General features: G+C 56.0%; 201 protein-coding genes, 11 tRNA genes, 4 pseudogenes and 4 riboswitches (2 of these 220 running past the window's edge). Of the genes and pseudogenes, 91 read left to right on the top strand and 125 right to left on the bottom strand.

The genetic code is table 11. The features are described 5' to 3' along the window. Positions 1–1,844: the 5' portion of a phosphomethylpyrimidine synthase ThiC gene (gene thiC / locus BBCT_RS04425; RefSeq protein ID WP_128805900.1), read on the bottom strand. The gene continues 799 nt to the left of window position 1, outside the view; only the first 1,844 of its 2,643 coding nucleotides appear in the window; it begins with the start codon at positions 1,842–1,844; the stop codon falls past the left edge of the window. Positions 1,845–2,044: 200 nt separating this feature from the next. Next, positions 2,045–2,148, bottom strand: a riboswitch (TPP riboswitch). 170 nt (positions 2,149–2,318) lie between these two features. On the opposite strand from thiC, the gene BBCT_RS09150 reads away from it, so the two are divergent. Continuing rightward, positions 2,319–2,468, top strand: a complete 150-nt coding sequence (locus BBCT_RS09150; RefSeq protein ID WP_003834940.1) for a hypothetical protein — start codon at positions 2,319–2,321, stop codon at positions 2,466–2,468. Between the two features lie 52 nt (positions 2,469–2,520). On the opposite strand, the gene BBCT_RS04430 is transcribed toward BBCT_RS09150, so the two are convergent. Continuing rightward, complete coding sequence (locus BBCT_RS04430; RefSeq protein WP_033512885.1) at positions 2,521–2,895, bottom strand: arsenate reductase/protein-tyrosine-phosphatase family protein; 375 nt, start codon at positions 2,893–2,895, stop codon at positions 2,521–2,523. A gap of 145 nt (positions 2,896–3,040) precedes the next feature. Continuing rightward, entirely contained in the window at positions 3,041–4,162 is a 1,122-nt protein-coding gene (locus BBCT_RS04435; RefSeq protein WP_003834938.1) for a 5-methyltetrahydropteroyltriglutamate--homocysteine S-methyltransferase, read from the bottom strand. Between the two features lie 194 nt (positions 4,163–4,356). On the opposite strand from BBCT_RS04435, the gene BBCT_RS04440 reads away from it, so the two are divergent. The 4 genes from BBCT_RS04440 to BBCT_RS09615 all read left to right on the top strand — a co-directional run bounded on the left by BBCT_RS04440 (position 4,357) and on the right by BBCT_RS09615 (position 6,672). After that, complete coding sequence (locus BBCT_RS04440) at positions 4,357–4,986, top strand: sugar O-acetyltransferase (RefSeq protein ID WP_033512871.1); 630 nt, start codon at positions 4,357–4,359, stop codon at positions 4,984–4,986. 293 nt (positions 4,987–5,279) lie between these two features. Continuing rightward, positions 5,280–5,582, top strand: coding sequence for an autorepressor SdpR family transcription factor (locus tag BBCT_RS04445; protein WP_033512869.1), 303 nt, complete (start codon positions 5,280–5,282; stop codon positions 5,580–5,582). 11 nt (positions 5,583–5,593) lie between these two features. After that, positions 5,594–6,376 carry an SdpI family protein gene (locus BBCT_RS04450; RefSeq protein ID WP_003834935.1) on the top strand — a complete coding sequence of 261 codons (783 nt, stop codon included), beginning with the start codon at positions 5,594–5,596 and terminating at the stop codon, positions 6,374–6,376. Positions 6,377–6,543: 167 nt separating this feature from the next. Beyond that, positions 6,544–6,672 carry a hypothetical protein gene (locus BBCT_RS09615; RefSeq protein ID WP_003834934.1) on the top strand — a complete coding sequence of 43 codons (129 nt, stop codon included), beginning with the start codon at positions 6,544–6,546 and terminating at the stop codon, positions 6,670–6,672. Here the strand turns inward: BBCT_RS09615 and BBCT_RS04455 are convergent. Next, positions 6,669–7,304: an HAD family hydrolase gene (locus tag BBCT_RS04455; RefSeq protein ID WP_003834933.1), complete on the bottom strand. Its 636-nt coding sequence runs from the start codon at positions 7,302–7,304 to the stop codon at positions 6,669–6,671. The genes BBCT_RS09615 and BBCT_RS04455 overlap by 4 nt on opposite strands. Before the next feature lie 92 nt (positions 7,305–7,396). Beyond that, entirely contained in the window at positions 7,397–9,178 is a 1,782-nt protein-coding gene (locus BBCT_RS04460) for a bifunctional ADP-dependent NAD(P)H-hydrate dehydratase/NAD(P)H-hydrate epimerase (protein ID WP_033512866.1), read from the bottom strand. 93 nt (positions 9,179–9,271) lie between these two features. On the opposite strand from BBCT_RS04460, the gene BBCT_RS04465 reads away from it, so the two are divergent. The 3 genes from BBCT_RS04465 to BBCT_RS04475 all read left to right on the top strand — a co-directional run bounded on the left by BBCT_RS04465 (position 9,272) and on the right by BBCT_RS04475 (position 10,274). Next, the gene (locus tag BBCT_RS04465) at positions 9,272–9,973 is read left to right on the top strand and encodes an ABC transporter ATP-binding protein (RefSeq protein ID WP_033501149.1); all 702 of its coding nucleotides are present in this window, start codon (positions 9,272–9,274) and stop codon (positions 9,971–9,973) included. Between the two features lie 98 nt (positions 9,974–10,071). Next, positions 10,072–10,144: transfer RNA gene (locus BBCT_RS04470), tRNA-Asn, on the top strand. 54 nt (positions 10,145–10,198) lie between these two features. Beyond that, positions 10,199–10,274 (top strand) — tRNA-Asn (locus BBCT_RS04475). A 33-nt stretch (positions 10,275–10,307) separates the two neighbouring features. Here the strand turns inward: BBCT_RS04475 and BBCT_RS04480 are convergent. After that, complete coding sequence (locus tag BBCT_RS04480; RefSeq protein WP_172620099.1) at positions 10,308–10,685, bottom strand: transcriptional regulator; 378 nt, start codon at positions 10,683–10,685, stop codon at positions 10,308–10,310. A 174-nt stretch (positions 10,686–10,859) separates the two neighbouring features. Here BBCT_RS04480 and BBCT_RS04485 point away from each other — a divergent pair, with 174 nt between their 5' ends. Both BBCT_RS04485 and BBCT_RS04490 read left to right on the top strand, forming a co-directional pair. Continuing rightward, positions 10,860–11,471, top strand: coding sequence for a M23 family metallopeptidase (locus BBCT_RS04485; protein WP_033512864.1), 612 nt, complete (start codon positions 10,860–10,862; stop codon positions 11,469–11,471). Between the two features lie 115 nt (positions 11,472–11,586). Further along, a complete protein-coding gene (locus BBCT_RS04490) occupies positions 11,587–13,401 on the top strand; it encodes an AMP-dependent synthetase/ligase (protein WP_003834928.1) in 1,815 nt (604 codons plus the stop codon). Positions 13,402–13,542: 141 nt separating this feature from the next. Here BBCT_RS04490 and BBCT_RS04495 read toward each other — a convergent pair whose 3' ends face one another. Further along, positions 13,543–15,075: a type 1 periplasmic-binding domain-containing protein gene (locus BBCT_RS04495; RefSeq protein WP_003834926.1), complete on the bottom strand. Its 1,533-nt coding sequence runs from the start codon at positions 15,073–15,075 to the stop codon at positions 13,543–13,545. A gap of 155 nt (positions 15,076–15,230) precedes the next feature. Continuing rightward, a complete protein-coding gene (locus BBCT_RS04500) occupies positions 15,231–16,451 on the bottom strand; it encodes an NADP-dependent isocitrate dehydrogenase (protein WP_003834925.1) in 1,221 nt (406 codons plus the stop codon). 146 nt (positions 16,452–16,597) lie between these two features. Here BBCT_RS04500 and BBCT_RS04505 point away from each other — a divergent pair, with 146 nt between their 5' ends. Both BBCT_RS04505 and BBCT_RS04510 read left to right on the top strand, forming a co-directional pair. Further along, positions 16,598–17,716, top strand: a complete 1,119-nt coding sequence (locus BBCT_RS04505) for a GuaB3 family IMP dehydrogenase-related protein (protein WP_003834923.1) — start codon at positions 16,598–16,600, stop codon at positions 17,714–17,716. A gap of 149 nt (positions 17,717–17,865) precedes the next feature. Further along, on the top strand, positions 17,866–18,456 hold the full coding sequence (locus BBCT_RS04510) for a 3'-5' exonuclease (protein WP_003834921.1): 591 nt from the start codon (positions 17,866–17,868) through the stop codon (positions 18,454–18,456). Positions 18,457–18,524: 68 nt separating this feature from the next. Here BBCT_RS04510 and BBCT_RS09450 read toward each other — a convergent pair whose 3' ends face one another. Together BBCT_RS09450 and BBCT_RS09455 are read right to left on the bottom strand one after the other, a co-directional pair. After that, entirely contained in the window at positions 18,525–19,127 is a 603-nt protein-coding gene (locus BBCT_RS09450) for a cation:dicarboxylate symporter family transporter (RefSeq protein WP_231858102.1), read from the bottom strand. Positions 19,128–19,273: 146 nt separating this feature from the next. Next, positions 19,274–19,621, bottom strand: a complete 348-nt coding sequence (locus BBCT_RS09455; RefSeq protein WP_003834918.1) for a cation:dicarboxylate symporter family transporter — start codon at positions 19,619–19,621, stop codon at positions 19,274–19,276. Positions 19,622–19,918: 297 nt separating this feature from the next. Here BBCT_RS09455 and glmU point away from each other — a divergent pair, with 297 nt between their 5' ends. The 21 genes from glmU to bsh all read left to right on the top strand — a co-directional run bounded on the left by glmU (position 19,919) and on the right by bsh (position 41,991). Next, the gene (glmU, locus tag BBCT_RS04520; RefSeq protein ID WP_003834917.1) at positions 19,919–21,301 is read left to right on the top strand and encodes a bifunctional UDP-N-acetylglucosamine diphosphorylase/glucosamine-1-phosphate N-acetyltransferase GlmU; all 1,383 of its coding nucleotides are present in this window, start codon (positions 19,919–19,921) and stop codon (positions 21,299–21,301) included. Positions 21,302–21,303: 2 nt separating this feature from the next. Further along, complete coding sequence (gene rsfS, locus BBCT_RS04525) at positions 21,304–21,711, top strand: ribosome silencing factor (protein ID WP_143253548.1); 408 nt, start codon at positions 21,304–21,306, stop codon at positions 21,709–21,711. A gap of 106 nt (positions 21,712–21,817) precedes the next feature. Continuing rightward, positions 21,818–22,549 carry a histidine phosphatase family protein gene (locus tag BBCT_RS04530; RefSeq protein WP_003834914.1) on the top strand — a complete coding sequence of 244 codons (732 nt, stop codon included), beginning with the start codon at positions 21,818–21,820 and terminating at the stop codon, positions 22,547–22,549. A gap of 101 nt (positions 22,550–22,650) precedes the next feature. Next, positions 22,651–23,766 carry a hypothetical protein gene (locus BBCT_RS04535; RefSeq protein ID WP_003834912.1) on the top strand — a complete coding sequence of 372 codons (1,116 nt, stop codon included), beginning with the start codon at positions 22,651–22,653 and terminating at the stop codon, positions 23,764–23,766. 151 nt (positions 23,767–23,917) lie between these two features. After that, positions 23,918–23,990, top strand: a tRNA-Ala gene (locus tag BBCT_RS04540). Between the two features lie 393 nt (positions 23,991–24,383). Beyond that, the gene (locus BBCT_RS04545) at positions 24,384–24,788 is read left to right on the top strand and encodes a pyridoxamine 5'-phosphate oxidase family protein (RefSeq protein WP_003834907.1); all 405 of its coding nucleotides are present in this window, start codon (positions 24,384–24,386) and stop codon (positions 24,786–24,788) included. Between the two features lie 316 nt (positions 24,789–25,104). Then, positions 25,105–26,784, top strand: a complete 1,680-nt coding sequence (locus BBCT_RS04550) for an isopeptide-forming domain-containing fimbrial protein (RefSeq protein WP_003834903.1) — start codon at positions 25,105–25,107, stop codon at positions 26,782–26,784. A 108-nt stretch (positions 26,785–26,892) separates the two neighbouring features. Further along, positions 26,893–27,837, top strand: a complete 945-nt coding sequence (locus BBCT_RS08840; RefSeq protein ID WP_231858038.1) for a class C sortase — start codon at positions 26,893–26,895, stop codon at positions 27,835–27,837. Then, positions 27,770–28,552, top strand: coding sequence for a histidine phosphatase family protein (locus tag BBCT_RS04565; protein WP_081450280.1), 783 nt, complete (start codon positions 27,770–27,772; stop codon positions 28,550–28,552). Before BBCT_RS08840 ends, BBCT_RS04565 begins: the two co-directional genes overlap by 68 nt. 243 nt (positions 28,553–28,795) lie before the next feature. Beyond that, the gene (locus tag BBCT_RS04570) at positions 28,796–29,746 is read left to right on the top strand and encodes a magnesium transporter CorA family protein (protein WP_003834895.1); all 951 of its coding nucleotides are present in this window, start codon (positions 28,796–28,798) and stop codon (positions 29,744–29,746) included. A 20-nt stretch (positions 29,747–29,766) separates the two neighbouring features. Further along, complete coding sequence (locus BBCT_RS04575) at positions 29,767–30,624, top strand: transporter substrate-binding domain-containing protein (protein ID WP_003834894.1); 858 nt, start codon at positions 29,767–29,769, stop codon at positions 30,622–30,624. A 94-nt stretch (positions 30,625–30,718) separates the two neighbouring features. Further along, positions 30,719–33,691, top strand: a complete 2,973-nt coding sequence (gene leuS, locus BBCT_RS04580; protein ID WP_003834892.1) for a leucine--tRNA ligase — start codon at positions 30,719–30,721, stop codon at positions 33,689–33,691. A 411-nt stretch (positions 33,692–34,102) separates the two neighbouring features. Then, positions 34,103–34,633: a ComEA family DNA-binding protein gene (locus BBCT_RS08845; RefSeq protein WP_231858039.1), complete on the top strand. Its 531-nt coding sequence runs from the start codon at positions 34,103–34,105 to the stop codon at positions 34,631–34,633. After that, positions 34,630–36,381 (top strand): ComEC/Rec2 family competence protein, encoded by a 1,752-nt coding sequence (locus BBCT_RS04590; protein WP_003834888.1) that lies wholly within the window; start codon positions 34,630–34,632, stop codon positions 36,379–36,381. The genes BBCT_RS08845 and BBCT_RS04590 overlap by 4 nt, the downstream gene beginning before the upstream one ends. 33 nt (positions 36,382–36,414) lie before the next feature. Continuing rightward, complete coding sequence (gene holA / locus BBCT_RS04595) at positions 36,415–37,389, top strand: DNA polymerase III subunit delta (protein ID WP_003834885.1); 975 nt, start codon at positions 36,415–36,417, stop codon at positions 37,387–37,389. Position 37,390: 1 nt separating this feature from the next. After that, positions 37,391–38,017 carry a tRNA (adenosine(37)-N6)-threonylcarbamoyltransferase complex ATPase subunit type 1 TsaE gene (gene tsaE / locus BBCT_RS04600; protein WP_003834882.1) on the top strand — a complete coding sequence of 209 codons (627 nt, stop codon included), beginning with the start codon at positions 37,391–37,393 and terminating at the stop codon, positions 38,015–38,017. 74 nt (positions 38,018–38,091) lie between these two features. Beyond that, on the top strand, positions 38,092–38,901 hold the full coding sequence (tsaB, locus tag BBCT_RS04605) for a tRNA (adenosine(37)-N6)-threonylcarbamoyltransferase complex dimerization subunit type 1 TsaB (RefSeq protein WP_003834879.1): 810 nt from the start codon (positions 38,092–38,094) through the stop codon (positions 38,899–38,901). Positions 38,902–38,910: 9 nt separating this feature from the next. Continuing rightward, positions 38,911–39,471, top strand: coding sequence for a ribosomal protein S18-alanine N-acetyltransferase (gene rimI / locus BBCT_RS04610; RefSeq protein ID WP_003834877.1), 561 nt, complete (start codon positions 38,911–38,913; stop codon positions 39,469–39,471). Positions 39,472–39,520: 49 nt separating this feature from the next. Continuing rightward, positions 39,521–40,564 carry a tRNA (adenosine(37)-N6)-threonylcarbamoyltransferase complex transferase subunit TsaD gene (gene tsaD, locus BBCT_RS04615; RefSeq protein ID WP_003834876.1) on the top strand — a complete coding sequence of 348 codons (1,044 nt, stop codon included), beginning with the start codon at positions 39,521–39,523 and terminating at the stop codon, positions 40,562–40,564. 117 nt (positions 40,565–40,681) lie between these two features. Then, positions 40,682–40,757: transfer RNA gene (locus BBCT_RS04620), tRNA-Asn, on the top strand. Positions 40,758–41,040: 283 nt separating this feature from the next. Then, positions 41,041–41,991, top strand: coding sequence for a choloylglycine hydrolase (gene bsh, locus BBCT_RS04625; protein WP_003834875.1), 951 nt, complete (start codon positions 41,041–41,043; stop codon positions 41,989–41,991). 167 nt (positions 41,992–42,158) lie between these two features. Here bsh and BBCT_RS04630 read toward each other — a convergent pair whose 3' ends face one another. Beyond that, complete coding sequence (locus BBCT_RS04630; protein WP_003834872.1) at positions 42,159–42,848, bottom strand: ECF transporter S component; 690 nt, start codon at positions 42,846–42,848, stop codon at positions 42,159–42,161. A 440-nt stretch (positions 42,849–43,288) separates the two neighbouring features. Here BBCT_RS04630 and BBCT_RS04635 point away from each other — a divergent pair, with 440 nt between their 5' ends. Genes BBCT_RS04635 through BBCT_RS04645 form a run of 3 tightly spaced genes read left to right on the top strand, consistent with a single transcriptional unit; the run spans position 43,289 to position 45,677 of the window. Next, positions 43,289–43,753, top strand: coding sequence for a MerR family transcriptional regulator (locus BBCT_RS04635; protein ID WP_081450272.1), 465 nt, complete (start codon positions 43,289–43,291; stop codon positions 43,751–43,753). A gap of 58 nt (positions 43,754–43,811) precedes the next feature. Continuing rightward, positions 43,812–44,858: a zinc-dependent alcohol dehydrogenase family protein gene (locus tag BBCT_RS04640; RefSeq protein WP_003834865.1), complete on the top strand. Its 1,047-nt coding sequence runs from the start codon at positions 43,812–43,814 to the stop codon at positions 44,856–44,858. Between the two features lie 51 nt (positions 44,859–44,909). Beyond that, positions 44,910–45,677: a carboxymuconolactone decarboxylase family protein gene (locus BBCT_RS04645; RefSeq protein WP_033512679.1), complete on the top strand. Its 768-nt coding sequence runs from the start codon at positions 44,910–44,912 to the stop codon at positions 45,675–45,677. Between the two features lie 248 nt (positions 45,678–45,925). Here the strand turns inward: BBCT_RS04645 and BBCT_RS04650 are convergent, their stop codons facing one another. Then, a complete protein-coding gene (locus tag BBCT_RS04650) occupies positions 45,926–46,969 on the bottom strand; it encodes a cation diffusion facilitator family transporter (RefSeq protein WP_003834860.1) in 1,044 nt (347 codons plus the stop codon). Between the two features lie 283 nt (positions 46,970–47,252). On the opposite strand from BBCT_RS04650, the gene BBCT_RS04655 reads away from it, so the two are divergent. The 3 genes and pseudogenes from BBCT_RS04655 to BBCT_RS09820 all read left to right on the top strand — a co-directional run bounded on the left by BBCT_RS04655 (position 47,253) and on the right by BBCT_RS09820 (position 48,623). Continuing rightward, positions 47,253–48,029, top strand: a complete 777-nt coding sequence (locus BBCT_RS04655) for a MazG nucleotide pyrophosphohydrolase domain-containing protein (RefSeq protein ID WP_128805881.1) — start codon at positions 47,253–47,255, stop codon at positions 48,027–48,029. A 68-nt stretch (positions 48,030–48,097) separates the two neighbouring features. Further along, a pseudogene (locus BBCT_RS09815) lies at positions 48,098–48,293 on the top strand (C1 family peptidase); the annotation flags it as partial. Positions 48,294–48,320: 27 nt separating this feature from the next. Further along, complete coding sequence (locus BBCT_RS09820) at positions 48,321–48,623, top strand: C1 family peptidase (protein WP_428829060.1); 303 nt, start codon at positions 48,321–48,323, stop codon at positions 48,621–48,623. Between the two features lie 237 nt (positions 48,624–48,860). Here the strand turns inward: BBCT_RS09820 and BBCT_RS04665 are convergent, their stop codons facing one another. Both BBCT_RS04665 and BBCT_RS04670 read right to left on the bottom strand, forming a co-directional pair. Further along, the gene (locus tag BBCT_RS04665; RefSeq protein WP_003834852.1) at positions 48,861–50,462 is read right to left on the bottom strand and encodes an ABC-F family ATP-binding cassette domain-containing protein; all 1,602 of its coding nucleotides are present in this window, start codon (positions 50,460–50,462) and stop codon (positions 48,861–48,863) included. An 82-nt stretch (positions 50,463–50,544) separates the two neighbouring features. Continuing rightward, positions 50,545–51,261, bottom strand: coding sequence for an AAA family ATPase (locus tag BBCT_RS04670; protein WP_003834849.1), 717 nt, complete (start codon positions 51,259–51,261; stop codon positions 50,545–50,547). 230 nt (positions 51,262–51,491) lie between these two features. Here BBCT_RS04670 and BBCT_RS04675 point away from each other — a divergent pair, with 230 nt between their 5' ends. Together BBCT_RS04675 and BBCT_RS04680 are read left to right on the top strand one after the other, a co-directional pair. Then, a complete protein-coding gene (locus tag BBCT_RS04675) occupies positions 51,492–52,097 on the top strand; it encodes an isochorismatase family protein (protein WP_003834847.1) in 606 nt (201 codons plus the stop codon). 382 nt (positions 52,098–52,479) lie between these two features. Next, on the top strand, positions 52,480–54,030 hold the full coding sequence (locus BBCT_RS04680; protein ID WP_081962302.1) for an ATP-binding cassette domain-containing protein: 1,551 nt from the start codon (positions 52,480–52,482) through the stop codon (positions 54,028–54,030). 149 nt (positions 54,031–54,179) lie between these two features. Here the strand turns inward: BBCT_RS04680 and BBCT_RS04685 are convergent, their stop codons facing one another. After that, a complete protein-coding gene (locus BBCT_RS04685) occupies positions 54,180–54,668 on the bottom strand; it encodes a hypothetical protein (protein WP_003834843.1) in 489 nt (162 codons plus the stop codon). A gap of 259 nt (positions 54,669–54,927) precedes the next feature. Between BBCT_RS04685 and BBCT_RS04690 the strand changes: the two genes are divergently transcribed. Next, entirely contained in the window at positions 54,928–55,146 is a 219-nt protein-coding gene (locus tag BBCT_RS04690; RefSeq protein WP_003834839.1) for a hypothetical protein, read from the top strand. 104 nt (positions 55,147–55,250) lie between these two features. On the opposite strand, the gene BBCT_RS09620 is transcribed toward BBCT_RS04690, so the two are convergent. Next, complete coding sequence (locus BBCT_RS09620) at positions 55,251–55,385, bottom strand: hypothetical protein (RefSeq protein WP_269446972.1); 135 nt, start codon at positions 55,383–55,385, stop codon at positions 55,251–55,253. Between the two features lie 181 nt (positions 55,386–55,566). Here BBCT_RS09620 and BBCT_RS04695 point away from each other — a divergent pair, with 181 nt between their 5' ends. Further along, on the top strand, positions 55,567–56,577 hold the full coding sequence (locus BBCT_RS04695) for a VanZ family protein (RefSeq protein WP_003834834.1): 1,011 nt from the start codon (positions 55,567–55,569) through the stop codon (positions 56,575–56,577). A gap of 115 nt (positions 56,578–56,692) precedes the next feature. Continuing rightward, positions 56,693–56,768, top strand: a tRNA-Gly gene (locus tag BBCT_RS04700). A gap of 97 nt (positions 56,769–56,865) precedes the next feature. On the opposite strand, the gene BBCT_RS04705 is transcribed toward BBCT_RS04700, so the two are convergent. Beyond that, positions 56,866–57,234: a cupin domain-containing protein gene (locus BBCT_RS04705; protein WP_003834833.1), complete on the bottom strand. Its 369-nt coding sequence runs from the start codon at positions 57,232–57,234 to the stop codon at positions 56,866–56,868. A gap of 205 nt (positions 57,235–57,439) precedes the next feature. Between BBCT_RS04705 and BBCT_RS09625 the strand changes: the two genes are divergently transcribed. From BBCT_RS09625 to BBCT_RS04780, 16 genes are all read left to right on the top strand, one after another. After that, positions 57,440–57,565 (top strand): hypothetical protein, encoded by a 126-nt coding sequence (locus tag BBCT_RS09625; protein ID WP_256134382.1) that lies wholly within the window; start codon positions 57,440–57,442, stop codon positions 57,563–57,565. A gap of 166 nt (positions 57,566–57,731) precedes the next feature. Further along, positions 57,732–58,127, top strand: coding sequence for a GtrA family protein (locus BBCT_RS04710; RefSeq protein WP_003834828.1), 396 nt, complete (start codon positions 57,732–57,734; stop codon positions 58,125–58,127). Between the two features lie 128 nt (positions 58,128–58,255). Next, positions 58,256–59,752 carry a DUF3375 domain-containing protein gene (locus BBCT_RS04715; RefSeq protein ID WP_003834826.1) on the top strand — a complete coding sequence of 499 codons (1,497 nt, stop codon included), beginning with the start codon at positions 58,256–58,258 and terminating at the stop codon, positions 59,750–59,752. Beyond that, complete coding sequence (locus BBCT_RS04720) at positions 59,749–60,594, top strand: DUF4194 domain-containing protein (protein WP_003834824.1); 846 nt, start codon at positions 59,749–59,751, stop codon at positions 60,592–60,594. Before BBCT_RS04715 ends, BBCT_RS04720 begins: the two co-directional genes overlap by 4 nt. Then, positions 60,594–64,052 (top strand): ATP-binding protein, encoded by a 3,459-nt coding sequence (locus tag BBCT_RS04725; RefSeq protein ID WP_003834822.1) that lies wholly within the window; start codon positions 60,594–60,596, stop codon positions 64,050–64,052. Before BBCT_RS04720 ends, BBCT_RS04725 begins: the two co-directional genes overlap by 1 nt. 1 nt (position 64,053) lies before the next feature. Further along, the gene (locus tag BBCT_RS04730; RefSeq protein ID WP_003834820.1) at positions 64,054–65,289 is read left to right on the top strand and encodes a DUF3322 and DUF2220 domain-containing protein; all 1,236 of its coding nucleotides are present in this window, start codon (positions 64,054–64,056) and stop codon (positions 65,287–65,289) included. A gap of 75 nt (positions 65,290–65,364) precedes the next feature. Beyond that, positions 65,365–68,352, top strand: coding sequence for an excinuclease ABC subunit UvrA (uvrA, locus tag BBCT_RS04735; RefSeq protein ID WP_003834818.1), 2,988 nt, complete (start codon positions 65,365–65,367; stop codon positions 68,350–68,352). Next, the gene (uvrC, locus tag BBCT_RS04740; protein WP_033512674.1) at positions 68,349–70,625 is read left to right on the top strand and encodes an excinuclease ABC subunit UvrC; all 2,277 of its coding nucleotides are present in this window, start codon (positions 68,349–68,351) and stop codon (positions 70,623–70,625) included. Before uvrA ends, uvrC begins: the two co-directional genes overlap by 4 nt. A gap of 117 nt (positions 70,626–70,742) precedes the next feature. Then, positions 70,743–71,687: a shikimate dehydrogenase family protein gene (locus tag BBCT_RS04745; protein WP_033512672.1), complete on the top strand. Its 945-nt coding sequence runs from the start codon at positions 70,743–70,745 to the stop codon at positions 71,685–71,687. Further along, on the top strand, positions 71,687–72,607 hold the full coding sequence (gene rapZ / locus BBCT_RS04750) for an RNase adapter RapZ (protein ID WP_003834812.1): 921 nt from the start codon (positions 71,687–71,689) through the stop codon (positions 72,605–72,607). Before BBCT_RS04745 ends, rapZ begins: the two co-directional genes overlap by 1 nt. A gap of 161 nt (positions 72,608–72,768) precedes the next feature. Next, positions 72,769–73,719: a DNA-binding protein WhiA gene (gene whiA / locus BBCT_RS04755; protein WP_003834810.1), complete on the top strand. Its 951-nt coding sequence runs from the start codon at positions 72,769–72,771 to the stop codon at positions 73,717–73,719. A gap of 130 nt (positions 73,720–73,849) precedes the next feature. Continuing rightward, positions 73,850–75,055: a phosphoglycerate kinase gene (locus BBCT_RS04760; protein ID WP_003834807.1), complete on the top strand. Its 1,206-nt coding sequence runs from the start codon at positions 73,850–73,852 to the stop codon at positions 75,053–75,055. Between the two features lie 126 nt (positions 75,056–75,181). Further along, positions 75,182–75,976 carry a triose-phosphate isomerase gene (gene tpiA, locus BBCT_RS04765; RefSeq protein WP_003834806.1) on the top strand — a complete coding sequence of 265 codons (795 nt, stop codon included), beginning with the start codon at positions 75,182–75,184 and terminating at the stop codon, positions 75,974–75,976. Positions 75,977–76,089: 113 nt separating this feature from the next. After that, entirely contained in the window at positions 76,090–76,338 is a 249-nt protein-coding gene (gene secG, locus BBCT_RS04770) for a preprotein translocase subunit SecG (protein WP_003834803.1), read from the top strand. Between the two features lie 137 nt (positions 76,339–76,475). Then, a complete protein-coding gene (locus BBCT_RS04775) occupies positions 76,476–77,288 on the top strand; it encodes an HAD hydrolase family protein (protein ID WP_047750743.1) in 813 nt (270 codons plus the stop codon). A 168-nt stretch (positions 77,289–77,456) separates the two neighbouring features. Beyond that, the gene (locus BBCT_RS04780) at positions 77,457–78,992 is read left to right on the top strand and encodes an aminotransferase class I/II-fold pyridoxal phosphate-dependent enzyme (protein ID WP_003834798.1); all 1,536 of its coding nucleotides are present in this window, start codon (positions 77,457–77,459) and stop codon (positions 78,990–78,992) included. A gap of 337 nt (positions 78,993–79,329) precedes the next feature. Here the strand turns inward: BBCT_RS04780 and tal are convergent, their stop codons facing one another. Both tal and tkt read right to left on the bottom strand, forming a co-directional pair. Further along, entirely contained in the window at positions 79,330–80,433 is a 1,104-nt protein-coding gene (gene tal / locus BBCT_RS04785; RefSeq protein WP_003834796.1) for a transaldolase, read from the bottom strand. Positions 80,434–80,525: 92 nt separating this feature from the next. Next, positions 80,526–82,634: a transketolase gene (gene tkt / locus BBCT_RS04790; protein WP_003834794.1), complete on the bottom strand. Its 2,109-nt coding sequence runs from the start codon at positions 82,632–82,634 to the stop codon at positions 80,526–80,528. A gap of 335 nt (positions 82,635–82,969) precedes the next feature. On the opposite strand from tkt, the gene hrcA reads away from it, so the two are divergent. Further along, positions 82,970–84,103: a heat-inducible transcriptional repressor HrcA gene (gene hrcA / locus BBCT_RS04795; RefSeq protein WP_033512670.1), complete on the top strand. Its 1,134-nt coding sequence runs from the start codon at positions 82,970–82,972 to the stop codon at positions 84,101–84,103. Between the two features lie 53 nt (positions 84,104–84,156). Further along, positions 84,157–85,308, top strand: coding sequence for a molecular chaperone DnaJ (dnaJ, locus tag BBCT_RS04800; RefSeq protein WP_003834790.1), 1,152 nt, complete (start codon positions 84,157–84,159; stop codon positions 85,306–85,308). Between the two features lie 169 nt (positions 85,309–85,477). Here the strand turns inward: dnaJ and BBCT_RS04805 are convergent, their stop codons facing one another. Beyond that, a complete protein-coding gene (locus BBCT_RS04805; RefSeq protein WP_033512668.1) occupies positions 85,478–86,269 on the bottom strand; it encodes a fructosamine kinase family protein in 792 nt (263 codons plus the stop codon). A gap of 200 nt (positions 86,270–86,469) precedes the next feature. Here BBCT_RS04805 and BBCT_RS04810 point away from each other — a divergent pair, with 200 nt between their 5' ends. Then, positions 86,470–87,354, top strand: a complete 885-nt coding sequence (locus BBCT_RS04810) for an undecaprenyl-diphosphate phosphatase (RefSeq protein ID WP_003834787.1) — start codon at positions 86,470–86,472, stop codon at positions 87,352–87,354. A 99-nt stretch (positions 87,355–87,453) separates the two neighbouring features. Here BBCT_RS04810 and BBCT_RS04815 read toward each other — a convergent pair whose 3' ends face one another. The 17 genes and pseudogenes from BBCT_RS04815 to BBCT_RS04885 form a co-directional block, all read right to left on the bottom strand. Next, on the bottom strand, positions 87,454–88,278 hold the full coding sequence (locus BBCT_RS04815; RefSeq protein ID WP_003834786.1) for a PAC2 family protein: 825 nt from the start codon (positions 88,276–88,278) through the stop codon (positions 87,454–87,456). A 311-nt stretch (positions 88,279–88,589) separates the two neighbouring features. Then, positions 88,590–88,937: a hypothetical protein gene (locus BBCT_RS04820; RefSeq protein WP_231858040.1), complete on the bottom strand. Its 348-nt coding sequence runs from the start codon at positions 88,935–88,937 to the stop codon at positions 88,590–88,592. A 130-nt stretch (positions 88,938–89,067) separates the two neighbouring features. Beyond that, positions 89,068–89,691 (bottom strand): MerR family transcriptional regulator, encoded by a 624-nt coding sequence (locus BBCT_RS04825; protein ID WP_003834781.1) that lies wholly within the window; start codon positions 89,689–89,691, stop codon positions 89,068–89,070. Between the two features lie 100 nt (positions 89,692–89,791). Continuing rightward, a complete protein-coding gene (locus BBCT_RS04830; RefSeq protein ID WP_033501898.1) occupies positions 89,792–90,232 on the bottom strand; it encodes an FHA domain-containing protein in 441 nt (146 codons plus the stop codon). Between the two features lie 82 nt (positions 90,233–90,314). Then, positions 90,315–90,506: a hypothetical protein gene (locus tag BBCT_RS04835; protein ID WP_003834776.1), complete on the bottom strand. Its 192-nt coding sequence runs from the start codon at positions 90,504–90,506 to the stop codon at positions 90,315–90,317. Positions 90,507–90,614: 108 nt separating this feature from the next. Continuing rightward, the gene (locus BBCT_RS09630) at positions 90,615–90,746 is read right to left on the bottom strand and encodes a hypothetical protein (protein ID WP_003834774.1); all 132 of its coding nucleotides are present in this window, start codon (positions 90,744–90,746) and stop codon (positions 90,615–90,617) included. Positions 90,747–91,173: 427 nt separating this feature from the next. Next, positions 91,174–91,249 (bottom strand) — tRNA-Val (locus BBCT_RS04840). Positions 91,250–91,281: 32 nt separating this feature from the next. Then, positions 91,282–91,353, bottom strand: a tRNA-Val gene (locus BBCT_RS04845). Between the two features lie 39 nt (positions 91,354–91,392). After that, positions 91,393–91,463, bottom strand: a tRNA-Cys gene (locus BBCT_RS04850). Between the two features lie 30 nt (positions 91,464–91,493). Next, a tRNA-Gly gene (locus BBCT_RS04855) sits at positions 91,494–91,566 on the bottom strand. Between the two features lie 98 nt (positions 91,567–91,664). Next, a complete protein-coding gene (locus BBCT_RS04860; RefSeq protein ID WP_003834772.1) occupies positions 91,665–92,387 on the bottom strand; it encodes an HAD hydrolase-like protein in 723 nt (240 codons plus the stop codon). Positions 92,388–92,507: 120 nt separating this feature from the next. After that, positions 92,508–92,855: an RNA polymerase-binding protein RbpA gene (locus BBCT_RS04865; RefSeq protein WP_003834769.1), complete on the bottom strand. Its 348-nt coding sequence runs from the start codon at positions 92,853–92,855 to the stop codon at positions 92,508–92,510. A 93-nt stretch (positions 92,856–92,948) separates the two neighbouring features. After that, a complete protein-coding gene (locus BBCT_RS04870) occupies positions 92,949–95,546 on the bottom strand; it encodes a DEAD/DEAH box helicase (protein WP_003834768.1) in 2,598 nt (865 codons plus the stop codon). 22 nt (positions 95,547–95,568) lie between these two features. Then, positions 95,569–95,850, bottom strand: coding sequence for a hypothetical protein (locus BBCT_RS04875; protein ID WP_231858041.1), 282 nt, complete (start codon positions 95,848–95,850; stop codon positions 95,569–95,571). 49 nt (positions 95,851–95,899) lie between these two features. Beyond that, positions 95,900–96,994: pseudogene (locus tag BBCT_RS09750) on the bottom strand (helix-turn-helix transcriptional regulator); the annotation flags it as partial. A 77-nt stretch (positions 96,995–97,071) separates the two neighbouring features. Next, a pseudogene (locus BBCT_RS09755) lies at positions 97,072–97,813 on the bottom strand (helix-turn-helix transcriptional regulator); the annotation flags it as partial. 146 nt (positions 97,814–97,959) lie between these two features. Then, positions 97,960–99,417: a UTP--glucose-1-phosphate uridylyltransferase gene (locus BBCT_RS04885; RefSeq protein ID WP_003834764.1), complete on the bottom strand. Its 1,458-nt coding sequence runs from the start codon at positions 99,415–99,417 to the stop codon at positions 97,960–97,962. Between the two features lie 195 nt (positions 99,418–99,612). Between BBCT_RS04885 and BBCT_RS04890 the strand changes: the two genes are divergently transcribed. Both BBCT_RS04890 and BBCT_RS04895 read left to right on the top strand, forming a co-directional pair. After that, positions 99,613–99,686 (top strand) — tRNA-Pro (locus BBCT_RS04890). A 73-nt stretch (positions 99,687–99,759) separates the two neighbouring features. Further along, positions 99,760–100,182 (top strand): hypothetical protein, encoded by a 423-nt coding sequence (locus BBCT_RS04895; RefSeq protein WP_003834762.1) that lies wholly within the window; start codon positions 99,760–99,762, stop codon positions 100,180–100,182. Positions 100,183–100,317: 135 nt separating this feature from the next. On the opposite strand, the gene der is transcribed toward BBCT_RS04895, so the two are convergent. After that, entirely contained in the window at positions 100,318–102,447 is a 2,130-nt protein-coding gene (gene der / locus BBCT_RS04900; protein ID WP_003834761.1) for a bifunctional cytidylate kinase/GTPase Der, read from the bottom strand. Further along, positions 102,444–103,217, bottom strand: a complete 774-nt coding sequence (locus BBCT_RS04905; RefSeq protein ID WP_003834759.1) for a pseudouridine synthase — start codon at positions 103,215–103,217, stop codon at positions 102,444–102,446. Before BBCT_RS04905 ends, der begins: the two co-directional genes overlap by 4 nt. A 111-nt stretch (positions 103,218–103,328) precedes the next feature. Between BBCT_RS04905 and BBCT_RS04910 the strand changes: the two genes are divergently transcribed. Beyond that, complete coding sequence (locus tag BBCT_RS04910; RefSeq protein WP_003834758.1) at positions 103,329–104,264, top strand: MIP/aquaporin family protein; 936 nt, start codon at positions 103,329–103,331, stop codon at positions 104,262–104,264. Here BBCT_RS04910 and BBCT_RS08860 read toward each other — a convergent pair. From BBCT_RS08860 to BBCT_RS05080, 35 genes are all read right to left on the bottom strand, one after another. Continuing rightward, positions 104,181–104,462 carry a hypothetical protein gene (locus BBCT_RS08860; protein ID WP_051916908.1) on the bottom strand — a complete coding sequence of 94 codons (282 nt, stop codon included), beginning with the start codon at positions 104,460–104,462 and terminating at the stop codon, positions 104,181–104,183. The two genes, BBCT_RS04910 and BBCT_RS08860, sit on opposite strands and share 84 nt — an antisense overlap. A gap of 123 nt (positions 104,463–104,585) precedes the next feature. Then, positions 104,586–106,214, bottom strand: coding sequence for a bifunctional phosphoribosylaminoimidazolecarboxamide formyltransferase/IMP cyclohydrolase (purH, locus tag BBCT_RS04915; RefSeq protein WP_034248574.1), 1,629 nt, complete (start codon positions 106,212–106,214; stop codon positions 104,586–104,588). Then, a complete protein-coding gene (locus BBCT_RS04920; protein ID WP_003834755.1) occupies positions 106,162–107,553 on the bottom strand; it encodes a cell division protein PerM in 1,392 nt (463 codons plus the stop codon). Before BBCT_RS04920 ends, purH begins: the two co-directional genes overlap by 53 nt. Further along, the gene (sucD, locus tag BBCT_RS04925) at positions 107,550–108,473 is read right to left on the bottom strand and encodes a succinate--CoA ligase subunit alpha (protein ID WP_003834754.1); all 924 of its coding nucleotides are present in this window, start codon (positions 108,471–108,473) and stop codon (positions 107,550–107,552) included. Before sucD ends, BBCT_RS04920 begins: the two co-directional genes overlap by 4 nt. Positions 108,474–108,475: 2 nt before the next feature. Further along, positions 108,476–109,669, bottom strand: a complete 1,194-nt coding sequence (gene sucC, locus BBCT_RS04930) for an ADP-forming succinate--CoA ligase subunit beta (protein WP_003834752.1) — start codon at positions 109,667–109,669, stop codon at positions 108,476–108,478. Positions 109,670–109,720: 51 nt separating this feature from the next. Beyond that, the gene (locus tag BBCT_RS04935) at positions 109,721–110,302 is read right to left on the bottom strand and encodes an adenine phosphoribosyltransferase (protein ID WP_033513367.1); all 582 of its coding nucleotides are present in this window, start codon (positions 110,300–110,302) and stop codon (positions 109,721–109,723) included. Between the two features lie 115 nt (positions 110,303–110,417). After that, the gene (locus BBCT_RS04940) at positions 110,418–110,810 is read right to left on the bottom strand and encodes a preprotein translocase subunit YajC (protein WP_003834749.1); all 393 of its coding nucleotides are present in this window, start codon (positions 110,808–110,810) and stop codon (positions 110,418–110,420) included. A 66-nt stretch (positions 110,811–110,876) separates the two neighbouring features. Further along, positions 110,877–111,950: a Holliday junction branch migration DNA helicase RuvB gene (ruvB, locus tag BBCT_RS04945; RefSeq protein WP_003834748.1), complete on the bottom strand. Its 1,074-nt coding sequence runs from the start codon at positions 111,948–111,950 to the stop codon at positions 110,877–110,879. 11 nt (positions 111,951–111,961) lie between these two features. Further along, positions 111,962–112,579, bottom strand: coding sequence for a Holliday junction branch migration protein RuvA (gene ruvA, locus BBCT_RS04950; protein ID WP_033513377.1), 618 nt, complete (start codon positions 112,577–112,579; stop codon positions 111,962–111,964). Positions 112,580–112,623: 44 nt separating this feature from the next. Next, positions 112,624–113,205 (bottom strand): crossover junction endodeoxyribonuclease RuvC, encoded by a 582-nt coding sequence (gene ruvC / locus BBCT_RS04955; protein WP_003834746.1) that lies wholly within the window; start codon positions 113,203–113,205, stop codon positions 112,624–112,626. Positions 113,206–113,211: 6 nt separating this feature from the next. After that, positions 113,212–113,967 (bottom strand): YebC/PmpR family DNA-binding transcriptional regulator, encoded by a 756-nt coding sequence (locus BBCT_RS04960; protein ID WP_003834745.1) that lies wholly within the window; start codon positions 113,965–113,967, stop codon positions 113,212–113,214. A gap of 114 nt (positions 113,968–114,081) precedes the next feature. After that, entirely contained in the window at positions 114,082–114,744 is a 663-nt protein-coding gene (pgsA, locus tag BBCT_RS04965; RefSeq protein WP_003834743.1) for a phosphatidylinositol phosphate synthase, read from the bottom strand. A gap of 110 nt (positions 114,745–114,854) precedes the next feature. Further along, positions 114,855–116,888: a threonine--tRNA ligase gene (gene thrS / locus BBCT_RS04970; RefSeq protein WP_003834742.1), complete on the bottom strand. Its 2,034-nt coding sequence runs from the start codon at positions 116,886–116,888 to the stop codon at positions 114,855–114,857. 170 nt (positions 116,889–117,058) lie between these two features. Continuing rightward, a complete protein-coding gene (locus tag BBCT_RS04975; RefSeq protein WP_003834741.1) occupies positions 117,059–117,886 on the bottom strand; it encodes a DUF881 domain-containing protein in 828 nt (275 codons plus the stop codon). Positions 117,887–117,892: 6 nt separating this feature from the next. Then, positions 117,893–118,225 carry a small basic family protein gene (locus tag BBCT_RS04980; protein ID WP_003834739.1) on the bottom strand — a complete coding sequence of 111 codons (333 nt, stop codon included), beginning with the start codon at positions 118,223–118,225 and terminating at the stop codon, positions 117,893–117,895. Continuing rightward, positions 118,225–119,196: a DUF881 domain-containing protein gene (locus BBCT_RS04985; RefSeq protein ID WP_003834738.1), complete on the bottom strand. Its 972-nt coding sequence runs from the start codon at positions 119,194–119,196 to the stop codon at positions 118,225–118,227. Before BBCT_RS04985 ends, BBCT_RS04980 begins: the two co-directional genes overlap by 1 nt. A gap of 5 nt (positions 119,197–119,201) precedes the next feature. Beyond that, a complete protein-coding gene (locus tag BBCT_RS04990) occupies positions 119,202–119,804 on the bottom strand; it encodes a CDP-alcohol phosphatidyltransferase family protein (protein ID WP_003834736.1) in 603 nt (200 codons plus the stop codon). 13 nt (positions 119,805–119,817) lie between these two features. Beyond that, positions 119,818–120,669 (bottom strand): ATP phosphoribosyltransferase, encoded by an 852-nt coding sequence (hisG, locus tag BBCT_RS04995; protein WP_033513372.1) that lies wholly within the window; start codon positions 120,667–120,669, stop codon positions 119,818–119,820. Positions 120,670–120,715: 46 nt separating this feature from the next. Then, positions 120,716–120,979, bottom strand: a complete 264-nt coding sequence (locus BBCT_RS05000) for a phosphoribosyl-ATP diphosphatase (protein ID WP_003834733.1) — start codon at positions 120,977–120,979, stop codon at positions 120,716–120,718. A 35-nt stretch (positions 120,980–121,014) separates the two neighbouring features. Continuing rightward, a complete protein-coding gene (rpe, locus tag BBCT_RS05005; RefSeq protein WP_033513374.1) occupies positions 121,015–121,680 on the bottom strand; it encodes a ribulose-phosphate 3-epimerase in 666 nt (221 codons plus the stop codon). Between the two features lie 34 nt (positions 121,681–121,714). After that, complete coding sequence (lgt, locus tag BBCT_RS05010; protein WP_003834731.1) at positions 121,715–122,728, bottom strand: prolipoprotein diacylglyceryl transferase; 1,014 nt, start codon at positions 122,726–122,728, stop codon at positions 121,715–121,717. A gap of 67 nt (positions 122,729–122,795) precedes the next feature. Further along, on the bottom strand, positions 122,796–123,677 hold the full coding sequence (gene trpA, locus BBCT_RS05015; protein WP_003834730.1) for a tryptophan synthase subunit alpha: 882 nt from the start codon (positions 123,675–123,677) through the stop codon (positions 122,796–122,798). An 18-nt stretch (positions 123,678–123,695) separates the two neighbouring features. Continuing rightward, complete coding sequence (locus BBCT_RS05020) at positions 123,696–125,789, bottom strand: bifunctional indole-3-glycerol phosphate synthase/tryptophan synthase subunit beta (RefSeq protein WP_003834728.1); 2,094 nt, start codon at positions 125,787–125,789, stop codon at positions 123,696–123,698. Between the two features lie 48 nt (positions 125,790–125,837). Then, positions 125,838–127,394 (bottom strand): anthranilate synthase component I, encoded by a 1,557-nt coding sequence (gene trpE / locus BBCT_RS05025; RefSeq protein ID WP_003834727.1) that lies wholly within the window; start codon positions 127,392–127,394, stop codon positions 125,838–125,840. Then, complete coding sequence (gene hisI / locus BBCT_RS05030; RefSeq protein ID WP_003834725.1) at positions 127,391–127,798, bottom strand: phosphoribosyl-AMP cyclohydrolase; 408 nt, start codon at positions 127,796–127,798, stop codon at positions 127,391–127,393. The genes trpE and hisI overlap by 4 nt, the downstream gene beginning before the upstream one ends. A 66-nt stretch (positions 127,799–127,864) precedes the next feature. Further along, complete coding sequence (gene hisF / locus BBCT_RS05035; RefSeq protein ID WP_003809320.1) at positions 127,865–128,635, bottom strand: imidazole glycerol phosphate synthase subunit HisF; 771 nt, start codon at positions 128,633–128,635, stop codon at positions 127,865–127,867. A gap of 117 nt (positions 128,636–128,752) precedes the next feature. Then, positions 128,753–129,913 (bottom strand): 23S rRNA (adenine(2503)-C(2))-methyltransferase RlmN, encoded by a 1,161-nt coding sequence (rlmN, locus tag BBCT_RS05040; RefSeq protein WP_128805898.1) that lies wholly within the window; start codon positions 129,911–129,913, stop codon positions 128,753–128,755. Positions 129,914–129,954: 41 nt separating this feature from the next. After that, the gene (locus tag BBCT_RS05045; protein WP_033513074.1) at positions 129,955–130,941 is read right to left on the bottom strand and encodes a phosphatidate cytidylyltransferase; all 987 of its coding nucleotides are present in this window, start codon (positions 130,939–130,941) and stop codon (positions 129,955–129,957) included. A 50-nt stretch (positions 130,942–130,991) separates the two neighbouring features. Continuing rightward, entirely contained in the window at positions 130,992–131,546 is a 555-nt protein-coding gene (gene frr / locus BBCT_RS05050; protein ID WP_003834720.1) for a ribosome recycling factor, read from the bottom strand. A 53-nt stretch (positions 131,547–131,599) separates the two neighbouring features. After that, positions 131,600–132,349, bottom strand: a complete 750-nt coding sequence (pyrH, locus tag BBCT_RS05055) for a UMP kinase (protein WP_003834717.1) — start codon at positions 132,347–132,349, stop codon at positions 131,600–131,602. 182 nt (positions 132,350–132,531) lie between these two features. Continuing rightward, a complete protein-coding gene (gene tsf / locus BBCT_RS05060) occupies positions 132,532–133,383 on the bottom strand; it encodes a translation elongation factor Ts (RefSeq protein WP_003834716.1) in 852 nt (283 codons plus the stop codon). A 75-nt stretch (positions 133,384–133,458) separates the two neighbouring features. Continuing rightward, positions 133,459–134,283: a 30S ribosomal protein S2 gene (rpsB, locus tag BBCT_RS05065; RefSeq protein ID WP_003834714.1), complete on the bottom strand. Its 825-nt coding sequence runs from the start codon at positions 134,281–134,283 to the stop codon at positions 133,459–133,461. Between the two features lie 264 nt (positions 134,284–134,547). Continuing rightward, positions 134,548–135,033, bottom strand: coding sequence for a peptide deformylase (locus BBCT_RS05070; RefSeq protein WP_033513060.1), 486 nt, complete (start codon positions 135,031–135,033; stop codon positions 134,548–134,550). Between the two features lie 2 nt (positions 135,034–135,035). After that, positions 135,036–137,084 (bottom strand): AMP-dependent synthetase/ligase, encoded by a 2,049-nt coding sequence (locus BBCT_RS05075; RefSeq protein ID WP_003834710.1) that lies wholly within the window; start codon positions 137,082–137,084, stop codon positions 135,036–135,038. Between the two features lie 104 nt (positions 137,085–137,188). Next, positions 137,189–137,818, bottom strand: a complete 630-nt coding sequence (locus BBCT_RS05080; protein ID WP_128805878.1) for a hypothetical protein — start codon at positions 137,816–137,818, stop codon at positions 137,189–137,191. A gap of 525 nt (positions 137,819–138,343) precedes the next feature. Here BBCT_RS05080 and BBCT_RS05085 point away from each other — a divergent pair. Continuing rightward, positions 138,344–138,414: transfer RNA gene (locus BBCT_RS05085), tRNA-Gln, on the top strand. Between the two features lie 178 nt (positions 138,415–138,592). Here the strand turns inward: BBCT_RS05085 and BBCT_RS05090 are convergent. The 5 genes from BBCT_RS05090 to glyA form a co-directional block, all read right to left on the bottom strand. Further along, the gene (locus BBCT_RS05090) at positions 138,593–139,615 is read right to left on the bottom strand and encodes a ribose-phosphate diphosphokinase (protein ID WP_033501057.1); all 1,023 of its coding nucleotides are present in this window, start codon (positions 139,613–139,615) and stop codon (positions 138,593–138,595) included. Positions 139,616–139,705: 90 nt separating this feature from the next. Next, positions 139,706–140,434 carry a nicotinate-nucleotide adenylyltransferase gene (gene nadD / locus BBCT_RS05095; protein ID WP_167335215.1) on the bottom strand — a complete coding sequence of 243 codons (729 nt, stop codon included), beginning with the start codon at positions 140,432–140,434 and terminating at the stop codon, positions 139,706–139,708. Positions 140,435–140,448: 14 nt separating this feature from the next. Then, entirely contained in the window at positions 140,449–141,000 is a 552-nt protein-coding gene (locus BBCT_RS05100; RefSeq protein WP_033513076.1) for a hypothetical protein, read from the bottom strand. Positions 141,001–141,035: 35 nt separating this feature from the next. Beyond that, positions 141,036–142,349, bottom strand: a complete 1,314-nt coding sequence (locus BBCT_RS05105; RefSeq protein WP_003834700.1) for a glutamate-5-semialdehyde dehydrogenase — start codon at positions 142,347–142,349, stop codon at positions 141,036–141,038. Positions 142,350–142,501: 152 nt separating this feature from the next. After that, positions 142,502–143,809: a serine hydroxymethyltransferase gene (gene glyA, locus BBCT_RS05110; protein ID WP_033513063.1), complete on the bottom strand. Its 1,308-nt coding sequence runs from the start codon at positions 143,807–143,809 to the stop codon at positions 142,502–142,504. A gap of 261 nt (positions 143,810–144,070) precedes the next feature. Between glyA and thrC the strand changes: the two genes are divergently transcribed. Then, a complete protein-coding gene (gene thrC, locus BBCT_RS05115; RefSeq protein WP_003834694.1) occupies positions 144,071–145,558 on the top strand; it encodes a threonine synthase in 1,488 nt (495 codons plus the stop codon). Positions 145,559–145,666: 108 nt separating this feature from the next. Further along, positions 145,667–146,971 carry an MFS transporter gene (locus tag BBCT_RS05120; RefSeq protein ID WP_231858042.1) on the top strand — a complete coding sequence of 435 codons (1,305 nt, stop codon included), beginning with the start codon at positions 145,667–145,669 and terminating at the stop codon, positions 146,969–146,971. Positions 146,972–147,170: 199 nt separating this feature from the next. Here BBCT_RS05120 and BBCT_RS05125 read toward each other — a convergent pair whose 3' ends face one another. The 3 genes from BBCT_RS05125 to BBCT_RS05135 all read right to left on the bottom strand — a co-directional run bounded on the left by BBCT_RS05125 (position 147,171) and on the right by BBCT_RS05135 (position 149,283). After that, a complete protein-coding gene (locus tag BBCT_RS05125; RefSeq protein ID WP_081450278.1) occupies positions 147,171–147,446 on the bottom strand; it encodes an HAD family hydrolase in 276 nt (91 codons plus the stop codon). 198 nt (positions 147,447–147,644) lie between these two features. Beyond that, a complete protein-coding gene (locus BBCT_RS05130) occupies positions 147,645–148,529 on the bottom strand; it encodes a Fic family protein (protein WP_003834689.1) in 885 nt (294 codons plus the stop codon). 55 nt (positions 148,530–148,584) lie between these two features. Then, entirely contained in the window at positions 148,585–149,283 is a 699-nt protein-coding gene (locus BBCT_RS05135; protein ID WP_003834687.1) for a hypothetical protein, read from the bottom strand. A gap of 233 nt (positions 149,284–149,516) precedes the next feature. On the opposite strand from BBCT_RS05135, the gene BBCT_RS05140 reads away from it, so the two are divergent. Then, complete coding sequence (locus BBCT_RS05140; RefSeq protein ID WP_021899007.1) at positions 149,517–150,401, top strand: SDR family NAD(P)-dependent oxidoreductase; 885 nt, start codon at positions 149,517–149,519, stop codon at positions 150,399–150,401. Between the two features lie 146 nt (positions 150,402–150,547). Next, positions 150,548–150,851, top strand: a pseudogene (locus tag BBCT_RS05145) (redoxin domain-containing protein); the annotation flags it as partial. A 114-nt stretch (positions 150,852–150,965) separates the two neighbouring features. On the opposite strand, the gene BBCT_RS05150 reads toward BBCT_RS05145, so the two are convergent. Both BBCT_RS05150 and BBCT_RS09155 read right to left on the bottom strand, forming a co-directional pair. Next, positions 150,966–153,404, bottom strand: a complete 2,439-nt coding sequence (locus tag BBCT_RS05150; protein ID WP_003834681.1) for a hypothetical protein — start codon at positions 153,402–153,404, stop codon at positions 150,966–150,968. 267 nt (positions 153,405–153,671) lie between these two features. Then, complete coding sequence (locus BBCT_RS09155; protein WP_003834678.1) at positions 153,672–153,935, bottom strand: hypothetical protein; 264 nt, start codon at positions 153,933–153,935, stop codon at positions 153,672–153,674. A 474-nt stretch (positions 153,936–154,409) separates the two neighbouring features. Here BBCT_RS09155 and bcp point away from each other — a divergent pair, with 474 nt between their 5' ends. The 6 genes from bcp (at position 154,410) to BBCT_RS05180 (ending at position 158,832) form a co-directional block, all read left to right on the top strand. Beyond that, positions 154,410–154,943 (top strand): thioredoxin-dependent thiol peroxidase, encoded by a 534-nt coding sequence (gene bcp / locus BBCT_RS05160; RefSeq protein WP_003834674.1) that lies wholly within the window; start codon positions 154,410–154,412, stop codon positions 154,941–154,943. A gap of 330 nt (positions 154,944–155,273) precedes the next feature. Continuing rightward, entirely contained in the window at positions 155,274–155,828 is a 555-nt protein-coding gene (locus tag BBCT_RS05165) for a pyridoxamine 5'-phosphate oxidase family protein (RefSeq protein WP_033513083.1), read from the top strand. Between the two features lie 543 nt (positions 155,829–156,371). Further along, positions 156,372–156,503, top strand: coding sequence for a hypothetical protein (locus BBCT_RS09635; protein WP_003834664.1), 132 nt, complete (start codon positions 156,372–156,374; stop codon positions 156,501–156,503). Between the two features lie 309 nt (positions 156,504–156,812). Then, complete coding sequence (locus BBCT_RS05170) at positions 156,813–157,190, top strand: GntR family transcriptional regulator (RefSeq protein ID WP_003834663.1); 378 nt, start codon at positions 156,813–156,815, stop codon at positions 157,188–157,190. Further along, complete coding sequence (locus BBCT_RS05175; protein WP_003834661.1) at positions 157,187–158,119, top strand: ABC transporter ATP-binding protein; 933 nt, start codon at positions 157,187–157,189, stop codon at positions 158,117–158,119. The genes BBCT_RS05170 and BBCT_RS05175 overlap by 4 nt, the downstream gene beginning before the upstream one ends. Next, positions 158,116–158,832, top strand: coding sequence for an ABC-2 transporter permease (locus BBCT_RS05180; RefSeq protein WP_003834659.1), 717 nt, complete (start codon positions 158,116–158,118; stop codon positions 158,830–158,832). The genes BBCT_RS05175 and BBCT_RS05180 overlap by 4 nt, the downstream gene beginning before the upstream one ends. Before the next feature lie 97 nt (positions 158,833–158,929). Here the strand turns inward: BBCT_RS05180 and BBCT_RS05185 are convergent, their stop codons facing one another. The 3 genes from BBCT_RS05185 to BBCT_RS05195 form a co-directional block, all read right to left on the bottom strand. Beyond that, positions 158,930–159,601 carry an HAD family hydrolase gene (locus BBCT_RS05185; RefSeq protein WP_003834658.1) on the bottom strand — a complete coding sequence of 224 codons (672 nt, stop codon included), beginning with the start codon at positions 159,599–159,601 and terminating at the stop codon, positions 158,930–158,932. A gap of 82 nt (positions 159,602–159,683) precedes the next feature. Further along, positions 159,684–161,390, bottom strand: coding sequence for a DNA repair protein RecN (gene recN / locus BBCT_RS05190; RefSeq protein WP_003834656.1), 1,707 nt, complete (start codon positions 161,388–161,390; stop codon positions 159,684–159,686). An 8-nt stretch (positions 161,391–161,398) separates the two neighbouring features. Further along, entirely contained in the window at positions 161,399–162,337 is a 939-nt protein-coding gene (locus tag BBCT_RS05195; protein WP_003834655.1) for an NAD kinase, read from the bottom strand. A gap of 266 nt (positions 162,338–162,603) precedes the next feature. Here BBCT_RS05195 and BBCT_RS05200 point away from each other — a divergent pair, with 266 nt between their 5' ends. Both BBCT_RS05200 and BBCT_RS05205 read left to right on the top strand, forming a co-directional pair. Then, on the top strand, positions 162,604–164,067 hold the full coding sequence (locus tag BBCT_RS05200; RefSeq protein WP_003834650.1) for a potassium transporter TrkG: 1,464 nt from the start codon (positions 162,604–162,606) through the stop codon (positions 164,065–164,067). 72 nt (positions 164,068–164,139) lie between these two features. Continuing rightward, positions 164,140–164,793: a potassium channel family protein gene (locus BBCT_RS05205; RefSeq protein WP_003834648.1), complete on the top strand. Its 654-nt coding sequence runs from the start codon at positions 164,140–164,142 to the stop codon at positions 164,791–164,793. Between the two features lie 119 nt (positions 164,794–164,912). Here the strand turns inward: BBCT_RS05205 and BBCT_RS05210 are convergent, their stop codons facing one another. The 18 genes from BBCT_RS05210 to BBCT_RS05290 all read right to left on the bottom strand — a co-directional run bounded on the left by BBCT_RS05210 (position 164,913) and on the right by BBCT_RS05290 (position 186,182). Then, on the bottom strand, positions 164,913–165,695 hold the full coding sequence (locus BBCT_RS05210) for a TlyA family RNA methyltransferase (RefSeq protein WP_003834643.1): 783 nt from the start codon (positions 165,693–165,695) through the stop codon (positions 164,913–164,915). A 10-nt stretch (positions 165,696–165,705) separates the two neighbouring features. Beyond that, positions 165,706–166,740 (bottom strand): HAD-IIA family hydrolase, encoded by a 1,035-nt coding sequence (locus BBCT_RS05215; protein ID WP_003834640.1) that lies wholly within the window; start codon positions 166,738–166,740, stop codon positions 165,706–165,708. A gap of 5 nt (positions 166,741–166,745) precedes the next feature. Then, positions 166,746–168,572: a putative RNA-binding protein gene (locus BBCT_RS09320; RefSeq protein WP_033513069.1), complete on the bottom strand. Its 1,827-nt coding sequence runs from the start codon at positions 168,570–168,572 to the stop codon at positions 166,746–166,748. 83 nt (positions 168,573–168,655) lie between these two features. Next, positions 168,656–169,963, bottom strand: coding sequence for a tyrosine--tRNA ligase (tyrS, locus tag BBCT_RS05225; protein ID WP_003834635.1), 1,308 nt, complete (start codon positions 169,961–169,963; stop codon positions 168,656–168,658). Between the two features lie 358 nt (positions 169,964–170,321). Beyond that, positions 170,322–171,125: a putative ABC transporter permease gene (locus tag BBCT_RS05230; RefSeq protein ID WP_003834632.1), complete on the bottom strand. Its 804-nt coding sequence runs from the start codon at positions 171,123–171,125 to the stop codon at positions 170,322–170,324. 12 nt (positions 171,126–171,137) lie between these two features. Further along, the gene (locus BBCT_RS08885; RefSeq protein WP_080788588.1) at positions 171,138–171,647 is read right to left on the bottom strand and encodes an HD domain-containing protein; all 510 of its coding nucleotides are present in this window, start codon (positions 171,645–171,647) and stop codon (positions 171,138–171,140) included. 33 nt (positions 171,648–171,680) lie between these two features. After that, positions 171,681–173,168, bottom strand: coding sequence for an argininosuccinate lyase (gene argH / locus BBCT_RS05235; protein WP_003834628.1), 1,488 nt, complete (start codon positions 173,166–173,168; stop codon positions 171,681–171,683). A gap of 109 nt (positions 173,169–173,277) precedes the next feature. After that, positions 173,278–174,534, bottom strand: coding sequence for an argininosuccinate synthase (locus BBCT_RS05240; RefSeq protein WP_003810287.1), 1,257 nt, complete (start codon positions 174,532–174,534; stop codon positions 173,278–173,280). A 77-nt stretch (positions 174,535–174,611) separates the two neighbouring features. Next, on the bottom strand, positions 174,612–175,127 hold the full coding sequence (gene argR, locus BBCT_RS05245) for an arginine repressor (protein ID WP_003834626.1): 516 nt from the start codon (positions 175,125–175,127) through the stop codon (positions 174,612–174,614). Continuing rightward, a complete protein-coding gene (argF, locus tag BBCT_RS05250) occupies positions 175,127–176,095 on the bottom strand; it encodes an ornithine carbamoyltransferase (RefSeq protein ID WP_033513286.1) in 969 nt (322 codons plus the stop codon). The genes argR and argF overlap by 1 nt, the downstream gene beginning before the upstream one ends. 50 nt (positions 176,096–176,145) lie before the next feature. Further along, positions 176,146–177,441: an acetylornithine transaminase gene (locus tag BBCT_RS05255; RefSeq protein WP_003834623.1), complete on the bottom strand. Its 1,296-nt coding sequence runs from the start codon at positions 177,439–177,441 to the stop codon at positions 176,146–176,148. Next, complete coding sequence (gene argB, locus BBCT_RS05260; RefSeq protein ID WP_003834622.1) at positions 177,431–178,387, bottom strand: acetylglutamate kinase; 957 nt, start codon at positions 178,385–178,387, stop codon at positions 177,431–177,433. The genes BBCT_RS05255 and argB overlap by 11 nt, the downstream gene beginning before the upstream one ends. Positions 178,388–178,397: 10 nt before the next feature. Further along, positions 178,398–179,570: a bifunctional glutamate N-acetyltransferase/amino-acid acetyltransferase ArgJ gene (gene argJ / locus BBCT_RS05265; RefSeq protein ID WP_003834620.1), complete on the bottom strand. Its 1,173-nt coding sequence runs from the start codon at positions 179,568–179,570 to the stop codon at positions 178,398–178,400. After that, positions 179,567–180,661, bottom strand: coding sequence for an N-acetyl-gamma-glutamyl-phosphate reductase (gene argC, locus BBCT_RS05270; protein ID WP_003834618.1), 1,095 nt, complete (start codon positions 180,659–180,661; stop codon positions 179,567–179,569). The genes argJ and argC overlap by 4 nt, the downstream gene beginning before the upstream one ends. 145 nt (positions 180,662–180,806) lie before the next feature. Continuing rightward, complete coding sequence (locus tag BBCT_RS05275; protein ID WP_003834617.1) at positions 180,807–181,535, bottom strand: DUF4190 domain-containing protein; 729 nt, start codon at positions 181,533–181,535, stop codon at positions 180,807–180,809. 24 nt (positions 181,536–181,559) lie between these two features. Next, positions 181,560–184,169 carry a phenylalanine--tRNA ligase subunit beta gene (pheT, locus tag BBCT_RS05280; protein ID WP_128805876.1) on the bottom strand — a complete coding sequence of 870 codons (2,610 nt, stop codon included), beginning with the start codon at positions 184,167–184,169 and terminating at the stop codon, positions 181,560–181,562. A 7-nt stretch (positions 184,170–184,176) separates the two neighbouring features. Beyond that, on the bottom strand, positions 184,177–185,244 hold the full coding sequence (gene pheS, locus BBCT_RS05285) for a phenylalanine--tRNA ligase subunit alpha (protein WP_003834614.1): 1,068 nt from the start codon (positions 185,242–185,244) through the stop codon (positions 184,177–184,179). Positions 185,245–185,309: 65 nt separating this feature from the next. Then, positions 185,310–186,182, bottom strand: a complete 873-nt coding sequence (locus BBCT_RS05290; RefSeq protein WP_003834612.1) for a TrmH family RNA methyltransferase — start codon at positions 186,180–186,182, stop codon at positions 185,310–185,312. 474 nt (positions 186,183–186,656) lie between these two features. Here BBCT_RS05290 and BBCT_RS05295 point away from each other — a divergent pair, with 474 nt between their 5' ends. From BBCT_RS05295 to BBCT_RS05325, 7 genes are all read left to right on the top strand, one after another. Continuing rightward, positions 186,657–187,853 carry an ABC transporter permease gene (locus BBCT_RS05295; protein WP_003834610.1) on the top strand — a complete coding sequence of 399 codons (1,197 nt, stop codon included), beginning with the start codon at positions 186,657–186,659 and terminating at the stop codon, positions 187,851–187,853. Between the two features lie 33 nt (positions 187,854–187,886). Continuing rightward, entirely contained in the window at positions 187,887–188,633 is a 747-nt protein-coding gene (locus BBCT_RS05300) for an ABC transporter ATP-binding protein (RefSeq protein WP_003834609.1), read from the top strand. A gap of 143 nt (positions 188,634–188,776) precedes the next feature. Next, positions 188,777–188,884, top strand: a riboswitch (TPP riboswitch). 187 nt (positions 188,885–189,071) lie between these two features. Further along, positions 189,072–190,361: a solute carrier family 23 protein gene (locus BBCT_RS05305; RefSeq protein WP_003834606.1), complete on the top strand. Its 1,290-nt coding sequence runs from the start codon at positions 189,072–189,074 to the stop codon at positions 190,359–190,361. 46 nt (positions 190,362–190,407) lie between these two features. Beyond that, positions 190,408–191,550, top strand: coding sequence for a LuxE/PaaK family acyltransferase (locus tag BBCT_RS05310; RefSeq protein WP_047750745.1), 1,143 nt, complete (start codon positions 190,408–190,410; stop codon positions 191,548–191,550). After that, positions 191,547–193,049 carry an acyl-CoA reductase gene (locus tag BBCT_RS05315; RefSeq protein ID WP_003834603.1) on the top strand — a complete coding sequence of 501 codons (1,503 nt, stop codon included), beginning with the start codon at positions 191,547–191,549 and terminating at the stop codon, positions 193,047–193,049. Before BBCT_RS05310 ends, BBCT_RS05315 begins: the two co-directional genes overlap by 4 nt. Positions 193,050–193,103: 54 nt before the next feature. Next, positions 193,104–193,898: an SDR family oxidoreductase gene (locus tag BBCT_RS05320; protein ID WP_003834601.1), complete on the top strand. Its 795-nt coding sequence runs from the start codon at positions 193,104–193,106 to the stop codon at positions 193,896–193,898. A 60-nt stretch (positions 193,899–193,958) separates the two neighbouring features. Next, complete coding sequence (locus BBCT_RS05325; RefSeq protein ID WP_033513288.1) at positions 193,959–194,501, top strand: LOG family protein; 543 nt, start codon at positions 193,959–193,961, stop codon at positions 194,499–194,501. 27 nt (positions 194,502–194,528) lie between these two features. On the opposite strand, the gene BBCT_RS05330 is transcribed toward BBCT_RS05325, so the two are convergent. The 5 genes from BBCT_RS05330 to BBCT_RS05350 form a co-directional block, all read right to left on the bottom strand. Further along, the gene (locus tag BBCT_RS05330) at positions 194,529–195,458 is read right to left on the bottom strand and encodes an AEC family transporter (RefSeq protein WP_003834598.1); all 930 of its coding nucleotides are present in this window, start codon (positions 195,456–195,458) and stop codon (positions 194,529–194,531) included. 533 nt (positions 195,459–195,991) lie between these two features. Beyond that, positions 195,992–197,428, bottom strand: a complete 1,437-nt coding sequence (gene glnA, locus BBCT_RS05335; protein WP_003834596.1) for a type I glutamate--ammonia ligase — start codon at positions 197,426–197,428, stop codon at positions 195,992–195,994. Between the two features lie 325 nt (positions 197,429–197,753). Then, positions 197,754–198,536 carry a DUF4191 domain-containing protein gene (locus BBCT_RS05340; RefSeq protein ID WP_003834593.1) on the bottom strand — a complete coding sequence of 261 codons (783 nt, stop codon included), beginning with the start codon at positions 198,534–198,536 and terminating at the stop codon, positions 197,754–197,756. A 104-nt stretch (positions 198,537–198,640) separates the two neighbouring features. Then, entirely contained in the window at positions 198,641–200,122 is a 1,482-nt protein-coding gene (locus BBCT_RS05345; RefSeq protein ID WP_003834592.1) for an FAD-dependent oxidoreductase, read from the bottom strand. A 111-nt stretch (positions 200,123–200,233) separates the two neighbouring features. After that, positions 200,234–200,836, bottom strand: coding sequence for a DUF3043 domain-containing protein (locus BBCT_RS05350; RefSeq protein WP_003834591.1), 603 nt, complete (start codon positions 200,834–200,836; stop codon positions 200,234–200,236). Between the two features lie 150 nt (positions 200,837–200,986). Between BBCT_RS05350 and BBCT_RS05355 the strand changes: the two genes are divergently transcribed. Further along, on the top strand, positions 200,987–202,354 hold the full coding sequence (locus BBCT_RS05355) for a dipeptidase (protein ID WP_003834590.1): 1,368 nt from the start codon (positions 200,987–200,989) through the stop codon (positions 202,352–202,354). 124 nt (positions 202,355–202,478) lie between these two features. Here the strand turns inward: BBCT_RS05355 and BBCT_RS05360 are convergent, their stop codons facing one another. The 6 genes from BBCT_RS05360 to BBCT_RS05385 form a co-directional block, all read right to left on the bottom strand. Next, positions 202,479–203,321 carry an energy-coupling factor transporter transmembrane component T family protein gene (locus tag BBCT_RS05360; RefSeq protein ID WP_003834588.1) on the bottom strand — a complete coding sequence of 281 codons (843 nt, stop codon included), beginning with the start codon at positions 203,319–203,321 and terminating at the stop codon, positions 202,479–202,481. Position 203,322: 1 nt separating this feature from the next. Then, positions 203,323–204,828 (bottom strand): ABC transporter ATP-binding protein, encoded by a 1,506-nt coding sequence (locus BBCT_RS05365; RefSeq protein ID WP_003834587.1) that lies wholly within the window; start codon positions 204,826–204,828, stop codon positions 203,323–203,325. 95 nt (positions 204,829–204,923) lie between these two features. Then, positions 204,924–205,538 carry an ECF transporter S component gene (locus BBCT_RS05370; RefSeq protein ID WP_003834583.1) on the bottom strand — a complete coding sequence of 205 codons (615 nt, stop codon included), beginning with the start codon at positions 205,536–205,538 and terminating at the stop codon, positions 204,924–204,926. A gap of 283 nt (positions 205,539–205,821) precedes the next feature. Next, positions 205,822–206,943, bottom strand: coding sequence for an Mrp/NBP35 family ATP-binding protein (locus tag BBCT_RS05375; RefSeq protein WP_033513319.1), 1,122 nt, complete (start codon positions 206,941–206,943; stop codon positions 205,822–205,824). Between the two features lie 93 nt (positions 206,944–207,036). Continuing rightward, a complete protein-coding gene (gene ligA / locus BBCT_RS05380) occupies positions 207,037–209,712 on the bottom strand; it encodes an NAD-dependent DNA ligase LigA (RefSeq protein ID WP_003834580.1) in 2,676 nt (891 codons plus the stop codon). 129 nt (positions 209,713–209,841) lie between these two features. Then, positions 209,842–213,147: a tetratricopeptide repeat protein gene (locus BBCT_RS05385; protein ID WP_172620116.1), complete on the bottom strand. Its 3,306-nt coding sequence runs from the start codon at positions 213,145–213,147 to the stop codon at positions 209,842–209,844. Positions 213,148–213,240: 93 nt separating this feature from the next. Here BBCT_RS05385 and BBCT_RS05390 point away from each other — a divergent pair, with 93 nt between their 5' ends. From BBCT_RS05390 to BBCT_RS05400, 3 genes are all read left to right on the top strand, one after another. After that, positions 213,241–215,460 carry a hypothetical protein gene (locus tag BBCT_RS05390; protein ID WP_003834576.1) on the top strand — a complete coding sequence of 740 codons (2,220 nt, stop codon included), beginning with the start codon at positions 213,241–213,243 and terminating at the stop codon, positions 215,458–215,460. Between the two features lie 138 nt (positions 215,461–215,598). Continuing rightward, positions 215,599–217,260 carry an aryl-sulfate sulfotransferase gene (locus BBCT_RS05395; RefSeq protein ID WP_003834574.1) on the top strand — a complete coding sequence of 554 codons (1,662 nt, stop codon included), beginning with the start codon at positions 215,599–215,601 and terminating at the stop codon, positions 217,258–217,260. 114 nt (positions 217,261–217,374) lie between these two features. Next, complete coding sequence (locus tag BBCT_RS05400) at positions 217,375–218,175, top strand: ATP-binding cassette domain-containing protein (RefSeq protein WP_033513385.1); 801 nt, start codon at positions 217,375–217,377, stop codon at positions 218,173–218,175. 70 nt (positions 218,176–218,245) lie between these two features. On the opposite strand, the gene BBCT_RS05405 is transcribed toward BBCT_RS05400, so the two are convergent. The 3 genes from BBCT_RS05405 to BBCT_RS05415 all read right to left on the bottom strand — a co-directional run bounded on the left by BBCT_RS05405 (position 218,246) and on the right by BBCT_RS05415 (position 221,589). Then, on the bottom strand, positions 218,246–219,409 hold the full coding sequence (locus BBCT_RS05405; RefSeq protein WP_033513393.1) for a pyridoxal phosphate-dependent aminotransferase: 1,164 nt from the start codon (positions 219,407–219,409) through the stop codon (positions 218,246–218,248). 155 nt (positions 219,410–219,564) lie between these two features. Continuing rightward, positions 219,565–220,332, bottom strand: coding sequence for a polyphosphate--glucose phosphotransferase (gene ppgK, locus BBCT_RS05410; RefSeq protein ID WP_003834570.1), 768 nt, complete (start codon positions 220,330–220,332; stop codon positions 219,565–219,567). A gap of 243 nt (positions 220,333–220,575) precedes the next feature. Continuing rightward, positions 220,576–221,589, bottom strand: coding sequence for a glycosyltransferase family 2 protein (locus BBCT_RS05415; protein ID WP_003834568.1), 1,014 nt, complete (start codon positions 221,587–221,589; stop codon positions 220,576–220,578). Positions 221,590–221,705: 116 nt separating this feature from the next. Next, positions 221,706–221,816, top strand: a riboswitch (TPP riboswitch). Here BBCT_RS05415 and tenA point away from each other — a divergent pair. Further along, a complete protein-coding gene (tenA, locus tag BBCT_RS05420) occupies positions 221,809–222,576 on the top strand; it encodes a thiaminase II (protein WP_003834566.1) in 768 nt (255 codons plus the stop codon). It overlaps the preceding riboswitch by 8 nt. Before the next feature lie 125 nt (positions 222,577–222,701). On the opposite strand, the gene BBCT_RS05425 is transcribed toward tenA, so the two are convergent. The 6 genes from BBCT_RS05425 to BBCT_RS05445 form a co-directional block, all read right to left on the bottom strand. Further along, on the bottom strand, positions 222,702–223,007 hold the full coding sequence (locus BBCT_RS05425; RefSeq protein ID WP_033513387.1) for a YhbY family RNA-binding protein: 306 nt from the start codon (positions 223,005–223,007) through the stop codon (positions 222,702–222,704). Positions 223,008–223,073: 66 nt separating this feature from the next. Continuing rightward, positions 223,074–223,205 (bottom strand): hypothetical protein, encoded by a 132-nt coding sequence (locus BBCT_RS09640; protein WP_003834562.1) that lies wholly within the window; start codon positions 223,203–223,205, stop codon positions 223,074–223,076. After that, complete coding sequence (locus tag BBCT_RS05430; protein ID WP_003834560.1) at positions 223,199–225,583, bottom strand: energy-coupling factor transporter ATPase; 2,385 nt, start codon at positions 225,581–225,583, stop codon at positions 223,199–223,201. The genes BBCT_RS09640 and BBCT_RS05430 overlap by 7 nt, the downstream gene beginning before the upstream one ends. A 77-nt stretch (positions 225,584–225,660) precedes the next feature. Next, a complete protein-coding gene (locus tag BBCT_RS05435; protein WP_003834558.1) occupies positions 225,661–226,305 on the bottom strand; it encodes an ECF transporter S component in 645 nt (214 codons plus the stop codon). Further along, positions 226,290–226,442: riboswitch (FMN riboswitch) on the bottom strand. It overlaps the preceding gene by 16 nt. A 91-nt stretch (positions 226,443–226,533) precedes the next feature. Continuing rightward, positions 226,534–230,253 (bottom strand): DEAD/DEAH box helicase, encoded by a 3,720-nt coding sequence (locus BBCT_RS05440; protein ID WP_003834557.1) that lies wholly within the window; start codon positions 230,251–230,253, stop codon positions 226,534–226,536. A gap of 211 nt (positions 230,254–230,464) precedes the next feature. Continuing rightward, positions 230,465–230,686, bottom strand: partial view of a C1 family peptidase gene (locus BBCT_RS05445; RefSeq protein WP_003834554.1) — the final stretch only. It continues 1,194 nt past the right edge of the window; the window shows 222 of its 1,416 coding nt (coding positions 1,195–1,416); the start codon falls outside the window, past its right edge; it ends in the stop codon at positions 230,465–230,467.

The following is a 230,686-nucleotide window of genomic DNA, read 5'->3' on the forward strand; positions in this document are numbered from 1 at the left end:
AGGAAGCTTTCCTGATGATGCTGCAAACACCATTCAGCCATGATCGAACCGCCACGCGAAACAATGCCTGTCATACGGTTCGCCGTCAACGGCACGAAACGCAGCAGCACACCGGCATGAATCGTCATATAGTCCACGCCCTGTTCGCACTGTTCGATCACCGTGTCACGGAACAGTTCCCAGCTGAGCTTGGACGCATCATCCTCCACCTTTTCGAGCGCCTGATACATTGGCACGGTACCAATCGGCACGGGGGAGTTGCGCAAAATCCATTCACGAGTGGTGTGAATGTCGTTGCCGGTAGACAGATCCATTACAGTGTCGGCACCCCACTTGGTGGCCCACGTGAGCTTCTCCACCTCCTCGTCAATAGACGAAGTGACCGCCGAATTGCCCATATTGGCGTTGAGCTTGGTGAGGAACTTCGAGCCGATGATCATGGGCTCGGCTTCGGGATGGTTGATATTGCAAGGCATGACGGCACGTCCTGCGGCCAGTTCGCTGCGCACCAGTTCCACGCTACAATGCTCGCGTTCCGCCACATAGCGCATTTCCGGTGTGATGATGTTGTGGCGTGCGTACCACATTTGCGTCACCGGATGATCCTTGGCCTTCATCGGCTTATGCTGGCGGCCGCGCCATTCCTTGGAAGCCTTGCCACGTTTGATGGCGCGTTTGCCGTCATCTTCCAAATTGCGGCGACGTCCTTCATACTCCTCGACGTCTCCACGGTCAAGAATCCAGTCCAGACGTAGGGGAGCGAGACCCTCCTTCGGATCGCATTTCGGACCTTCGGTGTTGTAATCCTTGAATGGTGCGTTCGGTCCGACGCCAGGCGTGTCAGACAGTTTGATTTCGGTGTACGGCACTTGCAGATCGTAGGAACCGAATTCGTTTTCGAAATGCACCGGCGTGGTTTTACGAATATGGGCTTTGTCTCGCTGCTTGGAATCGCGTGCGGCAATGTCGACACGCTGTTGCTTGGCGAGCTTGGATGCGGCCTTGGCTTCCTTCGCATTGGTGAACTTCTTTTCGCCGGATGCGCCGTCGGCTGTGTTGTCAGGGTTGATTTCCGCTGTTTTCTGGGCTTTCATGCGTGGTGCGTACCCGTGCTTTGCGTCGCTACGTACGGCTTTCCAGCGCGCTACCATATTGCGGGTTGCGGCTTCCGGATCATCGGCTCCTGCAATCGCGGACACCACGAACCAGCCTGCCGCCTTTGAATGCGCTAGCATTTCCATATCATCTGCGGTCACGCCACCGCCTACCACTACCGGAAAACCACTGGCTGAACAAATAGTGTTGATCTGCTCTTCGTCAAGCGTGCGACCGGAACCGTCATTGCCGCCTACGGACGCTTCCGGCTTGGTGACGGAAACATGCAACGGCGCAGCACCGATATAGTCGATGCAGCCGTCGGGCAATTCGTTGATGAGTTTGACCAGGCTTTCCGTTTCCGCCGACAATCCCACGATGGCATCTTCGCCAAGCAGTGCACGGGCTTCGCGCGGTTCCATATCGGTCTGTCCGATGTGAACGCCGTCGACCTTGATGCCTTTGCTGCGGGCCTGCCAGACCACGTCCACACGGTCGTCGATTACGAATGCCACGGAATCCGACTTATTGTTGTCTTCGATGATTTGCGCGATATCACGCGCCATGTCGGTAAGATCCTTCGCATCAGCGTCTTTGGCGCGAAGTTGGATGAAGCTTGCGCCCCCGCGCAACGCATCATCGACAACGTCGGTGATCGGTCGGCCTTTGCAATCCTGCGGTCCTACCACAAGATAGGCGCTCAGGTCGAAGCTGTCTCGCATCGACGCATATGGATAATTGTTCATGATTCCCCCTTGATTATGCTGTTTTGGGTTGGGAAAATTTGAATTCGTCAGTAAATGGGTATGCTGACACGCCCGCATTCTTGGATACATGGGATGGAAACGAAATTACGATTAATGATTTCGCGATGCAGGCTGTTTAGCTGACGCGCCTGTTGCGTTGACTCTTACGGATGCCAATTGACGCTGGCAATGCGTGTGTGCTGTGGCACTCATTCTCCGCTCCCTACGATGGTGTTAACCAACAGGTTCAAAGGGTCAGGCATTCGCCTATCTCAGCTCCGTTAGGGGAGCCCCCCTGCTTTATGTGTTGGCTATGAACTTACGCCCTGCACTGGACGTAACTTTCATCGAAGCCCATAGATGAGTCAGGCCAGTCGTCACTTTCGCATGCATCGTCTTCATCAGTATTACGTCCTTGCCGCGCAACTCACAGCGAAACTCTCCTTGCAGGCCACTTCGATATGACGGATCGTGTTGATGAGTGTGAGTTGGGTTACTGGTCGGGCAAGCTTTTCTGAGGGGTATGCCGGAAGCGGCCGGGGAGGCATGGTCAGTGCCGAGGAAGTCGCCGACCATCCGTACGACTATGCCGACACTTTCATCCGCAATACGATGGTGTTCACCTAAAATGCTTTGGAAGGGTCTTGGTTGGCGTCGAACGGATGCTGGTCAAGACCCTTTAGAGCTTCATGATGTTCTCTTCGATGTGACGGATAACAGTAATGAAAGCCTCATCGTTTTGCCCGGTTGGATCTGACAGATTCCAATTATCGTCGAAAGCCTTGCCGATATAGGGACATCCCACGTCGCAGCCCATGGAAATCGCGATATCAGGTTTTGGAATATCCGAAATCAGTTTGGAGTATTGCGTTTTCTCCATGTCGATGCCGTAAAGCTCTCTCATGAGTCGTACGGCATCCTGATTGATCTGCGGCTTGGTTTCCACACCTGCGGAATAAAAATCAAAATCGGTTCCGCGTAAATGCTTTCCCAACGCTTCGGCAATCTGGCTGCGGCATGAATTATGCACGCAAATAAAAGCCACTTTTCTCATAGCTTCCCCTGTCTGCGATGTTATGATTTCGCGATTGCTGTTCCGTATTATACGTTTCGTCCAATGCTCCGCGTCCACATCATCGAATAACACAATGCCCGGTGCGACCATGGCATAAGCTGGTCGTACCGGGCATTGGCTTGGATTATTCGCCCCAGACTTCTTCGGCGATGGACCTTACGAGTGCGATCTTAGCCCACTGCTGCTCCTCAGTGAGCTTGTTGCCTTCCTCAGTGGAGGCAAAACCGCATTGTGTGGACAGGCACAGACGCTCCAACGGCACATACTGGGCCGCTTCGTAGATGCGAGCCTTGATCGTTTCCGGATCTTCAAGTTCCGACCTCTTGGAGGTGATGAGGCCAAGCACAACCTGCTTATCACCGGAAACCTCAGCCAGTGGCGCAAAGTCACCGGAACGGTCGTCGTCGAACTCCAGATAGTAGGCGTCCACGTTCTCTTCGCCAAACAGCTTGGCTGCGACCGGAGCGTAACCGCCGGATGACAGCCATGTGGAATGGAAATTACCGCGGCAGATATGGGTGTTGATCACCAGGTCGTCAGGCTGGTCAGCGATCACCGCGTTGATCACGTCGAGATTCTCCTGCTGCAGGCGAGCCGCATCTTCGTCGCTCCAGCCGAGACGCTCACGCACGCTCTTGTCGCACAGGCGAGTCCACGTGCAATCGTCGAACTGCACGTTACGGCAGCCGACGGCATACAGGTCGGCGATGACCTGACGATATGCGGCCACAATATCCGCGGTCAGCTCGTCGTCATCCTTGTAGAACTCGTCGTACGGGTAGGCGTTCTTGTTGCCGGTAAGCACGAAACGGGTCTGCGCTGGGGAAGGCATGGTCTGACGAGCTACGGTATTGTCATCTTCAAACTGCTTGACGAACTTGAAATGCTCCACGAACGGATGATCGTGTCCGTCGAGCTTGCCGGTCACCGTGGCAGTGTCGGCGGGAGTGACCTCGTCATGGAAGGCAACGCGATGGGCGGCGGCGACATGGTCCACGCCATTGAAGCCCCACATGAAATCGAAATGCCACCAGCCGCGACGGAATTCACCATCGGTGATGACATGCAGGCCGGCGGCCTTCTGCTTGGCAACCAGATCAGCGATCAGCCTGTCTTCGACAGCCTTCAACCCGGCGGCATCAATAATACCTGCAGCATAATCTGCGCGAGCCTGCTTGAGTTTGTCCGGACGCAGATAAGAACCGACCACATCGGCGCGGAACGGCGCATTCTTGGAATATGTCATGATCCTCCTTCGACTATTGACTTGTGATTAACAATCAAAATGACAAAACCAACAATATGCTACCCCACCACCCACGAACGCGAAGCGCTTCTGCTCATGTTTTCGAAGGCGTGGCTTGTTGCCTCTGTAACTCCCTATATATGGCAGATTCATATATAATCACAACGGACATGAACGACTGCAAGGAGGCTGCCATGACTGTGCCGCAACGAGTGCTTGACACTATGAATTCCGGACTGATCTACACCTGCGATGACGAAGAGATGATCAAAGCGCAGCAGGAACAGATGGAACTGCTGTACGACTTCAACGCAACCCGCCCCAGCCAAATGACGCAACGCAACGAAATCGCACGCCAACTGCTTGGCGAATTCGGCGAGGACGCTTATATCGAACCGCCGTTGCATGCCAATTGGGGATGCAACACGTATTTCAGTGCGCACGCTTACGCCAATTTCAACCTCACGTTGGTTGATGATGGTGAAGTGCATATCGGCGAACATACCATGATCGGCCTGAACTGCACTATCGTTACCACCGGCCATCCGATTCGTCCTGACCTGCGCGAGAAGGTCACACAGTATTCGATGCCGGTCGTCATCGGCCGTAATGTGTGGTTGGGCGCCAACGTTACCGTGCTTCCCGGCGTCACCATTGGCGACAATTCGGTGATTGGCGCATGCTCGCTGGTTATCAAGGACATTCCCGCCAATGTGGTCGCATTCGGACAGCCATGCAAGGTGTATCGAGAAATCGGCGAACATGATGACGTCTACTATTGGCGTGACCGCATGATCAACCCGCCCTACGACCAGAAGCAGTAAACCATATCACTATCGACCAACCGTTAAAACAGGTCGAATCATCGTGAACTGGTCGTTATGACAGATCCACGATTCCATAATTTGCGACTGTCAAGTGAGATGCCGGGCGCACCATTGCTCCACCATACGGGTAAGGCGCGCCTTTTTCTGTGAAAACTCAGTCCTAGCTGCTCCAATCAATCATGCTTCCCACCATAATGCGCGAAACGTAACGCATACATGTCCGCGGTAGATATTTAGATAATTATCTAAATAAGAAAATGTTTAAACATTGCGAAGTGAAGGAGGAATGCATGGCGGGAGAGGGATTCAAGGCGCTCTCCGATCCCACGCGACGGCGCATTTTGGAATTACTGCGCGAACGTGACATGACGGCTGGTGAACTCGCGGAACAATTCAACATGAGCAAACCATCGATCAGCCACCATCTGACCACGTTGAAAACTGCGGGACTGGTAACCGACGAACGGCACGGGCAGAACATCATCTACAGTCTCAACACCACGGTGATGCAGGATCTGATCGGATGGTTCATGGGATTCATGGACAGCGATGGAAACGTCAATCAAGCGAATGATCAAACAGGCAATAAATAAAGGAGGGTCTTATGCGCGGGAATAACTTGAACGATTTCAAAAAGGCTTTCGATAACAACATCAACAATACCAAAGACAAGAACAAGACTGATTCGGGGGAGAAGATCGCTCCGATCGGACGCAATCTGTGCATTGTGCTTGTTGCACTGTGTGTAGTCAACATCATCGCACATCTTGCCTGCTATAGTCGGCTTCCCGAAAACGTGCCAATTCATTGGAGCGCCGATGGTTCGGTCAATGGTTATGGACCGCGTGCCGTAACGTTGATTCTTGATATATTACCGTTGCTGTGCTTGGGACTTTTCCTCGTCATCCCGAAGATGGATCCCAAGGGAGAAAACTACATGAAGGCCAGCGGACTGTATCGTGGATTCGTCATCGCGTTCACGCTCATTATGTGCGGTGCCACATGGTTCACCGAAGCCACCGCATTCGGTGTGATCCCGGCTACTGGTGGTCCTGTTGGACTTATCATCAGCGTGGTGCTGGGAGCGCTGTTCGTCGGCTTAGGCAATTACCTTCCGCGCATGCGCCAGAATTACACTTTCGGCATCAGAACGCCTTGGGCTTTGGCTGATGAGAACAATTGGAAGCGTACGCAGCGTGTAGGTGGCATCTCTTTCATGGTATTGGGAGTGTTATTGGTCGTAGCGGGCGTTGTCAGCTCTGTCGTGCCTGTGGGCGACATGCTCATGGCTGCAATTATTGTGGCGATAGCGATTTGTGCGGCGCTCGTTCCCTATGCGTACAGCTATCTACTATTCCGCCGCAGTCGAGGTTCGCGGAAAAACTGAAGTAACGTCATAGCGATCTAGATACCGTCGTCTTGCCGCAGAACGCAAATACAACATTGACAAACGCCGTTGGTGGGCTGGGGAAAGTTTGATGACTGAACTCAGGAGACCCAATTGAAATCAGTGAAGGAGCTGCTGCGGCTCTGGCTGGCAAAACACGCGAAAACGTGCTTTCCGACATCAATCTCACTATTCCTGCAGGCACTGTTGTCGGCGTGATCGGCGGCACCGGCTCGTCGACCTGCATGATGAAAATTTACTATCCCTCCGCCATGAAGGCACGAGCGAAGATTTAAAAATCCATGCCCAAAGATTTCAGATCGCGGCGAGCCTGATCGGCGTTAGTAAAGCAGAACGCATGCATGCCCACGGCCTGTGCGCCAGTGACGTTCTTCGCGGTGTCGTCGAAGAACACGCTGGATTCCGGCCTGAGATTGAAACGGCTCAGTGCCAGTTCGTAGATGTCGGCATTTGGCTTGTGCATCTTCTCCACACCAGACACCACCGTGCCCTGCAACAACTCCTCCAGCTGAGGGAACCGTTCGAAAGCAAAATGGAACGTCTCGTGCGACCAATTCGTCAACCCCCACACGCCGTAGCCTGCAGCCTTCAAATCACGAAGCAGCTGTTCCATATCCGGAATCATGCGGGGGAGCGCATCGCCATAGCGTTCGATGTAATCGCGGAAAATTTCAGCGATCTCCTCACCCTGCTCGCGTACCACGTCGGGATAAATGTCTTCGAAATCTTCGCCATGGTCCATACGATCCTCATAATCGTAGAAACCGCACGGATCATTATCTGCGCAAATACGGTCCACAACTACTTGGGGGTACCTGCCTTCAAGGCATGCGCGCGTCTGCCAGTCGATGAGCACGCCGCAAAAATCAAAGACCACATCGGTGACGTTGGCACTGGGGGAGGTCATGAAAATCCTTCCTGCAAAATACGGATTGGCAACGTCAGTGTAACGCAAAGTAACCGACGCTGGGGCTGGTATTCAGTAAATTTGTTGCACAATTAAAGTAATTGTAAAAATGCGGGCTGAATACTGTCGATAATATCGCTGGCGATGATTGGATGGCCGATTTCTCCGAAATGCTGCTTTTTGGAATGACCGTAGATTTGCGGACGATGCCATCCGCGCTGTTCGGATTGCGATGCGATCGCTCCCGCAAGACCATGCATGTAGGCGCCGGCAGCCACGACCTCGGGAACCAATGCCGGATCCTCAGTAAGCATGTCGTCCTGCTGTGCGAGCAGGGCTCCCAACATGCCGGCGAGCACGTCACCCGATCCTGCGGTAGACATCCATGCCGGTGCGCGACCGGAAAGAATCACACGCTCGTTACTCTCGCCATCAGTGCCCACCACCATGGTCACCGCGCCCTTCAGCAATACGGTCGCACCGGTCAGCTCACGGAGTTTGCGGGCGCAGGCAAGCGGCTGCGCCCGCACCTCGTCGACACCGACTTCGTTTTCGCCCAGCCGAGTCAGCATGCGGGCCAGCTCTCCGGTGTGCGGGGTGACGACCACTTGAGCCGGCACCTTATCTGGTAGCAAATCCAAGGCTCCGGCGTCCACCACGATTGGTGGCATATCCAGTGCGCCTGCATGCCTGGCATCGACATCGTCGTCAAGGTCGGTTTCTTGCGGCAGCGCATAGTGCTTCAGCAGCGCGGCTATGGTTTTGCGCTGGAAGTCGGAGTCGGACGCTTCGTCATCGCCTGCGGGAACGCCGGAGCCAACCACCCACGATTGGACGCGTCCCTTGCCGATCACCGCCTCAGGCAACGAGGAAAGCACCATATCCTGCGTGCGTTGTGGTCCAAGATAACGCACCATGCCTGTGTTGGTTCGTGCGGCGGCAGTGGAAGACAACACGGCTGCACCTGGGTAACGTGCGGAACCTGTCACTAAGCCGACCACTCCACGTGAATATTTGCCGTCCGAAAGCTGCGGCAGACGGATCGAATCCGTTACGAAATCGCCATCCGTCATTTCGGTCGCGGGAACGCAATCATCGATATCGAAGCCGAAATCGACCAAAGTGAGGTGTCCGCATGCATACGAGGCGGGCGGCACCATCGCGCACGGCTTCATCGCGCCGAACGTCACCGTCACGTCTGCCGGAATATACGGTCCCGGCAGCGAGCCGTCATTCACGCCAACGCCGGACGGTGTGTCGATCGCCACGACAAGCGGCAGATCGGAGGAGGGTTCATTGTTCGGTAAGGCGGGCCTGTCGGGTAGTTTGCTATCGAATCCCAAGGAGGATGCGATAGCGCCTGCGATGCCACGCAACGCGCCGCTTACGCCAATGCCGGTCATTGCGTCGATGATCACATGGGAGCCTTGGGCGTACTCTATTGCGGCCTGCAGCCGTTCGCCGGCCTCTCCTGCGGAGAAGCCCATGGTGCATCCGGGGATTTCGGCGGCGGGGTCGAGTGCGAGAATGCGGCCTCCGGCGTGCACGAACGCGCTGAAAGCCTCCTCGTGCAGGGAGCGGCCCACGGCGATCGCAGTGACGTGCGCGCCTTCGTTCGCTAATTCCGCGCCGACGTACAGGCCGTCGCCGCCATTGTCTCCCGCGCCCACAAGCAGGGTCACGCGCGCATCTTCGATGGTGAGATCCTCGTCGTCGAGCAGCGTCATGGTCACGTGGGCCGCTGCCGAGGCGGCCATGCGCATCAGCGGTACGCCGTCGTCAAGCAGCGGACGTTCCATGTCGCGCACGGTATCGGAGTCGTAGGCACTGTACAGCAGTGTTTGCAAACGGTCGGCGTCGTCGGCGATGTTCATAACGTTCCCTTCCTCGTCGTTTATGAGCAACAATCCCTACTGTAGTCGTAATATTGGGAGTCAGGGATTTTTCAGCGTGGAATGGAGACCAAAATGGCATATATCGAAATGCGGCACAGTTACAAGCGTTACCAAATGGGTTCTACCACCATCACCGCGAACGATGATGTGAGCTTCGGCATTGAAAAGGGCGAACTGGCCATCATTCTGGGCGCGTCGGGCGCAGGCAAGTCGACGGTACTCAACATTCTGGGCGGCATGGACACGAATTCCGAAGGCAGCGTGGTCATCGACGGACGCGACATTTCCAACTACTCTCCGAAACAGTTGACGGCCTACCGTAGAACGGACATCGGTTTCGTGTTCCAGTTCTACAATCTAGTGGCGAATTTGACTGCGAAGGAAAACGTCGAACTCGCCTCGCAGATCGTTTCCGACGCGCAGGATGCCGTCAAAGTGTTGGAAGACGTCGGTCTCGGCGATCGTGTCGACAATTTTCCCGCGCAGCTTTCCGGCGGTGAACAGCAGCGCGTGGCCATCGCCCGAGCCGTTGCGAAGAATCCGAAGATCCTGCTGTGCGACGAGCCGACAGGCGCGTTGGACTACAACACCGGCAAGCAGGTGCTGCAGATTCTGCAGGACATGAGCCGTAAGAAAGGCGCAACCGTGGTGATCGTGACCCACAATTCGGCGATCGCGCCGATTGCGGACCGTGTGATCCGCATGCATGATGGCAAGGTCACTGCCGTCGATGTCAACGAGCATCCGATGGGCATCGCGGAACTCGAATGGTGATATCGCGACACGCGGTGCGACACTCGATTTGCGAAGACGCGTGAAGCGTGTAATATATGTGACTTGTGCACGGAAGCAATTCCGTACAGGAAGCACATTCCTGCGTAGCTCAGTTGGCAGAGCATCCGACTGTTAATCGGACGGTCACTGGTTCAAGCCCAGTCGCAGGAGCTTAGTTTTAGGAGTTTTCTGTTTTTCAGAAAAGACTTAAAACGGGAAAGATATTCCTGCGTAGCTCAGTTGGCAGAGCATCCGACTGTTAATCGGACGGTCACTGGTTCAAGCCCAGTCGCAGGAGCCATATGAAAGCCCTTGGAAAGCAAGGGCTTTTTTGTTATTCCAGCGAATCAAGCACGTCGTCGATCAACGTACGCTCGTGCGATCCATCGGCTTTGAGTCGAGGGAAGCGTCGCAAGACGTTGGCGGGACTCGCGCCAGCCGCACGCGCTACATTCGATTTCGATTCGCCATGAGCCAAAGCCGTTTCCGCAAGACGATCCACCAGCGAGTCCGACACCTTACGAATCTGCTCGGCAACCCACAGCTGCGCCAGCTCGGGGGAGAGAACGTAGTCGTCCTGCAATTCGCTTGATGCTTCCTGCACGGCCGCCCACAGCACCATAAAAGGCTTCTGATAGTAGGTGATCCGATCGTAATCGGACTCGCCTTCCAGCTGCTGCAACGCTTTGCGCTGTGACGTGTTATCGCTCATGCGTTCCATCGTATGTCGCGACATGCCCGGAGACTGTGGATAACTCATCCTCCGACCACAGGGCCGTTTCGGCTGGACAATCCAATCACATACTGTCATGCTGGCAATTCACCGCCGCACAGCGCAACAAATCAACAAAGCGACACAGCAATGCAGCAACGCGAAGGAGCCATCATGAACGAACATGAATATCGTCGACGAATCCAACGGAACAGAATCGTCCAGGAGGAAAAGAAACTCATCCGCCAGCAGTTGCGCCAAATCATGATCGTATGCGCGCTGGCGTGCGTCATACTGCTCGTATGCTGTCTATGGTCGGCTGAACCGACATATGCGAAAACGAATTCGGGCGACACGTCCGAATCCTGCGTAGCCCTGATGCGATGGCCGTTGAACGGCGCACAGGTAGTTGGCAAGTATGACGCGCCGAAACAACAGTGGCTTCCAGGGCATCGGGGCGTCGACTTGCTCGCCGACCAACAGGAAGCCGTCGTCGCGCCTGCAGACGGCGTGATCGCCTTCAGTGGCAGCGTGGGAGGCAAAGCCGTGGTCACCATACGGCATGGAGGCAGCCTTTCCGGACTGACCTCGACGTTCGAACCAGCCAAGACGGAACGCGATGTCGGCGCACATGTTGTGCAAGGGGAGCGTTTCGCGCGTGTGGAGGGCGAATCCGACCATTGCGACGATCATTGCCTGCATTGGGGAATCAAATCGGAAGGACGACAATATACCGATCCGGAAAGCAAAACCCGTACGGTGCGAATCGGATTAAAAGTTCTGTGAAACAGGGGGGGCGACAGAACCATCGATTTTGTCCATACGTCGTGGCCTCGCCGAAAAAGTGAAGCTCTCAGGCTATGATGCTGCATGTACGACGATTACGCAGGGGAGAAATGCCATGTACAAGGAATACACGCGGCCTTTGGAACAGCAGATTGACACAGACAAAAATATTTTCTCGGTGCTTGAGGAACGAGTGAACCGTACTCCAAACGATTCTTTGGTGGAATACAAGAATGAGCATGGCGAGTGGGCGTCGTTCAGCGCCACCGAGTTCCGAGACAAGGTCATCGCCATCGCCAAAGGCCTGATCGCCCAGGGCATCATGCCCGGCGACTCGGTATCCATCATCTCTCACACATGCTGGCAGTGGACTGCGCTTGACGTGGCGATCATGTCGATTGGCGCGCTCACCGTCCCCGTATACGAGACGAATTCGCCCGCGCAGGTTAAAATGATCTTCAACGACGCCAACGTCAAAATGGCGTTCGCTGAAGATGACGCGCAACGCGACAAGATCGAATCTATCAGAAGCGAATGCTCCAATCTTGGCGACATCTATGTCATCGGGCTTGACGCGATTGACACGATGGTCGAATACGGTCATGCCGTGTCCGACGCCGAATTCCAAGAGCGCGAACATGCGGTCAAAGGCTCGGACCTCGCCACCATCGTGTACACCTCCGGTTCCACCGGCACGCCGAAAGGCATTGAGCTCACCCACTCCAATTTCGTGTTCATCACCTATTCCGGCATCAACTCCATGCCTGATATCGCGATGAAGCCGAACCGTCGTCTGCTGCTGTTCCTTCCGTTGGCACATGTGTTCGCCCGCTACATGCAGTTCTTCTGCTTCGCCGGCAATGTTTCGCTTGGTCTGTCCGGCAACCTGAAGACGATCCTGGCTGATTTCAAGGCGTTCAAGCCGACGTTCATCCTTGCCGTGCCGCGTATCTTCGAAAAGATTTACAATGCGGCGTCGCAGAAGGCCGGCGACGGCCTCAAAGGACGTATTTTCGCAGGTGCCACACAGACGGCGCGCGACTGGTCGCACGCACAGCAGTCAGGCGAAGGTATTCCGGTTGTCTTGAATCTCAAGCGTGCGTTGTACAACAAGCTGGTGTACTCTTCGATCATGGACGTGTTCGGCGGTCATGTGGAATACGCGGTTTCCGGAGGCGCTCCGCTTGATTCATCCATCGCGCATTTCTTCAATGGCATCGGACTGCCGCTGCTGGAAGGCTACGGCATGACCGAAACCTGCGCTCCGTCAAGCGTCAATCCGACCTCTGGATACAAGATTGGCACCATCGGACTGCCACTGCAGGGCGTGACCATGGGCGTCGACGAGGAAGGCGAGCTGTGCATCAAGAGCCCGGCCGTATGCGCCGGCTACCACAACAATCCCGACGTCACCAAGCAGCAGATCGTCAACGGGTGGCTGCATACCGGTGATCTTGGTTCCATCGACGACGAAGGCTTTGTCTCCATCGTCGGACGTAAGAAGGACCTCATCATCACCGCCGGCGGCAAGAACGTCTCCCCATGCGAAATGGAAGCATCGATCATGACGTCGCCCGTGGTGAGCCAATGCGTGATGATCGGCGACCGTAAGCCGTTCATAGCGGCCATCATTTCGTTGGATCTTGGCGAAACGAACGCATGGCTTGCGTCGAAGGGCGCGGAATGCGTGACATCCCTCGAGGAGGCCTCCCGCAATCCGATCGTGCGCGCCGAAGTGGAACGTGCCGTCAACAAAGCCAACGAGCTCGCATCCCGTGCCGAATCAATCCGTAAATTCGAAATCGTGCCGGACGAGTTCACCGAAGAAAACGGCTTGGTCACGCCGAGCCTGAAGGCACGCCGTCAGGCGGTGGTTGACCATTACCGCACGCTGATTGACACCGTCATCTACGTTCCGAAGAACAAGTAAAATGCGATGATCGTCGGTAGGAACGCGCCGGCTTCAACATAAAAAAGCTGGCTTCCGTCGCAGCGGTTCGACGGAAGCCAGCTTTTTCTATCTCTTGTCGGACTTCCTATGCCTGATAATCCGGATTACCTTGTCGCCGGTTTACAAGCCTGCTTCGGCGAGCGAGATATATCCCGGTTCGATCAGCGTTTTCTTCAGATTGCTGGCACTGACCGCAAGCGCCTCTTCTTGGATGGTCGGCACTTTCTCGTCTTCCATGGCGACGGATGAGATGAACGTCAGCTTCGCAAGCTTGCCCGACGTGTTAAGCTGCACGCAGGTCTGTGCGATGTCGGATGCCAAGGTCTTGCGATTTTCCAAAGCGGTCATCCACTGTTTGCCGTTCACGATATTCGGTATGGAGCTGACGTAGGCGCCGTAACCGGTGATGATCGGCCATTGCGAGTTCTGCTCGTCAAGGGAATCGCTGGTATCCTCCGTACCGGAATCGCCGTCATCGGATTCAGGCGCCTGCGCAGGATCGGGAACGGACTGTTTTTTCAAGTCTTTCTTGCCGGTGATATTGTCTACGATGCCGGAAATGGTGATGGATGGGTTGATGTCGGCCGCCGAACCGGTGTATCCAAGATCATTGAGCTCTTCGGAAACATAACCGGCCACATAATCATTGCAGGAGATGATACCGTCGATGCGGGTATGACGCGATGTGTCCTTGTCCATGCCAAGACGTTTGGCGAGCGTGGATTTGACCCGCTCGCTTTTCGCCGCATCGAACGCTACAGACACCCAATCGGATTCCGTACTCGACGAGGTCAGCGTGCCGGACGGGGAAACGGCCTTTCCGTCTTTGAAATACGGTCCAAGCACCGACCAAATACCTTTGAACACGTCTTGCGCGAAAGTCGCGTCTACTGTGTTACCGCTTTCATCGGCGGCATCGTAGGGGAGTAGCACTTCGATATGCTTCGGATTGTCGGAGCTGGTTTTGTCGAGTTCAAGCTTGCTGACCAGCTGCTTGGCCTGCAGTTGGCCGACTTGCTCGGCCGTGGTCATCGGTGCGTACACATCCGGAGTGAAACCCTGCAGCGTGTTCGACACTAACACGACTTTCATGCCCTCGTTTTGAGCGAGCTGCAATGCGGAAACCAAGCGTTCTGCGGATTGGGCGTAATCCTGGGCGTCTTCGTCAGAGGAGTTCCCATCCCATGTGATGTCGTGCGACGCGTAGTCTCCATACTGGCGGTCGGATTCGGTGGTGTCGGCCACCGGCGCCACTACCAGAGTGGTTTTGTCGGAGGAACCTGCATCGTCGCTGGTGCTGTTGACGTGGTTCACCACATAATCCTGTACGCTTTGGCTTTGCTTGTCGAGGCTCGACGCCGTTTTGACGGTGATGTTAGAGCCCTTGACGTCGTTATCTTTTAAAGATGAGACTATTTCCGGCACTAATTTTTCCCATTTGCTCAAAGGCGTCTGCTGGGAGATGGTAATGCCATCCGAAGGGGTGAAGATCACCACGTTGCCGGCATCGACGGTAGTGGTGGTGCCGGTGGATTCCGCTTCATGCGATTGCGTTTCATTGTCGGATGAGCAGGCGCCCATGGCCATGATGAGCGAGGTCGATGCCAACAGTGCGAACAGACGTTTCGTCACAGTCGTGCGGTGCAGTGTCATGCCGTTTCCTTCATGAAAATCGAATGATGATTCCTATGCTGAGCTCTGATTGTAATATCTGGACGTCAAAAAGGGCTGGATATGCGTGTGAACCATACATATCCAGCCCTTGATCCTGCTGTCGGCCGTTCAGCCGAAGGTTATTCGGCTGAGGATTATTCGGCCAGAGCCTTGGCGAGATTCTCGTCCAAAGCGTTCATGAAGCCTTCGGTGTCAAGCCAGGCCTGATCCGGACCAACGAGCATGGCGAGATCCTTGGTCATCTGGCCGCCTTCAACGGTAGACACGATGACCTTCTCCAATGTTTCGGCGAAATACTTGACTTCCGGAGTGTTATCCAAGTCGGCGCGGTGCTTGAGACCGCCGGTCCAAGCGAAAATCGATGCGATCGGATTGGTGGAAGTCTTCTCGCCCTTCTGCCAGCGACGATAGTGGCGGGTCACGGTGCCGTGTGCGGCCTCGGCCTCGACGGTCTGGCCGTCAGGGGTCATGAGCACGGAGGTCATGAGGCCGAGAGAGCCGAAGCCTTGCGCCACGGAATCGGACTGCACGTCGCCATCATAGTTCTTGCAGGCCCAAATGTAGCCGCCATGCCACTTGAGGGAGCTGGCCACCATGTCGTCGATCAGACGATGCTCATAGGTCAGGCCCGCTGCGGCGTACTTGTCTTTGTATTCGTTTTCGAACACTTCGGCGAACGTATCCTTGAACTGGCCGTCGTAGGCCTTGAGAATCGTGTTCTTGGTGGAAAGATATACCGGATAGCCGCGCATCAGACCATAGTTAAAGCAGGCGCGGGCGAAACCACGGATGGAATCGTTCACGTTGTACTGCACCTGGGCCACGCCGCCGTCGGCGCCATAGTTGTACACGACATGCTCGATCGGCTCGGAACCATCTTCCGGAGTGAAGGTGACGGTGAGCGTGCCTGCCCCTGGAACCTTGAAATCAGTGGCCTTATACTGGTCGCCGAACGCATGGCGGGCTACTACGATCGGCTTGGTCCAGCCGGGAACCAGGCGCGGAACGTTGCTCATCACGATCGGCTCGCGGAAGATGGTTCCGCCGAGAATATTGCGGATGGTGCCATTGGGGGACTTCCACATCTTCTTTAGGCCGAATTCCTTGACACGCGCCTCGTCCGGTGTGATGGTGGCGCACTTCACGCCGACATGTTCACGCTGGATGGCCTTCGCCGCGTCGACGGTCACCTGATCATCGGTGGCATCGCGGTTTTCGATGCCGAGATCGTAATATTCGAGATCCACGTCGAGGTATGGAAGGATCAGGCGATTCTTGATGTCTTTCCAGATGACGCGGGTCATTTCGTCGCCGTCGAGTTCGACGACCTTGCCTTCGACCTTGATTTTGGCCATGTGTTGCCCTCCTGTCGGGATTGAAGGTGATAAGTTCCTGTCTTATAACAAACGTGTTAACGACACCTGTTAATGTCCAAAAAACTGGGAGACGGCAGGTGACACGCTCTTGCGTACTGTCATTGCTGAGCATTAGCCTTGAAAACATGTCTCAGGAAATTGAAATCGGTTTGGGCAAGAAGGGCCGTCTGGCATACTCTCTGGACGACGTTTCCATCGTTCCCTCCCGTCGTACTCGCGATCCGCAGGATGTGTCCACTTCTTGGCAGGTTGACGCTTATGAATTCGATGTGCCGGTCATCGGCGCGCCGATGGATTCGGTGACCAGCCCGGCCACCGCCATCGCCATGGGCAAGATGGGCGCGCTCGGTGTGCTCGATCTCGAAGGCTTGTGGACCCGCTACGACGATCCGCAGCCGCTGCTCGACGAAATCGCCGAGCTGCCGGCCGAACGCGCGACCGAGCGCATTCAGCAGATCTACACCGAGCCGATCAAGCCGGAGCTCATTGTCGAGCGTCTGCATGAGATTCGCGATGCCGGCGTCACCGTTGCGGGCGCACTGTCCCCGCAACGCACGCAGGACTATTATTCGACCGTGCTCGAAGCGGGCGTCGACCTGTTCGTCATCCGTGGCACGGTTGTTTCCGCCGAGCATGTCTCCCAGGATCACGAGCCGTTGAACCTGAAGAAGTTCATCTACGATTTGGATGTGCCCGTCATCGTCGGTGGCGCCGCCAACTATACCGCGGCTCTGCATCTGATGCGTACCGGCGCGGCCGGCGTGCTTGTCGGCTTCGGTGGCGGCGCGGTATCCGCGAACCGCAACACCATCGGTGTCCACGCTCCGATGGCCACCGCCATCGCAGATGTGGCGGAAGCACGCCGTGACTACATGGACGAATCCGGCGGCCGTTACGTCCAAGTGATCGCCGATGGCGGCATGGGCGACTCCGGCAGCTTCATCAAGGCGTTCGCGCTTGGTGCCGATGCCGTGATGCTTGGCTCCCCGCTGGCTCGTGCCGAGGAAGCTCCGGGCAAGGGCATGCATTGGGGTGCCGAGGCCCGTCATCAGACGCTTCCGCGCGGCTTCCGCACGAATGTCGGCACCGTCGGCACTCTGGAAGATATCATGTTCGGCCCCAGCCACAATGCGGACGGCACCACCAATTACATTGGCGCGCTCCGTCGTGCCATGGCGACCACCGGCTATGTCGATCTCAAGAGCTTCCAGCGTTGCCCAGTCACGGTCGCTCCGACCCGCTGAACGGGCTTCGCGGTAAGGCCTGAATAACGGTTCATTGATCCTGCAGCGTCATGCTGCAGGATCTTTTTTTGTTATGTTTCCCCGGCTAAGAAAGTCAGGTTGGAATGATTAAGTTATACATCGCAAATGAAGTAGCGGAGGTGAGATGAATGGCAGCGCGTAGAAGTGGCGATCCCCGACGCTTGGATCCGTTGTCCGGACGATTCACAGATTTCATCGTGATCGACACGGAAACAACCGGATTGAGCGTGCGCAAAGGCGCCAGGCTCATTGAAATCGGCGCGGTCAAAATTCACAACGATGAGCTGGTCGACGAATTCGACCAGCTCATCAACCCGTTCGAACACATCCCATCAAGAATCACTGGTTTGACGGGAATCGACGATGGCATGCTGCTCGGCAAACCGGATGTGCGTGAAGTCATGGATGAGTTTGCACGCTGGTGTTCGGACACGGCCGTGGTCATGGCGCACAATGCGTCCTTCGACATGTCGTTCCTCGACAATGCTGTACAGCTCGCTTACGCGGATCGGGACGCGCGCTTCGCACACCATTTCGTCGACACATTGGATCTCAGCCGTCGGCTGCATCCGGAAAAACGAACCCACAAGGTTTCCACCCTCATCGTCGACTACCACATCGCCGACATGGAGGAGCACCGCGCATTGTCCGACGCCAAGCAGGAGTGGATGCTGTATCGCGCCATGCGTGACGAGGCCGAGCTGCTCGGCATGCTCTGACAGTCTAACGTCGTTCGAATACTTCGATCCGGTATTCTCCCACAGGTGTCTGTTGATTGGTGGATGGATTATTTGTTCGGCTTCGTGCCGCAGCAGGCGTCATCTCCGCTGGCGGAGAGCACTGCGTTGGGAGCAAAGTTCAGAGTGAAACCACTCTGTTGTTGGGAGACGTTGGCTGAATCGAATTTGGCGTCATTCGTGATATTTGTCCTCTGCGAGGGCCCTGTCCCGGTTAGGGCCTGCGTGGAGGTTTGCCTGAATTGTTCGCCGTCGTTGAGGTCGTCGGAATATTCTTTGCGCCCATAGTAGAGGTCGGTATCCAGCTGATGCTCGGTCTGCGCGACGATTACTGCGGTATTGGCTGCACCAGCGACATTCAGCGCGGTGCGGCCCATGTCGACGATCTGGCTGATCGGCTGGCTGATCGCGATGAATGGAATCGGCAGACCAGCTGCGGCGAACAATGAGGTGGCGGTGATGGTGGCGGTGCCGGGCACGCCCACGGTTCCTATCGAGACCAGCAGCGTAAGCACCACAAGGAACAGGTATTGTGCGGGGGAGTAGTTCAACCCTTGCGCATGGACAGCGAACACCGCCAGCAGCATCGGCCATACGCCTGCGCATCCGGGCATGCCGAGGTTAGCTCCCAATCCGGCAACGAACGAGGCGATGTCTCCTGGAACAGCTGCAGAACGATCGCGATGTTGTGTGGAAACAGGTTGACGATGGTGTCGAGAACGGCAGGAACGTCATTGTTTGTAATCGCTCGGCAAGGTGTAGTGGAAACCACGCCCCAGCTGGAACGCTTGTGCCAGGATTAGCGTAAGTAGCGAAGCCGTCGCGGTGTTAAGTAGCAGGAAGAAACGGTTTTCGCACCAATATTCTTTAAGCGTATGGATTCTCCAAGGTTCGTGATGCTGGAGATGATGCTGAACAGCAGCAGTGGAACCACCAGTGCGGTAATTGCATTGGACCAGATGGAACCCACCGCACCGACATAATCGGTATGGCCTTTGAAAGCAATTCCCAAAATGATGCCGAATACCGTTGCAAGCAGCACGCGTGTAGTAAACTTTGCATTTTTCTTACGTTTGAGGAACGATAGGACGGCGAACAGGATCGCGGCTACGCCGAGCACGATCCAATCATATGAGATATTTGACATTATTGTTATTCCCCTCCCAAGAATGATGATGCGTTACGTGGGATACCCCCACGTTCATGTCGGACATCAATCTATCCGCTCACTCTTCGGCGCAACGCCTTGTGGCTGTTGCCGTTTTATATAGTCGTTTATCAGACGGCAGTCATTACAAGACGTACAGGCTGACGTTCCAGTGTTCCGCAAGTCGCTCCAAGACGTGGTTGTTTTGCGTTTAGGGAGGGCTCGTTTTAATATGGGGCGTCGGATAACTGGCTTCGTGTCTGAATTTGTTAGGTCCTGAGGAATTGGAGATTAGACATGGCATTAAGCGCCGCGATTATTCTTGCGGCGGGTGAGGGTACCCGCATGCGTTCCAACAAGCCGAAAGTGTTGCACACTTTGGCTGGAAAGACGTTTTTGAACCGTGTGATGGATTCCGTGGCAGCGCTCGACCCTGAAACGTTGGCCGTGGTCGTGCACTACCAGGCGGAACGAGTCGCCGAAGCGGCCCGCTCCTACAATGAGCGTGTCACCATTGTCGACCAGGATGACATTCCCGGCACCGGACGAGCCGTGCAGTGCGCCATGACGCAGTTGAAGGAGCAAGGCGGGCTTGACGGCTCGGTGCTGATCGCAGCTTCAGATATGCCGCTGCTCGACGCCGACACGTTGAACCAGTTGCTTGCCTTCCATGAGCAAAGCGGTAATGGTGCCACCGTGCTCACCACCATTCTTGACGATCCTACCGGCTATGGCCGCATCATCCGCGACAGTGAAGGCAACGTGCTGCGCATTGTGGAACAGAAGGACGCCAACAGCAGCGAACTGGCCGTGCACGAAGTGAATACGTCCGTCTACGTGTTCGACGCCAAACTGCTGGATGAAGCGATCGCCAACCTCAAATCTAACAATGCTCAGGGAGAGTTCTACCTGACCGACGCGCTTGAAACCGCCAAAGCCAACGGTGCCGTTGGTGCGTTCGCCGCCCCCGACCCGTTGAGCGTCGAAGGCGTCAACGACCGCGTGCAGCTTGCGGCGCTTGCCAAAGCCCACAACAAGCGCGTCTGCGAGCGTTGGATGCGTGAAGGCGTGACCATTCTCGACCCTGAAACCACGTGGATCGAAGATGACGTGCGCATCGAACGTGATGCCGTGATTCTTCCAGGATGTTTCCTCGAAGGCAACACGGTGATTGGCGAGGGTGCGCAGGTCGGTCCATACACGACGCTTATCAGTGCGGTCATCGATGCCGACGCCCGTGTGGAGCGTTCCCGCGTGCAGGAGAGCCATATTGGCCGCGCCGCCAACATCGGCCCGTGGACGTACTTGCGCCCGGGCAACGATCTTGGTGAAGAATCCAAGGCCGGCGCCTTCGTGGAAATGAAGAAGGCACACATCGGCAACGGCACCAAGGTGCCGCATCTGAGTTATGTGGGTGACGCCGACTTGGGCGAGCATACCAACATCGGCGGCGGTACCATCACCGCCAACTATGATGGCGTGCACAAGCACCACACCACCATCGGATCGAACGTGCACGTCGGTGCCGGCAACCTGTTCGTGGCTCCTGTCGAAGTCGGCAGCGGTGTCACTACCGGCGCTGGTTCCGTGGTTCGCCACGACGTCCCGGACGATTCCATGGTCTATTCCGAAAACACACAACATGTAGTAGAGGGCTGGAAGCCCGAATGGGAGCGCTGAATATGCCGGCAGTACAAGATTCCATCGACGCCATCCGCATCGCCGCAGCCGCGGCTGACCGTATGAAGGCCACTGACCTCGTAGCCTTCGACGTCACCGAACCATTGGCCATCACCGATGCGATGCTCATCGCCACCGCTTCGAACGAACGTCAGGTGCTGTCCGTCGCAGAAGAAATCGAAAAGGACCTGTATCTCAAAAGCGGAAAGCGCCAGCCGCGTTCCCGCGAAGGCCTGACCGAAGGCCAGTGGGTGCTGCTTGATTACGGTGATTTCGTGATTCACGTCATGCATCAGGAATCCCGCGACTTCTACCGTCTTGAACGCCTGTGGAAGGATTGCCCAAGCATCGACCTGCAGCTCGAACATCCTGAAACCTCCGACGAAGAGACCACGGAAACCGCGGAATAACACGTACGAACATGCCTTCACGTTTGAATGCGGAAGGCATGTTTTCATATCAAGCGAAACAGTATTCGCAAATTCCATCATCGAGAAAGCAACGGAGAACAGCAGCATGCCTCGAAACGTCGAACTTGAGCATAACAGCGCAGTACCGGAACATGTGCACGCCATCACACTGGTGCGTCACGGGCGCACCGCCTATAATGCGCAACATCGTCTGCAAGGCCAGATCGACATTCCCCTCGACGAAGTCGGCCAGTGGCAGGTTCGCCAAACAGCGGTCGCATTGCGTGAACTGTATGTTGACCGTCGCCCCGATATTCCGAACCGGATGGTCGTATGCTCTGATCTAGGGCGTGCCTCTGCCACGGCGCATGCATTTGCCGATCCGCTCGGGCTGGAGGTACATCCGGACGCCCGCGTGCGCGAACGTAGCTTCGGAGACTGGGAGGGCATTCCCGTCGAGGAGCTTGCGCAACGGTATCCGGAAGACTATCGTTCCTGGGCCGAGTTCCGCGGCGGTGAACTTAAATACGGTGCGGAACCCAAGGAAGAGGTGGGACGTCGTGGCGTTGAGGCATTGAACGATTGGGCGTTCCGTGCCGGATCCGACACGGATCTGTACGTGTTCTCGCATGGTGCATGGATTTCCCAAACGTTGCAGACGCTTCTGGGAATGGCGGATGTGCATGGCGATTTCGCCGACATTTTGTCGATGCGCAACGCTCACTGGGTGCGGCTCATTCCATTGGAGATCGGTTCCACATTGCGTTGGCGTTTGATGGATTACAACCACGGTCCCGCCATTGCCGATTCCGAGGAATGGGAGCATCCCAATCTGTAGCCAGTCTGTGAGTGTCGTCACGTGATGGCTGGTCACTGTTTTTCAAGCTTTTCACAGAATCGCCAGTACTTTCATAGCGAAATTAGCTATCGTCATGGCTTGTGAAAAACTTTTTTAAGGGAATCTCTTTTTCGTCGATTTGCGCGGGTGCGCTGGCGGCGGTCACGTCATTCCTGCTTTCTGCGAAAATCGGTATCGCGGGATCGGTGATTGGCGTGGCTGCGGGCTCGGTTGTTTCCGCAGTCGCTACGCAGGTGTACAAGAACGTTTTAAAGGTGTCGGGGGAGAAGATCCAACAGGCCGTGCCGTTACCGTCAAGTAGTGATGCTGCTGCGGATGAAACGCAAGTGCTTGGCTCTTCCACGAAGGGTGACGAGACGAGGATTATCGGATCGTCTCCTGTTGCGTTGGATGCCACGATGGTATCGTCTGATGATGTGACTGCGGTAGCACCGTCCATCTCGCCGCGCGTCATTTCCTCCGAGCAGGAGGATGAGGATGCTACCCGCGTGCTTGGTGATATTGCCGGAGCGGGGGAGACCTCCGTGTTTCCGAACGGGCATCGTGGCGTCGGTAGCGCTAGCATCGCCAGCGGAAAATCCACTGCTCGTAGCGCGCGTGATGTCCAAGTGCAGCATGCGGGGCAACGTTCCTCGAATTGGTTGCATAACAAATATGTTCCGGCGATCATCGCATTCGTCAGCGCTCTGGTTGGTGTGGGAGTGAGCGCGGGATTGATTCTCGCTTTCACCGGCGGTCAGGGAACGGATACCGTGGTGCGTAACGTAGTGCATGAGAAGGTCGTGCCTTCGTATGAAAACACTGGCGATTCCGGATCCGGTAATGTGCAGACTCCTGTGCAGAAGCCCAAGTCCGATTCCACGGATTCGAATGATGAAACCACCACGGACGGCAGCGACAAGACCACCAGCGGTTCCACCGACTCGTCCACTTCCAATGGCACGTCAAGCAATACCCCCAATGGTTCCATGTCCGGAAACAGCGGATCGTCATCTGATAATTCCAGCAACGGTCCCAGCCAGACCGGAACGGACTCGTCCAACGGTACCGGCTCGAACGGAAGCACGTCCGGCACCACTGGTGATGGTTCATCATCGGGAACTGGAAGTAGCGGCACTGACGGATCGACAAGTACTGGCACATCGGGATCCACCGACGGTACTGCCGGTTCGACAGGAGGTGCAAGCAGTAACTAACGTTACTGGTGTCGCACCTTCCATGTCGCCCGCCTAGTATGATTGCGTATGGCAGATTACATATGGCGATTTCCCAATGCGGGCGACACGCCGGAAGTTGCATGGTTCATGTCTGTGATGTATCTTATATGAGGTTTGCAGAGCAGACTTCGGGGCTATGGCGCAGCTGGTAGCGCATCTCCATGGCATGGAGAGGGTCAGGGGTTCGAATCCCCTTAGCTCCACAGATAGGGTTTCCGGTGATTTTCGGAAACCTTTTTTCATACTCAAACTGGCGGAATTCCAACGATTTCAACCCCTGCGGCAGCGATGCCAAAAGTCTACAGAAATCTAAAAAAAAACAACAAAATATATACCTGAACGTGTCTCATAAAAACATAGGGGTATGGTCCAAATAAACCGCACCTCCGATCATCGAATCTGTATTTCTTCAGTCCAACAATCGGGGTGCGGTTCACAGCAAAGTGCGGAACAGGTGCTATCTCTCCTGAATTCGGTTTCAGATGGAACTCGTATGTGATGTTATTCACGTTGGGCGAACATGCGTTGTGGGGTTTCTTGCCGTAATCTGAAAGCATGTCCGCATTCCATGGGCATGCAAACGAAAGGACGGCATCATGGCAGATCTCACCGATGAGATGAAGGAATTCCTCAACAGCAACCTCGCATGGGTGGCCACTATCAGCAAAGAAGGCCAGATTGATCTCGGACCGAAAATGAGCACGTTCATCATCGACAGCAGCCATATCGGCTACCACGAGCGCACCGCTGGCCAAACATACCGTAACCTGCTTGACGGCAGCGATCTGGTCGTCGCAGTCGCCAATCTTGAACAGAAGAAAGGCTACCGTTTCCGCGGCAACGTCGTACTCCATTCCGACGATGCGATCTATGACGAGCAGGTCAAGGTCGCCGAGGAACGCGGCACGAAAAAGCCGGTGACCATTCCGGTTTTGGAGATCACGGAAATTCAGGATCTCACCCCGGGCGCTACGGCAGGCAAAACCATCGTCAAGGACTGATCAGTTCCATACTGAACCAGTCGAAACGACAATATCGGAGAACCGCAGACGGGACTGTATGTCCGGTCTGCGGTTCGCTGTTATCGGAACGGAAGATTGCGAATCTACAGCATATCGTTCGTAGCGGTTCGACCATGGATTCCTATATGGCAGCTGCATGCATGGGCTGTGGATAAGTGTGGATAAGTGTTCGCTCATCCACTTATCCACAGATTTTCTTACGGAGGTGGCGGGCGAATATTGGTTTCTGCCATGCTGGTCTGCACGCATAAGCGAAGACGCCTATGCGACAACCAACAACCAAAGAAGGTGAACCATGACACAACGCACCATACGCCGCCGATGCGCAGCATTCCTCGCCATTGGCGCGATGGCGGCCCTCGCCATGCCGAGCACGGCCCAAGCTGCTCCACAATTGGCCGATCTGGACGCCAAACAGTCCATGAGCGTGAAAGCAAGCAACGGGGAAAGACTTGAAGGCAAGAACCTCCACGCCATCCAACTCGCCACATACACTGCGGCAAGCGTGGACGACAACACGATTGTCGGCTACGATCTGACCACGAACACGGCATTGGCGTCAGACATCACCGCGGCGGCCAAAACAGCCGGAGCCACCGACGCGAACCTCACCGTCAACGGTAAAAACGATCCGATGGTGTGGGTGGTGAAGAATCTGACCGACTCACGCAGCGATCCGTGGAGCGGAAAGCTACGCAACTTCTGCAATAGCCTTGCCAAACAAACCAACTTCGCCAAACAGGAGGGAACGGCGGTCGCCACGCTCAGCCAAGACAAAACCACCATGTCGACCGGCAACGTGCTCGTGCCGGGAATCTACGCCATCGTGGACCGTACGCCGGCAACAACCACGCCAAGCGGCGGAACCGCCGTCAAAACAACCGCGTCCATCATGATGATGAACGGCACCGCGGTCAACGGCATCAGCCAACTGCGCACGGCCAGTGGCACGACCTTGACGCTCGGACAGGTGATCTACAAGGTATCCAGCGTGGAAACACCCGATAAAAAAGTCAACGTCGGCAGCACGTGGAAAGACAGCGCATCCGAAGCGATAGGCAAGAATCTGACCTACCGCGTGACGCAGAAAATTCCCAACTGGACAGGCTACGACCACTACTATCTTGCGTTGAACGACACGCTCGGCACAGGCCTCGACTATGGTTCGCTCACTTCAATCACCGTCGGCGGCAAAGCATTAGCAAGCACGTTCTACAAGGAAAACGTCAACGGCAAAACCATCAGCTGGCTGTTCGGCATCAACGGAGACATCCTCGCCTCGGACGCATCAAAGGCAGCCCTACCGGTCGGCGCGACGATCACCGTCACCTACACGGCCCGACTCAACGGCAGCGCGGTCATCGGCAGCCCCTGCAACGTCAACTCCATCGACCTGGAATACTCCCACAACCCCAACGCATGGCAGGACCACAACAACCAGCCCGGCAACGAAGTCAAAGTCTGCACTGGCGAAATCGCATTGCGCAAGGTCGACACCAAAAACCAAAAGCTCACCGGCGCGAAATTCACCATCGCCCAAGGCACCAGCGACAAAACACCTTTGAAACTCGTGTCACTCGGCAACGGCAACTACCGCCTCGCCACCAGCGGCGACACCACAACCACCACCACGTTCGAAGCCGGAGAAACCAAAATCCAAGGACTCAAAGGCGAATACACCATCACCGAAACACAAGCGCCCCAAGACTACTCGTCGCTCATGCTGCCCAGCGCGGTCGTCACCGTCAACATTGACGACGCCACCATGACGTGGAGCATCGACGTCAAATCCGATCCCAACAACCTCATCAAAAAAGATGATAGTCACACCGTGGTCGTCACCAACATCCGCACCATCACCGAAATACCGTTGACCGGCGCGGCAGGATTGACCATGCTTTTCAGCATCGCAGCGCTCCTCTTCATAGGAGGCATCGTAATGCTGCGCATGTGCAAATCAGCCGACGACTGCTAACCGGCATCCAACGATAGGAAACACATGACGGTTCCCACACACGGCAAACCCCGACACAAAAGCACGTCGGCAAAACACAACATCATCCGATGGTGCGTGGGAACCGCCATGCTCACCGCAACGGCACTCATCATCAGCATCCCCCTGATCATGCGCGCCGAAGACAACATCCAACAAGCAGCCAACGTCAAAGCGTACGCAGCCACCATCGCCACCACCGCAGACACGGCAATACAAGAAAGCAAACGGCAGGCGAAACTCTACAACGCACGCCTCGCCAACCGAACCGAACCCCAAACAGATGATCCGGCAGACAGCTCAACTGACAGCCAGACAAAACATGAAACCCCAACACAAAACCCCATCGAATACAATCAACAACTCGTCATCCCACCCAGCGACATCATGGCAACCATCAACTACCCAAAACTCGGAATCAACCTACCCATACGCCACGGAACAAGCGAACAAGCGCTCGCCATCGGCGCCGGACACTGGGTGGGAACATCCCTGCCGATCGGGGGAGCAGGAACCCACACCGTCATCACCGCACACCGAGGCCTCGCCGACAAACTCATGTTCACCAAACTCGACCAAGCCCGCGAAGGCGATGAATTCACCATCACCACCCTCGGTGAAACCCTCACCTACCAAGTGCAAACCATCCGCACCATCACCCCCGACGATTTCACTTGGATAAACAAGCGCGACAACACCGCCGATCAGGCCACGCTCATGACCTGCACCCCATACGGCATCAACACACACCGACTCCTCGTCACAGGAACACGCATCCCAAACCACGACGAATGCCCGCCCGAAACAGGCTGCCTCACCGACGGAACACTCGCCATCACAGCGTTCGCGCTCACCACCGTATGGGCAATCATTATCGTGCTCGCACGCCACAGTTACAATGAGATGCATGATCGACGAAGTATTGTTCCTACGTCACGGACGCACCGCCTACAACCTCGCAAGACGGCTGCAAGGCCAAATCGACATTCCCCTCGACATCGTCGGCAGGTGGCAGGCCGACCAAAGCGCTTATGAACTCGCCAGAACATACTATTGGGCGAAAGTCGCGCACCTCGCTGACCATAATGACGAACTCGCCCAACCCGCGTACGAGGGCGCGTATTTCGCCGATCTCAACGAAATCAACGAGGCACCGGCCGCAAGCCGACGCATGTTCGTCGTGTCGTCAGACCTTTTCCGCGCCCAACAGACCGCCCACGCCATCGCCGACCTTCTCGGACTTGACGTAGCTCTCGACCCGCGTCTGCGCGAACGCAGCTTCGGCGAATGGGAGGGCATGACCCGTGAGGAGATTCTCGAACAGTACGCCGAAGACTACCATTCATGGCGCGCCCACACCGGAGGCGAAACCAAGCATGGCGTCGAAAGCCGTCAGCATACCGGCCAGCGTGGTGCCCAAGCCATCCGAAGCATCATCGCCGAGCATGCCGGCGATTCCGCGCCAACCACGCTGCTCGCCGTCGGCCACGGATCATGGATCGTGGCCACTGTCGCCGTATTGCTCGACATGGATCCGGATGATCTCAACAATCTCGGCGCCATGCGCAACGCCTTCTGGACGCGGATGAGCGTCAATGCAAGCCGTGGCCCCGCCGAACCTGACATATGGCAGTGGAAGCTCGACGCCTTCAACCAAGGCCCGGCCATCGCCGCGCTTACGGACTGGGAGAACGGTCCGAAGGAATTGCGCGGCCCGAACATGCCGTTGTGGAAGCCCATCATGCAGTGATATGCAGTGGCATGCGGTAGCCCACGGTGGCCGTTACTCACCGTGGGCGCATGCGGTGAACATGAATTCTCGATGAAATCTCCGGCTCGCGGTCGGTTAGCTCCCAAGGTGGGACTATTCTAAATAAGGTTGTTTGCCCGAATGATCCAAGAACGGTCCCAAAAGACTGATTGCAGGAGACGTTGGATTCGGGCTACCGTACAGCGATAGAACGTTGGAAAGCGCGAAAGGCGGGTGAGAGACATGTTGAGAATGTTCAGAACGATTAACGGCCAGGTGGAGCAGATCCAAAAACCCGAAAACGGGTCCTGGTTATGCCTTTCGGATCCGACCGATGTGGAGCTCGCCAACGTTTCCATGGAAACTGGCGTCGATCTCGCCGACTTGCGCGCCCCGCTTGATGACGAGGAACGGTCCCGTGTGGACGTGGAAGACGATTACACGATGATCATCGTTGACATTCCAACCGTCGAGGAGCGTGGCGGGCGAGACTGGTACGAGACCATCCCGTTGTCGATCATCATCACGCAGTCGGCCATCATCACCGTCTGTATGCAGGACACTCCAGTGCTGCACCCGTTCATGGAAGGCACGATCCGCGGTTTCAACACGTATATGAAAACACGTTTCATCCTGCAGATCCTGTACCGCAACGCCACCATGTATTTGCGGTATCTTCGTATCATCGACCGTGAAAGCGACAAGCTCGAACTCAAACTGCGTCATTCCATGCAGAATCGCGAGATCCTCATGCTGCTCGAATTGAGCAAGACGTTGGTCTATTTCACCACGTCGCTCAAGTCGAACGAAATCGTGATGGAAAAGTTGACCACGCTGCCGCGCATCAAGCAGTATCCAGAAGACGAAGATCTGCTCGACGACGTCATCACCGAAAACAAGCAGGCTATCGAGATGGCCAACATCTACAGCGGCGTTCTAGCCAACATGACCGATGCGTTCGCGTCGATCGTGTCGAACAATCTGAACAACGTGATGCGCATCTTCACGATCATCTCCATCACGCTGTCGATTCCGACATTGATCTTCTCGATGTACGGCATGAACTTCCAGGAGGGCATGCTCGGCATGCCGTTGACAGACAAGCCGTGGGGCTTCGCCGTGATCATCGGAATCTCGCTGGTCGTTTCGGCCATTGTCACCTGGTTCCTGACACGTTCACGCATGTTCAAGTAGAATCGCGTAGAATCGCGCGTATGTCACGTCTGTCACGAAATATCGCGGCGCTGGTATGCGCCGCTTCGGTCGTATTGGGCACGAGCGCGTGCGGCACTTCCATTTCCGTCGTCACCAATGGTCTTGCTCAAGGGCCGACCATTGCGATTGGCGTGGCCGCGGACCAGCCGGGATTGGGTTTTCTGCATGGGGGAGAGTATTCGGGCTTCGATATTTCCGTGTCGCAATACGTGGCGAACACGTTGGGATTCGCGCAAAAACAGATCGTGTTCAAACAGGTGTTGCCGTCGACGCGCGTTTCGTCGCTTGAAGACGGCACTGTGGACATGGTGGTCGATGCTTTCGCAGCTGATGACGTTCAGGATGGTGAGGTTGAGTTTGCAGGACCGTATCTGACCGTGCATGCGGCATTGCTGGTGCGTTCCGACAGTGCGGGAACCATCACCGGAATCGACGATCTTGCCGGAAAAACGGTATGCGTGGCCAAAGACGGAATGCCCGCCGATAGCGTGCGAAATCTTGCGGAAGATGTGACCGTGAGCGAACGCGACACGTATCCGCAGTGCGAAACGGCATTGATGATCGGGCAGGCGGACGCCATTGCGGCCGACGACGCCATAGCGGCGGGCCTCGCATCCAACAGAGGAGGTGGGTATCTTAAGGTCGTGGGCGAAACGTTCGGCGAACGCTCGTATGCGATCGCGGTCAAACCCGGCCAATCCACGCTTGCCAAACAGGTCGACGCCGCATTGCAGTCCATGATGGACGACGGCTCGTGGAAGCAGGCCATGGACGAGATGAAACAGTCGATTGGCTACGTTCCTGACATGTCGATCAACCCTCCCGCGATAACGCGCTCAGCGGCGTCGGAAGGCTGACGGGCTTCGCCTTGCGCGACGCTTTGCGAAACGCTTCTTGCATAATGATTGACGCCTTGCGAAGTGTCCAGTTGCGCGGCTAGTTTCATGCATTATGAGTGACATTGAGAAAAGCGCGCAGGCGCAGTCGAACGAACCAGCCGAGCCGTCGTTCCGTTACAATGCGGATCTGGCTCAGGGCATTGAGGAAAAATGGCAGAAGATTTGGGATGACGAAGGCACTTTCTGGGCTGCCAACGTCAACGGCGATCTGAAGGATGGCAAGGGACGCAACGCCGAAGGACGCCCGTCGTATTTCGCGATGGACATGTTCCCATATCCGTCGGGCAAGGGTCTGCATGTGGGTCACCCGTTGGGCTACCTTGCCACCGATGTGGTCAGCCGCTACCATCGGATGAAGGGCGAGAACGTGCTGCACGCCATGGGCTATGACGCCTTCGGCCTGCCGGCCGAGCAGTATGCGGTCCAGACCGGCCAGCATCCGCGCATCACTACCGAGCAGAACATCGCCAACATGCGTCGCCAGCTGCACCGCATGGGCCTGAGCTTCGACAACCGTCGTTCCTTCGCCACCATCGATCCGGGCTACGTGCGTTGGACCCAGTGGATCTTCTCCCGAATCTATGATTCCTGGTACGACGAGGATGCCACCAATCCGTCTGGTTCCAAGGGCTGCGCACGACCGATCAGCACGCTGGTGGAGCAGTTCGAATCCGGTGAGCGTGAGATTCCGGGATTCGCGGGCAAGCAGTGGGGAGACCTGAGCGAAGCTGAGCAGGCTGACGTGCTCAACGACTTCCGTTTGGCCTACATCTCCAAGTCCCCGGTGAACTGGTGCCCGGGCCTGGGCACGGTGCTCGCCAACGAGGAGGTCACCGCCGAAGGCAAGTCCGAACGCGGTAACTTCCCGGTGTTCCAGCGCGAGCTGCGCCAATGGTCCATGCGCATCACCGCATACGGCCACCGTCTGATCGAAGATCTTGATGGCATCGACTGGCCGGAGAAGGTCAAGCTCATGCAGCGAAATTGGATCGGCGAATCCCACGGCGCTTCCGTGCATTTCGAGGTCGAAACCCCGAACGGCGTCAAAGACATGGAGATCTACACCACCCGTCCCGACACCCTGTTCGGCACCACGTTCGCCGTGGTCTCTCCGGAACATCACCTGCTCGAAGACGTTCCCGCCGAATGGCCGGCCGAGACTCCGGAAGACTGGAAGGGTGGCTATGCCACTCCGGTCGAGGCGGTGAAGGCCTACCGCTTGGCTGCGGAAGCCAAGACCGCCAAGGATCGTGTTGACGAGGCTGGCGAGAAGACCGGCCTGTTCACCGGCCTGTACGCCATCAACCCAATCACCGGAGCCAAGCTGCCGCTGTTCACCGCGGATTACGTGCTCATGGACTACGGCACCGGTGCCATCATGGCCGTGCCGGGCGGCGACCAGCGCGATTACGATTTCGCGGTCAAGTTCGACCTGCCGGTCATCTACACCGTGCAGCCGCTGGCTGAATCCGGCGACGATCTGGCCAACTATGAAGGCAAGGCGCCGTTCATCTCCCACGACGGCATCGTCATCAACTCCTCCGTGGACGCCACCCGCGCCAAGGGCGACGCGTTGAGCCTCAACGGCCTTCGCGTGGACGAGGCCATCGACAAGGTGAACGCATGGCTGGAAAAGGCCGGTGTCGGCAAGGGCACGGTCAGCTACCGTCTGCGCGACTGGCTGTTCAGCCGCCAGCGTTATTGGGGCGAACCGTTCCCAATCGTCTATGGCGCGGACGGTACTCCGCACCTGCTGCCGGACGACCAACTGCCGATCAACCTGCCGGATGTGCCGGACTATAGTCCGAAGACCTTCGATCCGGAAGACGCCGAATCCAATCCTGAAGCTCCGCTGAGCCGCAACGAGGATTGGGTGAAGGTCGAACTCGACTTGGGCGACGGCAAGAAGACCTACTATCGCGACACCAACACCATGCCAAACTGGGCCGGCTCCTGCTGGTACTACATGCGCTACCTCGACCCGACCGACACCGAACACATGGTCGAGAAGAGCGAGTTCGACTATTGGATGGGCCCGAACCACAATGAGACCACCGGCAAGTCCGGCGGCGTGGATCTGTACATCGGTGGTGTGGAACATGCCGTGTTGCACTTGCTGTACTCCCGTTTCTGGCATAAGGTGCTGTTCGACCTCGGTTTCGTCGATTCCGCGGAACCATTCCACAAGCTGTTCAACCAGGGCATGATCCAGGCATACGCCTACACCGATGACCGTGGCCAGTACGTGCCGGCCGCCGAAGTGGTGGAAGGCCCGGCCGATGCCAACGGCGAGCCGACTTTCACTTGGAACGGCGAACACGCCAACCGTGAGTTCGGCAAAATGGGCAAGAGCCTGAAGAACATCATCACGCCGGACGACATGTACTCGAACTACGGTGCCGACACCTTCCGCCTGTACGAGATGGGCATGGGACCGCTGGCCGAATCCCGCCCGTGGAACACGCGCAACGTGGTCGGATCCATGCGTTTCCTGCAGCGCCTGTGGCGTAACGTCGTCGACGAGAGCACCGGCGAAGTGCACGTCACCGATGGCGAACTCGACACGAAGACGCTGAAGCTGCTGAACAACACGATCGCCGACGTGACCGTGGAAATGGAAGCGATGCGTCCGAACACGGCCATCGCCAAGCTCATCGTGCTCAACAACCACTTGACCAGCCTCAACGAGGTGCCGCGCGCAGCCGTCGAACCGCTGATTCTGATGCTTTCCCCGATCGCCCCGCACATCTGCGAGGAACTGTGGAACAAGCTCGGACACAGCGAGTCGCTGGCGCACGCCGAATGGCCGAAGGCCGACGAACGCTATGTCGGACAGGACACCGTCACCGCGGTCGTGCAGATCAAGGGCAAGGTTCGTGCCAAGCTTGAAGTTTCGCCCGACATCGACCCGAAGGAACTTGAGAAGATGGCGTTGGAAGCCGTCGCTGACCGTTTGGGCGGCAAGGAACCGCGCAAGGTCATCGTCAAGGCTCCGAAGATCGTGTCCATCGTTCCCGCGGAATGATATTTCGAAAACTTTCGGAGCCAACGGCCGCTGACAAGGTTTCCAACAGGGTGTGAACCGTTCCCGCATGAGGCGACACGCCGAATATGTGGATAACTCGCATCCTCCGACCACAGGGGCCGTTTCGACTGGACAGCATGCCCATGCATCCTCCAATTTGGATGCATGGGCATTACTATTACCCCGCCAAACGGGCGGAACAGGCAGGCCGAGACCACATCGCCGGCCGCGCGGCGGCTGCGTGGACTTGGCATATCCGTAACACATGAAAAGAACGTGCGCGGGCAAAACATTCGCAGCGAACATGCCTTTTCCGTAACCCCTGAAGCATCTGTGGTAATCGCGGCAACTGCAACGCCTGAAATATCCCGTGAACAAACGTCGGAACCTGTGAAACCCTCATTACGGGATTTGTCCGGAGTCAAACCTGCCGATAAGCCGACGGAACAGGACGGGCCCAAACGCGATCGTCCACGACTCGTCTTTCAGCCAATCCACGCGATCATCGCCATACTCACCCTGTCGTGCGCGCTGTGCGCAAGTCTGACCATGCTTGTGCAACAGGCCATCCACTACAGCGCACTCCAACAGACGCAGATCACGCAATCCAAACAATCTCAGGCGAGCGGAACCACGAAAGACGGGGCGTCATCCGCGGCAACAACACCAAACCAGCAGCCTTCCATGGAACAAAACGGCCAGAACAAGCAAACATCCGAACCAACGGAACCTTCCGATCCGGCTGACGGTCTGTTGAATATCAACACCGCCGGATCCAACGAACTGCAAACCTTGAAAGGCGTAGGCCCGGTGACCGCGCAGCGCATCATCGACTACCGCAATCAGATCGGACGTTTCGACAATGTCGACCAATTGTTGAAAGTCAACGGCATCGGCGAGAAAACGCTGGCGAAATTCCGAGACCAAGTGTGCGCACGATGAGAGGAAACACGTTCGAATGGCGGAATAGGGAGCAGGGGAGCAGGGATTGGCGTCTACTGCCAGCCACCCTGTGCGGGTGGGCGGCGAGTCTGGCCGCACATGCGGGATTCGACTACTGCGTCGAGCAGGAAGGCAGACTCGGCATTCTGCCGCTCGTTTTAGTGTTGTCTGTGCCATTGCTGGCATTATTGGGATTGTTGGGATTGCCGTTTATGCGATCGCCTATCCTGCGCCTGCCGGTTGGCGTGCGGCGGGCGGTTGCGGCACGGCATTTCAGCATTATCGTATGCGTGGTCGCGGCGATGGCATGCGCGTCTTCCGCATTGACCTACGACGTATTGCAATGGAGGGATGCGGCCTCGTACGCGGCCAGAAGCGGCGAAAGCGACGTTGTGATACTGGTACGTACGACATCCCCCGCAGTGAATTCGAACAGACGTGCGAATGATTGCCAGATCGATGCGACGATTTCGACAATCACGGCAAGCCAGATCACGCAACCAAGCATGATGCGGGTGCGCGTCTATGCGGACCGGCCGGACTGCGGCACACTCAAACAAGGCGGCGAATACCGGATGCGGGGCACGCTCGCCATATCGCAATACGGTACCATGCCGCTATGGCTGACGGACATCGCCTCCGTGGAACGCATACGGGCGCCCAATCCCGCATTGCGTGTGATCGATATGATGCAGCAGGCGTTCTTCGAACAGACGTCACGGCTTTCCGACCAAGGGAAAGTACTTGTTCCCGGACTGACATTAGGCATTCTCGGACAGGATTACATTCCTCCAGACAGCGGCAATGGCAAAACTGGCACCGGTATTGATTCCACATACGCCAATCTGCTTGAAGACGCCTTCCAGCGTTCGGGCATACTGCATCTGATGGCAGTCAGCGGCGGGCATCTCGCGGTCGTCGCCACCATAGTGCGCGCCGCCTGCTCGTTCCTGCTACTGCCAAGGCGCGTCACGGCCATCGCCATCGGCATGTCATACATCATGCTGGCAATGTGCGTGTTTCCCTCCGATTCGGTGTCACGCGCCCTGCTGATGGGTTTGGGCGGAGCGGGCTTCCTGTTCCTCGGGCGAAGAACACAGGCTTTGGCCGCCCTCAACTGGACCACTTTAGGCATGCTCATGGCCAATCCGCACATGTCACGCAGCTTCGGATTCGCACTATCATGCACGGCCGTACTCGGCCTCGTACTGTTCGCAGGGCCGTTAAGCGCATGGCTCACGCCGATCATGCCAGCGTTCATCGCGCAAACCATGGCCATGACCATAGCCGCGCAACTGCTCACCCTGCCGATTCAAGTGCTCATCGAACCGGAACTGCCCGTCTACTCCATTCCGGCCAATCTGGTCGTCGCACCCTTCGTGGGCTTTTCCACACTGACCGGGCTTGCCAGCCTCGCCATTTCATGGATACTGCCCAATCTGGGATTCATATTCGCCAGCATCGCCTCCTGGGGCACCGCCATTATGGAACTCATGGCCCTCCACCTCGGGTCAGGAGACCGCGCCACCATTCCGTGGACCGGAGGCGCGGGCGGCGCACTGCTGATCATCGTCGTCGAAATCGTCGGATATATGGCCGCACGACTTGTCGACACACTCTTCACCCGCATCACAACACCGGAACCAAACCTGCCGGGCCGACGCCTCATGCGCAATCCCGTCGAACGGGCGAAAGCATGGGGCGAACGAACCCACAACGCGCTCAAAACCATGAAATGGAACGAATGAATCTTGTCCACCGATACAGCGAGATTGAATACTATGCCGAAACCATCCGCAGCAACCTTCCACCTCATCTATGGAGGCGACCCGTACCTCAACGAGCAAACCGTACGCGACCTGCGCCACCAATCGCAACGCAAACACCCCGACGCGGAAACCATCGAACTCGACGCAACCAACGCCGATCATTACGCCTTCGACGAAGCGGTAAGCCCATCACTCCTATCCGAACGATCAATCGTCATCGTATCCAACCTGCAAAACGCCGACGACAGACTCGGCGAAACCATGGTCGCCTACTGCAAGCAAGCCGTCAACAATCCAACCGAAGCCAGCATCGTCATCTGCCAACATGAAGGCGGCATCAAAGGTAAACGACTCATCGACCAACTCACCAAAGCCGGAGCAGTCAAAGAAGCCGTGGCCGACCTCAAAAAAGCCGACGCAAAACTCAACTTCACCATACAATGCTTCGAACGACGCAACCGACGCATCGAACCCATGGCCGCACAGCAACTCGTAGCCGTACTCGGCGACAAAACCGGCGAACTCGCAGCCATGGCAGGCCAACTCTGCTTCGACTTCGACGACAATCCCATAACATTGGAACGCGTCAACCAATACCTCACCGCCAACCCCCAAGTAGACGGCTTCCGCGTGGCCGACCTCGCACTCTCCGGACGCTCAGCCGACGCCATCATCGCCATGCGGACTTCGGTCGAACAAGGCACCGCGCCAATCGCACTCATCGGAGCGCTCGCCATGAAACTACGCACCATGGCCAAAGCCTCAGCCGTACGCTCCGGCACCATCAGCGAAGCGGAAGCGAAAACCAATTCATGGGTACTGAAAAACGCCACCAGACAGCTCTCCGGATGGACCTCCGACGGCATGAGACGATGCATCCAAATGCTCGCATGGGCCGACGAACAAAGCAAAACCAACGGATCGGACCCTGTCTACGCGCTGGAACGAGCCATCGAACTAATCAGCAACAAAGGACGAACCAACTAACATGAACGAGGACAACACCAGCAACAGCGCGGCCAGCGGCACCGCCAAGACCATCACCGTCGAAGCAACAACCGGCGAAGCCATGCACGAACTCGGCAAACACGTCGCACACCTCGCCCACGGCGGGGACGTCATACTCCTCTCAGGGCCACTCGGTGCAGGGAAAACCACCTTCGCCCAAGGTTTCGGCGCAGGACTCAACATCAGCGAACCCATCGTCTCGCCAACCTTCACCATCGCACGCGAACTCAAAGGCCAATTCCCCAACGGCAACTCCGCCCACCTCATACACGTCGACGCCTACCGACTCGGCGGCAACGCCTACGCCCCAGGCCAAAACGCCGTCGAACACCTACTCGACGAACTCGAATCCCTCGGACTCGACGAAGAACTCGAAGATCCCAGCGACAACACCATCATCCTCATGGAATGGGGAGAACAGATGGCTGCCGCGCTCGCACCGGAACGTCTCGAAATCCACATCGACCGGCCGCTCAACACCGCCGGCACAGGCACAACGGCCAATACGGCCAGCCGCGAACTCACCAGCAACGGCGTACGTACCGTAACCTTCATTCCCGTCGGCGAATCCTGGCAAACCTTCGACATCGCACGCAACAAACGCTAAAACACAGCCAACAACCACGATTCCAGCATCGGTTGTACAGTAGTTTCCAGCTTGGCACAAGGAGTTTCCACAAAATGCAGACACTGGTGATCGACACTTCATACGGCTCAACCGTCGGCATGGTCGGACACGACCCCATCGTTGAAACCGACTCACGCACCCACGTCGAAAAACTACAGGTGAACATCGCTACAACCGTCGAACAAGCCGGCCTCAAACCGGAAAACATCGACCGTATCATCGTCGGCATCGGACCTGCACCCTTCACCGGACTGCGCGCGGGAATCGTCGCAGCCAAAGCGCTCTCCTTCGCCACCGGTGCGCGGCTTATCGGGCAGAATGTGCTTTCCTCGCAGGTGCTTGTACGCAACGCGGAGCATGATGGCCGCCATCATCTGACACTCGCCGTGAACGATGCGCGACGCAAGCAGCTGTATTTCGCATTGCTAGATGGCAGCGGCTATGAGGTTGGTGGCAGCGCAGACGAAGACCATGATGCAAACGTTGAAAACAGTTGTGTGAAAACCCTGATTGACATGGATATCGACTATCCCGAATCGATCGTGAACCGTGTTAACGAAGTGCTGGAACAGCTTCGTCAGTCAGATACGAACGTGGAATATGTGGTCGATGTCATCGGCCATGGAGCGGCGAAATACGCGCAATCGTGGGCAAGTCTTCCCGAAGGCGGCATGGTGAGCGACCATGCGCTGCTTGACGAGGGAGCGTCCGGGCTGGAGCGTTTCGCGGCCTTCGCCACTTCGCAACAGTCTTTGGCGAATCCGGAGCCGATCGAACCGTTGTATCTGCGCAGGCCGGACGTGTCGGTGCCGAACCCATTGAAGCATGTGCTCAACCATGCCGGTGCAGAACGTACGGAGTGACGGTACGGCATGATCGTTGACCATACGAACATCGACGAGGAAATCGTTGTGCCACAGATGGCCGCTTTGGAAGCTGACCTGTTCGGCAGGGGAGCGTGGAGCGAGCAGTCTATCCGTCAGGAATTCCGCGCGCCGGCACGCACGTATCTGTTCGATATTGATGATTGCGGGATTGTGGATTGCGCTGCAGCAGACGGGCCAGTTGTCGATGAATCGGCTGCGGCCGATACTGCCGAAAAACAGCCTGTCGTGCGCGGGTATGCCGGTTTCTGGTATGACGGCGACGATGCTGAGATCATGACGATCGGCGTCGGCAGGCAGTTTCAACGGCAGGGAATCGCGGCTTCCTTGATGGAAGCATTGATTGCGCGGGCGTGTGAACAAGGAGCACAACGCATGTTGCTTGAAGTGCGCGTCGACAATACTCCGGCCTTAGCATTGTACGAACGGTTCGGTTTTGCCAGAATGGGCTTGCGTAAACGCTACTACCAGCCCGAAGGCATCGACGCGTACACCATGAGCCTTGAACTTAAGCCGAGGATTGTCGGCTTCGCAGCAACAGAACAATAAAACAGAACAACCAAACGGAACAGTAAGCAAAGCAGCAAACGGAGCAGCAATGAGCGAACCAATCGTACTCGGCATCGAATCCACCTGCGACGAGACCGCGGCCGCGGTAGTGCAGGGGCGCACCCTGATTTCCAACGTCGTCGCATCCTCCATGGATGAGCACGCGCGTTACGGGGGTGTGATTCCAGAAATCGCGTCACGCGCCCACGCCGAAGCGTTCGTGCCATGCGTTTCCAAGGCGTTGGCCGACGCGAACATGACGTTGTCTGACGTCGATGCGATCGCCGTGTCCGCGGGTCCTGGACTTGCTGGCTGCCTCGCCGTTGGCGTGTCCGGCGCGAAATCTCTTGCCTGGGCGGCGAACAAGCCAATTTACGGCATCAACCATGTGATCGGGCATATTGCGGTCACGCAGCTGCAGTTCGGCCCGTTCCCCGAAGACACGCTCGCCTTGATCGTGTCCGGCGGACACACGTCCCTGCTGCATGTTGAGGATGTTGCGCACCATATTGACGTGGTCGGCACCACGCTTGATGATGCAGCCGGCGAATGCTTCGACAAGGTCGCCCGCCTGCTGGGCTTCCCATATCCGGGCGGTCCGCATATCGACCGTCATGCGCAATTGGGCGACCCACATGCCATCAAAGTTCCGCAAGGGCTCACCCAAGGCAAAGCGGGCCAGCAGCATCCGTACGATTTCAGTTTCTCCGGCGTGAAAACGGCCGTCGCGCGTTGGATCGAGGAACAGCAGGCGCAAGGCAATGAGATTCCCGTTGATGACGTGTGCGCGTCGTTGGCGGATTCCGTGGCGACCGTGCTCGCCAAGAAGGCGATGCGCGGCTGCGAGCAGTACGGTTCGAAGACGTTGATTGTAGGAGGTGGCTTCTCCGCGAATTCGCAGCTTCGCGCCAAACTGTTGGAAGTCGGAGTCGAGCATGGGGTAGAGGTGCGTGTGCCGCAGCTCAAACTGTGCACCGACAACGGCGCCATGGTAGCCATGCTGGGCGTCAACCTAGTCGAAGCTGGAGTGGCTCCGTCAAACCTCGACTTCGCCATCGATTCGGCCATGCCGTTGACGAAGATCTCCATGTGAGATTGGGGCGAAATCGTCGTGTGGAAACGTTTTGCAACCCGAAACACACATGTGACACGCTGAAGATTTGCAATCCACAAGTTTTGGTGTAGTATCTTTATCTTGTGCACAGCGCATTCCTGCGTAGCTCAGTTGGCAGAGCATCCGACTGTTAATCGGACGGTCACTGGTTCAAGCCCAGTCGCAGGAGCCATTTGAAAGCCCTTGGAAACCAAGGGCTTTTGTCATATTCATCGTCATATTCGAGGAATCAACGAAGATGCCGAGGTTCTGGCTTATAGGAACTTTTGGCCAATAACCCGGATATTGCGGCAGGCACGTTTTACACGAAATTCATGATTGAGGAGAACGATACTATGGATGAGGTAGCCAAAGCAGATTCTTCCACGGGCAAAACTTAAGATTTTCCCAGCAAGCGGCGTTTACCATGAACACGCAAGCAAGAAAACCACGGCAAATCATGGAAGGGAGTCCATATGTGCACTGGTGTTCGTTTCTCCGACAATGAGGGAAACATGTATTTCGGCCGTAATCTCGACTGGAGCTTCTCCTACGGCGAGACCATTCTGGTCACTCCGCGAGGCTACCAGTACGACTATGTCTATGGGACCGAAGGCAAGAACGAACCGAATGCGGTGATCGGCGTGGGCGTGGTCATGGCCGACCGCCCCATGTATTTCGACTGCGCCAACGAGCATGGCTTGGCCATTGCCGGACTGAACTTCCCCGGATACGCCTCCTTTGCGCACGAGCCGGTCGAAGGAACCGAAAACGTCGCTACCTTCGAATTCCCGCTGTGGGTGGCGCGCAATTTCGACAGTGTCGACGAAGTCGAAGAAGCGTTGAAGAACGTGACGCTCGTTTCGCAGGTCGTGCCCGGCCAGCAGGAATCCCTGCTGCACTGGTTCATTGGTGACGGCACCCGAAGCATCGTCGTCGAGCAGATGTCCGACGGCATGCACGTTCATCATGACGATGTGGACGTGCTCACCAACCAGCCGACCTTCGACTTCCATATGGAAAACCTGCGCAACTACATGTGCGTGAGCAACGAAATGGCAGAGCCGACCACTTGGGGCAAGGCGGAACTGAGCGCATGGGGTGCCGGCGTGAGCATGCACGGCATTCCCGGTGACGTGAGTTCGCCGTCGCGTTTCGTACGCGTCGCCTACACCAACACGCATTATCCGCAGCAGAACAACGAGGCTGCCAATGTGTCTCGTCTGTTTCACACGCTGGTCTCCGTGCAAATGGTTGAAGGCATGTCCAAGATGGGCAACGGCCAGTTCGAGCGCACGCTGTTCACCAGTGGCTATTCCGGAAAGACCAACACGTATTACATGAACACGTATGAGGATCCGGCGATCCGCTCGTTTGCCATGTCCGACTTCGACATGGATTCGAGCGAGCTGATCACCGCCGATTGATTCCGGGAATTTCGGGTTCGAAGATTCCAGTTCCGAAGATTCCGCAGTGATCGCACTATGTGGACAGTATAAAAGGGCACAACGTCGCAACCGTCGTTGTGCCCTTTTAATCAGTAAAACTGATGAGATTTGATTAAAATGGTCGAGGCATGCTTTCAAACGTACTTTCAGGCGTTTTCCTCGTTATGTTCCTTATGCGAGGAAGCGAATCGCGACAGAACACCTGACTTACGTAAAGCGCAATACATTCCCCAGGAACCGAAACCGGCGAATGCCACAGCGCTAAGTAGCTCGCAAATAGTGCCGATGATGCCTCGCGGGCTGAAGAACATGAATGCCTGATAGTAGAAGAACAGCAGGTAGAAGTTGTAGACGATTCCAATCGCCAGAGCAGACAGAATGGTGACGCCGAGCGTCCAACGACGGTAGCGGAACAACGCGAATACCGCTTCTGCGGCTGCCGCCTGCAACAACGCAATTACCACCAGGCTCACACTGTATTTCGTGCCGAGCACCACCTCGACGAACGATGCGACTAAAAGCACGTAGGCCGAAGCTCCCGGCTTGCGCACGATCAGAGAACCCAGCGTGGCGGGGAAGTAGAACAAAGCATGAAGTAGCGCCGCTGAACCAGGAAGAATCAAAGTCATCAACGGAAAAAGACCATACGAGAGGCCGTCGAACACCCAAAACATCACTCCCGACATCACGCCTACCGCCGCGCCGACTGCGATATCGACCACACGCCATGTGAGGGACTTGCGTGTTTCTTGGGTTGTTTTCAAAGGCTGCTTTACCTGCTTCGGCAGCTTCGCGTCTGTATTATGAATAACGGTTTTAGAGAATGGCTTCGCCATAATGATAATGAATCCTTGCGTTGGTCGATGCCGCGCACCGTGAGTCGGAGATCGCGGCAGTCGCCGTGGGCCGTTCCTCGACCTGCGCGGCTCGGGCAGGAACGACGAGAGGTATTATACGACGTGTTGTTTTGCCGAACACGCATCATGGATCTCCCTGTATCCAAAATATCGTTACAAATACTCCAAATCCGGGCGTACGGTCCAGTCCAGTACACCTAATCCGCACGATTTCATTAAATCAGCAGCATAAGAGATTTTTGCTGTGAGGCGGCATTCGTCCAAAACAGCGTGGTCCTATGTTCCTTATGATGAACACGTAAGTTACGCTTTGCAGACGCAACTTAGCTAATTGTCAGGATTACATGTTCTTTTGTTATGCGATAGCATGCAACACGCCAATTAGACTTCAAGCACTTTAAGTTTTTACAGTGCAGGGTATGAGCACTACAACATGGCATACGATTCGTGAAGCATCCATGATTTCCGGACTTCCCGAATCCACTTTGCGCTACTACGAGCAGATCGGCATCATTGCCCCGATCGCACGTGACCCAAGTTCTGGTCATCGTGCCTACACTAACGAAGACATTCAATCGTTGGTCACCATTTCCTGCTTGTCTGCAACCGGCATGCCGCTTGACGCCATGCGCGAGTATCTGAAAAATCGTTTCGACGGCGCCGAAGGCGCGCACAGGCAAATAGCGCTACTGGACGCGCAAGCATTGCGTTTGGCCGCAAAAGCCGAAAGCATCCGCATACAGCAAGCCTATGTTTCCCTCAAAACACTGTATTGGCGTGCCGTGGCGGAAGGCCATGACGACGAAGCACAACAACTTCTGGAAGAAAACCACGATGTTATCGAAACAGTGAAAAAACAGATCCGCAGCAAGGCTGAAGCATAAGCCGAGGCATCCTCGCAGACGTTACCTCAATTCAATTCATACAACAAAGGAGCAACTCATGAAGGCAGCGATCTTCAAGGGAGTCAAGCAGATGGCATGCGAAGAACATGCCGAACCGACCATCATCGATGGGGGAGACGCCATCATTCGCGTGGTACGCGCATGCGTGTGCGGCTCCGACCTGTGGTTCTACCGTGACGGTAGCAAGGAGCCCAACACCCAGGCCGGCCATGAAGCCATCGGCGTGGTTGAGCAGATCGGCGACGACGTGACCGTGGCCAAGCCAGGAGATTTCGTGATCGTGCCGTTCCCATTCAGCTGCGGCAAGTGTCCAGTATGCAAGGCCGGTTTCGAATCCAGCTGCCCTCATGGCGGATATTTCGGAGACGAGGGATTGGGCTGCCAGGCGGAGTATCTGCGCGTGCCAGAAGCCAATGGCACGCTGGTGGTCGTTCCGGGCGACGCGAAGAGCTTCTCTGACGAAATGCTCGCATCGCTGCTCACCCTCTCTGACGTGATGTCGACTGGTTACCATGCGGCCGCTTCCGCCGAAATCAAGCCGGGGGATACCGCGGTCGTGTTCGGCGACGGTGCGGTCGGCCTGTGCGGAGTGCTGTCCGCCAAGCTGATGGGCGCCACCCGCATCATTTCCATGAGCCGCCATGCCGACCGCCAGCGTATCGCACGCGAATTCGGCGCCACCGATTTCGTGGAGGAACGTGGCGACGAGGCCGTGGCCAAGGTACTGGAAATGACTGATGGTTACGGCGCCGACGCCGTGCTTGAATGCGTGGGCTCCGCATTGTCGAACGACACCGCCATGAAGGTTGCGCGTGCGGGCGCTGTGGTCGGACGTGTTGGCCTGCCTCACGGTGTGGAAGCCGATATTCCAGGACTCTTCTACCGCAATGTTGGTCTGCGTGGCGGTCCGGCACCGGTGCGCACGTATGATCTGCAGCGACTGCTCAAGGAAGTGCTCGATGGCAACATCAATCCGGGCATCGTCTACACCTCCGAATACACGCTCGACGATATTCAGGAAGCGTACGCGGCCATGGACGAGCGTCGCACCGTAAAGTCGCTGCTGCGCATCAGCGAGGTCTGAGCAATATGCCGGCGATAGAATAAGCGGAAATCAAACGAAAGGAAGCAAGTCTTGTTTGAAGAGCTACATAAACGGATGAATTCGTTTTGGAATAATGACAGGACATTGTCACAAACCGATCCGGAATTCATTGAATTCTTCTCGAATTTCGCTTATGACGAAGTGGTGAACGAGCCGGGAGCAAATCATCCTGATTTGGATGACAAGACCCGTTCTTTGGCCATTCTTGCCGTGTTGGTCGGATGCCAAGGCTTGGATGCCTTCGAAATGATGCTGCCGGTGGCCTACGAAACCGGACTGTCGTCCATCGCCATCAAGGAAATGGTGTATCAGGCAACCGCATACTGCGGTTTTGGCAAAACTCTGCCGTTCCTGAAGAAACTCAACAACTTCCTCGGCGCGGCCAACGTGCATCTTCCGCTTGAACCGCAAGGCACCATCACGCCGGAAACGCGTGCCAAGGCGGGCGAAGACAAGCAGATCGAAATCTTCGGTGAAGGAATGCGTGGATTCGCGCAATCCGGCCCCGAAGAGACGCGACACATCAATAAGTGGCTTGCCGGCAACTGCTTCGGCGACTACTACACGCGCGGTGGCTTGAACACGCGTGAGCGTGAAATGATCACGCTGTGCTTCCTCGCCGCGCAGGGCGGTTGCGAACCTCAGTTGGCATCTCATGCGAAGGCCAATATGGGCGTGGGTAATGAGAAGGCGTTTCTGATTGCCATTATTTCGCAGTGCATGCCGTATATCGGATATCCGCGCACATTGAATGCGATTCGTTGCATCAATGATGCCGCCGAGCAGATGCAGGGCTGATTGCAGTAAGGTTTTACATCGATCGATGCCTCGACAGCTTGCTTTGATCCTTGCCTGATTCTCGCTCTGATATTAAGGGGTCGTTTGCCAGTCATGATTGGTTTGGCAAACGACCCCTTTACATATGTTGCTACTTATGTGCGAGCATCACTCGCCCCACGCATCCTACTACAGAGAGGATTCTTCCATCCACTGGATGAATCTAGACTCTAGAGCACTCAACAATTCAATAAGCTCATTGCGTGTGACTACGACACTATTTTGTGGTCGGTGCGGTAAAGGTCAGGTTCTACGTAGATTTCGAAGCGGAACCATGGCAGTGCGACGCGCACGCTTCGTTCGATCTTGTTCACGGTTTCGACATCGTAATCGCGGTCGAGTTTGCTGGTCTGCACTTTGACGCACAGCAGAATGTCATCCTCAGACATGTGCACGGTCTGCATGTTCAGCAGTTGTTCCACGCCAGGCGTCGAAATAACGGCCTGCTCAATCTTCTTTCGGGTATCAGCGTCAACTGCCTCACCGATCAGTAGTGAACCCGACTTGAACATCAGCAGCAACGATCCCGAGATCAGCACAAGACCAACCATCAGGCCGCCAAGTGCGTCGAATATCTCATTGTCGAACAGAATCGCCAGACCGATGCCAGCTCCTGCAAATGCCAGACCAATCAAGGCAAGCGTGTCTTCCATGATGACGGACGCAAGCTCCGCCGACTTGGTGCGCTTCCAGAAACGGAACACACCCATGTGGGGTACGCCCGTACGTTCCATGCGCTCATTCGCTTCCTTGATGCTTTGATGCAGCCCGTAACCTTCCAGACAGGCGCTGATGGCCACCACAATGAACGCCACCAGCAGTTCCATCTGGTTGGCATCACGCAACGCGGGATTTTCGACAATGGAGAACAGCTTCTTTACCGCTTCCGAAGTGGAGAAGAAACCTCCGACGAAGAACAGCAGCGTCGCCACCACGAACGAGGCGAGATACTTGGCCCGATACAACCCGAACGGATGATCGCCGTCCGTCTTATGTTTGGAGAAGCGGCCGCCTACCATGAGCACGATCTCATTGGAACAGTCGGCGATGGAGTGCACCGATTCGGAAAGCATTGCGGACGATCCGGTGAAGAACGCTGCCGCGAGCTTGGCGATGGCCACACCGATATTGGCTCCGAGCGCCGCTTTGACGGCCGCACCCTGGTGTTCCGTTTCCTGTTGGCGAATATTGTTTGCCGTATTCGCGTTACTGTCGTTCGTACTACTGTCGTTGGAATCTTGCGATTCGTTCATTGCCTTTCCGTTTCTTTCTGGAGTTAATACAGACACGTTTAATCATATATAAGGGTGTGGTATTCCCGTCGTATTCCGGAGGTGAAATGCCAAAAATGCGTGTAAGACATGGGTGGCTCCCCAATACCGGTAGATTTGTAAAAAACTGCTTTTCTGCAACGAGGAGGGATGATTGGGCGGTTATGGTTCGGATGCGGTTGGTTTGTTTATCTCGAGAGACGAGACGCTTACGGATGCCAAGGCCGCAGCTGCATGGTCGGCACATGCGAGAAGAATCGGCGGTATGACTGAAGCTGCACATGACGATTATCAGTTGCCCGAAGAATTCGAGCACTGTTCGAAACTTGACCCTGTACGCGATGCTCCTAGCGCGTTGGACCGCGTCAAGCAAGTCGTACGCATTCTGCACGAACCAGGCGGATGCCCTTGGGACGGCGAGCAGACCAATACAAGCCTGCTTAAACCACTGTTGGAAGAAACCTACGAATACATCGACGCTGTGGAAACGAACGATCGCGACAACATGCGTGAAGAACTCGGCGACATGCTGCTGCAATCCGTTTTCCAAGCGCAAGTGTGCGCCGTTGATACGCAGGATCCGTTCAACATCGACGAAGTGTGCAACCGTCTCGTAGATAAGCTCATCACCCGCCATCCGCACGTCTTCCAAACAAATGAGGCCACTGACGAGTCCGCGCCCGCACCGGAAAACGCGCAAGATACGCTGAAACTGTGGGAAGCGATGAAGCAGAAAGAGAAGCATCGCAAGTCCGTGCTCGAAGGCATCTCCCATGCGCAAGGCGCATTGCCGCGTGCTACAAAAATCGTATCGAGAGTACACAAATCGCAGTATCGTGACCAGCTCGAAACCGCATTCAATTCAAGCGCAGAACAGACAGACAAACAGCATGATGTCAGTCATCCTTATGCAGACGAAATCATCACCATCATCCGCAAAGCGCAACGTGACGGCGTAGACGTGGAATCCGACCTGCGTTGCCGCCTGCGCGGCATAGAATCCGAAATCGAACACATCGAAAAGACCATGAACCATGAGTGACGTTAAAGCACTCGACCCAGCACTGCTCAAAACAGCATTCCGCGGACTTCAACGCCGACCGTGCCAATGATGATGGTGGTTGGTGGCAGATGTTTGCCAATTTGGTGAACAAGTATGGTTTGGTGCCGAAGAGTGCTTATCCGGAGTCGGCTAATTCGAGGAATTCGGGATGCGTTCAAACAGTATTTGAATACGAAGCTACGTGAATTCGCGTCCGATTTGCGCGACCGTCATACGGCTGGAACGTCGTTGGATGAGTTGCGTGGCGATGGCTTTTTTGATTGCGATACTGTGCGCGTTGACCAGCTTTTCGGTACGGAATTCACGTTCGACAAGGCCAAGGGGTTGGAGCATGGCGATTGCCCAAACAATCATGCCATGACGTTGACTGGCGTGAATTTGGATGAGGATGGTCGCCCGAATCGTTGGAAGGTGGTGAAGGCTTGTGCACAGGTCGCAGATCATGCCGATCACATAGAACAACGGCCAGTCGAACAACACGTAGTTCCGTGCCGTACCGACGTCACCGGTGCGTACGTCGTAATTGAGTGCCGCTATCACATAAATCATGATTGCGGACATGATGAAAACTAAAGAGAATGCCTTCCTTGCCGTTACGTGGCATGGAATTTCCTTTGCTATGCATTCGATGTGTTAACGTATCAGCCCCTCTGGCCTGTTTCGCGCGTTGCCTTCGCAAGAGGAGCGCGGAGGGCTAGAGGGTGCATATCGAAATCCAAAATACTTGTGAAGCACATGCGAAAAGAAAGAGCCGGACATTTTTCACGTCCGGCATAAGTACAATCCCCCAATAAACTGGAATTACTCGGCTTACTCTTCGGCCACCAGCTCCAGATAGGAATCATTCCACAGGTCTTCGTCGCCGTCAGGCATAAGCAGTACACGCTCAGGATTCAGAGCCTGTACTGCGCCCTCGTCGTGGGTGACCAGCACGATCGCTCCCTCGTATTTGGCTATGGCCTTCAGAATCTCGTCGCGGGACGCGGGGTCAAGGTTGTTGGTCGGTTCGTCGAGCAGCAGCACGTTCGCACGGCTCGTCACCAATGTCGCCAACGCCAGTCGCGTCTTTTCACCGCCGGAAAGCACACGAGCCGGCTTCAACGCGTCGTCACCCGAAAACAGGAACGAACCAAGAATCGAACGCGCCTGCGTGTCGTCCAGTTCCGGAGCGACATGGATCAGGTTCTGCAATACGGTGGCGTCCAGGTCCAACGTGTCGTGTTCCTGTGCGAAATAGCCGATTTTGCAACCATGACCGTAATCTACGGAACCAGTGTCCGGCTCCTCCAAATGCGCAAGCAACCGCAGAGTAGTGGTCTTACCGGCACCGTTGTATCCCAGAATCACCACGCGCGAACCCTTGTCAATAGCCAAGTTCACGCCGGCGAACACAATGTTCGAACCGTAGGCTTTCGAAACATCCTTTGCCATGATTGGCGTACGACCGCACGGAGCTGGTTCCGGGAAACGAATATCCGCCACTTTCTCCTGCTTTTGCGCCTCGGACGTGTTCTCGAGGAGTTTCTCCGCGCGGCGCATCATGTTCTGTGCGGCCACGGCCTTGGTGGCCTTCGCGTGCAGGCGAATACCTTGCTGCATGAGGCGTTCCGCCTTCTTTTCGGCGACCTCGCGTTCGCGGCGGCGACGTTCCTCGTCAACCACGCGCTGGTGCAGGTAGGCCTTCCAGCCGAGGGAATACATGTCAATCTGGCCAAGCTGCGCATCCAGATGCCACACCTTGTTCACCACTTCGTCCAACAGTTCGGTGGAGTGGGAGATGACCAGGAATCCACCCTCGTATTTCTTCAGGTATCCGCGCAACCATTCGATGGAGTCGGCGTCCAAATGGTTGGTCGGTTCGTCGAGGATCAGTGTGTCCGCATCGGAGAACAGGATGCGGGCCAATTCGATACGACGACGCTGGCCGCCGGAAAGCGTGCCCAATTGCTGGCCCATGACCTCCTGCGGCAGACCGAGACTTGCCGCCATGGCGGTCGCTTCGGACTGAGCCGCATAGCCGCCGGCCTTTTCAAAATCCTGCATGGCCTTGTCGTAACGGTTCATCGCGCGGGTCATGACGTCCGGATCCGGATCGGTCATCTCCTTTTCAGCCTTGCGGATACGCATGATGATCGATGCGATGTCTCGCGCGCTCATCATGCGGTCGAGCGCGGTCTGTTCCGGATCGGCGGCATGCGTGTCCTGCGGCAGATAGCCGAGCTTGCCCGATACACGCACTTTGCCGGCGGTGGGCAGCATGTCGCCGGTGATCACGCGGGTAAGCGTGGTCTTACCGGCACCGTTACGGCCGACCAGGCCGATCTTGTCTCCCTTAGCGACATGGAAATTCGTGGGATGCAGCAACGTGCGCGCACCGATCTGAATCTCAAGTCCCTGCGCCTCAATCGCCATGCCGTGATACCTCTAGTCTTTCGTGTTCCTTCAAACGCCAATCGAACATCATAGCGAACACCCGCAACCGTTTCACCTCATCTCACGTTTCATTTCCAAGCAGATGCCGGAGCAGTGATTCGCGGTGGTTGATGAAGACCCTGGTGATTTGATAGCTGTCCGTATCCTCATAATCGCAGGGGTGGACGCCGTTTTCGTCGAATGACAGGATTTCCGCATCCGGCAGACCGAGCAGAATCGGCGAATGGGTTGCGATGATGAATTGTGATCCGTCGTTTGCCATTCGGTACATGTGCTCCAGCAGAGTCAATTGCCGCTGTGTCGAGAGCGCGGATTCGGGTTCGTCCATAAGATAGAGACCCTTTCCCGTGTGGGACAGGAGAATCTCCAGAAAACCTTCGCCATGCGACATCTCGTGCAAACGGGACATGTCGCCATATCCGCGACTGTATTCACGAGCCTGTGTCGCCAGCGTGAAAAAACTTTCCGCACGCAGGAAGAAGCTCGATGGGCCGATCGCATACTGCCGGTATATCGTCATCGCCTTGGCGAGATCCGACGTGTCATCGTATGTGCTGAAACGGTAGTTGCGCGTGCCGCCTTCCGCGTTGAAGCCGCAGGCGACGGCGACGCCTTCCAGCAAGGTTGATTTGCCGCTACCGTTCTCGCCTACCAGAAAGGTGACATTCTTGTGGAATCTAAGTTCGTCAATCGAACGCAATGAGGGAATTCGACTGACGTACGAATCGGTCAGCATATTCCAGTCGATGCGCAGTCCCGACACGATCAGATCATCCATACTTCCCCATATCCGGCCAGAGCCAACCCACAGACCAGTGGCATGGCTCGATGTACGCAACGGCTCCACCAGTCTCACATTGTCCTGCGTGCCATATGCCACTTCAGATTATAGGACGGGCGGTGGGAAGGATGCATATATGCTACGCCGACGCAGCGGATGAAACGAATTATCCACTCTCGTGATTGATTCGCTACAGTGGTGTCAGAACCATTCAGGAGGGAAGAAGCATGGCAAGGGCTTTGATTGTGGTGGATGTACAGCCGACGTTCTGTGAAGGAGGCGAACTTGGCGTGCAGGGAGGCAATGCGGTCGCCGAACGTATCGCGGATTATGTGAACGAGCACCGGAGCGAATACGCATATATCGCAACCACGCAGGATTGGCATATCGAGCCGGGGACCCACTGGTCCGAGCATCCTGATTTCGTGGACACCTGGCCGGTGCATGGCAAGGCCGGAACCGCCAATGCCGAGCTGCATCCCGCCATCGCCGCATTGAACATCGAGCATCATTTCGAAAAGGGTCAGTATTCGCCCTCATATTCCGGCTTCGAAGGCTTTGAGGACAACACCGACCGCATTCCCACCCGCGAAGAAGTCTCCACCGCCATGGCCGCGGGCAGGACACTCGCCAACGGGTTGAAGACCGCAGGCATCACACGGGTCGATGTGGTCGGACTGGCCGAATCGCACTGCGTCAAGGAGACCGCTCTCGACGCAAAAAAGCTGGGATTCGAAGTGCACGTCATCGAGAACCTGACCGAACCGGTCAGTGAGGAACTCGGTATCGCAGCCCGTCGGCAGATGAGCGAAGCCGGCATCATCCTTGACTGATCTCGACTGATCGGCCCCAATCAGCAGATATCAATCCGAATGGCGCCGACGGCCATGGCATTGTTCATAATGCTTGGGGTCGAATGATCATATGCTATGATGGAATATGTTGAGTGTATTTAAATCCTCCCATATGCCAAGAGGGTTTTCGGGAAAGAGAAACGGACATTGCGTATCTAACGGGCGGCGGATACCGTCGGCAGAACCGTGCGCGTTGAAGCGCACTGCCGCGTAGCTTGCTCGTATGCACATTTCACGGTTCCGTATCCGTTCGTTTTTTCACAATCAAGACCTCGCAGTGCGCCTGTATGAGAAAGAAGCCCCATACATGGCCCGGACAACAATGCTCACGCTTACTGGCATCTCTTACACATACCCATCCATGTCTGAACCACTGTTCGAACACGTGTCCGCATCTTTCCAACAAGGATGGACCGCCGTGCTCGGCGACAACGGACTCGGCAAAACGACTCTACTGAACATCGCCATCGGAATGTTGCCCGCCGATACCGGCAGCATCAACCCGGACCCGCATGGACTCACTATCGCTACCTGCCCGCAAGACAACATGGTGAGGCCTAAGAACCTCGACGACTTCGCCACGGATTGGTCGCCCGGAACCATGCGTGTACGCAACGCGTTACACATCGGCGATGACTGGCCCTACCGTTATGAAACGCTTTCCGGAGGCGAAACGAAACGATTGCAGGTCGCTTGCGCAATCACAGCGCGTCCCGATGTGCTCGTGCTTGACGAACCCACCAACCACGTTGATGGTGAAACACGGAAAGCCATAGTCGAAGTCATGCGCCAATACCAGGGCATAGGCATCGTAATATCCCACGATGTCGCACTGGTTGACGCTACATGCGCACGATGCGTCATATTCGAACGACGGCACATCAGTGGGCGTAACATCACCGCCATCAGCACATATGATGGCGGATATACGCAAGCGCATGAGCTGATGACGTCCAGACTGCGTGGAGACGAGGAGTCAATCCGTGCGGCACGGCAGGAAGTCACACGACTGCGGTCCGCACAAGCACAGCGACATCAAGCCATGCAAAGCGCATATGCTCGCAAACGCAACGGGTGGAAAATCGACCGCAAAGATCACAGCGCCCTCGATCACCACAAATGGATCGAAAAACAGACCGATACCGCTTCGGGCGCCGCATACCGACAAATGAACAAGCGTCTTGAACGAGCACAGCGCACACTAGATTCACTAACCGTAGCGGCCAAACGCTACGACGGCGACATCTGGATCGACATACGGCCAAGCAACAGAAAGGAGCTCCTGCATCTCACGGAAGGTATTATCATATTCGGCAGCGGCAGGATGACCAGCTCGAACGATGCCGCGAGAACGCCAACACAATCCATACTGCATGCCGACGGACATCAATGGAAAGTCGCGCATAATCCAGGGATGAGTGGTGAAAAACCACGGATGCCAGGTGTCGCCATACCAAAACTCAGCATCGGACAGCAAGACCATATCGGACTGACCGGTGCCAACGGACTCGGCAAAACAACCGTGATGAACGCATTGCTGGACAGCATGCCGGAAGACTTGCCGCATCTGATCGTCCAGCAGCAAACGGGAGAAGCCGCGCTTTCTCAAACCATGAGACGACTCGCCGCATTGCAGGGTAAGGAACGCTCGCAGGTGCTGGCCGCCTTCGCCCAGCTCAACGCCGATCCGGATAAGCTGCTTTCTAACGAAGCGCCGTCTCCGGGCGAACTGCGCAAGCTCATGTTGTGCTTGGGCATTCTTGACCGGCCTCAGTTGATTGTCATGGACGAGCCGACGAACTATCTTGACTTAGAGTCCAAGGTGGCTCTGGCAAGATGTCTTGCCGACTATCCGGGAGCATTGGTGGTGGCCAGTCATGATGAGTGGTTCCTTGACCAAGTAGTCAGATAAGCCAAGCGATGCCTATGCCATCGAAAGCTGGTTTGCGTTCCGCGTGATCAGGACGCGTAGGCCCGCTTTTTATCAATGCTGTACTAAAGCCAATCGTCATCATATGGTTTCGACATTATGGCATGGTGCACGGTATTCCGTTGAACTTTTTAATATCCCTCGTCGATGAAGATCCATCCGTGTTCCGCCCGCGCGGAACCGGGATTCCACGCGTACCAGCTTCCCCAGCCATCTTGGGACGAGTTCTGCGAGCCGGCATGGCAAGAGATGTCATTGGAGAGGTAAATCACATTGTCCATCCCGTATTCGTCAATGGCCGTGGAAATCGAAGAACTGCCACCGGAAGCCGTGACGTCGTGTTCGGCTGCAAGCAGCGCGGCCGAACGCTTTGCGTCATATCGGACGGCATCCACGCGGCAACCGTTCCAGGATTTCAGCCTGGCAAGGTCCGCCTTCACCGCGCCGTCGATCTGGGATTCGTCGAACTTGCCCGTCGCGTTGATGCTGATCCGAGCATGACTGACATCGGCAGGCCGGAGTGGCAGGTAGACGAACCGATACGCGCCGACAGCGCATGCCACGGCGGCGACGCATACCGATACGACGGTGATGGGTTTCTTGCTTTTCGTGGTTCGCATGATCCTCTCACATAACAGCTTTCCCTAAAGCATACAGCGGAAACGTGATAAGAGGAATGGATACCAAGACCAACAAGAACGCCCTTCAACGGATACTACGATGGAACGCGTCAAACAGGCGGAATGATTCCCCCGCTCCGCAAACGAGATCGGCAAACGACTCATGGTATTTGAATATGGACGGTGACGTTTTGACGCGTATAAAGCGTATAAAGCCGAATCCGACGAATCAGTACTGGAATGCTGCAAGGAGGGTCAGATGATATTGGCCGATGCCATCAATCTCGTTCTCGCCGAATATCCTGGAATGAAGGCGATTGGTGCCGCGGAGAGTGCCGATGCGTGGATCATCGGACTCGATTTCACGTCTTCAACAGATGACCATCCGGTGCCGGGCACACCGAGCGCAGCGGTCGAAAAACATCAGGCGTTCTGCATGACCTTATTCCGGGGACGGAAGGTCTCTGGCATTACATGACCGGTGCCAAAAAGGTGACTATTCCTCGGATTTAAAATCCGCCTTAGTCTTCCCATAAGAGCTCCTGCCTTTCACGCCTTCCGCGTGGAAGGCGGGAGCTTCCGTTATTCGCTGAGCAGTTTCGGCGTGAACGCCATGAACAGGATTCCCGCGATGACGGCGAAGACGATGTCCGAAATCGGTTCCGCGCGGATCAGACGCCAAGCAATCCAACGGAAAAAGCAAGAGGAAAAAGACACGAAGAAACACGCCGGGCCATCTCATACCAGAGGATGAGTCACCCCAACATTTACGCCAAGGAATGAATACGACGGACGATGCCACGGACACGACCAGCCGTACTACCGTTGAACCAACAACGGAAACGAAACCCACGCACACACCACGCGCATCCCACACGCCCAGCAAAGGAAACCGGCCATGTCATACGTCCTCTACTTCAGCAAGCCATTCGCGCTCGCCATCGCAATCTGGCCATTCCTCTCACTCCTACTCACCCTGCCCGTGCTCGCACTGCTCTACCACCGCGACAACCGGCTACGCTTCACCTCCGCACTGACCGCATATCTCGTGGTGCTCTACCTCATCGCGCTCGCATGCTTCACCATGTACCCAATGCCAGAAAACCCGGCCACCTACTGCGCCGCCCACCATTTCAGGCCACAACTCAACCCATTCGAATTCATCCACGACATCCGAACCGACGGCATCACAGGCGTCATGCAACTGGCCATGAACGTCGTGTTCTTCCTACCGCTCGGCTACTTCATGAAACGCGTCTTCCGCTGGAAATTCGCCACGGCGTTGCCGGCCATGTTCCTCACCTCGCTGCTCATCGAAACCACCCAGCTGACCGGCATCTGGGGCATCTATCCATGCGCCTACCGCCTATTCGACGTCGACGACCTCATCACCAACACCCTCGGCGGCATACTCGGCTACGCCATGGGAAGCATTGTCACCCACTTCCTGCCCCAACAGCGCATCGACGAAGACGCCATCACCACCGAGCCAGGCTTTGTGCGCCGCTGCGTGGCGCTCGCGATCGACCTGTTCCTTGTCGAAACGGCGTCGATGTCCGTCACGGCGCTTATCTATCTGGTTGGCGTGCTGTTCGATGTGAACCGCGCGAACAACGTCAATGCGGCCGTCTCCGCCGTGGCCACCATCGTCATGTTCGTCCTGTTCGAAGGAATCATTCCGTGGAGGCGCGCCGGCCGCACGTTGGGCGGCGGTTTCACGCGCATGACGGTGGAGGCCAGGGAGCGTTCCGGCATGCGCAGGATCGTGTTCTATACGTTACGCGCGTTGGTGTTGTATTGCGCGGTCTACGGATTGTGGACGGACCGTGGCTTCTACGCGCTGCTGCTCGGCATCGCGCTTATCGTGTTCTGGCGCGTTAAAAAGCGCATGCCGTACGACTATGTCTGACCGTCGTGCGGAGCTGCCGCGAGTCCGGCGCCGCAAAAACGCGACACGCCGGACTTGCGCAATGGCGGACGCTCCTGTATATTTTCAACTCGTTGCCCACCAAGGTGGAAAACATGCGGACATAGCTTAGTTGGTAAAGCGCAACCTTGCCAAGGTTGAGACCGCGGGTCCGAGTCCCGTTGTCCGCTCCACAAAACGAGAGCTCCCGGGAGGGAGCTTTTCTTGTATTTCCAGCAGTCGCCGGCACCGGCGAATCCAATAGAATCCGATGCCGGCGGTCTTGTTTTTTCAGTCGCCGATGTTGTCGCGTGCCGGCGTGACCATCGTCAGCATCATGACGGACGGCTCCTCGGCGTATATCGCGTGCGGGATACGGGTGGGAAAGTAGGCCAGGCCTCCCGGAACAAGCTCCACGGTCCTGCCGTTGCCCGTCACCTTAAGCCGTCCCTTCAGCGTCTGCACGAACACCGGCATCGCGGCCGTATGCTCGCTGAGCTCCTCGCCCGTGTCGAAGGAGAACAGCACCACGTTGCCTCCGGCCTTCTGCATGACGGTGCGGGACACGGTGGACCCCTCCTGAAAGGAAATCATGTCCCCGAGGTCCTCGATGTATCCCAGTTCGATCGGTTCGGCCTCATTGCGTTCGTCGCTCATCATCGTCCTCCTTTGGTTGGCGGCAGGGATGCCTCCATCGTATCGTCTTCACGCCGGAGACACGGCATGTACGCGTGGAGGAAAAACGTTTGACCACGATGTGAACACGCTCTTGCATCGAACGCGTTTATGGTCCAGACTTTTGCCTGTTCCATGAAAGTCGGCAATGTCGCCGGGGGCAAATGGGACGAACGGAGGTATTAAGGAAATGAACGAGAACATCGACATCGACACCACTTTCGTGCCGGACGATTCCGCCAGCCATTCCTGGACGGAGCGCGACAGCGAGCTTGTGGAGGAGTATGCGGCCCAGCTCATGGCGATGAGCATCTGAGCGGACACGATCCGAAAACGTGGGGGACGCCCCTTCCGGAAACTCCGGAAGGGGCGTCCTTCCGTTTTTTCATTACGCCGGGTCGAAACGCCTCCAGCGCGTCCGTAGCCACATGTGTGACTATGCTTTCCAGCCGTAGCGTTTGAGACGACCGGGAGGAGACCGCATGCCGACGGACGGAAAACCGAAAAACGGCATCGTCAGACAATTGTTCAGCTATGGCGGCGTTTCGGCCATGCAAACCTTCGTGGAATTCGGCGTGTTCGCCGTGCTTCAGCTGGCCGGCCTGCCGTTCCGTCTGGCGAATGCCGTGGCCGTCTTCTGCTCCGGCTCATTCAACTACGTCATGAACCGCAACGTCACATTCAAATCCTCGTCGAACTACGCGCGTTCGATAGCCATGTTCGTGGCCATGTACTGCTGGAACCTGCTGTTCTCCAACCTGATGATGGCCTGGATCCCCGGACTGCTCGGCTGGCCCACCATGGCGGTCAAGATCGTCACCATGGGCATGCAGGCGGTCTGGGGCTTCCTGTTGTGCCGCTACGTCATCTTCAAATGACGTTCGCGCCGGACGGTTTTCCCGCCGCGATCACGGGAAAACGGACATGCTATCTTACAATGGATGCGCATCGGGAAACTTGTGGCTAAGGGAAGGACGGGACGCCGTTGGCGGATGTAAGACGGGAAATGGAACGGCTCCGGCCCGTGTATGAGACCGGGGTGCTGCGATTGCTGCTGCGCGGCAATTCCATGCTGTACGTCGCGCTGCTGCGCTCCACGTTCGACCCGCTCACCGGCGAGCTGCCACGCGAGATCGTCGAGGAACGGTTCTCCCGCAGTCTGACCCGACTTGCGGAAACGGGCGATTACACGCCCAAGGAAGGGCAGACGTCCGCGGAAGCCGCGCACACGATCCTGCAGCAGCTGACGAAGGAAGGCGAAGGCGACTACGCTTGGCTCGCCAATTCGCTCGACGTCGCAGCCCACCGCTACCTGTACCGTCTCACGGCGCGCGCCCACCGTGCGATCGAGGCGCTCGACCGGCTCGAGGACACCACGAAAGCGCTGTCCGGCGCGCAGGCCAACAGCATCATCATGGAGATCGAGCATGCGCGCATGCAGCTGACCGCCGACCCCCGCGAACGCATCCGCCTGCTCGAACGCGACATCGAGGAGCGGCAAAAGCAGATCGACGAATTGAAGCACAGCGACACGTTGGACAAGCTCACCTCCCAACAGGTGGGCGACATCATCGGCGTCATCCACAACACGCTGCGCGGCGTGCCGATCGACCTGCGCGAACTGGCGCTCGAGGAACGCGACAACGGCGACAATCTGCGCCGAAGCATGCAGTCGGGCTCCATCAGCGTGGAGCAGGCGCTCGGCACCTACCATGACGAATACCACAGGTCGTTCCACGAATCCGACAGCGGCCGGCGTTTCGAGGACGCGTTCCAGGTGATCGTCACCGACGAGGGACGCCGCGAAATCGACGAGGCGGTGCGAGACATCGCCCAGAACCCGTATCTCGAGGGCGAGCCCGGCATCCTGCTCGCCCAGGTACGCGCCGAACTCAAACGCATTTACGAGGGCATCGAGGACGTGCGCCGGCAGATCCACATATCCGACGAGGCGGTGAGCCGTCTGGTGCGCCAGCAGACCGACACGCATTACCGCACCATGCTCGACAAGCTCCACAGACTGTTCGTGCGGGCCAGCGACGACGCGAAGACGTACCCCGGCTCGGACGAACGCCCATACCGTACGGACACCGGCACGGCGCAATTCCAGGCATTGCCGTCCAGGCCCGCGAAATCGATGGCGCGCGCGGCCACGGCCGGATTGGACGACGCGCCTTCGACGAACGTCGACGCGCCGGACCTGAAGGCCATGGTCGAGATGTGCGGCCCGCGGCTGACGCACATGATCGGACTCATCAGGCGCGATCCGGTCAAAACGGCGGACGGCAGGTTCGTGGATTTCGCGGCGAGCTTCAACCGGCTGCCCCGGGAGGAACGGCGCGAAAGCGAGCTGATCGGCTTCCTAAGCGCCCTACGCACGCAGGACGGACCGGCAACCGTGGCATGGCATTGTGTATCCATCGACGGAGGCGAGCGCGTGTGGCGCACCAGGCCGATCTTCACCACCGAGGCGGCGCTTGACGAGATCATCGAGGAGGGATGAGCATGACGGACAACACCGACGGATTCGACACTGGCATCGGCATCGAAGAGGAGACAGGCCCGGAATCCGGCATGCCGTCCGAAGGGCCGGCCATGACGAGGGACAGGCCGGCATTGTTCGACGGGGATACGGGAGACATGCCTCTTGAGGCGCGTATGGCCGCGATCGCGCTGAAACGCGAACGCTACATCGACGGTAGCCTGTACGACAGGGCGTGCCAGTACCGTGAGGCCGTGGAACGGTCGTTGAACAACGACATGCTCAGACTGGTCGACAACACGAAATACCGGATCATGTACGCGTCGCCGGTCACGGACGCGGAGACGAACATCCGCTCGTTGAAGACGCGTGTGAGCCTCACCCGCGAGGAGGCCGCCACGCTCGCGGCCCTGCGCATCAAGGTGCTGGAGTACGAGAACCAGAAGACGAAGCCGGGCGACTGGCTCATCAGCTTCGACGACATCCGCGCGCTGCTCGCCACGGGAGCGGGCTTCCTCACGGCCAGCAACGACGAGGAGGGCACGGCGAAGAAGATCACGTCCGTCATCTCGCGCATGCGCACCTACGGGTATCTCGCGGAAACGGGGGACGAGAACATGTACGTGCTCACGCCATTGGTGCCGATGGTGCTCGACCAGAAGCTCGCCGACCGGTGGCTCGGCTCCGATGATACGGACGGCGATGGTATGAAAGACGCGGATGGCGATGGTTATGACGATTCGTCCATCGGCGCGGATGGTGGCGATACTTCCGATTCGACCGGGACGGTTTCGTCCGGCGTCGAGCAGGACGCGTTCGATTTCGATTCGGCCGATGACGCTTTTGATGGAGGGGAACACTGATGGAAGACGGCATGAAAATCGTTTCCGACCGTTGGACGCTGCAAAGCCGGCAGATCGTCAACTGGGGCTCCTACGGCGGCTACCACGTGTTCCGCCCGTCCATGGACGATGCGATGCCGGTGACCCTGCTCGCCGGCGCGAGCGAATCGGGCAAATCCACGCTCGTCGACGCGCAGATCTCGCTGTTCTACCCATCCGGCACCCCCTACAATAAGGCGTCGAATTCGGGACGTTCGGAACGCAACGACTACACGTACCTGCGCGGCATGATCGGCATCAGCGACGGCGAAAACGGTGAGACCCCGATCTTCCTGCGCGGCAGGGACGCGGACGGCACCCCGCAGAACATCTGGGGCGCGATCGTCGACACATACGCGAACCGCAGCGACGGCGGACTGTTGTCCTGCGCAAAATTCCTCTACCTGACCGCAGGCGACGGGCCGGACGGACTGCGCCGCCAATACGTCACCTGGAACCAGACCATCGACCCGCGCCTCATGGACCGGCACCGCGACACGTCATTCACGCGAGGACTGATGGAACAGACCTACCCAGGATGCACGACGCACGTCAACGCGCAGGCGTTCCACGCCTCCATCTGGCAGGACATGGGCCTAAGCGCCGAAGCATGCAGGCTCCTGCACAAGATCCAATCCGCCGACGCGCCCTCCAAACTCGACGACATCTTCAAACAGGGCGTGCTCGACGTGCCCGAATCCATCCGGCTCGCCCGCGAAACCGTCGACGACTACAACCGGTTCAGCGAGAACTTCCACAGCATGGAAGACAAAATGGAACGCGTCGCCATCCTGCAGGACATACAAGCCCGCTACGGCGAATACGCCAAACAAGCCAGCGAACGCCGAGAATACACGCCCATCGACCCCGACCGCGAGCAAGGCGAGACGACGCTCGCCGCATGGACATGGTCGCGCATGGCCAGCGAAGTACGCGCCGGACTGCCATCGGCGCAACGCAAAGCCAAGGAATCCCAGGACGCCATCGACCGGTCTCAGCAGCGCATCGACGAACTCGACACGCAAATCGAAGCCGTCAAAGAACGCATGAACGGCATCGACGGCGGCAGCCTGCAGCAACTCGGCAAGGACTTCGAACGCGCACGCCAGGACGCCGACGAGGCGCGCAGACAACGGCACGCCATCGCCGAACGGTTCGAACGCGTCGAAGGCAGACTCCCCGCCGACGAGCAGACATGGAACGCCAAACGCGCCGCGCTCGCCTTGTCGCTCGACACGTACGACAAGCGTTTGGAAGACGCGCGATCCGAATACCAGCGGATGGTGGTGGAACGTCACGCCCGGCAGGGCGAACGCGACCTGTTGAGGCAGGATTACCGGCGCAAGATCGAACACAGGACGCGCATCAGCGACGACATGGACCATGCGCGCACGCTCATCGCACGGGCGACGGGCTTGGACGAGACGGAACTGCCGTACGTGGCCGAACTGATGGACGTGGACGAGGGGGACGAGCAATGGCGTCTGGCGATGGACGTCACGTACGCGCCCATCGCGCAGACCATTCTCGTGGACAAGCGGCATGAGCAGGGGTTCGCCGCGAAGGTCAGCGCGATCGATCCGACTCGTATGACGCGGCGTGCCTGGCGTTTCGTCGATACCGACGCGCAATACGATTCGGCCTGCAACGAGGGGTGGATATCGTCGAAGCTGCGGTACAAGGAGGATTCGCCGTTCGTCGGATGGTTGAAGGAGCAGACCGCGTCGCAACGGTTCGACGCGCGTTGCGTGGAGGCGATCGACGACATGGACCGGGCCGAACGGCAGGTGCAGGTCGACGGGCAGATCAAATCCGGCGACCGTGGATTCTATGGCGTCAAAGGCCTGCGTCAGGTCATCGGCTTCGTGAACGAACGGTATCTGGCCGAATTGGAACGCCAGCTTGACGGGGCGGAACGGGCGTTGGAGGACGCCGACCGCCGCGGCAGGCAGATGGCCAACGCCATGACTCTGCTGCAGGACGAGCATGAGCTCGCATTGACCGTCGCGGATCTGCCATGGGGCAAGATCGACGTGGACGGGCTCGAGACGAAGGCGGAACGGATCCGTCTGCAGATCGAACGGATCGAAAGCGATCCGGAACTGGCACAATTGCAGGACGAGTTGAAACAGCTGCTACGGCAGAAGGACGACGAGGGCAAGACCAGGTACCGTGCCGAAGCGGAATTGGAAAACGCGCAGCATGCCGTCCAGGCCGAACAGGCATGGCTCGGCATGCATGGCGACTCCGATTTCGACGATGCCGCATTGTCCGACATGGTGTCGAATCTGCTGGCCGACACGTATGAGACCTGTTTCGACACGTCGCGTCCGCAGGAACGGCCGCAGCGCATCGCCGGCGGTTTCGACCGTGAGGGGACGGCGCCGTTCGACGTGCGCGTGCTGCGCAGAATCGGCAACACCGTGCGTGCGAGACTCCAGCAGATCGACGAGCGTGCCGTCCAATTGCGCGCCGACACGGAACGCGCCATGGGCGACTATCTGAAGCACCATTCCACGGAGGGCGACACCGTCATGGCGAGCGTGGAGGACTATCCGTATTTCCTTGACGAGCTCAAGAACCTCAACATGCTCGTCACCCGCGCCGCGACCGACGAGGAGTATGCGAACAGCGTCGAAAAGCTGTATATGAGCTTCCAACAGCTCAACCGCGCGTTCAACACCGACGAGGAGAACGTCAGGGAGCAGCTCGACCGCATCAACGGCATGCTCAAAGGCCAACAGTTCGGCCCCCGCGGCGGCAGGCTCTCGCTCCACGTGGACTTCCACCCGATCGACCGGCAGTTCAAATCCTCGTTGGGCCGCATCATGTCGAAGCTCGACGATTGGACACGCAACGCGCGCAGCAATCCCATGGAGACGCGCAAGGCGTTCGCAGGCTGCGAAACGTTCATCGGCAGGCTCCAGGCGGAACTCGGCCAGATCCGCGACACGAACGGCATCAAGGAATACGGTGCGCGCAACCTCGATCCGCGCGTGCGCAGCTCGTTCTACGCGATCGTGCACCATAACGATCTGCCCGACGAGCGCATCAGCTCCACCGGCGGCAAGTCCGGCGGCGCGTTGCAGGAACTCACTTCGTTCGTCTACGGCGCGGCCCTGATCTACCTGCTCGGCGGCGACCTGACCGGCAAGCCCACCTACACCACGCTGTTCCTGGACGAAGCCCTCATCAAAGCCGACGGACGCTACACGAAACGCGCGCTGACCGTGCTGCCGCGCCTCGGCTTCCAGATCATCGTATCCGCGCCGGAAAGCAAAACCGCCGAAATCCTCAGCATCGCAGACAAGGCGTACGTGGCATACAAGGATCCCGCAACCGGCAACTCGTACCTGCAGGAGCTCGACCGCGAGCCGGCAACGCAAGCCGAAACACAAGACGCCACCGTCGAGCAGACGCAACCCGCGACGGAGGCATAATATGGCAGCGGCCAGAAACACCACAGGCGAAACGGACATCCGCCGGAAACTCGACGAATACGTCGACGCCCACCTCACCAGGCACATGTACGACACCGACGAATCCTGGCCGCTGCGCAAAACCATCCGACTGCCCAAACAAGCCGAACTAGAGCAGCACTACAACCAAATCCGCGCCCAAAACGAAACCATCCGCGACTGGGCGCGGCAACACCACTGCGAAACCAGCGAAAAAACCAAAATCGTCTCCAGCGGACTCATCCAACAAAAAAGCCCGCTCATCGACTCCGTGACCATACCCGACCTCGACACCGCCCTCCGCATCGCCACCAAACAAACCCGCGAACGCTACCTACGCGAACACGACCGCATGAGCGCGCTCGCCAAAGAATTCGGCCTCGAACCGGAGAACGCCATGAACGTCGCCAAAACCCTCAAAGACCATGACGACACCGACTTCCACCTCGTCATCCAAGCCGCTCACTACTTCGCAAACCACGACTGCCACACCATGACCCCACGCATGGCGCCCATCCCAGGATTCAGCGCCAAATGGCTCGGCGCACCCAACTCTCAACGCCGCAAAGCGATATGCCAGCTCACCGGACAAGACAACCTCACCTTCCAGGAACGCCCGAACGAACTCCGACTACGCCTCATGGACGCCGAACACCACGACCAACCCGACCTCATCGTCACCCAACCATGGGTCCGCAGCCAGCCAACCGACATCGAACACGCCATCATCATCGAAAACAAAGACACCTACCAGGCCATGCCCACCGTCGAACACGCCATCTGCATCCTCGGCAACGGATACGCCGCAACATCACACATCACAACACTCCTGCCATGGCTCACCACCATCCCCAACATCATCTACTGGGGCGACATGGACGCCAACGGACTCGACATCCTCTCCAAACTACGCGCCACCGGCATCCCATGCACATCCATACTGATGGACACCACCGCATACCGGACATACGAACAATACGGCACCCAATTCGACGCCAAAAACAAACCCCTCACCACACAAACCCCACAACCCACACCCGGACTCACCACCGAAGAACGCAAACTCTACGAAACACTCTGCACAGGAACAGACATCCAATACCTACGCATCGAACAGGAACGCATCCCCATACGCGACGCCACAACCATCCTGCACGACCAACACCACTGGCCAATCGACATACCCGGCAACGACATACCAAACAACAACACCAAATAGAACACCTGTTCGAAACCACAACAAAAATACGCTATCCTATACAACAGAACAGGCAACACCAAGCGGAAGAACACTATGACAACCAAACGCAACAACACGACACACAACGAAGTCGTGGTCGAACGCGTACTCACCAGCGACGCATTCCTCACACGCGAAATCAAAAAAGCCCCCATGAAAACAACAGGCGACTCACTCATAGCAGACCTCACCCACCTACCCAACGACCTCAAAATCACCATCCAAGGCGCTCGCGAGCACAATCTCAAGAACGTGGACTTGGAGTTTCCTCGCAACCGCATGGTGGTGTTCACAGGGTTGTCGGGCTCCGGCAAATCCTCACTTGCGTTCGACACGCTGTTCGCCGAAGGCCAACGCAGGTATGTGGAGTCGCTATCGGCGTACGCGAGGCAGTTCCTGGGGCAGATGGACAAGCCGGACGTCGATTTCATCGAAGGCTTGAGCCCGGCCGTGTCGATTGATCAGAAGACCACGAATCGCAATCCGCGTTCGACGGTCGGCACGATTACGGAGATTTACGATTACCTGCGACTGTTGTTCGCACGTACGGGTGTTCCGCATTGCCCGGAATGCGGCGCATTGGTAAGTGCGCAGACGCCACAGCAAATGGTGGATGCGCTGCTGCAGTATCCGGAACGTACACGATTCCAGATTCTTGCGCCGGTCGTTCGTGGGCGTAAAGGAGAGTTCGAGGACTTACTCGAACTATTACGCGGCGATGGCTATGCGCGAGCGTTGATTGATGGCGAAATGAAGCAGCTGTCTGACGACATCAAACTCACCAAGCAGAAGAAGCACACCATCGAAGTGGTGGTGGATCGACTGGTGGTCAAGGACGGTATCCGCCAGCGTCTGACCGATTCCATCGAAACGGCGTTGAAGCTTTCCAAAGGCGTGGTCGTCGCCGATTTCGTCGATTTGGACGAGAAGGATCCGGACCGCCGCAAGCCGTTCTCCGAGAAACGCGCCTGCCCGAACGGCCATCAGCTGGAACTCGACGAGATCGAACCGCGCACCTTCTCCTTCAACGCGCCGTATGGCGCCTGCCCTGAATGCACGGGTATCGGATACAAGCTGGAAATCGACCCCGAACTGGTCATTCCCGATCCGGACAAGACGCTGAACGAGAACGCCATCGAACCGTGGGGCATGACCAAAGGCACCGGCGAATACTACCGCCATGTGCTTGAGGGACTCGGCGATGAGATGAGCTTCGACCTGGACACGCCTTGGAAGGATCTGCCCAAGGACGCGCGCGACGCCATCATGTATGGCCGCGATTTCAAGGTGCAGGTCTCGTACCGCAACCGTTGGGGTCGCATGCGCGAGTATTCCACCGGTTTCGAAGGCGTGGTGCGCACGTTGATGCGCCGGCATGACGAAACCGATTCCGACCAGATGAAGCAGTATTACGAGTCATACATGCGCGAGGTGCCATGCCAGGCGTGCCATGGGCGGCGTCTGCGTCCGGAAGTGCTTGCCGTCACCGTGGGCGACGAGTCCATCGCGGACGTGTGCGACATGTCCGCCGAACGGAGCCTCGCATGGATCAACGGCCTAGAACTCGAAGGCTCGGCCGCGCAGATAGCCGGCGAAGTCGTCAAGGAGATTCGCGCACGACTCGGCTTCCTCAACGATGTCGGCCTGAACTATCTGACGTTGTCGCGTGCGGCGAAGACCCTGTCGGGCGGCGAGGCGCAGCGCATCCGACTGGCCACCCAGATCGGCTCCGGCCTGGTGGGCGTCATGTATGTGCTGGACGAACCATCCATCGGCCTGCATCAGCGTGACAACGAACGGCTGATCGGCACATTGCATCATTTGCGCGACCTCGGCAACACGCTGATCGTCGTCGAACATGACGAGGACACCATCAGAAACGCGGACTGGGTCATCGACATCGGTCCGGGCGCCGGCGAACATGGCGGCGAGGTCGTGTATTCCGGCCCCGCCAGAAAAATCACCGAAGCGCCACGCTCCATCACCGGCGACTACATCGCCGGCCGACGGAAGATCGAAGTGCCCGCCGCACGCCGCAAGACGCATAAGACCAAGCAGCTGCGCGTGGTCGGAGCCCGCGAGAACAACCTCAAGAACCTGAACGTCAATTTCCCGCTGGGCGTGTTCACCTGCGTGACGGGCGTTTCCGGTTCCGGCAAGTCCACTTTGATCAATCAGATTCTGTATCCAGTGCTTGCCGACAAACTTAACGGCGCACGCATCGTTCCCGGCAAACATACCCGGGTGGAAGGCGTGGACCAATGTGACAAAGTGATCCACGTCGATCAGAACCCGATTGGGCGTACCCCTCGTTCCAACCCGGCAACCTATACCGGAGTATGGGACAAGATCCGCACGTTGTTTGCTAAAACTCCTGAAGCTCAGGTACGCGGATATGGTCCAGGGCGTTTTTCGTTCAATGTCAAAGGCGGACGGTGCGAAGCGTGCCACGGCGACGGCACGCTGAAGATTGAAATGAACTTCCTGCCGGACGTGTACGTGGACTGCGAGGAATGCCATGGCAAACGTTACAACCGCGAAACGCTGGAGGTGAAATACAACGGCAAATCCGTTGCCGATGTGCTTGATATGCCAATCGAAGAGGCTGCCCAGTTCTTCAAAGCCTATCCTTCCATTTCTCGCTATCTCGACACACTCGTTCAGGTGGGACTTGGATATATCCGACTTGGACAGCCAGCTCCAACGCTTTCCGGCGGCGAATCGCAGCGAGTGAAACTTGCCACGGAATTGCAGCGAAGGTCCACAGGCAAAACCGTATATATTCTTGACGAACCGACCACAGGCTTACATTTTGAGGATGTGCGCAAACTACTGCTTGTTCTGCAGGGATTGGTAGACAAAGGCAATACCGTCATCGTTATCGAGCACAACCTCGATGTAGTCAAATCGGCTGACTGGCTTATTGATCTTGGCCCAGAGGGCGGAGATGGAGGCGGCACCATCGTCACTGAAGGCACGCCGGAACAGGTGGCGCAGTGCGAGCGATCCTGGACCGGCAAATTCCTTAGGGGCATGCTGTGAGCACACCCATTGAACGTCACAGTCCGGAAGTCTGGCGCAAAACCGTCGAGCAGATGAGCGTTGACGGCAGTGATGCCGTAGGGAGTGCCCTTTCTGACGGAAATGCTCCTTCCTGCGGAGGAATGAACAAGAATGGCGCGCCTCTGCTGGGAGATTCGCGTGACCTGTTTCGTCCGAAAACATCTGATATTCCGGCACAGCCGGGCGTCTATAAGTGGCGAGACGGTGAAGGCAGGGTCATTTATGTGGGCAAGGCCAAAAACCTGCGCAACCGTTTGACCAACTACTTCCAGCCGTTGTATCAGCTGCATCCACGCACCCAGACCATGGTGCTTACGGCACGCAGCTTGGAATGGACGGTCGTAGGTACCGAACTTGAGTCATTGACGTTGGAATACACGTGGATCAAAGAGTTTGATCCACGATTCAACGTCGTGTTCCGAGACGACAAAACCTACCCGTATTTGGCGATCTCATCCGCAGAGCATGTGCCGCGGGTGTGGGTGACCAGAAGTCGCAAACGTCGAGATACCAGATATTTCGGCCCCTATGCCAAGGTGTGGGATTTGCGGCATAGTCTTGATCGGCTGCTGAAAACTTTCCCCGTGCGCACATGTTCGCAAAACGTCTATCACAAGGCGGAAGTTACCCGGCGCCCATGCCTGTTGGCTTCGATCGGCAAATGTTCAGCACCTTGCGTCGGGCGCATCAGTGCAGCGGAACACCGGAAAATGTGCGAACAGCTCGTCGGCGTGCTGACCGGTCGCATCGGCAAATCGTATATCGCGCAGCTCACTCGCGAAATGAAAGAAGCAAGTGCTGAACTTGAGTTTGAAAAGGCAGCACGATTGCGTGACCAAATCCAAATGCTGTCCACGGTGGTCGAGCAGAATGCCGTAGTATTCGATTCCGATGTCGATGCCGATTTTTTCGGCGTCGAATCGGATGAGCTGGAAGCATCCGTGCATGCATTTTACGTACGTGCCGGTTCCATTCGCGGGGAACGCAATTGGAGCGTGGAACGGGTTGAGGATGTGACAGACGAGGAGCTGATCGCAGACCTCATCGTGCAAGTGTATTCGGAAACCGCGGGGGATACGTCCAATGTCTCCCAGTCGACCGTCGTCACCGAACAACGTAATGCCATCGGATCAACGCAAACCGTGACTGCGACCGATGCTTTGGCGCGCGCGCAGGCAACGCGAGAACGCAATGAACGTCAGGGGCAGACTGGTCGCGCGGATTTGCTCGCCCCCATCTCTCCGGTGCCGCGTGAGGTGATCGTTCCCATCGAGCCAGCCCGGCGTGAGGAGTTGGAATCGTGGCTCAGCGGACTGCGCGGCGGTGCTGTGAACATTCGCACGGCCAGCAGGGGAGGCAAAAAGCAACTCCTGGACCGTGCCAACGACAATGCCAGGCAGGCGATGCAGCGCAGCAAAATGAACCGTATCAGCGATATGGGCGCCCGCACTACGGCCATGAATGATGTCGCCAAGGCGCTTGGGCTTGAACAGGCGCCGTTACGCATCGAATGCTATGACATTTCCAATACCGTTGGTGGTGCGTTCCAGGTCGCTTCCATGGTGGTGTTCGAGGATGCGATCGCCAAGAAGTCGGAATATCGTCGTTTCGCCATTCGCGGAGCGGACGGGCAAGGCGCACTTGACGATTTGAGCGCATTGTATGAGACGCTGACGCGTCGATTCCGGCATGGCAATATCGCAGGCGATTCCGGCGAAAGCATGGACAACGAACGGCGGGCATCCGAACAGGGCGAACAGGTCGAGAAGCCGTCGGTGCAGCAGAACGTCGACCGTCATCATTTCGCCTATAAGCCGAATCTCGTGGTGGTTGACGGCGGCAAACCGCAGGTCATGGCGGCAGCGAAAGCACTGGAGGATTGCGGCGTGGACGATGTGGCCGTCTGCGGATTGGCGAAACGTTTGGAAGAGGTATGGGTTCCGGACGACGATTATCCGATCATTCTCAAACGTCAGTCCGAAGGTATGTATTTGCTGCAACGTGTTCGTGACGAGTCGCATCGTTTCGCCATCACCTACCATCGCCAGACACGAAGGAAAGGTGCGTTGCGTTCCGCATTGGACGATATTCCCGGCGTCGGAGAGACGTATCAGAAGCGTCTGCTGAACCATTTTGGTTCGGTTCGTGCCATGCGGGAGGCGAATGCCGAGGATTTCGAGCAGGTCAAAGGCGTCGGAAAAGCCAAAGCCGAAGCCATTTATCAGGCGTTGCACGCCCGTGACGGGCAGTGACCGATGGAAGATGCAGTTTCGTCGAATAGTCCGAAGGATGGAATGGATTAGGATTGAGTAGCGGAAAAAGACAATCGGATTGCTAGCATGATAACGGTGAGTATTAAGGGAGGGAATATGGCTGAGGTCAATCACCGGTGTGCGGTTTTGGGCAAGCCTATCGCGCATTCGTTGTCTCCGGTGCTGCACAATGCCGCTTATCAGGCGTTAGGCCTTGATGATTGGTCGTACGACAAGCATGAGGTAGGAGAACCCGATCTTGAAGGTTTTCTCGAATCGCTTGACCCGACTTGGGCTGGTCTCAGTCTGACCATGCCATTGAAGAAAACAATTCAACCGTACGGTACGCCCTGCAATATGTGGGCGAAGGAACTTATGGTAGCCAACACCGCGGTGTTCGATTGGAACGAAACCTGCGTCAACGGTAATCCGGATCTTCCCGCCATCAAGCTGTATAACACGGATGTGTCAGGCATCGAGCTCGCTTTCGAACACTCGTATCAGACGCGCAGGATGGAGCCGAAGACGGACCGTTCGGGAACGGCTGTGATTATCGGCAACGGCAACACGGCGACGTCAGCGTTGGCCGCGTGCGTGGAATCCCCCGCAATCGGACACGTCATCGTCGTAGCTCGCCATCCCGAAAAGAACACCGCTCTCAAACCTCTTGCCGAACGATATTTGCCGTCGGAGCGACCGATAACCATTGTCGGAATGGATCATGCTATTGAGGCGTTACGTCATGCAGATATGGCGGTAAACACCATCCCTGGCCTGGCTGCGGACAGTATCGCCGAAGCTTTGGAAACGTCAAATGCGAACATGGGCGGAACATTGCTTGACGTCGTGTACGATCCACGTCCTACCAAACTGATGCAGGCTTGGCGCCAAAGGGAAGGAACCGCCATTGGCGGCGAGGAAATGTTATTGTACCAGGCCATGGTACAGGTTTGGCTGATGACGGGAATCTGGAATAATAATCCGCCGAGTGGCATGATTGATCAGGACCGCACCGCGCGGTTGGAACAAGCCATGCGCATCGCACTTGAGGAGGCTCTGTGATGGCACAGGAAGATATCAATGCGCAAGCGAATGGCACGCATGCCAGCGCTCCTTCGCCTGCCGAAGGTTTTGAAGTATTGCTGATCACCGGCATGAGCGGTGCGGGGCGATCGCATGCGGCCAACAGTATTGAGGATATGGGCTGGTATGTGGTCGATAACATGCCTCCCAAACTGTTGGTGCCGCTGGTCGACATGATGACCACCGGAGCCAACATCCATAAGCTTGCGGCAGTCGTGGATGTTCGTTCCCGCGATTATTTCGACGATTTGTCCGCAGTGCTCAGCCATTTGGATGATCTTGGTGTGAAAACACGCATCCTGTTTCTTGATGCCAGCAACGAGGTGCTGATCAAACGATACGAATCCGTACGCAGGCCGCATCCGCTGCAACAGGGCAACCGGCTGATCGACGGCATTCTCGAGGAACGTGACCTTCTTGAGAATCTCAAGGAGCGTGCAGACATCGTCATTGACACGTCGTCATTGAGCATCCACCAACTGTCTACGAAACTATATGAGGCCATGCTTGGATCTGGGCCGACCACGGTTTCCGTGCACATCTTCAGTTTCGGTTTCAAATATGGCATTCCCATCGACGCCGATTTTGTCGCCGACGTGAGATTTCTGCCGAACCCATTCTGGGTGCCGGAGTTGCGTTCGCTCACTGGACGAGACAAGGCAGTCAGCGATTACGTGCTTTCCAGCGAAGGTGCCGCCGATTTCCTTGACGCATACGAAAAAGCGATCGCGATCGCGATCGAAGGGTATGCGCAGGAAGATAAACATTATGTGACGATTGCAATCGGCTGCACCGGAGGACAGCATCGTTCCGTTGCGATGAGCGAGGCCTTGGCCAAACGCTTGCGCGCGAGAGGGCTATCGGTTTCTGTTTCCGCACGTGAGCTTGATAAGCGGTAAGCGGAAAAATGACCGTATTATGAAAAAATAGTGTCCATATATAAAGAAATCAGGCTGTGATTGTCCAAGATGGACGGTATCACAGTAAGCCGTGGCAGTGCGGAATGATTCCGCGACTCGCCTGAAATTTAGGGAAGAACAGCAAGGTAGGAGGTTGGCTCTTGGCTCTTCTGGATGACGTCAAAAGCGAGCTGTCCGCAATCGACAATGAATTGCCAATCGCCAAAAAGGCGCAGGCTACGGCAATGATTCGGTTCGGCAATGGTTTGCACTCGGTGGATCACCACATTCTTGTGCAGGTGCAGCTCGACTCCCAAGATGCGGCCACTTGGCTGCAAGACACCATCAAGAACCTGTATGGTCACGAAGCCACGCTCACTCCTGTCTCTAGGCAGACGCCGACCGGTACGGTGCAGCGTTATGTGATTCGCGTGCCGAAGGGCAGCGCGGCACTTGTGTTGCAGACCGGTCTATACAGCCGCTACACGAAGAACATGGTGCTTGGTCTGCCGAGCGATATCATCAACGGCAAGATCGCGCAGATCAAAGCCGCATGGCGTGGTGCGTTCCTTGCGAACGGCCGTCTGTCAGACCCGGGCAAGGCAAGCTATCTCGAGATCGTATGCCCGAACCATGAGGCCGCTCTGGCACTGGTTTCCACCGCACGCCGCTTGGGCATCACCGCCAAGCCACGTAAGCTGCGTAGCTCCGAGCGCGTGACCCTGCGCGACCCTGATGCCATCGAACGCATGCTCATCCTTATGGGCGCCCCGCGTTCAGCACGCGAATGGACTGGAAAGCGTTCCGACGGCGAAGCACGAGGTAAAGCGAACCGCTTGGCCAACTTCGATGACGCCAACATGCGCCGCAGCGCCAAGGCGGCCGCGGAAGCATGCGATAAGGTACGTCAGGCATTTGAAATCCTCGGCGACGATGTTCCCGATAACCTCAAGTCCGCGGGCCAGCTCCGTCTCGATCATACGGATGCGTCGCTGGAACAGCTGGGACGTTTAGCTGATCCTCCGATTACCAAGGATGCTATCGCCGGTCGTATTCGTCGACTGCTGCAGCTCGCCGAAAAAACCGAGAAGGCGCGCCGACAGTCGGTCTGATTGAGCTTTTTTACACGAAACACCATGCCTGTTTTCGAACAGCATGGTGTTTTTGTTCGTTTGAGCTTGTATTATTCGTAAATGGCAATATGACCATTCCACGCTTACAAGCGGCTAGGAAAGGATATACATGAAGACACTCAAGGATCTTGGAGATCTCAAGGGCAAGCGCGTTCTCGTTCGCGCTGATTTCAACGTTCCGCTGGACGGCACCACGATTACCGATGACGGTCGTATCAAGGCCGCCCTGCCGACCATCAAAGCCCTGCGCGAAGAAGGCGCAAAGGTCATTCTGATGGCCCACCTCGGCCGCCCGAAGGGCAAGGTCGTTCCGGAACTGTCCCTCGCTCCGGTCGCCGCTCGTCTTGGCGAACTGCTCGGCATTGAGGTTCCGCTGGCCGAAGACACCTACGGCGAAGATGCTCAGGCCAAGGTCGCCGCAATGAACGATGGCGATGTCGTGCTGCTGCAGAACGTGCGCTATAACCCGGAAGAAACCAGCAAGGATCCGGAGGAGCGTTCCGCTTACGCCAAGAAGATCGCAGCCCTCGGTGAAGCGTTCGTGTCCGACGGTTTCGGCGTCGTGCACCGTGCGCAGGGCTCCAACTACGACGTTGCAGCTGATCTGCCGGCAGCCGCCGGCCTGCTGGTCGAGAAGGAAGTCAAGGCTCTGTCCCGCGCCACCGTTGAGCCGGAGCGCCCGCTGACCGTCGTGCTTGGCGGTTCCAAGGTTTCCGACAAACTCGGCGTGATCGAGAATCTGCTTGACAAGGCTGACCGTCTGGTCATCGGCGGCGGCATGGTCTACACCTTCCTCAAGGCCAAGGGCCTCGAGGTCGGCACCTCCCTGCTGGAAGAGGATCAGGTCGAAACCGTCAAAGGCTACATCGAGCGTGCCGAACAGAACGGCGTCGAGCTCGTGCTGCCGACCGATATCGTGGTGAACCCGGTCTTCCCGAAGTCCGACGAGGACATCGCTCCGGAAGTCGTGGCAGCTGATGCCATTCCTGCTGACAAGATGGGTCTGGACATCGGTCCGGATTCCCAGAAGCTCTTCCACGACAAGATCGTGGATTCCAAGACCGTCGTGTGGAACGGCCCGATGGGCGTGTTCGAGGTTCCGGCATTCGCAGCCGGCACCGAAGCCGTGGCCCAGGGCTTGGTCGACGCCACCGCGGCTGGCGCGTTCACCATCGTCGGTGGCGGTGACTCCGCTTCCGCAGTGCGCAACCTCGGCTTCCCGGAGGATGGCTTCTCGCACATCTCCACCGGTGGCGGCGCTTCCCTCGAGTTCCTCGAGGGCAAGGAACTGCCGGGCCTGAAGGTGCTCGACTGATTATTTGATGCATAATCCGGAGGTGCTCCCTTATCGACAAAGGTGGGGGAGCACCTCTTGTTGTCAACAGCGCGAAACACGACACATAAACACTGAACGGAAACAAGAACGGAGGCAGGCAAACATATGGTATCACAACGAATCCCACTGGTCGCCGGCAATTGGAAGATGAACTTCGACCATCTTGAAGCCACCTATTTCGTTCAGCAGCTTGCATGGAAGCTCCGTGACATTCATTTCGACTACCGTCATTGCGAAATCGCGTTGATGCCCTCCTTCACCTCATTACGTAGCGTTCAGGTGTTGGTCGAATCCGACAATTTGAAGATTCGCTATGGCGCACAGGCTGTTTCCGTAACGTCGCAGGGTGCGTTCACTGGCGATGTATCCGCAGATATGATCGCCCATCTCGGCTGCTCATATGTGATTGTCGGCCATTCTGAACGCCGCAAATACCATCCGGAAGACGATGCGAACATCGTGGACCAGGTGCGTGCGGTTTTGGCTGCAGGCATGCAGCCGATTCTTTGTGTCGGTGAAAGCTATGAGGAACGACGCAAGGGCATCGAACTCGATTTCGCCGTGGGACAGGTGCACGACGTCACGCGCGATCTTTCCGACGAGGAAGCGTCACGTCTGATTGTGGCATATGAGCCGGTGTGGGCCATCGGCACCGGAATGGTAGCGACTCCGCAATCCGCGCAGGATGCTGCCAAAGCAATTCGAGACGATTTGTCCGCAACTTTTGGCTCGCATGTAGGTGAGGCCGTGCGTATTCTGTATGGAGGCTCCGTTTCTTCGAAAAACGCCGTGGAACTGATCGGCGAGCCTGATGTGGACGGATTCCTCATCGGCGGTGCCGCGCTGCATGTGGATGAGCTCACCAGAATCTGCCAGCTCACCATAGAAGCGACTTTGTGACGCCACGTTTTTAACGCAAATATTTCAAGGTGTGGTCAATATTCAATTTTCTCAATACCTTGCGCTATCGTTAGCAACAGTGTTTACGAACTGGAGGTTCACTCGTGTCCGCTATGGCCATCGTTAAGCTTGTGCTGCAGATTATTCTCGTTATTTTCAGCCTCTTGCTCACCCTGCTGATTCTGATGCACAAGGGTAAGGGAGGCGGCCTATCCGATATGTTCGGCGGCGGCCTCACCCAGAACGCGGGTTCCTCTGGCGTCGCCGAAAAGAACCTGAACCGTTGGACCGTCATCATCGCACTGCTATGGGTGGCTATTATCATCGCCCTCGGTTTGATGACGAAGTTCAGCCTCATCTGATTGACTTTGTCACTTCGGCCCATGACTGGATACGGTCATGGGCCGAAGTGTTTTTCAAGCGCGATATCAATTGCATCATAACGAGTTAAGGATCTGACTTGACGTTGCTCAAAATCGAAAAAACCCAAGAAGCCACAATGGTCGTCGCAGATTTGGATGGCACGCTGCTGCATGACGGCGAAACGTTCGAGGAACGTTTCCTGACGCAATATTCCGTCGACGTGATCAATCGCATGCACGACAATGGCATCGTTTTCGCCGTGGAAACGGCACGTCCCGTCAGCACCGGCTTTTCATTCGTGGAAAAACTGCCTGTCGACGCCGTCGCTTATCTCAACGGTGCGTTGATAGATTTCAATCCGGCATCATCGAATTATGAAATGCTTACTTCGCCGACGCTGCCGGAAGACGGCCATCTCAAGAAAATTGGTTTTTCATCGAAACGTGCCTGCGAAGTCTGCAAAAATCTATTAGCTGAGCTACCTGGCATGGAAGTCGGCATCGTCATGGATGACGTGCGGTACACCAATTTCGATGTCTCCAAATACTGGAAGACGCAGACTTGGCGATACACTGACTTCGACGATGTTCCTGAAGGTATCGCCGATAAGCTCATTATCTTCCCCAACGATGAGCAGTGGAATCAGGTCGGTTCTCTTGTGCCCAGCGACTTTGACGTTCACATCTCTGAGGGATCGCTGTGGATGTTGATGAATCCTCACGCCAACAAGGAACATGCATTGGATCTGCTGGCAGAACATTTTGAAACGCCAATGAGCAAAACCGTCTCATTCGGTGATGATTTGGTCGACATTGCCATGCTATGTAAATCCGGAAGGGGAGTGGCGGTGGCGAACGCTAACCCGGATGTGTTGAACATCGCAGATGAAATCTGCCCATCCAACAATGATGACGGTGTGGCACAGTGGATTGAAGATAATCTGCTGTGATGTCTCATGATGTTCAAGAATGACATGAGTTGAACTTCATGAATTGAACTTTTGTTGCAAACGGACGCGAAATGGTTACATTTGATATTGAACTTCCGTGATTTCAATAGGTAGTTTGTGCTAGGATTTGAACTAGTGTTTGATGAAAATTGAACTGAAAGGACTGGTATGACGGAATCATTCTCCAGCCGGTTGAACGTTGCGATGGCGTTCCGCAATGTCAAACAAATTGACTTTGTGCATGCGGCTGAGAAGTTCAATATCAAACTTGGCAAAAGTCATATGAGTCAGTACGTGAGCGGTAAAACCGTGCCACGTGCCGATATCGCCCATTTCCTTGCGGCTTTTCTGCAGGTCAATGAGGACTGGCTGATGGGAAAGGACGTTCCCATGGAGCAGAACGCCGTCATCTTGCCTGCAATCGAGTCTGATGAAACCCAACCTGATAGCAATTCTGCATCAGCGCAATCAACAGAAGGAAAGACCATGCGCACCTTTACGAAATCCCATAAGCTCGACAATGTGCTCTACGACGTTCGTGGCCCGGTGGCAGACGAGGCAGCACGCATGGAAGCAGCGGGAACGCATATTCTGAAACTCAATATCGGCAATCCTGCGCCATTCGGATTCCGGACTCCGGATGAAGTTGTGTATGATATGGCGCAGCAGCTCCCTGAGACCGAAGGATATTCACCGTCCAAGGGTCTGTTCTCGGCACGCAAGGCCATCATGCAGTATGCACAGCTCAAGAATATTCCGAACGTCTCCATCGACGATATCTTTACTGGCAATGGCGTCAGCGAGCTCATCAATCTGTCGCTGTCCGCATTGCTGGACAACGGCGACGAAGTGCTGGTGCCTTCGCCGGACTATCCTCTGTGGACAGCCTGTGTGAATTTGGCTGGCGGCACCGCCGTGCATTATATCTGTGATGAGGAATCCGAATGGTATCCCGATATCGACGATATTCGCTCTAAAATCACGGATAAGACCAAAGCAATTGTCATCATCAATCCAAATAATCCGACCGGAGCGCTTTATCCGAAAGAACTGTTGCAGCAGATTGTCGATATTGCCCGGGAACATCAGCTCATTATTTTCTCCGATGAGATTTATGATCGCCTAGTCATGGATGGGTTGGAGCATATTTCCATCGCATCGCTGGCTCCGGACCTGTTCTGCGTGACGTTCTCCGGTCTGTCGAAGTCGCATATGATTGCCGGATACCGCATTGGATGGATGATACTTTCCGGCAACAAGCGTATTGCAAAGGATTACATCGAGGGCTTGAACATGCTGGCGAACATGCGTATGTGCTCGAATGTCCCCGCTCAGTCGGTGGTGCAGACCGCTTTGGGTGGGCATCAGAGCGTCAAGGATTACATCAAGCCAGGTGGCCGCGTGTACGAGCAGCGCGAACTGGTCTATCAGATGCTCAATGAAATTCCCGGCGTTACCGCAGTTAAGCCGAAAGCGGCGTTTTATATCTTCCCGAAGCTGGACGTCAAAAAGTTCAATATCCACTCCGATGAGCAGTTCGCGTTGGATCTGCTGCATGACAAGCATATTCTGATTAGTCATGGCGGTGCGTTCAACTGGCAGAATCCAGATCATTTCAGGGTGGTATATCTGCCGCGTATCACGATGCTGAAGGAAACCATAAGTGAGATTGCTGATTTCTTGAGCACATATCATCAGGCATAATGACCTTGGTTGCTTGAAGGGCATTCATGGTGTGAAGCGCGCGCAGTATCGCGACATTCCGTCCCCAAATCCTCATGGTCACGTTGACCATGAGTGGGGTTGCGATGGCTCCGGCCTTAGGGTCGAGCCATCAATCGTTCCGTCGTGAATTCACAACGATTATACCTTTGGAGGACGCAAAGCGCAGGCGATCCAAGCCGATCCACCAGGCTACCGTCTTTACGCCTTGTGTTGGAATAAGCTGAAAACATGTAGAGCAATAACAGAAATTCCCTCTGCCAGAATTCTGGCAGAGGGAATTTCTTTAGCTTAAATCGCTAACGTCTAAGTAAGAAACTCAGCCGTTGACACGGTCGATGCCGGCCTGGACGTCGGTAAGGACGGAATCCCAAGACTTGATGAAGGAAGCGACGCCGTCGGCTTCCAGCTTGTCGGTGACAGCCTTGAAGTCGATGCCCAGCTCAGCGAGCTTGGCCATGATGGCGTGGGACTCTTCGTAGGTGCCCTTGATGGTCGGAGCGCCGTTGCCGTGATCGGCGAGAGCGTTCAGGGTCTTCTCCGGCATGGTGTTCACGATGAGCGGAGCGACGAGCTCGTCAACGTAGACGCAATCGGAGTAGGCCGGGTTCTTGGTGCCAGTGGAGGCCCACAGCGGACGCTGCTTCTTGGCACCCTTGGCTTCGAGAGCAGCCCAACGCGGATCGTTGGCGAACTTGTTCTCGAACAGCTCGTAAGCGAGGCGAGCGTTGGCGATAGCGGCCTTGCCCTCGAGAGCCTTGGCCTCATCGGAGCCGATCTCCTCAAGCTTGTTGTCGACGGCGGTGTCCACGCGAGACACGAAGAAGGAAGCGACGGAACCGATGTGCTTCAGGTCATGGCCGTTGGCGTCAGCCTGGGCGATGCCTTCGATGAAAGCATCGATGACCTGCTCATAACGCTCGAGCGAGAAGATCAGGGTGACGTTGACGGAGATGCCCTTGGCCAGGGTTGCGGTGATTGCCGGCAGGCCTTCGAGGGTTGCCGGGATCTTGATCATGGCGTTCGGACGGTTGACCTTCTCCCAGAGCTCGACAGCCTGCTTCTCAGTGGCTTCAGTCTCGTGGGCCAGACGCGGATCAACTTCGATGGAGACGCGGCCATCGACGAAATCGGTGGCTTCGGCGATCTCACGGAAGATGTCGGTGGCGTTACGCACGTCGGTGGTGGTGAGCTCGCGGATAGCGGTCTCAACGTCAACCTTGCCGAGCTCCTTGAGCTGTGCATCGTACGGGCCGACCTGGCTCAGAGCCTTCTGGAAGATGGACGGGTTGGTGGTGACGCCAACGACGTTCTTGTCCTTGATGAGCTCCTGCAGGTTGCCGGACTCAATACGGGTGCGGGACAGGTCGTCCAGCCAGATCGAGACACCGGAGTCAGAGGTGCGCTGAGTTGCTTCAGTCATTGTTTTTCTCCTTGATACCTTTTTGGATCAAATCTTTATCTATTGTGCGGTAAAAGGGGAGAAGCACATGCATTGTGCCCCTCCCCGTCGAATCACTTGGCGGCTTCGACTTCCGCGATGGAGGCCTTGGCGGCTTCGACAACATGCTCGGCAGTGATGCCCAGGTCGATCATGTTCTGAGCGCCGTCGCCCTGCAGGCCGAACTGCTCGATGGAAACCGGCTTGCCGTAGGAGCCGAGGTACTTGTACCACGGCATGGCAACGCCAGCCTCGACGGAGACACGAGCCTTGACGGAGGCCGGAAGCACAGCTTCCTTGTACTCAGCGTCCTGCTCCTCGAACCATTCGAGGGACGGAGCGGACACAACGCGAGCCTTGATGCCTTCGTCAGCCAGGGTCTTGGCTGCGGACACGGCCCACTGCACTTCGGAACCGGTGGCCATGATGATGACATCCGGGGTGCCTTCAGTATCGACGAGCACGTAGGCGCCCTTCTTGACGCCGTCCTTGGCCTTCTCGGCGGTCTCAGCGAGAACCGGAACGCCCTGACGGGTCAGCACCATGGCTGCCGGCAGAGTGTTCTTCTTCTCGAAGAAGTAGCGGTAGGCTTCGGCGGTCTCGTAAGCATCGGCCGGACGAACGACCTCAAGCTGCGGGATGGCACGGAAGGAAGCCAGATGCTCCACCGGCTGGTGGGTCGGGCCATCTTCGCCGACGGCGACGGAGTCGTGGGACCACACATACAGGTTCGGAATCTGCATGAGGGCGGCCAGACGCACGGCGGAACGCTCGTAATCGGAGAACATGAAGAAGGTGCCGCCGAACGGACGGGTGTGGGAGCCCAGCAGGATACCGTTGGTGATGGTACCCATGGTGAACTCGCGCACGCCGAAGTGCAGCTGACGGCCGTACGGGCTGCAGACCGGCCACTGCTTGGTGGCGCACTCGGCGGGAGCGAAGGTGGCAGCGCCCTTCAGATCGGTCTTGTTGGAGCCACCGAGGTCGGCGGAGCCGCCCCAGAGTTCCGGCATGACAGCGGCGATGGCATTCAGCACGGAGCCGGAAGCGCCACGGGTTGCAACGCCCTTGCCGACTTCGAAGGTTGCCTCGAGGTCATCAATGGCCTTGTCGAAGCCTTCCGGCAGCTCGCCGGCCTTGAGGCGGTCGTACAGAGCAGCGTTGTCCGGGTTGGCCTTGCGCCATGCGTTGTACTTCTCGTCCCATTCCTTATGGGCTTCGAGACCGCGCTCAGCAACCTTGCGTGCGTGAGCCAGAGCCTCTTCGTCGACGTGGAAGGACTCTTCCGGATCGTAGCCGAGCAGTTCCTTGAGGCCTGCGACGGCTTCGGCGCCCAGCTTGGAGCCGTGAGAAGACGGATCGTTGGTCTTGCCCGGGGTCGGCCAAGCGATCAGGGTGTCGACCTTGATGAGCTTCGGCTGGTTCGGGGCAGCCTCACGAGCCTTGGCGATGGTGTCGGCCAGACCCTCGACATCCTCCTTGTAGGAGCCGTCAGGCTGAATGAAGCTGAACTCGTCGGTGTACCAGCCGTAGGCCTGGAAGCGCTTGAGCACGTCTTCAGCCAGAACCAGGTTGGTGTCGCCTTCGATCTGGATGCGGTTGGCATCGAAGATCACGGTCAGGTTGCCCAGCTGCTGGTTGGCAGCGAGGGATGCAGCTTCGCCGGAGATACCTTCTTCGATATCGCCTTCGCCGCAGATGACCCAGATGTTGTGGTCGAACGGGGACTCGCCTGCCGGAGCTTCCGGATCAAGCAGGCCACGCTGGAAGCGCTGGCCATAGGCGAAACCGATGGCGGAAGCGAAGCCCTGGCCCAGCGGACCAGTGGTCATTTCGATGCCCGGGGTCAGGCCGTATTCCGGATGACCCGGGGTACGGGTGTCAGCGCCGCCACGGAAGTTCTTCAGATCGTCCAGGGTCAGGCCGTAGCCGGAGAAGTACAGCTGGACGTACTGGGTGAGGGAGGCGTGGCCACCGGAAAGGATGAAGCGGTCGCGACCTTCCCAGTTGGGATCGTTCGGATCATGCTTGATGAAATGCTGATACAGGGTGTAGGCGATAGGCGCCAGGGAAACGGGGGAACCCGGGTGGCCGTGTCCCGCACGCTCAACCGCGTCGGCCGACAGGACCTTGGCCATCTTGATGGCGCGCTCGTCCAGCTCGGTCTCCTTGAATTCGGTCATGGATTACTTTCCTTCCAATTGGTCGGGCCGCGTATCCGGCTTGTGCCGAGCGCTCGACGCCCTCACATTGCGTTTCCCATAGTAGCGACGTGAGGTGACGTTGTGATGGATTTTTGGCGTGTTTTGGTAGTTTGTGTTCTGTTAACGCTCACAATTAACATTCTCGTGCGATTGTCCTGTTCGATTGGTGGCATGACGAGCATTTCGGGAGATTATTATCGGGAAAAACAAGAAACAAGTACTCTGGAAGCGAACCGATTAGCACTCGTGCCGTGAGAGTGCTAATACAATGGGAGAAGCATTTGAGTCGTATCGCATATGTAGAGGAGGCACGCATGACGCAGTCAAGACGTATGTTGGTACTGCGTGCCGTCGTCGAGGACTATATTCGCTCGCAGGAGCCAGTTGGTTCGACCACCTTGACCAAAGATCATGATCTGGGCGTCAGCTCGGCCACCGTCCGTAATGATATGGCCGCCTTGGAAGATGAGGGATACCTTATTCAACCCCATACGTCAGCAGGGCGCATACCAACGGAAAAAGGGTACCGATACTTCGTGGACCGTTTGGCCACAGTGGTGCCGATGTCCGAAGCGCAACGCCGTGGCATCAACAGTTTTTTGTCGGGATCCGTCAATCTGCAGGACACCTTGCAGCGCGCAGCCCGTCTTCTGGCGCAGATCACCGGTCAGGTCGCGGTCGTGGCGGCACCGTCGTTGGCGAAATCGACGTTACGGCATATCGAAATCGTTCCCGTATCAATCAACACCTTGTTGGCCGTCGTCATCACCGACACCGGCCGAGTGGCGCAGCATATGCTCAACGTTTCCGAGTTGCCGGACACCACGGTGCTGTCGCATCTGGTCAACGAAATCAACGCGCAGTGCGCCAGCGTTTCTTTGACTCGAACCGCGGACTATGTCAGGCAAATGTCGTCCCGCAAGGAATACCGCTCTATCAGCAAATTGGCGGAAACGCTTGCTCAAGCTTTCGATGGCATGGCCGACGACGAGCGCGCGAGCGAACTCTACATGGCAGGAACCTCACGGCTCGCGCACCAGCGCACCGTGGCCGATCTCGCACCATTGTTCGATGCGTTGGAAGAGCAAGTCGTGCTCATGAAACTCATGAGCTCGTTGAGTGAAACCACGCAATCCAATGGAGTCGGAGTGGCCATCGGATCCGAAACGCACACGCCTGGTCTACTGCATGCATCCGTGGTGACCAGCGGATACGGTCGAACCTCGGCAACCGTTGACGACACCACAAAAGGCGAGACTGCGGAAGAACAGGGGAGAGAAGCCAGCGATCGCACCATTACAGCGCAGGATTCCAGCGAGCCCATTGCCTTCGTCGGATCCATTGGACCGACGCATATGGACTACGAGGCAACCATGGCTGCAGTGCGTGCCGTCGCCAGATATCTGACCGCATTCGTGGCGCACGACGAAAACCAAACCAACAGCTGACCCCGCCTTATGGCACAATGACACGCGAAAAGCAATAGGGAGAAAGAACAACCGTGACGGACTATTACGAAGTGCTGGGCGTAGACCGCTCCGCAAGCGACGACGAGATCAAAAAAGCTTATCGAAAGATGAGCCGCAAATATCATCCCGATATCGCAGGTCCGGAATTCGAAGACAAATTCAAGGAAGTCAATAACGCCTATGAAGTGTTGTCCGACCCGCAGAAGCGTCAGATGTTCGACGCCGGTGTGGACCCGAACGATCCAAATGCTGGAGGTATGGGCGGCAGCGGATTCGGTGGCGGATTCGGCGACATGGGAGACATCTTCAGCATGTTCACCGGAGGTGCCTTCGGCGGCGGCAACGGTGGACCGACCCCGCGTACACAGCCAGGACGTGACTCACTTGCCACGGTAACCATCGACTTGAAGACGGCGGTGTTCGGCGACACCGCGCATGTTGAGATCAAAACGTTCGGTCTATGTCAGGAATGCGCCGGAACAGGATGCCAGAAAGGCACTCAGCCCGCGCAATGCCCCGACTGCCATGGACAAGGCTATGCCCAGCGTGTGGTACGCACCATGCTCGGCCAAATGATGACCACTGCGCCATGCGAACGCTGCGAAGGACACGGTACCGTTATCGAAAATCCTTGTCCGTCCTGCCTTGGTCATGGTCGCGTGCGCGTCACCCGTAATGTCGGCGTGTCCGTGCCGGCCGGCGTAACGAACAATACCCGTCTACGTCTCGCCAATCAGGGTGAAGTGGGTGAAAACGGCGGTGTTGCCGGCGACCTGTATGTCGATATCCGTATCGCTCAGGACGATACCTTCACTCGTGACGGTGATGATTTGCACTGCTGGATCCAGGTGCCGATGAGCTGGGCCGTGCTGGGGCATGATCTGGAGATCGACACGTTCGACGGCAAGCAGTCGGTGAGCGTGCCTGCAGGAAGCCAGCCTGACGACACTGTGACCTTGAAGAATCTGGGTGTCACACATCTTAACAACAAGAACGAGCGTGGCGATCTGGTGGCGCATATCGCAGTGAAGATTCCAACAAAGCTCACTGACGACGAGCGCGCCTTGATGGAACGGTTCGCAGAAAAACATGACACAGATGCCCAACATGTTGCGGTAAGCGCACGCCCGACCTCCGGAACGAAGAAGGGCTTCTTCTCCAAGTTAAAGGATGCGTTGCGCTGAATTTCCCTGTTCTAATGCCGTACTTCCGATGAGAAGACAGCGCTAGATCGCATTCAAATAGCCGGTTGCTTCAAAAATTGAGGCAACCGGCTATTTTGTCAATGTTTCTGCTGCAGCAAGCGGATTGTCTCACGCCTACAACAGTCAATCATTAGACATATTTACGTGTTTATTTGAGCAATGACCGGCACATGGCGCGATACTGGTTCACATATCCGCCACCGAAGAACACGCAATGTCCAGCGATGGGGTAGAGCTGCCACAATGTGGTGCGCTTCTGCCATCCCGCCTTCAACGGGTGCACGGACTGATATCCGTCGAGAATGTCCCGCAGATACGACATGCCGAACAGGTCAAGCATGGCAAGATCCTCTTCACGATGCCCGCCATGCGCTGCCGGATCGATAAGCACCGCTTCTACGGATCCGGAATCGGCTGACCACATGACATTGCCGCTCCACAAATCGCCATGCACACGCGCAGGCTTATCGTTAGCCGCTTTACCCAGTATTTCAGGCAGCGCTTCAATGACGTCTTCAGTCAATTCCATGTCGTAGTCGGTCAGTTCGCAACGTTTCATACCAAGCCGTACCATCGGTCGTAGCCTGCCTTCGGCCAAATATGTGGCCACGTCATCCCATTCGCCGGTATCCATAGGAACCGGATCCTGTAGGGGGCCGAAATAGCAGGTTCCCGTATAGCCGGCCGGAGCGGATCCGAAATAATCAGCGCCAGCATCGTGCATGTGGGCGAGGGACGCACCAAAATCATGCGCGGCCTGCAGTGTCGGCCCGCAGGCGTTCACACGTTCGATATCGAGATAATCCTTGCCCCAATCGTATACGTCCACAACACGCGGACCTCCCTTGGAGCTCGCTTCACCAAGCCATTGCAGGCCACGGCCTTCACATTCGAAGAAACCTTCCGGGCTGAATGCTCTGCTTTTACGGTATTTGCTCATAATGCCAGGCCTTTCTTTTGCATCATGCGCCACGTTTGCGAGACTATGTAGAGTCGCTGGCGAGATTCCGATAGGTTTGAGCTCCATTGTGTGCGTGGTTTGAGACAACTCAAGGATCCATAGCGAAAAATTAGACCCCTCTCGCTAGTCTTGGATGCGGAAAAGCAGACGAAACCATTGATACATGTAAAAGAGGGTTCATGAATTTCTTCCAAGCGATTTTCCTTGGGCTGGTACAGGCATTGACCGAGTACCTGCCGGTTTCTTCCAGTGCCCATATCCGCATCATCGGCGATTTGATGCTGGGGTCTGACCCAGGTGCCGCGTTTACCGCCATTATTCAGATTGGCACCGAGCTTGCCGTGATTTTGTATTTCCGTCGCGACATCATCCGTATTCTCGGCGCTTGGTTTGGTTCCCTGTTCGGCAAGGAGGGCAAGGACTTCAAAAGTCGCATGGGCGCGCACAATCCGGATACCCAGATGGGCTGGTTCATTATCCTCGGCACCATGCCGATTCTGATTGCGGGCCTGCTGTTCAAGCATGCCATCGAAGGATCGCTGCGCAATCTATGGATCACCGTCACCGTGCTTGTGCTATTCGGCGTGTTGCTGTGGGTGGTCGATGCTCGTTCCAAGCAGGTCAAGACCATGAAGGAAATGACCTGGAAAGACGCGTTGATCTTCGGTATCGGCCAGATGCTCGCCCTGATTCCAGGCGTTTCTCGTTCCGGCGGCACCATCACCTTCGGCCGCGCTATGGGGTACACCCGTGAGGCAGCCGTCCGCGTGAGCTTCCTTATGGCCATTCCCGCCGTGTTCGGCGCAGGCATTCTGGAAGCCGTATCGGCCGTTAAGGATGTTGCGGCAGGGGATGCCGGCATGTTCCCGGGCTGGGGTCCGACCATCGCCGCAGCCATCGTGGCGTTCGTAGTCGGCTACGTGGTGATCATCGGCTTCCTGAAGTTCGTATCCACATTCTCATACAAGGCGTTCGCCATCTACCGCATCGGCTTGGCTGTCGTCGTGGCACTGCTACTGATCACAGGCGTGCTCTCTCCGCTGGAGGCCGTGGCTGCAGCGTGAACCTAGTTCGATAAGCGAACAACAAACAACAAGTTGGGCCGATCATCACAGGATGGTCGGCCCAACTTGTATATAGGCAACCTATCGTCAGCTGCAACGTCAATTGCCACGCAAGAACGATTCGGCCTCGCGAATCAATTCTTCACATGCCGGCATGCCATTCGACGCGATACGTTGTGCCTGAGCGTTCAAATCGTAATCCCGCTCCAAACAGGCAAGATAATCGCCAGCGTGCGTCTGCTCGACAATCTCATCGGCATTCTTGCGCCATTCTGCAGCCTTCCTATTCAAATCACCCTCGATAATCGGAAGCTCCAACAGAAGCGACAATGCGCGAACCAGCTCAAGCGAGCCCTGCAAACATTCCGTATTGGCGCAATAATGAGGCACGGAAACCCATATGGACGTGGTCCGGAATCCCGCATCCGACGCAAAAGTGTCAAGAATGTTAGGAATGCCCACAGGACCGTTATATTCCTTATCAGGCTCGCTTTCGCAGCCATTCTTGGAAATATCAAGAGGCAAAGGCCTCGTATGGGGGCAGTCGTCGAACATGGATCCTAGCGTAACGATATCGCTCACATCGTAATCCTCTGCGATACGCAACGTTTGCCTGCAATAATCCTCCCAACGATAATTCGGTTCGGGGGCAATCTGCGCAAGAAAATGCAGCGTAGGGGAAACATCAATGTCATAAAACGTGGTCTGCGGCCAAATGATTCGCTTACGTCCCTGTACCGAGCAGATCATCGGACGAGCCACCTGATAATCATAAAAACCCTCATTGTCGATATGACACACCTCCTGTGAATCATATCGCGATACAAGATGCCGTATGACATTCGTCGCGGCCTGGCAGGCATCATTCCAGCCCTCGAATGCGGCAATCAATATCGTCGTTCGTCTTGTCGTCTCCTCACACATGTTTCAAATGTATAACGAAACCGTAGAGGCTGCGACACGCTTTTGCCGTCGGTGAATGACAAGCATTCGCGATATCACCGCAGACAGTCAACGAAACAGTTAGTAATCTATTTTCCACAGCGCCTTCAACCGTTTCTCATTTTGTCCGATAATGTACGTTATGTCAGAAAAGAGTGTCGGCCGAAGATTGCTACTCTTTTCTGTACATAACATCGTTGGATTATGTCAGCACGTCCCCTTTCAGGACTTTGCTCGATATAATCCAACAGTATGGCGGGTGGCGTTTTCGCTGCGCTGGGCGCCTTTTACGGTCAGCCTTTGATGGCTTGTCTGAGTTTTCTTTCCATTTCGTTTTTCATGCCATTTCTGGCCTGCAGATACATAAACACCAGCTCCGCGGCGATCAGCAAAATCATCAGCGCGGCTGACGGCCATCCTACTTGCTCATAGAAACGCTGGAATTTTGCGGAAAAGCCAGATTTGAACATCGCATATACCGGGTATGGCAAGGCGCCAATAACCAATGAGGTGAAGTGCAAACCGACAATCGACCAACGTACTGGATATACGTCTCGCTTGGTTTTTGAGAAGATATTTCCACGAATCGCGGTAATCGAACAAATGTTCACCGCAATGACTGCCGCGACAATCCACAGCAATGCCGGCAGGATATCAAGCATGCGACACTTCCCCCTGTTGTAATCCGTCTCTACATATCTACCGTATATCGATGACCATGTAACCCGATTTAACCTGTTCAACCTATACGGTATGCGCCAAACCTGTATATTACAGTGAAACCGCGGTGCGTGTCTGTCGCTTTGCATCAAGCTTCTTTTTCATGCGCATCGCAGCGATGTCGTCAACAGGACGGGTCGAGTCCGCAGTGGAAGGCATCGTGGATAAATCGACATACTCCTCGTGTTCAAGAGCATCCCTAATTTGCTTCCACAGGGATCCCATGGATACTCCGAACACCGCCCTACCGCTTTGCAACAGCGCCACCATTTGCTCGCTGTCCGTACATTCGTGCACATGCTGCCCATCGCACATAATGGTAATGTTTTCCAGCTGCTCAGCAGTGCATTGCATTAGAAAACCGATGGCAGCCGTCACATTCTGCAGATTGATGCCCGCATCAAGCAGTTCTTTTGACACGGCAAGAATTACCACATCCTTGAACGAATACAGTCTACGTGACCCAGACCCATGCGATGGAGTGATGGAAGGCTCCACAATCTGTCTGCGCGCCCAATAATCAAGCTGACGATAAGTGATGCCGGCCACCCTCGATGCCACTGAACCCTTATAGCCACGTGTCACCGGCTGCGCATCGCTTGTGGGAAACAACTCCCCCTGTATCGCAGTCGGCACATGCAGATGCAACCGCATTGTTGACTCTGCCTCATTCATCGCATTCTCCTACGACATATAAACAGCGCCCATGAGCCTCCTTATGAAGCCCATGGGCGCGAAGCTGTTGTACACAGTAGTTTATCCCGCATCACACGGATCAACTAGCAATGACGGCCTTATTATCGAAATAAACCAGACGGAACTTGCCAAGAATGATTTCATCGCCATTCTTAAGTTCCTGCTGATCAACACGCTGACGGTTCACATACGTGCCATTCAAGCTTCCCGCATCGATAACGCAATACCTACCATTCAACCTGCGGAACACCGCGTGGGCACGGGAAACCGTAGAATCATCCAAAAGAATATCGGCGCTCGGATCACGGCCGACGGTAATCTCATCCTCATCGAGAAGATACCGCGACCCCGATACCGCTCCCCTAGTCGAGATCAGCAACGCCGTGCCGTCGGCAAGACGCATAATGGTTTCAAGGTCCTCCTTCGTCAGAGGACGGTCTCCGGTGGAAGTAACCGGTACAGTTATTGCAGGAAGGCCAATGATGGTCGTTTCACCTGCGCTTGGAATCGGATCAGTCATAGTCGCCATTCTAGTCATTACCCTTGCAAATAGCCGGTATTGAGACCGGCATAGTCACGAATCATACACCGTAAAGCGGGCTTCACCCCTCAGTTTTGTCAATAATCGACACGAACTGGTCGTGCGGCAGCATGTCATCATAGCTGCGCCAACGGCGTTCCAGCTCACGATTTGCCTCGTCATGCTGCTGTTCACCAAGCTTGGCATAAGCCTTCAGCTCGTTCGGTCCCATGTCTTTGACCGGCTGATTGAGATTCAATGCTTTGTCACTCACAAATCACCATTGTAGCCGCACACCCTGAAAGAGTAGGAAAAAGCCCGGATACAGCGTGTGCACCGGGCTCAAATCCACATTTAAAGATTTATATTACAAAAAATGATTTCAGCGCTGCTCGTCGATCATTTCCTGCAGTGCCTTGTTGACGGACGGAGAACCGGCCGCCATGGACAGGGCGTTGATGCCACTGATTTCAAAACCACGCTTGATTGCGGAGAAAATCTGATTCTTGTTCATGTTATTTCCTTAGTACTCGTTTTTCTTGACGCACCTTGCGTCTTACCATCTTCTATTGTTGACAAGTATCAATATAGAGATTTGTCAGACTGAAATCATTGCCCAACCATTCGTTTTATAGCAAAATCATCGGCTATTCTTGAATTGGGAGCACTTGCGAGAGTGTATGAGCTTCGGCCACCGCGTCACTCTGTTGCGTCATCCTATAGCCGTCTCCTTGCTAGGATTTATCCGCACCCATACATTTCACCACATAGGAATTGACTGCGGCCTAGCCCGATATTCAGCCAGATCGGCTTCAACGGGTTGGACACCTCGTGAGAACCACCGTCCAAACCGGACAGCCGCCATCCATTTCCGACACGCCGGACGAAAGCGCGGAATCCCAGTGGAACCAACAAAAAAGGCGGCACATCGTGCCGCCCGATGGTGGGTGATATAGGAATCGAACCTATGACCCCTTCCGTGTGAAGGAAGTGCGCTAGCCGCTGCGCCAATCACCCAATATTGGGTTATATAGGAACTCACATTCCAGTGGGCGATACAAGATTCGAACTTGTGACCCCTTCCGTGTCAGGGAAGTGCGCTACCTCTGCGCCAACCGCCCAGGTTATTCATCACACCGACTTACGTCAGGCACAATGAGAGGTGGGTACGAGAGTCGAACTCGTCTATACGGCTTTGCAGGCCGCTGCCTAACCGCTTGGCTAACCCACCTTAAAGGTCGATAATCAATCGGAACCTTAGAGCGGACAACGGGACTCGAACCCGCGGTCTCAACCTTGGCAAGGTTGCGCTTTACCAACTAAGCTATGTCCGCATGTGCTCTGCAGTATCACTGCCTGAGCACGAGTATTTACTATAATCACATTCCCGTAATTTGCAAATCAGCGTGTCGCGCCTTTTCGGGACGCGATGTCAACCGAAATACTCTTCGACGGACTGCGCAAGTTCGCTTACGGTATCGATGACTTGGTATGCGCCATGCTCCTTGAGCTCGCCTGGCTCAGCATAGCCCCATCCGCATCCCAAGCAATCCAGACCGCACGCCTTGGCCCCATCGGCATCGGTCCAGCGATCGCCAACCATCAACGCACGATCACCGGCAGCCTCATCAAAACCGATATGCTCAAACGCCCAACGGATCACCTGATCCTTGTCAAGGCGGGAATTATCGGTGCTTGCACCATAAATACCGTCGACCATCGTATCCAAGTGGAAATGCTCACAAATCGGAATGCACTGATACTGCGGCTTGCAACTGGCAATCGCCAGATAATATCCATCAGCACGCAACTTGGCCAGCTGCTCCGGAATACCCTCGTAGATGGTATTGTTCAAACGCCCCGGCACTTTCTGCCCAGGATTGTTGGGATCGTCGAACACAGCCTCATCCGCATAATACCTGCGATAAATAGCAATGCCCTCATCGAGACGATCTTCAGGAATATCGTTGCGCTGCAGGGATTCAATAATCGCAGGACCGATGAATCGCTGTAACTCCTCATCATCCGGGACCGGATACCCCAATTCCTCGAACACCTTGACCACACAGCCGATAATTCCCGGATCGGATTTGGTCAGCGTACCGTCGAGGTCAAGCAGAACGACTTTCTTGGATTGCCTGGTCTGTTCGGACATGAATTGGTTCTCCCTTTATTCCTATCGATTCGTTTTCATCGATGTGATACCTGTTGACGCTAACAATTATGCCCAGCCATACTGACTGGGCATAATGTTCAAGTGTCGTTCAACTGCAGGTCACTCGTAGTCTGGGAACCAACCGTCACGATGCATCTGCAGTCGCTTCTCAAGCAGCGTCTTCAACTCGTCTTCGGTACGACGTTCCAGCAGCATGTCCCAGTGTGTACGAGTCGGCTTGGAGATTTCGTCGTCCTCACGATCCTCATCGCCCTCACGACGCGCAGTCATGCCGCAACGGCATTCCCATTCCTCAGGAATCTCCGCGCCCTCAGCGAACGGCAGAATCGTACGGTGCCCTTTCGGGCACACATATGCGACGTCGTTTCGTGCCGCGAAATCCACATTATCATCGGATTCCAACGACTTTGCGCCGATGCTCATGCCTCGCAGGCTGCGTTCTGCCATATTGCCTTTGCCTCCTTGGAATTGTCTGTTCTTTCTAAGCTACAGAACAGTTCGGACGTGTTTTTATTCCTTATTCGTCTGCTAACTGCCATTTTAGTCGACGCCAGAGTATGCGACGATGCCACGATTAATACGATCGTATGCTTGTCTTGCGATTGCTGGCAATGTTTCGGCACGTTCAGCAAGATAAGGTCCACTCACGGCTATCTGTTGAAGTACGTCGGCAAGTCGCTTACAGTTGCGAACGAAGTCTCCGCCAGTCAGCTCCGTGCCATACAACACCTGTGAAAGGCTTTCACCCTGCGCCCACTCGTAGACGATGTCGGTGATGCCGAAATCGAGCTGGCGTGGCTCTTCAAGCATATGATCCTCACATAACATGGCGATCGATGCATGTATGCCTTTAAGCTGTGCGGCGCACACTGCCACATTCCCCTGGATGCCTCCGGGATAACGACGCGGCTCTCCCCCGCTTCCCCTGCGGGCTTCGAATACCAGCGATGCGACAACGCTGGCCAATTCACAGGCATTCAATCCGTCGAATGCACCAGCCTCGATCGCTTGTGCCAATACCAAATCAAGCTCGCTGTACAGATGCCGCAGCAGCTGGCCCCGCTCCGTGAGCTGATAATCGTCATGGCCTGCGGATTCCCGCACCTGCTGGAGATAGCCAAGATCAGCAAGTACCGTGCAGATATGGTCGAACTGACGAGCCACTGAGCCTGTACGTGAATCATAACGATGCAGCACACGTTCTAATTCACGCGTCTCACGAGCCCAACGATGCCCCCATTTCAAGTGCTTCTGCACGTCTGGACACTTGCGGCACGGGTGGTCACGGTCTTCTTCGCGAAGCTTTTTAATGCGTTGGTCAAGCTCCATGAACGCCTGGCTACGGTCTTTCTGCGTGCGAAACACCTCATGCTTAAGCTTGCGGCGTTCGTTCTTCTCCAAATCGCTCAGATGCATCCTCAAACGCATGAATTCTTTGAAATCACCAAACTCACACTGGAAGGCCTGTTCGTACCCTTCCAAAGCCTTGCGCAAGGTTTCCATCTGCGCCTCAAGCTGCCAAGCTGACTCGTTGGCCTCCCACTGCGCGAAGGAATGGTCGAGCGTAACGCGGGCGGTCTCGTAATCGCTAGTATTCAACAGGTTCACAGCCATGTTGAAAGTCGGTCTGAAGCTTGAATGCAACGGATACACGCGCTTGCTGGACAACGCGGCCGCGGTAGCGGGCACAAAACCATGGTGATCCACTACAACGGCATGTCCAATGGTATCGATGCCTCGACGTCCTGCGCGACCGGTCAGCTGGGTGAACTCGCCAGGGGTCAAGCCAACATGTCCAGTGCCATCGAATTTCTCGAGTTTTTCGACCACCACGCAACGCGCCGGCATATTGATGCCCAGTGCCAGCGTTTCTGTTGCGAAAACCATCTTGACCAAGCCCTCTTCAAACAAACGTTCGACGATCTGACGGAATAATGCGACCATTCCCGCATGGTGTGGGGCAAATCCCTCTTCCAAAGCAAAACGAAATTGCGAGAAATGCAGCGCTTTCAAATCCTCTTGGCTTAGCTGTCCTTCGACCATTTCATCGACGATCCGTCTGATCCGGCGTACTTCATCGCTGGTAGTGAGTTCCAACCCGGCATTGATACATTGGTCGACCGCCTGATCGCAACCATTCCTTGAGAAAATGAAATAGATTCCCGGCAACATGTCAAGAAAATTCAGTTCATCCACAACGGCCCAACGTCGAGGCGTGTGACGTTCGGCTTTGTGGAGACGCTCATTCCACCGTCCGCCTTTGCCTTTGGGCCTACGCCTGTCGGGACGCTCCTCTCCTCTGCGACGTGCCGCCTGACGGTCTAGCTGATCAAGCCTGTTTACCAGTTGCGCATTGAGTTTAACCGTCTGTTCACCATTGGCGTCACGCCGGTACAGGTCGATAAGCTCCGGTTCGGTATGGTCGTCCGCCTGCACGAGCACATGCTGTTCCAGTGGTACCGGACGCTTCTCCGATACGACCAGTGTGGTTTCGCCACGAACGGATTCAATCCACTCGGAAAAAACCTCGACATTGGAGACTGTTGCGGAAAGACCGATTATTTTCACGTTCTCCGGCAAGTGGATGATAACTTCTTCCCATACCGGACCTCGGAAACGGTCGGCAAGATAATGCACCTCATCGAGAATCACATAACGAAGCGCTTCAAGTGTTACGGAATGCTCATACAGCATATTACGCAACACTTCGGTGGTCATAACCACAATGTTCGCTTCGGAATTGATGGATGTGTCTCCGGTCAGCAATCCAACCTTATCTGCACCGTACTGGGCAACCAGATCATGATACTTCTGATTGCTCAACGCCTTGATCGGCGTGGTATAGAAAGCTTTGACGTTTCGTGTCTGCGCCAAATAGATAGCAAAATCCGCCACGACCGTTTTGCCAGCTCCGGTTGGTGCCGCCACAAGCACATTGTTTCCCGTCTCCAACGCCTCGTTGGCCTGCAACTGAAATTCATCGAGTTCAAATGACATGGATCTGGCGAATTCGGCGGCAACAGTGCGCTGTTTGGCCTGCGTCTGTTTGAATGCGGCGTATCGTTGTGCGGGAGACAATTTGGCCTCATTGGTATCCGATGTGCCAGTGCCGTTATTACGGCGACGATGATGGGTCATAATTCCTTACAATTTAGTCAGGTCAATCATTAAAATGACGCCATTGCGCCCACTGTTGGGCATGGCGATTGCGATTCGACTCACGCCTTTCGATGACTTCAGCATGGGCATTCGCGTAACGCTCGGCAGCATCCTGCAAAGGTCTAGTGAAAAAAGGCGTGTCGTTCTCGTTTTGGCAAGGCAATGGCTTACCCATCGCATCGATCCGCTTCGCCGCGCGTTCGCCCAGTTTCGCCATATCCTTGAACGCATGGTAACCATGCAAACATGCATAGACGATCCCGGAAACGATCATCACCAACATGAATAGAACGAGTGCTAGCCAAACCCACCAAGGCATAGAACCACTCCCGTCAGTTCTCGTTCTCACGATCGCCAACACTCAACTCATGCTGGGCACGGGCAACGATCATGGTACGTAACGTCTCAGGAGCCACGGCGGCGATATGTCGCGCATGTGCAATGCAGAACGCGACATACCAAGAATCGGACGAGACAATCAGATGCACTTTCTCGCCTTCTCCGCACTTTTCGACCGTCGCTCCCGACAATCCGTCAATAAACGACAAATCGTCCTGATTAGTGACGAACACAGCTGGAGTTCCATTATCAAAGCTCCACTTACGTAATTCGGATGCGGGTACATCAGGAATGTCGATCCTTGCGATCGGCTCGACTAATTCAGCCTTCTCAATGCGGGAGATACGTAGCACCTGCCAGACGCGAGGCTTTCCCGTAGCCTTGTTGATCGTGGTGTCTTTCTTCACATACTTGGCCTTATCCGCCGGTGCCGCGGCAGCGACATCAGTCCATACGGCAACGTAGAAAACACCCTCGTCAACGAAGATCTTGTCTGGAGCGACAAGCTTACGCTGGGTTCGTCCTGCACCATCCGTGTATTCCATGTCAAGCAGTGAACTCTTGGAAATCGCGCTCTTCACAATGGAGAAGTTGCGCGGCTCCATTTCATAGCCAGTCAGACTCAACCAAGGCATATCCCCCGGCTCAACATGCTGACGAAGACGGCTGTACAGCGATTCAGCCTGCTCGCGAAGCTTATCCGGCAGCAACGACGAATGTGCGAGATAGCTTACGGATGCGGTAAGCATACTCAGATACTGCTGTGAAATACCCGCCAAGCGTTCCAAACCAAGGGAGTTCGTGGCTGAAACGATGCCTTCCGCGTCAAGCAGTGACCAATCGATATCGAAAAATTGGCTTCCCGCCATCTCCCCATCATCGGAAACCGTGGTCAGCGTGTTGATGTCTTTATGAATGACGTTGACGAACTTCTTCAGCTCATCGTCGGATTTCGGCTTGCCGATGAAACGTTCCGCAAGCTCCTCAAGCGAATACTCCTCGCCAAGGTGCGCCGAGAGGAACAGCATCAAACGCAGGCGACGGTCAACTTCACTACCGGTCTGGAATGCGGAATTCTTCTTCGGGCGTCCTTTGCTTTCCTCGACATCGGCATCGTCTGCACTATTGCGATTGATTTCCATGGCAGCGACGGTGGAACTGTCGTCTCCCGTGGATTCGTCGGCAGGCACGAACTGCGTAGCTGCATTCAGGCGACGATTGAACGCGTCAACGGCTTCCTGCGGACTGACGATGGACGCGCCTGGATGGGACAGCACGAACATGGCCAGGTCATCGGAATCAGTATAGGCGACATTCAAATGCTCGCCATCAACATCCACCGTGGCCGCGAAACGACGCTGATCGACAACTTTGACCAATTCGTCGGGAATGGACTGGGTTCCCAGTCCAGGAGCGATGGAGTCAAGACCAAGTCCCGGAATAGGCGTCTGAGGAACACGCGGCGCGGTACGAGACGTATGTTGCGTCTCATGTGCAGGAGCCGAGGAAATTGACATGGAACGAGCCAAGTAGTTGGCGGCAGCCAAAATCGGCAGATCCTCATCCCCGAACAGCAGACGAACTCGAGGCTCGTCACCAAGCTGCAGACGGTAGGACGCGAAGTCCTGCCCCTCCGACTTGGATGAATATTCCGGCTGCCTTGATTCGATGGCAATGCCCATGGCCGCAAGCTTGGCGCGGTCACGCTGGAATTGCTTGGCAAAAGCTGCCTTCGCCGCCTGATCTGCCAGTTCCCCATAGGAATCGGCATACGCCTTCACGCGCTGAGCGATCTGACGGGAAGTGAGCCATTGCGGAAAAGCTGAGGAAAGCACAGCCAACACATCAAGTTCGTGCTTGCCCCATTTGTCGGAGAAACGACGCCTTCCGTTACTGCCCTCTGCCATTAGTCCTCACGTCTCGTTAACGTTTCACTTTAAGTGCGTAACCAGTATAGGCTTCCGCACACACCTCTCTATGATAGATGGTTTTCGCTCAGATTGTGCCTATTTTACGAAAAAATACAGTTTTCGTGTTGAGAACACCCCTCGAATCAGACCCAATCGTCAGGCTCCACGCCTTGCGGGCCAACGTATTCGCCGTTCGGAACATAACTCGGCTCGCCGGTGTCAGACAGCCGCGCGTCACCAAACAGTACTACATCCCTGCCAAAGGTCCAGTCACCCTCGATATCAACGGAATTTGCCGCGGCGAGCGATGGAACTCCATACGGGAATCTCGTATCGAAATCATGAATGTTCTTGTAGTGTCGTGAATCCAAATGGACGTCCGGGAAAATGTAGTTACCGTCCTCCATCTCATACTGGTCCGTCAGATGGAATCGATCAGACCGCATAATGAACAAATCGTCGGTGGTTTTCACGGGCAGGAAACGCATGCGATCCACGCACACGCAAGTGGCACCATCAAACAACGTCACCGCGGCTCCCATGGCCGTTTCCAGCTGAATGACAGGCTCGCTCGTCGGATCGGTGGGATCAACGGTCTTTTTATTACGGATCACCGGCAACGGCAGCACGCCGTCATAGGCGGACAGCTTGGCCTTCAAAGCGTCAATCCGCACCCAGATGCTGTTCGTGTTGAAATACGGGTGTTTTTCAATGTTCTGAGCATCGTCTTTGTCATTTGGATGCACCTGACTCATTTCACGCAGCATCAAACGGCCCGTAGCCTTGTCACGCACGATATGGCCGCCCTTGCGGTCGGCGGGAGTGCGCTTGGCAACTTCGATCATGACCGGAGCGCCAGTGTTTTCGAAATGCTGGGCTAGCGTACGCGAAGGTCGTGCACCGAGATTATCGGAATTCGAGATGAACAAATACTTGAAACCATGTTCCTCGAGCACGTCAAGCAATCCGGATTCCCAGATGGTTGAGAACAGGTCACCGTGGCCTGGCGGACACCATTCAAGTTCGGGATTTGCCGAAAAACTGACAGGAAGGCCCGTTTCCGCGCTAATCTTTGGTTCCTGATGCTGCACAATCTCCAGAGGAATATCCTCCTGATGGAATTTCTTGTTGGCTCTCAGCACCTTCATGGTGTCGTCTGAAGTGCGGAATGAATTCATCAGCGTCAACGGCAGCTCCACACCCAGACGAGTGCGTGCAGTCAGCACCTGTCCGACGATGATGTCGATGAAACGCATCTGACGGGCCTTGTGGCGACGCACGGGCAAGAGAGACTTGGCGCAATCCAGTCCCATGGAGGTGCCAAGCCCGCCATTGAGCTTAAGGAATGCGGTTTTTGCGAACGCATCAACGGCTTTGTCGTGGTTAATGGTCTCGTAAACGTCATGGAAGCTGGGTACCCCCACCAACGGTTCCACCTCATCCTCACGAATCCAGCTGCTTGCCTCCTCGTTACGCCAAACCTCATATAGACGCTTGAACTGTGCGATAGCCATATCGGTCATCCCATTTTCCCGCATCTTTGCGGCGGAGTATTCGAATACGTCCTCAGTCAATGTCTTTCCCTTTCGTGCGGGCATCATGTTCTCATTGTACCTAGGTAATACTACGACACATTTCCCGTAACGGGGGCTTTTGGATATTAAAAAAGATATTTTTATTTGACACAAACGTCATCTTTACGCATTCTTCATCACGTTTCATTGACTGCGAAACACGATGTATTTGAAAAAAACACAGACTATGCTATGCTTCATTTTCGGTGCTTTTGCATCGCTCGGACCATAGCGCAGTTTGGTAGCGCACTTGACTGGGGGTCAAGGGGTCGCGGGTTCAAATCCCGCTGGTCCGACTTGAAAAACCCGGATTCGTATGATTTCGGGTTTTCTTTTTAAGGTTGTCAGTCTTACACATGCAGGTAAGAGGTGATTGTCTTGAAGTCGAGGGACGCCCAGCCACAGTTTGACGATGTTGATGACCTTGCCCACGTGTTCGATTTTTCCGTGCCTGAAGATGAATGGAAGATCCGCTTGCCCCGGGAACTTGGTGTGGAAGCTCGAGAACGCGCGAAACATGATGGTATCACTCTCACCGAGTTGACCCGAAGAGCGCTTAAAAGCGATAACCTAAGTGACACAGCCGACACCGTTCGTCCAGGACGAAGGCCAAAGAACACCGACGGGCGCGAACAGCTCGGCGACGAATGGAAAATCAAACTCCCCTATGCCATCGGCAAGACGGCACGGGAACGTGCAACGGAAGAGGGCATGTCCTTGAGTTCTCTTGCCCGACGTGCGATCAGCGGATATCTACGCCAAAGAGACACCGAAGAACAGCCACTTTTCTAAGACGCCCAGTCAATAGCGTGCCGCACATTAGCTATACAGATTGGCAGATACAGTATTTCTTACAACCGTTTTTTCTTTTTTTGGGGGGGGCACGCCACGAATGATGGCATGCCCCCCAAAAAAAGAAAAAACGAGCTACTTGCGCTTTTTCTTTTCTCGGATATTCACCGAAATCTGAATCGGGGAACCCTCGAAACCAAACTCCTCACGCAGGCAACGTTCGATGTAACGACGATAACCGTGCTCAAGGAAGCCAGTAGCGAAAATCACAAAACGCGGTGGGCGCGTCGAAGCCTGGGTCGCGAAAAGAATGCGTGGCTGCTTGCCACCACGAAGCGGATGCGGATGTGCAGCTTGAATCTTGCCCAGAAAAGCGTTGAGCTTGCCGGTCGGGATGCGCTTGTCCCACGACTCCAAGGCGCCACGCATAGCTCTGGCCAGACGATTCGTATGCCATCCGGTCTTAGCCGACAGATTCACGCGCTGGGCCCACGTCACGCGGTCAAACTCGGTCTTCCACAAGCGTTCCATGCGCTGACGATCGAAATCATCCATCAAATCCCACTTGTTGAATACCAGGACAATGCATCGACCGGCATCCACGGCTTGACTCATCACCTTCAGATCCTGATCGGAGATCGGTTGGGAGGCGTCGAACAGCACCAATGCAAGCTCCGAACGCTCAATCGCGGCCTGCGTACGCAACGACGAGAAATACTCGGCGCCGGACAACTTGTGCAGGCGACGCTTGATGCCGGCGGTATCGATGAACAGCCAATCCTCACCATCAACCGTCACCACCTCATCGACAGGGTCGCGGGTGGTTCCAGCCAGATCGTTGACCACGGTGCGCTCTTCATGCGCCAGCTGGTTCAGCAAGGACGACTTGCCAACGTTCGGACGTCCGACCAGTGCCACACGACGAAGATGCGATGGAGTGAGGAACCCGGAAGTCTTCTCAGCCTTCTTCAACGACTCCAAAGCCGCATCAAGCAGTTCGCCGATGCCGCGGCCGTGCATGGCGGAAATACCGTATGGCTCCCCCAAACCCATCTTCCAGAATTCTGCGGTCAGATACTCGCTCTCACGATCATCGACCTTGTTCACCGCAAGCGTGACTGGCTTACCAGAGGATCGTAGCATCTTTACGATACGCTCGTCAGTATTGGTAAGTCCAACCTGACCATCCACCACAAGTACCACGGCGTCAGCAAGCTGGACGGCGATTTGCGCCTGCGACGCGATGGCGGATTCAATGCCTTCGACATCGGCTTCCCAACCACCGGTATCGACCAGCTTGAAATCAGTGCCGGCCCATTCAGCATCGTAGCTCACACGGTCTCGGGTCACGCCTGGAGTATCTTCCACAACGGCCGCACGACGTCCGAGAATACGATTCACCAGCGTGGACTTGCCAACATTCGGACGTCCAACAACGGCAAGCACGCCGACCGGCTTCGGGCCAGACTGGCGTTCGCCACCAACGAAAGACGATCCATCAATCAGCCCTTCATCGCCCTCATCCAACTCATAATCATCAAGATTGGACGCATATTGGCGATATTGCTGCTCTTCAATAGCGTCATCGACGATGCGCACAAGCACGTCGAGGGTTTCGCCGAAATCCAAATCGGAATTGTCAACGGTCAACACACCTTCCGCTGCGGACGTGAAATTCGTGACCTTGGAATCAGCCTTGTCTCGTGCCGCAACGTTTTCTGCGCCAACTCCGGAAGCTGACTGCCCTGCTCGACGGGCTTGGCGGACTTCCTCACGAGCGGTAAGCAATACACGCACTTCAGCATCCGGCGCAACAACTGTAGTGATGTCACGGCCTTCGGCAACCACGCCAGCACCTTCGGAGAAGGAATCGGAAGCCGCTTCACGAGCAATATACGCGCGTTGTGCGGCAATAAGCACATGACGAACCGGAATGATGTTCGACACCTTGGACACATGGGATGACACTTCAGAGGAACGGATCACCTCACTGATGTCTTCGCCATCGGCATACACCTTCGGATCGTCCGGATCGACACTGATGTCAAAATGACCCTCGGTGAAGAACTCGCCCACGGTTTCAGTGACCAGCTGTTCGTCGACAGTCTCCGCATCGAGGTCGATACCCTTGTTCATGCACCACCATGCGCAGGCACGATACATGGCGCCGGTATCGAGATAAGCAAAACCGTAATACTTGGCCAACGCTTTGGACGTGGAAGACTTGCCGACGCCCGCAGGCCCATCAATAGCTACGCGGATCACAGGCCCACCGCCTTGGACAGGGAACGCACCTCAGTCTGCGAAAGCACACGGTACGATCCGGACTTCAGATCGCCAAGTTTAATCGGGCCGATCTGAGTGCGCACCAAACGCCTGACCGGGAAACCGATCGATCCGAAGATACGACGAACAATACGGTTCTTGCCGGAGTGCAGTACCACCTTGACCAGAGTGTTATCGCGGCTGGCATCAAGAATCGCGCAACGGTCAAGCTTGATCCAACCGTCATCGAGCTGCACGCCGGTGGTGACCAGTCGGCGGCACACCTGACCGCTGATGCGACCTTCCAACGTGGCAATATAGGTTTTCTCGACCTCATATTTGGGGTGCATGACATGCTGGCTCAACTCGCCGTCGTTCGTCATGAGAATCAGGCCTTCGGAATCGTAATCCAGACGACCCATGTGGAAAATACGGTCATACTTGTCACCGACGATGTCGCTCAGGGTGTAACGTCCCTTCGGATCCTCCATGGCGCTGAGCACGCGCTTCGGCTTGTTCAAGGCAAGCGTGACATGATTGGGGTTCACACGAACACGGGAGCCGTCCACACGGACTTCCTGATGTTTCGGGTCGACGCGAGTCCCCAACTCGGTGACAAGCTCACCGTCGATTTCGACGCGTCCTTCAGTAATGATCTCTTCACATTTGCGACGGGACCCAAAACCTGCCTGAGCAAGAAGCTTCTGCAGGCGGATACCTTCATTGTCATGTGTATGCGCCTTCGCGGCGCGGGAATATGCGTTTGGCATCGTTCTCCCAACGTGGCCGGATAATACTTATAGGGACTGCTGGTACTATGGCAGTCGTTTGGCGATTTCCAAAAAATCGCAACTTGTCCACTATATGACAGAGGAAAGACTATGACTGCTGTTGAAGCAACGTCCATAACTAAGGAAGAGCAAAGCAAGCCGCTGGCACTTCGTGTCGGAGCGGAACTTGTGGGAAGCTTCATCATCTGCTTCGCGATTTACGCGATCTGCTCGCTTGGCTCCGCAGTGTACGGCATCAATATGGCGTTCATCGCCCTGCTGACGGGCATCGTGTATGCCGCGGCCACCGTGATCTTTGGATCCATCTCCGGAGCGCAATTCAATCCGGCCGTATCTGTCGCCGCCATGCTCACCGGCAAGACCCATGTGCTTGATGGCATTCTGTACATCATTGCCCAAGTGCTCGGCGGCATTGGCGCCGGCGCTGCCATCCGATTCCTTCTGCCGACTTCCGAGCAGGTGACATTCAAGATCTGGATGACGCCGACGATCAACGGCTTCGATAAGAACTCCGTCTCCTACGCCACACTTGGCAACTATGGCGTGACATTCAGCATCACCTTGGCCATCGCTGTCGAAGTCATCGCAGGCATCGTCATTGTTGCCACCGCGCTTCGTACCACGGGCAAACATGGCGAGTCCGATACGAACCATGCCTTCGCGATGGGACTTGCCTACGGCATCGGCACCGCCATCGCCTACCCAGTGACCGGAGCTGCATTGAACCCGGCACGCGCTACTGGCATCGCTATTTTCACGCAAAACCAGGGTCTGAATGAGGAACCATTGCAGCAGCTGTGGGTCTTCTGGATCTGCCCCGTTCTCGCAGCTGCCGTCGTTGCCCTTATCGTCATTATCTCCGGTATGGTCGGCACGAAGAAGAATACGTCGGATGCCGAAGTCTCCGATGAAATCGAAAACGACACTGTTCTCGACGAAGCGTCAGTTTCCGACAGGAACGATGGTGAGGAGAATGAGCAGTCCAGCGCCCAAACCTACACCCATGAAAGCGTCGAAAACAACTGACCGGACCTTCCATGGGCTGCGTTCACGCAACACCAGCCTGACCAGCCCAGTCACCATGGCCGTCACCGCGATCGCAGCGGTGGCGGCCTTTGTATATCCTGCGACCGCAAGCACCGTCGCAATAATCACTACAACTGCGACAATCCATTCAAACCACGGTTTGCCCTCATGATCTTCGGAAACGTAAGGATGGCTCATTCCGAGGCCTTTCATATCTCGCTTGCCTGCAATAATCGTAATCATAATAAACGTGGCGCCCGAAACCAATACGGAATCGGACGCCACACTAATCACAATACTCTCGTATGAGAAGTGGAACGATCAGTGGAAGAAGTGGCGGGTGCCGGTCACATACATGGTGACGCCGGCCTTGCGGGCCGCTTCGAACACTTCCTCATCGCGGATGGAACCACCCGGCTGGACGATGGCCTTGACACCTGCGTTGATAAGAATCTCCGCACCATCGGCGAACGGGAAGAACGCGTCGGATGCCGCAACAGCGCCCTGAGTGCGGTTTGCACCATCAGCCAGCGTATTCGCACGTTCAACGGACAGGTTGGCGGAATCGACACGATTCACCTGACCCATGCCGATGCCAACCGTGGCCTGATCATGAGCAATCAGAATAGCGTTGGACTTGACGCAACGGATGGCTCGCCAAGCGAAAACCAGATCCCTGATGGTCTGCTCATCCGCGGGCTCGCCGGAAACCAGCTTCCACGCATCCGGATTGTCGCCCGGAGCGTCGATGAGATCAGTGGACTGCACCAACAGACCACCGTCGATCTGACGGAACTGTGTCTTGGACTTCGGCGGTTCGGTAACCTTCAGAATGCGAAGATTCTTCTTCTTAGTCTGCAACAGCTCAAGGGCATCGGCATCATAATCGGGAGCGACAATCACTTCGGTGAAGATCGGACGGACGCTTTCCGCCATTTCCATGGTGACCTTGCTGTTCGCAGCGATCACGCCACCATAGGCGCTCATCGGGTCGCAGGCATGCGCCTTCTTGTGCGCCTCAGCGACGGTGGCTCCAACGGCAAGGCCGCACGGATTGTTGTGCTTGACCACGGCAACCGCAATCTGCGGAGCGAAATCCCACACGGCACGCCAGGCTGCATCAGCATCGACATAGTTGTTGTAGCTCATCGGCTTGCCACCGAGCTGTTCAGCATGTGCGAAGCCGTTCTGGTTCAGCGGATCGAGATACAACGCGGCCTGCTGGTGAGGATTCTCGCCATAACGCAGAACATGGGCACGATCCCAAGTACGGGTGAATGCGGCCGGGAACTTGGCCTCATTCACTTCCGTCTCGTCTTCGGCAGTCGGATGGTCAACAGTAGCCGGCTTCGGCCAATGCTTCGCGGTCCACTCGTTGATGGTGGCATCATAAGATGCCGTATGCGCGAATGCTTTGCCGGCCAGCCAGCGACGTTCCTCAAGGGAGAAACCTTCACCGTTCTCGATACGGGCCGCAACCAACGCATAATCGTTCGGATCCGTGATGATGGCCACGGTGGCGTTGTTCTTCGCCGCTCCGCGAACCATGGACGGGCCTCCGATATCGATCTTTTCAATAGTGGCGGCTTCGTCCGCACCGGAACGAACCGTATCAGCGAACGGGTACAAGTTGACGACCACCAAATCGAACGGCTTGATGCCAAACTTTTCCAGTTGAGCCGCGTGGTTCTCATTGGTCATATCAGCGAGGATACCTGCGTGGATATGTGGATCGAGGGTTTTGACACGGCCATCGAGACACTCGGGAAAACCAGTGACTTCCGAGACTTCCGTCACCTTGACGCCGAGTTCCGCAAGACGCTTTGCAGTGGAACCAGTGGAAACCACTTCAGTGCCGGCCTTGATGAACGCCTCGGCAAGAACTTCTATGCCTTCCTTATGGAAGACCGATACCAGAGCTCGACGTATCGGTCGATTCGTTGTTGTCACCCTGCTCCTCCTTATTGTTAATGGTTGAGGTCACTGTGCGGGCCGCATCGGCGATCTCACGATTATTTGGTTCGAGAACCGCAGCGGATGTACCGCTCCTGCCCTCGCGGACACGCTTTATGCCCCAGCGTATTCCGAAAAACATGGATACGGCCACCAAAGTCAGCAGCCACGATGAGAACAGCCCGACTGCAGTGGGCTGTCCAACCTTACGTGTCGACGCAATTACATCGACACCGACATGCGCAAGATGTTTCGATCCCAGTGCTCCGTTGGAGATGGCGAACAGCAAACTCGAGCCTACCGATACGATCACGCAGGACATGCAGAATGTTCCCGCGGGATAGGCGAGTCCGAACACCACCCGCTTGACGTCAATCTGGTGATCAGCATCATCAGCTCTGATATGGAATCCCTTGTTGAATAACATGACGATTATGCCTGCGATACAGGGCAACGCCAAAGGAATGCACATTAATGCGATTCGAACCCAATCCGCTTCAATTGCCGAGGGAAGCAGACCGAATATCGGCAGCGACGGCAATGCCGTTCCCTGACCGCTCCACATAGTGAATTCAGCAAGGTCGCCAATCGAAAAACCTGCTCCGAACACCCAGGAAACCGCCCAAATCGCAATGTTCGGAATCCACGCGAGCATAGCGATAGTCGTAAGTATACGAGAGCCGTTCTGCATTCCCGACAACTCATACAGCTTCACCATAGCCGACTGATTGCTAAACACCCAATACACGACCACAATCAGGCCAATGACCAGATAGACTGCAATCAACAACAGACCAAGAGCTAAGCCTATGGTGATAGTCTTACGGACCGGCAACGAGACATGCTTGCCAATCCATTCCAACCCTCGCTCGGTCAACGGCGCCTCAGGAATCAAGGCAATGGCATAGCCCAGTATGAAGACGACCGCCGTTTTCACGATAATCATGCCGGTCGTGTCAACAAGCTCGGTATCGACGCTGTTGGCGAAGAATATGTTGATCAGCACCCAGCCAGCAGTCCCCGTCACACATCCGGAGAAACTGGTTCCAATACGCTTGGCAAGCGATGAAATAAGTGCAATCAGCATAACCGTCAACAACAACGGCATAATCGTCAGTGTGATGGATCCGGTTTTGAACCCGGATCCTTGGCTGAGAAGCACAACCGCTTCAGTCAAGGGAACGGAGAAGGCGGACAGATTGTCGCCGCCTTCCTCCATGGAGATGATCAGAAGCATCAGTGCGATATAGCAGCCGAGGGCAACAGCATAGATAATCATGGACGCTGCCGCTACGGCAAGCCCTTGCAACCAATACTTCAGGTTCTTTGCCATCATATCGACTTGGAAGCGAGCACCTCGCGCATGATTTCAGCAGTCTGCCCCGGAGTGCGTCCAACACGGATGCCCACGGCTTCGAGCGCTTCCTTCTTGTCTTGCGCAGTTCCCTTGCCGCCTGAAACGATGGCTCCAGCATGACCCATCTGCCTGCCTTCCGGTGCCGTGAAGCCAGCGATGTAGGCGACAACAGGCTTGGTCATATGCTCGGATGCCCACTTTGCAGCATCCTGCTCGGCGCTACCGCCAATTTCACCAATCATCACGACGGCCTTAGTGGCATCATCGTTTTCAAATGCTTCAAGGGCTTCCTGCAACGTGGTGCCAACAATGGGATCGCCGCCAGCGCCCAAGCATGCGGTGAAGCCGATGTCGGACAGCTCCCCCATCAGCTGATAGGTAAGAGTGCCGGACTTGGACACCAATCCCAAAGGTCCACGGGAGACGATGCCGTCCGGAATGATGCCGAGATTGCAACCCTGCGCACCTTCCATCGAAGAAAGCGTAAGCAGGCCAGGACAGTTCGGCCCGACGATGCGTACGCCCTTGCGCAATGCGAGCTCAACAAAATACGCACTGTCGGCAACCGGAATGCCTTCGGTGATAACCACAATCAGCTTGATACCGGCTTCAATGGCCTCGACCACGGCATCCTTAGCAAAACGCGGCGGGACGAACACAACACTTGCCTGCGCACCGGTAGTTTCAACAGCTTCGGAACAGCTACCAAAAACACGTAGAGTAATGTCTTCGCCGTTTTTTGCTTCAGGGAAATTGACTTCCTGGCCGGCCTTGCGAGCATTGACGCCGCCGACGATATTGGTACCGGCCTTCAGCATGCGCGCGGTATGGGTCATACCCTGGTGTCCAGTCATGCCCTGCACAATGACAGGTGCGCCATCCTCAATGAAAAGCGTCATTTTCAGCGAACCTCCTTGCCATTGGCCGCAAGGCGTGCGGCCTGCTGTGCGGCTTCTTCCATGGTTTGTGCGACATGCAGATTGACTCGATTGGCTTGGGCCAGAATGCGCAGGCCCTCAGCAGCGGCGTTGCCGTCGAAACGGACCACCAGAGGCTTGGAGCTGCCAAGCTTGTCAAGAGCTTCCAAAATGCCTTTCGCCACCTGTTCGCAGGATGTGATGCCACCATACACGTTGACCAGCACCGATTCGACCTGCGGATCAGAGAGCACAATCTCCAGACTGCCGCACATCACTTCGGCAGACGCGCCGCCACCGATATCAAGGAAGTTTGCAGGTTTGACATTGGTTCCCTGATCCTCACCGGCACCGGAAATGGCGTCGAGCGAACTCATCACCAAACCGGCACCGTTGCCGATGACACCAACGGAACCTTGAAGATGCACATAATGCAAGCCATGTTCACGTGCCTTCTGCTCAAACGGATCGACATGCACCGGATCCGCGAACCGATTCCACCCATCGTGGCGGAACGCCGCATTGTCGTCCAGAGAGATCTTGGCGTCCAACGCACACAACGTCTTGGACGATTCGTCATCTGGATCACCGATCTTGGCAAGCGGGTTGATCTCAACAAGCGTAGCGTCATTGTCTTTGAAGCACTGCCACATCTTCAACAGAATCTGTGCGGCCTGATTAACATCGGCATGGTAGAAACCAATGCTTTCAGCCATTTTGGTGGCCGCTTCGAGGTCGAAATCCTCAAGCGCGTCAATATGCAGACGCTTGACGGATTCCGGATGCTCCTTAGCGATCTCCTCAACCTCAGTACCGCCATTCGCTGTGGCAAGCACATCGAAATCACGGGAGGAACGATCCACGGAAATGGAGACATAGTACTCGTGAAGAATGTTCTTTGCCTCGGCTACCAACACGCCGCTGACCTTATGTTTGTGAATGGTCATCGGCAGGATGCCCTCGGATACAAGAATAGCCTCATCGCGATTCTTCGCCAGCTTGACACCGCCAGCCTGACCGCGATGACCAATCTTCACCTGAGCCTTGATCACATTGGGGTAGCCAATCTGATCGGCAGCCTCAGCCACTTCGTGAGAGTTCTGCGCGAACACTGCTTTAGGCGTTGGAATACCCTGCTCTTCAAGCAGCTCCCTAGCCTGATACTCATAGAGATCCATGGATTCTTTTTCCCTTGATGCTATTGGTTATTTATAAAGAATATACTCAAATCACGCAGGCATGGTGATCAACGAACTGGCTGGATACCCCTGCAGGGACTTCATGCCGTCGATGCCGGTAAGTTCCATAACGAAACTGAAACCGGCCACCTTGCCACCGCACTTTTCGATCAGAGTACTGGCTGCATTAGCAGTTCCACCGGTAGCGATCAAATCATCAACGATGAGCACACGTTCACCCTCATGCACGGCGCTGGTTTCGATTTCCACGGCAGCCTGGCCATATTCAAGATCATAATTCTGCGACACAGTATCAGGCGGAAGCTTACCGGCCTTGCGCACGGCGATGAATCCTTTGCCAAGACGCGCGGCCAATGCAGGACCAAATAAAAAACCTCGCGCTTCAAGACCCGCAACGGCGTCGAAATCATGGGGATTCACTGGCAATGCGGCCTCAAGTGCGTCCAGGAGAACACCAAAGGCACGAGCATCAGCCAATACCGGCATGAAATCACGGAAAAGAATACCTTCTTTCGGGAAACCGGGAATCGTGCGAATTTTAGAAATGAGGTACTCGGCGTTTTCAGCTCCGACCCTGCTTAAACCGGAAACGGTGATATCCGTTGATGCCATGGCGGTAGTTTCTTTCTCCTTCAATATGCGGCACTTCGCATTATAGGATTTCGACGCGAAAAAGAACGGCGAAAATCCCAAAAATGAGATTCCCGCCGATATCTTTTATATGTTGTCAGTTGTTCTTCTGTTCGGTCTCAGTCTGTGCCACTTCGACATCACCCTCAATCGGCTCCTGGGCAGCCTGATCTTCATCTGCAGAATCGGTGGGAAGCAGGTTGCCATTCTCATCGACCTCGTCATCATGCACATATGCGGGACGCACATATTCACGGCTGATGGCGTTGAAGCCGAAACGAATCTGGGAGCCTTCGGAATCGATGACGATCTCCTCGTATTCGGTATCGACGGAAACAACCTTGCCGATTACACCGCCGATGGTAATGACCTCGGTGCCAGGCTGAAGATTGGCACGAAAATCCTGGCGCTCGGCCTGCTGCTGCTTAGCCTTCTTGGACTGCCAGAACATCATGCCAAACATGACGACCATGATGACGATGAGAAACATGTAATTCAAAGCACAACTCCTTGAGGTGGACGCTCAAAACGGGACCTTATGTCCAAGATAACGAGTCTAGGCTAGCTTGCTGACATCAATCTGAGATTCGTCAGGCACTAAACCGAGATGTTCCCATGCCTTACGTGTCGCCACACGCCCCTTCGGCGTGCGCACGAGGAACCCCTCACGAACCAAATACGGCTCGCAAACCGTTTCCACGGTTTCCGATTCCTCGCCGACCATGGCAGACAGATTGTTCAGCCCGACCGGCCCTCCGTTGAAATTAGTGACAATGGCTTTTAGCACCGCGATATCCAAGCGATCCAGACCTTCAGTATCGATCTGATATAACGCCAAGGCCTCCTTGACATCATTTGGATGCACGGTTTCCAGATCATGTACGATGGCCCAATCCCTTACGCGACGAAGCAATCGGTTGGCGATACGCGGCGTACCCCTCGAACGCATGGCAAGCTGGTGGGCAGCACCGTCCTCGAGGCGGATGCCAAGCACAGCCGAAGATCGTTCGATAAGCTTTTCAAGCTCCTCATGCGGATAAAAGTCGAGATGCGCGGTGAAACCGAAACGAGCCCTCAACGGCGACGGCAACATGCCTTCACGAGTGGTGGCACCAATCACTGTAAACCGCGGCAAAGTAAGAGGGATGGAGGAAGCGCCCGGTCCTTTGCCGACCATCACGTCAACACGAAAATCCTCCATAGCTATATACAACAATTCCTCGGCTGCCCGTGGAAGACGATGGATCTCGTCGATGAAGAGCACTTCCCCAGCATCCAAAGAACTCAGAATGGAAGCCAGATCGCCGGCATGTTGAATGGCCGGACCGGAAGTGACTCTGATCGGCACTCCAAGCTCGTTGGCAACAATCATGGCCAACGTGGTCTTGCCCAAGCCCGGAGGCCCCGCCAAAAGAATATGATCCGGAGGAACGTCACGTTTGCGGGCAGCGTCCAAAAACAGCTGCAGCTGCGCCTTGAGCCTCGGCTGTCCGATGAAACCGTCAAGAACATGGGGTCGCAATTCCTCGTCGCTCACCGGCTCGTTGCCGACTGGCGATGCGGAAACCATGCGGAGTGATTCCTCGTTGGCACCAGTATTCGACTGGTCGAATGCAGAGTCGTTCGTCATGATGGTGCGATTCACCTACCTCGATCAAGGGACGCCAACGCGAGTCTGAGCACACGAGGCACGTCATCGTCTCCCAGTGGAATATCGATATGGTTGCTCTCGCAGACCTCTTGCACGGCATGAACGGCATCCTGTTGACGCCACCCAAGAGACATCAGGCCTTCCACCACCTGTTCCGAACCAGTATCTTCCGTGGAACGTGTTTCAGGAGAAGCGCCTTCGATCTGGCTAAGGTCAATGGACCCTTTAAGCTCAAGGATGATTTTTTGCGCACCTTTTTTACCTAATCCCGGCGCCTTCGCCAGCGCAGTGGCATCGCCATCTGCCACGGCCCTCGCCAAACGTTCCGGAGGCAACGTCGAAAGCAAGGAAAGGGCAACCTTCGGGCCAATGCCACTGACCTTCTGCAATTGCAGGAACATACGTTTCGATGCGAGCGAGGAAAAGCCATACAGCGTGATCGCATCCTGCGAAACGTTCAACGACGTGTACACCTTCACCGTTTGACCGGCGTGCATGGAAGCCAGATCCGCCGAAGGCATCCTAGTCTCATAACCAACTCCCCCGACCTCAATGATCGCCGAAGCCGCGTCAATGGAATCGACTTGGCCATGCAACATGCCTATCATGCCGTCACCTCCCATAAACAATCATAGAACATCTGTTCGATAGTTTACATTCCTCTACGGACGCCACGTTGCCGTGCCGCATTCTGCGAGGCAAGCGCCCATTGACGTTGCGCATCAGTGAGATGTTGTTCACGTTCACCCCCTTGCAGCGCGCCCGCAGGACGAAGAGCATGGCAAATCGCAATGGCCAACGCGTCGGCCGCGTCAGCAGGTTTAGGCAAGGTATTCAGCCCCAGAATACGGGAGACCATACGTTCCATCTGAATCTTCTCGGCCTTGCCGTTGCCAGTGATCGCCATTTTCGATTCAGTCGGCGTATGCAAGGCAACAGGAATTCCACGCTGGGCTGCGGCCAACATGGCCAGTCCAGCCGCCTGCGCGGTCCCCAACACAGTGTTGCGGTTCTCTTGCGCGAACACACGCTCAATGGACACGGTATCCGGCGCAAACCGTTCTATTTTTTCAACCAGCCCATCGTATATGGCCAACAGGCGCAGATCCTGTGACATTTTCGGATCAGACCGCACCACATCCACATGAATAAAAGAAAGCCGGCGGTATGCGCCGGCTTCGATCACGCCGACCCCGCAGCGAGTCAGCCCGGGGTCGACGCCAAGAATAATCACGCTCGATTACTCCTCGTCAAGCTGAGCCATAACCTCATCGGAGGCGGTCCAGTTGGAGTAGATGTTCTGCACATCGTCCAAATCGTCGAGGTTGTCGATGAGCTTGGACACCTTCTGAGCATCCTCGAGAGTCAATTCAACCTCGTTCTTCGGCATCATGACCAGATCGGCGGAATCGTAATCGAAACCAGCGTCCTGCAGAGCCTTACGAACATCGATCATTTCGGAAGGACCGGTGACAACGGTGAACACATCACCATCTTCGGTCACATCCTCGGCGCCAGCTTCAGCGGCCTTTTCGAACAGATCATCGAAATCAACACCTTCGGCAGGAACGATAATCTGGCCCTTGCGCTCGAAATTGAAGCTCACGGAACCGGAGGTAGCCAAGGAACCATTACCCTTGGTCAGGGTGGAACGCACTTCAGCGGCCGCACGATTACGGTTGTCGGTAAGGCATTCGATGATCAGACCGACGCCTGCGGGAGCATAGCCCTCATAGACGATATCTTCGTAGTTGGCACCGCCGGCCTCTTCACCAGAACCACGCTTGACAGCGCGCTTGATATTATCGGCAGGCATGGAAGCCTTCTTGGCCTTGTAGATGGCGTCGTACAGGGACGGGTTGCCGTCAGGATCGCCACCACCCATACGTGCTGCAATCTCGATATTCTTGATCAGCTTGGCGAACAGCTTGCCACGCTTCGCGTCGATGGCGGCCTTCTTGTGCTTGGTGGTCGCCCACTTGGAATGACCTGACATAATGCTCCTAGGCAGGTTGCGGATGTTTCAAACGAAACGATTCTAAAGCGGTTCTAAGACAAAGCGCCTGACATATGGTTGTCAGGCGCGTCAACATTCGACATTTGCAGGCAGTTATAGCTGATATGTCCTATGGCCGGCAGCCATCTGTCGACGTGCTTCGAGAACGCGCTGGAATACTGTGACCACACCTAAAACCGCAAGCAATACCATGTCAATGGCCAGCCATAGGCCGTGATGCGTCAGCCCAGTGATCGCCATGCCCACCAGAATGATGACCAGTCTGTCGGCGCGCGTTGCGATACCGTTCTTTACCTCGAAGCCAACGGATTCCGCACGGGCACGCGCATACGACGTCACAAACGACGTCATCATTGACACCATGGCCGCGCCGACGCCAACCCAACTAATGTAATCCGGACTTGACTGACTGATGTCATACCACCAATCGGCGTGCAAGATGAAGAAGACGATCACTCCGGCAAGCAACGCCCAATCGGCGATACGATCCAACGTGGAATCCAGAAAAGCGCCGAATTGGGTGCCTCCCGTGGTCAGCTTCGCGATTGAACCGTCCAGGGAATCGGCCAGCACCAGCAATGTCAGTACTACGGCTCCAGCGAAAAGCCACCCCGTGATGCCGGTGACGAAGGCAACCACAATGGTTCCAATGGTGCCTATGACCGTCACCGCATTCGCGGTCAGGCCAATGGATATCAACGCTTTGGCAAGCGGTTCTATGAGCTTTTTGAATGGTGCGCGAAGATGTTCTAGCATGCGGATTCCTGTTTCTCGGAAAACGAAAAGGGCGCGCAAGCGTCAATAATGATGCTTGTGCGCCTTTATATGACCCATGATCTTATGAGACCGAATGCAAGCGAATCGGCTCAGTCTGCGATGGCGGCCTTGAAGTCGTCGACGTTGTTGACCTGAACGCGCTTCTTGAGCACGGTCATGATCTGCGCCTTGGCTTCATCGGTCGGCACGCCGTTCAGCTGGCTGCCATCACGGAAGCGGAAGCTCACCGCATTGTTGTTCATGTCTTCCTCGCCAACGATGAGGATGAACGGAACCTTGGACTTGGAAGCGTTGCGGATCTTCTTGCCGAAACGATCGTCGGACATGTCGATTTCACAACGAACCGTTTCCTCTTCGAGACTGGCGATGAACTGCTGCAAGTGCGGGGCGAATTCATCGGCAACCGGCACGCCAAGCACCTGAACCGGAGCGAGCCATGCCGGGAAAGCACCGGCGTAATGCTCAAGAAGCACGGCGAAGAAGCGTTCGATGGAACCGAACAGCGCACGGTGGATCATCACCGGACGCTGGTGGGTACCGTCCGCAGCGATGTATTCCAAGCCGAAACGTTCCGGAAGGTTGAAATCAAGCTGGATGGTGGACACCTGCCAGGTACGGCCGATGGCATCACGAGCCTGCACGGAAATCTTCGGACCGTAGAAGGCTGCGCCGCACGGATCGTCAATCAGCTCAAGGCCGGATTCCTTGGCGACTTCGGCCAGCGTATTGGTGGCTTCTTCCCAGATCTCGTCAGAACCGACGTACTTGTGCGGATCCTTGGTGGACAGCTCCAGATAGAAGTCGTCCAGACCGAAGTCCTTCAACAGGCCAAGCACGAAGGTCAGCAGGTTTTTCAACTCGTCCTTCATCTGCTCGCGAGTGCAGTAGATGTGGGAGTCATCCTGAGTCAAGCCGCGCACGCGGGTCAGACCATGCACCTCGCCGGACTTCTCGTAACGATACACCGTACCGAATTCGAACAGGCGCAATGGCAGCTCGCGGTAGGAACGCTGGCGGGACTTGAAGATCAGGTTGTGCATCGGGCAGTTCATCGGCTTCAGGTAGTAGTCGAAGCCCTGCTTGATGACGTTGCCGTTCTCGTCCTTTTCCTCATCCAGACGCATTGCGGGATACATGCCATCCTTGTACCAATGCAGATGGCCGGAAGTCTCGTACAGACCGCCCTTGGTGATGTGCGGAGTCTGCACGAAGCTGTAGTGGTGCTTGCGATGCATTTCGCGGGAGTAATCCTCCATCGCGTTAATCACGGCAGCGCCCTTCGGATGGAACACAGCCAGACCCGGACCGATCTCATCCGGGAAGGAGAACAAATCCATTTCCGCGCCAAGCTTGCGATGGTCACGCTTGGCGGCCTCCTCAAGACGAGTCTGATAGGCCTTGAGATCTTCTTTGGTGGCGAAAGCCGCGCCATAAACGCGCTGCAGCATCGGATTAGCTTCGCTGCCACGCCAATATGCAGCTGCGGAACGCTCGATCTTGAACGCCTTGATATAGCGGGTGTTCGGCAGGTGCGGTCCGCGGCACAGGTCCTTCCAAACCACATTGCCGTCGCGGTCGACATTATCGTAGAAGCTCAGTTCCTTGCCGCTGATTTCAGTGGCGGCCTCCGGATCGAGGTGGGCTTCCTTGTCTTTGATTAGCTCCAGCTTGTACGGCTGATCAGCCTCTTCCGCCAAAGCCTCCTCTTCGGTCACCACGCGGCGACGGAAGGACTGGGACGATTTGATGATGCGCTGCATGCGCTTTTCGATCTCTTTGAGATCGTCAGGAGTGAACGGAGTCTCAACATCGAAATCGTAGTAGAAACCGTCTTTGATGACCGGGCCGACACCAAGCTTGGCGTCCGGGCGGATCTCCTGCACGGCCTGTGCCATGACATGGGTCGCGGAGTGACGCATAATGGCCAAACCGTCTTCGCTATCAAGCACGATTGGTTCCACAACATCGCCGTCATGCAGTTCGGTATACAAATCGCGAGGTTCACCGTTAAGACGCACCGCGATGATGTTCTTGTCTTCCGCAAAGAGCTGGACGCCAGTCTGGTCTGCTGCCACCTCCTTCGCTTCGCCGTTGAGTATGATGGAGATGGTCTGTTCAGCCATGGGTTGTCCTTTGCTATCGGGGTCCGCGTTACTAATGTGCAGGCCTGGACTGTATGTCAACGATGAACAAGATAGGGTTGAGGGCAGACATCGGCACGCTGAAAAAGTGAACGGCATTCTACAACACAATTATTTTTAGGATCGACCAAAAGAAAACGCTACTTAAGGAATTATTCGACGACATGCGCATACGTGTACTGCGGCGCGCTTCGCGTCGACGTGATTTCCACCTTGTCAGAAGGCGCAATCGACACGGTGGAGCCATACTTCACCTTCAAACGTGAACCAACACCGCCCGCAAGATTGACGGCGTTCTGCAGATTGTCGCTATCCCCTATCGCCTTGATGATGAATGGTGCCTTGATATTCGCGCCATCACAGCTGAGACCGTCTGCGGAATCGCTGATATACGTACTGGTAATCACACGAATATCGTTGATTTCAATGACCTCCGCACCGCTATTGCGCAATTCTTCAAGAAGCGTGAACAGAATCGACGCATCAATATCTTGCTTTGATCCTTTGGAAATACTGATGACCACGCCTTCTCCAGATACCGGCAGACGTCCGGAAAGAATTCCATTCGATTCGGCATTCTGTTTGGCGATTTCCGCCGCTTTTTCGTTCTTGTCGGCCGTGTCCTTCAGCGAGTCAAGCTGGCTGGAAAGCTCACTTTTGCGCTTCTCAAGCTTTTGGACCTGCGTGCTGGTTTCACTGATGAGTTTGGTTAGTTCGTCCTCACTCATCGTCTCATATGTGGACGTTGTGTTGTTCAACTGAATGGCATAGCTAAAGCCGAGCAACGCGCAAAGCACGGTTACAAGCACGCTGGAGTACAGGCGGGCACGAGCAGCCTTCGCGTTCAGCGAAATCCGCCTCGGCTTGCGCCTGACCACTGGAAACGATCCGGTCTGGGTGCTGTCGTTGTTCTGATCCTTGACGATCTGCTCGTGAATTTTGGAGAGCACGTCCTTGTTGTCATCGCTACGTCTGCTCATGCCACGTCATCCCTTGAAGATGAAACGCCGGATGGCCGACACATTGGTGAAGATTCGAATGCCGAGCACGACGATGACAGCGGTCTGCAGCTGGGAACCAACGCCAAGCTGGTTTCCCAAGAAAACCAGCAATGTTGCGGTAATGACGTTCGAAAAGAAGGAGATCACAAAGACCTTATCGGAAAAGCTGCGCTGGAAATAGGCTCGTGCGGCACCAAGCAGCGCATCGAGCGCGGCCAGAACCATAATCGGCAGATACGGCTGAAGGGCAATGGGAATGTCCGGTCGGACGAACACGCCAATGACCACGCCAATGATAAGTCCCAAGACCGCTGCCATTACTTGACCTTCCTTGCATATGTCACTTCGCCAGTTACCGCCGCTTCCAGTGTAATCGATTTGTTTTTGCCCACTTGCGGATAGATGCCCGCTTCTTTGAAATCATCGTACAAACATTGTTGTGTTTTCTTGCTCACCGCATTGGCAAGAACGCTGGAATTGCCGATCGCCTCGATGCGATACGGACTTTGCACGGAATTGACTCCGATGAGGATCGTCGTTCCAGCCGTTCGTATGGAAGTCTGCACGCCGAGACGGTATCCGTTGATGGCGATCGCTTCCGCTCCGGACTGCCAGAGTAGCGAGACAAGCACCTGCAGATCCGAATCCGTGACGACACGAACCTGACTGCCGTTTTCTCTTGGCAGCGACGAATCCGCGTTGTCACCGCCCACAGACAACGGGTTGGCGATGGTGAGCGTGATGCCTTCTCCTCGCACAGGAAGTACGCCATTGACCATTTCGTCATCCTGTATGGTCTGGTTCAATGACCAGCTCGACACGGATTTCGATTCCTCTTCAACTTGGGCACGCAGCGCATTGACGTCTTTGGTGAGGGTCTCGACGTTTTTTGTTTGCTCAGCCAACTGACTTGACAGCTGCTTGCGCACTTCCTTACGGGGGTCGGTACTCAACTGACGAACGAATACGCTGCCTGCCGTACCCACGGCAATGCAGATGAGAAACACTAACACACGGGTAAACCAGACCGCAAACATCGACGGTGTTTTGGTGGCCAGTCTCGAATCCGTATACATCACATCCATCGGACGGTTGGTCAGGTCGTCGATGAGCCGCAGCGAATCATCGTCCAGACTCCGCCTTCTTCGGGAGGTGGATGCAGCAGTCTCGGGCTGCACATGATGCGAGGTCAGCCCAGCGAAAGACGCCGAAAAAACGGCGCGACGCTTCGTGGGCGTATTCTCCGGAGACACCGGAAACGACACACGTTCCGAAGCATCATGCATCATGTGCGCTAATCCTTATCGTTTTTCAGCAGTTGGATTCCCTGACGTATGTAAATATAGCCGGCAAGCCAGTACAATCCTACGCCCCATGTGCCGGTGGCGAGACCGCATAAATGCAATGTATCCGTAGCGGAATTGGACCAGATATCCGCAAAAATCAAAGCGACAATAGCAATCATCAGCATGGCGGTGCCTGCTTTGCCCACGAAATGCACGGGCAGCGGACCATAATCATGCTGGGCCAATATCAACACGAGAATCGCCATGATCAAATCGCGTAATCCAACGACGATCAACATCCACCATGGAATGATGTCGGCGACACCCAACGCGAGGATGCTACAGAAAATCAGCAGACGATCGGCAATGGGGTCGAGAATCTGCCCGATCTTGCTCACCTGGTTGAACGACCTTGCAATAAGACCGTCCAAACCGTCAGATACCGCCGAAAGCGCAAGCACGACCAACGCAAGCACCATCTCATGACGAGAGACCAATACCGAGATGAAAGGAATCGAAATGATTCGCAACAGGCTAATAAGGTTCGGAACCGTGAAATAGATATCCCGCGGTTCCGGACTGTACTGCTTTTTGATAATCAGTTTACTCATACTTCGAGCAACATTACATTCTCGAGGCCTGCAAGGCGGTGACAATTATGCCACGGGCACCAACTTCATACAACTGGTCCATCAGTTGGTTGACCTTGGCCTTTGGCACGACGACGCGCACGGCCGCCCACTGCTTGTCATGCAGCGGGGAAACGGTCGGGCTCTCAAAGCCCGGCGTGATGGCCACAGCAGCGGAAACCTTCTCGACCGGAATGTCGTAATCCATGAGCACGTAGCGTTGGGCGGTGAGTACACCTTGCAGTCGGCGGCTTAGAATCGTCAGGCGGTCGTCGTTCTCAGCGAGACGCGGAGAACGAATGAGTACGGCTTCGGAATGCAGCAACGGCTCCGCGAAAATACGCAAGCCGGCATTGCGGAGCGTGGTGCCCGTGGACACTACGTCGGCGATCAAATCCGCCACTCCAAGCTGCACCGACGATTCGACGGCACCGTCAAGATGCACGGTTTCAGCGTTGATGCCATGTTCGACCAGATAATCATGCACAAGCTTGTCGAAACTGGTGGCGACACGTTTGCCTTCGACGTCTTCAAGCGTGTTGATCGGGGAATCGTTCGGGGCCGCGAAACGGAATGTCGATGCGCCGAAGCCAAGTTTCATGTGCTCCTTGGCGTCCGTTCCGGAGTTGAGCAATAGATCATGGCCGGTGACGCCTACGTCGATGGTACCGCGTCCAACGTAGACGGCGATATCAAGCGGACGCAAATAGAACAACTCCACATCATTATCGGGATCCTCTACGACCAGCTGACGCGGATTGCCCCTCAGACGATAGCCAGCTTCGGCCAGCATGTTCCAGGCAGGTTCAGACAGCATGCCTTTGTTAGGCACGGCAATTCTCAGCATTTTTCCTCCCAAAAAAGGCCATGCCTTCTGCGGCATGGCCAAAAACTTACAGATTCTTGTAGATATCTTCGAGTGTGATGCCACGGTCGATCATCATGACCTGCAGGTGGTAGATAAGCTGGCTCATCTCCTCCGCGGTACGATCGGCGCCTTCGTATTCGGCTGCAATCCAGGTCTCGCCCGCCTCTTCGACGATCTTCTTGCCGATGAAATGCGTGCCTTTGCCCAGTTCGTCAACGGTTAGCGAGCCAGCCTGCTTGGAAGCGGCCTTCTCGCTCAATTCGGCAAAAAGAGATTCAAAAGTCTTCATTGTTCTTGTCTATCCTCGAAAAAATGATGGAAGGTTCAGGCCTTGAATGCGGCTTCGGCCTTCTCGCGAATGGAATCAATGGCTTCCGCAGGATTCTCAGCGCCGTACACAGCGGAACCCGCGACCAGCACGTCAGCGCCTGCTTCGGCTACGATATGGGCAGTCTTCGGGCTGACACCGCCATCGACCTGAATCTTGGTGGCAAGACCACGGCGGGTGATTTCGTCGCGCAAGCGACGCACCTTGGACATCTGGTTATCGAGGAACCTCTGGCCGCCGAAGCCAGGTTCGACGGTCATGATCAGAATCATGTCGAATTCGTCGAGAATATCGAAAATCGGTTCGACAGGTTCAGCCGGACGTACCGCGAAGCAGGCTTTGCAACCCATTGTGCGCAACTGGCGTGCCAGACGAACCGGAGCATGGGTGGCACCCATATGGAAGCTCACGGATGCGGCGCCCAGCTTGGCGTACTCAGGTGCCCAACGATCCGGATCCTCAATCATCAGATGCACGTCGACCGGAAGATCGGTGACTTCGCAGATACGACCCACGATCGGTTCGCCCAAAGTCAGATTCGGGACGAAATGATGATCCATCACGTCGACGTGAACGAGATCCGCATTGGAAATGGCCTTAAGGTCACGCTCAAGGTTGCAGAAATCGGCGGACAGGATGCTTGGTGCGATTTGAATAGTCATGGCTCTCATTCTATGAAAGGTAATCGACTTGCTGTTATTTGATGACGGACTGCTTGTCGGTATTCGAGACGGTTTCGGCATCGTTGGTTTCGATTTCATCCGCAGTTTTCTTTGAAAGAGTCGCTGCATGATCGGCGGATTCTTCCGACCCACCGTTTTCGAGACGTTGCTCGATTTCAGTGACGGTACAAAGCTTCTCCGCCAACAGGTCAGTACCCTTGCCCATCTGCTGCACGACGATGAACGCCACCACACCAAGCACAAACACCGCCATGGAAACCCACACGTTGATGCGCACACCCAAGAACTCATGCGCATAATCGATGCGTAGGGATTCGATCCAAGTACGCCCCAACGTGTACCACATGATGTACACGGTGAACAGGGATCCGGCTTTAAGCTTTTTCATGGCCTTGGATCCGATGTACACGATGATTGCGGCACCAATGAGATTCCAAATCATCTCATACAGAAAGGTCGGATGGAACAGTGTTCCGCTTGGGCATGTGGCCCCGTCATAGCATTGCTCGCTGTGTCCGATGGCAGTGCCTTCCATATTGATCTTCAGACCCCATGGGAGAGTCGTCGGCGCGCCATACAGCTCCTGATTGAACCAGTTGCCCAAACGCCCAACAGCCTGCGCCACCAACAATCCCGGGGCGATGGCGTCAGCCAGCAAGGCCATCGGATAATGCTTGTGCCTGCACCAAGCCCATGCGGCCAACGATCCAAGCAGCACTCCGCCCCAGATGCCAAGTCCACCATTCCAGATGCGGAACATCTCCGCCCAGTCACCATTCGGCCCGAAAAAACGTTCGGGCGTAGTGATGATGTGATAGATGCGGGCACCCACGATACCGGCGGGAACACTGACCAAAGTGATGTCAAGGACCTGATCGAAGTTACCGCCCAGCTTCTTCCATCGTGTGGTGGTTATCCATACCGCCAGCACAATTCCCAACAGAATGCATAGCGCATAGATGTGAATCGTTACAGGGCCGATGGAAAACTGTGAAATCGTTGGTGATGGAATGTATGCAAGTGTCATGGTTTCCTGATGGTAGTCCACGCATCCGATATGGCGTTGCGTGGACTACCGAAATTGTTGGAATGGTTTACTTCGCGAAGCGTGCGTTATGAATGCCGTCCGCAAGTTCTTCGGACTTGGCCGCCAATGCCTTGAGACCGGTGGCCTCGTCGACGGCGTTCTTTCCGGATTCATCGAGCATGGTATGCACCAACGCGGATCCGACGATGACACCGTCGGCATAGGAGCCGACTCGCGCACCCTGCTCGGCGGTGGAGACACCAATGCCGACGCAGACATTCTTCGCACCGGCATTGCGCGTACGTGCCACCAACTCCTCAGGAGAAGCGTCAATGGTGGAACGTTCACCGGTGACGCCCATACGGGCGGCTGCATAGACGAAACCACGAGCATTGTCGGAAACGACCTTCAAACGACCGTCGGTGGAATCCGGTGACACGAGGAAGATTCGATCAAGTCCGTGACGGTCCGAAGCTTCAATCCATTCGCCAGCCTCATCCGGAACGAGGTCGGGGGTAATCAGGCCAGCGCCACCGGCATTCTCAAAATCATGCGCGAAACGTTCGACGCCATAATGATAGATGAGATTCCAGTAGCTCATCACCAACGGAATTCCCCCGACATTGGCCACGGTCTCAACGGCCCTGAACACGTCCGCGATTTTCTCACCATTGTTGATGGCGATTTGCGAAGCGGCCTGGATGACGGGACCATCCATGACCGGGTCGGAATACGGCAGGCCGATTTCAACGGCATCGACACCATGCTCGACCATGGTGCGCAGTGCCTTCAGAGAATAGTCCGGATTTGGGAATCCATATGGCAGATAGCCGATGAATGCGGGCTTATTCGCGGCTTTGAACTCATCGAACATGGCTTCCGTTGGACTCAGCTTGTGGCTGATGCCGAGCGGCTGTCCGGACGACGTGGTTGCTGTTGCATTCGTCATAAGGGGATACTCCTTCTTTCACTCGCCGTCCGCGTTGTTGCCTTGGGCACCGTTAGCTTCGAGCGCCTTAGCCTGTTCGTCGGTCAAATAACCGAACCATTTGCCGGCGGTGTTCATGTCTTTATCTCCACGACCGGAAATATTGATGATCATAACCGGGTGCTCGTATCCCTTGGCCTTGAGATCCTCAGCCGCCTTGTATGCGCCAGCAACTGCATGAGAGCTTTCAATCGCCGGAATGATGCCTTCGGTTTCGCACAGATCCTTGAAAGCGCTCATCGCTTCCTCATCGGTTGCCCAGGAATAGTTGACGCGTCCGATTTCCTTGAGCCATGCGTGCTCCGGACCGACGGATGCGTAATCCAAACCAGCGGAGATGGAATACGTGTCGAGGGTCTGACCTTCGGAATTCTCAAGAAGATAACTCTTGGCACCTTGGAACATGCCCAGTTCGCCGGTTCCCGGAGCGAAACGAATGGCATGACGCCCGGATTCAGGGCCATTGCCGCCCGCCTCGTAGCCGTACAGGTTCACGCGTTCGTCATCAAGGAAAGCGTTCATGATGCCGATGGCGTTGGAACCACCGCCGACGCATGCGCAAACCGCATCCGGGTGGTCGATGCCGTACCAATCCTGAAGCTGCTGCTTCGCTTCCTCGCCGATGATCTTCTGGAAGTCACGCACCATTGCCGGGAACGGATGCGGACCTGCGACCGTGCCAAGCAGGTAGTGCGTGTCTTTGACGTTGGTGACCCAGTCTCGCAGAGCCTCATTGATGGCGTCCTTGAGAATGCGATCTCCCAAAGTGACTTCCACCACCTCGGCACCGAGCATGCGCATGCGAGCAACATTAAGCGCCTGACGACGCGCATCGATCTGACCCATGTAGATGCGGCACTTCAAGCCGAGCATGGCGCACACCGTAGCGGTGGCCACACCATGCTGTCCCGCGCCAGTTTCAGCAATGACACGGGTCTTACCCATGCGCTTGACCAGCAGAGCCTGCCCAAGCGCATTGTTGATCTTGTGAGCGCCGGTATGGTTGAGATCCTCACGCTTGAGGAACACACGCGCGTCGAGACCGGTCTTTTCTTTGAGACGCTCGGCAAAACGCGGAGCGTCAGTCAACGGTGATGGACGTCCGACATACTGCTGGTTCAGTCGTGCCAGCTCCCTATGGAACTCCGGATCGGCCTTGGCCTCCTCATAGACGCGTTCAAGCTCGTCAAGCGCCGTGATCAACGCTTCCGGCACATAGCGTCCGCCGAATTGGCCGAAATATGGTCCTTCATGGCTTGCCAATGGGGTTTGTTCGGATGCTTTCACTCTTGCTCCTGCCTTTACTAGTCGCTCCACAGCCTGTTCATGGTTGGTTGCGGTTGCGACACCTTCGCCAACCAGTACCGCGTCGGCTCCGGCGCGAGCATAATCCTCCAGTTCCACCGAGCCGAACACTCCGGATTCCGCTACGCGAATCACATCGTTCGGCAAATCAGCGGCCAGCTCGTTGTATTTGTTCACATCGACCTTAAGGTCCTTGAGATTCCGCGCGTTGACGCCGATGACTCGCGCTCCTGAATCAATGGCGCGCTGGATTTCCTCACGGGTATGTGTTTCGACCAGCACCGTCATATTGAGACTATGTGCCAACTCAAGCAAGGACTTGAGCTTGCCATCGTCCAACGCGGAGACGATCAATAGCACCAAATCGGCACCGTGCGCACGCGCTTCCCAAATCTGGTATTCCGTGACGATGAAATCCTTACGCAATACCGGGATTTTCACAGCTGCACGAACTTTATCGAAATCATCAAGCGATCCCAAAAAGCGACGTCCCTCGGTAAGTACGGAAATCGCGCTGGCTCCGCCCTTCTCGTATTCTCTGGCTAAAGCGGCTGGATCGGGAATATCGCTCAGGTGGCCTTTCGATGGCGAAGCTCTTTTGATTTCCGCGATGACCGGAATACCGTCGCCCTTTTTCAACCATTGCCGCGCATCAATAGGCGCTGGTGCGGCAAACGCCTGACGCTTTACTTCATCGAGAGGGATTTTCTGTTCACGTGCTTGTTGGTCTTCAACTGCTCCTGTAACCAGCTCATCGAGTACAGACATAGTGTTCCTTTCAGCAATTGACTCGATTGGTTAGCTGCTTGGTTTGACTCACAATTGGCGAAGCTGCGAGGCGATCTGAACAGCCTCAACACTGGCTTCGGCCTTATTGCGAGTCTCCTGCCACTCACTGGCCGGCACGGAATCAAGTACGATTCCAGCTCCGGCCTGCACACTCGCTTCATGGTCGCGGATGAATGCCGTTCGAATGGCAATTGCCATATCGAGGTTGCCTGAAAAATCGAAATAGCCGACAGTACCGCCGTAAATACCACGATCTGCGGGCTCAAGCTCGTCAATAATCTCGACGGCACGCGGTTTCGGCGCTCCAGAAAGCGTTCCCGCAGGGAATGCGGAAGTGAACACGTCGAATGATGTCATGTCGGGGTTGACTCTGCCGGTGACGGTCGAGCAGATATGCATGATATGGCTGAATCGCTTGATATCCATCAAGGAAACAACCTCCACGCTTTCCGGAAGGCATACACGACTCAGATCGTTACGCGACAAATCGACGAGCATGATGTGTTCGCTGCGTTCTTTCGGATCAGACAGCAAATCCTTGGCGAGCTGCTCGTCCTCCTCAACGGTGGCGCCACGTGGTCTGGAACCCGCGATCGGGAAGGTCATGGCATGGCCGCTATCCACTTTGATCAGTGTTTCCGGGCTGGAGCCAATGACATTGAAATCACGTCCCTGCGCGTCAGTCAGCGACATGAAATACATGTAAGGACTGGGGTTCAACGTACGCAATACACGATAGACGTCGAACGGATCGGCAGGCGAATCGATGTCGAGACGCTGGGAAATAACCACCTGAAACACGTCACCGTCGATAATATGCCGCTTGGCGATTTCGACAGAACGCTCATAATCGCTTTTCTCCGTGCGGAAGCGAAGTTCCGGCTGGCTAACGGTCTCATCCAGCACGTTGACGCGAGCTTCACCTTCGACAGGCGTAGCAGCCTTTCGCTGCATATCGTCCAATCGCGCCACGGCCTCATCATATGCGGCATCGGCACGGGTCGGACGGTCGTCCACATTCACCGCGTTAGCGATCATCCACACCGATCCGGACACATGGTCGACCACGGCTATATCTGTGGCTAGAGCTAACACCGTTTCAGGCTGCCCGGTCTCATTCGGAGCCTCGGCATGCAGGGTCGGCTCCCAGTGACGAATCGCATCCCAGCCAACAGTACCAACCAGACCGCTGGTCAGATTCGGAAGTCCTTCAACATGCGGTGCCTTCAAGGTTTTTAGCGCGGCATGCGCGACTTCCATCACATCGCCTTCAGTAGGCACGCCAGCAGGAACCTGTCCCAACCAATCAGCCTTACCGTTGTTGGAACGCAACTGAGCCATGGAATTCACACCAATGAAACTGTATCTACTCCACGTACCGCCGAATTCCGCAGATTCGAGAATAAACGTTCCAGAACGTCCAGCAGCAAGTCGCTCATAGAAGCCGACTGGCGTCAATGAGTCAGCAAGAAGGCGCCGCACAATCGGGATGACGCGATATCCTTGGTCCGCCAACTCGTGAAATTGTTCACGTCTCGGCCAGGTGGCGCCCCACTTGAGTGCTTGTACGCTGCATTCGCTCATCGCTGGCCCTCCTGTTCCTTGGTACGATATCCCACGACCACGGGCAACTGCCCGCCTTCCTCGAAGCAGGATCGTTTGCCGGTATGGCAAGCCGCTCCCACTTGGTCAACTTCAATAAGAATGGCATCCCCATCGCAATCCAGTGCGAAAGACTTCACATATTGGGCATGTCCGGAAGTATCTCCCTTACGCCAGTACTCCTGCCTGGATCTCGACCAGAAAGTAACGCGACCAGTTGTCAAGGTACGGCGCACGGCTTCATCGTTCATATATCCGACCATCAGCACTTCTTTTGTGTCGAATTGCTGGATGACAGCTGCCACCAATCCTTTGTCGTCACGCTTGAGACGTTCTGCGATACGTGGATCGAGAGTAGTGCTGTTGTCGTATGCTTCGTTAGTCATGATGATGGTATGATTCGTTTCTTCGATTATTGATTAATTTTCGCTTGCTTTTGCTATTTCCGGCTTTCAACGTACGGTGTAGCCGGCGGCTTTGATCGCGTCCTTGACTTCACCGATCGTAACTTTGCCGTAGTGGAAGATTGACGCGGCAAGCACGGCATCCGCACCGGCTTCGATTGCCGGAGGAAAATCAGAAGCCTTTCCAGCACCGCCGGAAGCAATGATCGGAATCTTCACTTCCTTACGCACAGCTTTGATCATTTCAAGGTCGAAACCCTGCTGGGTGCCGTCTGCATCCATGGAATTCAGCAGAATCTCTCCCGCGCCCAGCTCCTGGGCACGCTTGACCCACCAAATGGCATCAATGCCCGTGGACTTACGCCCTCCCATGGTAGTGACTTCGAAACCAGATTGGGTATGGCGCTCCCCCTGCTCACGACGCGCGTCAACGGACAATACGAGCACCTGATTGCCGAAACGTTCCGCGACACGGCTGATCAGTGTCGGATCGTTGATGGCAGCAGTATTGACGCCTACCTTGTCGGCTCCGCAACGCAGCAGTGAATCAACATCTTCAGGAGTACGCACACCTCCGCCGACAGTCAGAGGAATGAAAATCTGTTCGGCGGTTCGACTTACCACATCGACCATGGTCTGTCGATGCGAACTTGATGCGGTCACATCGAGGAAGGTCAGCTCGTCTGCGCCTTGGCGGTAGTATTCCGCGGCAAGCTCGACCGGATCGCCGGCATCGCGAAGATTTTCGAAATGCACGCCTTTGACTACTCTTCCCGCATCAACATCAAGACATGGAATGACTCGGACTGCCAGTGACATGCTGTTTTACTCCTTCGCGCATAGTGTCGTGCAACAAATGTAAGAGTAGCCGTTTTACGTTACGCATGTTTGCTGGAAGTCCGGGTAGCGGACAAAATCAGCTTCTTTCTTTGACAACTAATCGCGTTCTTTGGCCGCAAGCTGACCGCATGCGCCATCGATGTCCTGCCCGCGCGTATCTCTCAACGTAGCGGTGATGCCAGCCTTATGAAGGATGTCAAGAAACTGTTGTTCATCCTCAGGCTTCGAAGCGGTCCATCTCGATCCTTCAATAGGATTAAGCGGAATCGGGTTGACGTGAGCCCAGTTATCGCCGTAATGATTCAGGCGCTTAGCGAGCAATTTGGCATGTTCGGCCTGATCGTTGATGCCACGCATCAGAGCATATTCGATGCTCACGCGGCGTTTCGAAGCCAGATAGTAGTCGTGTGCGGCGTCAAGCACCTGCGTGGTGTTGAAACGTTTGTTCATTGGAACAAGCTCATCTCGCAGTTCATCGTTCGGTGCATGCAGAGACACGGCCAGACGCACCGGAATGCCCTCAGCCATAAGTTTTTTAATACCAGGCACCACGCCGACCGTGGAGACGGTAATGTTACGTGCCGAAATACCGAAGCCCTCGGGCGGCATGGCACTAATCTGACGAACAGCGCTCAATACCGACTTGTAGTTGCCCATGGGCTCTCCCATGCCCATGAATACAATGTTGCTTAGGCGTCCGGGCCCACCCGCAACTTCTCCGTCACGCATGGCTTTCGCGGCCACACGGACCTGTTCCACAATCTCACCTGCCGACATGTTTCGAGTAAGACCCAGCTGGCCTGTAGCGCAGAACGGGCATCCCATGCCGCAACCGACCTGACTGGAGATGCACAACGTGGTACGTGTGGGATAGCGCATGAGCACGGACTCAATAAGCGAACCGTCGAACAAGCGCCACAACGTTTTGATAGTGGTGCCCTCATCAGCCACTTGACGAGTCACTTCGGTGATGAGCGTCGGGAAAAATATCTCCGCGGCCTCGACTCGTTTCGCTGCTGGGAAGTCGGAGAATTCCTCCGCGTTGACATCGAAATGCCCGTAATAATGGTTGGCAAGTTGCTTGACCCTGAATTTCGGAAGTCCAAGATCCTTGGCTTTAGTGATACGCTCTTCCTCGGTCATATCCGCAAAATGCAGCGGCGGTTTGCCTCGGCGCGCATGATCTTTGGATAACACGTCTCGGAAAGCACCAGTGGTGCCCCCTGGAGTGATGCCGGTCTCTGGCAGATTCTTCATGGAATTCACAGAGTCGCTCATTTGCTTTTCTTTGACCCTTCCTACATTCCAGTCGCCCACAACAGCACGCACACGAATGGTGCGCACAGCAGAATGGAATCCACTCGATCTATCACGCCGCCATGTCCCTTGAGCAGATGGCCCATATCCTTGATACCGATATCTCGCTTCAGCATGGATGCACACAAGTCGCCAAACGTTCCGGCAACGCCGATCATGAAACCTGCCACGACGGGCACCCACCAACGAGAAGCCCACACGGCTGGCTCGTATGTGCAGAACATCACTACGAAGGAACCAACCATGGAGAACAGGATGGACCCGGCGAGTCCTTCCCACGATTTCTTCGGCGAAATACGCGGGCTCAGCTTGTGCTTGCCCAGCCATGCTCCAGCGAACAAGCCGCCAGTATCGCTCAATGCGGGCATGAACACCATCATGATAGCGTGAGCAACGGGATGTTCATTGAATGTCAGTGGCATGATGATGCAAGATGCCAGAAGAGGAATATACAACACGGTGAACATAGAAACCGCAACATGGCTCAAACGGCTATGGCTTACCTCTCCACGCTCATGGTTGAACGACGATTCGAGTCTCGCTCCGGCATCGGTATGAGAAAGTTTGTCGGCAACCGCCAGGGAGATGCGGCTGCCGAACGTCACCTTGGCACTGGCTGCGATCGCGACAATCACCAGAGACGCCAGTACGCATACCGTCATGGCGACGATATGACGTTCGCTGTAATAGGTGGACAACAGCGTCGCCGCCGAACACACCCACAGCACCACCACAGGAATATGCAATCCCACAGTGGCGAAATCGACGCGCAGCTCCCACAAGGCAAGCACCATGAAAAGCACGACCAGATAGACGAACAAGTCGATGCTGATCAGCAGGCATGCCAAAATGAGGATGACGAGGACCGCTCCCGTGGCGATGGCCTGAGGCATGTTACGGCCCGTCTTCTTGTTGATGGCGTTGATGGCCTCTTCGGCTTCCTTTTCGTGCTGTTCCTGATGTTCCATCATGCTCCCCTGTCTAGCTGTGCGTCGATTCTTTTTCAGGAGTGGAAGTCTCAGACCTCCATAATCTCCTTTTGCTTGGCTTCAAGCAAGGTGTCGAGCTCGTCAGTGGTCTGCTTGGTGACCTTGTCGAGCTCCTTGAGCAGACGATCGCCATCGTCCTCGCCCATTTCACCATCCTTGATGGCCTTGTCGAGGGATTCCTTGGCCTTGCGACGAATATTACGCACAGCGACCTTGCCGTCTTCCGCCTTGCCCTTGGCAAGCTTGACGTATTCCTTGCGGCGCTCTTCAGTCAGTTCCGGCATGGTCAGGCGAATGACGTTGCCGTCACGACGTGGGCTTGCGCCCAGATCGGAATCGCGCAGCGCCTTCTCGACGGCGTTGGCCTGAGATGCGTCAAACGGCGTGACGGACAGGGTTCGCGGTTCCGGCACGCCGATGGTGGCGACGGCCTTCAGTGGGGTCGGAGCGCCGTAGTAATCGACGGTGATGCCGTTGAGCAACGCCGGATTAGCGCGACCGGTTCGAATGCCGGAGAAATTCTCTTTGGTGGATTCCACGGACTTGGCCATCTGCGCCTTGGCCTGTTCGACGATAGTTGCCATTTGTTTACTCCTTGTTGTTGGTTTGTTTGATCGATATTCGACGTTGAATGTCGTTATTCAGCGAGTGTGGATTCCGCAGTGGAAACCATGGTTCCGATTTCCTTACCGAGAAGAGCGCGGGTCACATTACCGGCGCCTTCAAGTCCAAAAACGCGGATGCGCTGCTTGTTATCGCGAGCCATGGAAAGCGCGGAAGCATCCATGACGGCAAGATTGTCAACAAGCGCACGGTTATAGCTCAACGTGGCGAAACGCTTGGCGTTCTCGTCTTTGCGAGGATCAGCGGTATAGACGCCGTCCACGCCATTCTTGCCCATCAGTACTTCATCGCAATGAATTTCCAAGGAACGTTGGATGGACACCGTGTCGGTGGAGAAATACGGCATGCCGGCGCCGGCGCCAAAAATTACGACGCGGCCCTTCTCCAGATGACGAATGGCCTTGAGTGGAATGTACGGCTCGGCTACCTGCCCCATAGTGATGGCAGTCTGCACACGCGTGGCCTGCCCTTCCTGTTCCAGGAAATCCTGCAACGCGAGACAATTCATCACAGTTCCCAGCATGCCCATATAGTCGCCGCGGGAGCGATCGATACCAGCCTGCTGAAGTTCCGCGCCACGGAAGAAGTTGCCGCCACCGACAACGATGGCGATCTGAACGCCCTGCTGCACCGCAGGAACAATCTCTTCCGCGATACGGCGGATAACAGACGTGTCGATGCCGACCTTGCCGCCACCAAACGCCTCTCCGGATAGTTTGAGCAGCACCCTGCGTGGATTATCACCAGTGTTTTCGCCAGTCATGAAAAGCCTTTCTTGCCCGAGAACTCACGAAATTTACCGCTCTCAAGAGTATCGGCAAACACAGACACCGCAGCGTAGCGACACAGTCTTACAAAAACAAAGGTGTCCATCACCTTATGGGTGATGGACACCTTTATGGAATCGCCGTGCGGCTAACGCATGGATTCACCTACAAAGCCAATTCACTCGGCTTCGCCCTTGCCAACCTCGACACGAGCGAAGGCCACGGCTGCGCCACCGACTTCCTTGAACAAGTCGCCGACGGTCTTGGACGGATCCTTGACGTAGGATTGCTCGAGCAGGACGTTCTCCTTGTAGAAGGCGTTGAGACGGCCTTCAACGATCTTCGGAACGATCTTCTCCGGCTTGCCTTCAGCCAGGGACTTCTCGGTAGCCACGCGACGCTCGGACTCGACCACATCAGCCGGAACATCCTCGCGGGTCAGCCACTGGGCGCCCATCGCGGAAATCTGCAAAGCGGCTTCGTGAGCCACAGCGGCACCAGCCTCATCAGTGGCGATCATGGCCACGATGCTCGGCGGCATTTCAGCGGACTTCTTGTGGGCGTAGATCTCGACGTGCGGGCCTTCGACCTTAGCGAACTGACCGACCTTGACGTGCTCACCGAACAGAGCGGCCGCCTCTTCGACGGCTTCCTTCACGGTGGCTTCGCCGGAAGCGGCTGCCAGCACTTCGTCCACGGAAGCAGCTTCGGCCTTGACGGCATCCTCGAGAACGCTGTCAGCGAATTCCACGAACTTCGGGGTCTTGGCCACGAAGTCGGTCTCGGAATTCAGTTCGACGGCGTAACCGGTCTGACCATTGGCGGACTCCACGACCTTGGAGGCGATGGTGCCTTCCTGAGCCTTACGGCCTTCGCGCTTACCAGCGGCCTGAATGCCCTTGGCACGGATGATCTCCTTGGCGCGAGCCACGTCACCCTCAGCCTCGGTCAGAGCCTTCTTAACATCCATCATGCCGGCGCCGGTTTCCTCGCGCACCTGCTTGATCAGAGCTGCAGTGATTGCTGCCATTGATTTGTCTCCTCTGGAAAATAATGATGCCCTATATGATGAGAGGCACAACACCTCTCATCATAGTGGATATTTTCACTCAGCCTTGGCTTCGCCTTCAGCTTCGGCCTCAGCCGGTGCGTCAGCGGCCGGAGCGCCCTCAGTGAGAAGCTCCTTCTCCCAAGCTGCCATCGGCTGCTCGGCTTCGCCTTCAGCCTTGGATGCCTTGCCGGAACGCTCCAGCAGACCCTCGGCCACTGCGTCAGCCATGAGGCTGGTCAGCAGTTCAATGCCACGGATGGCGTCATCGTTGGCTGCGATCGGGTACTCGACGGACTCCGGATCAGCATTGGTGTCGACGATGGCGACAACCGGAATACCCAGCTTGTGAGCTTCCTCGACAGCCAGGGCTTCCTTGTTGACGTCAACCACGAACATGGCGGACGGAGTACGGTTCATGTTACGGATACCGCCCAGCTGCTTGGCCAGCTTGTCCTTCTCACGCTCGAGAAGGAGCAGTTCCTTCTTGGTCAGGCCGGAGCCGCGAACGTCGGTGAAGTCCATCTCTTCGAGTTCCTTGAGACGGGAGACGCGCTTGGACACGGTCTGGAAATTGGTCAACATACCGCCGAGCCAACGCTCGGAAACATACGGCATGTTAACACGGGTAGCCTGATTGGAAACGGCTTCCTGAGCCTGCTTCTTGGTGCCGACGAACAGCACGGTGCCGTTATGGGCGACGGTAGCCTTGATGAAGTCATAGGCCTTATCGATCATGTCGAGCGACTTGAACAGGTTGATGATGTGGATGCCGTTGCGCTGGGTGAGAATGAACTGCTTCATCTTCGGGTTCCAACGACGGGTCTGGTGGCCGAAGTGCAGGCCTGCCTTCAGCATATCGCTCATATTGATCTGAGCCATGGTATTACTACCTCTTTCTTGTCGGTTCCTTGCCTGGCCATGCGTTCCTGCGTGCAACCAGAGCCTTACGGCGCCGGCCGACCGACACAGGTCGTCGCGAACATGACGCGAATTGGTTGTATGCCGGTTGACAATATTGGGTGGCTTGGAACTTTCACGACACAGTTCCTTACCGGATGGCATACAAGGCACAAAATACCACGGGGTCACGTCTTTTTGCAAAAACGTGACCCCAGATCGGCATATTAAACGAAACGGCAGCAATTACTTGCGGTGATTGCGCATGTAGCGCATCGCCTCACGACGTTCCTCTTTCTCCAAACGATCGAGATAGACATGGCCATCCAGATGGTCGGTTTCATGCTGCAGCATGCGGCCCATAATGCCATGTCCTTCCAGCACGACCGTCTTACCGTCCAAATCGATGCCACGCACACGAGCATAATCGGCACGACGAGTCTTGTACCACAATCCAGGCACGGACAGGCACCCCTCATCCCCGTACTGTTCGCCGCTGGTTTCTTCAAGGACAGGGTTGAGCACGTATCCGATCTTGCCGTCGATGTTGTAGGAGAACGCTCTCAAGCCCACGCCAATCTGGTTGGCCGACAGACCGGCACGTCCCGGATCGTCAACGGTATCAAGCAGATCCTGCACCAGGTGACGCACAGCCGGCGTAATCTCCTTGATGGGGTCGCAGGGAGTGCGCAGCACCGGATCAGGTACGACTCGAATCTCACGTATTGCCAAAACTATCTCTCCTCAATCATAGTTGTTTTCTCAGTTTCCGATGGGCCCACAGGCATCGACGACTCGCCGTCATTTTCTTCGGACTGCTTCTTGATTTTATCCTGCATGGTATCAAATGCCTGCCGAACCTTCGGGCTTACGGATTCGGATGCCTGCCGCATGGATTCGGATGCCTGCTTGACCGTTTCCGTAGTGCGGTCAAGGATCTGCACCGTCTTCGGCAATGGCCTGTTGGATGGTTTTGGAGCATACAACACGTTGTCGATGATGTTCTCATACCGTTTGAGCACTTTTGGTCTGACGACCTTCAGGCTCGCCGTCAGCGTGCCGTTTTCCTGGCTGAACTCCTCTTCGAGGATTTCGAACTTGCGTACGGATTCTGCGCGGGAAACGTTCGCGTTCGCTTTTTCAACATACTGCTGGATAAACGCTCGCACGGCATCGTTCCTTGCGATCTGCCCCATGGACATGTTGCTGTCAAGTCCCTGCTGCGCAAGCCAAGAACGGACCATCTCCTGATCAAGCTCGATCAGGGCCCCGATGAATGGTTTGCCGTCGCCGACCACTACACCATGCGACACTATCGGGCAGGTGTTGATGATGTCTTCCATGGGCGCAGGACTGACGTTCTTGCCACCAGCAGTGATGATGATGTCTTTCTTGCGTCCCGTGATATACACAAAGCCATCATCGTCGATGGTTCCCAAATCGCCGGTCTTCAACCAGCCATCAGCCATCTTGACGTCGGCCGTCAACTCTGGTTTCTTGTAATAGCCCAGGAACACATTAGGACCCATCACCTGCAGTTCCCCATCATCGTCGGTCCGCACACCCATACCGGGACCAGGCTTGCCTACCGAACCGACACGGTTGGCATTCTGCCAATTGACGATCATCGGCGCGGCAGTTTCCGTCATACCGTAGCCTTGGATGAAGGTAATATCATCCATACCGTTGAAGAAATGGGCGAGATCGACGTTCAGGGGAGCTCCTCCGCAGGCTAGGTACCTCATGTTCGGCCCCAAAGCGGAGCGGATGGATTTACCCACGACAGACATGAAGAACGAATGTTCGGCGCGAGCCGCGATGGAATGACGTCCGATTTCCTGCTCGTCCTTTGACCATTGCACAAAATGATCAAATGCTTTAGCGAACACCCTTCCCCGAATGCCAGCTCCGGCCTTCTGCGAAGCCGCGTTGTACACCTTTTCGAACACGCGGGGAACTCCCAGCAGATAGGTCGGTTTGAAGCTACGCAAATCGGCGAGCAGATGCTTGGCTCCCGGAAGATAGCCGACCACTCCTTGCCCGCCAATCGCAACATATTGGATGTAACGGGCGAAACAGTGTGCCAACGGCAGGAACAGCATCAGACGATTCGGCTGATACAGCATTTCGTCGAGAATGATGTAGCCGTTCAACACGATATGCGTGAAGTTCCGGTGAGACAGCATGGCGCCTTTGGGCTTGCCTGTGGAGCCGGACGTATACACAATGGTGAGCATGTCATCGGCCTTGACTCTGGCGATCACCTGATCAAGCGCGTCCTCGCTGACGCCCTCTCCGAAATCGGCAACGGCATCGAGACCATCCGCCTTGAAATTGAAAACATAACGTAAGCTGCTGTGACCTTCGCGGATCTGCTCAAGCGTTTGCGTGTGCGCGGAATCGCCAGCGAAAGCGATAACCGGATTCACTTCTTCGACAATTGACTCGGCCTGCTTGGCGGAATCGGTCTCGTATACAGGCACGCTTACCGCTCCAATCGCGGCGCAGGCAAAATCAACGACTCCCCATTCGTAGCAGGTAGGCGAATAGATAACCACCATATTGCCGGTCTTGACCCCCAAGCCAAGAAGGCCTTTCGCGACCGCACGCACACGTTCGAGCATCTCCCCAGCCGTGACGTCATGCCAACGACGAGTCTCATCGTCCTGCCATTGGGCGATGAGATCCTCGGGATCACGTTCAGCACGTCTGGAGAGCAATGCGAAAACGGTATCCTCATCCGTGGTGCTATACGCAGGTTCTGGTATAAATTCTCTCAACATGAATCCCTATAATAGTTGCAGTGCACTTAAGGCACGCTGAAAAACCCTTGAAAACGGCTGAATTCAGCCAATTCCAAGGGTTTTGAATAGTTAGCCGTTTTTCATCACATGCCGAAATCAGCAGTCACGCACTTCCAAGCGGATCCCTTGAGCACACACTTCATATTGCCGCATAGTCTCCGGCTTCCAATGCCCATCAGCACAGTGCTTTCGAAACATGTCGGTGAGATCATCCAGCTTTCGACGGTATAGACGGTAATCGGAAGCATTCCGAGCTGGGCGTACACTTTTGCGTCCTTCTTCATCCGGCTTATGATCTGGGCGGAGGCGATCTTCAGCTTTCGCATGTAGTCTTCACTCAACACCTTCTCCACGAGCGACAGCTTCTGCCTTCCGCGGAAAATATCAACAATGTTGCAAAGTAGCCGCGCAGAAAACATGCTCATGGAGTAGGCAAACTCAGCATCGCATGGCCCGGGCATAATCTGAACAAAGTGAAATGGAATTTTCCTACCGAAAAGGTCTGAATCTAGAAACCCATCATAAGTGGGAAGCTTTCGGCCGGAAGGAAAAACCAGTTTTTTCCATTCAGTCAGCTCTTCCTCCGTGGGAAGCTCTTCAGGATCATCCTCACCTTTCTTATTGAACAGCACATCCAGTCCAGAAGACGGAATAGCCGAATCCGTCCCGTCAACTGCCGGCGGCGGAACTTCATTTTCAAATGAACCATCCATAATGGTACCTTTCTTCTTTGCCCGACTCATCGTTGAGAGGGGGTGTAGGAACTATTAAGGCATGAAAGATTGCCCCCGTCAAGTTAACATTTGCCTTTTGTGGATATGTGGATAACTCAAAACCCCGAACTATTACAGAACACCCTAAATATGCATTTATTCACCCTTTGTACACTGAAGAATAGGGTGGATTTTTGTTGGAAATGCAATTAAACAACACACTCAAGCGTCACACCCTAATTCATCTCAAAATATCTTAGTAAAAATGGACACCTTAGATTTTTCTGAAAGATATTGATTGCTTTTGTTTGCATATGTTCGTATTATGGCATTTTCACGCCATATAACGTCAGTTCTCGGCAAAAAAACTTTTTTAAAAATTGTCTCTATGCCGTTCGCAGCAGAGCCATCCCGCATCGGGATTCTCCAAAAGTTCGTAACGATGCCGCGCGACACCCCGTGGTATGCGGCGTCCGAAGAATATGGCATAATGAACACTTGGCAGAAAACATATGTTTCTGCCGTTCCCCCATGGTGTAATGGCAGCACACGGGTCTTTGGAACCCTTTGTCTTGGTTCGAGTCCAGGTGGGGGAGCCTGCTAGGATAAAAGCTCCTGCAGAATCAGTCTGCAGGAGCTTTTATTCTATCCGAAAACGCAGCAGTAGAAAGTTCAGCGGCACTCCGAGAAGAAATATTCGTAATACAAAAAATTTGCGAGGTGCTCTCTCCATATGGAGAGAGCACCTCGCAAATGCACCTATCCACACCTATGTCAGGCGAACAGGAAACCCTGGCCGTGGTGTTCCGGATAAGTGTCAAACAGTTCAGCCACGGAGCCGTCTTCGAACACAGCGCGGATGGCGCTGGCCAGAAGCGGCGCGATTGATAGCACGGTCAAACCGTCCCAACGCTTCTCTTCAGGAATCGGCACGGTGTCGGTGAGCACGACCTCTCGGACGCCACTGTTCTTCAAACGTTCGACAGCTGGACCAGACAGCACGCCATGCGTGGCGACAACGGTCACCGACTTGGCGCCGGCGTTCTTGAGCACGCTGCAGGCGCCTGCGATGGTTCCAGCGGTATCGATCAGATCGTCGACAAGCACGCAGTCCTTGCCTTCGACGTCGCCCACGACTCGGTTGGCGACTGCCTGATTCGGACGGGTGATGTCGCGCGTCTTGTGCACGAAGGCGAGCGGGCCGCCGCCAAGACGCTGCGCCCACTGTTCCGCAACGCGAATGCGGCCTGCATCCGGGGATACGACGGCTACGTTGTCAAGTTGGTTGGCGAAACGATCACGAATGTAGTCAACAAGCACCGGCATAGCGATGAGATGGTCGACCGGACCGTCGAAGAAGCCCTGGGACTGTGCCGCATGCAGGTCGACGCTCATAATACGGTCGGCGCCCGCAGTCTTCAGCAGGTCGAACATCAGGCGGCACGAAATAGGTTCGCGGCCGCGATGCTTCTTGTCTTGGCGGGAATAGCCCAGCAGTGGACAGACCGCCGTGATGGAACGTGCGGAGGCACGCTTGAGCGCATCAATCATGATGAGCTGCTCCATGATCGACTGATTGATCGGAGCTGCGTGACTTTGCAGTACGAACACGTCCGCGCCACGCACGGATTCGGTGTAGCGCACGTACATCTCGCCGTTGGCGAAGTCGTATGCTGTGGTTTCCAGAACGTCGATGCCGAGTTGTTCGGCGACTTCCGCCGCCAGTTTCGGATGTGTTCTGCCTGTGACAAGGATAAGGTTTTTATCCGGCTTTCCTTCAAGGATTGCGCTCACCATGTCTCCAAACGTCTGTTTTCGCGTCAAGTGGACGTGACCCATATTAACCATCCGCGCAGACCGTCTCATCAGCGCGTGTTCACCTGAAATTTACCGGTACAGTCCGTGCTTGCCAATATATTGCACCACGCCGTCCGGTACGAGATACCAAACAGGTTCCCCGTGTTCCGCGCGTCGACGTACATCGGTCGAAGAAATCGCCAGCGCCGGTATTTCCAACGTATCGACCTTGCCTTCCGGCAGTTTCGCCCCTTCTGGCGATGAGTATCCGGGGCGGGTCACGGCCACGAAGTGGGCCAGATCCCACATTTTGTCGGCGTCTTTCCATTGCATGATTTCCGCGACCGCGTCGGCTCCGGTGATGAAGAAGAGTTCCGCGTCGGGATATTGCGCACGGATGTCTCGCAACGTATCGATGGTGTAGGTGACTCCCGGACGGTCGATGTCCACGCGTGATACGGTGAATTTCGGATTGGATGCGGTGGCGATGACCGTCATGAGATAGCGGTCTTCCGCGTTGGTGACGTTCTTGTCGAGTTTGAATACGGGACGTCCTGTCGGTACGAAAATCACTTCGTCAAGGTCATACACCCATGACACTTCTGACGCCGCCACCAAGTGGCCGTTGTGGATGGGATCGAACGTACCGCCCATGATGCCGATGCGAAGCCTGCTATGCCAGTTGCCGCGCGCTGAACGTCGGCCCGTGGCCACCGCGAAACCTGCTGATTCCACGGAAAGGCCGGACATGCGCCGTTCCGGTTCCACCACATAGCTGATGGCAAGTTCGGAATCGGCTTCAGCGGATTCGGGCCGCATGCGTTTCGGTCCGGTCATGAGGCATCCTCGTTTTTTTGTTCCTGATCGGCATCCGCGGTTTCACGTCCGATGCTGTCAGCCGTGGGCGAAGCGTTGTCAGGATCGATCTTGCCCATATCCTCATCCCACTCGTCCTGCACAACACGCCTGATTTCAGCGAAGGTCGGCAACAGGAAGTCCGGCTGGTAGGCACGCCGTACCTCGGCCACACGTTCGGTGACACGAATCAGCGTATCTGTCATGCCATCGATATCCTGTTCGCGTTCCATAGCGCTGAATTTGGCGATGTACTGTTCCATGAGACGCATCTGCTCGTCGACGTTCCTGAGTTTCTCCTCGTTGAGTTCCACCACGTCGTCGGCGTCAGTTTCCGGCCAGCCAATCAGTACCGCGTCGGCATATTCGAGCGACGCACGCTGTGCCGCCGAGGCGATGCCGTCCTCGATTTGCACAAGGAACACGTATCGCACGATGCTTAATCGTTCGGAGGCGAGCTTCAATCCCAGATATGGGTTATTGAGATCCGCATTCCATGGATTCTTGACGTCGGTCATTGTTCCCTCCATCTGGCTGTCGTTTTCGTTGGTATCGTTTCGTTCGCTCATGCTCGTACCTGCCCCGTTCCGTAACCGATCCACTTGGTCGTGGTCATTTCGCGTAGTCCCATGGGGCCGCGCGCGTGCATTTTCTGCGTGGAGATGCCGAGTTCGGCGCCGAAACCGAATACTCCACCGTCTGTGAAGCGTGTGGATGCGTTGACCATCACCACCGCCGAGTCGATACGTGAGGTGAATTCCTCGATGGCCGAATAGTCTTCGGCAATGATGGATTCCGTATGTCCGGTGGAATGACGGTTGATATGTTCGATGGCTTCGTTGAGTGAGTCGACCACTTTGACGCCGATTTTCAATGCCAAATATTCGGTATCCCAGTCTTCGTCAGTGGCATGCATCAGTTTCACTCCGTCGATACCGGCTTTATCGATGATTTCGTAAGCGCGCTCGTCGGCATGCATTTCAACATTGGCTGCAGCGAGTGCGGCTGCGGCCTGCGGAAGGAACGTTTCGACAATACCCTGATGCACGAGGAGTTTTTCAGTGGCGTTGCAGACGCCGACACGTTGCGTTTTTGCATTGAGGATGATGGGGATGGCTTTGTTTTGGTCGCCGGTTTGGTCGACGTAGATGTGTACGTTGCCAGCTCCGGTTTCAATGACCGGCACTTTGGAGTTTTGCACGACGGTTTGAATAAGGCCCGCTCCCCCTCGTGGAATGAGCAGGTCGATGTGACCTTGGGCTTGCATCATGGCGGTGGCACCCTGGCGTCCGTATTCGTCGACGGATGCGATGAGTGCGGGGTCATATCCGTATTCGCGTAGCACGTCGGCGATGATGCCGAGTATGGCTGCGTTGGTACGTTCGGCCGCGTGTCCGCCTCTGAGGAGCACCGCATTGCCGGATTTGATGCAGAGCGATGCGACGTCGACGGTGACGTTGGGGCGCGCTTCGTAGATCATGCCAAGCACTCCGATGGGCACGCGAGTCTGTTCGAGTCGTAGACCGTTGTCGAGATGGTATCCACGTACGATTTCGCCGATCGGATCCGGCAGTGTGGCTACGTGGCGTACGCCTTGTGCGGCTGCGGCGACGCGGGACACGTCAAATTTGAGTCGGTCGAGTTTGCCTGCATCCATACCATGTTCAGCAGATTCCTGCATGTCGATGGCGTTGGCTGCGGCGATTTCTCCGGCACGCGCGTCGAGTGCGTCCGCGATGACATTAAGAAGCTCGTTTTTACGTTGCGTGTTGGTTTGGGCGAGTTGCGCTTGCGCGATTCGTGCGGCGTCGGCTTTGGCGCACACTTCGTTGAGCACGTCGGTTTCCATGGCGTTGGCTTGGGTTTGTAGGTTCGTCATAATTTCCTAGATTAGCGCGAAAACGCGCCTTGTTCCGCAGCTTCGACCATTATTTCGTCGTAGCGTCGGGAGCAGGGCGCGATTTCACATGTCACGTGGCCTCAGAGATTCATATCCGGAACCGTTCTCGATCAACCATTATTCGCATGGAATCAGTGAATCTGGTCGAGGCCCGGATACAGCGGGAAGTCTTCAGCGAGCTTGTCGACGCGAGCCTTGAGGGCTTCCACGTCAGCATCCTTGCCTGCCGCAAGTGCGGTGCCGATGATGTCGGCGACCTCTTCGTACTCCTTGCTACCGAAGCCGCGGGTGGCGAGTGCACTGGTGCCGATGCGCAGGCCAGAGGCCACGCTTGCCGGGCGCGGGTCGAACGGGACGGTGTTGCGGTTGATGGTGATGCCACATTGTGCGAGTAGGTCTTCGCCCTGCTGGCCGTCCATTTCGCTGTTGCGCAGATCGACCATGACGAGGTGGACATCGGTGCCACCGGTGAGGACGCTGATGCCGTTGTTCTTGACATCGTCGGCCATGAGGCGCTCGGCAAGGATCTTGGCGCCGTCGAGGGTACGCTGCATGCGGTCCTTGAATTCCGAGGAGGCTGCAACCTTGAATGCGACGGCCTTACCTGCGATGACGTGCATGAGAGGACCACCCTGCTGCCCCGGGAAGACTGCGGAGTTGAGCTTCTTGGCATAATCCTGCTTTGCAAGAATGAAACCAGAGCGCGGGCCTCCGAGGGTCTTGTGAGCAGTGGAAGACACGACATCGGCGTATGGTACCGGACTCGGATGCAGTCCTGCGGCAACGAGACCCGCGAAGTGTGCCATGTCAACCCAGAACTTGGCTCCGACTTCGTCGGCGATCTCCTTCATGGCCTTGAAGTCTTCGATACGCGGGTAGGCGCTCCAGCCGCCGATGATCATGGCAGGGTGGGTTTCGAGCGCGCGCTGGCGGATGATTTCAGGGTCAATGCGGAAGGTTTCGGGGTTGACTCCGTAGGCTTCGGCATGGTAGAAGCGTCCAGAGAAGTTGATCTTCATACCGTGGGTCAGGTGTCCGCCATGGTCGAGTGCGAGGCCGAGCACGGTGTCGCCCGGCTTGACGAGCGCCTGGTAGACGGCTGCATTGGCCTGTGCGCCGGAGTGGGGCTGCACGTTGACGTATTCGGCCCCGAACAGGCTCTTGGCGCGTTCGCGGGCGATGGTTTCGATCTTGTCGACCTGCTCGCAGCCGCCATAGTAGCGGCGTCCCGGATAGCCTTCGGCATACTTGTTAGTCAGCACGGAGCCTTGCGCCTGAAGCACTGCACGCGGCACGAAGTTTTCGGAGGCGATCATTTCCAAGCCGTTTTGCTGTCGGGACAGTTCGGCGTTAAGCACTTCGGCGATTTCGGGGTCCGCTTCGGCAATGGGTGCGTTGAATATGTCGTTCGGGGTTTGCGCGAGGGGCGACGCGGTCATTGAGCTCTCCTTGGCTTGGAGGATAAAACGTTGCCCGTACGAGCATGCGGGCTTAACGATGAAGTGTACGTGCATAAATCATACGGGGGAATAGGGCGTTTCGAAACATGGAAGTAATCACGAAACAAGAAGGAAACAATCGCCGATTTGCAAATTGCATGTCATCCCATTCCACGGACGCCAAGCATGTTTCTTCCCGCCCGTAACGCTACACTCAATACTGTTTGACGTTATTGTCCGTTCTATTGCTAAGGAAATCCAGTGACCACGTTCCACAGCACCCGCAGCACCACCGATTCGCTCACCTCCAAGCAGGCCATCCGCAAAGGCATCGCCGACGATGGAGGCCTGTTCGTAACCGACTCACTGGGCGAAACCCACGTGGACATCGCATCCCTCGCAGGCAAGTCCTACCAGCAGATCGCATTCGACGTGCTGAGCGTGTTGCTGCCCGACTTCACCGAAACCGAACTCAAAGCATGCATCAGCGAGGCATACGGCGTGCAATGGTCCGACGAAAAGATCACCCCGGTCAAGCCGCTCGGCGATGACTACGTGATGGAACTATTCAACGGACCGACCTCCGCATTCAAAGACATCGCATTGCAGATCCTGCCGCGTTTCATGGCACGCACCACCCCGACCGGCGGCGACGACAACGAGAAAATCATGATCGTGACCGCCACTTCCGGAGATACCGGCAAGGCAGCGCTCGCTGGTTTCGCGGATGCCGAGGGCACGGGCATCACCGTGTTCTATCCGGAAGGCAAGGTCAGCCAGGTACAGGAACTGCAGATGAGCACACAGGCCGGTTCGAATGTAAACGTGTGCGCAGTCAAGGGCAATTTCGATGACGCACAGTCCGCAGTCAAGCGAATTTTCGGTGACCGCGAGCTTGCCGACCGCTTGGCGTCCGGCTCACATGTGGTACTGTCTTCCGCAAATTCGATTAATGTGGGGCGTCTAGTGCCGCAGGTCGTCTACTATTTCTCCGCTTACGCGCAGCTGCTCGAACAGCAGGTCATCAATGTTGGCGATGAGGTCGAGTTCGTGGTACCGACCGGTAATTTCGGTGATATTCTTGCCGGATATTATGCGAAGTTGCTGGGCCTGCCGGTCAAGCATCTGGTTGTTGCGTCCGATAAGAACAATGTGCTGTTCGATTTCCTGACTTCCGGCACGTATAACCGTCAGCGCCCGTTCTATCAGACGATTTCCCCGTCGATGGATATTCTCATTTCCTCGAACCTGGAGCGCATGCTGTATTACATGTCCGACAAGGACACTCGTCTGATTGCCATGCTGATGAACGATCTGAACCAATGGGGCGCCTATGAGGTTCCCGAACCAATGCTGGCCAAGATCCGTTCCCTATTCGGCACTGGCTGGGCCGATGAGGATCAGGTGCGTGAGATGATCGCGGATTGTTGGAACAAGAACCATTACGTGATCGACCCGCACACTGCGTGCGGCTATTACGTGATGCAGCAGATGCCTCGCGATCCGCTGACGCCGCGCGTGCTGTTGAGCACCGCCAGCCCATACAAGTTCCCGCGTGTGGTCAACGAATCCTTGGGATTGGACTCTTCCGGCACGGATTTCGAATGCATGGACGTGCTTGCCGAGGCGACCGGTACCACTGCCCCAGCCGCATTGCGTGGATTGGAAACCGCCAATGTGCGTTTCGACCATGTCGTTGATATCGACGGTATGGAAGACTTCGTCGAGCAGGCCGCCAAAACCCTGTAAACGAAGCGCGCCTTCGAACCGTTAGTTCGTCACCGCCGGCCGTCCGCAATGCGCGGGCGGTCGTTTTCGTCAAGGATGCTACAGTTGCATGCTCGGAGGCGAACTAGCATGGCATCACCAACGACATCCGCATCTGAATCAATGCAGCAGAAACAATCGACACAACAATCGAACAAGCCAAAGCAGCCACAACATAAGCATGATCGTCTCATCACACGTGATATGGCGTTGGTCATGCTCGCGACCTTCTGCTTCATGTCGAGCAACATGCTTGCCAATCCGATCGTCGCCGGATATGCGGAATCGTTGGGCGCGTCCGGCATGCTGATGGGTGTGGTGGCCGGATCGATGAGTTTCATCTCATTGTTCTGCCGCCCTATCGCAGGCAATCTTTCCGACAGAACCAGCAAGCGTACGCTTGTGGCGGCTGGCACGGTACTCTATTTCGCCGCAGGCCTGCTGTACTATTTCGCGGACTCCCCCATCATGCTCATCATGGCGCGTGTGATCAACGGTGTCGGTTTCGCATGCTGTTCGGTCTGCTTGGCCACGTGGATGTCGCTTCTGCTGCCGATTCGCCATATGGGTGCCGGCATGGGATTATACGGCACGATGAACGCGCTTGCCATGGCGGTCGGCCCGGCATTCGGTATTCGCGCGCAAAAGTACATCGGCTATCGGCTAACGTTTTTGAGTTCGCTGGTATTGGCGGCGATCATGTTGATCGCCACGTTGATGGTGAAGAATGGCGGACAGCCGGTACGCAAAAAGCAGACTTCCATAACGGAGAATCCTTCCACTACCGTAGACATTGACGGTTCTGCTGGCACAACCAAAAAACATCGTTTTTCGATCCGTTCGATTTTAGAACCACGCGTGGTGCCGTTGTCGTTGACGTTCATGATGTTCGCCATAGCGTATTTCGCGAATCAATCGTTCATAATGAACTATATCGAGGCACGTCATCTGCCGGTGTCGGCCGACCTGTTTTTCATGTTCTATGCGGTCGCGTTATTGGTGTTGAGGCTAGGGTTGCGTGACCTGTTTGATAGTAAGGGCTTCCGTTTTTGGCTTACGGTCTGCTCGTTGGGCATGCTGGCGATGCTCGCGTGCATGACGTTCCTGTTCAACGATTGGATGCTGTTGTTGTCCGCGATCTTCACTGCCATCGGCTACGGCTTGATGAGTTCAGTCACGCAGGCGCAGGCCGTAGTGATTGCCGGTCGCGAGCGCAGTGGTATTGCGAATAGTACGTATTATGCGGGTATTGATTTGGGTATGTCGGTTGGTCCGTTTGTGGGTGGTTTGGTGTATGGGCGTTTGTCTGCTGTGTGGTTTTATCCGGTGTTGATGTTGACGATGCCTGTTGCTTGGTTGATTTATTTGTTGTGTGTGAGGCGTGTTTCGCGGTAGTTGTTGGCATCGTGTGCGAGGTTTCTGCCGTAAACCATTCCAAGCGCGTGTCGTTCTAACTGTTTTTGCGGTCGGTCGTATTTTCCATATACGGCAATATGACCGACCGACGCCCATCCTGGCTCGTGCAAGGCGTCCATGCCGAAGGGGAGATGTCAAGATCGGCCCTTGCCGCCGTATTCCGTTCCAGCCTTTCCGGCTATTTGACTTGGTGGATTTTGTTGCCTTTGACCATGTAGGCACGTCGGGCCATGTCGATCATGGGCTGGTCGAATCGGCTGTCTGTGTAGAATTCGTCCACTCGAACGTTGTCTCCGTAGAGTTCGCGGAATCGTTTGGGCTTGTATTTGATGGCATAGCGCAGTACCGGGGCGATGTACCGCAATACCTTCGGATTGTATTTGACCGAAAACAGGTACAGGTCGAACAGGCTTTCTCCGTCATAGATGGTTCCATCGAAGTCGAATACACGCATGTATGCAGCTCTCACTTCCTCGTATGCGCGCATTCAACACGCGCCATTGCACCTCATGCTAAAGTCCGAAGGCTGATTCCTTCTTACACCAAGGTGAACGGCCGGCGACCGCAATGTGCACAAATTGCACATCTCAATGCACATTCGGTTCATGTCACGTTTGGAAGGAGGAACCACCACCACAACACAGTCGGACCGCTATTCGCCCCATAGGAGCCGTTCGCGCTGCTGATACTCCTCATCGAACAACGGCTGGGCCTTCGTGTCGATGAGCTTGGCGAATTCCAGATCCTCATCTCGTTCCACCCGATGCTCAGCCATATTCCATTGGTCATGATACGTGTAACGCAATGCCTCGGCATCCGTTTTCAGAACATGCGACCGGTAAAGGTCCCGTTCGAATAGAAGCGTATCAACCAGCCATCCTGGCTCGTCCGGAAACTTGCTGATGCCATTGACGTACTCCGCACGATACGCGTCATGGACAAGGACAGGCAACGCATCGATACGCAAAAGCTCCTTGAACATGATAAGCCGTCCGATTCGACCGTTGCCGTCCGAAAATGGGTGAATCTTCTCAAACGTCCAATGGACACGGGCGATCTGATACGGTTCATCCTCAAGTTTCGTGCACATATCAAACAGCCTGTCCATAAATTCGGGAACATCCTGCGGCAGCGCAGTCCTTGTCGGAGTGACAGGATTGCCAATAAAGTTCGGCCGAGTCTTGTAGCCGCCCACGTTGAAAAGCGAGTCGGAGACCTGTCTGGTGCCCTGCTTGAGAATGGCATGCAGATGACAGACCATATCCCGGTCCACCGGCTCATCAGCATGGTCGAGAATCCAACGGAACGCAGCGAAATGATTACGGGTTTCCAACGCATCGTCAGGATTGACCTGTTCGCTGCCATCCGTGGTATAGGTACCGGTGGCAAATAGCTGCGCGGTCTGTTTGGCAGTAAGGGTGGAACCTTCCATATGATTGGAATTCCATGCGAACTGGATTTGTGTAGTCGTGTAAATGCCGTCACCATATCGAGTATCACGCTCTCGGATAAGACGCTCCACGATACGTTCCGCCATAACCCCATCCTTCCTTCATTCCGCTCGACTATCCTCCCATGGTAATTCATTTAGGCTAGAAACCGTGGTGGATGTCGTATATCCTGCAGGTTGGTTCCATGTCGAACGTGACCGTGTCGAACTGTTCGGGATGGTGCACGAACGTATCGATCAGTTTCCATTGGCGACGGCTGATGCCGATACGATAGTCCGGACGGACCATAAGCACCGGCGCTTTCGGCTGGAGTTCCTCCAAGAGCTGCGCGCGCTGTTCGAAGCATTCATCATCGTCGATCCATACGATCGGCGCGGGTTCATTCTCTTCGCATTCGATGCGTACGCGTCGTTGGATGGTCTGCCATTTGCCTGTCTCACGTCCCCATTTGGTGACAGGATCGTACCAGGTGATGACATCGACCAGCATGGGATCCCAGCCGAGCATCGGGTCGAGAATCTGACTGCAGTATGGCTGCCAGGTGGACAGCCACCACAATTCCACAATGCCGTCAACTGCCAACGCGTACATGGCGTCGGACAGTTCGCTGGACCAGTGGATGCGCCATGAGCCTACGGGCGTGTGGGCTTTTTCGTTGCCGTCCAAGTGGAACGCTTTTTCAGGATTGTACATTTTCGCGTAGGGACTGTCGGGCTTCGCCCAGGTCATAACTTTGTTCACGCCGCCCCTGCGCAAAAGCTTGTCATCCGGAAAAGCGTTGAGCACCCCATCGAAATCCGTGAACACCACAGGCTTGGAAAACATTTTCAAATCCGTCATCACCACTCCCCTTTCAATTTATATTGACCTTACGGTTTTCTCACTACGTTTTACCTGACAAATACTGACAGCACCGCCATCGTTTTATTTGCTACACTCGGATTAGTTCGGCACGGACGTCGAACGACCGCAGGCACGAATATAGGCAACCGCAAACGTGGTCCATAGATGCGCCAAACATGATGCGCGGACGCATCCAAAAAAGCGGTCACCATCACGCAAAGGAGCGAAACATGGCAGACGAATCATCGAAGATTCCAGAGAAAACCGTCGAACAAATCTTCGACGAACGTTATCCCCTCGACAAATGGGAGGATTCAAACTACTCGATACTCGACAAATTCTCAATGCGCGGCCGCAAAGGCTTCGTCACCGGAGCCGCAGGCGGTCTAGGACGCAACGCGGCGGCCGCGCTCGCCCAAGCCGGAGCAGACGTCGCACTAGTCGACCTGCCCAGCCAAGAAGACAAGCTCACCGAACTGGCGAAAGACATGAGCGAACGTTTCGGCACCAACGTCATCGCGCTCACCTGCGACGTCACCAATGTCGAACAAGTAGCCGAACTCAAAACACAATTGGTGGAACAGCTGGGCACCGTCGACTTCGCGTTCCTCAACGCCGGAGTCAACGTACCGGGCGACGATCAAGACGCCACCGAAGAAGTATGGACGCGCACCATCAACATCAACCTCAACGGCACCTACCGTACCGGCCGCATCGCGCATGAAATCATGCGCGAACACGGTCATGGCGGCTCACTGATCTTCACAGCCTCCCTGTCCGGACACAACGCGAACTACATGATGGGAAGTCCGACGCCGGTGAACGCGTATGGCGCCACCAAAGCGGCCATCATGGAACACTCACGTTACCTTGCCGCAGCGCTCGCCAAAGATGGCATCCGTTCCAACACCATCTCCCCCGGATACGTGTGGTCTGGAATTTTCAATGGCCGTATCGACATGCCTGGCCACGACGCCATGCTCGAGGTCGTGCCGATGCATCGTTTCGGCACGAATGACGAGATTGCCAGCACGGTGCTCTTCCTCGCCAGCGACGCGTCCTCGTACGTTACTGGCACTGACATTCGCGTAGACGGCGGCTACAGCGTCTTCTAACCTCTAACGACCATCTAACGCGTTGAGGCCGGCCATGGCTCACAGCCCTCCGACCGACCTCAACAGACGTCTATTCGCGCTTTATATCGGCACGAAGTCCAAAAACCGTAAGAAGCAATCACGCCGGCATCAATTCGCCAGTAGCCCGACAGCATTTGACGTTTCCGTTGTTGTCGGATGCCGATCTGACTGTGCATCGTTTGTATGGCGCGTATGGTGAGAAGAAGTTGTATGGCAAGGTTTATGAGGGTGTGATTCGTTCGACTTTCGTGATCGATGGTGATGGAGTGATTCGTGTGGCCCGGCACAACGTGCGCGAAAGGCCATGTTGATTCTTTGCTGCGTGCGCTCGATAAGCTTGATGGTTCCGTTTTTCTAGCTTGGAATGCGATGCGGTCTTTTGAATCAGTTTTTCCATATGAAAGGTGCAAGCTAATTTACACGCATTAATTAGGCGTCTCGCAGGAGAAGTCCTTGCAGAGGAAAGAGCGCGACGACCCCAGCCACCAACAAGCGAATCGCCTTCTTCCGGCACGTCGGCTTGCTCCATTATTCCGCCATCACTCACTGGCTTTCGATTTGCGGAGCTACCCTCCATGTGGAACTCTTTTCACTCTCCCTATCAATACCCGCGATCTTTTTGAGTTGTTTCTCGCAGGCCTTCATGTATTTCACACTGTTCTTCATGTTCTTCATGCTGCCTTCAATCCCTTTCACAGCCTCATTACGGTCCCGCTTGGCTTGACGTCCTGAACCGAGGGAGATCCCGCCTTCTTTCTTCACGAGACTCTCAAGCTGCGACATGAACCCCAGTTGCGCTTCAGCCATCCATATCTGTTGACGTATGTACTGGCATATCTCGGTAACTCTCTGTTTTCCCTGCTCATCATTGAGCAGCACGTTCCGGCAGAACACCGTCAATTTCGCGCACGTATTGAGTACGTATGCGTCCTGATTCGACACTATCCACGTGCCTAGTGTGGTGGCGCCTCCACCGGCGGCAGCACCCACCAGTGCGCCGCCACCGGCAATGATGGCCGTACCTCCTGCCACGCCGAGGCCTCCAGCCGCAAGGGATCCGCCCCCAACCGCGGCCAGACTCGCACTCGTCAACGCGGCTCCGGACAAGCCTGCCACCGTCGATCCCGCCAATACCGGAGCGATGGTCGGAGCCAACACAAATGCGGCTCCCCCTGTCGCTGTGATTAGGCACACACTGCCGACAGCACCCACCAGTATTGTCTCATTCACGCCTTTCAGCCGTTTCTCCTGCCCGGCTATCGCCTTCGCGTATTTTCTGCAACTTCCTTTTTCGAATCCCGGTAATCTATCGCATACCTCATCCAACGTCTCTGAATCGAACTTCAGTTTCTTGCCAGTCTTATTTCCGGAACCCTCAGACATAAACTGATACGGCACGAACTGCGAAGCTTCCAACGCCACCAGCTCCTGCCATCCCACTGCCGAATATGTCTGGATTCTCTGCGCCTCTTCCCTGAGCTCTTCAAAGGAAAATAGCGTGAATTCGGCACTGACGTCTCTCTCCCAATCTTGGAGCCATTGCTCTTTGCCTGCCCGCAAAGACTTTTTCTTCGTCTGCTCTATATCGGCAAGAAGCGCCTGATACTCGATGGAGACCAACATGTTCGTCTTCGCCAAATCCATTTCGAAGAATCGCATAACCGAGGAATCATCACCATACCCATTGCCTCGATTCTCAAACCCGGAATATGGGATCGATTGCGCCTTTTTGCGCGCGTTGGAACTCACCTGATAATCCGTACGCACAGCAAACGCAAACCGAGCGATCCCGACAAAGTTCACGTGCAGAAAGAAATCCTTAACCGCCAACGCTCCTATCTTCGATTTACCTCCCACGAGCGCGCGGATAACCCCGTCAGCAACGTCAAACAGCGAAAACACTCCCGTCGCAATGGTGACCATCCTTGCAGCGACTGCAGACCCATTCGGCAGCAGCGTATCAATCCCAAACCGCATCAGCGACTCACGGTCCAACATCCCCTTCGAACACATTTCATACAGTTTTTGCGCCGTATAGCATACGCATACCAAACATTCGTTGATTATCACAGGCACGGACTGCCTTGCCAGCTCACGTCCCACACCCAGTTCCGCCCTGAGATCGAAGCGCAGATAAATCCGTTCGCCACCTTCACCAACATCCTTCAGCAGTGTTCCATTAAACAATTTCGACAGCATCTTACGGAACGACCTCTCATCCGCCATCGCGTCTTTGAATAACGGCAATGCCGACAACTCCTTCACCAAGGACAACACCGGCCCAGGAGTACCAGTCCCCTTCCCTACTGACCCGCTCGACCCCGCCATATCGCTCACCATATGGAAGAACCACCCCACCACGCCAAGCATGAGCTTCTCTTCCAGATTCCCACCAATCAGCTCATCCCGTTCCACAGGCACGGCCAGGAATTCCCCATGCCGGTCCGTCCCATACACCTTCCCCGTGAACTGCGTCAGGATGGAGAAAGCAAGACCTCCCAAGCTCATGTGATGCGAAAAATCCCGCAAATGATGCTGGTATCCGCCGCCGAACTCCTGAGTGGCCTTGTCACCGACGAACGGATGCATCTTCTCAAGGAACCTAATCGCCGATTTCAGATCGTCACCCTTGTATTCCGAATCCATCCTCGCTACAGCAATCACGAACGCATCAATCTGACCGCTTCCCCATTCTCTTGCACGATCAAGGTCAAATCGTCCGACCCACAACGAGTCGATGGCACCCGCGATTACTCCACACCACGATGCCAGCCGATAATAGTTGGCCTGTTTTCCGTCAGATGCTTCCTCGCATTCGACATTGATGACGGTTACCTCGTCATCGACTCGTGTTGCGTTCCCTTTTTCTTCTCCACCCGCACAATCGATAAGTTGACCCGGTGCCAAGGCCTCCAGAGTGCAGTCGATTCGGACCTCTTCGTTGAGCTTTCCCTCCCACTCCGACAGCTCCATAGCGCTCATGAGACCCTCCTCGCCTTTAAGGAATCACCTTTGTCTTTCAAGTTTATTCTCAAAAACAGACAATGAACGGAGCGCAGTTCAGAACATGTTTAGACGCCATGTTTTCGTTTCCCTTCATTAGCCCCATTCGCGATATTCCGGGGGGACGCCAATCCAAAAACCTTCAAACCATAATCGGCATCCAACAGGCGCACGCCATATAAAAGTCGGGCACGACGATCGACACGTCGTGTCCGACTCTTGCTTCGTGTGCTTCTGTTGATTAGTTCAGTGGGTCGGACTGTTTTGCATAACGCTGAGGGTGTTCCATCCCGCGTCCGTGACGCGCAGGACCGACTCGTAGGCCTTGTACTTGCGGTCGTAGATGGCAGTCTGGTCGATTCTGGGTTCGAATCTTTTGCCCAGCTTCGACATGTGGTCGAACGCTTCTTGGAAATCCTTGTACAAGCCGGTTCCCACGGCGGAGCACATCGCGTCGCCAAGGCCGCCGAGCTCGTTTACTGCGACGTTTTCGACAGGGATGCCCAGCACGTCGGCAAAGACAAAACATCATCACCTCGATGTGCATTGCCCTCATCTCACTTATGCATGGCAGATTCACGGACTTGTCCGGAGGCTTCTCGCTTATATATGGCAGGCCAGTCTGCCGAAACAGTAGGTAGGGGGTATGAAAAGCTTCATTTTTGAGGAACAGGCTGCCATATATAAGCGAAATACCTCCCGTCGCATCCCGAAATCTGCCATACATAGGCGAGATACAGCCTGCTTTGCTCAGCACAAGGCCGACAGATCCAGAAAATGCGCACGATGACACGTTTCAAACCATACTTCGCGCAGGATCTTTTTCCGATTTGTTCCCTTGACAGGTCTGACACCTACTGCTTGGGCAGTTCGCGGCGGCGCGCAACGAGTCAACGAACTGTGCACACGCAAAGGCGGGTATGATGACGTTTATTCTCACTTGGTATCGGCACTTGAAATCCGAAGAACAGTAAGGAGATAATCATGTCCGACATCAATCCGTCAGTAGCCTCGGCAGCACAGAACCCTCCTGCATCCGCACGACTCGAAGCAGGACTAACGGCCCCGGACTTTACACTTCCCAGCGACAACGGCGGTAGCGTCACGCTCTCCGCATTGCGCGGCCAAAATATCATCCTATACTTCTACCCTGCCGCGATGACTCCCGGCTGCACCACCGAGGCCTGCGACTTCCGCGACAACCTCGCACGCCTAAGCTCCCGCGGATTCACAGTGCTCGGCGTTTCGAAGGATCCGATGGACAAGCTTATCCGATTCCGCGAGCGCGACCATTTGACGTTCCCTCTGTTGTCGGATGCTGATTTGACCGTGCATCGTTTGTATGGTGCGTACGGTGAGAAGAAATTGTATGGCAAGGTTTACGAGGGTGTGATTCGTTCGACTTTTGTGATTGATGGTGATGGGGTGATTCGTGTTGCCCGATACAACGTGCGTGCGAAGGGTCATGTTGATTCTTTGCTGCGTGCGCTTGACAAGCTCGATGGTTCTGTTTTCTAGTCTGGAGTGCATTGTTGCTTTTAGATCAGTTTTTCATGCGAATGACATAAGCAGCGTCAGTAGCGGTTAGATGCCGAATTCCTGATAGCGGTCGTGCAGTGTGCCGATGTCTTCAAACATGGGCTCTTCAGCGAGCCTTTCGAGAGTCTCGTAACTGCGCGGAGCACGGCCTCGTAAAAGAAGAGAAAAAGCGCGATGAGACTCAGACCTTCGACAATAAATCATCGTCTTCCGACATGTCAGCCCACGGCTCGCGTGTACGGTTTGCTTGATCGTGTTGGCGATGCGTTGGCTGAGGAGCGTGAACGTTTGGAATTGAAGGCGATTGAAATGACGCGGCGCAATAATGAGCAGACGGTTGCGGGAAGGCATCGCATGATGAGGCGCGCCGACCGTGAGGTGGCCGATCCGCAGCAGGTCGAGGCGATTATCGCAACATGCAAGATCGTGAGTCTTGCGTACACCGATGCGGAGGGCATCACCATCGTGCCGTTGAATTTCGGATACGTGTTCGACACGGAATCCAATCATCTCACCTTGTATTTCCATGGTTCTGCGACCGGACGTAAGATGGACGCTGTCAAGGCCGCGGGCAACGCGCTTCCTGTAGCATTCGAAATGGCGACTGACTGCGAGGTGGTCGAGGGGCGCACGCTGTGCAATTGGGGCGAGGCGTTCAAGTCGATCGTTGGCAATGGTACCGCGTCCATCATCGACAATCTTGACGAGGCGCGCCAGGGGCTCGCACTGCTGATGAAGCAGCAGGCCGGCATGGAACATGTGGAGTTCACCGATCAGCAGGTACGCGCCGTCACCGTATGGAAGGTGGAAGCGGACTACCTCACCGCCAAAGTGCGCGAAAAGCCCCAGCCGCATATGCACTGAAACCCCGAGGCGGTGGTGCTATCATCCCCGGCAAAAGGGCTAACCTGGTAATGGTAAATCCCAACCATCAGTTTGTTGTCGATGCGAATGCGTTGTTGGGACGCAATCCCATTAGTGCGTTCGACGGCGCCAAACTAGATGGCGTGATTTCCCGCACGATCATTGGCGGCAGACCGTAGATTTCGACATGCCCGGCAATCCGGCGAATTTGATCAGTCGCCCATGATTGTTCATGGATGGTCGCGCCGCAAACGACGTGTTGAACGACGGCATCGCCATAGCACGAGAATGTCACCATAATCCCGATACAGATGGCCCGCATGTGGTCACCGGTCCGATTGCCGTACCGAAAGCCACCCAGGTGATCTGCCGGCAATCACTCCGACCACGTTGGCGCCGCGCTTCCCTACGGTGTGATCTCCACCCGCCACGCGCGTGGAGTGCTGGCAGGATCCGAGGATTTCGACATTCACGGTCTGATTGATCTCGCCAAAGAACTCTATAAGGGAATGGAATAACAGATGGTTTCCTCAACAAACAATCATGCAGCAAGATAGCAACACCACCCAGGCGACGGATCGCACCAAAAGGGACGCTCTCTCCTTCGGCGCGAAGCAAATCGCAATCATGACTGAAGTGGGACTCATCGCCGGTTCCCTACATTGCCTACGTTGACGACCATGCCGTTGGCGCGGCTGATCTACCCGTGTTTCCGCCGTATCATCCATCCGACTCGCGCATAACCGTCCATACGGGAATCCGCGAACGCAAGTAAATGTCGCTTCCGTCAATCGCCGACCGCAAGAGGCGTTCATGGAGCGGCGGATTTCCTTATATTCCAACAGAACCCGTACTGTTATGCGACATGCAATAACAGTACGGGTTTTCTGTGTTACTGTTATATATAACAGCTAAACAGTTTGCATCTAACTGTTCAGCTGGGAGATATATCACCTACGAAACATACAGAAAAAGAGGCACAGATTGAAGCTGATCATCTCATCCGTGTCCGGAGAACCGATTTACGAGCAGATCAAGAACCAAATCAGGTCCGCGATCATGTCGGGTGAGCTTATGGCAGGCGAGGCGCTTCCCTCACTGCGCAAGCTCGCCAAGGAACTGCGCGTCAGCGTGCTCACCGTGACCAGAGCGTATAACGAACTGGCTGACGAGGGGCTCGTGGAGAACGTGCAGGGCAAAGGCACGTTCGTGATGGAACGAGGCAACGAACTCATGAGGGAACGTGCGCGCGAACACATCATGGACAAGCTCCGTGAAGTTTCCATCGAGGCCAAAGCCGCCAACATCAGCCTGCTTGATCTGCTTGGCATGTTCGAGAAAGCATACAGGGAACAATCATGAACGATTCCTCACTCCCCCAAGGGACACGACCAACCTTGGCCTTGAGCGTAACCGGATTGACGAAGCATTATGATTCCGGCTTCACATTAGATGACGTGACCTTCGACCTGCCGTCCGGCTACATCATGGGTCTGGTCGGTCCGAACGGCGCCGGCAAATCCACGTTGATCAAACTGATCCTCAATATGACCACGCGAGACGCGGGACGAATCGAAGTGCTCGGCCTTGACGCGATGGCCGATGAGGAGCGGGTCAAAGAGCAGCTGGGCGTAGTGCTCGACAGCAGCTATTTTATCGAATACATGACGGTCGACGCGGTGGAACGGACAAGCAGACCAATGTACCCGCTGTGGGACCACAATCTGTTCGACACATACCTCAGACAGTTCGGACTCGGACGGAACAAGAAGATCAAGGACCTGTCGCGCGGCATGCAGATGAAGCTCATGCTCGCCGTGGCGTTGAGCCACGATGCGAAACTGCTGATTCTCGACGAGCCGACCAGCGGTCTGGACGTACTGTCCCGCGACGAGCTCATGGACATCCTGTCCGATTATGTTGCGGATGGCGAACACAGCGTAATCTTCTCCACGCATATCACCGCCGATTTGGAGCGTTGCGCGGATTTCCTCACGTATATCACGCACGGCATGCTGTATTACAGCGGGCCGAAAGACGAGTTCGAAGACGCGTTCCGTCTGATCAAGGGCGGGCCGGATGAGCTTACGGATGGTCTACAGCGGGCAATGGTCGGCATCCGCACATACGCAACTGGCTTCGACGCGTTGGTCCGCACGCAGGACATCCCACACATCGGCAGCACCGACGGTCTCCTGACACAGCATGCTTCGATTGAGGATGTGATCAGACTGACCAATGCCACGGAACATACGGCAATCAGTAATACCAACGAAGGAGACGTACGATGAATACGACAGCGAACGCGGACGCCATGACCGCCATCCTTAGGCAGATTTCCTTGGACCGGAACCGCACCATCAGCTACGGGCGGTCGTACATAGCCATCTTCTTCGCGTACGTTCCAGGTTTCACATGCCTGATGGCGGCCACAGGGTCCACTCTCGACAGCGTTGCGGGAGCCGCCATCGGCGGGGCGGCCTCCGGCTTCCTGATGCTTAATATCACCCTGTTCTCCTATGAACAAATGAACAACCATCATTGGATGAACGGCATCGTGCCCATCAACCGCAACCACCAGATCCTCGGACGATTCGCATTCCTTATCGCCTGCGATCTGGTGGCGGGATTGGAAGTGGCCGTCAGTATCGCCTGCGCCGGCATCATCATGCACGAGCCAGTTAAAGTAACGGATGCGATCGGCCTCGCCGCGATGACCGTGCTGACCCTCGTGCTACTCAACGCCATCGTGCAGCCGTTCCTGTACCGATTCTCCCCTTATCGTGCCATGGCCGCCATTATTCTGAGCATCGGCGTGATCGTGGGCACGGTCATCGGACTGCGCAAGGCATTGCCGGAATTCGGAAAGACCGTCGAACAGCTGGCCGAGGCGATCAGCCGGCACCAAGCCATTGCATTAGCGGCATTCTTGATCATCGACGTACTCGCCTTGGCGTTCTCCAGCAAGATATCGCTGCATATTTACGGTAGCAAGGACATCTGAACCGAGCCAGCCGGCAGACTCTTATGGAGAACGGATTTGGGGTCTTCCGAATCAACGGAAAGCCCCAAATGCATGTATCCCCGTACGACACCGGTTCCTACAATACGGCAGGCGCGTCGTGGAAGTCGAATATGACACCGTCCGCCAGAGCGCAAATCGCCGGCCAATCGGCATCGGACGAATCGTCATGCATGGCCCACACTCGCATGCCGACGGACTTGGCCGAGCGCATGCCGACGAGCAGATCCTCGAATACGGTGCAGTCGGTCGGCTCGAGGCCGAGCCTCGACGCGGCCAGCAGGTACACGTCCGGCCTGTCCTTGCCGATATCGCCCGCGTCGTCGACGCTGACCACCTCGTCGAAATAATCGAAAATGCCGACATGCCTCATAGCCGGCTCTCGCAGCATCGGTGGCAATGATGTAGCCACGGACAGTTTCGCCCCGCTCGCCTTCAACGTTGCCAGGTATTCACGCGCGTGCGGCTTGGCTTCTACCACCGTGGAGTACATGACGCGCGCCATATGATCCCACTCCTCCATCAGCTCCTCAGGAGTGTCCGACAGGTTGAAGCGTGCGATCGTGTATTCGGCGATCTGCCGGAACTGCATGGCGGCGACCTTCTGCATGTAGTCGTCCGGCACTTCGAATCCACGCTTGGCTAGAAAATCGACATCCACCTGGTCCCACACGCCCATGGAGTCGAGCAACGTGCCGTCAAGATCGAAAATGGCACCTTTACCTTGGTTGCTCACGTTTTCCTGCGTCATGTCAACTCCTTTGATGGTCGTATTTTTCGATTTTCTGTTTTGCGATTAATTTTGCGACTTGCCTGCGATTGCCGGCCACGGGTCAATCAAGCACGGACGATTTGAGCAGTTCCTCGGCATGTTCCAGCGACGCTTCGCTTTCACTGCCGGAGAGCATGCGGGCGATTTCGTGCACACGCGCCTCTCCACGCACTTGATTGATGGTGGTGGCGATTGATCCGTCATCCGTTTCACCTTTGGCGACCACGTACTGCTCGTCCGCCCAAGACGCAACCTGTGGCAAATGGGTAACGACAATGACCTGCGCGGATTGAGCGAGTTTCGCCAATCGCGCACCAAGCTCCACCGCGGTTTTGCCTCCGACGCCCGCGTCGACCTCGTCGAAAATGAACGTCATGGGAGGTACGGAACCGCCCGCCACCACATGTTTTTCCGCCGCAACGAGTTCAAGCGCGAGCATGAGCCGGCTCAGCTCGCCGCCGGACGCGCTTTTGCCCATCGGCATTTGCGGCGAACCCGGGAACGGCGTGAATAAAAAATCGATGCCGTCAGCGCCGGAAGCGTCCAAATGTTCACGTTCCGATACACAGATCTCTAGTTTCGATCCGCTCATGGCAAGAGATTCGAGTTCCGCAGTGACTTTGGCGGCAAGTTCCTTCGCGGCAGCGATACGCCTTTTGCTTACCGCACGCGCCGCCTTCAACGCTTCACCGAACAGTTTTTCACGTTCCGCCTGCAATTGACTAACTTTTTCTGGAGACGCGTCCAGATCCTCCAAGTCGAACACCGCTTGATCTCGCCACGCAATCACGTCCGACAATTCCGGGCCCCAACGACGAACCAATTCGTCAAGCTCATGAATCCGCCCGTTGATGGCGTCCAAGTCTTCCATGCCGAGATCATTGTCGACTTCGCCCGACAAGGTGAACACCACATCAGACAAATCAGTGCTGATGGAATCGAGTCGATCGGCCAATTCCGAAAACACGCCGTCCACGTGAATGGCACGAAGCGCCTGCGACGCGCGATCAATCAAATCGGTGGCGCTGGATGATTCAACATCGTCAACAACCTGCGAAGCATCCAACGCGCTCAACGCGCGGTTCACGCCTTCGGCGATCTCAGCCGCGTTCTCAATGCGATCACGGCGAGCACGCAACTCGGCCATCTCCCCCGGCTGCGGATCGATGCGGTTGATTCGTTCGATGGACTCGCGCAGGTAGTCCGCCTGCTGACGCATGGACGATTCCTGACTCGACAATCGTTCCAACCGCTCATCCATGGCACGAAGCGCGTTCCAAGTCTTGCCGTATGCGGCCAACGCCACATCATCGCCGGCATAGCGGTCCAAAAACTCACGTTGCCGCGCCGAAGATGCGATACGCAACTGGTCGGCCTGACCGTGAATCGTCACCAATTCCGCCGCGATCGAGCCAAGCACGGAACGAGGCACGCTGCGACCAGACAGCATGCTGCGGGAACGCCCGGAAGCAGGCACCTTGCGAGACAGGAATAGTTCCCCATCCTCAGGTTCGAAACCCGCCTCATGCGCCGCGGCAACCGCCGCCGGCGATGAGGCGACCTCGAACACGCCCTGTGCCCATGCTTCGTTCGCTCCGACCGATACACGGCCGCCGTCAGAAGGACCGCCGGAAATCAGCCGAATCGCACTCAACAGCATCGATTTGCCGGCACCCGTCTCACCGGTGATCGCCGTCATACCGCCGGCAGGCGCGATCAGCGCAGAACGGATCGGCCCAAGATTATGAATCTCAAGTTCTTCAAGCATCAGTGTTTTTACTCGTTCGCTTCTTTATCTTCCGGAAACACATGCCCATGATGCACTTCCCCGGTTTTACGCGCCTGCTCGCGCCAACCTACAACAGGAAGATCGAATTTCGTGACCAAACGGTTCGTGAACGGCACGCCGGAAAGACGGGCCAGACGCAATGTGCTCTTCGATTCGCGCACCTCGACCCTAGTGCCCCGCGGCAACGCGCATTGGCGACGGCCATCGCAGCAGATCCAACCGTCCGACGTGGAATCCTCGAGAATATCAATGGCGAATGTGGAACCGGAACCAATAATCAACGGGCGCGCGAACAGGGCATGGGCGGCCAACGGCACCAACTGCAACGCTTTCACGTTCGGCCACATGATCGGCCCTCCGGCGGAAAACGCGTATGCGGTGGAACCGGTCGGAGTCGACACGATCACGCCATCGCAACCGAAAGAGCTCATTTCCACATCATCCACACGAATCGACAGTTCGACCATTTTGCCACGGTCGGCACGCTCCAACGTGATGTCATTCAACGCCCAATCCTCAATCGGCTCGCTTGCCCCCGGCAGCCACACATCGACATGCGCGATCATGCGTTCGTCAATGGAATAATCATGCTCGGCAACCCTGCGGATCGCCTCACTCATCTGAAAGCTTTCAAACTCCGCCAAAAAGCCGACATGCCCCAAGTTAACGCCAAGAATCGGCACACTGGTACAGTGCACCAGTTCAGCCGCTCGAAGAATGGTGCCATCCCCGCCGAGCACCACCACAATCTCAGTGCGTTCGGAAACCACCGGCGGCTGCTTGCCAAAATCCGGCGCCTCGATATTGTCAATGATCGACACTTCGAAACCGGCCTGGGTCAGCTGCTCGACAGCCTCCTCAACCACCGTGCCACTCTCCCTCAGACGACTATGCGTCACCACCACCGCATGACGGGTACCGAACATCGTTAATCCCTTTCCAGCAAAGGAAACGCCCTATGGAAAACGCCCATGAAGACGTCACCGACCTCCAGTGTAATCGAACAAATGAACGAAAACCGGCAATGCGCGTCGAAAACATGCCAAAATCCGCGAAAACAACCCAAATCCGTCTCCAATGCAAGCCACGGATCAGGAATGTCGGCCGTCAAATAGCCTGTTAGTCACACATATGCTTACAATAGCTCACAGGAGCGAAGACCGAACTCATAAGAAAAGGAGAGAGGAACGGCATGTCAAACCTCGTCTTTGACGAGTCCTCCTCCAATCGTGAGGCCTCACATGGCTACGCATGGTGGTTCTCAGGAGATACTTTCGAGAAAGCCATGGCGGAAGACCGCAAGCCACGCAAACGAGGCCTCACGCGCCGACTCGTCAACCATCCAGGCCGTCTGACCATCTTCTACTTTCTGACGCTCGCAGTGTTGTCCACTACGTTGCTGATGACGCCCATCGCCACGCCGAAAAGCGAAACCACCACGTTCACCACCGCGTTCTTCACCGCAGTATCCGCCATTTCCACATGCGGCATCTCCATCGTCAACTCCACCACGCATTGGACCGCCTTCGGCCAAGGCGTGCTCATCTTCGCCGTACAGATGGGTGGCCTTGGCGTCATGACGTTCGCCTCCTTGATCGCATTGGCCGTGAACCACCATCTCAAGGCCACACAGCGCATGCTGACCGCCAACGAACTCGGCACTACGAAGCTCGGTGAAATCAAAGGCGTGCTCACCGTGGTCATCACCACCGCATTCGTCATCGAAGGCATCACATTCGTCGCATTGTTTCCCGGCCTCTACAAGGTCAACCACGGTAATGTGCGCCACACATTGTGGGAATCGCTGTTCTTCGCGGTCATGGCGTACAATAACGCCGGCTTCACCCCCGACGGAGCCGGACTGCATGTCAACAACTGGGCAGTCGGCCTGCCGATCCTGGCCAGTGCTTTCTGCGGAACCCTCGGCTTTCCGGTATTACTGAACCTGATGCGCTCCTGGCGCATGCGCCGTCCTCCGAAGCGCTGGAGCCTGCACACCAAGCTCACACTGACCACCACGTTCTGCATTGTAATCGCCTCGTTCACGTGGTTCCTGCTGATGGAATGGAACAACAAGCTACTGTTCGCCGGAGACGGCATCGAGCCGCGCCTCTGGCACGCCATGGTCGCGGCCGTCATGCCACGAAGCTCCGGATTTGACCTGTCGTGGATGCCAGGCGTCAGCGACGCAACCAAAATGTTCCTGTCCATCGTCATGTTCATCGGCGGCGGCAGCACCTCGACCGCAGGCGGCATCCGCGTCACCACGCTCGCAGTGATCCTGCTGACCTGTCGTGCCGCATTCACCGGACGCCACGACATCAACGCGTTCCACCGCCGCATCCACACACAGGCAGTTATGACCGCCGTGGCCGTAAGCACGGCATGTCTCACGCTGGTCACCGTGGTGTCGATGGCGCTGATGATCATCACCGGCTGCTCGCTGTGCGACGCACTGTTCGATACCTGCTCCGCGTTCGGTCTGGGCGGTTACTCAGTGGGCGTAGCCAGCGAAAGTAGCCCCACGGTGCTATACATTCTCGCCGCCACCATGTTCATCGGGCGTCTCGGACCGCTCACCATCGCCTACGCGATTTCACGTCCGCACAATCTCGAGGCCGTCCGCTACCCCACCGAGCAAATTGTGGTCGGCTGACGATACGGCTTCATATACTTGCAGTTGCCTGCAATCACACATGAAGACGGAATTTCGAAAGGTGCATAACACATGGCTAACAACACCAGAAGCGTTCTCGTAGTTGGTTTGGGGCGTTTCGGCAGCTCTGTGGCCACCACGCTCGACATGATGGGCCAAGATGTGCTCGCCGTCGACAAGGATGGCGAACTGGTGAACCGTTGGTCTTCGCAGATTCCCACCGTGCAGGCCGACATGACCGACGTGATGGCGTTGGAGCAGATCAACGCATCCGATTTCGACACGGCCGTCGTAGCCATCGGCGACAGCGTCGAAGCTTCCGTCATTACCGCCGGCAATCTGCTCGACGCCGGCATCTCCGACATTTGGGCCAAGTCCGTGTCGAAGGAACACGCCCGCATTCTGCAGCGCATCGGCGCACGCCACATCATCAACGCGGAAACCGATGCCGGCAAGCGTGTTGGGCATCTTGTGTCCGGCAACTATCTTGACTACATCGAGCTTGAAGGCGCATACAACGTCGTCAAAATCCATACCCCCGCGCATGTGGTCGGCTACACAATCGAAGACGCCCGCGTGCATGAACGTTTCGGCATCACCGTGGTCGGCATCAAATCGCCAGGCAAGGAGTTCGAATACGGTTCGAAAGAGCTCATCATGCACCGCAACGACGAGCTCATCATCATGGGCAAGCAGAATCAGATCGACCGGTTCCTACGCGGCTGACATGCTCTTTCCATACGGAAAAATCCGGAATTTCATAATCATGATTTCCGGATTTTCTTTTACTTATCTTATTTGCCTTGCTTACACTGCAAACACGGTTTTCTCGATCAGCCACTGTTTCACTGCATGACCGCGTACAGCAGATATTCGATATTGCCATGCGTGCCTTCAATGGGAGATACTGTTGTGGCGCGCACGTCAAGCCCGTTGCGTTCCGCACATGCCACGACGGATGTCAACGCCCGTTCGCGTAATTCCCGGCTTTCGACAATCCCGTTTTTCCCAAGGTTGCCTTTGCCGACCTCGAATTGCGGTTTGACCAGCAGCACAATCTGCGCCTGCGGTGCGGCGATTCTTGCGATTACGGGAATCACATATGTCAAAGAAATGAACGACACATCGGAAACAATCATTTCCGGACGATACGGCAAATCATCCGCATACACATCGCGGATATTGACGCCGCTCATCTCGATAATACGATCGTCATACGCGATTTTCGGGTCTAACTGTCCATGGCCGACATCCAATGCGATGACCTGCGCGGCATCATTACGCAACAACACGTCACAGAAACCTCCGGTGGACGCGCCAATATCCAAGCAATGCAATCCCTGCGCCGAACGCAATCCTGCGTCGGCGAACCGTTCGAACGCGCCGACCAGCTTGTATGCGCCCCTGGAAACGTAATCGTCTCCCCTATCGACTGTGATGATGTCATCGCAGCCGACTTTCGTTGACACCTTGGTGATGTCAACACCGTTCACACTGACTTTGCCGTCCGCGATCAGACGTTGCGCTTTGGAACGACTGCCGATCAGCCCTCGTTCCAACAACGCAACATCAAGACGAACTACTTGAATGGAATCACTGTTTCGCAATGGTTTTCCAATAATCGGCATGAACTGTCCGCTAGGAAATACGGAATTCCGGAACGATGACGCCACTCACGTCACGCCCGCTGTCAGCAGCGGACCACATGGCGCTGCATGCGGCACGCAACCCGTCGACGCTGGTGACGTCGGTGACATACAGACGGTCGCCGTCAACACGAGCCTTTGCATCGCGGCACCGCCATGCACCCTCATCGTGCACCACTTCAGGAGCGGACTCGTTGAGGCCGCGCAGATCCTTGGCGATGTAGGTTGGGCGAAGATGCGCCGGCGCGAGCATGAGTTCGTTTGGATTAGTGACACCGGTCAACACCGCAAGGGAATCATATCCGCCACGATTGCCTGCCTCGATATCGGTGTCGAGACGGTCTCCAATGGCGAGGCACAGTTCCTTGGCCACCGGATCGTCACCATCATGGGCCGCGAGAACACGCGCTTCATCATACATGGCGGATTCCGGCTTGCCTGCGGACGAAACCGGTTCCACACCGGTGGCGTTGATCACCGCCATGATCATGGAACCGCATCCCGGCGCGATGCCAAGCTCGCGGGGAATGGTCAGATCGCGATTGGTCACGAAATAGGTTGCGCCATGCTCGACTGCATAAGCGATCTGCGCCATCTCATTCCATGACATGTCGGGATACCAGCCTTGAATGGCGGCAACCGGCTGCTCTTCCGCACGATCGACGACCTCAAGTCCCTGCTTGGACACTTCCTCACGTAGATGCTGGGCACCAAGCACGAATACCTTCGAGCCTTCAGGCACGGCACGAGCCACCATGCGTGCTGCGACAACCGACGAGGTAATGACCTGCCATGGTTCGACTTCCAGATCGAACCCTTTCAGCTGATCTGCCACCACGGCCTGCAATCTGGACGAATTGTTGGTGGTGTATTCCACCGTCATGCCCGAAGATTCGGCCTTGCGAATGTTCTCGGCGGCATGTTCCACAGGGTTCTTGCCGCGATAAACCACACCGTCAAGATCAAGCAGCGCCAGCTTATATGCCTCGCTGAGCGGTTGATTCGTGGACTTCAGCATGTGGGCCATGCACCTCACTTGTTGTTTTTGGAGGCTTCGGAAGATTCCTCGGCCTCATCTTCGGCGCTGTAAGATTCGCCTTCCGCGATTTCATCCGCTTCGTCGGCTTCGGATGACTCAGCGTCGGCCTGAGTCGCCGGCTCGTCATCGGATTCCGCGCCAGCCTCCGCCTCCTCGGCCTCAAGCTGGGTTTCATCGCTGGTTTCGCCGTTCTCATCGATGGCTTCGGATTCGCCTTCCTCATCCTCAGGATCTTCCGGAGCATACTGCGCGTCATCTTCGGAGATGCCAAGCACGTCCATGAGTTCGTCGTTCAGCTCCTGCATGTCGTATTCGACAACAAGATCATCGGAAGTCTCATCGTCCTCAACATCGGCATACTGCAGTTCGAGCTTGTCAAGCAGACGATCCAATGCGATGGCCTCATCGGTACGACCGGCCTCTTCAAGGAAGTACTGTTCGGCCTGCACCGCACGCATGCGGTATTCGCCGGCCAATCCCTTGGAACGGCCCAGCGTATGCACGATCTCAATGGCCTTGTCCCACATCTTCAAGTCGCCCAAGGCACCCGCGTAAACCAAGAACATTTCAGCTTTAGCTTCGCCGCGCAGATACTTGGCGTCGTCGCTCACCGCCACTTCGATGGCCTTCTTCGGCTCGCCAACGCCACGCTCGCAGTCGGCGATGAACGGCAGGTAATCCAAGAAGCCGTTCATACGGAACGCGGTGCGGAACTCGCGCAATGCAAGCTTATAATCACCCTGACGGTATGCCACGAAGGCTAGCGTCTCACGGGCGAAATCGATGCGGGAAGCCTGACGCGCCACCCACTTGGCGTGTTCGAGAGCCAGTTCCGGATTGCTTTCCTCAAGCGTGTATGCGGCAAGAATGTGCAGACCGATGTTCTCCGCATGCTCCTTTGACAGTCCACGCAGGCGTTCACGATCGTCGGTGGTGAGCATGCGCCATTCGATACCCTTCGGCATCTTCGGCTCGTCAGGACGACGATGCGTGTACGGATTCTGAGAGGGGAAGCTCATCGTGCCATCGGAATTGCGGCGCGGCTTGGCCATGTACTCGCCACGCTTCTCCTCACGGTAAGCCACCTTCTCCTCACGGGTGAACTCGCGACGTTCCTCACCCTGCTGCTGGTCACGATCCTTGTGGAAGTCGCGACGCTGGTCGTCATGACGGAAATCCTTACGATCACCATCACGGAAATTGCGGCGGCCGCCGTCACGACGATCATTGCCACGGTGGTCATCGCGGCGGAAGTTACGGCGATCACCGTCACGGTGGAAGTCCTTACGATCACCGTCACGGTGGAAGTCACGACGCTCACCATCACGGTAGTTGCGGTGTTCACCGTCACGACGGAAATCCCTGCGATCGTTGTCGCGGCGGAAGTTACGGCGATCACCATCGCGACGGAAGTCCTTACGATCACCGTCACGACGATCGTCACGACGGAAACCGGAACGCTCGCCATCGCGCTGATAGCGCGGATTGTCTCCACGACCGCCACGATAACCGCGATGATCGTCACGACGCTCGCCGTCACGGTTGAACTTGCGCGGACCGTTATGGAAGCGGCGCTCCTGGCCTTCCCCCTCACCGTCACGACGGAAATCGCGGTCGCGGTGGAAATTGCCGCCATTGCCTTTGCGATATCCGCCCTTATGGTCGTCGTTATGGAAGCCTCCGGCCTTGTGGCCGTAGGACTTGCCGCCATTGCCACGCGGCTTGAATCCCTTGCCGCCGCGATTGCCCGGCTTGCCCGAGCCGTAGGACTTGTGGTTGCCGTAGGACTTACCGCGCGATCCGCGCTGTTCTTCTGCCATGCTGTTCCTTATATTCCTTGTATTCCTTGAGGATGATCTTTGTTGTTCTTCGCTTACGTTTGATTGCGCCGCTCGCGATCGCCTCACGCGTTTTCGACGACGCCAAGGGCCTTCTTGCCACGACGGATCAATGCGAAACGACCATGCAGGAAATCGTTTTCGTTCAAAATCTGCTCCTCGTCTTCAACACGGGTGTTGTTCAGATACACGCCACCGGCCTTAATCGTCTTGCGCGCTTCGGAAATCGACTTGAACAGTCCGGCCTTCATGCCGGCTTCCGCCACACGGTCGCCCACCGCGGCCTTGGCGAACTCGTCGTCGATCTTCACGCCGTCAAGAGCTGCTTCAAGCGTAGACTCGTCAACGCCTGCAAGATCGCCACCACGGCCGAACAGCGCACCGGCCGCCTCAATGGCCTGTCGGGTGGCTTCCTCACCATGAACCAGACTGGTGACCTCCCAAGCCAAGGTGCGTTGTGCCTCACGCGCGCCCGGATTGGTCTTGCTCTCCTCCACAAGACGTTCGATCTCCACCTTCGGCAGGAACGTGAACACCTTCAGCAGGTTCTCCATCTCGCTGTCGGGACGGTTGAACCAGAACTGGTAGAACTTGTACGGGCTCAGCATGGTTCCGTCGAGCCAAACGGCGTTACCCTCGGACTTGCCGAACTTCTTGCCCTGAGCGTCGGTGATGATCGGACTGGTGAACACGTTCACATCCACGCCACGTACCTTGTGGATCAGGTCAAGACCGGACGTGAGGTTGCCCCACTGGTCGGATCCGCCAAGCTCAAGCACGCAATGGTATTCGTCGAACAGGTGCAGGAAGTCGTTGCCCTGCAGCACCTGGTAGCTGAACTCGGTGAAGGAAATGCCATCTTCGGAATTCAATCGACGGGCAACGGTGTCTTTGGCGAGCATAGTGCCCAAACGGAAGTTCTTACCAACGTCACGCAGGAAGTCGATGACGTTCATGGAGGCAGTCCAATCGTAATTGGACACAAAACGAACCGGGTTGCTGCCTTCCACTTCGAGAATGCCGCCGATCTGCGCCTTCAGACGCTCAGCCCAACCAGCCACGACGTCTTTCGGATTGAGCGTACGTTCGCCCGATTGGCGAGGATCGCCGATCAAGCCGGTGGCACCGCCTACCAGAGCGATCGGATGATGGCCCGCTGCCTGAAGGTGACGCATGTTGATGAGCTGCACCAAATTGCCGATATGCAGAGAGGCAGCAGTCGGGTCGAAACCGCAATAATAGGAAATGGGATCTCCGTTCAACGCTTCGGCGAGTCGATCCCTGTCAGTGGACTGGGAAATCAACCCGCGCCATTCCAGTTCATCGAGGACGGACTCGAAACCGGCCTCCTTGAAATCGATGACGTGAGCCATAGCTGTGTTTTCTCCCTATTGAATTGCGGATGATACTGCGTTTTACGCATCCTACAGTTTCGCAGAAGATGAAGACAGGCACACGCGGTGTTTTTGCCATCATCCATCAACCATCGTGCATACAAGTAAAGTTAGAAGGAGAATCCCCATACCAAGACGGGAGATATCTGCATGGACCGCAAAGGCATGAAGGTTGCGGCTAAGAAAACCCAGAGAAAACATTATTGGATGATAGTCGTCATTTGTCTGTTCGCTTCGGTGTTCGGTGTTGCATACACGTCATCGACGCTCTCGGTCAATATCTCGCCTGTCGTTCTTTCGAGCGGCAGGCGATTTCATGTCGTTGCTTATTGCGCGATTATTTGCGACGCAGCATTTCGTGCAGAGTTTCGATGATCTTGCTGTATTTGATGGAATCCGTGAAACGCAGGCGTGGGAATGCGTTGATCATACGACGCTGCTGCTTGTTCAGGATAGATGTGGCAGTGGCCTGCATATTGGCAAGAATCTCCTGCGAAGAGTCCGACCAATCCTGAACCTTGTCTTGTACCTTGTCACGGAATTTGTCTCGGAAAACGTCCGTGCCCCATTGCAGAGAATCGCCGGCCTTCTCCGCATATGCCTGCACGGTTTCGCTGAACTTCGCAAGATTATCGGCCAAATCGATGATGCCGAGCACTGTGATAATGGTATCCGCGACGATAAGCGCCATGAAAATCACACACATCCAATGCACCGCAGGCAAAGGAATCATCTGCGTGACACGATTCACTTCAGGCTGTATCACATCGGTGATGAGCACACCCAGCAAACCGAACACCACCGCTCCAAGCAGACAAATGCGCCCTTGAATGTTGAATCGGCGATGACTGTAATCCCACCACCGCGCGTGGAATAGCTTTTCCATGCCCCATGACGTGACGTATTCAAGCATGCATGCGCCAATCGAGGAGATGAGAAAAACAGCGAAGGGATTATGCAGATCATGCAGTAACACAATCGCAAGAACGGCTCCACAACCGTAGATCGGACAGATGGGACCATTCAGGAAACCACGATTCACCAAGCGACGTTCCGAAACGGACACAAGAATCGACTCGTATACCCATCCGGCAAATGAATAGAACAGAAACCATAAGAACAGGTATTCCAACAGGAGCATGCCTTTGAGCCGTCACTTTCCACTTATGCACGTATTGGTTTTCGTCTTATAAAAGCGGTCAAAGCTGAACGTCTCCCGTGTGGCGCTGATCTTATCTGCGATAGTCACCAAATACCCTTCAAGATACCGAGGCGGTATCGGTGTCAAAGGAAACATATGGTTCTCAATGCTGTCACGTTCCACTCTATTGAGATGGAAATCGCGCATGGCATTGCGCATGGCGGTGCCACCATGGGTGAAACCATGCATACGATGCCGGCCACCATCATGAGCATGCCAGTCGTATAGAAAATAATCATGCAGCAAAGCGGCGCGAATCAACGAATGCAAATTCACCCTATGCCATAAGTGCAGCCTGTCTGCGATCCATACGGTCAGACAGGCCACACGAATGGAATGCGCAAACGTGGTGACCACGCCATGCTGGTAACAAACTCTTTCGATCTGCATATGCTCATGACACAGTATTTCCTGGCCGTGAAGTCGAACAAGCTGCTGTATCTGCGTTCGTGTCAGTGGCACCGCTTTGCCTTTGTTTATGTATTGTTGCTGTAGTTACTTAAGCAATGATTCCGGCGTCTTATATGCCGGGCCATCACTGACGGAGTTTGCGAAGGCACGCAGCTGTTCAATGGCGGTTTTCGCGGAAACGATCTGCTCGCGCACACGCAGCGGAGACGTACCTCCCTTGCCATTGCGAGCGGAAACCGAGCCTTCGGTGGACAGCACTTCGCGCACTTCAGGCGCCTTGTCGGCCGGAAGGAATTCCTTGAAGACCTCGACAAAGTCATCGTCAGTCAGGTCCCACAGTTCCTGGCCGCGGTCTTCGGCGATCTTCACGCATGCGCCGGAAAGCTCATGCGCATGGCGGAACGGCACTCCGTTCTTAACGAGCCATTCGGCGATGTCGGTGGCGAGGGCGAAACCGGTCGGGGCTTCTGCTTCGAGGCGTTCCTTGTTGAAGACCATGGTGCCGACCATGCCGGTGAACGCGGGAAGGAGCACTTCCAGCGTGTCGACCTGATCGAATACGGCTTCCTTGTCTTCCTGAAGATCACGCGCATAAGCGGTGGGTAGGCCCTTCAGCGTGGTGAGCAAACCGGCCAGATCGCCGATGAGACGTCCGGACTTGCCTCGTGCAAGTTCTGCGATATCCGGGTTCTTCTTCTGCGGCATGATGGACGATCCAGTGGAATAGGCGTCATCAAGGCGCACGAACGCGAATTCCTGGGTGTTCCAGATGATGATTTCTTCAGACAGTCGGCTGATATCGACGCCTACCATGGCCGCAATGAATGCGAATTCGGCGACCAGATCACGGCTGGCGGTGCCGTCGATGGAGTTCGCGGTCACCTTGGAGAAACCAAGTTCGCGGGCCACGGCCACCGGCTCCAAGCCAAGGGTGTTGCCGGCGAGAGCGCCGGAACCATACGGGCTTGCGTCGATGCGCTTGTCCCAATCGGCAAGACGTTCCACATCGCGCAGCAGCGGCCACACGTGAGCCATCAGCTGGTGTGCGAGCAATACCGGCTGGGCGTGCTGCATGTGGGTGCGGCCCGGCATGACAGTGCGTCCAGCCTTTTCGGCCTGTTCGGTCAGTGTCGCGGCGAGGCCGAGCAGCATTTTGGCGATGACGCGGCTGTGGCGACGGAGCCACATGCGGATCAGTGCGGCGATCTGGTCGTTGCGAGAACGGCCGGCGCGGAGCTTGCCTCCAAGTTCGTCTCCGGCAATCTGCAGCAGTCCACGTTCCAATGCGGTGGCTTCGTCCTCATCGTCTTCGATTGGAGCAAATGCACCGGAATCCACACGACGCTGCAGCTCGTCGAGAGCATCTTCCATACGCTGCAGCTCGTCAGCGGTCAACAGTCCCGCGCGTCCGAGCGCACGGGCGTGGGCGCGTGAGCCTGCGATATCGTCGTCGGCAAGACGCCAATCGAATTGGGTGGACTTGCTCAGTCGCGCGAGTTCCGGAGACGGGCCGGACTTGAAACGGCCGCCCCACAGGGCGAGGTGTTCACCATTGGTTGTGCTCTCGGTCATTGTTACTTCATTCTCCTTGCAGATATGGCTGAGGGAGAGAATACCAGTCAGGATAGTCCTAACGGTACACTCTCCCCCATTATCGAGACGATTTGGTGTAAAAACCCGCTTACTCGACGCTGTTTTCCGGAACCTCGATTCCATTGCCGAACTTGACGTCGCGGGCTGCGGCCACACGGCTCGGCAGACCGTAGATGTCGATGAAGCCGTTGGACGACTTCTGATCGAAGCTGTCGCCGGAATCGTAGGTGGCCAGATTGTAGTCATACAGCGAGGTGTCGGAACGACGACCGGTCACGACGGCGCGGCCACCATGCAGAATCATGCGGATTTCGCCGGAAACATACTTCTGGGTATCTTCGATGAAGGCGTTCAGGGACTGCGTTGCCGGGGAGAACCACTGCGCATCGTAGACTAGTTCGGCCCAGCGCTTGTCGATATCACGCTTGATGCGATGCTGCTCGCGTTCGAGGCAGCAGTTTTCGAGTTCCTGGTGGGCGGTGATCAGTGCGATAGCGCCCGGAGCCTCGTACAGCTCGCGGGACTTGATGCCGACCAGACGGTCCTCGATCAGATCGATACGTCCGATGCCCTGTGCGCCTGCGCGACGGTTCATCTCTTCGATGGCCTGCAGCGGAGTAACGTCGTGACCGTCGATCTTGACAGGGATGCCCTGCTTGAATTCGATGACGACCTCATCTTCGACCGGCGGGAATGCCGGATCGTCGGTGTAAGAGTAGCAGTCCTTGGTTGGGCCGTTCCACGGATCCTCAAGGAATCCGGTTTCGATGGCACGGCCCCACACGTTCTGGTCGATGGAGAACGGGCTCTTCTCGGTCTGCACGATCGGAAGCTTGTGCTCCTTAGCGAATGCAATCTCGACGTCGCGCGTCAGCGACAGGTCACGGATCGGGCTGATGGCCTTCAGCGTCGGGTCGATGGAGGAGATGGACACCTCGAAACGGACCTGGTCGTTGCCCTTGCCGGTGCAGCCATGGGAGATGGTGTCGGCGCCGAACTGGTGGGCGGCGCGCACAAGATGCTTGGAGATGAGCGGGCGGGAAATGGCGGAAACCAGCGGATACACACCCTCATATAGGGCGTTGGCCTTCAGCGCCTTCATGCAGTACTCATTGGCGAACTCGTCGCGGGCGTCTACCACATACGCTTCAACGGCACCGCAGGCAAGCGCACGCTGCTTGATGGTTTCGAGGCTTTCGCCACCCTGGCCGACGTCGAGGGATACGGCCACGACATCCTTGCCGGTGCGTTCCTTCAGATATGAAATGGCGACGGAGGTATCCAGACCACCGGAGTACGCCAGAACGAGACGATTTTGATCGCTCATGGTTTCCCTTTCTAACATCAAACGTTATTCATCAGTATATGCAATGCTCTGTATATTTATGCATATATGGTGCGTCGTGTCCACTATATGGCTATTCAGCCTTTGGACACAACGTCCAACAGCCATTGCGCACGCTGTTTCGCATAATCGTCATCGGCACAGATCACCATGACGGTATCGTCCCCGGCAATGGTGCCGAGCACTCCGTCGATGGGCTGCTTGTCAACCACACTTGCCACATACTGAGCCGCGCCAGACGGCGTGTGGACCACCACCAGATTCCTGGCCGCAGCGACCGAAGTGACTAATCCGGAAAGCACACGGTTCATCTGCTGTTCCGTTTTTGCATCAGGATTGGCCGATGCGGCTTCTTCCGGCTGTTTGCCCAGCGCATAGGCCACGGTTCCGTCAGCCAAACGGGTTTTGATGGCATGGATCTCGTCGAGATCGCGGCTCAAGGTGGCCTGGGTCACTTCGATGCCCTGATTTGCGAGAATCTGCGACAATTGCGATTGCGAGGTGACGATGCGCGTCAGCAACGCCTGCTCGATGGCGCTCAATCGAGCAGCCCGTGTGGCAGGGCGTTGCAGCGCAGGCGTTTGGTCCGCCATCAGGCCAGCAGGCTTTCATCGCCGCGGGCCTTGCCGGCAAGCCAAGTCAGCAGCGCCTTCTGCGCATGCAGACGGTTACCGGCCTCATCCCAAACCACGGACTGTGGTCCGTCGATGACTTCGGAGGTGACCTCCTTGCCACGGTATGCAGGCAGGCAATGCTGGAAGATGGCATCTTCCTTGGCGTAAGACATGAGATCGGCGTTCACCTGATAATCCCAGAACGGCTTGGAACGGATGGAGTATTCCGATTCTTCGCCCATGGAAACCCACGTGTCGGTGAACACGCAGTCAGCGCCGGCGACCGCTTCCTTCGGGTCCGTGGTCACCAGCACGGACCCGCCGGTTTCGGATGCGATGGCTTCGGCATCGGCAACGATCTGCGGATCCGGCAGATAGCCGTTCGGGCCTGCAACGCGTACGTTCATGCCGGCCACGGCACCGCCGAGAAGGTAGGAGTTTGACATGTTGTTGGCCGCATCACCGAGGTAGGCGATGGTTTGGTTCTTCAGATTGTCGACGCCCCCACGATGCTCGGCAATGGTCTGGAAGTCGGCAAGAATCTGGCAAGGGTGGAATTCATCGGTCAAAGCGTTCACCACCGGATGGGTGGAATACTTCGCCATTTCCTCCACACGATCCTGACCGAAGGTGCGCCACACCACACCATAGGCCATGCGGTCAAGTACACGTGCGGTGTCTGCCACCGGTTCGCCACGGCCCAGCTGGGATCCGGACTTGTCGATGACCAGCGGATAGCCGCCCAGTTCGGCAACGCCAATGGAGAAGCTGGAACGGGTTCGGGTGCTCGGCTTGTCGAAGATCACCGCGATGCCCTGCGGTCCGGCGAACGGCTGATGGTAGAAACGGTTGTTATGGAATTTGATGGCAAGTTCGAGAACCTGCTTCTGCTCTTCATGGTTGAGATCGTCATCGCGCAACATGTGACGCAATTCAGGAGTTGCCATTGCTGGCTCCTTTCAAAAGATTTCCGGTTCGTTGTGATTGGCGGCTATGTTCAGTCGTTGGGAAGATCCGTGGGGATCTTCGCGAGGATGGAGATGGCCTGATCAATATCCTGTTCGGTCACCACCAACGGAGGGACAAGACGAAGCGCATCCGGCGCCACCGCGTTGACAATCAGACCGTGCTCCAACACCCAATTCATCGCCGCATGCGCGCATGGATGGGCAAGTTCGACCGCATCGAGCAAGCCACGTCCACGCACGGAGACGAAGAGCGGATTACCGCAAGCCATGATGCCGTCACGCAATTGCTGGCCACGCGCCTCGGCGTTGGACACAAGGCCGTCTTCCTCAATGGTTTCCAACGTGGCCAACGCGGCGGCCGCTCCGAGAGGATTGCCCGCAAAGGTGGAGCCGTGGGATCCTGGGGTGAACAGCGCGGAAAGCTTGGCGCCGAAAGAGATCATGCCACCCATCGGGAAACCGCCTGCAACGCCCTTGGCGAAGGTTACGATATCCGGAACCACTCCGCCCGCAAGATCCTCACGCTGGAATGCGAACCAGGATCCGGTGCGCCCGATGCCTGTCTGGACCTCATCGATGATGAGCAACGCATTGTTGTCGTCGCACATCTGACGGGCCTTCTTCACGTAGTCGGCACCAAGCGGGCGCACGCCGGCCTCACCTTGAATCAGCTCCATGATGACGGCTGCAACAGGACCCTTGCCATATTTGCCGGGACCGGTTTCGGCAAACGCGTCATGCAACGCGGCATCGTCACTAGCTTCGACAAATTCGATATTGGGAACCAGCGGCTCGAACACTTCTCGGATAGCGGGCTTCCACGTTGCGGACAGCGCGCCCATGGTACGCCCATGGAAACCGTGGGTCATGGCGATGATACGTGCCGGCTTTCCGCCAATGGCAGGCGATGCGCCCGGTAAGGTGCGGCCATACAGTTTGGCGAGTTTCAATGCCGCCTCGTTACCTTCCGCTCCGGAGTTGCCGAAATACACATGCGATCCCTCGGGAGCGCCTGCAAGCTCAATGAGCTTCGACGCCAGTTTGATCTGCGGCTCCGTAGCGAAGTAGTTGCTCACATGGGCGGCTTTAGCGGCCTGCTCGCTGATGGCCTTCACCCATTTCGGATGGGCGTAGCCGAGCGCGTTCACTGCGATGCCCGCAAGGAAGTCGAGGTATTCATTGCCATCGACGTCCCAGATATGCGCGCCTTTGCCATAATCCATAACGCGCAGAGGCGTGCCGAACACGTTCATGTGCACCTGGGAGTACTTCCCCAGCCACTTGGCGTCCTCACTGCCGAGGTTTTCCAACTGTTCAGTTGCCATACGAGCTCCTCATTTCAATACCGTCTTCGGGAACGACCATGGTTCCAATGCCGTCTGTGGTGAAAATCTCATTCAGGATGGAATGCGGCTTGCGTCCGTCGATAATGTGGGCGCGCGGCACGCCTCCGTCGATGGCCCTGACACAGGCCTCCATCTTGGGGCGCATGCCGCTTTCCAAATCCGGCAGCATATCGCGTAGGTTCTCCACGCCGATACGTCCGATCAGAGAGTCCCTGTCTGGCCAATCGGCGTACAGGCCATCCACATCAGTCAACACGACCAGCTTGCTGGCGCCAAGAGCGGCCGCAAGCGCCGCAGCCGCGGAATCGGCATTCACATTCAACACTTCGGTAGCATCATCCTCATTTGGAGCCACCGAGGACACGACAGGGATGCGTCCGGCATTGATCAGATCCTCAACCGCGGATGCGTCGACGCTCACCACGTCGCCAACCAAACCAATATCGGTTGGAGAGCCATTGATGATCGGTTTGCGCTGCATGGCGGAAAAGAGCGCACCATCTTCGCCGGAAAGACCGACCGCGAACGGACCATGGGCGTTGATCAATCCGACAAGTTCACGGGAAACCTTGCCCGTCAAAACCATACGCACCACTTCCATGGCCTCCGGCGTGGTGACCCTCAGGCCTCCCTTGAATTCCGACTTAATGCCCAAAGCCTTAAGCATGTGAGAAATCTGCGGACCTCCGCCATGCACCACAACCGGATGCAAGCCGACCTGTCGCAGAAACACCATATCTTCAGCGAAACAGGCCTTGAGATGATCGTCGATCATCGCATTGCCGCCATATTTGATGACGATGCGCTGTCCAGCGAATTCCTCAAGCCATGGCAGTGCCTCGATTAGCACTTCCGCCTTTTGGTCGGCGCGCAAATCGGTATGCACGTCAAAATGGAATCCAGGTCCTTTGAGTTCCTTGGTCATTACCGTTCAATCAGCTTTCGTAATCTGCATTAATGTGTACGTATTCGTGGGTCAAATCGTCGGTCCAGACGGTCGCTTCCGCATTTCCCGCATGCAAATCGATGTCGATGTGCACCTCGCGCGGAGTCATATCGACTTCGGATCGGTCGCGTCCGGCTCCGCCGTTCTCACAGATACGCACGCCATTGACATCAACCGTGACTTTATTGGAATCGTATGGCGCGACTTCCGGTGGCACAGTGCCCAACGAGCTGACAATACGTCCCCAATTCGGGTCATTGCCGGAAATGGCGCATTTCAGCAAATTGGATGCCGCTACCGCACGACCGCAAGCAAGCGCCGCATCTTCCGTGGTGGCACCAGTCACCTTGACACGGATGTCATGGCTCGCGCCTTCACCATCGCCAATGATTTGGCGTGCCAGAGACGCCGTGGCCTGCGCTACGAGATCTTTGAATTCGTCCGGATCGGGTTCGATACCCGAAGCGCCGGATGCGAGCAGGAGCACCGTATCGTTAGTGGACATGCATCCGTCCACATCGATTCGGTTGAACGACATTTCCACTCCAGTATTCAACGCCGCCTGCAACTGGCCGGCGCTCACCACGGCATCCGTGGTGATGACGCATAGCATGGTGGCCAACTGCGGGGCAATCATGCCCGACCCCTTGACCATGCCTCCGATACGGAAGCCGTTGGAGCCTTCCAACTCAACAGTTTTCGGCTTGGTGTCGGTGGTCATGATGGCATGGGACGCATCCGCACCGGCCTGAGCGGTATCGGCAAGGGCCGCGAACGCTTTGCCTGCGCCAGAAAGCACATGGTCAAGAGGCAGAAGCTCACCGATCAGACCCGTGGAGCAGACCGCAACATCGCTGTCTTTGGCACCTACAAGCGCCGCGACCTTTTGGGCCGTGGCCTTGGACTGCTCATATCCCGGCTGGCCAGTGCATGCGTTTGCGCCTCCGGAATTAAGGATGACGGCTTTCACATGACCGTCGGCCACAATCTTGCGCGTCCACTGCACGGGAGCCGCGCAGAAACGATTCGAAGTGAACACTCCAGCAGCCGCATCCAGCGGACCGTTATTGACTACAAGAGCCAGATCCTTCTTGCCTTCGACTGCGGAAATACCGGCTTCCACGCCGGCCGCGGAAAAACCTTGCGCAAATGTTACACTCACGGTGCCACTCCAATCTTCGTCAATCCTGCATCTTCGGGAAGTCCCAGCGCCACGTTCAGTGACTGCACAGCCTGTCCTGCCGTGCCGCGGTTGAGATTATCGATGGCCGCGAACGCCAGCAGACGTCCGGCCTTATGATCAACCACCACTTGTATATGGGCGGCATTCGATCCGATGATGTTTCCGGTGGCCGGCATCACGCCTTCCGGAAGAACCACCATGAAATCCTGGTCCTTGTAAGCGTCAAGCCAAACCTGCCTGATCTGCTCGTCCGTCATCGTCAAAGCCTTGTCGGTGAGTTTAGCGGAGACCGTGGCGAGAATGCCTCGAGCCATCGGAGCGAGAATCGGAGTGAATCCCAACGTGAATTCACTTGCATCGGAAGCGTTCTTGCCTGCCGCATGGGCGAGATTCTGCAAAATCTCTGGAATATGGCGATGCGTGCCTCCCACTGAATACGGCAATGCGGATCCGAAGGCCTCTGCGGCCAGCAGGTTGGTACGCTTCAGATTCTTGCCGGCTCCGGAATAGCCGACCACCAAGTCAGCCACAATGTCGACTGGTTCGACAAGTCCTTGGGCCACACCTGGCTGGAGCGCTAGCGTGGTAGCGGTCACATTGCATCCCGGTCCCGCGATGCGTTTGGTTCCGGCAAGAGATTCGCGCTGCCTGATGTAGGAGCCGTCCGCCGCAATGCCTGTAATGAGCTCAGGCATGCCGTAAGTCCAGTGCTCATAGAAGTCGCCGCCGTAGAACTCATCCCATGCGGTTTTTTCCTCAAGCCTATGGTCGGCCCCCAAGTCCACCACCACGGCATTCGGATCAAGCTGCGAGGCCAATGCGCCGGATGCCCCATGAGGCAGGGCAAGAATAATGACATCATGCCCATTAAGCACTTCCGGAGTGGTGTCTTCCACCACAAGGTCGGCAAGTTGCGGAATATGCGGCATATGCTTGCCAAGCTTGTCACCAACGGATGAATGCCCGGCCACGCACGTCACTTCGAAATATGGATGGGCCGCAAGGATACGGAGGGCCTCGCCTCCTGCATATCCGGTCGCGCCGGCCACAGCTACTGTGTATTTGGCCATGTCTCGTCTCTTTTCATTGACTCACTGAAAACACATTCAGCATACACTTTATGCATTACATTGCATAATTATGCATTCATTTCGTGTCGCATAGTGGTCACTGCGTGACTATGACGATTATTAAAAGACCGGGAAACAGACCGAATCAGGCGGTGATCGATTCGTCTCCTTGCCCTGATCCTGCACCGCCAAACATATTCTGCAACGCCTCGTTATACAGGTCAGCGACGGAAAGTCCATGCATCGCCAACCAAATCACGGCCAAGGTGTACAGCACGTTGATGATTACCGCGGCAAGGGCAAGACCATGCCCTTTCATATGGAGCTTCTTGGTACGCCACATCGAGATCGCGCCGACCAACGCAGGAAGGACCGGCACCGGCATCAGCACGGCAAACACGAGAGACATGATCGCATAGGCATCCCAATGGCCGTATGCGGGATTCTGCCGAGGATCGTTAAGATCCAGATTCGGCAGATAGGGCATATTGCCCCGTTGCGGATATCGGTTCGGATCATACGGATTTGGACCATACGGATTGGCACCGTATGGATTCTGTTGTCCATTCGCACTGTACGGAGGCATCGGCTGCTGCCCATTTGAAGGGTATTGCCCCGTTTGGTATTGCGTATTCTGCTGCCGAACGGCATCCGCGGGTTGCGGTTCAGGTTCAGGCGCGCCATACACGTATGGATCGTAGCCGACTGGCAGCTGACTGCTCATCGCGCCATATTCGGGTTGGCTGATTTGACCATACTCCGGCTGTGAAGGCGCAGCGGCGTCAGAAGATGACGAAACCGGAGCAGCATCAGCCGTCTCCTGACGTTCGTCGGTGTTGTTCGGCTGATACTGTTCCGGTTTGTTCATAATCATCCTCTGTTCTTGGGAAGGTCGGGATCAGGCGCGCAGCTGCGCACCCAGTTTGGATGCTTCATCCACAATACGCTTGCGGATGGCTTCGCTGTCTTCGGAAGCGAGAGTCTTATCCGGAGCGCGGAACGTGACCGCGTAGGCCAAGGACTTTTCGTCTTCGCCCAGCTGATCGCCGGTGTACACATCGAACAGCTCAATACTTTCAAGACTGTCTCCGGCGGCTTCGACGATGACCTGCTTGAGTTCAGCGGCCGTAACGTCGGTGGACACCGTGAAAGCTAGGTCCTGCTTGACCGGCGGGAAGGTGGAGATCGGCTTGGCCTGCACCGGCTTACCACTCAACGTGGCGAACAACGCGGTCAAATCCAATTCAAAGGCCGCGGAATGGGCCGGGAAGCCCAACGCCTCGTTAATGTGCGGGTGAAGCTCGCCGACCATGCCGACGAATACGTCACCGGCCATCACGCGGGCCGCGCGGCCCGGATGCCATTGTGCCGGCACGTCTTCAGCATTCGGCTGATTCAGTGTTAGAGCTGCGCCAATACGGTCGGAGATGCGCTGCACCGCCTCGACGGCGTCAGACCAATCCACTGCGCGGCGCTCGCCCAGCCAACCGGAGTCAACGGCGTTGCCGGTCAGAATACCAGCAACATGCATCGGCTGATCCGGAAGACCGGCATCAAGCGCGGCAAGCTGCTCGTCCGTCGGCTTGACGGCACCCGGCAGTGCTGGAATCGCAGGAGCGTTCGGATCCCACAGATACACGTGGCCGATCTCATACAGCGACACATTCTCCACGCCGCGACGCAGATTGCGCTGAACGGTCTGTGCCAGCGTTGGAATAATATCGCGACGCAGGAACGGACGATCACCGGCGAGCGGGTTGGCGATCTCCACGCTGACGTTCTTCGTCTCAGCGGCGTCCAGCGCGAAGTTCTTGTAATCCTCATCGCCGACGAATGGATAGCTCAACGTTTCCACCATACCGTATTCGGCAAGTTCATCAGCAACCTGGCGCTTACGCAGCTGCTCGGCAGTCAGACCGACCTTGCCTTCGACCGGTGCCGGAGGCACGATGACAGGAATCTCGTCATATCCGACAAGACGCGCCACTTCCTCAACCAGATCGCACGGCTCGTTCAAATCGGGGCGCCAACTTGGGGGCACCACGGAAAACTCGCCATTGCCGCCTCCGGCGACGGAGCAACCGATATCGGTAAGAATGTCGCTGATGGTGTTCACATCCGTGTCAAGTCCGGCCACACGAGCCACTTCCGAAGCTTTGAATAGGATCGGACGGCGGTTGGAGACGGTATTGAAGTCGGTCGGGTGCTCGCTCGGCTCGCCATTGCCGTACTTAATCATCAGTTCGGCGGCCATTTGGGCTGCTGCCGGCTGCAGCTGGTCATCCACACCGCGTTCGAAACGACGGGAGGCTTCGGACGGAATCTTGTGACGGCGTGCGGAACGCGCGATCGACACCTGATCGAAGTGCGCGGATTCCAGCAGGATGTTCTTGGTTTCAGCAGTAACCTCGCCATACATGCCGCCCATCACACCTGCGATGCCAAGCACACGGGAGCCGCGTGCGCCGTTCGGGGAATCGGTGATCAGCAGATCTTCGACGCTCAAATCGTGATCCTTGCCGTCCAACGTGGTGAGCTTCTCACCTTCGTTGGCGCGACGCACCACAATCGGCCCTTCGATCTTATCCAGATCGTAGGCATGCATCGGCTGTCCCAAGTCGAGCATCACATAGTTGGTGACATCCACAGCCAAGGAGATGGAGCGCATGCCAGCGCGGGCCAGGCGGCGACGCATCCAGTTCGGCGTATGGCTGGCCGGATCGAATCCCTTGACCGCACGAGCGTAATAGCGATCGCATCCAACCACACCGTGAATCGGATTATTGTCATCGACGATCACTTCGATGTCGGTCTTAGTGCCTTCCGGCAGGCCCTTGGTAATCGGCGCCTTCTCGTTCAGAGCGACAGCCGGATCGGTGTAGGCCGCACCGGTGGAATGATGGTATTCGCGAGACACACCACGGTATGAGAACGCGTAGCCGCGGTCCGGAGTGATGTTGATCTCCAGCAGCGGTTCATCCAAGTGCAGCAGGTGCATTGCGTCGTCGCCCGGCTGGAGCTTCTCATACTCTTCCGGGGTGAAGCCGTACTTGCGCAGCAGGATGATGCCGTCATGGTTATCACCCAATCCAAGCTCACGTTCGGAAGCGCACATGCCGTTGGAAATATGGCCGTAGGTCTTGCGTGGTTCGATCTTGAAATCACCCGGCAGCACAGCGCCAGGAAGCGTCACGACGACCTTTTCGCCGGCAGCCATGTTCGGCGCGCCGCAGATGATGCCGCGCGGCACCTTGTTGCCGTTCTCATCGGTCTCGTTGTATTCGTCGCCGACGTCAACATGGCACCAGTTAATGATCTTGCCGTTCTTCTGCGGTTCCGGAGTGGCATCGACCACATAGCCGACGACGATCGGACCGACCAGCTGGGAGGTGTGGATCTCTTCCTCTTCGAGACCGACCTTCACCAGATCTTTGGCAAGCTGTTCGTATGTAAGGCCTTCCGGAACCTCGACATGGTCCTTGAGCCAATCAATGTCAACCATTGGCATGGGTCAATCACTCCCCCATCACAAACTGTTCGCTGAATCGCACGTCGCCTTCGACTAGGTCGTGCATGTCGTTGATGTCGTGGCGCAGCAGCAGGGTACGCTCCACGCCCACGCCGAAGGCGAAGCCGGTGTAGACCTCGGGATCGAGGCCAGCGGACTTCAGCACATTCGGGTTGACCATACCGCAGCCGCCCCATTCGAGCCAGCCTGCGCCGCCCTTCTTATCGGGGAACCACAGGTCGAGTTCGGCGCTCGGCTCGGTGAACGGGAAATAGCTCGGACGCAGACGCGTCTTTGCTTCCGGACCGAACATGGCCACGGCAAGCTTGTCGAGCACGCCCTTCAGGTCGGCCATGGTCAGATGCTTGTCGACCGCAAGAGCCTCCACCTGGTGGAACACCGGGGTGTGGGTGGCGTCGAGCTCATCAGTGCGGAACACACGACCCGGGCAGGCGATGTACAGCGGCACACCACGAGTGAGCAGACCACGCACCTGATCGGAGGAGGTCTGGGTGCGCAGCACCATGTTGGACCCGACGAAGCCTGCGGCGTCCTTGGCCTGATTGCCCTTAACGTAGAAGGTATCCTGCATCTGACGTGCCGGATGGTCGGGGCCGAAGTTCAGCGCGTCGAAGTCGTACCATTCGGTTTCCACTTCAGGACCGTCGGAAATCTGCCAGCCCATGGAGATGAAAAAGTCTTCGACATCCTCCATCAGCTTCGGCAACGGATGGCGCGCGCCAAGCGGCTTGCGGTTGACCGGAAGGGTCATGTCCACGGTTTCGGCGGCAAGCGCACGGGCCTCTTCCTCAGCCTTGACCTGCTGTTCCTTGGTGCCATACGCACGACCGAAGTCGGCGCGCAGCTTGCCCATAATCTTGCCGGCGTCTTTCTTCTGGTCCTTCGGCAGCATGCCGATGGCCTTGCTGGCCTGCGTCATCGCGGATTCCGCTCCGGCGTACTGCGTCTTGATGGCTTTCAATTCCTCCATGCTGGAGGCGTTTTCGATTTTCGCGATGCCCTCGGCAACCGCATTGGTTACCGCTTGGGCGTCGAATACCGCACCTTCTGCCACGAGATACCTTTCTCATTTCCCGTTTGTTTTACGCGAAAAACGCGCAATTTCAACGTTTTCCGACTCTACATTCTTTCAACATGACTCGACATAGCCAAGCTCAGCAGCATTACCGACGAACTAGTGCCAAGGTTCAAGGATTCCGCTTTGCCATAAAGCGGTATGGACACGATCCTATCGGTTCGTTCCAAAACTTCCTTGGTCAATCCACGCGCCTCATTGCCGAACAACACCGCTTTGGCCCCGGCAAGCGTTTCCGGCATGGCAATTACATCCGTCAGAGATTCCGGTTGTCGGGAATCCGTGCCATATACATCGGCCGCATACACTGCCAGCTCGTGAGTATCGCACCATGCGAAGAAGTCGTCCGTTCCCATGGTCAGAATCGGAAGGTGGAACAGTGATCCCGCGGTGGAGCGGACCACTTTCGGATTGAACATGTCCACGCAGTCGTCGACCAATACCACGGCGGAGCAGCCGGCCGCATCGGCGGAACGAATCACGGTTCCGGCGTTACCGGGATCGCGAACCTGCCAAAACGCGGCGACCATCGCATGCCCGTCGAAATCGTCCAGAACGGCGGACGAATCAAGGAAAGCCTGCATATCCGCGACGGCAAGCACGCCTTGCGCGTCGGCGCTCATACGGTGCATCACCGCATGAGTGACCTTGTGCACATACACGCCGGATTGCATGGCCTTGCCCGCCATCTGCGCGACAACAGGTGTCGCAAATGAGGCATCGGGCTGTGCCGACTCGACCTCAACGTAGAGGTCCTCGACAAGTCCTGGATGGTATGTCAGCAGCTCACGCACCGACTGGGGGCCTTCCACCATGAAACGGCCAGACCGTTTCCGCCCTTTTCGATCGGCGAGTTCGGACACGCGGCGGACGCGCTCCGACTTGGGGTTCGCAATGACTTCGGATTTTATAGGCATACGCGTTAGCCTAACACCATTGCCGCAATGAACGCCCCGCCCATGTCGAGTTTTTAATTCAGAAGACTTTCAGATTCATTCCAGCTTCAGTCGAGCAATCCCTGAGGAATTCGCTAAGAGCGATTTTTTATCATCGGTCTCAACGCCGATCGCGACAGCGGCCCCTCACCCCTTCTTTCATCAAGGAAACATCATGTTCGTTGTGAAAAACGCATGGAAAAGCGTCACGAGAAACAAAGGACGCAACATACTGGTCATCATCATCGTGACCATCATCGCCACTGCCGCCACCATCGGCCTGTCCATTAGGCAAGCGGCCACAACCGCGCGAAACACTGGCTTGGAAAACACTACTGTGACCGCACAAATCAGTCTTGACCGCGAAAACTCATCAGTGAATCACGAAACCAGTCCAATTCCAGCGAATCCGACGCTTCAGACCAGTCTAGTGAAGGCAGGCCCAATGTCGGCGGTATGGGCGGCGGCAAGGATTTCGGCGGTGCGTCCATGGTCAGCGGCGATTTCTCGCTCGTCGGCTTCTCTTCGGACGAAGCGGTTTCCAATACATCGAACGGTAGCTTCACCATGGTTGACGGCAAAGTGTTCGGCTACGATAAATCCAGTGACGGTGACGCAATTATTTCCAAGTCACTCGCCGATTTCAATGCCCTCTCCGTAGGAGACACCATCAGCGTGGCCGATCCGAATGACACGGACACCACTTACCAGCTCACCATCGTCGGTATTTACAAGAATTCCACCGATTCCACCCAGCAGATGGGCGGGCCGATGGCCTCCAATGCCTCCGATCCGGCCAATGCCATATATACGTCGGTCTCCACACTGAGATCGTTAGGACTTGATGCCGACGCGGACACCGATTCCGCCGCACGGCTGAATTACACGTACGTGTTCTCCAGCAAATCGGATTACGAAGCATTCTGCGAGGATGCAATCAACGCCGGGCTCGACGACGACTATGCCGTCTCCTCCGCCGATGTGGAGAATTACGAATCCAGCCTGGTGCCGCTCAACAACCTGTCGAAGTTCGCGTTGACACTGCTCATCGTGGTGCTGGCTGTCGGTGGCGTGGTGCTGGTGGTCATCACATTGCTGAACGTACGCGAACGTAAGTATGAGATCGGCGTGCTTGCCGCGATTGGTGTGAACAAAGTCAAGGTTGCGGCGCAGTTCACCTTGGAATTGCTGATCGTCACCATGATCGGCCTCGCATTGGGCGCCTGCGCCGGTGCGGTGGCTTCAGTGCCGGTGTCCAACCAGTTGCTGGCAAGCCAAATCGAACAACAGCAGTCGCAACAGACCAACCAACGCGAACAGTTCGGTCGCGACATGCAGGGGTCGGCTGATGGTTCCGGCACTGGTGCGCAGGATTCCGGAAATGCCAACGACTCCTCGAATTCCACGGATTCGCAGAATTCCGATAGTGCATCCAACCAGAATTCGGCCATGCCGGGCAAGGGCGGCAACGGTCCTGAAGGCATGATGGACCGCGCGGTGAATTACGCTTCCTCTGTCAACGCAACCGTCAACCTCACCGTGGTGGGCCAACTGCTGCTGGTAGGTCTTGGGCTGACGCTCATCGCTGCATTAGTCGCAGTCGTATTCGTATTGCGATACGAGCCTTTGCAGATTCTTGCCGACCGTTCCTGAACCATCAATCATCATTCGTTGAAAGGATTTGACATGGCCAAAACAGACGAGACACGTCTTGATCAAACTACCGTATCAACCGACAAAACCACCAATACAGCTTCGCAACAATCCGATATGCCTGTGCTGAGATTGGACGATGTGAGCTACTCGTATACCAAGGGCGGCAAGCGCGTGCTGAAAAATATCAGTCATGATTTTCAGTCGGGCAGTGTGCACGCCATCACCGGACCTTCCGGCGCTGGCAAAACCACTATGTTATCGCTGATTTCCGGGCTTGCCAATCCCACAGAGGGAAAGGTGTTGTACAACGGCAACGATTTGTCGAAGCAGGATCGATACCGGTACCGTAGTCATGATATCGGCGTTATTTTCCAAGGTTTCAATCTGTTGCCGAATCTGACCGTCGCGGAAAACATCATCCTGTCGATGGACGCTTCCGGCAAGACCTTCGACCGTTCGAAGAAAGAGATCGTCAACGATCTGCTTGTACAAGTGCATCTGCCGCAGGAATATGCGAACGAACGCATTCTGCATCTTTCCGGAGGTGAGCAGCAGCGTGTGGCGATCGCCCGCGCGCTCAGCCACGACCCAGCCATCATCGTGGCGGACGAACCGACCGGCAATCTCGACCTCGCCACGCAGGACGACATCATGGGCATCTTTCAAGCCTTGGCACATGACGAACAGCATTGCGTCATCATCGTGACGCATAGTCCGGAAGTGGCCAAGGCCTCCGACGAGATATTCGAACTGGCCCCAATCAAGCGACGCCGTTAACAGACCTCGCACGGCCAAGCGACCCCGCGCGTATTGCGCAACCAGCTGGACCGACTACCGCAAAAGCCCTATGACATGCGTTTTTCAAAGCGCTCGCATGCCACAGGGCTTTTGGTTGGACGGTGACGTTATGATTGTCTCCGTCCGAAGTACAGGGGTGCCGAATACGGCTGAGATGGGCGGTGGTCATCGCCCGGACCTTTCGACCTGATCAAGATAACGCTTGCGTAGGGAGTACTGGGAAAACGTGTGGCTCCCATTAAAGGGACAAGGCCCTTTGTATTTTCGGCGCGCGCAAGCAACCGACGAAGGAGAGAGGGAACCATGGCCGGGACAGCGTCATCGTCAGAAACAACGCAAGCGGCACCATCGCAAAACGCAGAACCACCGCGAAACGCGAAGGAAACCACGACAGAGCGGACCGTCAAAAAAGCCACCATGAAAAACACACTGCTCGGCCTGCAGCATGTACTCGTGTCAAACGTGTGGCTCGACCCCGTGTTCGTGGCCGGAGCCATTGGCCTTCCTCTGGCGTTGTCATCAAACATGGTGAATGCCATCTTCATAGTGTCCGGTCTGGTCACGCTCATCCAAGCCACAAAACTGGTGCGTCTTCCCATCGTGCAAGGACCGTCCGCCGCATTCGACGCGCTGATGATCTCCGCCGGTGCTGCAGGATCATTGGCCGCCGCCGGCACATCCATATTCGTCAGTTCGCTAATATTCCTGGTATTGTGCCTGACCCGCGTGATCGAAAAACTGCGGTTTCTATTCGCTCCAATCGTGTCGGGGGTAATCATTCTCCTCGTCGGCGTGTCACTCTCCGGCTTCACACTAAGCGAATTCCTTGGCGGCGCGCCAGGAGACCCGGGATTCGCCGATCCGAAGACGCTGACCGTCTCCATCATCACCTGCATGCTGGTGGTGGCGCTTTCCCAATTCGGCAAAGGCATGCTCAAGGCGCTGTCATATCTGATCGCGCTGGCCGCAGGCACCATACTGTCTTTGGCGTTCGGCATGGCGGACTTCTCCGAAGTGGCGTCCAAGCCATGGATCGGTCTGCCGAAGTTCATGCCATACGGCGGTTTCGACTTCAACGCCGCCATTTTCGTACCGTTTTTCATAGCCTATATGGTGGCCATCATGGAAGCGCTTGGCGTGTACCAAGCCGCCACAGAAATCCAAGGAACAAAGCTTGAAGACCGCCAGGTGCGTTACGGCCTCGCCGGAGAAGCGGCCGGATCGGCGGTCTCCTCACTGATCGGCGGTTTCACCACCACCGCATATCCGCAGAACGTGGCCTTGCTCAAGGTCACAGACGAAGGCAAGACCCGCACCCGTGTACCGGTGATTATCGCAGGTGTGGTATTCGTGACGCTTGGTTTCATACCGAAAGCCGGCGCCGTACTGTCGCTCATCCCCTCCCCGGTAATCGGCGGCATCTTCCTGCCGGCGGCGGCCAGCCTCATCAGCACCGGACTCAACACGTTACGAAAGGCGGAGAACAACGATCAGACCCAAGTGGTGATAGGCCTATCCCTCCTGCTTGGCATCGCATTGCCAAACGCATTAAGCGGACTTGAAGGCGGCATGCACGTGTTCTTCTCAAACTCGATTCTGGTCGGCGCATTCAGCGTAGTGATACTCAAGGCCCTTATCATCGATCTGCCAAACGCAATCGCACGGCATACGGACAAACCCACGGAACATACAAAACAAGCAGAATAATCAACATCATTGAGGCAATCCGACATATGACGGAGAGGATATGGTAATGGACATGCAAGCATCGCAGGAATCCCTGGAACTCAACGGACAGAAGACGATCATCAAGCAAAAAGTGCTCGATTTCATCACACAATACGGTTGCTCCCGCGCACCGGACGAAGCGTTCGACACGCTCGCGAAACGCATCTTCGCCTTCCAATTCGAGCATAATCTGCCATACCGGGCCTACTGCATGTCCAAACGCGTCACCCCGCAGACACTCACCGACTGGATGCAGATTCCGCCCATGCCCGTCGACGGCTTCAAAATGCTGACGCTCACTTCCGTGCCCGAACGGGATTGTGAAGCGGTATTCACCACCAGCGGCACCACGCATCCCGGTCAGCGTGGCCGTAATTTTCACCCCGATCTGGAAGTGTGGGACGAATCGATGATCGTGCCGTTTCGGCATTTCATCATGCCGGACCGCGAACGCATCCGTATCGCCGTTCTCTCCCCCGCGTGGGATATGAACGAGCATTCGTCGCTGTCAAGGTATTTGACCCGTGCTGTGGAACAGTGTGGCGAGGAAGGCAGCAGCTTCTTCTTTCATAAGGATGGTCTTGATTTCGCTGGTGTTGAGCGTTTTCTTGACGTAGCAGTGTCCGACAATGCGCCGGTGATGCTGATGGGCGCTTCCTCGGCTTATCTGTATTTGTTGGATTATTTGGACAAGCAGCATAAAACCTATCGTCTTGCCTCTGATTCGCGCGTGTTCGATACGGGCGGGTTCAAGAGCACTCGCACCGATATGACGGTTGATGATCTGTACGCGGCATTTGCTCGTGCGCTTGGCGTGGACCGTTCGCATTGCGTGAATATGTATGGTATGACGGAGTTGAGTTCGCAGATTTACGATCAGAACATCCTGTCCTATTACACAGATGGTTCATTGAACTATTCGAAGGAGACGCCGTCGTGGGTACGTTCCGTGTTCCTTGATCCGGCCACGCTTGCGCCGGTGCCAGACGAGGAGCAGGGTGTGATCGCGCATTACGATTTGGCGAATTGGAATTCCTGCCTGGCGATTTTAACGGAAGATCTGGGAGTGAGATCTTCTTATGGTTACACACTCAACGGCCGAGCGAAAGGCGCCGAGGCGCGTGGCTGTTCGATTACCGTTGATGAGGTAATGGCGGCCAACGCATGAGCGTCGTCGACGTTTTTTACGCACCGCGCGGATTCGCGTTCGACGATTTCGATACGCATGATGTTTCATTGCCCGGCGGCGATACGGTGACGCTGCGTTTCCCGCGGCTTGATGCCGGTATGGTGCATACGCTGGCTGATTCCGTACGGCAGCATCGCGATGCGACGCTAGCACGGTATTCCACGGATAGAATCGTCGATGTCATCGCGCGGGCCGCCGAGTTGTGGACGAATCCGCAATATCCGGAACGTCGGCTTGCAGAACGTCTTATTCCCGCGATTACCGGTTACGATGCCTCCATGGTACGTCTCGAGCTGAAACGGTATATGCGCATGTTCCGGCGACGGGAATTGCTGCGTTTCGTTGATGATGAACTGGATTGTCCGCAGATGCTTGATGAGTATCGTCCGAATCGTTCGGGCGGATATACGCGGCTGTATGGACCGGAATTGTCGTTCCACGTGTTTTCCAGCAATGTACCGGGTATTCCGGTATGGAGCATGACGATGTCGTTGTTGGTGAAAAGCGCGGTTCTCGGCAAATCGTCGTTTGATGAGCCGCTGATGCCGGTGTTGTTCGCCCGTTCTTTGGGAAGCGTCGATCCTGATATGGCGGATGCCTTGGCGATTATGCCGTGGCATGGCGGCACCACGGATTTGGAGGACGCCGCGATTGGCGAGGCTGACGCGGTGATCGCGTATGGCTCATCGCATACCACTGAGGCAATCCGTCCACGGGTGCGTGCCGGGAAGCCGTTCCTGAGTTATGGCGCGAAAATCGGTTTCTCGCTAATCGGCCGTGAGTCCCTGCGGACCGACCTGTATACCGATACCGTGCATCGCATGGCGGTTGATGTGGCCACATACGATCAGCAAAGCTGTCTGGCTCCACAGACCATGTTCGTGGAGCGCGGCGGGGCCGTTCCTCCCGCGCAGGTCGCTGAATTGCTCGCATGTGAGTTATCGTCCCAGCAACGTAAATATCCCTGTTCCACACCATCCGAAGAGGAATCGATGGCGATTCAGCGGCTACGTTCCACCGCGCAGATGAAAGCGTTGCTGCTGGGGGCCGAATCAATGGCTGGGGCCGCGGACGGCGCGTCCGACAATCCGTTCGTCATACAGTCGCGTTCAGGCACTGATTGGACGGTGTTGTATTATCCGTCCGTCGGTATGGCCGATTCGCTGTCCACGCCGTTGAACCGTACCGTCAATATCGTGGCGGTCGACCATGTCGAAGACGCGCTGCCTTCGTTGCGTCCCTATGCTCAGTGGCTGCAGACTTGCGGCGTAGCGCTTGGGCCGAATCGTCTGTTCGACGTGGCGCAACGCGTCGGGTCGGCAGGTATCGACCGCATATGCCCGCTCGGGGAGATGAACCGCGCGAAATCCGGCTGGCACCATGACGGCGGTTTCAATCTGCTCGATTTGGTGCATGTGGTCGATATCGAGCGCAACACCGATATGTACTGCGATGGTTTCGATATGGATGTCGAATAATCGCATTCAAGCAATCACACGAAACCCATATGTCCAAAACCGAAAGGAACTTCCATGCAGCAGTCCGATTCCTTGCCATTGAAGGGACGCGTCGCGTTGGTGACCGGTTCGAGTCGCGGCATCGGCGCGGCGATCGCGTTGCGACTGACTCTCGCCGGCGCATGCGTGGCCATCAACTACGTCAGCGATGACGAGCGTGCGGAGCGGTGCGCGCAACGCATTATGAATGATTGCGGGGCGGCCGGTCGCGTGATCACCTGCAAAGCCGATGTCACCGACTACGGGCAGGTGCGCGACATGATATCCACTGTCGTCGCCACATTCGGTGGATTGGATATTCTCGTCAATAACGCATTCGCCCGCTATTCGTTCGACCCACGCAACCGCAAGACATTCGACACCATCGGATGGTCCGATTACACGACACAGCTCGAAGGATGCCTCAAGGGCGCATACAACACCTGCAAAGCTGCGCTGCCGCAGATGCGGCGTCAGGCCGGAGGACGCGTCATCAACATCTCCAGCAATCTCGTCGACTCCCCGATCGTGCCGTATCATGACTACACCGCGGCAAAAGGTGCGTTGGTGGGTTTCACCAGATCATTGGCACAGGAGGCTGGAGCATGGGGCGTAACCGTGAATGCCATCGCGGCCGGGCTCACCATTGGCACCGAATCGAGCCGCGCCACCACTGAGGATGTACGCGAGCGCATCATCGCGTCTACACCGTTGGGCAGACTCGCCACCGCCGATGATATCGCCGGGGCCGTGGCTATGCTGGCCAGCGATGACGCCTCATTCATCACTGGTCAGACCCTGCATGTCGACGGGGGGTTGGTGATGCGTTAAAGTGTGGTTTTGATTGACGGTTTGTGATGCCGGCATGTTCGCCGGCGAAGAAGGATGGGTATGAACATCACCGTGTATCTCGGCGCGCATGAGGGGAACGATCCCATATATAAGAAAGCCGTTGAGGAACTTGGCATATGGATTGCGGACAATGGCAACAGACTGGTGTATGGCGGATCCGACGAAGGATTGATGGCCGTGATCGCCGATACCGTACTCGCCCGCGGCGGCGACGTGACCGGTATCGAGGCACAGATGTTTGTGGACAAAGGCGTTGCTCACCATAACCTGACCCAACTGGTTGTCGTGCCGAATATTGTGGAACGACGGACCCGTATGATCGAGCTTGGAGACGTGTTCATCGCTTTCCCCGGCGGCACGGGAACGTTGGAGGAAATCAGCGAGGTGGTGTCGAAAATCTGTCTTGATCAGCTGGACCAACCTTGCATCTTCTATAATCTCAACGGATTCTATGATGATATGAAAGCGTTCCTACAGCGCACGGTCGATGCGGGCTTCTCCACCACGGAACGTCAGCATGGTATCTATTTTGCATCTGATCTGGCCGAAATCGAACGTATCATCGCAACGCATAATGCATAGGGATTGCGTGGCCGTCATCCGGAAACTTCAGGTCACCGGCAGGACTGCATGCAGAATCGTCATGAACGTCAGTCCGATGATGGCCGTGACGGTCAGTGAGAAGCCCGCAAGTTTCGCGTTGCCGGTCAGTGAATCAGTGAATTTCGTGGAGAAGATCGTCACCGGCGCAAACGCGGCCAGCACCACGATTTCTCGGACGCGTTCGTCTAACGGCAGAAGGAACCATGCGGACAGCGCGATGATGATGCTGAACAGGAACCGCCATGCGATGACTTTGCCCAATTCCGAACGGTCTTTGTGATTGTCGGGAATTTCCATCATCAAGCCGATCATGGCCATTGCTGCGAACGCGTTGGCGTTGGCGAACGGTGTGATCAGTGTGACGATCCATTGCGGTACGGTCCAGCCGGCGAACATGAATACCAGCATGAGCATGTAGCAGTCGAACGATATGGATGAGTAGAAGTCGCGCGCGATGTTCTTGATTCTGAGACTCATCGGTAGGTTTTTGGTGGGGCTTCCCAGATGCAGCAGCGAACGGGTGATGGTCAGGGATGCCGCTGTGGCGATGATGGCGTTGCCGATATCCAGCATGATGACCGGCAGTCCCGCGCTCGGCCCCATGAAGGTCTGTACCACCGGCAGACAGAACGCGCCGATGTTCAGGCCTGATGCGTTGAGCATCTGGTAGGCACGGTATTTCGGCTCGTCGCCTCGTGAGCCGAAATACACGATAAACAGCGGAATCATGCAGGCGAACAGGCCGAACACCACCAGCCACAGCAGATTCATCGGATGCTTGTTCGTGGCGAAACTCATCACGATGGCGCACGGCAGGGTGAGATTGAACACCAGCCCCTGCACCACCTTGTAGGATTTGTCCGAGAAGATGTGGATGCGTTTGAGCAGATAGACACTGATGATGACAAGGAGCAAAGATCCGGCTTGAAACAACATACGGCCGAGTATAGGAGTGCTGTCAGCGCGTCGTAGGTGACTTGACACAATATGACCGTGCGGCATAAACATACTTATGCATGCTCATACCGCACGGATATGAATTGCAGTCGGTGATGTATTTCGAAACGTATGATTTCGTATGTTTCAGATGATCATCATATTATTTGGTGACAGTAGTATTCAGGTACTACCATGTAGTAGTAGTCGGCATGTACACCCTTCGCACAGGCTGCGGCCACGTTCGTATGCCACATACGGAATTACCGGAAGATCCTCACTGAGCACCTTCTCACTCTCCTGATAAATACCGATGGTCTTGTCGAGGTCAGTTTGTCTGGCGGCGCGACCTGGACAACTGGCTAGAGTCCATGCCGGAGAACTCGACGTGAAAAGCGCATGCCCCCACATAAAACCAAATGGTTTGTGTGGGGGCATGCGTCTGAAGCCACGCATAAGCGACTTATAAGTTACCTGAGCTATTCTGTAACCGCTGTTTTCCAGTCGGCAGTAGGGCTCAGGGGCTTCGCCTATCAGATGTGGAAGTACAGCTCGTACTCCAGCGGGGTCGGAGCCAGACGAGCCTGGTCGATTTCGCCACGCTTGATGCCGATCCAGGTTTCGATCAGGTCGTCGGTGAAGACGTCGCCTGCGGTGAGGAAGTCGTGATCTTCCTCAAGGGCGTCCATGGCCTCGGCCAAGGAGCTCGGAACCTGCTTGATGCCTGCGTGCTCTTCCGGCGGCAGCTCGTACAGATCCTTGTCGACCGGCTCCGGCGGTTCGATGTGGTTCAGGATGCCGTCCAGACCTGCCATCAGCTGTGCGGAGAATGCGAGGAATGGGTTGCAGGACGGATCCGGAGCGCGGAACTCGATGCGCTTTGCAGCCGGGGAGGTGCCGGCCAGCGGAATACGGATGGCGGCGGAACGGTTGCGTGCGGAGTACACCAGATTGACCGGCGCTTCGAAGCCCGGAACCAGACGGTGGTAGGAGTTCAGGGACGGGTTGGTGAAGGCAAGTACGGAGGAGGAGTGCTTGATCAGGCCGCCGATGTACCAGCGGGCGAGGTCGGACAGGCCACCATAGTTCTTCTCATCGTAGAACAGCGGCTTGCCGTCCTTCCACAGGGACTGGTGGCAGTGCATGCCGGTGCCGTTGTCGCCTGCGATCGGCTTCGGCATGAAGGTTGCGGCCTTGCCTGCCAGAGCGGCGGTCTCGTGAACGACGTACTTGTACTTCATCAGGTCATCGCCTGCGTGCTGCAGGGAGTTGAAGCGGTAGTTGATCTCCTGCTGGCCAGCGCCGGCGACCTCGTGGTGGGAACGCTCGAGGATCAGGCCGACCTTCTGCAGGTTGGCAACCATGTCGTCGCGCAGATCCTGAGTGTGGTCGATCGGCGGGACCGGGAAGTAGCCGCGCTTGACGCGGTTCTTGAATGCGATGTTCGGGGTGCCGTCGTCTTCGGTGTCGACGCCGGAGTTCCACGAAGCTTCGATGGAGTCGACCTCGTAGAAGGAGCGCTGCATGCTGTTCTCGAAGCGCACCTTGTCGAAGATGAAGAACTCGGCTTCCGGAGCGAAGGAAGCGGTGTCGGCGATGCCGGTGGACTTCAGGTAGGCCTCGGCCTTGCCTGCAACCTGACGCGGATCGCGGGAGTACGGTTCGTCGGTCAGCGGGTCGACGATGGAGAAGGCCACGTCGAGGGTCTTGTGCTTGCGGAACGGATCGACGAATGCGGTGGAAACGTCCGGCACCAACTTCATATCGGACTCGTTGATGGCCTGGAAGCCTTCCATGGAGGAACCATCGAACGGCATGCCGTCGGTGAAGGCGTCCTTCAGGAATTCGCTTGCCGGCACGGTGAAGTGCTGCTGAACACCGATCAGATCAGTGAAGCGAACGGAGACATACTCGATGCCTTCCTGGTTGATAAGGGCCTCAGCATCAGCCTTGGTTTCAAGTGCAGTCACGGGACCGCTCCTTTCGAATAAGTAACTTACAGGCTCTTAGTCTAGGAACGTGCGTTTCGCTCACTCGCCAATTGGGTTACGAGAATGTTTCGTAATGACATATTCGAAGGATGATTTCGCAGAAAACTGGGATTCAATTGTTACGAACGCTCATATTCGCTTGCGCAAAACCGTTCAATTTGTGGACATTCGTGTCGTCGCACCGTCCGCAACGCCAGTTCTTTTCCAAACCTTACGTAGGCTCATGGAAAGATGAAATAAAAAAACCTCGATTGCATATCAATCGAGGTTCCTGCACGTTATACCGGATTGTCAATCCCGGGCATCAGCGGCCACGCATGGCACGACGGCTGACACGCTGCGGATGCATCGGGTCGACACCCTTCGGAATGCCCATGCCGTTCTTCATCTGCAGAGTGCGCAGACGCTCGTTGAGAACGTTCAACTCGGTTTTGGTGAGTATGAAACGGCTCTTCGGATGGATGGCGGCCACCAACTTGTTCTTGTGGTGGGTCGGCAGGTAGCTCTTGCATTTGAGCACGGTCTTACGCAGGTTCTTCAGGCTCGTCTGGTTCTTACCCTGGCCGACGTAAATACGGTAGACGGGAATATCGGATCCGGCGGTCACGCCCTTGATGTTCTGTTCCTGACGATCCATGGCACGCTTGACACGGCCGTATTCGCCTTCGCCCAACAGATAAATACCGTTGTAGCCGGTACCGCGCCAGATGGCATCCTTGGTCTTCGGATCAACCCACACCGGTTCCTGCGGGAAGTTGAAGCCAGCCTTGTTGATGTTGCCGAGAACGCTGATGGCAGCGCCCTGACGGCCTTCAAGCTTGGCGTATCCAACCTTGTCGGCACGGTTGGTGAGCATCATGGTGGCGAATAGCAGGCCAAGCATGACGGCCAGGATCATGGATGTGATCCATCCAATCACCGACCACTTGAATACGATGCCAAGTACCACGAACACGATGATAGGCGCCACGAACACGCCTCCGCACAGCCACGGAAGAGCCTTGTCTTCGGCATGGGTGTACTTGAAGATCTGAATGATCTGTTTGATGGTGCTCTGCTTCTTCTTTGGCTCTTCTTTGTCTGCCATCGACTTCCTCACTTGGTTATGCGGTTACTCACACTGGAACGGTAGTTTATCAGGAACCATGCCATATCGTATGATTTCCGCTGTTTCCCCTTTATTGACGAGGATTATCGGGTGTGCAAAGGCCTGCCATCCGCTTTGAGCAGCGCCTCTCCGAACGATTCGCTGAACGTAGGATGCGGATGGATGAGCCTTGCCGCGTCGGCAAGCGGTACATGGTTACCGACCAGCTGTTCGGCTTCCGCGATCAGATCGCTGGCTATCGGACTGACGATGTGCACTCCAAGCACAAGAGGAACGTCAGGAGCGTCAGTCATCGCACCGCTGACGATGGTCATGGATCCACCCTCCCCGCTCATGAGCATACGCGAGTTAGACAGCATCGGATATGCGGTTTCCTGCGGATCGACAATGGTGTCACGTGATTTCGCCTCGCTGAGCGTAAGCCCGACGCTTGCCGCCTCGGGGAAGGAAAACACGACTTGCGGCACGGTTTCGTCGACGACAGGTTTGGGATCAAGTCCCGCGATGGTTTCGGCGATGGTGATGCCCTGCTCGAACGCACGGTGCGCCAAGGCATGCCCCGGCGTGATATCTCCCAAAGCCCATACGCCTTCCACGTTCGTGCGCCCGTACGCATCGGTCAGAACATAGCCACGTTCATCCAATGCGATGCCGTTGGAAGCGAACCAGTCGGCATCGGTGTTCGGCATGCGGCCAATGGCAGCAAGCACCACTTCGCCATACGCGGTGAGCTCCTCACAGTCATCACCCTGCCTGTAGTGCACGGTAGCACCCAAGTTTGCTCCAGTGTCCACATGACTTACCGACGTGCGCGCCACCACATTCACGCCATGGCGTTTGAGCTCACGCGTCAACGTCATCGAAGCCCGCCTCTCCCAAGACGACAGCACGCGATCCTTGCGAATGAGCAAGGTCACCTTGCATCCCGACGCATTCCACAATGATGCGAATTCCAACGCCACCGCGCCAGCGCCGATAATCACCGCGCTGGATGGGAACGTGTCCAATTCCAGAGCCTGCGTCGAATCAATCAACGCTCCGGAAAACGGATCGTTAGGCAACGGCAGCGGGCGCGAACCGGTCGCGAGAACAATATCGCCGCCTGAGATCGTAAGTTCAGGTCCTACAGGTTCCCCTACTCCCGCCTTGATGGAACGCAGAACCTGCGTCTCTCCCAAGGCCGGCGCAACATGCACCTCATGACCATTTTTCAGCTGTGCCTCGCCACGGAACACGGTGACGCCACGGTGCGACAGCAATCCCGCCAATCCCTTCGTCATCGTCTCCACCGTGGACATACGGAAGTCACGTAACCTGCCGAAGTCAATGCTCTGCAATGCGACATTGATGCCCATACGCTCCGCCTGACGTACGTTCTCTACACTATGCGCGGCCGTCAGCAACGCCTTCGATGGAATGCACCCGCGATTGAGGCAAGTGCCGCCCAACGTGTCGTCGCGTTCTACCAATGCCACCGTTTTGCCAAGTTGGGCAGCTCGTAGTGCCGTGGAATATCCGCCTGGTCCCGCTCCGATGATGACGATGTCGAAATGCTGTTCAGTCATGTCTGTCCTCGTTGATTCGTGCGTTACAACTGGTTACATGGTAATGGAAAAGCCGCCGGTTTTCGCCGACGGCTTGAAAAAACGATGGCCGCGATTCCCGGCAGGAGCCGATCACTCCGGCCAGTGTCCACGCTTATCGTAACGCGGCTTCGGCAGACGCCAACGGCGCATCTGGATCGCACGGCTCCACGCATAGGAACCAGAACGCATGCCCTTGGCCACGGATTGCTCGCCGAACTTCTCAATGAGTTTCTTCTTGAGCTTACGCCACATGATCACCACGTCAATGATCACCGCGAACAGGTACACATACATGAGTACCATCAACGGCAATGCCAACGCAGGCCACTGATATGTCACGAAAATCGAACCGATCAGAATGACGAACGCAACCGGAATGAAGAACTCACCGAGGTTAAAACGAGCGTCGACGTAGTCACGGATGTAAATGCGCCATGGCAGACGCTCTGCCTTTGGCATGTGGTTGATGTCGCCCTTCTGCATGGCATCGTACTCGGCGTTCTCACGCTCGCGCATACGCGCCTTGGCGGCCTTACGGCTCGCCTCGCGATCCTTGGGAACCAACGGGCGAAGATTCTGCGCCTGAGCATCCTTGCGCTTCGGCGTCGGACGACCCTTGCCGGAAGTGGTTTCCGCAACCTTGGTCTCGACAGGCTCCTGCGCCGTCTCTTCCTTCTTGTTAAACAAACTCATGCCTATAGAGCGTAAAGTGACGTATCGACGCCTTGGCCCTGCCCTGTCAACAATTGGACGTGCCGATTGAGACCGATACAATGGTCATTCGTTACACGCATATGATCACGCTGCGTTGTTGTATGGCAGCGCGTCTTTGTAAGGAGCAATATGGCAGCTTTACCTGTCGAAGAAGTTCGATCACGAGTCGAAGCGGATTTTGACCGCATCGTCAACGTGCTTAACAAGAAAATCGCATTACAGTCCATTTCGGCAAAAGGCATCACCGCGGATCACATGAAACGATCCGCCGAATTTGTGGCCGAAGAGCTCAGCAAGGTCGGCGTAAACGCCCAAGTGGTGCAGTCCCACAATCCTAATGGCACCCCGGGCGCTTGGGAAGTCATTGGTTCGAAGATTGTCGATGAGAATGCACCGACCGTGCTTTTGTACGCGCATCACGATGTACAGCCGGTACCCGACGCCAGCGCATGGAACACCGACCCGTTCGTCGGCACTGTAATCGACACCCGCCTGTACGGGCGCGGCTCGGCCGACGATGGCGGCGGCATCGCCATCCATTCAGGCGCATTGCAGGCTCTCGGCGACGATCTGAAAGTCAACATCAAAGTCTTCGTTGAAGGCGAAGAGGAAATGGGCTCACCAAGCTTCATTCCCTTCATCGAAGAACACAAAGACGAATTCGACTCCGATGTGATCATCGTCGCCGACTCGGGCAACTGGTCCGCGGAAATCCCCTCCCTCACCACATCACTTCGCGGCAACACCGACATCGACGTGCATGTCAAGGCATTGCATCACCCAGTGCACTCCGGCCAGTACGGCGGACCGATCCTCGATGCGAACACGCTCGCAGCCATGCTGATCGCCTCCATGTACGACGAACACGGCGATCTGGCGGTACCGGGCGTCGCCTCAGAAGATCCAATCGGCGGACTGCAGCGAGACATGGACGAGGCAACCGTGCGTACGGACGCCGGCATCGTCGATTCCTACCGTCTAGCCGGCACCGGTTCTTTGGCCGCACGCCTGTGGACCAAACCAAGCGTGACCGTCATCGGTTTTGACGCGCATCCGGTGGAAGGATCCTTCAATGTGATCTCCCCTGAAACAACGTTCCGCCTCAGCCTACGCACCGCCCCGAACCAGCGTCCGGAAGAGGCCCAGGAGGCGCTTGCCGCATTCATGGTCGAGCATGCCCCGTTCGGTGCCGAGGTGTGGGTCGACAAGCTTGATAATGGCATGGGCTGGGCCATGGATCCGAATGCCGAAGCCACCAAGGATGCCATGGAAGCCATGGAAGAGGCTTTTGGCGTAGCTCCTGTCAACAAGGGTGAAGGCGGTTCGATTCCGTTCATTCCGGAATTGCAGCGTATTTTCCCGAAGGCCCAAGTCTTGGTTACCGGGCCGGAGGATCCGAAGGCCAACGCGCATAGCCCGAACGAGTCCATCAGTCTGCCCAGTCTGAAGAACAACGTGATCACCGAGGCGCTGCTGCTCGACAAACTCGCCAAGTAGCGGATGCCACGCTTTTTAAGAAAAAACATACAAAAAGGACGTTCCATTCTGTGTAATGAATGAAACGTCCTTTTTGCAATCGCCGCAAATCCAACAATCTCGAGCTATGAGATCATCTGTTCGATCAATTGCCGGTACCGGTGAAAGCCCAATGCCAGTAGCCCGTGAAGTAAGCGCAAGACAACGCAATCACTGGCACTGCCACACAAATCGCATAAAACAGCCAGTCGACGGCGTTCAAACGTGATTCCCGGGCCTGACTACGTGGAGCATCCGATCCGAAAGCACGCGCCTCCATGGCGGTGGCCAGCTTCGTGCCGCGTCGAATCGACACAACCAATAGGCTGAACGCCTGGGAAAATACGCGCTTGATGGCGCTACCGTCGCCTAGGCCACGAGAGCGGCGGGACTGCCCAAGCGCACGCCAATCATCCTGCAGCAACGTGAACATGCGCATGCCAGCCAAACCGCCATATACGAATCGTGACGGCAAATACAGAATCTGCACCAAACCATCGGCCAGATCGGTCGGGTCAAGGCCAAGCGCGAGGATCACGCCGGGAACGGCAATGGCCGCCACACGTAGGAACGTGGCCAACGCCAAATACAACGATCCCTGCGAGATCACAATGACATTACCAAGATTGACTAGCACGGCACCGGATGTTTTGCCATACAATGACACGGAAATGAAGCTTCCCGAAGCTGCGACCCATACCGGCCAGGTTTTACGAAGCACCGTCCATGGAGCGACGCCTCCAATCCAGAGCAGCAGCATCTCCAACGCGAACGCCACCGATGCGGAAACCACGTCCAACGTCACGAACATGGGAATGCACAATATCAGCGCACCGACGAAACGACTGACCGGATTAATTTTCGCTACAAACCATGACGGCGACGCCGGCTTGGCGTCATCATGACGTTCCTTATGCGGCACCACGCTGATGGTTTTCAACTGTTCCATCTCACTCCCCCTCGCTTACGAGAATGCGACGCGCACCCAGCGCTTCGATCAACGGCTCGTCATGAGTGACCATGATGACGGAACAGCCCGCGTCGCGCGCGCCCGCTATCAGCCTGACCATTTCCGTCCATGTGGTGAAATCCTGACCGAATGTCGGCTCGTCCATCACCAACACCTTCGGCGCCGCGGCAAGCATGGACGCCACGGAAAGGCGACGCTTCTCGCCGCCGGATAACGTGAATGGATTGGCTGGGGCGAACCGTTTGAGGTTCAGCCGTTCTAGCATCATATCGGCGATGGCGTAGGCCTCGTCATCGGTTTTCCCCATGGATTTAGGGCCGACTGCCACTTCGTCGCGCACGCTGGACGTGACGAACTGGTGTTCCGGCTCTTGGAACACCATGCCGATTCGCCCAAGAAGATCCCTGCTTTTCCATGTGAAGACGTTGTTCTCCCTATGTGCGGGAACCATGCTTTCATCCATACTTACCCGACCGGAAATCGGCTTGAGCAAGCCAGCCAAAGTCAAAGCGAGCGTGGATTTTCCCACGCCGTTTTTGCCGGTCAGGGCGGTAATCTCGCCGGCATGGAACGCGAGGTTCACATGCTCGCCAAGCGCGAATTCACGTCCGAAGCTGAGATCCTCGGTTCGCAGAACAACATTTCCCGACGACTGATTGGATTCGGGAATATGGCTTTCGACGGTGCGCCCCGGAACCCAGGCACCACCTTTTGTCAATACCGGCGCCATGCTGCCAAACACTTCTTCCGGAGTGCCGTCGGCGATGACTCCGCTGACATGCGAATCGGATTCCGGCTTGCCAAGCACAATGACACGGTCCACCAAATCAAGCCATACGTCGATGTGATGCTCCACCACCACCAAGGTTTCATGGGTTCGGTCAAGCACATCACGTACCGCATCATGCACTTCCTTGACGCCTTCCGGATCAAGGTTGGCGGTCGGCTCGTCAAGCAACAGCAGCCCGGGATGCATGGCGAGTACGCCGGCCAAAGCCAGACGTTGACGCTGCCCGCCAGAAAGCCTGCGCGTGGAGCGATCGAGTTTCATATAGCCAAGTCCAACAATGTCGAGTGATGAACGGACCCTGCTCCAAATCTCATTTTTTGGCAGATTCAGATTTTCACAACCAAAAGCAGTATCATCTCCCACACGTTCCAGAATCGTCTGCGCATCGGGATCCTGCAATACCAATCCTGAGCGCCCGCGCGAATGGCGGGCATCCGTTCCGTCAATCAGCAGCTCACCCTCGAGTTCGCCTTCATCATCACCGCCGAGCACGCCGGCAAGACCGGCCATCAACGTCGATTTTCCGGCACCGGAAGCGCCCAACAGCAACACGCGCTCCCCCGGCTGTATGGTGAAATCCACATGCCTTAACGCAAAATCCTTACGTGAGGCATGCCGCCATCCCCAATCGCGTGCGACCACCCCGGCTGCGGAAAACGCTTTTTCTGCATCAGTACCCATGAATCGTTCTTTCATTCCTTTTGCATTTGACATTCGCAAGGCGAACACGCATCAAAGAAGTCCCGTATCCACTCACCATGAATGTGATACGGGACTTCACAAACGAATCGTCAGACCAGAACCTGCGCACGACCGGATTCGAAACGGTCAAGCACGCCTGTTTTGGCGATGGCCTGCTGTAGGAAATACATCACCATCCCGGCGAGCACTGCACCGGAAATGATGGAGGTGCCTAGGTAGATGCTGGCACGCACCGTGCTCCAGGCCGGGTTGGTGATCCAGTAGTACAGACCGCAGCCAATACCTGCGAGGGCGCCGGCAATGGTGGTGGACAGCAGGTCCCACTTCCTGTAGGCGAAGACTGCGAAGCCGATTTCCGCACCAAAGCCCTGCATGATGCCGACGATCAGCGAGCCGCCGACACCCCACTGGTTGCCCATGGTGAGCTCAAGCGCGGCGGCAAGGGTTTCCGCGAACAACGCGGCACCAGGTTTGCGCACGATAATGGCCGCCAAAGGACCTGCGAACAGCCAAAAGGCGTTAAGCAATCCTTCAAAACCAGGGGTCACCGCTCCGAAGAGAGCCAGTGGTGCGGTACAGACAATGTCCCAGCCCCAGAAGATCACACCGGACGCAACGGCAATGATGGCAGCCACGACAATATCGACTACACGCCACTTGTTGTTGTGCTTGCGCACTACGGAAGACTGCTTTTCTTCAATCATAGGATATGTGCCTTTCTCTCTTTGACAAGGCACGGGAATGGAGAGACGTCCGCGCGCCGGCATTACCCGGTATACGTTCATACGGTCGAAGCGTTTGCTTCCTCTCAGCCATACGGCCCCCGTGTCTGCGCTTGATACTACACAAGGCACAAGATTTTCACAAGGGCCGTTTCATTTTCGCTTCGTTTCCGGTATGGAATACGCTCGGTTTTTTGCAATGGCCTGTCTTCGCTGGTTTCCCTCCCATACTGAATGCAGTACGGGGACACGGTTCCATAGAGTTTTACAGGGGCCTGCGCATCAACGATCCAGCTAGGTTCCTGAATGTCTCGCCAATATCGTCGGCACGTAATGAGCCATCCTCATTCAGCACGGCCGGACGTCCGGCCTCACCAGTCTCCCTCAATTCCGGTTCCAACGGAAGCTGAGCTAGCAAAGGAACGTCATAGCCGAGGCTTTCGGTCAGCTGTTCCGACACGCGCGCGCCGCCGCCTTCGCCGAAAATCCGCAGACGTTCACCCTTGTGCTCGTAATAGCTCATGTTTTCCACAACACCACGTACTTTCATCGGCACCTGCAGCGCCACCAGGCCGGAGCGGACCGCGATGTCGGATGCGGATGGCTGCGGCGTGGTGACCACCACCAGTTCCGCGTTCGGCAAGGCCTGGGCCACGGAAATCGCCATATCGCCGGTGCCTGGAGCCAAGTCAAGCAGAAGCACGTCGGGCTCACCCCACCACACGTCTGAAAGGAACTGTTCGAGCGAACGCTGCAGTCTCGGCCCTCTCCAAAGAATCGCGCGATCGGCGCCCGCAAACATGCCGATGGAAATCAATTTCGTTCCCCAAGCGGTGACGGGCATGAGCATGCCATTCAGATTGGTGGGTTGCGCGTGCACGCCGAACAGTCGCGGCAGCGAGAATCCATAGATGTCGGCATCAATGGCGGCCGTATCGTAACCGAGCGCCGCGAAAGTGGCGGCAAGATTCGCGGTGACGGACGATTTGCCGACACCGCCCTTGCCGGATGCTATGGCGAAAATACGGGTTTTGATGCCCGGCTTGTTGAAGGGATTCTGCTTGCGCTCGGCTTTGAGACCGGCAACGAGTTGGGTGAGCTTGTCTTGGCTCATAGATCCGACTTCGATGCGCGGCAGCAGCGTTGCATCCGGGTAGGATGCCACCGCTCCGTTGATCTGGTTGGTGATGGTCTGCGATAATGGACAGCCTTCTACCGTCAGTTCGACCTCCACACGAACCTCATAGGTGTTCGCCTTACCTTCCACCGGTATCGCGTCGATGGCTGCGATCATGCCCAGATCAGTCACAGATCGACCCAGTTCCGGGTCGATTACTTTGCTGAGTCGCTCATAGATGCGCGCTTCGATGGTGCGCTCGTCGGTCATGGTTCCTCCTTTAGCCGCGTACCAGACTAGCGTCTGGAGGCGCGGCATGCCAGAGCTTTCTTGCGATTACGTTGCCAGTTTGACGTGCCGGTATCACACCGTTCCATTTTCCAGCAGTATTTTGAACTGGTCCTCGTTTAGCATGGGAACGCCTAATTCCTCTGCTTTGGCGGCTTTGGCACCGGCGTTTTCGCCAATGACCACCCAATCGGTTTTCTTGCTGACGGATCCTGAGGCTCTTCCACCGCGGGAGATAATCGCTTCTTTGGCGGAGTCACGCGAGAAGTCAATCAACGAACCGGTGACAACCACTGTTTTGCCTTCAAGCGTCTGCGGTAGTGTACTGATTTCAACCTGCTCCGCACCGACTCCAGCAGCCTTCCATGCTTCCAACACCGTGCCGCGCCAATCGCCTGGTTCCTTGGCCGATGCGAACCACGTGACTACCGATTCCGCGATTTCCGGACCGATGCCGTCTATCTGTGACAGTTCGTCCACACTGGCGCGTTCGATGGCGTCAAGCGATCCGAGCGTATTGGCGATAACACGTGCCGTAGGAGGACCGAGTCGCCTGATGGACAGGGCCACAAGCACACGCCATAAGTCGGCGTGGCGTGCCTTGTCAATTTCGTCAAGCATTTTCCTTGTGTTTTCCGCGGGACGTATATATACCGGCTGCACGCTGGATGCTCCGGAACGCGACACCTTGGTTTCCTCTCGGACCACCATGGCATCCTCAGGCACATCATATCCGGGATATTCCGCGGATTCATCGACTTCGTCCTTACGCTTTCTCGCCACTGTCGGAGTCGTCCAAAACGCCGGAACCTGATGCCACAGGCCTGATCCGCCGATACGTTTGCGTGTTTTTTTCGGTTTACCGTTCTTGCCGACGGTTTCGTGGATTTCGATGATTGGCGCTTCTCGCCATACGCGAACATCCTGCAAATCGGAGGATGTCAGCGAGAACAGACCGGCCTCGCTGGACAACACCGGCGTTTGCCGGGCCGGCAGTTCCAGCCCTTCCATCGGCTCGTACGGTTCTGGCTCCTGCCCCGGTGCCACCACGATTTCCGTGATGTTCGGCGCGTAGATCGCCACCGAATCGGGGCGATCCTCTTCCGGATTCGTCAACGCGATGGCCGATTGGTCACCCAGATGTTCGATATCGAACGCCTTTCTGGACGCCAGGTTGATGATGCGTTCGGTTAACTGTGCCGGGCAGGACTCCACGTTCGGGCAGCGGATGTCCTTGTCCCCCTCTTTGGCTGGAGCGAGTTGTGCCCCACAGCTCGGGCACTGCGAAGGCATCACGAAACGGCGCAGCTGGTCCTCACGTCCTTCCCTACGTTCCAATACTGGACCTACAAGTTCGGGAATCACATCGCCTGCCTTGCGCACCACAACGGTGTCGCCGATAAGCACGCCCTTACGTTCCACCTCGAACGGATTGTGCAAAGTGGTTCTCGATACCGTTGAACCCGCAACATATACGGGCTTCAGAATGGCTACCGGCGTCACGCGGCCGGTACGCCCCACTTGCACGGTGATGTCGAGCAACTCCGTGTTGACTTCCTCGGGCGGATACTTGTAGGCGATGGCCCAACGTGGCGCACGCGAGGTCGCGCCCAGCGACCGCTGCAACCCCAGATCGTCCACTTTCACGACGATGCCGTCGAGCGCATGCTCGATGTCACCGCGATGCTCGCCGTAGTAGTCGATCATGTCGAGGATTTGGCTGAATGTGGTGACTTCACGGTTGTGCGGAGAGACCGGTATGCCCCACTTCTTGTATAGCTCGTACGCCTCGGATTGGTTGTTGACGATATCGTGTCCGTCGCCGCGTTTGGCACCCCATTGGAGCGTGCCGATACCGTGCGCGTAGAAACTAAGCCTTCTGGTGGAGGTGATGCGCGGGTCTTTCTGACGCAGGCTTCCTGCGGCCGCGTTGCGCGGATTAGCGAAAGGCGCGCGTCCCGCATCCTCGCTTTCCCTGTTGAGCGTGTTGAAATCATCCCATCGCATGAAAACCTCACCGCGGATCTCCACAAATTCAGGAATATCCTCCTCTGGTCCGGCAAGATTCTGCGGAATGGTGGAGATGGTGCGCACATTGAGTGTGATATCTTCGCCAGTCACACCGTCGCCTCTGGTCAGACCCTGTTCAAGCACGCCATTACGATAGATGAGATTGAGCGCAAGCCCATCAATCTTCACTTCGCAGGTCATTGGCAGCGGCTTCGTATCCGACCAATCAAGGCCTCGGATGACACTGTCATACCATTCGCGTAATTCCTCAAGCGAAAAGACATCGTCAAGACTCATCATGCGTGACGGGTGACGCACCGATGCGAAATCGTTGGAGAAGGTGCCCCCAACACGATGCGTCGGCGATTGCGTAGAGTCGAGGGATGGAAACTGCGCCTCCAAAGCCTGTAGGCAGCGCATTCTCGCATCGTAGGCCGCATCAGACGAAACCGGCGCATCATCGATATAGTATGCAATCTGATCGGATTCCACCCATGCTGCCACTCGCGCCCACAATCGCGCCGCGGCTTCAGCACTCATCGACGAAACGTCAAGCCTGTCCAGTCGCATGGCGTCCGCATCAGTCGCCTGCAATGCGGCGATCCACCGTTCGCTTCCCGGCGCATATGAGGCGACTCCCCCATCTGCCGCCACGGGCGTCGACGTGCCCGCGGCACCGCCATCCGTTTCGGAAGCGTCAAAATCCCATGCGAGCTGTTCGGAATCGTCATGCCTTGTCATTGTCACTACCTTGTCAACGTTTTTCGATGTGCTTTCAGTACTGTCGGTCGGCGACACTTCAAACAGTATCGCACAAATGTTCGATTAACGTGCCGTCGACGCTGAATTATTCGCTCCGGATGGCGTCAGTCAGTTGTTCAACGATCTCAGGAACTGCATCTGCACCACGTCGGCCCCGTCTCGTTCCTCGTCATCCATTCTGGATGCGGCCACCGAAAGCGTTCTTGCCGGCACGAACATGCCCTCGTCCACGCAGACTCGCGCGGCCTTGCGCACCAAGGACGCAACCCGCGTGTTGGGCCATACCGGCAGTCCAGCCTGCGCAAGCACATGCATGGCTTCCGGAACATTGGTAGGCACTGGAATGCACTGCGATTGCGCGCGTCCGATTAATTCCTGAAGCTCACCTTCCAACATGGCGATACGCCCCGGAGCGATCTCTTCGCTCATGATATATGAGGCGGCCGCAATGTCGAAATGATCGCACATCCATTCCGCGTAGGCGAGCCTATAGTAAGCGAACGATGCATCCTCACGGTCGAGTGCGACATGCAACGCGTTGAGACATGCGGCTCTAGCCGGATCCCAATCCTCGGAGCGTGCCAACTGCACCGCCAGTTTAAGGTGTGAGAGCGGATAAGCAGGCGCGTATCGCACCATCGCGTTGAGATGCGGCAGCGCGGCCTTGACTCCTTTGACCTGTGCGAGCACGTCAGCTAGTTCCATATGCGCATAGAACAGGTTGTCAGGGATAAGCACGGTACGTTCGCCTTCCGTAGCAAACATACGGTTATAGATGACACGTTCCGCATACGAGTTGAAATACCGTGGCACGCCCGGATTCGAAACGAACAGCTGATCCATTCGTTCCAGCGCCGCTTCGGCCAATTCCACGCTCTGATCGATCTGCCCGGAAAACAGCAGATCCCTCGCCTTGATGCGCTCCGCATCGAGCTCGTCAGCCACGCGGAATGAGAAATCCGGCGTGTCCTTACCATCAATAAGAGCGCTCGTCACTTGCGGAGCCAGGGCCGTTAACTCAGGGTCGGAGATGGCATTGATGACGTCCATGGCCTGCTTCGCTTTGGCCACCGATTCCAGATGGGGGTCCTGCGCGATCCTATGGAATTCGCCAACCGCGCGCTGCAGCAGATCCACACGTTGGATGGACAGCCCTGACATGTCGCGGCAGCCAAACAGTTGCGCCGTATCATGGTCGAACGCGGCGTCAGAAAGCTCGGGCTCCTCCTGGCTCCCCGCCGGAGAGAAACGGCTGTCACGCAGGTCGAGTGCAGCATCCACCGGCTTCAACGCTCCAAGACCATCCACATCCATTTCCGCGCCGAACATGCGGTACGTGCCTGTCGGATCAGACAGTCCGCACTCACCCAACCGTTCCATGAACTCGCTTCTGGTAAAGGTGACCGTCACCAGATTGCGCACGGTTGGATTCTTGCGAAGCTGGCTCAACGGATCGTCGCCATCCCCGTCGAAATCGTTATAGCCGATCAGACCAGCATCAAGACCATCATGCGTGGAATGCTCGGAATCGCCCTCCTCGCCGGTGGACTCGTTTGAGGCTTCGTCAGGAACCGCAAACGCCATCTCGTCGAAGTCGATATCTTTCATCAGAGCCTCGAACTGGCTGTTCAGCGAATCGTCCGCATCATCGCCGTCACCGTCATCGGCACCCAAGTCAGCGGTTTTCGGCGTCACTGGCCGAGACGGATCCCCATGGAAATCGCCGTCCTTCGGATCGGCTTTGGATCCGGAAACGCCCATATCTCCGGTACGGATTCGTTCGAACGCGGCCAATGCCTCGCTCATCAGCTCGCTGATGGCGGAATCCTGCTCGGCCACGGCCTCCTCCAAACCAATCGAATCAATGTGCATCGATACGCGCTGGATGCCTGGATCGGCACCAAAACTCAACGCGGCCATCATCAGTCCGACACGCAGATTGTAGTCCGCGCTCATGCGAGCGCGTTCGGCGTCCGTCATGTCCGCCCATGCATGGCGTGTCGCATCGTATCTGGTGGACGGCATCATGGAAACGCCTGCGGAAGTAAAGCCGATCGCCATATTGCCGTCCTTGAGGCTGCATCGGAAATCCACGTCGAAACGGTATGGAAGGCGCATGCTGCGCAGCAGCCGAGACATTGTCTGGCGGTACACCCATTCCGAACCGCCTTCGCGGCCTAAGGCGACGCCATCCGTGCCGCCCTTCGTGTTTTCGGCAATGGAACGCCTGGTTTCCGAGGCGATGTCCACCAGACGCATGACGGCCTGCACGCCATCATCCTGCCGGGAGTCGAGGATTGCGCCGAATTCGTCATCCGGTTTCAATGCGATCAACGCCGGATTTTCCAGCAACGCCATGTCGATCTGCGCCGCTTCGGCTCGTGTCACGGTGTCTTCCGTGGGGAGCCTGCCGATACGGGCGTTGCGTTCCAACCATGAGCTGACTGCGGCGAAACGGTTGAGATTGCCTTCGATGTTCAGCGCACGCAACGATGCCGAGAACGGCAACGTGGAATCCCATGCGAAGAAGTAGCAGCCGGAATAACTGGACGTGTACAGATGTAGCGGTTCCGCACCATGTACGGCCTCAAGGCCTTGGTCTTTGTCGAGGGCACCGGCCTCGCGCATGAGGTCGGCGAAATAATCCTCGAGTCCGGAGGCACGCATGCCGTGCGAGCGGGCACTCATCGTGTCTCTGATGGATCGGCGGATCGCGCCCATCGGCGCTTCTCTGTTGAGCCTGCGGAAGATGTTGCCCGTGCCGAATCCTACGAGTAGTCCGTTCATTTGCGGCAGCATGTAGGCCGCGAAGAACGCGATGGCGATGGCGTCACGGTATTCTAGGTCGAATCGCATGGCTTCCGGCAGGTTGGCGCGCATCTGTTCAAGCGTGTAGCGGTTGCCGACCTTGAGCCAGGACGCGAGCCACATCATGCGTCCTCCGGGCATGCGCCCTACGACACCGCCTTGTGATGCGCGTACCATTTTTGGCGTGCCGTTCGCAGCATGACCGAATCGTGGGCCGTCCGGCAGAGTGAGGGTCTCCTCTTTGACGAAGATGAAGCGTGGGTCCAGTTCCTGCACGTCCATTTCAGGATCGGTGCCTGCGAAGACGCGCGCTTTGTTGTCGGCGAGCGCGATTTGTGCGAAGTGGTTGGTGTCGGTGAATAGGCCGATGGAGAAGGCTTTGCCTTGGGTTTGCGGTAGTTGTGCCCAGCCGAGTTGGAGTGTGTTTGGCACGCCTTCGAAACCTTTGATGATGCGTCGTTTGATGAGCGGGTTGAGTTTGATGGCGTTGCGGGTGAGTTCGCCGACGATGTCATCTGGCGTGTCAAGGGCTTTGCCGAAGGGGTTGGTATCGGTGGCGTTGTGGGGGTGTTTGTTGTGGTTGATGAGTTGTCGTACCCCTTGCATGGCGTGGTTGAGCATGGTCCGTCCTTGATGCGGATGGTGTGCTGATGGCGATGCTGGTGTGAGGTGTGACATGTGGGCCATTCTTTCAATTCAATGCGACATGCAGCCTTTAGAATAATATTTGTGGTTTTTTCGAAACAGCGTTTTCAGGCGCGTCATCGTGTGCGCGCAGCTATTGTAGCCGCTTTTGTTGTGGTGGTGTTGGTTGAGTGCGTGTTGTGTAATGTGCCTTTTTTCCGGTCGTTGGCGGCGTCGGGTGATTCGGCGGCTGCGTATAACACGTTGGGGCCAGGGCTTGAGCGTCGTGATGATGGGTTGTTGGAGGTTATTGATCCGACGCAGGCGTATTTGCAGGTGGCGGCGGATGGTTCATCGGATTATGTGCGTGTTGTTCCTGTTCCTGATGAGGTGCTGCAGGGGGCTGAGCAGCAGGGTGAGCGCGTGTTGCGTACGGTGCGTGTGCGTCCTGATGCTGATCGTAGGGCGTGTGAGCTTACTTCGGTGTCGTTGGATTCGTCTCGTTCGTTGTATGTGAGGGCTGCGGCTGGTCGTACGGTGCGTGTGCAGGTGGTGGAACCGAAGGGGTCTTTGATTCCGTTTGAGGCGGTGCGTGCGAATGTGCGTGTGCCTTTTTCGGTGAGTCCGCTGCGTGTGGCGTTGTTGGTGTTGGCGCTGGTGTTGGTGGCGTTGTGGCGCCCTGGTTCGCGTTTGTGGAAGGTGCCGTTGGATACGTCGAGTGTGCGCCAGCGCGTGGCGTTGGGTGTGTTGCTGGCGATTCCGGGGGTGGCGACCGCCGCGGTGGTGGTGTGGCAGTTGGTGTCTGCCGTACCGTTGAGCTTTCATACTGATGGCATGTATACGTATGATTACGATCAATATGATCATGTGGCTCGGGCGTTGCTTGATGGTCATGCGTGGCTTGATTTGGATGTGCCCCAGGGGTTGCGTGATGCGGATAATCCGTATGATGTGGCGACCCGTCAGCAGTTGCTTGCCGATGGCGTGAGCCCTGTGTATTGGGATTATGCGTTTTTCAATGGGCGTTGGTATTCGTATTTTGGTGTGGTGCCGGCGTTGCTGTTGTTTGTGCCGTATCGTGCGGTGACGTCGTTGTGGGTTGATGGTGGTCTGATGATGCCGTCGGGTGCCGCGGTGCCGTTGCTGATGTTTGGTTTTTTGGTGTTCGCATGCCTGTTGACGATTCGTGTGATCAAGCGTGTGCGTCCGCATGTTTCGGTGGCTGCGGTCAGCATGTTGTGCGTGTTTGTATTGTTGGCGTCGAATGCTTCGTATTTGTGGTATCGGACGAATTTCTATTCGGTGCCGATCGCAGCGTCTTTGTTGTTGAGCACGTTGGGCTTGTGGCTGTGGTTGGGGGCCGAACGTCCGTCCGCGGCCAACGCTGGCGAGGATGGCAAGGTGAATGCGGTCGGCTCGTTGTCGCTGCCTCGTTTGGCTGCCGGCTCGGTGTGCATTGCTGCGAATGTGGGTTGTCGTCCGTCGTTTGTGGTGGTGGCGTTCGCCGCGTTTCCGTTGTTCTGGCCGCAGATTCGTGCGATTGCCAAACAGTTGCGTGATGGCGTGTTCGCTTCTGGCGCGCATGGGCGCGCCTGCGCCATGTTGCATGCGTTGCGCGCGCCTTTGGCCGTGCTGGTGCCCGCATTGGTTGTAGTGGTGCCGTTGTTCGCCTATAACATGGTGCGTTTCTCCTCGCCATTCGATTTCGGTTCGTCATATCAGATAACGGTCACGGATATGACGAGCTACCATCAGTCGTGGTCGAATTTCATTTGGACGGTCGCATACTATCTGTTTTTGCCGTTGCGTTGGACGAATATGTTCCCGTTCCTTGCCGTCGACCCCACCCCATTGAAAGATTGGGGGTTCACGGAGGCGATGCCTGGAGGCCTGTTCGCCATGGCGCCTCTCGCATTGGCTTCGCTGGCATGCCCATTCCTACGCCGGCATATGCGCGCTCGTGGTCATACCGGTATGTGGCGTACACTGACGACGTTCCTGCTGTTGAGTTTGCTGATTGTGGCGCTTGACGCGCGCTTGGGTGGTCTTGGGTGGCGCTACATCGCCGATTTCGGTTGGCTGTTCGCCTTGGCTTCGTTGCCTCTGCTGCTCATTGCGTTGGATTGCGACCGTCCGCGGCTGTGCTGGCTGTTGCGCGTACTGGTGTTGGCGCTGCTGCTGTTCATGTTGGCGGTGACGGTGTTGTCGTTGTTCCTATATGGTCGCGACGACGAGCTGATACGCAATAATTCCGGTTTGTTCCATGACGTGCAGTCGTGGTTCACCCTGATATGAGGCACGGCGTTTTCAGGGTTATTTCAGGGTTTTATTACGGTTTGTCCAATAAAATCTCCGGTTTGTTCCGAGTTTTGCGAATAATAGTGGTGTCGTAACTGTTCGCTATGAGATGAACCCTTGTTGGAGACATCAGCTATGAAATCGCTTCCACTTCTGTCTAACCATCCTCGTGTTAGACGCTGGACCGCGGCCGTGGTAGCATCGGTCATCGCATTGGGCGTCTGTCTCGCCAGCTATGACAACGTCGATGCGGCCATCAGACAAAACAGGATCGAACGGCTGAACGCACGTATCGAGAATGTGTACACAGCCGACTATCAGAATATGGCCGACGACAAGCTCGAGCAGGAAAAAAGCAAGTCTGCCGCCACGGAAGATGACATGTTCGTCACTGAGGATCCGTACGGCACCAACACCACGTCGCTGTATGTGTATTTCACCACCGACGACTCGGTATCCGTATCCTATACCGTGCATGCGGACGGCTACGCGGATTTCACCCGTGACGCCTACCAGCAATCGCAATACAGCAAAACCCATGAATTCCAGATACTCGGCCTTATTCCCCGGGAAAAGAACACCATCACCATCACGTTGACCAACGCCGATGGCAAATCCCGTACGCATACCTTCGAACACAGGGGCACTTCCCTGCTTGGCAATGAGGAAGTACAGCTGGAGCAGACCGTCGTAGCTGATTCCGGAGAAGACTTGGGCGATGGCCTGTATGCCATACTCGGCAACGATTCCGACGAGCAGGACTTCATGTTCTATTATGATACGAACGGCGTGCTGCGCGGTGAGATTCCCGTGCTCTACTATCGTTCGCATCGTCTGCTGTTCGACGATGACGGGCTCATGTGGTTCTCCGCTTCCACGCACCACATGGCGGCGATGAACCGTCTCGGCAAGTTGGAGAAGATCTATGATCTTGGATCCGACTATATTCTGCACCACGATTACGCGATGGACGCCAATGGAGACATCGTGCTGTTGGCCACCGAAATGGGCCGCGACGACAATGCCGTGCAAGATCAGGTCATCAAGCTCAGCACTTCCACCGGCAGTGTGACCCGCTTGGTGGATTTCGGCGAACTGTTCGCCGACTATAAGGCCTCCACCACGCATGCGGGAACCGACGAGTCGGATTCGAGCGCCCAGAATCGTTGGGATTGGCTGCATTGCAACACCATCCAACTGTTGGATGATGGTTCCGCGTTATTCTCCGCACGCGAAACGTCCACCATCATCAAAGTGGATGATCTGGAATCAGATCCGACGGTCGACTACATGATCGGCGAGCCGTCCGTGTGGGCAGGCACCGATGAGGTCAGCAGTTTCCTAGCGAAAGACGGAGATTTTTCCGATACCGGCGGACAGCATTCCATCACATACGTCGCCGATGATTCGCTGCCTGACGGCCAGTATTACCTGTACATGTTCGACAATAATTTCGGCACTTCGCTGACGCGTCCTGATTTCGACTGGACGGTGATCGACGGTATCTCGACCGAACTGTCTTCTGACACGGCGAAGTCGCAGTATCGCAAATATCTGGTCGACGAGAATGCAGGCACGTATACGGAAGTGTCGTCGTTCGACGTGCCGTATTCGCCGTATGTCAGTTCCGCACAGGAATTGGACAACGGACAGATTCTCATCGATTCGGGCATGAAGGGCCTGTTCGGCCAGTACAACGAGGATGGCGATCTGTTGGTGCAGTTCAAGATGACGTTGAACAGCGCGTACATCTATCGCGTGTACAAGTACGATTTCTCGGGATTCTATTTCGACTGACGCGTAAGCGTTCGCGAATCTTGATGGGGCTGGAATCTGAACTCCTTTCGGGGGTTTGGGTTTCCGGCCTCGTTTCGTATGCGGCGGGTTCGGCGCGCCCGTACAATGGGCAGCATGGGTTTTTTCGATTCGTTGTTTTCATCCAAGCGTCCCGAGGGGGCGCGTGATGTCACGTTCACGCTTGACCAGGCCGGCCACACGTATGAGGATGGCAATATCGGTTTGAAGCCGACGTCGTTGACGATCACTCCGGAAAGCAAGCGTGTGGCCGTGATTGGGCTGAATGGTTCCGGTAAGACCACGTTATTGCAGTTGTTGGATGGCGCGTTGGCCGCGACGTCCGGTTCGGTACGCGTCGACGCGGATGGCGTTGCATACGACCCGTCGGCGAAGCGTGATCTGAAACGTATCGAATCGATGATTGGTCGTGTTCGCCGCGAGGAGATTCCGAACAGTTATTACAAGGCGGATTCCATTCGTGAGGCGATTGATGAGCCGTTGAAGAAGCATAAGGTGCCGGAAAGCGAACGTCAGGCGATTATCGGCAATCTGTTTGCGCATTTCGATTTGGCTGCGGTCGCGCGCGAGTCTGCTTCCGCGTTGGACAGCGAGAAGCGCCATCTGCTGGCGATTGCTTCCGCATTGAGCTTCTCTCCCGCAGCGATCGTTGCCGACGAGCCGACTAAGGGTTTGGATGAGGTGGCGTCCGCGCATGTGGCGAAAGCCTTGTTCAGTTACGACAAGCAAGTGGTGTTCGCCACGCATGACACGGAACTGATCACACGCGCGGAATATGCGATCGACCGCACACTGGTGGTCGACGACCATCAGGTGGTGTTCGACGGTGGCCCGCATGAGGCCGTCGCCTTTTACACAGATCTCATCCGAGCCAAATACGAGGCAGCCAAAGCCTGATTCATATTCCGATCGATTCGTATTGGCCGCTGTACCGTCATTGGCGTTAATTGCGGCACAGCGGCACGATTCAAGCGATCATTGTGTTGACGGTGTCAAGCACCACTTGCACATTATGCCGAAATTCGTCGGATTCCGGCAGCAGCGAAATCGCAAGATAGCCGTTCGAAGTCATATCAAAGAAGTAGCCGGGTTGGCCTGAAATTCCATGGCGTTCGATCATGGCCAATACCAGCTCGTTCTCGTCGAGTACGCTCGGCACGCGTAACAGCACGTTCCATCCACCCTCGGCACGCAATACGCTGACCATACCGTTTTTGTCGGCGTTCAGCATGGCATGCAATGCGGTGAGATTGGCTTGCACGCGGTTTTTTACGCGCGTAGTCTGAGCTGGAGCCTCCTGCAGCATGAGGGGAATCTGTTTGGCGATGATTTCGCTCATCGGCAGATAGTCGTCGGCGATCACGTCGAGCCTGCGCCTGGCTTCTTCCACCTCTCCTGCCGGGCCGGATACTTGGATCCAACCGACTTTGGCGTGCGGCGCGGCCAACGTTTTCGAAAACCCGTCCAACGCGAAGGTCAATGCACCTTTCTCTCCCGCAAGACGCGCGTTGCCGTCGAATGGTTCCAGATCGTAGTCGTAGAACACCTCGTCGGCGATGATGGCCACCTCATGGTCGTGGCAAAGCCGCACGATGGCTTCACGTTCCGACGGTTTGACATATGAACCAGTCGGATTATTGGGGTTAATGAGTACCAGTGCGCGGATACATTCGCCTTCTTCACTTTCAAGTGCTTCGCGCAGTTCGGCCACATCGATGTACCAAGATCCGTCGAATCGCTGCTGGTATTCGATCATGTCGACACATTCGAGTCGTGCGATCGATTCGATGAGAGGATAGCCGGGTTTCGGCGCGAGCACAGCATCGCCGGCGTCGCACAGGAGTTTGATCAGCCACGAGTATGCTTCGGACGTTGAGCTCAGTATGTACAGGTCTTCGACGGCAACATCATTGCCTCGCCCTTGAAGGAATGCGGCCAACGCTTCGCGCGCATACCGTTGGCCGTGTGGCTCAGCGCCATATATGTCTGGCAGAAGTTCCGGCGCGAGCGCATGCTTGGTTGGATTGGAGTCGTTGAGTTTGCCGAGCGTGATGCCGCTTGTTTTGGCTTCCGCTTCCGCTTTGGCGATGGGATTGGGCTCGCTGATATCGACTCTGGAGGAAAAACGCATGGTCTCCACCATACTCCTTGGGTTGCGCAAGTCGTTACGTCAAGCAAGATGGTATGCCTTCGCTTCACAAATGTTGACGGTATAAGCGAGAGCCGCCCGACGAATCGGACGGCTCTCGCTTATACGAAAGTTGGGAACCTTAATGGTTCACGGCATCACTTCTGCTTGGTGCTTGCGTAGTACGCGGCACCGATGATGCCAGCCTCATTGTGCAACTTGGCTGCAACGATCGGGGTCTTGATGTCGATGTACGGCAGGAACTTCTCAGACACACGAGACACGCCGCCGCCGACGACGAACAGCTGCGGATCCAAGTAGAACTCCATCAGGGAATAGTACTTGGTCAGTCGCTTGGCCCACTTCTTGTAGCCCATATCAAGCTTTTCACGGATAGAGGATGCCGCGTACTTTTCGGCGTCGCCCTTGCCTTTGAGCAGTTCCAGGTGGCCAAGCTCGGTGTTCGGGATGAGTTCGCCGTTGAAAATCAGCGCCGTGCCGATACCGGTACCCAGCGTGGTTGCCACGACCAGACCATCCTGGCCCTTGGCCGCGCCGAACTGCTGCTCGGCAAGGCCTGCCGCGTCAGCGTCGTTCACCACGGTGACTGGACGTCCGCAGGCTTCGGAGAACACTTCTGTGACGTCCACGCCAACCCAAGACTGGTCTAGGTTGGCCATGTAGCCGAGCTTCTCGCCCACGTGGATCGGCGCCGGGAAAGCGATGCCAACCGGAGCGGATTCGGGAACCTCGAAATGCTCGAGCTGCTGGCGAACGATTTCACCGACGGCCTTCGGAGTGGAAACTTCCGGAGTAAGAATCTTCAGACGCGGTTCGGCAAACTCGCCCTTTTCGAGGTTAACCGGGGCTGCCTTAATGCCGGAGCCTCCAATGTCAACGCCAAACGCCTGTGCAGTTTCAATCATCTTCGACCTCTCCTATCAAGGTACATAGTGGGTGTTATCGAACCGGTAAGCGCCATAGTAACTCGCCCCATGCCCCAAAACGCGCCGAAAAAGCATAAATGGTGAATACGATTGCATAATTTTTCGCAATGAAATGATTCATTCTGCAACTTTTTTCTGCAAACGATTCGCCCCATGTCAACTCAACGCATCGGCATGGGGCGAATCGTAAGAAGATGACCGTCTGAAGACGGCGCAACCGCATCACTTGAGCGGCGGCATCGGCTTCCAATCCGGATCATGCAGCAGCTTGCGTGAATCCCACCAACCCTTGGCTATCTGCACCAAGCCGGTCTTCACATGCTCTCGGTCCACCATCACCAGACGGATGACTTCCTTGGCGGCGGTCAGCAGCGTACCCAGACCGAACATCAGCGGACGGTAATCGCCGAACGCCATGAAATAGCGCGCCATGTAGCCTCGGTTACGCATGATGTGGTAACGGTTCATGTCAGAGGTGGAGTTGAGCTGGCGCACGCCGGCGATATCCCAATTGCCGATTTCACGAGTGCGGCGCAGGATCACGTCGGGCACCACAATCGGGTTGGTGACTTTGCTGGCGCGGTAGCCGTACATCGTGTCGTCCCAGTAGATGAAGAAACGCGGATCCGGCAAGCCGATCTGTTCGACGATGTTGCGGCGGAACAGACCCCCCTCGAAGCACAGGGTGTCCATCACGCGGTAGCCGGGGCGTCCGAATGCGGCCGGAGCGATCGGATTGGGGATGCCGAGGGAAATGATGAAATCGTATTGCCAGTAGAACGGGCCGCCGTCATAGTCGTATCGGCTGCCTTGGATCACATCATGGCTGCCGGTCCACTTGGCAAGTCGTTCGATGGCTTCGGGCATCACGGCCACATCGTCGTCCATCACCCAGAACCATTCGGATCCCAGCTCATATGCCTTCTTCACACCTGCGGAGAATCCGCCTGCGCCGCCGAGGTTGTCGGATTGAGGCGCATACACCACGCGACTTTCGTTGCCCGATTGGTCGGCGATGGTATTGCCCCACTGCGCGGTGACCGCTTCACGGAAATCGTCGACCATGCCTTGGGTCGCATCGCTGTGCTCGTTGTCAACGACGACGATACGCCATGGTGCCACAGTGAGTTTTTCGATGGATTCGAACAGGGTGGCGAGCAGCTGCTGACGCTTGTATGTCACCACGACGATAGCCAGCTTTTCGATGGTGTTCTTCGCAACTTGCTTTTCAGTCATACGTTCTATTCTTGCACTCGCCCTCAACCGAACATCGCCTGTGTTCGCATCATGCGGCACGATTCCATTCGGCGGACAGGCTCTTGCACATTTCGGACGGCTTTGCCATAATATACGGCGTAATGCAGGGGAACCCGTGTTTGTCGGGTTGAGATAGGCCAAGTGAGGCCTGAACCCTTTGAACCTGATGGTTAATACCAGCGTAGGGAGGCATGTCTAATGACTGCTGTGACATCAACAACCAATTTCGATTATGAGTTCGACGCCGCCAAAGGCATCCAACGCAACAATCTTCCTCCGTTCGCGCAGCGCATGCGCAAGGCTGCTGACCTGGTTTGGGAGGAAGGCTACCAGCAGCCGTTCATCCGCGAGCTTGGTGAAGGCACACTGCAACGCGAGCGTTTCGCCTTCTATCTGCTGCAGGATTTTCGTTATGTGAACGATTACGCCAGAGTGCACGCTTTGGGATTAGCCAAGGCCACCGACCCTGAAATCATGGCGTTCATGCTCAAGGTGCAGAACGGCGCCCTGCAGGTCGAGACCGAAGTACACCGCTCCTACTTGGCCAGCTATGGCATCACCGAAGAGCAGATGAACAATGTGCGCCAGTCGGCCTTCGCGCGTGCCTACACGTCGAATATCCTTTCCATCGCCTATGGCAAGGATATTCTCGACATTCTTGTGGCCGTGCTGCCGTGCGCCTGGGTGTATGCGGATTATGGTTACCGTCTTGCCGCCGAGTTTGCCGACACGCTTGACGACAATCCGTACAAAAGTTGGGTCGACATGTATAAGACCGACGAATTCTGGCAGGATTCCGTGTGGCTGCTCGAACATATCGAGAAACTGGTAGCCGACGCGAGCGAGGAGCGCAAGCGCGAGCTGATTGACATTTTCGTGACCGGCGTGGAGAACGAGTACATGTTCTGGGCCAGCGCGTACGACATGCAGTACACGTGGAAGCCCGAATGGAATCAGGAGCGCTGACACCGCTCCATCGCATGTTTTCCTGACTTCCGATTGTTTATTCTCATTGCAATAGGGCGGGTGCCTTCTGATTGGTTTTCAGAAAGCACCCGCCCTGTTATGTTTGGTCGCGTCAGTTTCCCGCTTTATTCGCGTACGAGACGAATATGCTCCACGTCATCGCGATAGGAGCGGCGATAGAGCACGAAACGGTTGCCGATAACCTGTACGAGTTCCGCGTTCAGTTCTTCGGCCAGCCCCTCGCCCGCTTCCTTGGCAGTCAGTCCGGATCCGTCGAGCACGGAGCATTTGATAAGCTCACGCTTTTCAATGGTCTCGTCCGCCTGCTTGATAGCGGTTTCGCTCAAATCGTTCTTGCCGACCTGGATGAGCGGATTGAGCTTGGTAGCCAGGCCACGCAGCTGCTTGACCTGCTTCTTGGTTAATGCCATAACTTGTTCCATTCCTATTTATGATGCTTGCTCAAGAGTAGCGTGAGGGCAGTAAAATCTTGCATATCACTCCCCCGCGCCTTTGATGGCGTTCACACCGTCTTCGATGTTCTTGCGCGTGTTCAGACGTGCTTCTTCGGCGGTTTCGCTTTCCAATGCGATCAGTGGAGCGCCATGCCCATCCGAAATGCTCAGCATAGTCCAGCGATCAGGGTCAATGCGGCAATGTACGACACACTCACACCGACTACGGCGATGTCATGTTTGGCGATCCGCATGATTCGCCAGTGCGTGCGCATGATGCCTTCCTCGTAACATCGTGCGTCGAGTGCGAGGCTGAGATTATCGGCATGACGTATCGCTCCTGCGAATACCGGAATGATAATGGCGGTTATCGCTTTGATCCGCTGTACGAATGTTCCTGTTTCAATGCTGCCGCCTCGGGCTGATTGCGCATCCACAATGGCTTTCGCTTCGCTTCCTAACGTGGGCAGGAACCGCAATGCGAGGCTCATCACCAACGCGATCTCCTGCGCATGGATGCCGAATTTTGCGAAAGGTTTGAGCAACGCTTCGAATGCGTCGGTAATGGCCGTGGGAGTGGTCGTGGCAAGGAATACCGCTCCGACGATAATGACCGCAACGAATCTGCAGGCGTACAGTATAGCGATACGCACACCGTCGTCGGTGATTGGAATCGGTCCGATGTTCGTAAGAACATTGCCGGATCGTACGAAGAACACATTGAGCAGTCCGCAGAACACGAACAATGCAAGGAACATGCGAATCGATTTGAACAGTTGTTTCACGCCGATGCCTGATGTCGCAACGATCATGCCGGTCAACAGTGCGGCCACCAGTAACTGCCAGAAGGAGCGGATGGCGAATGCGGAGAACATGACCGCCAACGCGCTCACCATCTTCACGCGCGGGTCAAGCCGTTCCATAAAACTGCGGTTTTCACGGACGTCTCCCTTTGCATGTCCGGAGCCAAGCGTGTGCAGATTCTTCGAACCTGCCGTTTCGGAAGTGACATTGGTTCCGATATCTCGAGTGACGTCATTACCGTTTTGTCTACGATCAAGTGCGATCACCCGATCGGCGAGCACATCGATTTCCGTTTGCGAATGGGAAATGATGAGTATGGTGATGCCTTGTGCGTGGAGGGTTTGAATGAGATTGTGCACGCAGGTTGTGGCTGCCTCGTCAAGCCCCGCGGTCGGCTCGTCCATAATAAGGATCTGCGGTTGGCATGCGATAATGCCCGCTATGGCGGCAAGTCGTTGTTGTCCGCCGGAAAGATCGAATGGCGAACGATCGGCAAGATGTTCGATATGCAGCAGCGTCATGGCTTGATTGACGCGTTCGGATACTTGCGTTTCGTCAAGATGTTGGTTGCGTGGTCCGTAGGCGATATCCTCGGCTACGGTTTCAGCGAAAAGCTGACGTTCGGGATGTTGCATGACATAGCCGACGGTGGCGCGCAGTTTCTCGCGGTCCGCACGCTTGAGCGACTGCATATTGCCGTTGGCGCGTTGACGTGCGACGGGAATGGTATTGATGGTAATGTTGCCGGATTGCGGCTGGTCCAGCGCGCAGAGAAGACGCGCGAGGGTGGTTTTGCCTGCACCGTTATGCCCTGTGATGGCCACGGTTTCACCCTTATTGATGGTTATGGAAAGCTTATCAAGCACAGGCTTGCTACTGTTTGGATATTGGTATATCAGATTACGGATTTCAATGATTGGTACAGCTGATGTTGGCTTCGATGCACCATTTGCAATATTGGATTTGGCAATTGGATTGTCTTCTTGCGCTGTGTCTGATTCGTCCATTTCCGGAATACTTGCAGTATTACCGCGAGCGCTTTGCACGATACGCCCGTTATCCAGGCGAATGATGCGGTCGGCATTGACGAATTCGTCACGATGGTGGGTGACGAGAATGATGGTTGTGCCGTACTGCTGCAATTCGTCAAGAATATGCATGATGTCGGCACGGCCTTGCGGATCGAGCATGGCGGTAGGCTCGTCGAGCACGAGGATTTCGGGACTCATGGCAAGCATGCCGGCGATGGCGACGCGCTGCTGTTGGCCTCCGCTCATTCGCGTGGGATCGGCTTCTCGTTGTCCGCTCATGTCGACTGCGTCAAGTGACATGGCGATGCGCATATCGATATCATCATGCGCAATGGCGAGGTTTTCCGGACCGAAGGCAACATCATCCTCGGTGATGGTGGTGACGATCTGATCTTCCGGATGTTGGAAAACCGCCCCGATACCATGCCGGGCGCTGCGGTAAGCATCAGCGTGCGCGCCGGCGTCATCGAATACGTTGTTTCCCAACAGCGTGGCATGTCCGGCATCGGGTGCGGCAAGTCCTGCGATGATGCGTGAAAGTGTGGATTTGCCCGATCCGTTTGGTCCTGCCAAGCATACACGTTCGCCTTGGCGGATGGTCAGGTTCACGCCGTCGAGCGCCCAGGTCGCGCCGGAGTCATATGTGAAACGAATATCACGTAATTCGACCGCAATGGTGTTCGTGTCGCTGTCAGGGTTCATGGAATCGTCTTTCATAAACGGAAGGAACCTTCCATACGTCGAAAGGTTCCTTCCTATTCATCAATATGCGGAATCGATATGGTGAACGAGGCTCAGCGGTTCAACAGGTTGGAGATCGGCTTGTAGATCAGGAAGGTGACCACGCCATGGATGGTGAATTTCAACGCGTTGAACGGCAGAAGCGCCGGCACGATTAATGCCACGACCTGTGCGGTGGTCATGTGCGCGTAGAACGGTGTGACGATTATATTGCCCACAATCGCCATCGCCAAGGCTGCGATCGCACCGACGATGATGCCGATGACCGCGCCTTTGCGGGTCTTGTTCCTGCGATAGATCAGTGCTGCCGGCACGGATAATGCCAAAGCCACGAGCACGGCCATAAGCGTGCCCCATGGGTTGGTAAACAGGTGCGGCAGGAAACCAAGCACGCTGACGATTACCGCCGCCGCTGGCCCGTAGGCGAAACCTGCCACCAGGCTGACAATGCCGGATGGATCATATTTCAGCCATTCCACGCCTGGCACAATGGGAAATTCCACAAAGCTGACGGCCATCGACAGCGCCACGAACAGCGCATACATGGCGATGCGTTTGGTGGACCAGCGTCCAGAGTCAGCCACGCCTGTGGAATGCGCGTTGTCAGGGCGCGTCACGCTTTCGCTGGCGATTTCGGCGTCGTTGTTTTGGGTATTGTTCGGTGAGGATACACTCATGTTGAGCCCCGTTTCTTCCATCCGGACTTTGACCGTTGGCTCCGGATTCTCACCGGATCAGCCGCTTTCGCGGGTCGCGGGCTTCGGCATGGGACTGTTATGAACGTCAGTCGTACCGTTACCGCCAGTAAGGATTTTCACCTTCCCTGAAACTTGCAAGACAATATATACGCCCACCATGCGATATTCGCAAACCTGTGTTCCGTTTTTATCTTGCGCTTTGGAACGCAAGATTCCTCCGACCGCACGTCACGACAACAGGCCGAGCAGGTCGTCCTTGCTGAGTGTGCCGACGCCTCCGGATGCGGTGCCGTCGGTGAACTGCTGGGCGAGTTCGCTTTTCTTTTCCTGAAGTTTGAGAATGCGTTCCTCGATGGTGTCTTTGGCTACGATTTGGTACACGTTCACATCCTGCGTCTGGCCGATACGATGTGCACGGTCGGTGGCCTGGTTCTGTGCGGCGGCGTTCCACCAAGGGTCGGCGTGTACCACTACGGATGCGCCCACAAGGTTCAGTCCTGTGTTGCCCGCCTTGAGCGAGATGAGAAATACGGGAATATCGTTGCCGTTGAATTCGTCCACCAGTTCCACACGACGTTTCTTCGGTGTCTCGCCGGTGATGGTGTAGAAGTCCACGCCATGTTCAGCCAAACGTGTACCAATCAGGTCAAGGAATGAAGTGAACTGCGAGAATACGAGCACTTTCTTGCCTTCGTCCATGCACGTGGATACGAGTTCGCAAATGGCGTCAAGTTTGGCGGAAGCGTTTTTCGCATCCGCATAGACGAGTCTCGGATCGCAGCAGATTTCGCGTAGCAACGTGAATTCGGCAAGAATGCGGATTTTCTTGGTATTGAAGTCGGCATCCTTGGTTTTGGTAAGGGTGGCGCGCAACCGTTGTTCGTGTGCCGCATAGAGTTTGCGCTGTTCGCCTTCCAATTTGACGGTGAGCACGTTTTCGAACTTGTCAGGCAAATCGGTAAGCACGTCTTTTTTCAGACGTCGTTTAATGAACAGTCCAACCAAAGCCTGCAGTTTGTCAGCCATGACGGAATGTTCCGGACCGGGTGCCATGATCGGCTGTTCGTATTTTTCTCGGAACTTCGTGTAGGTTCCGAGCAATCCGGGCATGAGGAAGTCGAATATGCTCCACAGTTCGCTCAACCGGTTTTCGATGGGCGTTCCGGTTAACGCGAACCGGTGTTCGGCGGTGATTTGCTTAACGGCTTTGGCTAGTTTGGTGGCATGGTTTTTGATGTATTGAGCTTCGTCAAGTGCCATTAATGCGAATCGGCAGTCGGCATAATCATCCACATCTCGACGCAGCAAATCATAAGAGGTGATCACCACATCGGTTTGCTGCGTTTCGTTGGTTGCAGGCGAATTGTTCCATTGCTGCGCCACGGTTGCGATGAGTTTGCGACGTTGTGCTTTCGTGCCTGCCACGACTTCGATGGTGAGATCCTGCGTGAACTTCTCGCATTCGGCGGCCCAGTTGTATACCAGGGATGCCGGGCAGACAATCAACGCTGGGCCGCTCCCCTTGCGAGCTTCCACCAGTGACAGCAATTGCACGGATTTACCCAAACCCATTTCGTCGGCGAGAATGCCACCGAAGCCTTTGTCCCACAAGGTGGAAAGCCATTGGAAGCCTTCCACTTGGTATGGGCGCAGTACGTTTTTGAGCTTGCTGGGCACTTCGTATCGTTTCGGGTCGATGATTTTCACATCGTTGACATAGTCGACGAACGATTCGCTTTTGCCATCGTCATCAACTTGAGCATCCAAGAGGAACGCCTGATATCCGGGAATGGTGATTCTTCCGGAATCAAGCTGTTGCTCATCAAGGTCAAGATCTGTGGCAATCTGATCAAGTTCATGCAGATCAGCTTTCTTCAGATCAACGAACGTACCGTCCCTGAAGCGATGGTAGCGGCGGTTCCTGCGGTAGGAATTCAGCAACGCACCGACCTCGTTCATCGGCACTTCGTTGGCTATCGGCGAAATCTCAACCAGATTCGAGTCGATGGACAGTCCGACCTTCACGGTAGGACTGCTTGGCATCATCATGCCGTCGAACGCGGCCGTGGAGAACACCTGCCCGACCGAACGCAAGATATCCACGCCTTCGGTGAGCAAGAGCAGAATCGTCTGTTCGTCTTCCTCACGAACCCGCGCCACGTCAATGGAACTCCATGTCGGGAAAAGCTGGCGAACCACCTGCACCGCGAATGATTCGCGAGCCGTATCTCGTTTGATGAGCGCCGCTTTCGACCGCGAATCCGGATTAATCACGCCTCGTAGTGCTTTAGCGGTCGGCACCAACTGAAACACGAAATCGCCGTATCGTGCCACAGCCTCACAGGTGATGCCCTGCAGATCACGGTCCAAGTAGAATTCGATCTGGCAGTCGACTCCCATCCGTTCGGCGACTTCCTGCGGAATATCGAAACCAATGCCCGCTTCGGTAAGTTTTGGCAGTATTGTTCGTGCGAACATGGGCCAGTCGTTTTCCGCGATGAACACACCATCGCTAACGTTCGACGCGCACAATGTCATCAACGCGTCCACTGCGGGAAGGATGCTGTCGGCGCAACGGAAGAGTCCGCTCACTGGCATCATATGGGAATCCGTCGGAGTGCCGTTATGTTCGGCACTCATGAGGTACACGCCCCGCTGCCCAACAATCCGATCCGTGATGGTACGGTTCGACGTGATACGCACGCCCGACGAAGCGCCTTCCTTCACATATTCGGCGATGAACCGAAATTGCGGATTGCCATCGAATATGGCGATAGTATGCGATCTGGACTCCCCTGGCGTGGCCACTTCGACATAGCCCGGAGCGGCGTCATCCGTATGGACGAAATCATCCGGAGTGAGCTGCCGCGCCCTCTCACGCCCCTCATGCTTGGGAGCTGCCAGCGGCCCACGTGCTATCAGCACGTCTTCGATGTAGTCCTGTTGCGGTTCCGCTTCGAACAGGTTCAGCAGATCGCACAATTCCCCATCGGTAAGCATGATTTCACGTTCGATACGCACGTCTGGCGCGTAATAGTAGTTGTTCTGCAGCTGTGCAGCGACACGTGATCCAACAACACCTTGCAGGAATCGGAACAGCTGCAGCGAGAACGGTTCGAGCATGTCCGGAGTGTGGGTGAACGAGAGTTTCTGCCCGTATGACACGCATGCCCCATTGTGCATGTCGGCTACGAATTTGGAAATGCTTTTGATGATATAACTTGCGTCGCCGCAGCCGATTTTCAACGTCAGGCTCCACAGCTCACGGTTCATGATCAGCGTGGGCTTCAGACATACGCTTCCCGGTTTCACCATGATGGAACCGCTCTTGCGTTTTGTTTTCGTGGCCCCTTGCGTAATGACGCCTCGTTGTTCGTCGGCGAGACGGCTTTTCGCGTCGACGATGCGCTTGAGCACGTCAAGCTGCGCGCTTTGACCGGTATTGTCATTCTTCGCATCCAGCGCACGCATGTAGTCGGATAGGATATGCGAGGTCACGCCACTTCGCTTGAATCCGCGGAACCGTTCGGGCTGGTCAAGAAACAGCAGCAGCATTGCGGCGACATGCTTGCACATGCCCGTATAGCGGCGTCCCCCAGCCGGCTCCGAATCGAACTCGTCATCGTCCTGCACATGACCGAACGTCGATCCTGAACCGAAATCATCATAATCGTCGACATAATCGTATTCATCGTCATCATCGTCGAAACTGCGATAATTTGGATTGTTGCGGTAACTAGGCGAATATGCCGACGAATACGTGCCATAACCATGCTGCGAACCGTTGAACGCCGGGCAGGAACAATACCTGGCCAAGAAAAGCTCATCATGCAAATCGAGCGTGGCCTGCACTTCGTATCGGCTGGACGGTGAGGTGGTGCCCCGCATATTGGCATGCAGGGTGATGCGATCGGAATCGGAGTCGTTCAGGCAATGCAGATCCGACATTTTCGCACGCCACTGGTTGGCGATTCCACGGGCACGCTGCAATACAGGCTGACTGCATTCGCTGCGTAGTTCGTCAGAAAGCCATGACAAAGTATCCGCCAACTGAACCCCAATCGTTCGCACATTTGTTCTTATGAAAGAGTATCAGCACAGCGGAACAGGAAAGCCGTGGCTGCAATCCTAGCCACGGCTTCGCTCCATACAGGTTATATCAGCGGCAACGCTTGGTGAGCGGCTGCCATGGATCGAGTTCCACCGGTTCGGATTCCAGCAGCGCGAGGGTGGCGTCGTCGAGGTATTCCCTGCGGATGATAATCTCGGTCACATAGCGGTCGAACCATGCGTCGGAGGCCACGTAGTAGCCGTCCTCGCCGTTGTCCTTGCCCCAGCTGTTCTCCACCTTCCAGCGGTTCGGCTTGCCTTGTTCATCAAG

It is taken from the genome of Bifidobacterium catenulatum DSM 16992 = JCM 1194 = LMG 11043, from assembly GCF_001025195.1.
GTDB classification, from domain to species: Bacteria; Actinomycetota; Actinomycetes; order Actinomycetales; family Bifidobacteriaceae; genus Bifidobacterium; species Bifidobacterium catenulatum.

Excerpts from the sequence above, each read along its gene's own strand:
- BBCT_RS05045 (WP_033513074.1), bottom strand. The coding sequence starts at position 130,941 with ATGGAACATCAGGAACAGCACGAAAAGGAAGCCGAAGAGGCCATCAAC.
- BBCT_RS04670 (WP_003834849.1), bottom strand. The coding sequence starts at position 51,261 with ATGGATGATCTGATCGTGTCGGGACTGCGCATCGACTGGAATATGCTG.
- BBCT_RS04480 (WP_172620099.1), bottom strand. The coding sequence starts at position 10,685 with ATGAGCGATAACACGTCACAGCGCAAAGCGTTGCAGCAGCTGGAAGGC.
- BBCT_RS05430 (WP_003834560.1), bottom strand. The coding sequence starts at position 225,583 with ATGAAAGACGATTCCATGAACCCTGACAGCGACACGAACACCATTGCG.
- argB (WP_003834622.1), bottom strand. The coding sequence starts at position 178,387 with ATGACCAAGGAACTCAAAGGACCTGGATTCCATTTTGACGTGCATACC.
- hisF (WP_003809320.1), bottom strand. The coding sequence starts at position 128,635 with ATGTCACTGGCAGTCCGAGTCATTCCATGTCTTGATGTTGATGCGGGA.
- BBCT_RS04870 (WP_003834768.1), bottom strand. The coding sequence starts at position 95,546 with ATGACCCATCATCGTCGCCGTAATAACGGCACTGGCACATCGGATACC.
- tsaE (WP_003834882.1), top strand. The coding sequence starts at position 37,391 with ATGAACGAGGACAACACCAGCAACAGCGCGGCCAGCGGCACCGCCAAG.
- BBCT_RS05175 (WP_003834661.1), top strand. The coding sequence starts at position 157,187 with ATGAACGATTCCTCACTCCCCCAAGGGACACGACCAACCTTGGCCTTG.
- BBCT_RS04780 (WP_003834798.1), top strand. The coding sequence starts at position 77,457 with ATGACGGAATCATTCTCCAGCCGGTTGAACGTTGCGATGGCGTTCCGC.
- BBCT_RS05200 (WP_003834650.1), top strand. The coding sequence starts at position 162,604 with ATGTCAAACCTCGTCTTTGACGAGTCCTCCTCCAATCGTGAGGCCTCA.
- BBCT_RS04495 (WP_003834926.1), bottom strand. The coding sequence starts at position 15,075 with ATGACACTGCACCGCACGACTGTGACGAAACGTCTGTTCGCACTGTTG.
- BBCT_RS04675 (WP_003834847.1), top strand. The coding sequence starts at position 51,492 with ATGGCAAGGGCTTTGATTGTGGTGGATGTACAGCCGACGTTCTGTGAA.
- rlmN (WP_128805898.1), bottom strand. The coding sequence starts at position 129,913 with ATGAAGAATCTGCCAGAGACCGGCATCACTCCAGGGGGCACCACTGGT.
- frr (WP_003834720.1), bottom strand. The coding sequence starts at position 131,546 with ATGGCAACTATCGTCGAACAGGCCAAGGCGCAGATGGCCAAGTCCGTG.
- BBCT_RS04805 (WP_033512668.1), bottom strand. The coding sequence starts at position 86,269 with ATGAGCAAATACCGTAAAAGCAGAGCATTCAGCCCGGAAGGTTTCTTC.
- BBCT_RS05355 (WP_003834590.1), top strand. The coding sequence starts at position 200,987 with ATGGCAGCTTTACCTGTCGAAGAAGTTCGATCACGAGTCGAAGCGGAT.
- BBCT_RS05305 (WP_003834606.1), top strand. The coding sequence starts at position 189,072 with ATGAAAAACACACTGCTCGGCCTGCAGCATGTACTCGTGTCAAACGTG.
- bcp (WP_003834674.1), top strand. The coding sequence starts at position 154,410 with ATGTCCGACATCAATCCGTCAGTAGCCTCGGCAGCACAGAACCCTCCT.
- glyA (WP_033513063.1), bottom strand. The coding sequence starts at position 143,809 with ATGACCGCGTCGCCCCTCGCGCAAACCCCGAACGACATATTCAACGCA.
- BBCT_RS04570 (WP_003834895.1), top strand. The coding sequence starts at position 28,796 with ATGTTGAGAATGTTCAGAACGATTAACGGCCAGGTGGAGCAGATCCAA.
- BBCT_RS05365 (WP_003834587.1), bottom strand. The coding sequence starts at position 204,828 with ATGAAAGAACGATTCATGGGTACTGATGCAGAAAAAGCGTTTTCCGCA.
- BBCT_RS05340 (WP_003834593.1), bottom strand. The coding sequence starts at position 198,536 with ATGGCAGACAAAGAAGAGCCAAAGAAGAAGCAGAGCACCATCAAACAG.
- BBCT_RS04730 (WP_003834820.1), top strand. The coding sequence starts at position 64,054 with ATGGCAGCGGCCAGAAACACCACAGGCGAAACGGACATCCGCCGGAAA.
- BBCT_RS04455 (WP_003834933.1), bottom strand. The coding sequence starts at position 7,304 with ATGACCTCCCCCAGTGCCAACGTCACCGATGTGGTCTTTGATTTTTGC.
- tal (WP_003834796.1), bottom strand. The coding sequence starts at position 80,433 with ATGACTGAAGCAACTCAGCGCACCTCTGACTCCGGTGTCTCGATCTGG.
- BBCT_RS05425 (WP_033513387.1), bottom strand. The coding sequence starts at position 223,007 with ATGGCATTAACCAAGAAGCAGGTCAAGCAGCTGCGTGGCCTGGCTACC.
- BBCT_RS05105 (WP_003834700.1), bottom strand. The coding sequence starts at position 142,349 with ATGACGAACCTACAAACCCAAGCCAACGCCATGGAAACCGACGTGCTC.
- lgt (WP_003834731.1), bottom strand. The coding sequence starts at position 122,728 with ATGACACTTGCATACATTCCATCACCAACGATTTCACAGTTTTCCATC.
- rpsB (WP_003834714.1), bottom strand. The coding sequence starts at position 134,283 with ATGGCTCAGATCAATATGAGCGATATGCTGAAGGCAGGCCTGCACTTC.
- BBCT_RS04760 (WP_003834807.1), top strand. The coding sequence starts at position 73,850 with ATGAAGACACTCAAGGATCTTGGAGATCTCAAGGGCAAGCGCGTTCTC.
- BBCT_RS05395 (WP_003834574.1), top strand. The coding sequence starts at position 215,599 with ATGAAATCGCTTCCACTTCTGTCTAACCATCCTCGTGTTAGACGCTGG.
- BBCT_RS04510 (WP_003834921.1), top strand. The coding sequence starts at position 17,866 with ATGGCAGCGCGTAGAAGTGGCGATCCCCGACGCTTGGATCCGTTGTCC.
- pyrH (WP_003834717.1), bottom strand. The coding sequence starts at position 132,349 with ATGACTGGCGAAAACACTGGTGATAATCCACGCAGGGTGCTGCTCAAA.
- BBCT_RS09630 (WP_003834774.1), bottom strand. The coding sequence starts at position 90,746 with ATGAACAAGAATCAGATTTTCTCCGCAATCAAGCGTGGTTTTGAAATC.
- BBCT_RS09320 (WP_033513069.1), bottom strand. The coding sequence starts at position 168,572 with ATGGCAGAAGAACAGCGCGGATCGCGCGGTAAGTCCTACGGCAACCAC.
- BBCT_RS05400 (WP_033513385.1), top strand. The coding sequence starts at position 217,375 with ATGGGTTTTTTCGATTCGTTGTTTTCATCCAAGCGTCCCGAGGGGGCG.
- BBCT_RS05150 (WP_003834681.1), bottom strand. The coding sequence starts at position 153,404 with ATGAGCGCTATGGAGCTGTCGGAGTGGGAGGGAAAGCTCAACGAAGAG.
- tsaD (WP_003834876.1), top strand. The coding sequence starts at position 39,521 with ATGAGCGAACCAATCGTACTCGGCATCGAATCCACCTGCGACGAGACC.
- BBCT_RS04445 (WP_033512869.1), top strand. The coding sequence starts at position 5,280 with ATGGCGGGAGAGGGATTCAAGGCGCTCTCCGATCCCACGCGACGGCGC.
- tsaB (WP_003834879.1), top strand. The coding sequence starts at position 38,092 with ATGCAGACACTGGTGATCGACACTTCATACGGCTCAACCGTCGGCATG.
- BBCT_RS09150 (WP_003834940.1), top strand. The coding sequence starts at position 2,319 with ATGAGTGTGAGTTGGGTTACTGGTCGGGCAAGCTTTTCTGAGGGGTAT.
- BBCT_RS04635 (WP_081450272.1), top strand. The coding sequence starts at position 43,289 with ATGAGCACTACAACATGGCATACGATTCGTGAAGCATCCATGATTTCC.
- BBCT_RS04940 (WP_003834749.1), bottom strand. The coding sequence starts at position 110,810 with ATGTTTCTCATCGTCATCATGGTCGTCATGTTTGGCATGATGTTCTGG.
- BBCT_RS04650 (WP_003834860.1), bottom strand. The coding sequence starts at position 46,969 with ATGAACGAATCGCAAGATTCCAACGACAGTAGTACGAACGACAGTAAC.
- BBCT_RS05300 (WP_003834609.1), top strand. The coding sequence starts at position 187,887 with ATGGCCAAAACAGACGAGACACGTCTTGATCAAACTACCGTATCAACC.
- recN (WP_003834656.1), bottom strand. The coding sequence starts at position 161,390 with ATGCTTGAAGAACTTGAGATTCATAATCTTGGGCCGATCCGTTCTGCG.
- BBCT_RS05080 (WP_128805878.1), bottom strand. The coding sequence starts at position 137,818 with ATGGATGGTTCATTTGAAAATGAAGTTCCGCCGCCGGCAGTTGACGGG.
- BBCT_RS04745 (WP_033512672.1), top strand. The coding sequence starts at position 70,743 with ATGGCTGAGGTCAATCACCGGTGTGCGGTTTTGGGCAAGCCTATCGCG.
- BBCT_RS05440 (WP_003834557.1), bottom strand. The coding sequence starts at position 230,253 with ATGTCGGATCTGCATTGCCTGAACGACTCCGATTCCGATCGCATCACC.
- hrcA (WP_033512670.1), top strand. The coding sequence starts at position 82,970 with ATGACGCAGTCAAGACGTATGTTGGTACTGCGTGCCGTCGTCGAGGAC.
- ruvA (WP_033513377.1), bottom strand. The coding sequence starts at position 112,579 with ATGATAGGCATGTTGCATGGCCAAGTCGATTCCATTGACGCGGCTTCG.
- BBCT_RS04505 (WP_003834923.1), top strand. The coding sequence starts at position 16,598 with ATGTCTCAGGAAATTGAAATCGGTTTGGGCAAGAAGGGCCGTCTGGCA.
- BBCT_RS04640 (WP_003834865.1), top strand. The coding sequence starts at position 43,812 with ATGAAGGCAGCGATCTTCAAGGGAGTCAAGCAGATGGCATGCGAAGAA.
- tyrS (WP_003834635.1), bottom strand. The coding sequence starts at position 169,963 with ATGGCTCACGTCATCGATTTCAAGGAGGCCGGTTTCGAGTCCGTCCTC.
- BBCT_RS05195 (WP_003834655.1), bottom strand. The coding sequence starts at position 162,337 with ATGTTCGGTACCCGTCATGCGGTGGTGGTGACGCATAGTCGTCTGAGG.
- BBCT_RS04705 (WP_003834833.1), bottom strand. The coding sequence starts at position 57,234 with ATGATGAGCGACGAACGCAATGAGGCCGAACCGATCGAACTGGGATAC.
- BBCT_RS04685 (WP_003834843.1), bottom strand. The coding sequence starts at position 54,668 with ATGCGAACCACGAAAAGCAAGAAACCCATCACCGTCGTATCGGTATGC.
- BBCT_RS04695 (WP_003834834.1), top strand. The coding sequence starts at position 55,567 with ATGTCATACGTCCTCTACTTCAGCAAGCCATTCGCGCTCGCCATCGCA.
- BBCT_RS04530 (WP_003834914.1), top strand. The coding sequence starts at position 21,818 with ATGCCTCGAAACGTCGAACTTGAGCATAACAGCGCAGTACCGGAACAT.
- BBCT_RS05120 (WP_231858042.1), top strand. The coding sequence starts at position 145,667 with ATGGCATCACCAACGACATCCGCATCTGAATCAATGCAGCAGAAACAA.
- tsf (WP_003834716.1), bottom strand. The coding sequence starts at position 133,383 with ATGGCAGCAATCACTGCAGCTCTGATCAAGCAGGTGCGCGAGGAAACC.
- BBCT_RS04860 (WP_003834772.1), bottom strand. The coding sequence starts at position 92,387 with ATGTCCGAACAGACCAGGCAATCCAAGAAAGTCGTTCTGCTTGACCTC.
- BBCT_RS05390 (WP_003834576.1), top strand. The coding sequence starts at position 213,241 with ATGCGACATGCAGCCTTTAGAATAATATTTGTGGTTTTTTCGAAACAG.
- BBCT_RS04885 (WP_003834764.1), bottom strand. The coding sequence starts at position 99,417 with ATGATGCCCGCACGAAAGGGAAAGACATTGACTGAGGACGTATTCGAA.
- BBCT_RS04975 (WP_003834741.1), bottom strand. The coding sequence starts at position 117,886 with ATGAGCAGACGTAGCGATGACAACAAGGACGTGCTCTCCAAAATTCAC.
- BBCT_RS05320 (WP_003834601.1), top strand. The coding sequence starts at position 193,104 with ATGCAGCAGTCCGATTCCTTGCCATTGAAGGGACGCGTCGCGTTGGTG.
- BBCT_RS04810 (WP_003834787.1), top strand. The coding sequence starts at position 86,470 with ATGAATTTCTTCCAAGCGATTTTCCTTGGGCTGGTACAGGCATTGACC.
- BBCT_RS04680 (WP_081962302.1), top strand. The coding sequence starts at position 52,480 with ATGTCTGAACCACTGTTCGAACACGTGTCCGCATCTTTCCAACAAGGA.
- bsh (WP_003834875.1), top strand. The coding sequence starts at position 41,041 with ATGTGCACTGGTGTTCGTTTCTCCGACAATGAGGGAAACATGTATTTC.
- BBCT_RS05330 (WP_003834598.1), bottom strand. The coding sequence starts at position 195,458 with ATGTTGTTTCAAGCCGGATCTTTGCTCCTTGTCATCATCAGTGTCTAT.
- BBCT_RS08860 (WP_051916908.1), bottom strand. The coding sequence starts at position 104,462 with ATGAGCCATCCTTACGTTTCCGAAGATCATGAGGGCAAACCGTGGTTT.
- trpE (WP_003834727.1), bottom strand. The coding sequence starts at position 127,394 with ATGAGCGAATGCAGCGTACAAGCACTCAAGTGGGGCGCCACCTGGCCG.
- BBCT_RS05325 (WP_033513288.1), top strand. The coding sequence starts at position 193,959 with ATGAACATCACCGTGTATCTCGGCGCGCATGAGGGGAACGATCCCATA.
- ruvB (WP_003834748.1), bottom strand. The coding sequence starts at position 111,950 with ATGACGAACGACTCTGCATTCGACCAGTCGAATACTGGTGCCAACGAG.
- BBCT_RS05165 (WP_033513083.1), top strand. The coding sequence starts at position 155,274 with ATGACGCGGCGCAATAATGAGCAGACGGTTGCGGGAAGGCATCGCATG.
- BBCT_RS05210 (WP_003834643.1), bottom strand. The coding sequence starts at position 165,695 with ATGCCGATTATTGGAAAACCATTGCGAAACAGTGATTCCATTCAAGTA.
- BBCT_RS04990 (WP_003834736.1), bottom strand. The coding sequence starts at position 119,804 with ATGAGTAAACTGATTATCAAAAAGCAGTACAGTCCGGAACCGCGGGAT.
- BBCT_RS05100 (WP_033513076.1), bottom strand. The coding sequence starts at position 141,000 with ATGGAGGGAACAATGACCGACGTCAAGAATCCATGGAATGCGGATCTC.
- pgsA (WP_003834743.1), bottom strand. The coding sequence starts at position 114,744 with ATGCTAGAACATCTTCGCGCACCATTCAAAAAGCTCATAGAACCGCTT.
- holA (WP_003834885.1), top strand. The coding sequence starts at position 36,415 with ATGCCGAAACCATCCGCAGCAACCTTCCACCTCATCTATGGAGGCGAC.
- BBCT_RS05415 (WP_003834568.1), bottom strand. The coding sequence starts at position 221,589 with ATGACTGAAAAGCAAGTTGCGAAGAACACCATCGAAAAGCTGGCTATC.
- BBCT_RS05185 (WP_003834658.1), bottom strand. The coding sequence starts at position 159,601 with ATGACGCAGGAAAACGTGAGCAACCAAGGTAAAGGTGCCATTTTCGAT.
- BBCT_RS05275 (WP_003834617.1), bottom strand. The coding sequence starts at position 181,535 with ATGATTATGAACAAACCGGAACAGTATCAGCCGAACAACACCGACGAA.
- BBCT_RS04905 (WP_003834759.1), bottom strand. The coding sequence starts at position 103,217 with ATGCCAAACGCATATTCCCGCGCCGCGAAGGCGCATACACATGACAAT.
- BBCT_RS08840 (WP_231858038.1), top strand. The coding sequence starts at position 26,893 with ATGCTCACCGCAACGGCACTCATCATCAGCATCCCCCTGATCATGCGC.
- BBCT_RS05205 (WP_003834648.1), top strand. The coding sequence starts at position 164,140 with ATGGCTAACAACACCAGAAGCGTTCTCGTAGTTGGTTTGGGGCGTTTC.
- BBCT_RS04665 (WP_003834852.1), bottom strand. The coding sequence starts at position 50,462 with ATGGCGATTGAGGCGCAGGGACTTGAGATTCAGATCGGTGCGCGCACG.
- trpA (WP_003834730.1), bottom strand. The coding sequence starts at position 123,677 with ATGACGAATGCAACAGCAACCACGTCGTCCGGACAGCCGCTCGGCATC.
- pheT (WP_128805876.1), bottom strand. The coding sequence starts at position 184,169 with ATGCCAATGGTTGACATTGATTGGCTCAAGGACCATGTCGAGGTTCCG.
- tkt (WP_003834794.1), bottom strand. The coding sequence starts at position 82,634 with ATGACCGAATTCAAGGAGACCGAGCTGGACGAGCGCGCCATCAAGATG.
- sucC (WP_003834752.1), bottom strand. The coding sequence starts at position 109,669 with ATGGATCTCTATGAGTATCAGGCTAGGGAGCTGCTTGAAGAGCAGGGT.
- BBCT_RS05215 (WP_003834640.1), bottom strand. The coding sequence starts at position 166,740 with ATGGCCCACATGCTGAAGTCCACGAATCAACCGCTCAGCGAGGCATAT.
- BBCT_RS05345 (WP_003834592.1), bottom strand. The coding sequence starts at position 200,122 with ATGACTGAACAGCATTTCGACATCGTCATCATCGGAGCGGGACCAGGC.
- BBCT_RS05350 (WP_003834591.1), bottom strand. The coding sequence starts at position 200,836 with ATGAGTTTGTTTAACAAGAAGGAAGAGACGGCGCAGGAGCCTGTCGAG.
- BBCT_RS04500 (WP_003834925.1), bottom strand. The coding sequence starts at position 16,451 with ATGGCCAAAATCAAGGTCGAAGGCAAGGTCGTCGAACTCGACGGCGAC.
- BBCT_RS04715 (WP_003834826.1), top strand. The coding sequence starts at position 58,256 with ATGGAACGGCTCCGGCCCGTGTATGAGACCGGGGTGCTGCGATTGCTG.
- BBCT_RS04815 (WP_003834786.1), bottom strand. The coding sequence starts at position 88,278 with ATGTGTGAGGAGACGACAAGACGAACGACGATATTGATTGCCGCATTC.
- BBCT_RS04725 (WP_003834822.1), top strand. The coding sequence starts at position 60,594 with ATGGAAGACGGCATGAAAATCGTTTCCGACCGTTGGACGCTGCAAAGC.
- thrS (WP_003834742.1), bottom strand. The coding sequence starts at position 116,888 with ATGGCTGAACAGACCATCTCCATCATACTCAACGGCGAAGCGAAGGAG.
- BBCT_RS05310 (WP_047750745.1), top strand. The coding sequence starts at position 190,408 with ATGGACATGCAAGCATCGCAGGAATCCCTGGAACTCAACGGACAGAAG.
- BBCT_RS04490 (WP_003834928.1), top strand. The coding sequence starts at position 11,587 with ATGTACAAGGAATACACGCGGCCTTTGGAACAGCAGATTGACACAGAC.
- argF (WP_033513286.1), bottom strand. The coding sequence starts at position 176,095 with ATGGCAACTCCTGAATTGCGTCACATGTTGCGCGATGACGATCTCAAC.
- BBCT_RS04710 (WP_003834828.1), top strand. The coding sequence starts at position 57,732 with ATGCCGACGGACGGAAAACCGAAAAACGGCATCGTCAGACAATTGTTC.
- BBCT_RS04690 (WP_003834839.1), top strand. The coding sequence starts at position 54,928 with ATGATATTGGCCGATGCCATCAATCTCGTTCTCGCCGAATATCCTGGA.
- BBCT_RS04720 (WP_003834824.1), top strand. The coding sequence starts at position 59,749 with ATGAGCATGACGGACAACACCGACGGATTCGACACTGGCATCGGCATC.
- BBCT_RS05125 (WP_081450278.1), bottom strand. The coding sequence starts at position 147,446 with ATGCGTGTATTCGACTTCGATGGAACCATCTATGACGGAGAAAGCCTG.
- BBCT_RS05240 (WP_003810287.1), bottom strand. The coding sequence starts at position 174,534 with ATGTTAGAAAGGGAAACCATGAGCGATCAAAATCGTCTCGTTCTGGCG.
- glmU (WP_003834917.1), top strand. The coding sequence starts at position 19,919 with ATGGCATTAAGCGCCGCGATTATTCTTGCGGCGGGTGAGGGTACCCGC.
- BBCT_RS04935 (WP_033513367.1), bottom strand. The coding sequence starts at position 110,302 with ATGGCATCAACGGATATCACCGTTTCCGGTTTAAGCAGGGTCGGAGCT.
- uvrA (WP_003834818.1), top strand. The coding sequence starts at position 65,365 with ATGACAACCAAACGCAACAACACGACACACAACGAAGTCGTGGTCGAA.
- BBCT_RS05020 (WP_003834728.1), bottom strand. The coding sequence starts at position 125,789 with ATGTCTGTACTCGATGAGCTGGTTACAGGAGCAGTTGAAGACCAACAA.
- BBCT_RS05255 (WP_003834623.1), bottom strand. The coding sequence starts at position 177,441 with ATGGCAACTGAACAGTTGGAAAACCTCGGCAGTGAGGACGCCAAGTGG.
- sucD (WP_003834754.1), bottom strand. The coding sequence starts at position 108,473 with ATGACGCTTTTCATTGAGGATGGCGCACCTGTCATTGTGCAGGGCATG.
- ppgK (WP_003834570.1), bottom strand. The coding sequence starts at position 220,332 with ATGATTGAAACTGCACAGGCGTTTGGCGTTGACATTGGAGGCTCCGGC.
- BBCT_RS09455 (WP_003834918.1), bottom strand. The coding sequence starts at position 19,621 with ATGTCAAATATCTCATATGATTGGATCGTGCTCGGCGTAGCCGCGATC.
- BBCT_RS04545 (WP_003834907.1), top strand. The coding sequence starts at position 24,384 with ATGGCAGATCTCACCGATGAGATGAAGGAATTCCTCAACAGCAACCTC.
- BBCT_RS04465 (WP_033501149.1), top strand. The coding sequence starts at position 9,272 with ATGGCATATATCGAAATGCGGCACAGTTACAAGCGTTACCAAATGGGT.
- BBCT_RS04575 (WP_003834894.1), top strand. The coding sequence starts at position 29,767 with ATGTCACGTCTGTCACGAAATATCGCGGCGCTGGTATGCGCCGCTTCG.
- rpe (WP_033513374.1), bottom strand. The coding sequence starts at position 121,680 with ATGACTATTCAAATCGCACCAAGCATCCTGTCCGCCGATTTCTGCAAC.
- BBCT_RS04910 (WP_003834758.1), top strand. The coding sequence starts at position 103,329 with ATGACTGCTGTTGAAGCAACGTCCATAACTAAGGAAGAGCAAAGCAAG.
- BBCT_RS04960 (WP_003834745.1), bottom strand. The coding sequence starts at position 113,967 with ATGTCAGGTCATTCCAAGTGGGCGACCACCAAGCACAAGAAGGCCGCC.
- BBCT_RS05130 (WP_003834689.1), bottom strand. The coding sequence starts at position 148,529 with ATGGCGGAACGTATCGTGGAGCGTCTTATCCGAGAGCGTGATACTCGA.
- BBCT_RS05375 (WP_033513319.1), bottom strand. The coding sequence starts at position 206,943 with ATGACCGACGAGCGCACCATCGAAGCGCGCATCTATGAGCGACTCAGC.
- BBCT_RS05000 (WP_003834733.1), bottom strand. The coding sequence starts at position 120,979 with ATGAAGACTTTTGAATCTCTTTTTGCCGAATTGAGCGAGAAGGCCGCT.
- BBCT_RS04430 (WP_033512885.1), bottom strand. The coding sequence starts at position 2,895 with ATGAGAAAAGTGGCTTTTATTTGCGTGCATAATTCATGCCGCAGCCAG.
- BBCT_RS04440 (WP_033512871.1), top strand. The coding sequence starts at position 4,357 with ATGACTGTGCCGCAACGAGTGCTTGACACTATGAATTCCGGACTGATC.
- BBCT_RS04865 (WP_003834769.1), bottom strand. The coding sequence starts at position 92,855 with ATGGCAGAACGCAGCCTGCGAGGCATGAGCATCGGCGCAAAGTCGTTG.
- BBCT_RS05290 (WP_003834612.1), bottom strand. The coding sequence starts at position 186,182 with ATGCCTATAAAATCCGAAGTCATTGCGAACCCCAAGTCGGAGCGCGTC.
- leuS (WP_003834892.1), top strand. The coding sequence starts at position 30,719 with ATGAGTGACATTGAGAAAAGCGCGCAGGCGCAGTCGAACGAACCAGCC.
- BBCT_RS04460 (WP_033512866.1), bottom strand. The coding sequence starts at position 9,178 with ATGAACATCGCCGACGACGCCGACCGTTTGCAAACACTGCTGTACAGT.
- BBCT_RS05075 (WP_003834710.1), bottom strand. The coding sequence starts at position 137,084 with ATGTTGAGAGAATTTATACCAGAACCTGCGTATAGCACCACGGATGAG.
- rimI (WP_003834877.1), top strand. The coding sequence starts at position 38,911 with ATGATCGTTGACCATACGAACATCGACGAGGAAATCGTTGTGCCACAG.
- nadD (WP_167335215.1), bottom strand. The coding sequence starts at position 140,434 with ATGCGGCCCGAATCCGCTGAAGCCGATTCCGAACTTGCCATCAGCTAT.
- BBCT_RS04485 (WP_033512864.1), top strand. The coding sequence starts at position 10,860 with ATGAACGAACATGAATATCGTCGACGAATCCAACGGAACAGAATCGTC.
- BBCT_RS04980 (WP_003834739.1), bottom strand. The coding sequence starts at position 118,225 with ATGGCAGCGGTCTTGGGACTTATCATTGGCGTGGTCATTGGCGTGTTC.
- BBCT_RS05360 (WP_003834588.1), bottom strand. The coding sequence starts at position 203,321 with ATGGAACAGTTGAAAACCATCAGCGTGGTGCCGCATAAGGAACGTCAT.
- rapZ (WP_003834812.1), top strand. The coding sequence starts at position 71,687 with ATGGCACAGGAAGATATCAATGCGCAAGCGAATGGCACGCATGCCAGC.
- BBCT_RS05135 (WP_003834687.1), bottom strand. The coding sequence starts at position 149,283 with ATGACGGATTTGAAAATGTTTTCCAAGCCTGTGGTGTTCACGGATTTC.
- BBCT_RS04435 (WP_003834938.1), bottom strand. The coding sequence starts at position 4,162 with ATGACATATTCCAAGAATGCGCCGTTCCGCGCCGATGTGGTCGGTTCT.
- BBCT_RS05435 (WP_003834558.1), bottom strand. The coding sequence starts at position 226,305 with ATGGAAGAAACGGGGCTCAACATGAGTGTATCCTCACCGAACAATACC.
- BBCT_RS04550 (WP_003834903.1), top strand. The coding sequence starts at position 25,105 with ATGACACAACGCACCATACGCCGCCGATGCGCAGCATTCCTCGCCATT.
- tenA (WP_003834566.1), top strand. The coding sequence starts at position 221,809 with ATGACTGCTGTGACATCAACAACCAATTTCGATTATGAGTTCGACGCC.
- BBCT_RS04630 (WP_003834872.1), bottom strand. The coding sequence starts at position 42,848 with ATGGCGAAGCCATTCTCTAAAACCGTTATTCATAATACAGACGCGAAG.
- BBCT_RS04825 (WP_003834781.1), bottom strand. The coding sequence starts at position 89,691 with ATGAATGAGGCAGAGTCAACAATGCGGTTGCATCTGCATGTGCCGACT.
- BBCT_RS05385 (WP_172620116.1), bottom strand. The coding sequence starts at position 213,147 with ATGCAAGGGGTACGACAACTCATCAACCACAACAAACACCCCCACAAC.
- BBCT_RS05405 (WP_033513393.1), bottom strand. The coding sequence starts at position 219,409 with ATGCGTTTTTCCTCCAGAGTCGATATCAGCGAGCCCAATCCCATCGCC.
- tpiA (WP_003834806.1), top strand. The coding sequence starts at position 75,182 with ATGGTATCACAACGAATCCCACTGGTCGCCGGCAATTGGAAGATGAAC.
- ligA (WP_003834580.1), bottom strand. The coding sequence starts at position 209,712 with ATGACAAGGCATGACGATTCCGAACAGCTCGCATGGGATTTTGACGCT.
- BBCT_RS04920 (WP_003834755.1), bottom strand. The coding sequence starts at position 107,553 with ATGATGGCAAAGAACCTGAAGTATTGGTTGCAAGGGCTTGCCGTAGCG.
- BBCT_RS04590 (WP_003834888.1), top strand. The coding sequence starts at position 34,630 with ATGAGAGGAAACACGTTCGAATGGCGGAATAGGGAGCAGGGGAGCAGG.
- BBCT_RS04985 (WP_003834738.1), bottom strand. The coding sequence starts at position 119,196 with ATGATGCATGATGCTTCGGAACGTGTGTCGTTTCCGGTGTCTCCGGAG.
- rsfS (WP_143253548.1), top strand. The coding sequence starts at position 21,304 with ATGCCGGCAGTACAAGATTCCATCGACGCCATCCGCATCGCCGCAGCC.
- argR (WP_003834626.1), bottom strand. The coding sequence starts at position 175,127 with ATGGCGGACCAAACGCCTGCGCTGCAACGCCCTGCCACACGGGCTGCT.
- BBCT_RS05180 (WP_003834659.1), top strand. The coding sequence starts at position 158,116 with ATGAATACGACAGCGAACGCGGACGCCATGACCGCCATCCTTAGGCAG.
- secG (WP_003834803.1), top strand. The coding sequence starts at position 76,090 with ATGGCCATCGTTAAGCTTGTGCTGCAGATTATTCTCGTTATTTTCAGC.
- BBCT_RS05315 (WP_003834603.1), top strand. The coding sequence starts at position 191,547 with ATGAGCGTCGTCGACGTTTTTTACGCACCGCGCGGATTCGCGTTCGAC.
- BBCT_RS04775 (WP_047750743.1), top strand. The coding sequence starts at position 76,476 with ATGGTCGTCGCAGATTTGGATGGCACGCTGCTGCATGACGGCGAAACG.
- argH (WP_003834628.1), bottom strand. The coding sequence starts at position 173,168 with ATGACCGAGAGCACAACCAATGGTGAACACCTCGCCCTGTGGGGCGGC.
- hisI (WP_003834725.1), bottom strand. The coding sequence starts at position 127,798 with ATGACTAACGAAGCATACGACAACAGCACTACTCTCGATCCACGTATC.
- BBCT_RS04450 (WP_003834935.1), top strand. The coding sequence starts at position 5,594 with ATGCGCGGGAATAACTTGAACGATTTCAAAAAGGCTTTCGATAACAAC.
- BBCT_RS04830 (WP_033501898.1), bottom strand. The coding sequence starts at position 90,232 with ATGACTGATCCGATTCCAAGCGCAGGTGAAACGACCATCATTGGCCTT.
- BBCT_RS05140 (WP_021899007.1), top strand. The coding sequence starts at position 149,517 with ATGGCAGACGAATCATCGAAGATTCCAGAGAAAACCGTCGAACAAATC.
- hisG (WP_033513372.1), bottom strand. The coding sequence starts at position 120,669 with ATGCTGAGAATTGCCGTGCCTAACAAAGGCATGCTGTCTGAACCTGCC.
- BBCT_RS05090 (WP_033501057.1), bottom strand. The coding sequence starts at position 139,615 with ATGGTGAGCGCAATCCTTGAAGGAAAGCCGGATAAAAACCTTATCCTT.
- BBCT_RS05230 (WP_003834632.1), bottom strand. The coding sequence starts at position 171,125 with ATGCTCCTGTTGGAATACCTGTTCTTATGGTTTCTGTTCTATTCATTT.
- BBCT_RS09640 (WP_003834562.1), bottom strand. The coding sequence starts at position 223,205 with ATGCTGAGCATTTCGGATGGGCATGGCGCTCCACTGATCGCATTGGAA.
- BBCT_RS05295 (WP_003834610.1), top strand. The coding sequence starts at position 186,657 with ATGGGCGGCGGCAAGGATTTCGGCGGTGCGTCCATGGTCAGCGGCGAT.
- BBCT_RS04875 (WP_231858041.1), bottom strand. The coding sequence starts at position 95,850 with ATGTTGGTGATGATCGTTTCCGGGATCGTCTATGCATGTTTGCATGGT.
- BBCT_RS09625 (WP_256134382.1), top strand. The coding sequence starts at position 57,440 with ATGAACGAGAACATCGACATCGACACCACTTTCGTGCCGGACGATTCC.
- BBCT_RS05370 (WP_003834583.1), bottom strand. The coding sequence starts at position 205,538 with ATGATTGAAGAAAAGCAGTCTTCCGTAGTGCGCAAGCACAACAACAAG.
- BBCT_RS04655 (WP_128805881.1), top strand. The coding sequence starts at position 47,253 with ATGACTGAAGCTGCACATGACGATTATCAGTTGCCCGAAGAATTCGAG.
- argC (WP_003834618.1), bottom strand. The coding sequence starts at position 180,661 with ATGGCCAAATACACAGTAGCTGTGGCCGGCGCGACCGGATATGCAGGA.
- BBCT_RS09635 (WP_003834664.1), top strand. The coding sequence starts at position 156,372 with ATGCAGCAAGATAGCAACACCACCCAGGCGACGGATCGCACCAAAAGG.